202 protein-coding genes, 4 tRNA genes and 1 riboswitch (2 of these 207 running past the window's edge) are annotated in these 228990 nt (G+C 66.0%); of the genes, 136 read left to right on the top strand and 70 right to left on the bottom strand.

Going from position 1 to position 228990, the window contains the following annotated elements; translation table 11 throughout:
* The 4 genes from LO55_RS14130 to LO55_RS14145 form a co-directional block, all read left to right on the top strand.
* Positions 1 to 451, top strand: the 3' portion of a protein-coding gene (locus LO55_RS14130; protein WP_071361935.1) for an amino acid aminotransferase. Its footprint begins 761 nt before the window's first position; only the last 451 of its 1212 coding nucleotides appear in the window; the start codon falls outside the window, past its left edge; its stop codon occupies positions 449 to 451.
* Positions 452 to 565: 114 nt separating this feature from the next.
* Positions 566 to 641, top strand: a tRNA-Asn gene (locus LO55_RS14135).
* Between the two features lie 86 nt (positions 642 to 727).
* Complete coding sequence (locus tag LO55_RS14140) at positions 728 to 1486, top strand: alpha/beta fold hydrolase (protein ID WP_071361936.1); 759 nt, start codon at positions 728 to 730, stop codon at positions 1484 to 1486.
* 66 nt (positions 1487 to 1552) lie between these two features.
* Positions 1553 to 1628, top strand: a tRNA-Asn gene (locus tag LO55_RS14145).
* A 54-nt stretch (positions 1629 to 1682) separates the two neighbouring features.
* On the opposite strand, the gene LO55_RS14150 is transcribed toward LO55_RS14145, so the two are convergent.
* The 3 genes from LO55_RS14150 to purT all read right to left on the bottom strand — a co-directional run bounded on the left by LO55_RS14150 (position 1683) and on the right by purT (position 5821).
* Complete coding sequence (locus tag LO55_RS14150) at positions 1683 to 2243, bottom strand: cysteine hydrolase family protein (protein ID WP_071361937.1); 561 nt, start codon at positions 2241 to 2243, stop codon at positions 1683 to 1685.
* A 153-nt stretch (positions 2244 to 2396) separates the two neighbouring features.
* Complete coding sequence (locus tag LO55_RS14155) at positions 2397 to 4538, bottom strand: TonB-dependent siderophore receptor (RefSeq protein WP_071361938.1); 2142 nt, start codon at positions 4536 to 4538, stop codon at positions 2397 to 2399.
* A gap of 68 nt (positions 4539 to 4606) precedes the next feature.
* On the bottom strand, positions 4607 to 5821 hold the full coding sequence (purT, locus tag LO55_RS14160; protein ID WP_071361939.1) for a formate-dependent phosphoribosylglycinamide formyltransferase: 1215 nt from the start codon (positions 5819 to 5821) through the stop codon (positions 4607 to 4609).
* Positions 5822 to 5964: 143 nt separating this feature from the next.
* On the opposite strand from purT, the gene LO55_RS14165 reads away from it, so the two are divergent.
* Positions 5965 to 6040, top strand: a tRNA-Asn gene (locus tag LO55_RS14165).
* A 153-nt stretch (positions 6041 to 6193) separates the two neighbouring features.
* Here LO55_RS14165 and LO55_RS14170 read toward each other — a convergent pair.
* Together LO55_RS14170 and LO55_RS14175 are read right to left on the bottom strand one after the other, a co-directional pair.
* Positions 6194 to 7279 carry a hypothetical protein gene (locus LO55_RS14170; protein ID WP_071361940.1) on the bottom strand — a complete coding sequence of 362 codons (1086 nt, stop codon included), beginning with the start codon at positions 7277 to 7279 and terminating at the stop codon, positions 6194 to 6196.
* A 66-nt stretch (positions 7280 to 7345) separates the two neighbouring features.
* The gene (locus LO55_RS14175) at positions 7346 to 8629 is read right to left on the bottom strand and encodes a hypothetical protein (protein ID WP_071361941.1); all 1284 of its coding nucleotides are present in this window, start codon (positions 8627 to 8629) and stop codon (positions 7346 to 7348) included.
* Positions 8630 to 9019: 390 nt separating this feature from the next.
* On the opposite strand from LO55_RS14175, the gene LO55_RS14180 reads away from it, so the two are divergent.
* Positions 9020 to 11650 carry an AAA family ATPase gene (locus LO55_RS14180; protein WP_071361942.1) on the top strand — a complete coding sequence of 877 codons (2631 nt, stop codon included), beginning with the start codon at positions 9020 to 9022 and terminating at the stop codon, positions 11648 to 11650.
* Between the two features lie 307 nt (positions 11651 to 11957).
* Here LO55_RS14180 and LO55_RS14185 read toward each other — a convergent pair whose 3' ends face one another.
* Genes LO55_RS14185 through LO55_RS14195 form a run of 3 tightly spaced genes read right to left on the bottom strand, consistent with a single transcriptional unit; the run spans position 11958 to position 13177 of the window.
* Positions 11958 to 12389, bottom strand: a complete 432-nt coding sequence (locus tag LO55_RS14185; protein ID WP_071361943.1) for a DUF6691 family protein — start codon at positions 12387 to 12389, stop codon at positions 11958 to 11960.
* The gene (locus tag LO55_RS14190; RefSeq protein ID WP_071361944.1) at positions 12386 to 12826 is read right to left on the bottom strand and encodes a YeeE/YedE family protein; all 441 of its coding nucleotides are present in this window, start codon (positions 12824 to 12826) and stop codon (positions 12386 to 12388) included. The genes LO55_RS14185 and LO55_RS14190 overlap by 4 nt, the downstream gene beginning before the upstream one ends.
* Positions 12827 to 12886: 60 nt before the next feature.
* A complete protein-coding gene (locus LO55_RS14195) occupies positions 12887 to 13177 on the bottom strand; it encodes a hypothetical protein (protein WP_071361945.1) in 291 nt (96 codons plus the stop codon).
* A gap of 188 nt (positions 13178 to 13365) precedes the next feature.
* Here LO55_RS14195 and LO55_RS14200 point away from each other — a divergent pair, with 188 nt between their 5' ends.
* On the top strand, positions 13366 to 15015 hold the full coding sequence (locus tag LO55_RS14200; protein WP_071361946.1) for a response regulator: 1650 nt from the start codon (positions 13366 to 13368) through the stop codon (positions 15013 to 15015).
* Here the strand turns inward: LO55_RS14200 and LO55_RS14205 are convergent.
* Together LO55_RS14205 and LO55_RS14210 are read right to left on the bottom strand one after the other, a co-directional pair.
* On the bottom strand, positions 14997 to 15452 hold the full coding sequence (locus LO55_RS14205; protein ID WP_071361947.1) for a response regulator: 456 nt from the start codon (positions 15450 to 15452) through the stop codon (positions 14997 to 14999). The genes LO55_RS14200 and LO55_RS14205 overlap by 19 nt on opposite strands.
* A gap of 11 nt (positions 15453 to 15463) precedes the next feature.
* A complete protein-coding gene (locus tag LO55_RS14210; RefSeq protein WP_071361948.1) occupies positions 15464 to 17707 on the bottom strand; it encodes an ATP-binding protein in 2244 nt (747 codons plus the stop codon).
* Between the two features lie 240 nt (positions 17708 to 17947).
* Between LO55_RS14210 and LO55_RS14215 the strand changes: the two genes are divergently transcribed.
* Positions 17948 to 19855, top strand: coding sequence for a hybrid sensor histidine kinase/response regulator (locus tag LO55_RS14215; RefSeq protein WP_071361949.1), 1908 nt, complete (start codon positions 17948 to 17950; stop codon positions 19853 to 19855).
* 96 nt (positions 19856 to 19951) lie between these two features.
* Positions 19952 to 20491 carry a DUF2325 domain-containing protein gene (locus LO55_RS14220; RefSeq protein ID WP_071361950.1) on the top strand — a complete coding sequence of 180 codons (540 nt, stop codon included), beginning with the start codon at positions 19952 to 19954 and terminating at the stop codon, positions 20489 to 20491.
* A gap of 3 nt (positions 20492 to 20494) precedes the next feature.
* Here LO55_RS14220 and LO55_RS14225 read toward each other — a convergent pair whose 3' ends face one another.
* Positions 20495 to 21688: an esterase/lipase family protein gene (locus LO55_RS14225; RefSeq protein ID WP_071361951.1), complete on the bottom strand. Its 1194-nt coding sequence runs from the start codon at positions 21686 to 21688 to the stop codon at positions 20495 to 20497.
* 164 nt (positions 21689 to 21852) lie between these two features.
* On the bottom strand, positions 21853 to 23127 hold the full coding sequence (locus LO55_RS14230) for a dienelactone hydrolase family protein (protein WP_071361952.1): 1275 nt from the start codon (positions 23125 to 23127) through the stop codon (positions 21853 to 21855).
* A gap of 198 nt (positions 23128 to 23325) precedes the next feature.
* On the opposite strand from LO55_RS14230, the gene LO55_RS14235 reads away from it, so the two are divergent.
* Genes LO55_RS14235 through LO55_RS14255 form a run of 5 tightly spaced genes read left to right on the top strand, consistent with a single transcriptional unit; the run spans position 23326 to position 29289 of the window.
* Positions 23326 to 24999: an MFS transporter gene (locus LO55_RS14235; RefSeq protein WP_005666302.1), complete on the top strand. Its 1674-nt coding sequence runs from the start codon at positions 23326 to 23328 to the stop codon at positions 24997 to 24999.
* Between the two features lies 1 nt (position 25000).
* Positions 25001 to 26077, top strand: coding sequence for an HlyD family secretion protein (locus LO55_RS14240; RefSeq protein WP_071361953.1), 1077 nt, complete (start codon positions 25001 to 25003; stop codon positions 26075 to 26077).
* On the top strand, positions 26074 to 27456 hold the full coding sequence (locus tag LO55_RS14245; protein ID WP_083415328.1) for an efflux transporter outer membrane subunit: 1383 nt from the start codon (positions 26074 to 26076) through the stop codon (positions 27454 to 27456). Before LO55_RS14240 ends, LO55_RS14245 begins: the two co-directional genes overlap by 4 nt.
* Complete coding sequence (locus LO55_RS14250) at positions 27438 to 28052, top strand: tRNA-uridine aminocarboxypropyltransferase (RefSeq protein ID WP_071361954.1); 615 nt, start codon at positions 27438 to 27440, stop codon at positions 28050 to 28052. The genes LO55_RS14245 and LO55_RS14250 overlap by 19 nt, the downstream gene beginning before the upstream one ends.
* Before the next feature lie 58 nt (positions 28053 to 28110).
* Entirely contained in the window at positions 28111 to 29289 is a 1179-nt protein-coding gene (locus LO55_RS14255; RefSeq protein ID WP_071361955.1) for a PA0069 family radical SAM protein, read from the top strand.
* Positions 29290 to 29342: 53 nt separating this feature from the next.
* Here the strand turns inward: LO55_RS14255 and LO55_RS14260 are convergent, their stop codons facing one another.
* Positions 29343 to 32240: a c-type cytochrome gene (locus LO55_RS14260; protein ID WP_071361956.1), complete on the bottom strand. Its 2898-nt coding sequence runs from the start codon at positions 32238 to 32240 to the stop codon at positions 29343 to 29345.
* Positions 32240 to 32731, bottom strand: coding sequence for a (2Fe-2S)-binding protein (locus LO55_RS14265; RefSeq protein ID WP_071361957.1), 492 nt, complete (start codon positions 32729 to 32731; stop codon positions 32240 to 32242). The genes LO55_RS14260 and LO55_RS14265 overlap by 1 nt, the downstream gene beginning before the upstream one ends.
* 308 nt (positions 32732 to 33039) lie before the next feature.
* Between LO55_RS14265 and LO55_RS14270 the strand changes: the two genes are divergently transcribed.
* The 5 genes from LO55_RS14270 (at position 33040) to LO55_RS14290 (ending at position 38745) form a co-directional block, all read left to right on the top strand.
* Positions 33040 to 33795: a maleate cis-trans isomerase family protein gene (locus LO55_RS14270; RefSeq protein WP_071361958.1), complete on the top strand. Its 756-nt coding sequence runs from the start codon at positions 33040 to 33042 to the stop codon at positions 33793 to 33795.
* Positions 33796 to 33806: 11 nt separating this feature from the next.
* Complete coding sequence (locus tag LO55_RS14275) at positions 33807 to 34643, top strand: alpha/beta fold hydrolase (RefSeq protein ID WP_071361959.1); 837 nt, start codon at positions 33807 to 33809, stop codon at positions 34641 to 34643.
* A 30-nt stretch (positions 34644 to 34673) separates the two neighbouring features.
* The gene (locus tag LO55_RS14280) at positions 34674 to 35738 is read left to right on the top strand and encodes a 2,5-dihydroxypyridine 5,6-dioxygenase NicX family protein (RefSeq protein ID WP_071361960.1); all 1065 of its coding nucleotides are present in this window, start codon (positions 34674 to 34676) and stop codon (positions 35736 to 35738) included.
* On the top strand, positions 35738 to 36364 hold the full coding sequence (locus LO55_RS14285) for an isochorismatase family protein (RefSeq protein ID WP_071363790.1): 627 nt from the start codon (positions 35738 to 35740) through the stop codon (positions 36362 to 36364). The genes LO55_RS14280 and LO55_RS14285 overlap by 1 nt, the downstream gene beginning before the upstream one ends.
* A 71-nt stretch (positions 36365 to 36435) precedes the next feature.
* Positions 36436 to 38745, top strand: a complete 2310-nt coding sequence (locus tag LO55_RS14290) for a xanthine dehydrogenase family protein molybdopterin-binding subunit (protein WP_229410143.1) — start codon at positions 36436 to 36438, stop codon at positions 38743 to 38745.
* On the opposite strand, the gene LO55_RS14295 is transcribed toward LO55_RS14290, so the two are convergent.
* Positions 38722 to 39162, bottom strand: coding sequence for a MarR family winged helix-turn-helix transcriptional regulator (locus LO55_RS14295; RefSeq protein ID WP_083415594.1), 441 nt, complete (start codon positions 39160 to 39162; stop codon positions 38722 to 38724). The two genes, LO55_RS14290 and LO55_RS14295, sit on opposite strands and share 24 nt — an antisense overlap.
* Before the next feature lie 157 nt (positions 39163 to 39319).
* Here LO55_RS14295 and LO55_RS14300 point away from each other — a divergent pair, with 157 nt between their 5' ends.
* From LO55_RS14300 to LO55_RS14320, 5 genes are all read left to right on the top strand, one after another.
* On the top strand, positions 39320 to 39934 hold the full coding sequence (locus LO55_RS14300; RefSeq protein ID WP_071361963.1) for a flavin reductase family protein: 615 nt from the start codon (positions 39320 to 39322) through the stop codon (positions 39932 to 39934).
* A gap of 335 nt (positions 39935 to 40269) precedes the next feature.
* Positions 40270 to 41310 carry a porin gene (locus LO55_RS14305; protein WP_071361964.1) on the top strand — a complete coding sequence of 347 codons (1041 nt, stop codon included), beginning with the start codon at positions 40270 to 40272 and terminating at the stop codon, positions 41308 to 41310.
* Between the two features lie 296 nt (positions 41311 to 41606).
* A complete protein-coding gene (locus tag LO55_RS14310; protein WP_071361965.1) occupies positions 41607 to 42761 on the top strand; it encodes an FAD-dependent oxidoreductase in 1155 nt (384 codons plus the stop codon).
* A 153-nt stretch (positions 42762 to 42914) separates the two neighbouring features.
* Positions 42915 to 44252 carry an MFS transporter gene (locus LO55_RS14315; protein ID WP_071361966.1) on the top strand — a complete coding sequence of 446 codons (1338 nt, stop codon included), beginning with the start codon at positions 42915 to 42917 and terminating at the stop codon, positions 44250 to 44252.
* An 83-nt stretch (positions 44253 to 44335) separates the two neighbouring features.
* Complete coding sequence (locus LO55_RS14320; RefSeq protein ID WP_071361967.1) at positions 44336 to 44923, top strand: AAA family ATPase; 588 nt, start codon at positions 44336 to 44338, stop codon at positions 44921 to 44923.
* On the opposite strand, the gene LO55_RS14325 is transcribed toward LO55_RS14320, so the two are convergent.
* Together LO55_RS14325 and LO55_RS14330 are read right to left on the bottom strand one after the other, a co-directional pair.
* Positions 44904 to 45485: a gamma-glutamylcyclotransferase gene (locus LO55_RS14325; protein WP_071361968.1), complete on the bottom strand. Its 582-nt coding sequence runs from the start codon at positions 45483 to 45485 to the stop codon at positions 44904 to 44906. The genes LO55_RS14320 and LO55_RS14325 overlap by 20 nt on opposite strands.
* A gap of 52 nt (positions 45486 to 45537) precedes the next feature.
* Positions 45538 to 46437 carry a LysR family transcriptional regulator gene (locus LO55_RS14330; protein WP_005666313.1) on the bottom strand — a complete coding sequence of 300 codons (900 nt, stop codon included), beginning with the start codon at positions 46435 to 46437 and terminating at the stop codon, positions 45538 to 45540.
* Between the two features lie 92 nt (positions 46438 to 46529).
* Between LO55_RS14330 and LO55_RS14335 the strand changes: the two genes are divergently transcribed.
* The 16 genes from LO55_RS14335 to LO55_RS14410 all read left to right on the top strand — a co-directional run bounded on the left by LO55_RS14335 (position 46530) and on the right by LO55_RS14410 (position 60830).
* Positions 46530 to 47555 (top strand): fumarylacetoacetate hydrolase family protein, encoded by a 1026-nt coding sequence (locus LO55_RS14335; protein ID WP_071361969.1) that lies wholly within the window; start codon positions 46530 to 46532, stop codon positions 47553 to 47555.
* A 55-nt stretch (positions 47556 to 47610) separates the two neighbouring features.
* Positions 47611 to 48255, top strand: a complete 645-nt coding sequence (gene maiA / locus LO55_RS14340) for a maleylacetoacetate isomerase (protein ID WP_071361970.1) — start codon at positions 47611 to 47613, stop codon at positions 48253 to 48255.
* A gap of 438 nt (positions 48256 to 48693) precedes the next feature.
* Positions 48694 to 49443, top strand: coding sequence for a PEP-CTERM sorting domain-containing protein (locus LO55_RS14345; RefSeq protein WP_083415329.1), 750 nt, complete (start codon positions 48694 to 48696; stop codon positions 49441 to 49443).
* A gap of 79 nt (positions 49444 to 49522) precedes the next feature.
* Positions 49523 to 50305 carry a uracil-DNA glycosylase family protein gene (locus tag LO55_RS14350; protein ID WP_071361972.1) on the top strand — a complete coding sequence of 261 codons (783 nt, stop codon included), beginning with the start codon at positions 49523 to 49525 and terminating at the stop codon, positions 50303 to 50305.
* A gap of 203 nt (positions 50306 to 50508) precedes the next feature.
* A complete protein-coding gene (gene iscR / locus LO55_RS14355) occupies positions 50509 to 50985 on the top strand; it encodes a Fe-S cluster assembly transcriptional regulator IscR (protein ID WP_005666320.1) in 477 nt (158 codons plus the stop codon).
* Positions 50986 to 51004: 19 nt separating this feature from the next.
* On the top strand, positions 51005 to 52261 hold the full coding sequence (locus tag LO55_RS14360; protein WP_071361973.1) for an IscS subfamily cysteine desulfurase: 1257 nt from the start codon (positions 51005 to 51007) through the stop codon (positions 52259 to 52261).
* 22 nt (positions 52262 to 52283) lie between these two features.
* Entirely contained in the window at positions 52284 to 52676 is a 393-nt protein-coding gene (iscU, locus tag LO55_RS14365) for a Fe-S cluster assembly scaffold IscU (RefSeq protein WP_005666324.1), read from the top strand.
* A gap of 29 nt (positions 52677 to 52705) precedes the next feature.
* On the top strand, positions 52706 to 53029 hold the full coding sequence (gene iscA / locus LO55_RS14370) for an iron-sulfur cluster assembly protein IscA (protein WP_005666326.1): 324 nt from the start codon (positions 52706 to 52708) through the stop codon (positions 53027 to 53029).
* A 31-nt stretch (positions 53030 to 53060) separates the two neighbouring features.
* Positions 53061 to 53576 carry a Fe-S protein assembly co-chaperone HscB gene (gene hscB, locus LO55_RS14375; RefSeq protein ID WP_071361974.1) on the top strand — a complete coding sequence of 172 codons (516 nt, stop codon included), beginning with the start codon at positions 53061 to 53063 and terminating at the stop codon, positions 53574 to 53576.
* Between the two features lie 92 nt (positions 53577 to 53668).
* On the top strand, positions 53669 to 55558 hold the full coding sequence (gene hscA, locus LO55_RS14380; protein ID WP_071361975.1) for a Fe-S protein assembly chaperone HscA: 1890 nt from the start codon (positions 53669 to 53671) through the stop codon (positions 55556 to 55558).
* Between the two features lie 77 nt (positions 55559 to 55635).
* On the top strand, positions 55636 to 55977 hold the full coding sequence (gene fdx, locus LO55_RS14385) for an ISC system 2Fe-2S type ferredoxin (RefSeq protein WP_005666331.1): 342 nt from the start codon (positions 55636 to 55638) through the stop codon (positions 55975 to 55977).
* A 7-nt stretch (positions 55978 to 55984) separates the two neighbouring features.
* Positions 55985 to 56869, top strand: coding sequence for a class I SAM-dependent methyltransferase (locus LO55_RS14390; protein ID WP_071361976.1), 885 nt, complete (start codon positions 55985 to 55987; stop codon positions 56867 to 56869).
* A gap of 4 nt (positions 56870 to 56873) precedes the next feature.
* Positions 56874 to 57908 (top strand): low-specificity L-threonine aldolase, encoded by a 1035-nt coding sequence (gene ltaE / locus LO55_RS14395; protein ID WP_040776425.1) that lies wholly within the window; start codon positions 56874 to 56876, stop codon positions 57906 to 57908.
* Positions 57908 to 58594 (top strand): RNA pseudouridine synthase, encoded by a 687-nt coding sequence (locus LO55_RS14400; protein ID WP_071361977.1) that lies wholly within the window; start codon positions 57908 to 57910, stop codon positions 58592 to 58594. The genes ltaE and LO55_RS14400 overlap by 1 nt, the downstream gene beginning before the upstream one ends.
* Before the next feature lie 12 nt (positions 58595 to 58606).
* Entirely contained in the window at positions 58607 to 59113 is a 507-nt protein-coding gene (locus LO55_RS14405) for a hypothetical protein (RefSeq protein ID WP_071361978.1), read from the top strand.
* A gap of 67 nt (positions 59114 to 59180) precedes the next feature.
* Positions 59181 to 60830: a choice-of-anchor I family protein gene (locus LO55_RS14410; protein WP_083415330.1), complete on the top strand. Its 1650-nt coding sequence runs from the start codon at positions 59181 to 59183 to the stop codon at positions 60828 to 60830.
* Here LO55_RS14410 and LO55_RS14415 read toward each other — a convergent pair.
* From LO55_RS14415 to LO55_RS14435, 5 genes are all read right to left on the bottom strand, one after another.
* Entirely contained in the window at positions 60824 to 61825 is a 1002-nt protein-coding gene (locus LO55_RS14415) for an SDR family oxidoreductase (RefSeq protein ID WP_071361979.1), read from the bottom strand. The genes LO55_RS14410 and LO55_RS14415 overlap by 7 nt on opposite strands.
* A gap of 91 nt (positions 61826 to 61916) precedes the next feature.
* Positions 61917 to 62453, bottom strand: a complete 537-nt coding sequence (locus LO55_RS14420; RefSeq protein ID WP_071361980.1) for an RDD family protein — start codon at positions 62451 to 62453, stop codon at positions 61917 to 61919.
* Positions 62440 to 63270, bottom strand: a complete 831-nt coding sequence (locus LO55_RS14425) for a DUF3106 domain-containing protein (protein ID WP_071361981.1) — start codon at positions 63268 to 63270, stop codon at positions 62440 to 62442. Before LO55_RS14425 ends, LO55_RS14420 begins: the two co-directional genes overlap by 14 nt.
* Positions 63267 to 63683, bottom strand: a complete 417-nt coding sequence (locus tag LO55_RS14430) for a DUF3619 family protein (protein ID WP_005666344.1) — start codon at positions 63681 to 63683, stop codon at positions 63267 to 63269. Before LO55_RS14430 ends, LO55_RS14425 begins: the two co-directional genes overlap by 4 nt.
* Positions 63680 to 64252, bottom strand: a complete 573-nt coding sequence (locus tag LO55_RS14435; protein ID WP_005666345.1) for an RNA polymerase sigma factor — start codon at positions 64250 to 64252, stop codon at positions 63680 to 63682. Before LO55_RS14435 ends, LO55_RS14430 begins: the two co-directional genes overlap by 4 nt.
* 218 nt (positions 64253 to 64470) lie before the next feature.
* On the opposite strand from LO55_RS14435, the gene LO55_RS14440 reads away from it, so the two are divergent.
* From LO55_RS14440 to LO55_RS14485, 10 genes are all read left to right on the top strand, one after another.
* Complete coding sequence (locus LO55_RS14440; RefSeq protein ID WP_071361982.1) at positions 64471 to 65346, top strand: TauD/TfdA dioxygenase family protein; 876 nt, start codon at positions 64471 to 64473, stop codon at positions 65344 to 65346.
* Positions 65347 to 65363: 17 nt separating this feature from the next.
* On the top strand, positions 65364 to 66368 hold the full coding sequence (locus LO55_RS14445; RefSeq protein WP_071361983.1) for an ABC transporter substrate-binding protein: 1005 nt from the start codon (positions 65364 to 65366) through the stop codon (positions 66366 to 66368).
* A gap of 1 nt (position 66369) precedes the next feature.
* Positions 66370 to 67221, top strand: a complete 852-nt coding sequence (locus tag LO55_RS14450; RefSeq protein ID WP_071361984.1) for an ABC transporter ATP-binding protein — start codon at positions 66370 to 66372, stop codon at positions 67219 to 67221.
* On the top strand, positions 67221 to 68096 hold the full coding sequence (locus LO55_RS14455; protein WP_071361985.1) for an ABC transporter permease: 876 nt from the start codon (positions 67221 to 67223) through the stop codon (positions 68094 to 68096). The genes LO55_RS14450 and LO55_RS14455 overlap by 1 nt, the downstream gene beginning before the upstream one ends.
* Positions 68097 to 68533: 437 nt before the next feature.
* Positions 68534 to 70261 (top strand): acetolactate synthase 3 catalytic subunit, encoded by a 1728-nt coding sequence (locus LO55_RS14460; protein ID WP_071361986.1) that lies wholly within the window; start codon positions 68534 to 68536, stop codon positions 70259 to 70261.
* Positions 70261 to 70752, top strand: coding sequence for an acetolactate synthase small subunit (gene ilvN, locus LO55_RS14465; RefSeq protein ID WP_005666354.1), 492 nt, complete (start codon positions 70261 to 70263; stop codon positions 70750 to 70752). Before LO55_RS14460 ends, ilvN begins: the two co-directional genes overlap by 1 nt.
* 97 nt (positions 70753 to 70849) lie before the next feature.
* Positions 70850 to 71866: a ketol-acid reductoisomerase gene (gene ilvC, locus LO55_RS14470; RefSeq protein ID WP_071361987.1), complete on the top strand. Its 1017-nt coding sequence runs from the start codon at positions 70850 to 70852 to the stop codon at positions 71864 to 71866.
* A gap of 257 nt (positions 71867 to 72123) precedes the next feature.
* The gene (locus LO55_RS14475; protein WP_071361988.1) at positions 72124 to 72894 is read left to right on the top strand and encodes an SIMPL domain-containing protein; all 771 of its coding nucleotides are present in this window, start codon (positions 72124 to 72126) and stop codon (positions 72892 to 72894) included.
* Positions 72895 to 73024: 130 nt separating this feature from the next.
* A complete protein-coding gene (gene pssA, locus LO55_RS14480; RefSeq protein WP_071361989.1) occupies positions 73025 to 73891 on the top strand; it encodes a CDP-diacylglycerol--serine O-phosphatidyltransferase in 867 nt (288 codons plus the stop codon).
* A 1-nt stretch (position 73892) separates the two neighbouring features.
* Positions 73893 to 74813, top strand: coding sequence for an alpha/beta hydrolase (locus tag LO55_RS14485; protein ID WP_071361990.1), 921 nt, complete (start codon positions 73893 to 73895; stop codon positions 74811 to 74813).
* A gap of 3 nt (positions 74814 to 74816) precedes the next feature.
* On the opposite strand, the gene bamE is transcribed toward LO55_RS14485, so the two are convergent.
* The gene (gene bamE, locus LO55_RS14490; protein ID WP_071363792.1) at positions 74817 to 75302 is read right to left on the bottom strand and encodes an outer membrane protein assembly factor BamE domain-containing protein; all 486 of its coding nucleotides are present in this window, start codon (positions 75300 to 75302) and stop codon (positions 74817 to 74819) included.
* A gap of 5 nt (positions 75303 to 75307) precedes the next feature.
* On the bottom strand, positions 75308 to 75799 hold the full coding sequence (locus tag LO55_RS14495; protein ID WP_071361991.1) for a hypothetical protein: 492 nt from the start codon (positions 75797 to 75799) through the stop codon (positions 75308 to 75310).
* Between the two features lie 186 nt (positions 75800 to 75985).
* Between LO55_RS14495 and rpsO the strand changes: the two genes are divergently transcribed.
* The 4 genes from rpsO to LO55_RS14510 all read left to right on the top strand — a co-directional run bounded on the left by rpsO (position 75986) and on the right by LO55_RS14510 (position 79489).
* Entirely contained in the window at positions 75986 to 76255 is a 270-nt protein-coding gene (gene rpsO, locus LO55_RS14500) for a 30S ribosomal protein S15 (protein ID WP_005666365.1), read from the top strand.
* 176 nt (positions 76256 to 76431) lie between these two features.
* A complete protein-coding gene (gene pnp, locus LO55_RS14505) occupies positions 76432 to 78534 on the top strand; it encodes a polyribonucleotide nucleotidyltransferase (protein WP_071361992.1) in 2103 nt (700 codons plus the stop codon).
* A gap of 161 nt (positions 78535 to 78695) precedes the next feature.
* Positions 78696 to 79106 carry a DUF6973 domain-containing protein gene (locus tag LO55_RS26365; RefSeq protein WP_005666367.1) on the top strand — a complete coding sequence of 137 codons (411 nt, stop codon included), beginning with the start codon at positions 78696 to 78698 and terminating at the stop codon, positions 79104 to 79106.
* Entirely contained in the window at positions 79103 to 79489 is a 387-nt protein-coding gene (locus tag LO55_RS14510; protein WP_071361993.1) for a hypothetical protein, read from the top strand. Before LO55_RS26365 ends, LO55_RS14510 begins: the two co-directional genes overlap by 4 nt.
* Positions 79490 to 79539: 50 nt before the next feature.
* On the opposite strand, the gene LO55_RS14515 is transcribed toward LO55_RS14510, so the two are convergent.
* Positions 79540 to 80370, bottom strand: coding sequence for an SDR family oxidoreductase (locus LO55_RS14515; RefSeq protein ID WP_071361994.1), 831 nt, complete (start codon positions 80368 to 80370; stop codon positions 79540 to 79542).
* A gap of 115 nt (positions 80371 to 80485) precedes the next feature.
* On the opposite strand from LO55_RS14515, the gene LO55_RS14520 reads away from it, so the two are divergent.
* From LO55_RS14520 to LO55_RS14570, 11 genes are all read left to right on the top strand, one after another.
* Positions 80486 to 81385, top strand: coding sequence for a LysR family transcriptional regulator (locus LO55_RS14520; RefSeq protein WP_071361995.1), 900 nt, complete (start codon positions 80486 to 80488; stop codon positions 81383 to 81385).
* A gap of 145 nt (positions 81386 to 81530) precedes the next feature.
* Positions 81531 to 81872 (top strand): DUF2946 family protein, encoded by a 342-nt coding sequence (locus LO55_RS26370; RefSeq protein ID WP_005666373.1) that lies wholly within the window; start codon positions 81531 to 81533, stop codon positions 81870 to 81872.
* A gap of 80 nt (positions 81873 to 81952) precedes the next feature.
* Complete coding sequence (locus tag LO55_RS14530; protein WP_071361996.1) at positions 81953 to 83194, top strand: TolC family protein; 1242 nt, start codon at positions 81953 to 81955, stop codon at positions 83192 to 83194.
* Complete coding sequence (locus tag LO55_RS14535; protein ID WP_071361997.1) at positions 83191 to 84381, top strand: efflux RND transporter periplasmic adaptor subunit; 1191 nt, start codon at positions 83191 to 83193, stop codon at positions 84379 to 84381. The genes LO55_RS14530 and LO55_RS14535 overlap by 4 nt, the downstream gene beginning before the upstream one ends.
* A gap of 34 nt (positions 84382 to 84415) precedes the next feature.
* Positions 84416 to 87613 carry an efflux RND transporter permease subunit gene (locus LO55_RS14540; RefSeq protein ID WP_083415595.1) on the top strand — a complete coding sequence of 1066 codons (3198 nt, stop codon included), beginning with the start codon at positions 84416 to 84418 and terminating at the stop codon, positions 87611 to 87613.
* Positions 87614 to 87742: 129 nt separating this feature from the next.
* Positions 87743 to 88606: an STAS domain-containing protein gene (locus LO55_RS14545; RefSeq protein WP_071361999.1), complete on the top strand. Its 864-nt coding sequence runs from the start codon at positions 87743 to 87745 to the stop codon at positions 88604 to 88606.
* A 10-nt stretch (positions 88607 to 88616) separates the two neighbouring features.
* A complete protein-coding gene (locus tag LO55_RS14550; RefSeq protein ID WP_005666383.1) occupies positions 88617 to 88973 on the top strand; it encodes an STAS domain-containing protein in 357 nt (118 codons plus the stop codon).
* Positions 88973 to 89440, top strand: a complete 468-nt coding sequence (locus LO55_RS14555) for an anti-sigma regulatory factor (RefSeq protein WP_005666385.1) — start codon at positions 88973 to 88975, stop codon at positions 89438 to 89440. The genes LO55_RS14550 and LO55_RS14555 overlap by 1 nt, the downstream gene beginning before the upstream one ends.
* Positions 89428 to 90456, top strand: coding sequence for an ATP-binding protein (locus LO55_RS14560; RefSeq protein WP_071362000.1), 1029 nt, complete (start codon positions 89428 to 89430; stop codon positions 90454 to 90456). Before LO55_RS14555 ends, LO55_RS14560 begins: the two co-directional genes overlap by 13 nt.
* Before the next feature lie 8 nt (positions 90457 to 90464).
* Entirely contained in the window at positions 90465 to 91838 is a 1374-nt protein-coding gene (locus LO55_RS14565) for an ATP-binding protein (protein WP_229410144.1), read from the top strand.
* Entirely contained in the window at positions 91835 to 93742 is a 1908-nt protein-coding gene (locus tag LO55_RS14570) for an ATP-binding response regulator (RefSeq protein WP_083415331.1), read from the top strand. Before LO55_RS14565 ends, LO55_RS14570 begins: the two co-directional genes overlap by 4 nt.
* A gap of 22 nt (positions 93743 to 93764) precedes the next feature.
* Here LO55_RS14570 and modC read toward each other — a convergent pair whose 3' ends face one another.
* The 3 genes from modC to modA are packed head-to-tail and all read right to left on the bottom strand — an operon-like array spanning position 93765 to position 96267.
* Positions 93765 to 94841 carry a molybdenum ABC transporter ATP-binding protein gene (gene modC, locus LO55_RS14575; RefSeq protein ID WP_071362003.1) on the bottom strand — a complete coding sequence of 359 codons (1077 nt, stop codon included), beginning with the start codon at positions 94839 to 94841 and terminating at the stop codon, positions 93765 to 93767.
* Positions 94838 to 95521 (bottom strand): molybdate ABC transporter permease subunit, encoded by a 684-nt coding sequence (gene modB / locus LO55_RS14580; protein ID WP_071362004.1) that lies wholly within the window; start codon positions 95519 to 95521, stop codon positions 94838 to 94840. Before modB ends, modC begins: the two co-directional genes overlap by 4 nt.
* Positions 95522 to 95523: 2 nt before the next feature.
* Entirely contained in the window at positions 95524 to 96267 is a 744-nt protein-coding gene (gene modA / locus LO55_RS14585; RefSeq protein ID WP_071362005.1) for a molybdate ABC transporter substrate-binding protein, read from the bottom strand.
* Positions 96268 to 96368: 101 nt separating this feature from the next.
* On the opposite strand from modA, the gene LO55_RS14590 reads away from it, so the two are divergent.
* Positions 96369 to 97181, top strand: a complete 813-nt coding sequence (locus tag LO55_RS14590; RefSeq protein WP_071362006.1) for a TOBE domain-containing protein — start codon at positions 96369 to 96371, stop codon at positions 97179 to 97181.
* 4 nt (positions 97182 to 97185) lie between these two features.
* Here LO55_RS14590 and LO55_RS14595 read toward each other — a convergent pair whose 3' ends face one another.
* The 3 genes from LO55_RS14595 to LO55_RS14605 form a co-directional block, all read right to left on the bottom strand.
* On the bottom strand, positions 97186 to 97467 hold the full coding sequence (locus tag LO55_RS14595; protein ID WP_071362007.1) for a PAAR domain-containing protein: 282 nt from the start codon (positions 97465 to 97467) through the stop codon (positions 97186 to 97188).
* A 118-nt stretch (positions 97468 to 97585) separates the two neighbouring features.
* Positions 97586 to 98995 (bottom strand): M16 family metallopeptidase, encoded by a 1410-nt coding sequence (locus tag LO55_RS14600; RefSeq protein WP_071362008.1) that lies wholly within the window; start codon positions 98993 to 98995, stop codon positions 97586 to 97588.
* A gap of 10 nt (positions 98996 to 99005) precedes the next feature.
* Positions 99006 to 100397: a M16 family metallopeptidase gene (locus tag LO55_RS14605; RefSeq protein WP_071362009.1), complete on the bottom strand. Its 1392-nt coding sequence runs from the start codon at positions 100395 to 100397 to the stop codon at positions 99006 to 99008.
* Positions 100398 to 100668: 271 nt separating this feature from the next.
* On the opposite strand from LO55_RS14605, the gene LO55_RS14610 reads away from it, so the two are divergent.
* Both LO55_RS14610 and LO55_RS14615 read left to right on the top strand, forming a co-directional pair.
* Positions 100669 to 101457: a GIN domain-containing protein gene (locus LO55_RS14610; protein WP_071362010.1), complete on the top strand. Its 789-nt coding sequence runs from the start codon at positions 100669 to 100671 to the stop codon at positions 101455 to 101457.
* Positions 101458 to 101481: 24 nt separating this feature from the next.
* The gene (locus LO55_RS14615; RefSeq protein ID WP_071362011.1) at positions 101482 to 102105 is read left to right on the top strand and encodes a tetratricopeptide repeat protein; all 624 of its coding nucleotides are present in this window, start codon (positions 101482 to 101484) and stop codon (positions 102103 to 102105) included.
* A gap of 4 nt (positions 102106 to 102109) precedes the next feature.
* Here the strand turns inward: LO55_RS14615 and LO55_RS14620 are convergent, their stop codons facing one another.
* Positions 102110 to 103402, bottom strand: a complete 1293-nt coding sequence (locus tag LO55_RS14620; protein WP_083415332.1) for an SGNH/GDSL hydrolase family protein — start codon at positions 103400 to 103402, stop codon at positions 102110 to 102112.
* A gap of 241 nt (positions 103403 to 103643) precedes the next feature.
* Between LO55_RS14620 and LO55_RS14625 the strand changes: the two genes are divergently transcribed.
* The 27 genes from LO55_RS14625 (at position 103644) to LO55_RS14755 (ending at position 127617) form a co-directional block, all read left to right on the top strand.
* Positions 103644 to 104162 carry an Rv1443c family protein gene (locus LO55_RS14625; protein ID WP_143054525.1) on the top strand — a complete coding sequence of 173 codons (519 nt, stop codon included), beginning with the start codon at positions 103644 to 103646 and terminating at the stop codon, positions 104160 to 104162.
* A gap of 72 nt (positions 104163 to 104234) precedes the next feature.
* Positions 104235 to 105185: an MYG1 family protein gene (locus tag LO55_RS14630; protein WP_071362013.1), complete on the top strand. Its 951-nt coding sequence runs from the start codon at positions 104235 to 104237 to the stop codon at positions 105183 to 105185.
* 72 nt (positions 105186 to 105257) lie between these two features.
* Entirely contained in the window at positions 105258 to 106244 is a 987-nt protein-coding gene (locus LO55_RS14635; protein ID WP_071362014.1) for an NAD(P)H-quinone oxidoreductase, read from the top strand.
* Between the two features lie 160 nt (positions 106245 to 106404).
* A complete protein-coding gene (gene tpiA / locus LO55_RS14640; RefSeq protein ID WP_071362015.1) occupies positions 106405 to 107151 on the top strand; it encodes a triose-phosphate isomerase in 747 nt (248 codons plus the stop codon).
* A gap of 126 nt (positions 107152 to 107277) precedes the next feature.
* Entirely contained in the window at positions 107278 to 107742 is a 465-nt protein-coding gene (gene secG / locus LO55_RS14645) for a preprotein translocase subunit SecG (protein ID WP_005666424.1), read from the top strand.
* 303 nt (positions 107743 to 108045) lie between these two features.
* A tRNA-Leu gene (locus tag LO55_RS14650) sits at positions 108046 to 108130 on the top strand.
* 173 nt (positions 108131 to 108303) lie between these two features.
* Complete coding sequence (locus tag LO55_RS14655) at positions 108304 to 108663, top strand: NADH-quinone oxidoreductase subunit A (RefSeq protein WP_005666426.1); 360 nt, start codon at positions 108304 to 108306, stop codon at positions 108661 to 108663.
* Between the two features lie 3 nt (positions 108664 to 108666).
* Positions 108667 to 109143, top strand: a complete 477-nt coding sequence (locus LO55_RS14660) for a NuoB/complex I 20 kDa subunit family protein (RefSeq protein ID WP_005666428.1) — start codon at positions 108667 to 108669, stop codon at positions 109141 to 109143.
* Positions 109144 to 109161: 18 nt separating this feature from the next.
* Positions 109162 to 109755, top strand: a complete 594-nt coding sequence (locus LO55_RS14665) for an NADH-quinone oxidoreductase subunit C (protein WP_071362016.1) — start codon at positions 109162 to 109164, stop codon at positions 109753 to 109755.
* Positions 109755 to 111008 carry an NADH-quinone oxidoreductase subunit D gene (locus LO55_RS14670; RefSeq protein ID WP_005666431.1) on the top strand — a complete coding sequence of 418 codons (1254 nt, stop codon included), beginning with the start codon at positions 109755 to 109757 and terminating at the stop codon, positions 111006 to 111008. Before LO55_RS14665 ends, LO55_RS14670 begins: the two co-directional genes overlap by 1 nt.
* A 21-nt stretch (positions 111009 to 111029) precedes the next feature.
* Positions 111030 to 111506, top strand: coding sequence for an NADH-quinone oxidoreductase subunit NuoE (gene nuoE / locus LO55_RS14675; protein WP_005666433.1), 477 nt, complete (start codon positions 111030 to 111032; stop codon positions 111504 to 111506).
* Complete coding sequence (gene nuoF, locus LO55_RS14680) at positions 111503 to 112798, top strand: NADH-quinone oxidoreductase subunit NuoF (protein WP_071362017.1); 1296 nt, start codon at positions 111503 to 111505, stop codon at positions 112796 to 112798. Before nuoE ends, nuoF begins: the two co-directional genes overlap by 4 nt.
* A gap of 21 nt (positions 112799 to 112819) precedes the next feature.
* On the top strand, positions 112820 to 115162 hold the full coding sequence (gene nuoG, locus LO55_RS14685) for an NADH-quinone oxidoreductase subunit NuoG (RefSeq protein WP_071362018.1): 2343 nt from the start codon (positions 112820 to 112822) through the stop codon (positions 115160 to 115162).
* Complete coding sequence (nuoH, locus tag LO55_RS14690) at positions 115162 to 116253, top strand: NADH-quinone oxidoreductase subunit NuoH (protein ID WP_005666438.1); 1092 nt, start codon at positions 115162 to 115164, stop codon at positions 116251 to 116253. The genes nuoG and nuoH overlap by 1 nt, the downstream gene beginning before the upstream one ends.
* Positions 116254 to 116263: 10 nt before the next feature.
* Positions 116264 to 116752, top strand: coding sequence for an NADH-quinone oxidoreductase subunit NuoI (gene nuoI, locus LO55_RS14695; RefSeq protein ID WP_005666441.1), 489 nt, complete (start codon positions 116264 to 116266; stop codon positions 116750 to 116752).
* A 23-nt stretch (positions 116753 to 116775) separates the two neighbouring features.
* On the top strand, positions 116776 to 117456 hold the full coding sequence (locus LO55_RS14700; RefSeq protein ID WP_071362019.1) for an NADH-quinone oxidoreductase subunit J: 681 nt from the start codon (positions 116776 to 116778) through the stop codon (positions 117454 to 117456).
* Complete coding sequence (gene nuoK / locus LO55_RS14705) at positions 117453 to 117761, top strand: NADH-quinone oxidoreductase subunit NuoK (protein WP_005666445.1); 309 nt, start codon at positions 117453 to 117455, stop codon at positions 117759 to 117761. Before LO55_RS14700 ends, nuoK begins: the two co-directional genes overlap by 4 nt.
* A gap of 39 nt (positions 117762 to 117800) precedes the next feature.
* The gene (gene nuoL, locus LO55_RS14710) at positions 117801 to 119915 is read left to right on the top strand and encodes an NADH-quinone oxidoreductase subunit L (protein WP_071362020.1); all 2115 of its coding nucleotides are present in this window, start codon (positions 117801 to 117803) and stop codon (positions 119913 to 119915) included.
* Positions 119916 to 119937: 22 nt separating this feature from the next.
* Positions 119938 to 121440, top strand: coding sequence for an NADH-quinone oxidoreductase subunit M (locus LO55_RS14715; protein WP_071362021.1), 1503 nt, complete (start codon positions 119938 to 119940; stop codon positions 121438 to 121440).
* A gap of 6 nt (positions 121441 to 121446) precedes the next feature.
* Positions 121447 to 122961, top strand: coding sequence for an NADH-quinone oxidoreductase subunit NuoN (gene nuoN, locus LO55_RS14720; protein WP_177185527.1), 1515 nt, complete (start codon positions 121447 to 121449; stop codon positions 122959 to 122961).
* Positions 122962 to 122971: 10 nt separating this feature from the next.
* The gene (locus LO55_RS14725; RefSeq protein ID WP_071362023.1) at positions 122972 to 123301 is read left to right on the top strand and encodes a DUF2818 family protein; all 330 of its coding nucleotides are present in this window, start codon (positions 122972 to 122974) and stop codon (positions 123299 to 123301) included.
* Between the two features lie 119 nt (positions 123302 to 123420).
* On the top strand, positions 123421 to 123978 hold the full coding sequence (locus LO55_RS14730; protein WP_071363794.1) for an NUDIX domain-containing protein: 558 nt from the start codon (positions 123421 to 123423) through the stop codon (positions 123976 to 123978).
* A gap of 5 nt (positions 123979 to 123983) precedes the next feature.
* On the top strand, positions 123984 to 124697 hold the full coding sequence (locus tag LO55_RS14735; RefSeq protein ID WP_071362024.1) for a hypothetical protein: 714 nt from the start codon (positions 123984 to 123986) through the stop codon (positions 124695 to 124697).
* Positions 124694 to 125431 (top strand): 2-C-methyl-D-erythritol 4-phosphate cytidylyltransferase, encoded by a 738-nt coding sequence (gene ispD, locus LO55_RS14740; RefSeq protein ID WP_071362025.1) that lies wholly within the window; start codon positions 124694 to 124696, stop codon positions 125429 to 125431. The genes LO55_RS14735 and ispD overlap by 4 nt, the downstream gene beginning before the upstream one ends.
* A gap of 19 nt (positions 125432 to 125450) precedes the next feature.
* The gene (gene ispF, locus LO55_RS14745) at positions 125451 to 125972 is read left to right on the top strand and encodes a 2-C-methyl-D-erythritol 2,4-cyclodiphosphate synthase (protein WP_005666461.1); all 522 of its coding nucleotides are present in this window, start codon (positions 125451 to 125453) and stop codon (positions 125970 to 125972) included.
* 53 nt (positions 125973 to 126025) lie between these two features.
* The gene (locus LO55_RS14750) at positions 126026 to 127306 is read left to right on the top strand and encodes an MFS transporter (RefSeq protein ID WP_071362026.1); all 1281 of its coding nucleotides are present in this window, start codon (positions 126026 to 126028) and stop codon (positions 127304 to 127306) included.
* 2 nt (positions 127307 to 127308) lie between these two features.
* Complete coding sequence (locus tag LO55_RS14755; protein WP_071362027.1) at positions 127309 to 127617, top strand: hypothetical protein; 309 nt, start codon at positions 127309 to 127311, stop codon at positions 127615 to 127617.
* A gap of 35 nt (positions 127618 to 127652) precedes the next feature.
* Here the strand turns inward: LO55_RS14755 and LO55_RS14760 are convergent, their stop codons facing one another.
* Together LO55_RS14760 and LO55_RS14765 are read right to left on the bottom strand one after the other, a co-directional pair.
* On the bottom strand, positions 127653 to 127838 hold the full coding sequence (locus LO55_RS14760; RefSeq protein WP_005666467.1) for a hypothetical protein: 186 nt from the start codon (positions 127836 to 127838) through the stop codon (positions 127653 to 127655).
* A gap of 6 nt (positions 127839 to 127844) precedes the next feature.
* Positions 127845 to 128204, bottom strand: a complete 360-nt coding sequence (locus LO55_RS14765) for an NADH-quinone oxidoreductase subunit A (RefSeq protein WP_005666469.1) — start codon at positions 128202 to 128204, stop codon at positions 127845 to 127847.
* A gap of 292 nt (positions 128205 to 128496) precedes the next feature.
* Between LO55_RS14765 and LO55_RS14770 the strand changes: the two genes are divergently transcribed.
* A complete protein-coding gene (locus tag LO55_RS14770; RefSeq protein WP_071362028.1) occupies positions 128497 to 129051 on the top strand; it encodes an NADPH-dependent FMN reductase in 555 nt (184 codons plus the stop codon).
* A 33-nt stretch (positions 129052 to 129084) separates the two neighbouring features.
* Positions 129085 to 129996 carry an ion transporter gene (locus LO55_RS14775; protein ID WP_071362029.1) on the top strand — a complete coding sequence of 304 codons (912 nt, stop codon included), beginning with the start codon at positions 129085 to 129087 and terminating at the stop codon, positions 129994 to 129996.
* Between the two features lie 48 nt (positions 129997 to 130044).
* Here the strand turns inward: LO55_RS14775 and LO55_RS14780 are convergent, their stop codons facing one another.
* Entirely contained in the window at positions 130045 to 130857 is an 813-nt protein-coding gene (locus LO55_RS14780) for a hypothetical protein (RefSeq protein WP_071362030.1), read from the bottom strand.
* Positions 130858 to 131054: 197 nt separating this feature from the next.
* Here LO55_RS14780 and LO55_RS14785 point away from each other — a divergent pair, with 197 nt between their 5' ends.
* The gene (locus tag LO55_RS14785; protein WP_071362031.1) at positions 131055 to 131642 is read left to right on the top strand and encodes a phasin family protein; all 588 of its coding nucleotides are present in this window, start codon (positions 131055 to 131057) and stop codon (positions 131640 to 131642) included.
* Here LO55_RS14785 and LO55_RS14790 read toward each other — a convergent pair whose 3' ends face one another.
* The 3 genes from LO55_RS14790 to LO55_RS14800 all read right to left on the bottom strand — a co-directional run bounded on the left by LO55_RS14790 (position 131643) and on the right by LO55_RS14800 (position 134726).
* Positions 131643 to 132863: an acyltransferase family protein gene (locus LO55_RS14790; protein ID WP_071362032.1), complete on the bottom strand. Its 1221-nt coding sequence runs from the start codon at positions 132861 to 132863 to the stop codon at positions 131643 to 131645.
* Positions 132864 to 132942: 79 nt separating this feature from the next.
* A complete protein-coding gene (locus LO55_RS14795; protein WP_071362033.1) occupies positions 132943 to 133668 on the bottom strand; it encodes a LytR/AlgR family response regulator transcription factor in 726 nt (241 codons plus the stop codon).
* Positions 133656 to 134726, bottom strand: a complete 1071-nt coding sequence (locus LO55_RS14800) for a sensor histidine kinase (RefSeq protein ID WP_229410145.1) — start codon at positions 134724 to 134726, stop codon at positions 133656 to 133658. The genes LO55_RS14795 and LO55_RS14800 overlap by 13 nt, the downstream gene beginning before the upstream one ends.
* Positions 134727 to 134856: 130 nt before the next feature.
* Between LO55_RS14800 and LO55_RS14805 the strand changes: the two genes are divergently transcribed.
* Positions 134857 to 137307 carry a hybrid sensor histidine kinase/response regulator gene (locus LO55_RS14805; protein WP_083415333.1) on the top strand — a complete coding sequence of 817 codons (2451 nt, stop codon included), beginning with the start codon at positions 134857 to 134859 and terminating at the stop codon, positions 137305 to 137307.
* Between the two features lie 38 nt (positions 137308 to 137345).
* Here LO55_RS14805 and LO55_RS14810 read toward each other — a convergent pair whose 3' ends face one another.
* The 3 genes from LO55_RS14810 to ribA form a co-directional block, all read right to left on the bottom strand.
* Positions 137346 to 138380, bottom strand: coding sequence for an FHA domain-containing protein (locus tag LO55_RS14810; RefSeq protein WP_083415334.1), 1035 nt, complete (start codon positions 138378 to 138380; stop codon positions 137346 to 137348).
* Positions 138377 to 139834, bottom strand: coding sequence for a S1 family peptidase (locus tag LO55_RS14815; protein WP_071362036.1), 1458 nt, complete (start codon positions 139832 to 139834; stop codon positions 138377 to 138379). The genes LO55_RS14810 and LO55_RS14815 overlap by 4 nt, the downstream gene beginning before the upstream one ends.
* 73 nt (positions 139835 to 139907) lie before the next feature.
* Positions 139908 to 140606, bottom strand: a complete 699-nt coding sequence (gene ribA / locus LO55_RS14820) for a GTP cyclohydrolase II (protein ID WP_071362037.1) — start codon at positions 140604 to 140606, stop codon at positions 139908 to 139910.
* 236 nt (positions 140607 to 140842) lie between these two features.
* Between ribA and LO55_RS14825 the strand changes: the two genes are divergently transcribed.
* On the top strand, positions 140843 to 143125 hold the full coding sequence (locus tag LO55_RS14825; RefSeq protein WP_071362038.1) for an ATP-binding protein: 2283 nt from the start codon (positions 140843 to 140845) through the stop codon (positions 143123 to 143125).
* A gap of 16 nt (positions 143126 to 143141) precedes the next feature.
* On the opposite strand, the gene LO55_RS14830 is transcribed toward LO55_RS14825, so the two are convergent.
* The 3 genes from LO55_RS14830 to LO55_RS14840 all read right to left on the bottom strand — a co-directional run bounded on the left by LO55_RS14830 (position 143142) and on the right by LO55_RS14840 (position 145202).
* Entirely contained in the window at positions 143142 to 144458 is a 1317-nt protein-coding gene (locus tag LO55_RS14830; RefSeq protein WP_071362039.1) for a hypothetical protein, read from the bottom strand.
* A 50-nt stretch (positions 144459 to 144508) separates the two neighbouring features.
* Complete coding sequence (locus LO55_RS14835; protein WP_005666489.1) at positions 144509 to 144907, bottom strand: response regulator transcription factor; 399 nt, start codon at positions 144905 to 144907, stop codon at positions 144509 to 144511.
* Positions 144908 to 144980: 73 nt separating this feature from the next.
* On the bottom strand, positions 144981 to 145202 hold the full coding sequence (locus LO55_RS14840) for a DUF3820 family protein (RefSeq protein ID WP_071362040.1): 222 nt from the start codon (positions 145200 to 145202) through the stop codon (positions 144981 to 144983).
* Between the two features lie 65 nt (positions 145203 to 145267).
* Here LO55_RS14840 and LO55_RS14845 point away from each other — a divergent pair, with 65 nt between their 5' ends.
* Positions 145268 to 145684, top strand: coding sequence for a DUF1810 domain-containing protein (locus tag LO55_RS14845; RefSeq protein WP_005666494.1), 417 nt, complete (start codon positions 145268 to 145270; stop codon positions 145682 to 145684).
* Positions 145685 to 145700: 16 nt separating this feature from the next.
* Here LO55_RS14845 and LO55_RS14850 read toward each other — a convergent pair whose 3' ends face one another.
* Positions 145701 to 146126, bottom strand: a complete 426-nt coding sequence (locus tag LO55_RS14850) for a DUF7684 family protein (protein WP_071362041.1) — start codon at positions 146124 to 146126, stop codon at positions 145701 to 145703.
* 81 nt (positions 146127 to 146207) lie between these two features.
* On the bottom strand, positions 146208 to 148139 hold the full coding sequence (locus tag LO55_RS14855; RefSeq protein ID WP_071362042.1) for a PAS domain-containing hybrid sensor histidine kinase/response regulator: 1932 nt from the start codon (positions 148137 to 148139) through the stop codon (positions 146208 to 146210).
* A gap of 272 nt (positions 148140 to 148411) precedes the next feature.
* On the opposite strand from LO55_RS14855, the gene LO55_RS14860 reads away from it, so the two are divergent.
* The 10 genes from LO55_RS14860 (at position 148412) to LO55_RS14905 (ending at position 165189) form a co-directional block, all read left to right on the top strand.
* Positions 148412 to 149890, top strand: coding sequence for an NYN domain-containing protein (locus tag LO55_RS14860; RefSeq protein ID WP_071362043.1), 1479 nt, complete (start codon positions 148412 to 148414; stop codon positions 149888 to 149890).
* Positions 149891 to 150000: 110 nt separating this feature from the next.
* Positions 150001 to 150432: a hypothetical protein gene (locus tag LO55_RS14865; protein ID WP_005666503.1), complete on the top strand. Its 432-nt coding sequence runs from the start codon at positions 150001 to 150003 to the stop codon at positions 150430 to 150432.
* Between the two features lie 92 nt (positions 150433 to 150524).
* Entirely contained in the window at positions 150525 to 152009 is a 1485-nt protein-coding gene (locus tag LO55_RS14870) for a sodium:solute symporter (protein ID WP_071362044.1), read from the top strand.
* Between the two features lie 17 nt (positions 152010 to 152026).
* On the top strand, positions 152027 to 153883 hold the full coding sequence (gene sppA / locus LO55_RS14875) for a signal peptide peptidase SppA (RefSeq protein ID WP_071362045.1): 1857 nt from the start codon (positions 152027 to 152029) through the stop codon (positions 153881 to 153883).
* Between the two features lie 250 nt (positions 153884 to 154133).
* Positions 154134 to 155477 (top strand): efflux RND transporter periplasmic adaptor subunit, encoded by a 1344-nt coding sequence (locus LO55_RS14880; protein ID WP_071362046.1) that lies wholly within the window; start codon positions 154134 to 154136, stop codon positions 155475 to 155477.
* Between the two features lie 37 nt (positions 155478 to 155514).
* The gene (locus LO55_RS14885) at positions 155515 to 158610 is read left to right on the top strand and encodes an efflux RND transporter permease subunit (protein WP_071362047.1); all 3096 of its coding nucleotides are present in this window, start codon (positions 155515 to 155517) and stop codon (positions 158608 to 158610) included.
* Positions 158607 to 161876 (top strand): efflux RND transporter permease subunit, encoded by a 3270-nt coding sequence (locus LO55_RS14890; protein WP_071362048.1) that lies wholly within the window; start codon positions 158607 to 158609, stop codon positions 161874 to 161876. Before LO55_RS14885 ends, LO55_RS14890 begins: the two co-directional genes overlap by 4 nt.
* Complete coding sequence (locus LO55_RS14895) at positions 161873 to 163318, top strand: efflux transporter outer membrane subunit (RefSeq protein WP_083415335.1); 1446 nt, start codon at positions 161873 to 161875, stop codon at positions 163316 to 163318. Before LO55_RS14890 ends, LO55_RS14895 begins: the two co-directional genes overlap by 4 nt.
* Before the next feature lie 51 nt (positions 163319 to 163369).
* The gene (locus tag LO55_RS14900) at positions 163370 to 164338 is read left to right on the top strand and encodes an HDOD domain-containing protein (RefSeq protein WP_071362049.1); all 969 of its coding nucleotides are present in this window, start codon (positions 163370 to 163372) and stop codon (positions 164336 to 164338) included.
* A 38-nt stretch (positions 164339 to 164376) separates the two neighbouring features.
* Positions 164377 to 165189 (top strand): EcsC family protein, encoded by an 813-nt coding sequence (locus tag LO55_RS14905; RefSeq protein WP_071362050.1) that lies wholly within the window; start codon positions 164377 to 164379, stop codon positions 165187 to 165189.
* On the opposite strand, the gene LO55_RS14910 is transcribed toward LO55_RS14905, so the two are convergent.
* On the bottom strand, positions 165182 to 166483 hold the full coding sequence (locus LO55_RS14910) for a GGDEF domain-containing protein (RefSeq protein WP_071362051.1): 1302 nt from the start codon (positions 166481 to 166483) through the stop codon (positions 165182 to 165184). The two genes, LO55_RS14905 and LO55_RS14910, sit on opposite strands and share 8 nt — an antisense overlap.
* A gap of 159 nt (positions 166484 to 166642) precedes the next feature.
* Between LO55_RS14910 and LO55_RS14915 the strand changes: the two genes are divergently transcribed.
* The 3 genes from LO55_RS14915 (at position 166643) to LO55_RS14925 (ending at position 169968) form a co-directional block, all read left to right on the top strand.
* Complete coding sequence (locus LO55_RS14915) at positions 166643 to 168781, top strand: S46 family peptidase (RefSeq protein WP_071362052.1); 2139 nt, start codon at positions 166643 to 166645, stop codon at positions 168779 to 168781.
* Positions 168782 to 168850: 69 nt separating this feature from the next.
* On the top strand, positions 168851 to 169453 hold the full coding sequence (gene pnuC, locus LO55_RS14920) for a nicotinamide riboside transporter PnuC (RefSeq protein WP_071362053.1): 603 nt from the start codon (positions 168851 to 168853) through the stop codon (positions 169451 to 169453).
* A complete protein-coding gene (locus tag LO55_RS14925) occupies positions 169450 to 169968 on the top strand; it encodes an AAA family ATPase (protein WP_071362054.1) in 519 nt (172 codons plus the stop codon). The genes pnuC and LO55_RS14925 overlap by 4 nt, the downstream gene beginning before the upstream one ends.
* A 3-nt stretch (positions 169969 to 169971) precedes the next feature.
* Here LO55_RS14925 and LO55_RS14930 read toward each other — a convergent pair whose 3' ends face one another.
* Together LO55_RS14930 and LO55_RS14935 are read right to left on the bottom strand one after the other, a co-directional pair.
* On the bottom strand, positions 169972 to 171123 hold the full coding sequence (locus tag LO55_RS14930) for a hemin-degrading factor (RefSeq protein WP_071362055.1): 1152 nt from the start codon (positions 171121 to 171123) through the stop codon (positions 169972 to 169974).
* A 21-nt stretch (positions 171124 to 171144) separates the two neighbouring features.
* The gene (locus LO55_RS14935) at positions 171145 to 173418 is read right to left on the bottom strand and encodes a TonB-dependent receptor domain-containing protein (RefSeq protein ID WP_071362056.1); all 2274 of its coding nucleotides are present in this window, start codon (positions 173416 to 173418) and stop codon (positions 171145 to 171147) included.
* A 397-nt stretch (positions 173419 to 173815) separates the two neighbouring features.
* On the opposite strand from LO55_RS14935, the gene LO55_RS14940 reads away from it, so the two are divergent.
* Both LO55_RS14940 and LO55_RS25875 read left to right on the top strand, forming a co-directional pair.
* Entirely contained in the window at positions 173816 to 174685 is an 870-nt protein-coding gene (locus LO55_RS14940; protein ID WP_229410146.1) for an HDOD domain-containing protein, read from the top strand.
* 328 nt (positions 174686 to 175013) lie between these two features.
* The gene (locus LO55_RS25875) at positions 175014 to 176897 is read left to right on the top strand and encodes an ATP-dependent nuclease (protein WP_083415336.1); all 1884 of its coding nucleotides are present in this window, start codon (positions 175014 to 175016) and stop codon (positions 176895 to 176897) included.
* A 110-nt stretch (positions 176898 to 177007) separates the two neighbouring features.
* Here LO55_RS25875 and eruA read toward each other — a convergent pair whose 3' ends face one another.
* The 4 genes from eruA to LO55_RS14965 all read right to left on the bottom strand — a co-directional run bounded on the left by eruA (position 177008) and on the right by LO55_RS14965 (position 185479).
* Positions 177008 to 180475 (bottom strand): NACHT domain-containing antiphage protein EruA, encoded by a 3468-nt coding sequence (gene eruA / locus LO55_RS25880; RefSeq protein WP_502554287.1) that lies wholly within the window; start codon positions 180473 to 180475, stop codon positions 177008 to 177010.
* Positions 180466 to 181020, bottom strand: a complete 555-nt coding sequence (locus LO55_RS26865; protein WP_218145980.1) for a hypothetical protein — start codon at positions 181018 to 181020, stop codon at positions 180466 to 180468. Before LO55_RS26865 ends, eruA begins: the two co-directional genes overlap by 10 nt.
* Positions 181021 to 182193: 1173 nt before the next feature.
* Positions 182194 to 184335, bottom strand: coding sequence for a TonB-dependent receptor (locus LO55_RS14960; RefSeq protein WP_071362061.1), 2142 nt, complete (start codon positions 184333 to 184335; stop codon positions 182194 to 182196).
* Between the two features lie 81 nt (positions 184336 to 184416).
* Positions 184417 to 184514, bottom strand: a riboswitch (TPP riboswitch).
* 59 nt (positions 184515 to 184573) lie between these two features.
* The gene (locus LO55_RS14965) at positions 184574 to 185479 is read right to left on the bottom strand and encodes a DUF535 family protein (protein ID WP_071362062.1); all 906 of its coding nucleotides are present in this window, start codon (positions 185477 to 185479) and stop codon (positions 184574 to 184576) included.
* 309 nt (positions 185480 to 185788) lie between these two features.
* Between LO55_RS14965 and LO55_RS14970 the strand changes: the two genes are divergently transcribed.
* Positions 185789 to 186496: a glutathione S-transferase gene (locus tag LO55_RS14970; protein ID WP_071362063.1), complete on the top strand. Its 708-nt coding sequence runs from the start codon at positions 185789 to 185791 to the stop codon at positions 186494 to 186496.
* 160 nt (positions 186497 to 186656) lie between these two features.
* Here LO55_RS14970 and dkgB read toward each other — a convergent pair whose 3' ends face one another.
* Both dkgB and LO55_RS14980 read right to left on the bottom strand, forming a co-directional pair.
* Positions 186657 to 187457 (bottom strand): 2,5-didehydrogluconate reductase DkgB, encoded by an 801-nt coding sequence (gene dkgB, locus LO55_RS14975; RefSeq protein WP_071362064.1) that lies wholly within the window; start codon positions 187455 to 187457, stop codon positions 186657 to 186659.
* A 20-nt stretch (positions 187458 to 187477) separates the two neighbouring features.
* Positions 187478 to 188680: an MFS transporter gene (locus tag LO55_RS14980; RefSeq protein ID WP_071362065.1), complete on the bottom strand. Its 1203-nt coding sequence runs from the start codon at positions 188678 to 188680 to the stop codon at positions 187478 to 187480.
* 110 nt (positions 188681 to 188790) lie between these two features.
* Here LO55_RS14980 and LO55_RS14985 point away from each other — a divergent pair, with 110 nt between their 5' ends.
* Complete coding sequence (locus tag LO55_RS14985) at positions 188791 to 189687, top strand: LysR family transcriptional regulator (protein ID WP_071362066.1); 897 nt, start codon at positions 188791 to 188793, stop codon at positions 189685 to 189687.
* Here the strand turns inward: LO55_RS14985 and LO55_RS14990 are convergent.
* Both LO55_RS14990 and LO55_RS14995 read right to left on the bottom strand, forming a co-directional pair.
* Positions 189684 to 191996, bottom strand: coding sequence for a putative bifunctional diguanylate cyclase/phosphodiesterase (locus LO55_RS14990; protein ID WP_071362067.1), 2313 nt, complete (start codon positions 191994 to 191996; stop codon positions 189684 to 189686). The two genes, LO55_RS14985 and LO55_RS14990, sit on opposite strands and share 4 nt — an antisense overlap.
* 169 nt (positions 191997 to 192165) lie before the next feature.
* A complete protein-coding gene (locus tag LO55_RS14995) occupies positions 192166 to 194661 on the bottom strand; it encodes a TonB-dependent receptor plug domain-containing protein (RefSeq protein WP_071362068.1) in 2496 nt (831 codons plus the stop codon).
* Positions 194662 to 194952: 291 nt separating this feature from the next.
* Between LO55_RS14995 and LO55_RS15000 the strand changes: the two genes are divergently transcribed.
* Both LO55_RS15000 and LO55_RS15005 read left to right on the top strand, forming a co-directional pair.
* Complete coding sequence (locus LO55_RS15000; protein ID WP_071362069.1) at positions 194953 to 196314, top strand: serine hydrolase domain-containing protein; 1362 nt, start codon at positions 194953 to 194955, stop codon at positions 196312 to 196314.
* 49 nt (positions 196315 to 196363) lie between these two features.
* Positions 196364 to 197254, top strand: coding sequence for an alpha/beta fold hydrolase (locus LO55_RS15005; protein WP_071362070.1), 891 nt, complete (start codon positions 196364 to 196366; stop codon positions 197252 to 197254).
* A 1-nt stretch (position 197255) separates the two neighbouring features.
* Here LO55_RS15005 and LO55_RS15010 read toward each other — a convergent pair whose 3' ends face one another.
* Both LO55_RS15010 and LO55_RS15015 read right to left on the bottom strand, forming a co-directional pair.
* Positions 197256 to 198638 carry an ATP-binding protein gene (locus LO55_RS15010; RefSeq protein ID WP_071362071.1) on the bottom strand — a complete coding sequence of 461 codons (1383 nt, stop codon included), beginning with the start codon at positions 198636 to 198638 and terminating at the stop codon, positions 197256 to 197258.
* Entirely contained in the window at positions 198631 to 199281 is a 651-nt protein-coding gene (locus LO55_RS15015) for a response regulator transcription factor (RefSeq protein ID WP_307188251.1), read from the bottom strand. The genes LO55_RS15010 and LO55_RS15015 overlap by 8 nt, the downstream gene beginning before the upstream one ends.
* A gap of 159 nt (positions 199282 to 199440) precedes the next feature.
* On the opposite strand from LO55_RS15015, the gene LO55_RS15020 reads away from it, so the two are divergent.
* From LO55_RS15020 to LO55_RS15035, 4 genes are all read left to right on the top strand, one after another.
* A complete protein-coding gene (locus tag LO55_RS15020; protein WP_071362073.1) occupies positions 199441 to 202311 on the top strand; it encodes a TonB-dependent receptor in 2871 nt (956 codons plus the stop codon).
* 17 nt (positions 202312 to 202328) lie between these two features.
* A complete protein-coding gene (locus LO55_RS15025; protein ID WP_083415337.1) occupies positions 202329 to 203708 on the top strand; it encodes an alpha-amylase family glycosyl hydrolase in 1380 nt (459 codons plus the stop codon).
* Between the two features lie 12 nt (positions 203709 to 203720).
* Positions 203721 to 205778, top strand: a complete 2058-nt coding sequence (locus tag LO55_RS15030; RefSeq protein WP_071362074.1) for a glycoside hydrolase family 97 protein — start codon at positions 203721 to 203723, stop codon at positions 205776 to 205778.
* Between the two features lie 180 nt (positions 205779 to 205958).
* Positions 205959 to 207113, top strand: coding sequence for an MFS transporter (locus LO55_RS15035; RefSeq protein WP_071362075.1), 1155 nt, complete (start codon positions 205959 to 205961; stop codon positions 207111 to 207113).
* Positions 207114 to 207117: 4 nt separating this feature from the next.
* Here the strand turns inward: LO55_RS15035 and LO55_RS15040 are convergent, their stop codons facing one another.
* Complete coding sequence (locus LO55_RS15040) at positions 207118 to 207768, bottom strand: SdpI family protein (RefSeq protein WP_071362076.1); 651 nt, start codon at positions 207766 to 207768, stop codon at positions 207118 to 207120.
* Positions 207765 to 208052, bottom strand: a complete 288-nt coding sequence (locus LO55_RS15045) for an autorepressor SdpR family transcription factor (RefSeq protein WP_229410149.1) — start codon at positions 208050 to 208052, stop codon at positions 207765 to 207767. The genes LO55_RS15040 and LO55_RS15045 overlap by 4 nt, the downstream gene beginning before the upstream one ends.
* A gap of 119 nt (positions 208053 to 208171) precedes the next feature.
* On the opposite strand from LO55_RS15045, the gene LO55_RS15050 reads away from it, so the two are divergent.
* Positions 208172 to 209008 (top strand): PhzF family phenazine biosynthesis protein, encoded by an 837-nt coding sequence (locus tag LO55_RS15050; RefSeq protein WP_071362077.1) that lies wholly within the window; start codon positions 208172 to 208174, stop codon positions 209006 to 209008.
* 188 nt (positions 209009 to 209196) lie between these two features.
* On the top strand, positions 209197 to 209979 hold the full coding sequence (locus tag LO55_RS15055; protein ID WP_071362078.1) for an N-acyl amino acid synthase FeeM domain-containing protein: 783 nt from the start codon (positions 209197 to 209199) through the stop codon (positions 209977 to 209979).
* Positions 209980 to 210017: 38 nt separating this feature from the next.
* On the opposite strand, the gene LO55_RS15060 is transcribed toward LO55_RS15055, so the two are convergent.
* Positions 210018 to 210416: a DUF1622 domain-containing protein gene (locus LO55_RS15060; RefSeq protein ID WP_071362079.1), complete on the bottom strand. Its 399-nt coding sequence runs from the start codon at positions 210414 to 210416 to the stop codon at positions 210018 to 210020.
* A gap of 220 nt (positions 210417 to 210636) precedes the next feature.
* Here LO55_RS15060 and LO55_RS15065 point away from each other — a divergent pair, with 220 nt between their 5' ends.
* On the top strand, positions 210637 to 211485 hold the full coding sequence (locus tag LO55_RS15065; RefSeq protein WP_071362080.1) for a MipA/OmpV family protein: 849 nt from the start codon (positions 210637 to 210639) through the stop codon (positions 211483 to 211485).
* A gap of 58 nt (positions 211486 to 211543) precedes the next feature.
* Here the strand turns inward: LO55_RS15065 and LO55_RS15070 are convergent, their stop codons facing one another.
* Genes LO55_RS15070 through LO55_RS15080 form a run of 3 tightly spaced genes read right to left on the bottom strand, consistent with a single transcriptional unit; the run spans position 211544 to position 213644 of the window.
* The gene (locus LO55_RS15070; protein ID WP_071362081.1) at positions 211544 to 212347 is read right to left on the bottom strand and encodes a hypothetical protein; all 804 of its coding nucleotides are present in this window, start codon (positions 212345 to 212347) and stop codon (positions 211544 to 211546) included.
* Positions 212344 to 212823 carry a hypothetical protein gene (locus LO55_RS15075; RefSeq protein ID WP_071362082.1) on the bottom strand — a complete coding sequence of 160 codons (480 nt, stop codon included), beginning with the start codon at positions 212821 to 212823 and terminating at the stop codon, positions 212344 to 212346. Before LO55_RS15075 ends, LO55_RS15070 begins: the two co-directional genes overlap by 4 nt.
* 14 nt (positions 212824 to 212837) lie before the next feature.
* Complete coding sequence (locus LO55_RS15080; protein WP_071362083.1) at positions 212838 to 213644, bottom strand: DUF2092 domain-containing protein; 807 nt, start codon at positions 213642 to 213644, stop codon at positions 212838 to 212840.
* Between the two features lie 256 nt (positions 213645 to 213900).
* Here LO55_RS15080 and LO55_RS15085 point away from each other — a divergent pair, with 256 nt between their 5' ends.
* A complete protein-coding gene (locus tag LO55_RS15085) occupies positions 213901 to 216840 on the top strand; it encodes a putative bifunctional diguanylate cyclase/phosphodiesterase (protein ID WP_071362084.1) in 2940 nt (979 codons plus the stop codon).
* Positions 216841 to 216869: 29 nt separating this feature from the next.
* On the opposite strand, the gene LO55_RS15090 is transcribed toward LO55_RS15085, so the two are convergent.
* Positions 216870 to 217250 (bottom strand): hypothetical protein, encoded by a 381-nt coding sequence (locus LO55_RS15090; RefSeq protein ID WP_005666579.1) that lies wholly within the window; start codon positions 217248 to 217250, stop codon positions 216870 to 216872.
* 134 nt (positions 217251 to 217384) lie between these two features.
* Between LO55_RS15090 and LO55_RS15095 the strand changes: the two genes are divergently transcribed.
* From LO55_RS15095 to LO55_RS15115, 5 genes are all read left to right on the top strand, one after another.
* Complete coding sequence (locus LO55_RS15095) at positions 217385 to 218026, top strand: helix-turn-helix transcriptional regulator (protein WP_071362085.1); 642 nt, start codon at positions 217385 to 217387, stop codon at positions 218024 to 218026.
* A gap of 34 nt (positions 218027 to 218060) precedes the next feature.
* Complete coding sequence (locus LO55_RS15100) at positions 218061 to 219053, top strand: 2-hydroxyacid dehydrogenase (protein ID WP_071362086.1); 993 nt, start codon at positions 218061 to 218063, stop codon at positions 219051 to 219053.
* Positions 219054 to 219142: 89 nt separating this feature from the next.
* Entirely contained in the window at positions 219143 to 219595 is a 453-nt protein-coding gene (locus tag LO55_RS15105; RefSeq protein WP_071362087.1) for a hypothetical protein, read from the top strand.
* Complete coding sequence (locus LO55_RS15110; RefSeq protein ID WP_071362088.1) at positions 219592 to 220125, top strand: hypothetical protein; 534 nt, start codon at positions 219592 to 219594, stop codon at positions 220123 to 220125. Before LO55_RS15105 ends, LO55_RS15110 begins: the two co-directional genes overlap by 4 nt.
* A 112-nt stretch (positions 220126 to 220237) precedes the next feature.
* Positions 220238 to 221206, top strand: coding sequence for a threo-3-hydroxy-L-aspartate ammonia-lyase (locus tag LO55_RS15115; protein ID WP_071362089.1), 969 nt, complete (start codon positions 220238 to 220240; stop codon positions 221204 to 221206).
* Between the two features lie 52 nt (positions 221207 to 221258).
* Here LO55_RS15115 and LO55_RS15120 read toward each other — a convergent pair whose 3' ends face one another.
* Together LO55_RS15120 and ompR are read right to left on the bottom strand one after the other, a co-directional pair.
* Positions 221259 to 222632: a sensor histidine kinase family protein gene (locus LO55_RS15120; protein WP_071362090.1), complete on the bottom strand. Its 1374-nt coding sequence runs from the start codon at positions 222630 to 222632 to the stop codon at positions 221259 to 221261.
* Positions 222632 to 223399 carry an osmolarity response regulator transcription factor OmpR gene (ompR, locus tag LO55_RS15125; RefSeq protein WP_005666593.1) on the bottom strand — a complete coding sequence of 256 codons (768 nt, stop codon included), beginning with the start codon at positions 223397 to 223399 and terminating at the stop codon, positions 222632 to 222634. Before ompR ends, LO55_RS15120 begins: the two co-directional genes overlap by 1 nt.
* A gap of 200 nt (positions 223400 to 223599) precedes the next feature.
* Between ompR and LO55_RS15130 the strand changes: the two genes are divergently transcribed.
* The 3 genes from LO55_RS15130 to LO55_RS15140 all read left to right on the top strand — a co-directional run bounded on the left by LO55_RS15130 (position 223600) and on the right by LO55_RS15140 (position 226781).
* Entirely contained in the window at positions 223600 to 223965 is a 366-nt protein-coding gene (locus LO55_RS15130) for a hypothetical protein (RefSeq protein ID WP_005666595.1), read from the top strand.
* A gap of 280 nt (positions 223966 to 224245) precedes the next feature.
* Positions 224246 to 226147 carry a flagellar assembly protein A gene (locus tag LO55_RS15135; RefSeq protein ID WP_071363799.1) on the top strand — a complete coding sequence of 634 codons (1902 nt, stop codon included), beginning with the start codon at positions 224246 to 224248 and terminating at the stop codon, positions 226145 to 226147.
* 124 nt (positions 226148 to 226271) lie between these two features.
* Positions 226272 to 226781 (top strand): chemotaxis protein CheW, encoded by a 510-nt coding sequence (locus LO55_RS15140; protein WP_071363800.1) that lies wholly within the window; start codon positions 226272 to 226274, stop codon positions 226779 to 226781.
* Positions 226782 to 226783: 2 nt separating this feature from the next.
* Here the strand turns inward: LO55_RS15140 and LO55_RS15145 are convergent, their stop codons facing one another.
* Both LO55_RS15145 and prmB read right to left on the bottom strand, forming a co-directional pair.
* Positions 226784 to 228790, bottom strand: a complete 2007-nt coding sequence (locus LO55_RS15145; RefSeq protein ID WP_071362091.1) for an ATP-binding cassette domain-containing protein — start codon at positions 228788 to 228790, stop codon at positions 226784 to 226786.
* Between the two features lie 78 nt (positions 228791 to 228868).
* Positions 228869 to 228990 carry the end of a 50S ribosomal protein L3 N(5)-glutamine methyltransferase gene (gene prmB, locus LO55_RS15150; protein WP_071362092.1) on the bottom strand. 772 nt of this gene lie beyond the right edge of the window, so only the last 122 of its 894 coding nucleotides appear in the window; the start codon falls outside the window, past its right edge — the gene reads right to left on this strand; the stop codon is at positions 228869 to 228871.

The following is a 228990-nucleotide window of genomic DNA, read 5'->3' on the forward strand; positions in this document are numbered from 1 at the left end:
GTCGTTCTCGCTGTACGGCGAGCGCGTCGGCGCGCTGTCGATCGTCGCCACCAGCGGTGAAGAGGCGGCCCGCGTGCTGTCGCAACTGAAGCGCGTGGTGCGCACCAACTACTCGAACCCGCCGACCCATGGCGGCAAGGTCGTCGCCACCGTCCTGTCGAACCCCGAGCTGCGCAAGCTGTGGGAAGAAGAGCTGGCCGGCATGCGCGTGCGCATCCGCGAAATGCGCGGCGCGATGGTCGAGAAACTGAAGGCCAAGGCCCCGGGCCACGACTTCGAATTCGTGCGCCAGCAGGTCGGCATGTTCTCGTATTCGGGCCTGACCAAGGAACAAGTGGGCAAGCTGCGCGACGAATCGATCTACGCCGTGGACACCGGCCGCATCTGCGTTGCCGCACTGAACTCGACCAATATCGATCGCGTCGTTGACGCGGTTGCCAAAGTTCTCTAAAATCCCGGCTCTCCGCAAGCGTTACGGCGTGTGCGGAGAGCAGCAGGAGTGGCGCTTGCGATCTGGGCAAATTTGACAGAAACGTTTCAGCAGCCATATAATGCAAGCATCAATTCCCTGATAGCTCAGTCGGTAGAGCGACGGACTGTTAATCCGCAGGTCCCTGGTTCGAGTCCAGGTCGGGGAGCCAGAATACTGAAAAGGCCGCGTCGTGAGATGCGGCCTTTTTGCTTTGCGGCGCGTGCCAGGGCGTCGTTGGTCACAGGAGATTCTTGCGTGAAGCAATTGCCGAAAAGCCATGCCACCCTGATCGAAGGGCAGATGTTCCGCTTGATGAAGTCGGGGCAGGGCAAGCCGTCGATCGTGCTGATCAATGGCGCGGGCGGCCCGCTCGACGGCTGGTACAAGCTGTATCCCGAGATCGAGCAATTGGGCACGGTGTTCGCCTACGACCGGCCCGGCGTCGGCGGCAGTCCCAAGCCGCGCGAAGCGCAGTATGGGGAAACCGTGGTGGCTCAGCTGCGCCTGCTGCTGCAGGCGGCCGGCGTCGAGCCGCCGTTCGTGCTGGTCGGCCATTCCTTCGGCGGCCTGCACGCCAACCTGTTCGCGCGCGCCTTCGCCGACGAAGTGGCCGGTGTATTGTTCCTGGAGGCCACCGCGCCCGACGACGTCACCACGCTCAAGCAATTCCAGTCGCCGCTGCAGCGCGGCTTCATCAAGCTGCTCGACCGCATCTCGCCGCGCGACCAGTTCGACGAGATCCGGAACGAACTCGAGACCGTGAAGGACATCCAGGAAGCGCCGGCGTTTCCTCCGGTGCCGGTGACGGTGTTGTCCGGCACGAAGCGCCTGCCGCGCTGGATGGTGCCGGCCGCCCTGGTGCGCGAGCGCGAGCGCACCCAGCTGGGGCTGGCGGCGCTGTCGCCGCTGGGCGAGCGGATCGAGGCCAGGCGCAGCGCCCACTTCCCGCAACTGACCGAGCCGGACGTGGTGCTGGACGCCTTGAAGCGCCTGGTTGCGCGGGCGAGGGTCTAGTTTCCCGTTTTTTCGTCGTGTGAACACTTGCGAAATCGAAATCAGCAGGTATAATGCGGCCTCCTTTCCCTGATAGCTCAGTCGGTAGAGCGACGGACTGTTAATCCGCAGGTCCCTGGTTCGAGTCCAGGTCGGGGAGCCAGAATTGAGAAGGGCCGCATGCGAATGCGGCCCTTTTTGTTTGGCGCGTGGCGGGTCAGTCGTGCGGCAGCGCGGCCAGTACCTCGTCCGTGCTGCGCACCTGGGCGTATTCGTCGTGCAGGTTGCCCAGCGCCATCAGGTGCACTTCCTCAGCGCTGCGCCAGGTGCCGCCGAAATCCTGCTTGTCGAAGGTGAAGCAGGCGTCGGACACCACCACCACGTCGAAGCCCAGGTTGCCCGCTGTGCGCGCCGTCGCCTCGACCGAATTGTTCGTGCTGACGCCGGCGATCACCAGCCGGCGCACGGCCCGCGCATGCAGCCATCGTTCCAGCCCCGTATTGATGAAGGCATCGGGCACGTTCTTTTCGACGACGTGCTCCTGTGGCCGCGGCAGGAAGCGCTCCTGGAATGCGGCGCCGGGCTGGCCGGGTGCGAACAGGGATGCCGGCGAACGGCTGATGTGCCGCACCGATACCAGCGGATGCCGCGCGTCGCGCCAGGCGCGTTGCAGGCGGGCGATATTGTCCTCCGCCGCCGGGTTGTTGCGGGGCGGAAGGGAATCGCTGCGCATGGCGTTCTGCATGTCGATGACGATCAATGCAATCGGGTGGTGCATGGCGATGGTCCTTATTCAATGCAAGATGTTGCGCATAAAACCGCATCATGCGCTCAAACGCCAGGGTCACGTATTCCGGCTTGTAATACGTATCATATTGGCCGGCGCCATCGATGACCAGCAGCAGAAGCCGCGCGCGGCGCCCCGGCCGGCTCAGAACGTCGCGTGCAGGCTCAGTTCCACGCTGCGCTCGGCGCCCATCCAGCAGTTGTCGGCATCGAAGCAGGCGCCGACGTAGCGCTTGTCGCCCAGGTTGCTGGCGGTGAGGCCGACGCGCCAGGTGTTATCCAGCCGGAACATGGCGGCGGCGTCGAACACGGTGTGCGAAGGCACGATGCCGGTGTTGAGCGCGTCCATCTGGCTTTCGCCCACGTAGCGCACGCCGGCGCTCAGGTCCAATCGGTCGAGCGGCTTGTAGTTTACCCACAGCGACGCCTGCTTCTCGGCCACCCAGACCGGCGTCTTGCCGACCAGGGCGGTGTCCTGCTCGTTCTCGGTCACCTGCATGTCGAGATGGGTCAGGCCCAGCGTAAAGTCGAGGCGGTCGGTGACGGCCTGGTTCCACGAGACCTCGGCGCCTTTCGAGCGCACTTCGCCGTTTTGCGTGTACTTGCCGAAGTCCGGCGTGTTGACCACCACGTTGCGCTTCTTGATGTCGAAGTACGCCGCGGTGAGCTGGGTGGCCCCGTCCTGCGAGCGGTATTTCAGGCCGCCCTCGAACTGCTTGGCGGTGGTCGGCTTGAAGGCCTCGCCGGTCTCGGTGTCGACGCCCGAGGTCGGCTCGAACGAGGTCGAATAGTTCAGGTAGGGCGCCAGGCCGTTGCCGAGCTGGTAGATCGCGGCCACGCGGCCGCTGGTGCGGTATTGGCGGATCTCGGTGGCGCCCGCCGACGGAAAACCATTGTAGCTGGTGCGCGCGTCGTCCTCGCTGCGGTAGCGGTCGCGGCGCACGCCGGCCAGCAAAGTGAGGGCGCCGACCTTCGCTTCGTCCTGCAGGTACAGGCCCAGCTGCGACTGGCGGATTGCATGGTTCTCGGTATAGAAGCCGAACGGCAGCGCGGCAGGATCGAACAGCTGGTGGTTCGGCGCGCCGAGGTCGATCGATGGCGTCGCCGTGCCGAGGGTGTCGCCATACCCGACGCCGGTGCGCAAGCGCTGGTAATCGAGGCCGGCCAGCACGCGGTGCCGGAATGGCCCGGTGTCGACACGCAGCGCGAACTGGTTGTCGACCACCCAGCCATGCATCTCTTCGTCGGTGAAGTAGGCGGAACGTGTTAGCGTGCGGTTGTCGGGCGCAAGGCCATTATTATAGGTATTGCGCTGGAAGCCGTTGGCCTTGGTGTAGCGGAAGTTCTGCAGGAAGCTCGCCGTATCGCTGAAGGCATGCTCGAACTTCCAGCCGGCGAGCGTCGTTTCGCGCCGCATGCCGGACCAGCCGGCGTCGCCGGCAAAGGCGTCGGCATCCAGGCGGCCATAAGGCGCATCGCGCAGCGTGCCGACGGCGGGCAGTGGCGTCGATGGGACCAGGGCCGGATCGTCCTGGTAGTACAGGTTGACGTTCAGGCGGGTCGACGGACTGATGCGCCAGGTGACGGATGGCGCCACCAGGCGGCGTTCTTCCTCGGTGGTCGCCTGCTGGCCGTCGCGCTCGCGCGCCAGGGCCACCAGGCGGTAGTCGACGTCCTTCGACAACGGGCCGGTCGCGTCCAGCGCCAGCTCGCGCAGCGCATTGGTGCCGACACGGGCGCGCACCGTGGTCTCCTGCTTCGAACGCGGTTGCTTGGCGGTCTGGTTGACCATGCCGCCCGGCGGCGCCGAGCCATACAGCACCGACACCGGGCCCTTGAGCACTTCGACGCTCTCGGTGGCGAAGGCGTCGACCTGCGGCACCAGGTTCCACAGGCCGTCGTATTGAAGCGGCAGGCCGTCGTAGTAATTGCGGTAGCTCTCGAAGCCGCGGATCGTGTACTGGTCGAAGATGGTGACGGTGGCGCGGCTTTCCGGCGTCACGCCCGGCACGTAGCGCAGCGCCTCGTTGACGCTGTCGGCCTGGCGCGCGCTGAGCAGCTCGTTGTCGTAGACCTCGTAGCTCATCGGGGCTTCGAGCGGCTTCAGGTCGGACTTGGTGCCGGTGGTGCGGTAGCCGGTGGCGGTGACGACCACCTGGGCGGTGTCGTCGCCGGTCGGGGTGGCGCTGTCCTGCGCCCCGGCGGTGGACGCTGCGGTCGATGCGGCGAGTGTGGACAGGACGAGCAAGCCCGACAGGCTGCGACGGGGAGTGACCGGAGTAGGCATGGGGTGTCTAGTTAATGATAATGAGAACCATTATCATTTTTGACCCCGTGCCTGTCAATATGCGCCGTTCAGCGCTTGCCGGATACCGGCTTGACCTTCGAGGCGGCTTCCAGCGCACGCCGGCGCGCGGTCTCGATGTCGTCGGCGGTGGCCAGCGCCACGCCCATGCGGCGGCGCGCGAACGATTCCGGCTTGCCGAACAGGCGCAGGTCGGCGCCCGGCACGCGCAGCGCCTCGGCCACCCCCTCGAAAGCGATGCCGGCTTCGTCCAGCTGGCCATAGATCACGGCGGAAGCGCCGGGTGCGCGCAAGGCCGGGTTCACCGGCAGGCCGAGGATGGCTTTCGCGTGCAGCTCGAATTCGCTCTGCACCTGGCTCGCCATCGTCACCATGCCGGTATCGTGCGGGCGCGGGCTCACTTCCGAGAACCACACCATATCGCCCTTGACGAACAGTTCGACGCCGAACACGCCCAGGCCGCCCAGGTTGGCGGTGACCTTGGCCGCGATGTCGCGCGCGCGCTCCAGCGCCAGCGGCTGCATCGGATGCGGCTGCCACGATTCGACGTAGTCTCCCTGCACCTGCTTGTGTCCGATCGCCTCGCAGAAGCTCGTTTCGACCTGGCCGTCCTGCCTGAGCGAGCGCACGGTCAGCAGGGTGATCTCGTAGTCGAAGTCGATGAAGCCTTCGGCGATCACGCGGCCGGCGTCGACCCGGCCGCCCGCGGCGGCGTAGTCCCATGCATCCTGCACGTCGGCGGCCGAATCGAGCTTCGACTGGCCCTTGCCCGACGACGACATCACCGGCTTGACCACGCAGGGAAAGTCGACCGCGGCGCAGGCTTCTTCCAGTTCCACCAGGCTGCTGGCGAAGCGGTAGGGCGAGGTCGCCAGACCCAGTTCCTCAGCCGCCAGCCGGCGGATGCCTTCGCGGTTCATGGTCAGTTGGGCCGCGCGCGCGGTCGGGATGCAGGTGATGCGGCCCGAGGCTTCGAGTTCGGCCAGCTTGTCGGTGGCGATGGCCTCGATCTCGGGCACCACCAGGTCGGGGCGCTCCCGGTCGATCAGCGCTTCCAGCGCGGCGCCGTCCGTCATGTCGATCACGTGCGCGCGGTGCGCCACCTGGTGGCCGGGCGCGTTCGGGTAGCGGTCGACGGCGATCACTTCGACGCCCAGGCGCTGCAGGGCGATGATCACTTCCTTGCCGAGCTCGCCGGAGCCGAGCAGCATGACTTTGGTTGCGGAAGGAGAGAGCGGGGTGCCGAGGGTGCGGGGAGTGGTCATGGTTTGTCTGTGAAAAGTAGCAGGCCGCAGCTGGCGGCGAAGCCGAAACTATAGCAAAGCGGGCGGCGCGGGATCGGTGGCGAAGGCGATTCGCATACGGGACTGGTCAAACTGCAAACGCCCGGCTATAATATTGCCTCAATTCCCTGATAGCTCAGTCGGTAGAGCGACGGACTGTTAATCCGCAGGTCCCTGGTTCGAGTCCAGGTCGGGGAGCCAGAATGCAAGCGGCCCCGCCAGAAATCGCGGGTCCGCTTTCGTTTGTTTATTTCCCCAATTTTTCCACTTGGGGAATATCCGCCATTTCTGCTTCTCCGCGCTCGCGAAAATCCCCATTTCCACTTGCAACTGTGGCGGTCGGCATTACACAACTCAAAAGAAGGTCAGTACGCGCAGTACCTTTTCGGCTGGCTTGTACTCTAGCGCAGCCATCCTTCGCGCTGGATTGCCATCGGGTCGGTTTAGTTCAACGATAAGATTGAACTTCGCTACATCGAAGTCTTTGAGGTATTCGAGGTTATAGATGTAGCTCGAATTGATCTTCGACTGGATCAGTGCTGCAATCTCGTTCCGATCGGCGTCGGCGAGCCCCGCCGAGCCGAGCTTTCCTTGCTTCGCGTTAAGCAGATAGGCGTGCTTCGCTTCGTCTAGGGCGACGGTGAAATCACCCAGTCGGCCCACTGTCTCCGAAATCGCGTTGAGTGCCATTTCCGAATCCTCCTCGAACGCAGCGAATACGGGCCGCTCGATCTTGTACGATAGGTAGATCCCGAAGTAATTCGACTGGAGGCTCGCTATCCTGTAACCCGAATTCTCCAGGGGGTACCTCGTGATATTGATGTCTTCGCTGTTCGGACGGTCGTCCTCATGCCCAAGGATGATGGTATTGCCGTGCTTCAGGAAGAGGTTGACAAGGCTGAACGAAAGGATGGTTTTCGCGCGGGACCCGTTTGTCGTCGGTATGTAGCCCAGGTATGCCGGATAACCAGCCAATCCCTCATGAATCTTGGCAACGGCTGCGCTGGATAGGTTGTTGAGGTAGACGGCGTAAAGTAGCGAAGAATGGCGGAAGGCGAACGAGCGGGATAGGAGCATCGATTCCTTCAGCACCTCGAACGCAAGCTCCTGGTCCTTGCAGAGGATGTCCCCGCACAAGACGCTTTGGGTTACGCGCTTGTCCAGCAGCGGCAGAACTCGGGATATCACTTCCGGCCCGTAGGCTCCTGACTCGATCTCGGTGGAGTCGAAGACGAAGGCGGCCTCATGCTTGTCGGTCTTGGGAACCAGCGCGGACCGAAGCGAGTCGTAGTCGATTTTCTTTGACGCCAGGATCCTGATGGTATCTTCGTGCATACGAAGGATCTCATTCCGCATCGCGGAGGCGCCGATCTTGAAGAAGTCACGAATCGTGCCCAGCATCAGGTGGCCGCGGGCATTGAGGGTATGGATCGACTGCATTCTGGCTACTCCTTCGGATGGGGCGTACAAGGTTTCATAGCGTTGGCAATTGCGGTACCGGGGCGGTTATCTGCCGTCGCCGCCGGCTCCCGACAAGCCCTGCAGCAGCGCAAGGATCGTCGAATGGGGTTCGGCCAGGCGCTTGGGAAGGATCCTGCGCCGACTATAGGACTTTGTTTCCGGAACCCATTTGCTGTGCACCCACACATCGTCGCCGAGATCGTCGTTATAGATGCCGTTCTGGTATTTGTAGCCGACGAGAGAGTCCGTGTTGATGAGGAGGAGTTTCGCGAGCGTCAGGTGGAAAAGGTGGGTCGGCACGTCTAGCAAGGACTTCGGCCGCCGGACCGTGATGCGCAGGCATTGGCCGGAGTTGATTTCTTTCCAGCCTGGCCCGACTACCTCGCCAGCGTTAAGGAGCATCTTTTCCGACTGTTCGCTTTTCGCGCGTACCGGGGCTATCGAAAAGTCCTGCGACTCCCTGAGACCCACGGAGACCGCAAGCCGTTTTGTCCATGCCAGCAGCCTCTCCAGCTCCGCGTCGCTCGCGAAGACGAGGAACTGGTGGCTCTTGCCCGATTCGCCCAGCATGGGCGGCAACTGAACGTAGAGTGGGTAGAGCAGGTCGTGTAGGTACACGAACGTGGACCGCCTGCCTTCGCTGTGCGACGCCGTAGTCGCGGTGAGCGCCTGGTTCGCCCATTGGGGCGTGAGTTCGTCTAGAGCCATGCCCGTTATGTCGACCGATATCAGCGGGAACGCCTGCGACTTCGCGATAAGGGCCTTCCTGCCGTCGAAGGCGTGGCCGCGTTCGATCTCGATCCCTCCGAGCACGAGCGGCTTCTTTCCGATTGGCTTCGAGAGTATCCCTACGTCCAGGCGGTAGGAGGAGCCGAAAGCAGTCCTGACGGTCATTTCCGTTGACACTGACTCCGCGCCTAGCAGTAGGTTGCCGCTCAAATGGAAATCGGATGCCTCGGAGTCCGCGAAGGACCACGGCATGCCGCGCTTGGACTTGAGCCTGTTGGCGAGCGCTGCCGCAATCAGCTCTTTCGCGCACGCGTGCTCGGCGCTTTCGGAGACGGATCTGGACCTCTCGGCTTCCTCCTTGTCGAAATGGGCAGCGACGTCAATCGGGTGGCCGCCGGGAAGGGTTCGGAAATGGCCGCGCCGGATGAGGGCGTCGTCCTCATTGAAAGCCGGGCTCACGTACGTCAAGAGCTGGTGGGGAGCCGAAGGAGTAACCAGAGGCCAGAGCTTCCGGGCATGTTCCCTGCTCGTGATGTCGCGCGCGAGAACTGTCCGTTTCATTATTCCGGAGCGGGAAAGCGCGATAAGTGCTTCGTTCATGCTGTCCTTGGTTACTTATGCGACTGGCCCACCGCAAAAGGTGGGGAGCACCTCATTCTCGAAGTGGTCGTGAGCGAGGTAAGGCTACTTGGAATCGAAACACCAGCCTGAGCCGCGACCAGGTCGCTACCCTCATTTTGTCCCTATCGCATCAATGATTGTGCTTTGGAGCCGTTGCTAAAACAATACCACGAATTATCACAATGTCGCTATTCCTTGACCAGCGGCATTATCTTCCCAAAACTGTCTGAAGCGCCCCGTTTCCCTTAGTGGAATGGCTCATTTCTCACGCATTTTTTGGAAATCTGAGTATTTTGGTGCCGAAATGCGCCTTCTTCTCCTGGTGGGCCTGTCGGGAGCAATTTCGTTACTTCATTTACTCAGGAGAACATGAACATGTCTGATTCGACTGCGGCGGCTGTTGCCGCCGATTCCTTCGATACGTGGATTGCAGCGCGTCCCAAGTGGTTGCAGACGGCAGCTTCAAACATGCTCGAAAAGCGGGCCCTCCCGGATGCGGGTGAAATCGAAGCCTTGTCCAATCTTTGCGCCGAGGAGTCGTGTGGGGCTGGAAAGGACAAGTTCAAAGTGCTTGGTGTGGGAACATTGGGAGAGGCGCAGAAGGGGCCCCATCTCCACCTTCTCCGGCTGGACAAGGTAAATGGTGTCAATGCTATTTCCAGCGATGCAGAACTGGAATTTGGGGATGCGTCCCTGGTCGCGATATACGGCCCTAATGGGACTGGAAAGTCCGGCTATTCCAGGCTCCTTAAACATGCTTGTGGCTCGCGCGCCAAAGAGGATATCCTGTCCAATGTATTTTCAGACAAGCCGGTTGCTCCTAGCGCATCCGTCTGCCTGACTTACGGAGGAGCGGACAGACGCGTTGACTGGACGCTGAGCGGTGCAACGAGCGCACTGCTGAAAAAGGTACATATCTTCGACGCACACGCCGCAGCGCTCTACTTCGGCCCGAAGAATGAGGCATCGTATGAACCGCGAAGGATCCGGTTCGTCACCTCTCTAATCAAGATTTGCGAGGAGGTGGCCACCAATCTAAATCGCCGGAAGAGCGCGCTGCCGTCAAAGATGCCCAGCGTCCCGGGAAACCTCCTATCCACCACAGGAGCCAAGTGGATCTTGGCGCTTTCCGCTACGACGAAGGATGCCGATGTCAATGCGCGCTGCACGTTTGGCCAGGAACTCGAAACCGAAAGGCTTAACGCGGAGCAGGCCATCCACCAGAAGAACGTTCCAGAGAGACTCGTTGCGATCACCGCGAGCCTTAGCACCATTGCCATGGCCGAGAAATATATCTCAAATCTGAGTAAGGCATTTCACGACGATACTGCGGGGGCTGTCGTGAAGGCGCGGTCGGATGCCATCTCCAAGCGAAAGACTGCCAGCGAAGAAGCGGACAAGGTATTTGCCAAGGCCTCCCTCGAAGGCGTCGGACAGGAAACATGGCGGTTTCTTTGGGAAGAGGCTCGGAAGTACTCGGAACACGCTGCCTACAACGGAACGGCATTCCCTGTCACGGGCGAAGGAAGCCAATGCGTCCTTTGCCAACAGCAGCTCGACGACGACGCCAAGGTGCGGCTGGCTTCCTTCGAACAGTTCGTCAAAGGCGGTCTCGAAGCGGCTGCAGCGAGGGCAGAGGAGGACCTCAAAAGCCTGCTGTCAAAAGGCCCAACCATGCCGGAGGAGGGCGCTTGGAAACTCCAGTGCGGGGTCCTTCAAATAGATGCTGCGCTCACAGATTCCAGCTACGCACTGCTGAAGTCCCGGTGGGTCGCAATTCAATCGTCGACTGACGCTAAGGGCATCCCGCAGTTCGACTGGACACCGTTCGAACAAAAAATCAGCACGCTCAGGGGCGCTCTGGAAGTGGAACAGAAGACCCTCAACGAGCTAAAGAACGATGACAAGCGCAAGGCGCTCGAAGCCAGGCTGGCCGAACTCCAATGTATGAAATGGCTGTCGGAGAACAAGCAGTCCGTCGTGGATGAAGTACAGCGCCGCAAGAAGCTGAAGGAGATCGATTCCGCGCTGGGTCTGACAAAGACGAACACGCTAACTACGAAGGTAAACGAGCTCAGTGAACTCGAATTGACGAAGGACTACCAGGACCGCTTCCTGTCCGAATTGTCACTGCTGGGCGGCAAGAAGATACCGATCTCGACCTCCAGCAGGAAACAGGGGAAGGGCAAGGTAAGCATTGGCCTCTCGATAAAGAGCGGCAAGGCCGCTACCGATGCGAAACATATCCTGAGCGAAGGCGAGAGTCGAGTGGTCGCCCTTGCGGCATTTCTCGCGGACATCGCTGGATCCGGCGAGCCAACGCCGTTCATCTTCGACGATCCCATTTCCTCGCTCGACCAGACCTATGAGGAGGCCGTAGTTAATCGACTTGTCGAACTCTCGAAGATACGGCAGGTCATCGTGTTCACGCACCGCCTTTCCATGATCTCATTGCTCGAGGAGGCCGTTGGAAAGATCGAAAAGCAGGCCGAGGCAGCGAAGGAAATCCCGCCCGTAAAGCTAACGGTCCACACTCTTCACAAACTCGGTTCGAGTTCGGGTATTGTGGAAAAGTCGATAGTCAAGAATTCAAACACGCAGAAAGCTGCCAACGCATTGCGCGACCAGGAATTGGCAAAGCTTCGTAAATTATTGGAGGCCAAAGACGTTGCGGGTTATGAGGTACAGGCAAAGTACATGTGCAGCACGTTTCGGACGCTTGTCGAGAACTCTGTCGAGAAGGTTCTTTTGAATGGCGTCGTCGCTCGCTTCAGGAGGTCTGTGGAAACCAAGAACAAAATCGGGGCGCTCGCGAAGATCAATCCAGACGATTGCTCCATGGTCGAAGACCTTATGACCCGTTATTCAGTCTTCGAGCACTCGCAGTCGAACGAGCTTCCTGCCGAACCTCCAGATTACGACGGTTTGAAGGAGGACATTGAGAAGTTCGCCACGTGGGTGGGTGAATTCGCGAACCGTAAGTATGGGCCGTTAGCCTAGATCCGATGAAAGGCCATCAAGGAGGACCATCCATTGTCCTCGTAAGATCTCGACCGTGAACTGTTCACGTAACTGTCTAAGAGCGGGGAATATTCTTCGAAAAATTTCCGGCATCCGAGAAGAGAGACGATAGAATTCGAAGAAGTATTTCCCATGGTTTTCGCGGAAGACTAGTATCCATGCGGATCTTCGGCGAAAAGGCTGACGGACTGTTAATCCGCAGTCCCTATTTGAGTCCAGGTCGGGGAGCAAGAACAAGAGAAGGGCCGCATGCGAATGCGGCCCTTTTTTGCTTCTGTCGTGCCCCTCACGCGGCCGCGCGCTGAGCCCCGTGCCGTTGAAGCAATTCGTAGATCCCCATCCCCGCCACCATCGCCAGGAAGAACAGCAGCGGCTTGACCCCGCCCACCAGGACCGACGCCACCGCCGGCCCGGGGCAATACCCGGCCAGTCCCCAGCCGGCGCCGAATATCAGACTGCCCGCCAGCAGCCGGCGGTCGATACGCGTCGCAGTGGGCAACTGCAGCGGCTCGCCGAGCAAGGAGCGGCGCCGGCGCCGTGCGAGCGCATACGCCGGCGCCGCGGCCAGCAGCGCGCCGCCCATGACGATGCCGAGCGAGGGATCCCAGGCGCCGGCCAGGTCGAGAAAGGCCAGCACCTTGGCCGGATTGGTCATCTCGGAGAGAATCAGCCCGATCCCGAACAGCAGGCCGGCCCACAGGGCGAACAGGATGTTCATGCGACGCTCCCGAACACATGGCGCAGCAGGTAGACGACGGCGAAGCCGGCGCCGATGAAGGCGACGGTGGCGGCCAGCGAGCGCGGTGAGCCGCGCGCCATGCCGCACACGCCGTGGCCGCTGGTGCAGCCGCCGCCGTAGCGGGTGCCGATGCCGACCAGCAGGCCGGATACGACCAGGGCCGGCCAGCCCGCATCGACCTCGGCTTGCGGCAGCGTCGCCACCAGGCTGTAGAGCAGCGGTGCGCCGGCCAGGCCGGCGAGAAACGCCAGGCGCCAGCCGCTCTCGCCGGGGGCAGGATGCAGCAGGCCGCCCAGGATGCCGCTGACGCCGGCGATGCGCCCGTTGAACAGCAGCAGGCCGCCTGCCGCGAGGCCGATCAGCAGTCCGCCGGCCAGCGCCGGCCACGGCGTAAAATTGACCCAGTCGACGTTCATCGCGTCCTCCAATCCAGCTTGGACCGCGAACGCGCGCCAAAGTTGTTGGCAGCCTATCGCTCAGCGGCTCTTTTTCTTGTTGGATGTGTAAGTACGGGTATAGAACTCCGGCGGCTTTTTCGCCACCCAGGCGATGAAGGCTGCGATGTCTTCGTGCCCGCGCAGCGCCTCCCAGGTATGGTAGCTCTGCAGCAGCTCGCGCTCGGTGAGCGCCGAGTGAATCTTGCGATGACAGATCTTGTGGATCGCGAACTGTTCCTTGCCCTTGAAGGTCTTCGGGATCAGGTGATGGCGGTCGATATTGACCGTTCCCAGGATGCGCCCGCACAGCGGGCAGAGGTTATCGACCACGTATCACTCCGGGTTGTTTTTGCTTGCTCAATGAGATATGGTGCGTAATCAATAGCTGCACAAGACTTGTCCCGCTATTTTCACTAAGGAAATAACGTCAATTCCTCCTTGTTAAATGGTATTGAGGTAAAATTAACCCTTACAAGTTTGCAATAACGTTCCACCAGCCCTGAAAGCGACGCCGTTGCATGATCGAAGACGACTCCACCCGCTGTTCCGTGCTGTTGATCGACGATGAATCGTTCGCCCAAGACATCATTGCCCACGGCCTGAAGGGTTGTGCCGGTCACCAGCTGATGTACGAATCCAGCCCGGAACGCGCCGTCCAGGTGGCGCGCGAGGTCGACGCGACCGTGGTGCTGGTCGACCTGCGCATGCCCGGCGGCCTCGACGGCTTTGCCGTGATCGCCCGCCTGCGCGCCCATCCCGACACCGAAGACATCCCGGTCATCCTGCTCTCGTCCGAGGACGATCCCGACATCAAGGCCAAGGCCTTCGCCGTCGGCGCCAGCGACTACATGGTCAAGTGGCCCGATCCGCGCGAGCTGGTGGCGCGCGTGCGCCACCACAGCGGCGCCTGCATCGCGCGGCGCGAGCGCGACCAGGCCTTCGCTTCGCTGCGCCGCAGCCAGGAAGAGCTGGCCGCCAGCCAGTCGGCCCTGCAGCAGGCGCAGAAGATGGAAGCGATCGGCCAGCTCACCGGCGGCGTCGCCCACGATTTCAATAACGTGCTGCAGATCATCGGCGGCAACCTGCAGCTGCTCAAGCTGGTCGGCAACCTGAACGACGCAGCGCGGGCGCGGGTCGAGATGGCGCTGTCGGGCGTCGAGCGCGGCGCCAAGCTGGCCGCGCACCTGCTTGCCTTCGCGCGCCGCCAGCCGCTGCAATCGGTGGTGATCGATCCTGGTCACCTGCTGCGCGAAATGGACGATATGGCGCGCCGCGTACTCGGCGCCAGCACCCTGGTGCGCACCGAGATCGCGCATGGCCTCGGCAGCACCATGATCGACCCGAACCAGCTCAACAACGTGCTGCTGAACCTGGTCATCAATGCGCGCGACGCCATGCCCGATGGCGGCACGCTCACCATCCGCGGGGCCAACGTCGGCGCCGACGACGAGCTGCCGGCCGAGGTGCCGGACGGCGACTACGTGATGCTCGAGATCGCCGACACCGGCAAGGGCATGCCGCCCGATGTGCTGCGGCGCGCCTTCGAACCCTTCTTCACCACCAAGCCGACCGGGCAGGGGACGGGGCTGGGCCTGTCGATGGCCTACGGTTTCGTGAAGCAGTCGGGCGGCGAGATCGTGCTGCACAGCGAGGAGGGCAAGGGCAGCAGCGTGCGCATCTACCTGCCGCGCAGCAGTTCCGCGCCGGCGGAGAAAGACCATGCGTCGCCGCACCTGGCGCTGGCCGGCGGCCTGGAGACCATCCTCGTGGTCGAGGACGAAGAAGAGGTGCGCTCGTCGACCTGCGGCATCCTGTCGGCGCTGGGCTACGAGGTGCTGGAAGCCTGCGATGCGGCCGAGGCGGCCGCCATCGTCGAGAGTGGCCGCCATGTCGACCTGGTGTTCACCGACGTGATCATGCCGGGGCCGGTCAGCAGTCTGCAGCTGGGCGAGATCGTGCGCCGCCACCTGCCGGAATGCCAGGTGCTGTACACCTCGGGCTATGCCGAGGGCGTGCTGGCGCATGAAGGCAAGCTGGACTCATCGGTCCACCTGCTGCAGAAACCCTACCATCCGGACGCGCTCAGCGCGCGCATCCGCCACCTGCTGCGGCGCGCGAAGCGCGCCGCCAACCGGCCGTCAGCGCCGACTCACTTCGGCTTGATGTAGCGGCGCGAGCCCGGCGGCGGTTCGTTCAGCACCGCCCAGAAGATGCCGAGGTCGCCGATCGCGCGCACGAACTCGTTGAATTCCACCGGCTTGACCACGTAGGCGTTCACGCCCAGCTGGTAGCTGCGCACCACGTCCTGTTCTTCCTTGGACGAGGTCAGCATCACCACCGGGATCGACTTGAGGCCGTCGGAGTTGCGGATTTCCTTCAGCACCTCGAGCCCGTCGACCTTGGGCAGCTTGAGGTCGAGCAGGATCACGGCCGGGCTGCCCAGCTGGCGCTCGGCGAACTCGCCGCGCCGGTGCAGGTAATCGAGCGCTTCGGCGCCGTCGCGCACCACCACGACTTCATTGGCCAGCTGGCTCTTCGACAGTGCGATGAGCGTCAGTTCCAGGTCGTGGGGATTGTCTTCCACCAGGAGGATGGGCTTGAGCATGGGAAATCGCCTTAGTTGGATGAGTCTTGTATTGGAAGGCTGAAGGAGAACGTTGCCCCTTCGCCGGGTGTCGAGTTGGCCCAGACGCGGCCGTTATGGCGCTCGACGATGCGCCGCACGTTGGCCAGGCCGATGCCGGTGCCCTGGAAGTCTTCCATGCGGTGCAGGCGCTGGAACACGCCGAACAGCTTGTGTACGTAGTCCATATTGAAGCCGGCGCCGTTGTCGGCAACGTGGAACAGGTACTCGTGGCCGGCGTCCTCGTGCCAGACGCGGATCACGGCCTGCTCGCGCTCGCCGGTGAACTTGACCGCGTTCGACAGCAGGTTGAACATCGCCAGGTGCAGGAAGCTCGGGTCGGCGCACACGGTCGGCAGGCGGTCGATGTGCCAGTCGATCTTGCGCTGGCCGATTTCCAGGTCCAGCTTGTCGATGCAGCCCGAGACCAGTTCGGTCATGTCGACCTGGGTCGGACGCAGGGCCGCGCGGCCCATCTGCGAGAACGACAGCAGGTCGTCGACCAGCTTGCCGGCCAGGCGCGCCGACTGCTTGATGTTCTTCAGGAAGCGCTCGCGCATGGCGGCGTCCTCGCTGCCGGCCGCTTCGATCAGCAGGTCGGAGAAGCCGACGATGTGGCGCAGCGGCGCGCGCAGGTCGTGCGAGACCGAATACGAGAACGCTTCGAGTTCCTTGTTGGCGCGCGTCAGTTCCTCGGCCAGTTCGGCCATCTGCTCGGCGCGCTCGAGCGCAATGCCGAGCAAGGCGCTGCGGAACTCGATCGCCAGTTCGATCTCGGCCGCGTGCCAGGGCAGGCTGTGGCCGTGGATGGTTTCGCGCCAGGCGGCGAAGCTCTGGCGCGGTGAAAGCTGGGTCGGCGCGCCCGGCGGCGCCTGCTTTTCATGGGGATTGCCGGCCCATTCCACGGTCTGCACCAGTTCCGGGCGGAACCACAGCAGGTAGTGCTGGTGGATGCGCGAGATCGGCAGCGCCAGCAGGCCGCTGGCGACGCCCGTCAGCGCGCTCGCCGGCGGGTACGCGCCGGCCAGGTGGTTCGTGTGGAACAGCTCGGTATGGCCGTGCACGGCGAGCCAGGTCGACAGGGCGCGGATCGCCTTGTCGTCCGGCGTGTCGCCATAGGTCAGGATGCGGTCGTCGACCACCACCGCCACGCCGCCGGCGCGCGCGAAGCGCAGCAGCTCGGGGAACACGCCGCTCAGGTTGTCGAGGAAGTCGGCGCCCTTGGTCAGGTGGCCCAGCATCTCGACCATGATGCGGCGCACGTCGAGGCGGAACTGCAGCTCGGCGCCATCCTCGCGCGTCTCGATGCACAGCGACAGGATCTGGCCCAGCTGCTCGCAGGCGGTGCGCTTCTCGACCGACACCGGGCAGGGTTCGGCGTTATGGCAGGAGATCAGGCCCCACAGCTTGCCCTTGACGATCAGCGACACCGACATCGAGGCCAGCGTGCCCATATTGCGCATGTACTGCAGGTGCACCGGCGAGACGCTGCGCAGGGCGGCGAACGACAGGTCGTTGCGGTTCCCGGTGACCGGGTTGGCGCCCGGGACCAGCGGTGCAGCTTCGTAGTTCGCATCCTGGATCAGGCGGATCGGCGACAAGGTGTACAGCTCGCGCGCCTGGGCCGGGATGTCGCTGGCCGGGAACGACTGTCCCAGGTAGGAATCGTAACCGGGCGCCTTCGACTCGGCCACCACGCGGCCATGGCCGCTGGGGTCGAACTGGTAGACCATCACGCGGCCGTAGCCGGTCACCGAGCGCACATGGCGCGCCGCCAAGTCGGACAGGGCGGGAATCGAGGCGTGCTCGTTGACCCGCGCCAGGAAATCGGTGATCAATGGATACAGGTGGCGGAACTCGGCCGGCTGGGCGCGCTCGACGGTTTCGAATTCCGCGATGATCAGCCCGTCCCAGGCATGCCCCAGCACGTCGAAATGGCGGCCGTTGGCCAGCGTGACGGTGCCGAGGTAGCCGGGACGCTGGCCCAGGGTGCCGCTGCCCAGCTCCAGGGTAAGGCGTTCGCTGGCCGCCATCCCGATCGCGTCGGCCAGCGGCCGGCCGAGCACTGCCTGCGCGTCGACGCCGCTCCAGTGAGCGAGGTTGGCGCTGGCCTGCAACACCTCGAGCGCAGGCGACAGGGTCAGCATGAAGCCATGCGGCTGGATGCTTCCGGGCGTGCGGATGGGTTCCTTGTCGCAGCCAGTGATGTCGAGATGGTCGGGGAGGGGCTGGGTCATGATGCCGTATGCTGACGAGCGGGAGAAACGAGCCTCTATTGTAGCGTGAAAGCTTGCTGCAATTTATATACTGCTTGTTACCAAGCACGATTTACTGGGCTTTGTGTTATCGCAGGTGTTACATCTCGATACCCAATATTGTTGCAGGTGCACATACAGTCGCGTGGCAAATTGTGGCAGAGCAGATGTATGATAGGCCACTTTACCGGACTCAGCAGACAGGAAGTCGCACTGCCCCCCATGGACACCTCACTACCCGTCAAGCAGCCGCTGACCGACGAGCAGCGTTTTCAGTACCTGATCGCCGGCATCAGCGATTATGCGATCTACATGCTCGACCCGCAGGGATACGTCAACAGCTGGAATGCGGGCGCCCAGCGCTTCAAGGGCTATCTCGAGCACGAGATCCTGCAGCAGCATTTCTCCCGTTTCTACACGCCCGAGGACCGCGCGTCCGGCCTGCCGGCGCAGGCCCTTGCCCACGCGTTGGCGCATGGCCGCTACGAATCCGAAGGCTGGCGCGTGCGCAAGGACGGCGGCCGCTTCTGGGCCCACGTGGTGATCGATCCGATCCGCGATGCCGGCGGCGAGCTGATCGGCTTTGCCAAGATCACGCGCGACGTCACCGAAAAGAAGCAGGCGGAGGACCTGCTGCGCGAGAGCGAGCAGCGCTTCCGCCTGCTGGTGCAGGGCGTGACCGACTATGCGATCTACATGCTCACGCCCGAGGGCGTGGTGTCGAACTGGAACCTGGGCGCCCAGCGCATCAAGGGCTACAGCCAGGACGACATCGTCGGCCACCACTTCTCGCTGTTCTACACCGACGAAGACCGCCTGCGCGGCCTGCCGGCGCGCGCGCTGACGGCGGCCGGCGACGTCGGCCGCTACGAGGCCGAGGGCTGGCGTGTGCGCAAGGACGGCACCCGGTTCTGGGCCAACGTCGTGATCGACGCCATCCGCGGCGACGACGGACGCCTGCTGGGCTATGCCAAGATCACGCGCGACCTGACCGAGAAGAAGGCGGCGGCCGAGGCGCTGGACAAAGCCCAGGCGGCGCTGTTCCAGGCCCAGAAGATGGAGTCGATCGGCCAGCTCACCGGCGGCATCGCGCACGACTTCAACAACCTGCTGTCGGTGATCTCGAGCGGCCTCGAGGTGCTGAGCATGCAGCGCAGCCCGGGCGGCGACGCCAAGACGCTCGACAGCATGCGGCGCGCGATCGACCGCGGCGCCACGCTCACCCAGCAACTGCTGGCCTTCGCGCGCCAGCAGCCGCTGGAACCCGAAACGCGCAACGTCAACCGCATCATCAGCGGCTTCGAATCGGTGCTGCGGCGCGCCGCCAATTCATCGATCGACTTCGTGCTCAAGCTCGACCCCAGGGCGCCGAACGCCGTGATCGACGCCGCGCGGCTGGAGTCGGCGGTGCTGAACCTGGTGGTCAATGCGCGCGACGCCATGCCGGGCGGCGGGCGCATCGTGGTCGAGACCGCGGGCGTGGTGCTGGCCGAGGGCGAACACGCGGCGCTGGCGGCCGGCCCCTGGCTGCGCCTGAGCGTGAGCGACACCGGCACCGGCATGACGCCGGAGACCATCGCGCGCGCCTTCGAACCCTTCTTCACCACCAAGGAAGTGGGCAAGGGCACGGGCCTCGGCCTGTCGCAGGTGTACGGCTTCATCAAGCAGTCGGGCGGCGAGGTGACCATCGAGAGCACGGTGGGCGAGGGCACCAGCATCATTATCTGGCTGCCGGCCGTGACCTCGCACGCGCACGACCTGGCGCAGATCGAGACCGAGACCGTGCTGATCGTCGAGGACGAACCCGACCTGCTGGACGTCGCCTCCTCGCTGTTCCTGAGCATGGGCTACGACGTCATGACCGCCGCCAGCGGCAGCGACGCCCTGAACCTGCTGGCCAGCCGCGACATCGACATCCTGTTTACCGACGTCGTGATGCCGAACGGGATGAACGGCATCGAGCTGGCGGCCTACACGCGCAACAACTATCCGAACGTGAAGGTGATGCTGGCCTCGGGCTATCCGCAGCCGGCATTGAAGCTCGACCGCTCGCGGCTGGGGGAGTTCGCCTTCGTCAGCAAGCCGTACCGGCTGTCAGACCTGGCCAGGAGCCTGCGCAGCGCGCACTAGGCGCCTGGCGAAGCGTTTGCATTGAAATGAGAATCATTCTCATTTAATATGGTGCCTACGGCGCGCGGTGCGCCGTGGTTTTCACAGGGGGTGCCGATGCTGGCCGAACGGGACGTCGATCGACTGCTATGCGAGCACGGGGCGCTGTTGCGCGCCCATGCCCAACTCCAGGCGCGCTGCACGGCCCTGTTGCACGAGCAGGCCGAGCGCATCCGTCGCCTCGATGCCGATCTGGTGCGCACGCGGGCGGCGGCGATCCGCAGCCTCAGCGCGCTGGCCTGGGAACGCGAAGACCGCGCCGCGCTCGAAGAGGCGGCGCCTGGCCTGAAGCGGCGCGCGGCCATGGGCCGCCAGGTCGAGGCCTTGCAGGCGCGCGTGCACGAACTGACGCGCCGGCTGCATGCGCGCGAACTGGCCGGCCATGCTGCGCGGACCGACGACGCCTTGCCGCGCGCACTCGACGCCAGCCTCGAAGCCAGCCTGGAAGCGGCGGACCTGGTGATCTGCCAGACCGGTTGCCTGAGCCATGGCGACTACTGGCGCGTGCAGGACCACTGCAAGCGCAGCGGCAAGGTGTGCATGCTGGTCGACCAGCCCGACCGGGTGCACATCGTGCGCATCGGGAGCCTCGCCTGAGGCTTACAAGGCGAAGATGATGTCGCTGATCTGCTCATAGAGCTTGTCGGCCGACGGCCCCTGGTTGGGCCAGTTCAGGATGTCGAAGTGGTCGTAGCCCTTGTAGTTGCCGAGGAAATTCCAGGCCCCGCGCACGGCCGTGCCGTCGTAGTCGCGCGCCGGGTGGCCGCTCGGCGAGCGCATGCTGATCGTGTTGACCACGCCATCGTTCGAGAACCAGTCGCTGTCGATCTTCACGCGGTTGGGCAGGTCGAGGGTATAGCTGCCCATGCCGCGCTGCGCCACCGAGGGCACGATCCACTCGCCGGCGAACGATTTGAAATAGGGGATCATGTCGGCGCGCGCATACTGGAACAGCGTGGTCTGGACAGGGGCGACCACGCGGTCGGTGCCGTTGCAGCACCAGGCGCCGCCTTCGGTGGCTACCGTGCCGACCGAAAAATAATAGATGTGCGGCGAGGTGCGCGCCCATAGATTGAATTCGCGCGCGCCGTCCGGCGCCAGTTCCCAGCCCGCCACCCGGTGCCCGAGCACGTCGCGCAGCGGCAGGCGGATGCCCGGCAGGATGTTGAACACGGCATCGGTGAGGGTGGTGCCGTTGTGCGGCGCCGAGATCGTGGTCACGCTGCGGATCCAGCCGACCTTGCCGCCCTTGAACAGTTCGCCATCGCCTTCGTCTTGCGGCGAGCCGTGTTCGAGCAGCTCGATCAGCGCCCGGATCGTGGTGCCGCCCTGGCTATGGCCGATCATGTGGATCGGATGGTCCTGGTCCCAGGCCGGGTACAGGGCCAGCGGATAGTCTTGCGGGTTGTTGCGCGGGTCGGCGGCCCAGCATTTGCCGGGCGGCTTTTGCACCTGGCCCGGCAAGCCGTGGTCGCGCACATGGGCCTTGCCATAGTCGACACAGCCGCCCTTGATCTGGGCATACAGGTCGGCCGCGCGGTCCCAGTTGGACGAGATCGGGCCGACCGCCGCGGCGAACACGGCGCGTGGACCGCGGTAGATCTGCATCTGCGAGGCGATGTCGCCATAGCCGCCCCAGTAATTGAAGCCGCTGTGCTGGAATTCCTCGGGTCCGAAGCCGAGGAAGCCGTGGACGAGGATGACGGGATAGTTATTTGCCGCGCTGCAGGCGGGAGCGGCGAACATGCCCAGCGCAACCAGCAGGGCGGCGCAGGCGCGAGCGAATCGAACCATCTGGCTTCTCCGATAAATGCGTCAAGCACATTGTCGGAGGTAGGACGACGGTCGGGTTTGCGCTGTGTCGACCCGCGGCGAAGGAATTAAACTTCACGCAAGGAAACATGCGCATGCCGCTTGACAACGCCGTGCGACATTCCTTGCGTTGATTGCTTGGACGATCAGCGCACCGTGGTGCTGCCGACCGACGTGGTCGGCTCCGAGACCGCCGTCGCCGGCGTGGCGCCCGGCGACGGCGCGGTCGAGGCGGTGGCCGCCGCCTTCTCGGCCTGCTCCAGGCGGCCGTCGGTCCACACCACGTAGTCGTCGACCGAGTACAGGCGGCACGGATCCTTGCTCTTGGCCGAGCAGGTGGCCAGCGCGCGGCCTTCCGGGTCTTCGCCTTCCTCGGCCCAGGTCCAGCCGCCGCTCGGCGACACGGCGAAGGCGCGCGGCGTCATCTTGGTCAGGTAGTCGCGGTAGGCGCGGCGGCCGTGCTCGGACAGGAAGGGCACGGCGTCGACGTCGTCGACCCCGGCGTAATCGGTGCGCGGCTGGCTGGGCGGAGGCGGGACGTCGACCACGACCGCGGTCGGCATGCCGATCTCTTTCAGGAAGCGTTCCGTATCTTGCAGCCACACCTTCTCGCCGTCGCGGCTGGCCAGCATGCCGTGGGCATCGCGCTTGAACGACGGGAATTCCACCAGGCGCCCGCGGCCGCCGGCCTGGACGTAGGAAGCGTGCATGCGTCCGGCCAGTTCCGGGCCGAACAGCGAGTCGTTCTGGCCATACATCCACAGGCTCGGCACCTTCGCCTTGGCGCCGTATTCGGCGAAGGCCGACACCAGCTGCGAGCGCCAGGCGCAGCGGTCGCTGTCGTCGCGCAGGCCGCCGGCGAAGTTGATCAGGCCGCGCACGCCCGGCAGGTCTTCGGTGCCGAGGGCGATCGTGGCCAGGCCGCCATACGACTGGCCGGCCACCACCATGCGCTCAGCATCGACCCAGGGCTGGCGGCGCGCATAGTCGAGCGTCGAGCGGATGTCTTCGGCTTGCGTATAGCCATTGGCCGTCATGTCGCAGCCATGGTCGCGGTAGCGGCCGCCCGACTTCGAAAAGCCCTGGCGCATCGGCACCATCACTGCATAGCCGCGCTTCACGAAGGCGCTGGCCATGTAATAGAAGCGGTCACGCGGCTGCAGGCTGGGGCGGCCGGGATCCTTGCCATGGTTGATGACGATCAGCGGGAAGGGGCCGGGACCGTCCGGCTGGAACACGGTGGTCTCGAGCGTGACGCCGCCATCGCCGGCGGGCACCTGGACGACGTGCTCGTTCATGCGGTAATCGAGCTGGGCAGGGGCGGCAGCCGGCAGTTCCCGCAGGTGCGCCACGGCTGGCAGCATGGCCAGCACGGCAATCGAAGTGGAGATCAGGGTGCGGACGGACGGTGTTCTCGACATGGATGACTCTGGTAATGCTGCCATACGGAACAATTTCCTTACGGCATAAACCCGAGTCTAGGACGAGTAAATCTTGAGAGCAATATCCGGTTGACCAGATCGACAGGTATATTTTTGTGTGTGGCGAAAGTGACATCCGACGCGTTTTTTTACAAAGGAGTATCATCGCCTCCCTATGAGTGGTAAGGGAAATTACGCATGAGCAAGTATGCGCCGCGCGAGTGGGCACCCGACGAAAGGCCGATGATGCCCGGCTCGCCGTCCACGCCGGCACATCCGACCCCACTGCGCTTCGCCTACCTGTTCGTCGGCGTCCTGATCACGATTACGGGTGGTCTCGGCAACGCACTGGTGACCGTCAACCTGGTTCACCTGCAGGGCGTGCTGGGCGCGTATTCCACCGAAACCACCTGGTTGCCGGCCGCCTACGTGATGGCCAACGCCTCGATGAACCTGCTGCTGGTGAAATTCCGGCAACAGTTCGGCCTGCGCCTGTTCACCGAGATCTTCCTAGTGCTGTATGCGCTGGTGACCTTCGCCCACCTGTTCGTCAACGACCTCGCTTCGGCGATCGCGGTGCGCGCCGCCCACGGCATGCTGGCGGCGGCGGTGTCGCCGCTCGGCCTGTACTACATCCTGCAAGGGTTCAAGAAGGAATGGCGCCTGCGCGGGGTGGCGCTGGCGATGGGGGCGGCCCAGCTGGCGCTGCCGCTGGCCTACATCTTTTCCAACGACCTGCTGCAGATCGCCGAATGGCGCGGCCTGTACCTGTTCGAGCTGGGCCTGGCCCTGGTGTCGCTCGGCGCCGTGCTGCTGCTCAAGCTGCCGCCGGGCGACTACATCAAGGCCTTCCGGCCGACCGACTTCGTCACCTTCGCGCTGTTCGCGCCGGGCATGGCGCTGCTGTGCGCGGCGATCAGCTTCGGCCGGGTGGAGTGGTGGTTCGAGCGTGCCTGGATCGGGATGGCGCTGGCCGGCGCGATCCTGCTGCTGGCGGCCGCGCTATGCGTCGAGCATAACCGCGCCAATCCGCTGCTGAACCTGCGCTGGCTGGCCAGCGGCAATATCGCGCGCCTGGCGCTGTCGATGCTGCTGGTGCGCATCGTGCTGTCGGAGCAGAGCGTGGGCGCGGTCGGCTTCCTGCGCGCCGTGGGCCTGGACAACGACCAGCTGCAGACCCTGTACGCGATCGTGCTGGCCGCCACGGTGGCCGGGATCGTGGTGTCGGCGCTGACCATCAACGTCAAGCACCTGGTGGCGCCGCAGGTGATCGCGCTGTTGTGCATGGCGCTGGGCGCCTGGATCGACGCCCATGCCAGCAACCAGACGCGGCCCGAGCAGATGTACCTGAGCCAGAGCCTGCTCGCCTTCGGCGGCACGCTGTTCCTCGGCCCCCTGGTGGTGTCGCTGCTCGGCGCCGTGATCCCGAATCCGCAGAACCTGATCAGCTTTTCGGTGCTGTTCGGCCTCACGCAGAACCTGGGCAGCCTGCTCGGTTCGAGCCTGGTGGGCACCTTCCAGGTGATCCGCGAAAAATACCATTCGTCGCTGATCGTCGAGGGCCTCTCGAGCCTGGATCCGCTGGTGGCCAGCCGCATCCAGTCCGGCGCCGCCGCGGCCGGGCGCCTGCTGGCCGACCCCGCCGCCGCGACGCGCCAGAGCCTGCAATCGCTGTCGACGACCGCGACGCGCGAAGCCAATATCCTCGCCTATAACGACGTGTTCCTGGTGCTGGCCGCCCTGGCCGCGGCGAGCGCGGCCTGGATCTTCCTGCATGCCGTGTGGCTGCACTGCTTCCCGGCCGTGCAAGCCGTGCCGACCCCCGCGCCCAAGCCGGGAACCCCACCACCACCCGACCCCGTGACCGATTAATATGCCAGAACCATCGACCGTACCAAACCGTTCCAGACGCATCCTGCTGAGCGCCCTCGCGTTCGGCGCTATCGCCATCGCCGGCGTGTTGATCGTGCTGTATGCCTGGAACCTGCCGCCGTTTCGCAGCACATTGCAGAGCACCGAAAATGCGCTGGTGCGCGGCCAGGTGACGATCATCAGTCCGCAGCTGAGCGGCTACGTGGTCGAGGTGCGGGTGCAGGATTTCCAGCACGTCAAACAGGGCGAACTGCTGATGCGCATCGACGAGCGCATCCCGACCCAGCGCCTGGCGCAGGCGCGCGCCGAGCTGGCCAACCGCCAGGCGGCGCTCGCCAATTTCGCCCAGAGCCAGTCGAGCGCGCGCGCCACCATCGCCCAGAACCAGGCGCTGCTGGCGTCGAACGAGGCCCAGGCCCGGCGCGCCCAGGCCGACCTGCGCCGCGTGGAACAGCTGGCGGCCGACGGTTCGCTGTCGGCGCGCGAACTCGACGCCGCGCGCGCGACGCAGGCCCAGGCCAGCGCCAGCCGCGACCAGTCGCGCGCCGCGATCGAGATCGCGCGCCAGAACCTGCGCTCGGTCGACGTCAACCGCGCCGCGCTCGAGGCGGCGGTCGCCAATGCCGAAGCCGCGGTGAAGCTGGCCGAGATCGACCTGGCCAATACCCGCATCACCGCGCCGCGCGACGGCCAATTGGGCCAGGTGACGGTGCGCCTGGGGGCGTTCGTCAATGCCGGCGCCCAGCTCACGGCCCTGGTGCCGGACACGATGTGGGTCATCGCCAACATGAAGGAAACGCAGATGGCCAACGTGGCCGTCGGCCAGCCGGTGACCTTCAGCGTCGACGCGCTGGGCAATGCGCGCCTGCGCGGCCACGTCGAACGCATCTCGCCGGCGACCGGTTCGGAATTCTCGGTGATCGCGCCGGACAACGCCACCGGCAACTTCGTCAAGATCGCCCAACGGATTCCGGTTCGGATCAGCATCGATCCGAACCAGCCGCTGGCCGCGCGCCTGCGGCCGGGCATGTCGGTGGTGACCACGATCGATACGGCGCACGTCGGAGCCGCACGGTGAGGCGGCGCGGTCTCGTCCTGGCGGCGCTGCCGTGGCTGCTGTCGGCCTGCGCGATGGCGCCGCAGCCGGCGCCGGAACCGTCGCTCACCGTGCCGCCGGCCTGGCGCACCGCGAGCGATGGCGCCAACGCGGCCATCGAGCGCGACTGGTGGCGCGCCTTCGGCGATCCGGTGCTCGACTCCCTGGTGCGGCGCGCGCTCGACAATAACGGCGACCTCAAGATCGCCAGGTCGCGTCTGCAGGAATACCAGGCGCGCATCCGCGTGGCCGACAGCGCGCGGCTGCCGGCACTGAACCTGTCGCTGGGGCCGATGCGCGCGCGCACGATCGGCCCGTTCGGCGACCCGGTCGAGACCACCTCGGTGGTCGGCGCGGTGCAGGCCAGTTATGAGCTGGACCTGTTCGGCCGCATCGCCGGCAGCGTGGAGGCGGCGCGCTTCGAGTCGCTGTCGCAGGAAGCGGCCTTGGAGGCGGCGGCGCTGGCGGTGGCCGCCAACACGGCGTCCGGCTACCTGAACCTGCTCGGCCTGGACGCCCAGCTGGCGCTGGCCAGGGCGACGCTGGAATCGCGCGAGCGCTCGTTCGAACTGGCGCGCCACCAGTTCGAGGTCGGCTACAGCTCGCGCCTGGAGATGTCGCAGGCCGAGGCCGAGCTGCACTCGACCGCCGCCACCGTGCCGCAGCTGGAGCGCCAGATCGCGCTGCAGGAGCAGGCGCTGAACGTGCTGCTCGGCGCCAGTCCCGGCCCGGTGGCGCGCGGCGCCGAACTCAAGGCATTGCATGAACCGCGGCCGGCCCCGGGGCTGCCGTCGGAACTGCTGCGCCGGCGTCCCGACATCGCCCAGGCCGAGCGCCTGGTGGCCGCCAGCGACGCCAGCCTGGCGGTGGCGCGCGATGCGCTGCTGCCGTCGATCCGCCTGACGGCTTCGCTGAGCGCGCAGGGACACAGCCTGTCGCAGCTGCTGCGCTCTCCGACCGAATTGTGGAGCATCGGCGGCAGCGTGCTGGCGCCGCTGTTCGACGCCGGCCGGCTGCGCGCGCAGGCCGAGATCGCGGGCACGGTGCGCGACCGCGCGGTGTACACCTACGAGACCGTGGTGCGCACCGCGTTCGCCGAAACGGACAATGCGCTGGCCTCGATCGACGGCTTGCAGCGGCAGCTGGTGGAGGCCGAGGCGCGGCGCCGGGCGGCGGGCGAGGTGCTGCGGGTGGCGGGCAACCGCTATCGCAACGGTTACGCTTCCTATCTGGAGGAGCTCGACGCGCAGCGCACGGCCTTCAACGCCGACCTGAATGCGCTGCAGCTGCGCACCAGCCTGCTGGCGGCCCACGTCGACCTGTACCGGGCGCTGGGCGGTGGATGGACGCCGGCGCAGTGAGTGCAGTCGTCGCGAAACGTGCGGTTTGCGCCGTGTGCCTGCGCGCGCAGTCGGCCTGCATCTGCCGCTGGATCGCGCCGGTCGCGCCCCAGGCCGCGCTGCTGGTCCTGCTCCATCCGCTCGAGGTCGGCAACGCCAAGAACAGCGGGCGGCTGCTGCACCTGAGCGTGGCGGGCAGCGAGCTGGCGGTCGGTGAAGCGTTCGATGCGGACGTGCTGGACGGCCTGCTGCATGCCGGCGGACGCACGCCGGTGCTGCTGTATCCGCACACGCCGGACGACCCGAGCCTGCCGCTGCCGTTTCCTGCGTTGCCCGCGTCCTCGCTGCGCCTGGTGGTGCTCGACGCCACCTGGCGCAAGAGCCGCAAGATGCTGTACCTGAATCCGGCGCTGCAGAAGCTGCCGCGGCTGGCGCTGACCGACGTGGCGCCGTCCAACTACCGCATCCGCAAGGCGCATGCACTGCACCAGCTGTCGAGCCTGGAAGCGGCGGCGCAGGCGCTGGGCCAGCTCGAAGGCGATGGCGCGCGCTACGGGGCGCTGCTGGACGCCTTCGATGGGTTTGTTTCACAACAGGCAGCGTACGTGCGCGCTTGAATTCGGCACCCGGGCGGCGTAATATACTGTACAAATATACAGTATCGGAGCGCCAGCCATGGGTACCATCGATTTTCCACTCCAGCGCGAACCGTTCGACGACGGACATGTCGCCCTTGCGCCGTCCCCGCCGCCGCTGGCGCGCAAGGGGCGCGGTGCGGTGTCGAACCTGCAAGGCCGCTACGAGGTCAACGGCCGCGAGCGCTTCGACGATGGCTGGGCGATCGACGACGACGATGCGCCGGCGTTCAAGACCGTGGTCACCGACGAGATCGCCAAAAGCATCCTCTCGCGCAATACATCACCGGACATCCCGTTCAGCGTCTCCCTGAATCCCTACCGTGGCTGCGAGCACGGCTGCATCTATTGCTTCGCGCGGCCGACGCACAGCTACCTCGGCCTGTCGCCGGGGCTCGATTTCGAGAGCCGCCTGTTCGCCAAGGTCAACGCGCCCGAACTGCTGCGGCGCGAGCTGGCGAAGCCCGGCTACGTGCCCGAACACATCGCCATCGGCGTCAACACCGACGCCTACCAGCCGTGCGAACGCGAGCGCAAGCTGACGCGCGCGGTGCTCGAAGTGCTGGCCGAGTGCCGCCATCCGGCCGGCCTGATCACCAAATCGTCGCTGATCGAGCGCGACATCGACATCCTGGCGCCGATGGCCGCCAAAGGCCTGGCGTGCGCGGCCATCACGCTCACCACGCTCGACGCCGAGATTTCGCGCACGCTGGAGCCGCGCGCGGCGGCGCCGATGCGGCGCCTGCGCACCATCCGCACGCTCACCGAAGCCGGGATCCCGGTGAGCGTCAGCGTGGCGCCGATCATCCCCTTCGTGACCGAGCCCGAGATCGAACGCATCCTCGAGGCGGCGCGCGACGCCGGCGCGGTCGGCGCGCACTACACGGTGCTGCGCCTGCCGCACGAGGTGAATCCGCTGTTTCAAGAGTGGCTGCAGGCGCACTTCCCGGACCGTGCGCAGCGGGTGATGAACCGCATCCGCGAGATGCGCGGAGGCAAGGACTACGACAGCGACTTCGCGACCCGCATGAAAGGCGAGGGCGTGTGGGCCGACCTGATCCGGCAGCGTTTCGAGAAGGCGTCCGCGCGGCTCGGGTTCTCGGACCTGCGCGGGCGCTTCGGGCGGCTCGATGGGTCGCAGTTCAGGCGGCCGCTGGTGGTGCCGCCATCGTCTGGAAAGCAGCGCGCTGGCGCGAGCGGCCAGCTGGATTTGTTCTAGGTACACGGTCCGCGAAAAGATGCCAGGTCACTGGGATGACGTCCTGAAATTGTTCAGTGCCCCGGCTGCCGGCGCGCCGCCGCGATCCTGGCTTCTACGTCGGTCCAGGCCGGCTTGTCCGGTGCGAAAGTGGCGCGCAGGTAGTGCAGCAGGTCGCGCACCTGGGCATCGCTGAAGCTGTTGGCGAAGCCCGGCATGTAACCCAGGTCGGCATTCGCGGGTTCGGGTATGCCGTGCAGGATCACCTTGACCAGGTTGTCCGGCGTGTCGGCATGGACGTTGGTGTTCACCTTGAGCGAAGGGCGCACGCCGAACAGGGTCGGGCCGCTGCCCTCCATGTGGCAGGCGGCGCAGGCGCCCGTAAACAGGCGCTTGCCGCTGGCGGTATCGATCGCCTGGGCCGCGCTGGCCGCCGGGGCCGACGCAGGCGCAGGGCCGGCCGTGACGGCGGCCGTGGCCGTGGCGGCCGGAGGCCGTCCCAGCGAGGCGATGTAATGCGCGATCGCGCGCACGTCCTCGGCCGGCAGCTGGGCCAGCTCGCTCACCACCGGCGCCATCGGCCCGGCGGCGACCCCGTGGCGCGCCGAGAAGCCGGTGCGCAGGTACGCGAACAGTTCGTCCTCGGTCCAGGGCTGCGGCGACTTCGACGACGCCGTGAGCGATGGCGCCTCCCATCCGTCAACCACGCCGCCGCTCAAGTGGTGCAAGCCCTTCTTTTCGGCGCCCAGCGCATTGCGTGGCGAATGACAGGCGGCGCAATGGCCGGCGCCCTCGACCAGGTAGGCGCCGCGGTTCCACAGCACCGAGCGGTCGGGGTCGGGCCGGTACACCTCTGGCTGGTGGAACAGCACCTTCCATCCCGACAGCAGCGGGCGCAGGTTGAAGGGAAAGCGCAGGCTCGACTCGGGCGGCTGGCTCTCGACCGCCGGCTGCGCCATCAGGTAGGCATACAGCGCCTGCATGTCCGGCTCCGTCATCTTCGCGTAGGCGGTGTAAGGGAAGGCCGGGTACAGGTTGCGGCCGTCGCGATGCACGCCCTCGCGCATGGCGCGCTCGAACGCGGCATACGACCAGTTGCCGATGCCGGTCTTCGGGTCCGGCGTGATATTGGTGGTGTAGATCGTGCCGAACGGCGTGTCCAACGCATGTCCGCCGGCATTCGGGATGCCGCCATCGGGCGCGGTATGGCACACCATGCAGTCGCCGGCCAGCGCCACCAGGCGCCCGCGTTCGATCGTCGCGGCCGAATACAGATTGGCGTCGGGCGGCGCGATCGGAGCGATGGCCGGGCGCCAGGGCAGGGCCAGCGACAGCGTCGCGCCCAGCGCCGCCGCCGCGCCGCCGAGCCAGCCGGCGGTGCGCCAGCGGCGCTTCGCGGGCGGCGTCGCGCGCTCGGCCAGGGCCAGCTTGATCTGGGCGCCGGAAAACGGCGCCTCGCGCAGCCTGACGCCGGTGGCGTCGAAAATGGCGTTCGCGACCGCAGCCGCGGCAGGCAGCGTGAAGGCGCCGCCCGCCTTGAGCTGTACCTCGGGCGACGGCAGGGACGAGGCGTCTTTGAGCTGGTCGGGCACGGGAGGACTGTGCGTGGTGATGGCGCCGGGCGGCACCCGCGCCTCGTTGTCCGACCAGCCGTCCACGCCGGCGTCCGGCGCGATCAGCCGCGCCATGGCCTGGCGCGCCTGTTCGTCGAGGGCGCCGCGTGCGGCAGGCGGCAAGGCGGCATGGGCCGCCGCGTCCTGCGCATCGTGGCCGGCGATGGCGCGCGTCACGCTCAATTCTCCCGAGGCCGGGTCGTAGGCGACTTCGGCCACCCAGGCCGACCAGCTCTGGACAGGCTGCGGCGCCTGCTCGATCGTGCTGGCATAGGCGAAGCCGCGCCCGTGCATCACCGGGCCGGGATCCGCGGCGCGCGCAGCGCGCGCCTGCCAGGCGGCAGCCTGGCTCACCGAGCGGACCAGGCGCGCGCCGGTGGGGTCAGGCAGGTGCGCGAGCCGGTAGGCGACCGGGTCGTGCCCGCCGTGGCGCGCCACCTCGTCGAAGAAGGATTCCTGTGCGAAGACCGCCGCCGCAGCGGGCGTGGACGCGCCGTCGCCGCTGCTGCTGATCTCGAACGCGTCCCAGGCATACGGCGGCTGCAGCGCGTCCAACGGCGCGATGGCGGCATCCTCGATCGCGTCGGCGCGTCCGGTCAGCAGCCAGGCCAGCGGCGGGGCGGGGCGGGCCTGGGCCAGGTTCAGGGTGTAGCGCTCCAGGCGCTCGGCGTCGACACGCGCGCCGGCCTGCAGCAGCGTGGGCTGGCCAGCGTCGATCCCGCACTCCAGCACCAGCGACAGCGCGGCCTTGCAGTGCAGGGTCAGCAGGGCCGCCACGCCGGCGCCGTTCGCGGCGTCGCGCGCTTCCTGGTCCGATTGCGGCGGGCGCGCGCTGCGCACCTCGACCAGTTCGGGCGGCAGTTGAAGCAGGGCCGCCAGTGCCGGCGCGATCTGGCCAGGATTGCCGTACGGGAGGTCGACCTGGATGCCCGGACCGGCCGGCCTGGCCAGGATGGACAGCGTCGTCGACCCGGTCGCGGCCGGCGCGCCTTGCCAGCGGTATTGCGCGGTCACCAGGTCGGGAGCGTCGTCGGCGCGCATGCCGCGCTGCAGCAGGATCTTGCGTTGCCGTTGCTGCGGCAAGTCTTCGCCAGCGGACGCGCGCCGCCAGCGGATGCGCACCAGCGGCCGCGCGGCGCGCGCCGCCGCATCCGACTCGGCGATGACCGCCACCAGGTGCTGGCGCACGAAGACCTCGCGCACGCCAGGGCGCGACAGCGCCGCCGCCGCATCGATGCGCTGCAGGCGTGCGCCGCAATAGCGTTCGCCATTCCAGTCAAGCGCGGGCGGCAGGATCAGGCGCGCATGCAGCAGCGCCGGGGCGCCGGACACGGGGATCGGTTCTGCAGCGTGCGGCATCAGCTTGCGCTTTCCCTGGCCAGTTCGACCGCGCGCAGGGCGCAGCGCATGATCTCGACATGGGTGCCGCAGCGGCACAGGTTGAAGTCCAGCTCGGCCCGGATCTGCTGTTCGGTCGCGTCGGGACAGCGCAGCAGCAGGGCCTTGAGGGTCATGATCATCCCGTTCATGCAGTAGCCGCATTGCGCGCCCTGTTCATCGATGAAGGCCTGCTGCACCGGATCGAGCCGGCCGTCGCGGGCCAGGCCATCGAGGGTCGTCACCGAGCGCTGGGCCACGCCGGCCAGCGGAATCACGCAGGAGCGCGCCGCGACGCCGTCGACCAGCACCGTGCAGGCGCCGCATTCACCCAGGCCGCAGCCGAACTTGGGACCGTTCAGGCACAGGTCGTTGCGCAGGACGTTGAGCAGGGGCGCGTCGCCCGGAATGTCAAGCAGGCGCGGCTGGCCGTTAACGACGAGGGCGATCGCGCGGGTGGTGTGATGGTTCATAAGCAGCCACAGTGTATTGCAAGGCGGCCCGATGGGTTGGGTCGGACGTGAAATCGAGTGTACACGATGGAAAATGCCAGCACAATGCGTAGATTCTCGTGCGTATTCGAATGCTGCATTGCAGTGCGAATTCCCGGGCATCGCTCCCGCTGGTGGTGCCGCGCCGCACGGAAAGAGGGCTTCGCTTGCGCCGTCCGGCTCGCCTGCGAAATCCTTGTTGCAAAACCACGCAAAGTGGTTAACTATAGTGTGTGCACTATAAATTCCGTCTTCCATCCGAAGCCATGGACCACCAAGGAGATCATCGAATGCAGCAGCGTCTTTATCGTATCGGACAAATCGTCCCGAGTTCCAACACCACCATGGAAACCGAGATCCCGGCCATGCTCACGGCGCGCCAGGCGATTCGTCCCGAGCGCTTCACTTTCCACTCGAGCCGCATGCGCATGAAGAAAGTGGTCAAGGAAGAACTGGCCGCGATGGACGGCGAATCCGACCGCTGCGCCGTCGAATTGAGCGACGCCCGCGTCGACGTCCTGGGCTACGCCTGCCTGGTGGCGATCATGGCGATGGGCCGTGGCTACCACCGCGCCTCCGAGGAGCGGCTGACCGCCCACACTGCCGCGAATGGCGCCAATGCGCCGGTGGTGACCAGCGCCGGCGCCCTGATCGACGCCTTGACAGTCATCAAGGCGAAAAAGATCGTGGTCGTCGCGCCTTACATGAAGCCGCTGACCGAGCTGGTGGTCGACTACATCCGCCACGAAGGCTTCGACGTGCTCGACTACCGCGCGCTCGAGATTCCGGACAACCTGGACGTGGCCCGCCATGATCCGGCCAACCTGCCGGCGATCGTGGCCCAGATGGATACCAGCCAGGTGGACGCGATCGTGCTGTCGGCCTGCGTGCAGATGCCTTCGCTGCCGGTGATCGCCCAGGTCGAGGCGATGACCGGCAAGCCGGTGATCACCGCCGCCGTGGCCACCACCTACGCGATGCTCAAGCGCCTCGACCTGGATCGCATCGTGCCGGGCGCCGGCGCGCTGCTGTCGGGCGCCTACTGAGGGGAGGGCGCATGACCAGCACCTTCCACAGCAGCTTCGTCCACGGCGCCAACGTCCACGCCAACGGCATCCGCCAGCACTACCTGCGCTACGGCGGCGCCGAGGGCGAACGCGCGCAGCGCGACGCCGTCATCATCGTTCCCGGCATCACCAGCCCGGCCATCACCTGGGGCTTCGTGGGCGAACGCTTCGGCCGGCAGTTCGACACCTACGTGCTCGACGTGCGCGGACGCGGCCTGTCCTCGAGCTCGGGCGAACTCGATTACAGCGTGGATGCGCAGGCGGCCGACCTGGTCGCCTTCGCCGACGCGCTGGGCCTGGACCGCTACGCCGTGGTCGGTCACTCGATGGGCGGGCGCATCGGCATCCGCGCCGCGGCCGATCGTCCGCGTGGCTTGACCAAGCTGGTGATCGTCGATCCGCCGGTCTCCGGCCCCGGGCGGCGCGCCTATCCATCCAAGCTGCCGTGGTATGTCGACTCGATGCGCCTGGCGCGCCAGGGCTGCTCGGTGGAGCAGATGCGCGACTTCTGCCCGACCTGGACCGAGGAGCAGCTGCGCCTGCGCGCCGAGTGGCTGCACACCTGCGACGAGCGCGCCGTGATCGCCAGCTTCGAGGGCTTCCATACGGACGACATTCACCAGTACCTGCCCGCGCTGACCCAGCCGGCGATGCTGATGGTGGCCTCGCGCGGAGACGTGCTGCTGCCGGTCGACATCGAGGAATTCCGGGCCAAGGTGGCGGGCCTGGCCGTGAGCCGGGTCGAGGATGCCGGCCACATGATCCCGTGGGATAACGAAGAAGGTTTTTACGCCGCGTTCGGCGACTTCCTGGGTGCGCGGCTGTGATGCCCACGCCCTTAGAACAAGGAGAAAGCAATGGCCGTCAGCGACCATGACCTGATTGGCGCCTGGAAGCAGGTGCTCACCCTGTCGAAGCTCGAGCCGGGGCAGATCGTCACCGTGCTCACCAGCAGCACGACCCACCCGCAGACGCTGTCGACCGCGCTCACCGCGGTGCAGCAGTTGGGCGCCGTGGCCAACCGGCTCGACCTGCCGCCGGTGAACGGCGACAAGGCGCTCAGCCGCGATTCGCTGGCCTATCTCGGCACCACGCCGCTGACCGGCAACCGGGCCGCCATCGCCGCGCTCAAGGAGAGCGACCTGGTGCTCGACCTGATGACGCTGCTGTTCTCGCCCGAGCAGCACGACATCCTCTCGGCCGGCGCCAAGATCCTGCTGGCGGTCGAGCCGCCCGAGGTGCTGGTGCGCATGGTGCCGACGCTGGACGACAAGGCGCGCGTGGCCCAGGCCGCGCGCCGCCTCGAGGGCAAGCGCGAAATGCACATCACCTCCTGCGCCGGGACCGACCTGCGCTGCCCGCTGGGCGAATTCCCGGTGATCCAGGAGTACGGCTTCGTCGATGCCCCGGGCCGCTGGGACCACTGGCCGAGCGGCTTCGTGCTGACCTGGCCCAACGAGCGCCAGACCTGCGGCACCCTGGTGATCGACCGCGGCGACATCCTGCTGCCGCTCAAGCGCTATGTGGCCGAGCCGGTGCGCGTCACGGTCGACCAGGGCTACGTGCAGGGCATCGAGGGCGGGCTCGATGCCGAGCTGCTCAGCGAGTACATGGCCTCCTTCGACGATCCGGAAGCGTATGCCATGTCGCATATCGGCTGGGGCCTGCAGCCGCGCGCGCAGTGGACCACGCTGGCGATGTACGACCGCGAAGCGACCATCGGCATGGATGCGCGCGCGTTCGAGGGCAACTTCCTGTTCTCGTTCGGCCCGAACAACGAGGCCGGCGGCTCGCGCGCCACGGCCTGCCACATCGACATTCCGCTGCGCCGCTGCACCGTGAGCCTCGATGGCGAAGCCGTGGTCCGTGACGGCAAGGTGCTCGACGGCTTCGTCTATTCCACCGGGAAGGGGGCGTCATGATGCACCAGGAAGCCGCGACCTACGAGCGCCAGGGCTTCGGCCAGTCGCTCGAGATGATCCCGCCGTACGGTCTGTTGATCGTCGACTTCGTCAACAGCTTCGCCGATCCGCAGGTCTTCGGCGGCGGCAACATCCCGCCCGCGATCGCGCGCACCGTCGACCTGCTGGCCCATGCGCGTGCGCAGGGCTGGCCGGTGGCGCACAGCCGCATCGTGTTCGCCGACGACGACAGCGACCGCAATGTGTTCGGCCTGAAGGTGCCGGGCATGGTGACGCTCAAGGAAAACGACCGCGCCAGCGCCATCGTGCCCGAACTGGCGCCGGCCAGGGGCGAGCTGGTGGTGCGCAAGACCGTGCCTTCGGCCTTCTTCGGCACCTCGCTGGCGCCATGGCTGACGCAGAACGGCGTGCAGACCCTGCTGGTGGCGGGCGCCGTCACCAGCGGCTGCGTGCGCGCCAGCGTGGTCGACGCCATGTCCTGGGGCTTTCGTCCGCTCGTGGTGTCCGACTGCGTGGGCGACCGCGCGATCGGGCCGCATGACGCCAGCCTGTTCGACATGGGGCAGAAGTACGCCACGGTGGCGCCGCTGGCCGAGGCGCTGGCGCTGACCGCGCGCTCCCGCTAGCAATACCGCCATGCCGTTCGCATGGACGGCGTGGCACAATGATGTCGATGATGAAGCACGGACCCGAATCCATGAACACTCCCAAGGATGCGCGCCGCGCGCTGTTCGAGCGCAGCGACCTGCTGCTGGTCACGCGCGCGCCGCAGCCGGGCGCCAGGCCCTCGCCCGGCCAGCCCGGCACCGCGTCGAACTACGTCCAGCCCTTGCCGGACGTGTTCATCGCCTTGCTGGCGGACGGCGCGGTCCTGGCCTTCAACGGCCACGTCGACCTGGGCACGGGCATTCGGACCGCGCTGGCCCAGATCGTGGCCGAAGAGCTCAGCGTGGGCCTGGAGCGGGTCACGATGGTGCTGGGCCATACCGAGGAGGCGCCGAACCAGGGGCCGACCATCGCCAGCGCCACCATCCAGATCTCGGCCATCCCGCTGCGCAAGGCCGCGGCGCAGGCGCGCGAGCACCTGCTGGCGCTGGCGGCAAAGCGCCTGCAGGCGCCGCCGGGCGCGCTGGCGATCGACGATGGCGCGATTCACGTGCGCGGCGACATGACGCGCCGCACCAGCTACTTCGAGCTGGTGGCCGGAAAGACGATCACGCTGACGCTCGAAGCGGGCGACGTGCCGTTGAAGCCGGCCGCCGACTACACCCTGGTCGGCCGCGACGCGCGCCGGGTCGATATTCCCGCCAAGGTGCGCGCCGAGGCGGTCTATGTGCATGACGTGCGGGTGCCCGGCATGCTGCATGCGCGCGTGGTGCGCCCGCCATATCCGGGGCGTGACGGCGGCGCGTTCGTCGGCGCCAGCCTGCTGTCGGTGGACCGCGGCTCGATCGGGCACTTGCCGGGCATCGTCGCCGTGGTGGTCGAGGGCGATTTCATCGGTATCGTGGCCGAGCGCGAAGAGCAGGCCCAGCGAGCGATGCGCGCGCTCAAGGTGCAGTGGAAGCCGGCGCCGCCACTGGCGCCGATGGACGACCTGGAAGCGAGCCTGCGGGCGATTCCCGCGACCCGGCGCGAGCTGGTGCGCGAGGGCGATGCCGAAGCGGCGCTGCGATCGGCCAGCGCGGTGCTCGAACGGACGTATGTCTGGCCCTATCACATGCATGCCTCGATCGGCCCGTCCTGCGCCGTGGCCGACTGGCGTGACGATGGCCTGACCGTGTGGTCGGGCACCCAGAACCCGCACGTGATGCGGATCGACCTGGCCCGCCTGTGCGGCCTGGACGAAGGCCGCATCGAGGTGGTGCGCCTGGAGGCGGCGGGCTGCTATGGCCGCAACTGCGCCGACGACGTCGGCGCCGACGCCGCGCTGCTGTCGCGCGCCGTGGGGCGGCCGGTGCGCGTGCAGCTCACGCGCGAGCAGGAACACGCCTGGGAGCCGAAGGGCGCGGCGCAGCTGATGGATGTGCGCGGCGGCATCGGCGCCGACGGCGCGCCGGCGGCATATGAGTTCACTACCCGCTATCCGTCCAACGACGCGCCGGTGCTGGCATTGCTGCTGACCGGCCGCATCGCGCCCGAGCCGCGCGTGCTGGAGATGGGCGACCGCACCGCCGTGCCGCCCTATGCGTATCCGAATGCGCTGGTGGCCTGCGATGACGTGGCGCCGATCGTGCGCTCTGGCTGGCTGCGCGGGGTGTCGGCGCTGCCGAACTCCTTTGCCCACGACTGCTTCATCGACGAACTGGCCGAAGTGGCCGGCCAGGACCGCCTGGCCTATCGCCTGGCCCACCTGCCGGACGAACGTGCCTGCGACCTGCTGCGCGCGGTGGCCGCCAGGGCCGGGTGGGTGGAAGGCGCCGCCGGCTCGCGCGGCCAGGCGGCGGGCGACGGCAAGCTGCACGGACGCGGAGTCGCCTACGCGCGCTATGTGCACAGCAAATTCCCCGGTTTTGGCGCCGCCTGGTCGGCCTGGGTGATCGACATCGCCGTCGATCCGCGCGATGGCGCGCTCGCCGTGAAATCGATCGTGGTCGGCCAGGACACCGGCCTGATGGTCAATCCGGCGGGCGTGCGCCACCAGATGCACGGCAATATCATCCAGTCGCTCAGCCGCGTGCTCAAGGAGCAAGTCACCTTCGGCAGCCAGGGCACGACCAGCCTCGAATGGGGCGCCTACCCGATCCTGCGCTTCACCGAGGTGCCGCCGATCGAGATCGTGCTGATGGACCGGCCCGACCAGCCGCCGCTGGGCTCCGGAGAGTCGGCCTCGGTGCCGAGCGCCGCGGCGCTCGCCAATGCCCTGTTCGACGCGACCGGGCAGCGCTTCCGCCAGCCGCCGTTCACGCCCGAGAACATCCTGCGGGTGCTGGGAGGCCTGTCCGGCCGGAAGGACTCCCGCCCGCCGGGACGGGTCAAGGGTTCAGCTGTCGATCATCTTGCGTAGCAAGAAGACCAGCGCCAGCCGCTCGGCTGGATTGAGGTTGCCGTAGGTCGCCTCGGTGATCTCGGCGGCCAGCGGCACGGTGTCGGCGACCAGCTGGGCGCCGCTCGGGCTGAGCGAGACCAGCACCTTGCGGCGGTCTGCCTCGTCGTGCGACAGCACGATCAGGCCGCGCGACTTGAGGCGTTCGACGATGCCGCGGATCGTTCCCTGGTCGATCGCGGTCACTTTCACCACGTCGCTCAGCGAGCAGGTCTTCATATCGCGGATCGCGCACAGGCTGACGAATTGGGCAGCCGTGAGATCGGAATCCAGGATGTGTTGCTGGAAGATGGCGGTATGGTGCTGGTAAGCGCGCCGCAGCAGATGGCCGATCTGGTCGGAGAACTGGTAGTCCTTGGTAGAAGATTTCTTGTTCATGGTCGCCATGGTAGCGCGGCTTTCCACGGCTGTGCCATCGCGGGCGAGCAAAGGGCAACATATTGTCGCCGTTCCCGGCTCGCTCGTGGCATTGCGCGAAGAGGGCGTTCGCCTGGATGACTTTTTCAGCTGGTTCATATGATTGTGAGGTAAATACATGTTGATCGATTTCGCGGACCTCAAGCCCGCACAGGCCTATGCCTGGATGGCGTCACTGATCGTGCCGCGGCCCATCGCCTGGGTCTCGACGGTCAGTGCTGCCGGAGTGCGCAATCTCGCGCCCTTCAGCTTCTTCCAGATGGTGACCAGCAAGCCGCCCACGCTGCTGGTCTGCCCGCTGCTGCAGCGCGGCGGCGCGCCCAAGGACACGCTGGCCAATATCCGCGCCACCGGCGAGTTCGTGGTCAACCTGGCCGGGCCGGCGCATGCCGAGGCGCTCAATGCCACCTCGTCGGCGTTCGACGCCGGCGTCGACGAGTTCACGGCCTGCGGCGTCGAGGCTGCCCCGAGTCGCCTGGTGGCCGCGCCGCGCGTGGCCGGGGCCGTGGCCAGCTTCGAATGCCGGCTGGCCAGGCTCGCGCCGTATCCGGAAGAGGCGCCGTCGTGCCACCTGGTGTTCGGCCAGGTGCTGGCGGCGCATGTCGACGATTCGCTGCTCGGGGCCGACGGCTTGCCCGACGCCGGCCAGGTCGACCTGCTGTTCCGGATGGGCGGCGACTGGTATGGGAGCACCGGCCCGGGCGCCAACTTCACCTTGCCGCGGCCCGCTTGATCCCGACTTTCGCTCCATGCATACCCAATCTGGTGCAAGCACGCAACGCCACCTGCACCTCATTCGCGCAATCGCGCTGCAGCACAAAAAATATAATGCACACATTATAAATCAGTGCGCGAGAAAGCAAGTCGGAACAAGCGCGAAGAAGCGCGACATTCGCCGATAAACCTGGATTGAGTCAAGAAAACACAGTCATTGTGCGCTGCGGTCATGCCCGTAGATGTGGCTGGTACGGGACTTGCTAAAGTGTTTTGGAAGCAGTGTATACACCATAAAATGTCCGGGCACTGTGCAGTATTCCAATTCACCACACCATGTTAGGGATCGCATCGATGAAAAAGATTTTGGCGGCAGGGGCGCTTGGGTTGCTTTGTGCGGGCGGGGCGACGGCCCAGTCCAGCGTCGTGGTCTACGGCGTGCTCGACACGTATATGGGTTACACCAATGCCGAAGGCACCGGCAACGTGGTCTCGATGGACAGCGGCGGCTACCAGGCCAGCCGGGTGGGCTTGCGTGGGGCGGAAGACCTGGGCGGCGGCCTGCTCGCGACCTGGCAGCTGGAAAGCGGCCTCGCCTCGGACACCGGCGCCCAGCACGACACCACCCGCCTGTTCAACCGCCAGGCCTGGGTCGGCCTGGGCGGCAAGTGGGGCGAGCTGCGCATCGGTCGCCAGAATTCGTCGAGCTTCCTGATGATCGCGCGCCTGGATCCCTTCGCGGGCGCCACCTATGCCTCGTTCCTGAACAACGTCTCGTCCTATACGCCGCGCTACGACAATGTGATCGGCTACATCTCGCCGGTGGTGAACGGCTTCAAGATGCAGGCCTACTATAGCCTCGGCGAGCGCACCGACGACAGCGATGGCCTGAGCACGGCGATCCTGGCCGCCGAATACGAGAAGGGGCCGCTCTACCTGGGCGTCAGCTCGTCGCGCCAGAACAGCGCCAACGGCCAGGAGACGACCCAGTCGACGTTCGCCGGCGGCTCCTACGACTACGGCCAGGGCCGCATCTATCTCGGCTACTATCGCGGCAACAACCTGGGCGCCGCGCCCGCCACCAATGTGCGCGGCTCCTACTACAGCGCGTATTCGATCGCGGCCAACTACCGGCTCGGCGGCGGCACCACCATCGGCGCCGGCTTCGGCTGGGGCGTCGACGGCACCAGCAACGACCGCGATGCGCGCCAGGTCAGCCTGATCGTCACCCACGACCTGTCCAAGCGCACCATGCTGTACAGCACCCTGGCGCACATGGTCAACGACGACGGCGCATCGTTCACCTTCAGCGCGGCGGCGCCGATCCCGAAGAACATCCCGGCGGCGGGCGGCAACGTGGATGGCGTGCAGTTCGGCATCCGCCACCTGTTCTGACGAATTATTATGGTGTGTGCACTTTAAAATGTGCGCTCGCAACCGGGTTCCGGAGGCGCGCAATCAGCCCTGGGAACGCACCGGATTGGCAATTTTGTCCCTCAAAAAGGGATGAAAATGCACTGCATTGCGGCACGATGAAATATATGCAGAGTATGGCTATGATTAGAATAAACTAGCGTGTACACTCTAAATCATCGGTTCCTCCAATACGTTTCCAGCGCTGGGAACGGGCCTGGCGGGACCGTGCATCCGACCAGATTTCAAGTGTGTTCACATTTCGCAAGGAGATAGACATGTCCAGTTCCCCCCGCATCGCCGTCGTCGGCGCTGGCCTTGGCGGCGCCGCAGCCGCGGCCCTGTTGATCAAGGAAGGTTTCAACGTCCGCGTCTACGAGCAGGCGCCGAGCTTCTCGCGCCTGGGCGCCGGCATCCACGTCGGGCCGAACGTGATGAAGATCCTGCGCCGCATCGGCATCGAGGACGCCCTCGCCGCCCAGGGCTCGCATCCGGATGCCTGGTACAGCCGTCACTGGGAAACCGGCGACGTCCTGGCGCGCATCCCGTTCGGCGAATATGCAGTGAAAAACTATGGCGCCGCCTACCTGACGGTGCACCGCGGCGACTTCCACGAGCTGCTGGTCAAGGCGCTGCCGCCACAAGCGGTCGCCTTCGGCAAGAACCTGACCGAGGTGGAAGACCGCGGCAACGAGGTGCTGATGCGCTTCGCCGACGGCAGCAGCGAAACCGCCGACATCGTGATCGGCGCAGATGGCGTCAACTCGCGCATCCGCGAAGCCCTGCTGGGGCCCGAGGAGCCGAAGTACGCCGGCTACCTGGCGCACCGCGCGGTGTTCCCGACGCCGGTGCTCGAGCGCGGCATGCTGCCGTTCGACCAATGCGTCAAGTGGTGGAGCGACGATCGCCACATGATGGTGTACTTCGTGACCGGCAAGGCCGACGAGATCTACTACGTCACCGGCGTGCCCGCCACCCACTGGGACCTGAAGGACCGCTGGCTCGCGTCGAGCAAGGACGAGATGCGCGAAACCTTCCGCGGCTGGCACCCGACGGTGCAGGCGCTGATCGAGAACACGGTCGAGGTGACCAAGTGGTCGCTGCTCGAGCGCGATCCGCTGCCGCTGTGGAGCCGGGGCCGCATGGTGCTGCTGGGCGACGCCTGCCATCCGATGAAGCCGCACATGGCGCAGGGCGCCGCCATGGCGATCGAGGATGGCGCGATGCTGGCGCGCTGCCTGGCCGAGGTCGGGGTCAGCCACTACCACGACGCGTTCGCGCTGTACGAGGCGAACCGCGCCGAACGCGCCAGCAAGGTGCAGCGCATCTCGCACGACAACACCTGGCTGCGCACCAACGAAGACCCATCCTGGTGCTTCGGCTACGATGTCTTCAATGTTCCGCTGGTGTCGCCGCAGAAAGCTGCGGCCTGACGAGGTTTTTGCCATGGCGCGCTTCTTGCAGGACGCTTGCGGGAGGATCGTGCCACGGCGGGGGCTGTCCAGAGCGCGTTGAGACGATAAAACAATGACGAAAATGTGAGGACGATTACCATGGTTACTTCAGTCACGGCAGATGGCGCAGGCATGGCGCCGCCATCGGGCACTCCCGGCGTCGCGCCGGCGTCGGTAGAGAAAGGCCTGCAGACCGCAGGCGTGGGCAAGTTCCAGTATCGCCTGTTCGTGATCTTCGGCCTGGTCTGGCTGGCGGACGCGATGCAGGTGCTGTCGATCGGCTTCAGCGCGCCGTCGATCGCCAAGACCTTCGGCATCACCATGCCGCAGGCGCTGCAGACCGGCACCTTCTTCTTCGTCGGCATGCTGATCGGCGCCTTCGTGTTCGGCCGCCTGGCCGATCGCATCGGCCGCCGTCCGGTCTTGATGATGGCGGTCGTGATCGACGCCTGCTTCGGGGTGGCGTCGGCGTTCGCGCCGGATTTCACCTGGCTGCTGGTGCTGCGTTTCCTGACCGGCATCGGCGTGGGCGCGACCCTGCCGGTCGACTACACGATGATGGCCGAGTTCCTGCCGAGCGACCGGCGCGGCCGCTGGCTGGTGCTGCTGGAATCGTTCTGGGCCTTCGGCACCATCTTCCTGGCGATCCTGGCCCTGTACGCGGTGCAGTGGGGCGACGACGCCTGGCGCGTGATCTTCTTCGTCACCGGCCTGCCGGCCCTGATCGGCGTGGTCCTGCGCTTCTACGTGCCCGAGTCGCCCATGTACCTCAACCGCAACGGCAAGTCGGAGCAGGCGCGCGTGATCCTGGCGCGGGTGGCGAAGGTCAATGGCCGCAACGTCGAGATCCCGAAACTGCAACCTGAAACGACGCCGCGCAAATCGCTCTCGGCGCTGTTCTCGGGCGGCCTGCGCCGGCGCAGCCTGGCGCTGATGGTGGCCTGGGCCCTGATCTCGGTGGCCTATTACGGCGTGTTCGTCTACCTGCCGGTGAAGCTGAGCGCGGAGGGCTTCGGCTTCATGCGCGGACAAGAGTTCCTGATCCTGCTGGCCGTGGTCCAGTTGCCCGGTTTCGCCCTGTCGGCCTATGGCGTGGAGCGCTGGGGACGCAAGCCGACCCTGGTGGGCTTCCTGCTGCTCAGCGCCTGCGGCTGCCTGCTGTACAGCCTGGGAACCTCGACCGCGGTGGTGGTGGGTTCGACCCTCCTGATGAGCTTTGCGCTGCTGGGCACCTGGGGCGCGCTGTATGCCTTCACGCCCGAGGTGTATCCGACCGACCTGCGCGCCAGCGGCATGGGCATGGCCGGCGCGATCGCGCGCTTCGGCGGCCTGTTCGCGCCGATGATCATCGCTCCCGTGATGGCGACCCAGTTCACGCTGTCCCTGGTCATGCTGTCGGCCTTCCTGGTCGTCGGCGCGATCGCCATCATGTGCGTCGACCAGGAGTCGCGCAACCGGGCGCTCGACTGAGCCGGCCCGCCGGCCCTGCATGGCTGTTGAGAGTTTGGATCGGCTCGGCTACGATAGCGGGCTGATTCTCACTGGATGCGGATATGGAACAGCAGGGCGGGCGGCGCGATGCCGGGATGGTCGTGTTCGTGGGCGCGGAGTCGACCGGCAAGTCGACCCTGGCCCGGCATCTGGCCGAGCGCTGCCGGGCCGGCTTCGTGCCCGAGATCGGCCGCTTCATCTGGGAAGAAAAGCAGGGCCGGCTCACGGCCGACGACTACGTCGAGATCGCGGAGCGCCACCGCGCTGCCGAGGATGCCGCCGTCGCGCTCGAAAACGGCCCCCATGTGTTCGTCGACACCAATGCGCTCACCACGCTGCTGCTCGGCCTGTGCTTCGGCCAGGTCACCGAACCGGCGCCCCCCGCGCTGCTGCGCTACGCCGACGAGTGCCGCACCCGCTACCTGCACCATTTCGTCTGCGCCGACGACATCCCGTATGAAGAAGAGCCCGGCGTGCGCGAGAACGCCGCCTGGCGCACGCACATCCAGGCGCTGGTGCTGGAAGACCTCGACCGCCGCGGCATTGCATACACGGTGTTGACGGGCGCGCTTCAAGCGCGCGCCGCGAAGGTGACGGAAGTCCTGTCCCGGATCGAACAGGAGCGGCAGCTCAAGCGCGCAGCTGCGTAAGCTTGAGATCGGCAAGGTGCTGCTCGAGCGCGAACACGTGCGGGTCGGGCTTGCCGAGTTCGCGCAATGCCTGCGCCAGGCCGAGCAGGTATTCGCTGTTCGGCCCGCTCGGTCCGCGCGCCGTGGCGATCTGGCGTGCGATGTCGATTTCGTCGGCCGGACCGAGATAAGCCTCGTTCTCGTGCGTGGCGATGTACACGATTCCTTCGTCGCTGCTGCCGTCGTCGAAATGCATCTCGGTCGCCAGGCGCAGGTAGCCGTTCTTTTCGCGGTGATCCAGGTGCGCGAATTCTTCCGGCGTCACCAGATAGGCCATGCCGTGGCATAGCGCGCCGGCGTCGGGCACCAGGGTGACGACGCGCCCCGGCGCCGTCTCGGTGCCGCGATGGTCGTGCGAGCCTTGCCAGAAACGCCGCGACCAGCCGCCGATATGGGCCGGGCGCCGGTCGAGATAGGGAAAATCGGCCTTGAAGATCAGCGAACCGTAACCGAACAGCCACACGCTCTTGTGGCCGTCGAACTTGTTCATGCGCTGGTTGATCGCGATTGTATTGTGGGACATCGTGAGGGCAGGGCAAAGACAGATGCCGTTCATTGTAGCGCGGCGGGCGCCGTCAGCGTTGCGACCGTTTTACATATCCAAACAGGAAATTGATATAACTCTCGGCCGCCGGCGACAGCGAGCGGCCGGGGCGGGTGTAGATGAAGAAACGCCGCGTCAGCACCGGTTCGTCCAGTGGCCGCAGCACCAGGCCATGCAGCTTCACCAGCGGCTCGGCATACGGCAGGCAGACCGTCACCCCGAGCCCGGCGCTCACCATCGCCAGCGCCGTGGTCATGAAGGTCACCTCGTGCGCCGGCTTGATGGGCGTCTCGCGCAGCGAGGTATGCATGTCATCGAGCAGCCGCTCGGTGAACTGGCCCTGCAGCGAAATGAAGGGGTGGTGCGCCACGTCCTGCCAGGTCAGGCGCGGCAGCGCGGCCAGCGGGTGATTCTCCGGAAACACCAGCGCGAACGGCATCTCGAACAGTTCGCGCGCCTCCAGCGGCGGCGCCGGCACCCGCTCGGGGCCGATGCCGACGTCCGCCTCGCCCGACAATACGCGCGCGATCACGCCCTCCACCTCGGTATCGCTCAGGCGCACCTCGATCGCGGGATGCTCGGCGCGGTAGGCCGCGATCGCCTGCGGCAACAAGGTGCACGACATCAGTTGCGGCGCCGCGACGCGCACCAGTCCCTTCTTGAGTCGCGTGTGATCGGCCACGTTAGCCAGCGCACCGTCCAGGTCATCGATCATCTGGCTAAATAAGGGGAACAGTTCGCGCCCGATGTCGGTCAGGACGATACGGCGCGTGCTGCGGTCGACCACGCGCGCCCCGAGGGTCTGTTCGAGCTCCTTGATCAGCCCGGACAGCGCCGACTGCGTCACGTGGATCGCCTGCGCCGCAAGGGTGAAATTGCCGGTCTTGGCCAGGGCGACGAAGGCGCGCATCTGGCGCAGGGTGGGATTCATAAGAAAACCTGATAAATCGGGTTGAAAATACTGTTTGTATGATAGTGGCTTTTGATTTGTAATGGTGGCTACTCAGCAATAAGGAAACGCCCATGAAACTCGCCACCCTCAAATCCGGCGCCCGCGACGGCGCCCTGGTCGTCGTCAGCCGCGACCTGGTCACGTATCAAGCCGTGCCCGACATCGCGCGCACCATGCAGGCCGCGCTGGACGACTGGGACGCGGTCGCGCCGCGCCTGCAGCAAGTCTACGAGCAGCTCAACGACGGCAATGCCGACGGCGCCGAGTCCTTCATCGAGCAGGAATGCCACTCGCCGCTGCCGCGCGCCTACCAGTGGGCCGACGGCTCGGCCTACATCAACCACGTCGAGCTGGTGCGCAAGGCGCGCAATGCCGAGGTGCCGGCCTCGTTCTATACCGATCCGCTGATGTACCAGGGCGGCGGCGATTCCTTCGTCGGGCCGTGCGACCCGATCGCGGCCCTGTCCGAGGATTGGGGCATCGACCTCGAGGCCGAGGTGGCGGTGGTCACGGGCGACGTGCCGATGGGCGCCAGCGTGGAGCGGGCCGCGAGCGCGATCCGCCTGGTCATGCTGGTCAACGACGTCTCGCTGCGCAACCTGATCCCGAACGAACTGGCCAAGGGCTTCGGCTTCTACCAGTCCAAGCCGGCCAGCGCCTTCTCGCCGGTCGCGGTCACGCCGGACGAGCTGGGCGACGCCTGGCAGGGCAGCAAGCTGCACCTGCCGCTGATGGTGACGCTCAACGGCGCCGCCTTCGGCCGTCCGAACGCCGGCGAAGACATGACCTTCAGCTTCGCCCAGCTGGTCGCGCACGCTGCGGCAACGCGCGAGCTGTGCGCCGGCAGCATCATCGGTTCGGGCACGGTGTCGAACAAGCAGGGCAGCCTGCACGGTTCGAGCGTCGAGAACGGCGGCGTCGGCTACTGCTGCCTGGCCGAGGTGCGCATGTACGAGACCATCGAAGAGGGCAAGCCGAAAACGCCGTACCTAAGATTCGGCGACACGGTGCGCATCGAGATGCTGGATGGCGATGGCGCCAGCATCTTCGGGGCGATCGACCAGGAAGTGATGCGTTATCAGGAAAAGCGCAAATGAGGCAGCAAGTGAGACAGCAAATGAGACAGCAAGTGAGACAGCAAGTGAGGCAGCGATGAAGCTCTACACCTATTTTCGCAGCTCGGCCGCATACCGGGTGCGTATTGCGCTCAACCTGAAGGGCTTGGCCTACGACGCGGTGCCGGTGCACCTGCTGAAGGACGGCGGCCAGCACCTGCAGGACGACTACCGCAAGATCAACCCGAGCGGGCTGGTGCCGTCGTTCCAGGACGACCGCATCACGCTCACCCAGTCGATGGCGATCATCGAATACCTCGAAGAGATCCATCCCGAGCCGCCGCTGCTGCCGAAGGACGCGCCGGGCCGCGGCCGGGTGCGCGAGCTGGCCCAGATCATCGGCTGCGACATCCATCCGATCAACAACCTGCGCGTGCTGAACTACCTGGTCAAGCACATGGGCCTGTCGGACCAGGCCAAGACCGAGTGGTACCGCCACTGGATCATCGAAGGCTTCCAGTCGCTCGAAGCGCATCTGGCGCGCGATCCGGGCGCCGGGCCGTTCTGCCATGGCGACCATCCGACCATCGCCGACTGCTACCTGGTGCCGCAGGTCTTCAATGCGCAGCGCTTCAATATCGACGTCTCGGCCTATCCGAACATCGACCGCATCAACTCGCTGTGCATCGAGCTGCCGGCGTTCAGGGCGGCGCATCCGTCGCACCAGCCGGATACCGAGTAAATCGCGCCGGGCAGCCACGCTGCCCGGTATCGGCGCCGCCCATCACATCCCCGCATCTCTCCCCGCCAGATATTCATGACATTCCGGATTGTCCCTATTCGGGATCGCCAATTCATTTAATAAACGCGCTAAACGCCCAATTAATTTTACTAAACAAAGACGCTTTATTCGCCCGAACTTTATTAATCGATTCCAGATCACAGCAATGATTTCTATGGGGAATAATTAAATTTCCAATAGTAAATTTGCTACATAATTATGACAATTTAGTGCCGAGATGTCGTAGACCGAGAAATATGGCGGCTCTAGAATCACTCATCCATTCCCCCTGCATTTAATTCGGCGCACTGCAAATCAATTCCGGTTCTGGCTGGAAGGGGTGGATATTCGCCTTTTTCTTTTATATTGATAGGGAAGATCATGACCTTGCATAAATTAATGTTTGTGTTGGCGCTTTCTCTGGCCGCGACCGTCGTCAAGGCCGCACCGGCCAGCTCATTCGTCGACTTTTCCAACGGCGCCCAGGGATGGGAAGGATCGCAGCCTGCCAATGGCGTGGGCGGGTCATGGATCGACACCAGCCTGGGCAACGGCGCTCCCGCGCTGCACACCGTGATGGAAAACTTCGGCATCGGTTTCAGCAACCGCAATCAGAATTACGTGGGGGATTATTCAAAGCTGGGCAGCGTGACCATCGGCCTGGACATCATCGCCAATTCGATTCGCTACGTCGGCCAGGAGGTTTCGCGCAACCTGGTCGTCGAATTGCGCGATTACGACAATACGCCGGAGGGCATGCCTTACTCCAGCGTCTGGTTCGACCTGGGCGTCATCGACGCCACCCTCGGCTGGCAGCATCTGTCGGTGACGATCGCCGACACCACCATGGCGGCCCTGCCGGCCGGTTGGGGCGGATACGGCACGACGGATGACGCCCAGGGACCGGGCCTGCCGCCCGGCCGTACCTTCGCCGACGTGCTGTCGAGCGTGGACGAGCTGGTATTCAGCACCCTCGTTCCCGGCTGGTTCTACGGCTTCACCGATTTCGACGTCGCGATCGACAATATTTCGGTCAGCGCCGGTGCGGCCGAGGTGCCGGAGCCGTCGAGCGTCGCGCTGATGTTCGGCGGTCTCGGCATGCTGGGCTGGATGGCGCGCCGCCGCTCGCGTCCCACGCCGATGGCTTGACCACAGGCTGGCGGAGCGGATCGACGGGGCGGGATACAATCCGGCCTCGTCTCTGCATCGTCTCTTTCACCGGTACCTCATGACCTCGACCGCCGCTCCTGCACCCATCCCCGCCCCGATCCTGCACGCCCTCGACCTGGCCGACGCCTCCTGGCGCCCCATTCTCGAAGCCGGTCTCGCGGCCGTCGCCCGCGCCAACCCGGGCTACCTGCCGGCCCTGGCGGTCGACGACTACCTGCCCACCGAACACCGCCTGTTCGCCGCCTTCGCCCAGCCGCTCGACCGTGTCCGCCATGTGCTGGTCGGCGAAGGCCCTTATCCGCGCGCCGCGAGCGCGACCGGCGTCTGTTTCATGGACGGGGCAGTGGGGGAGTTGTGGTGCGAGACCGGCTTGTCGAAACCGGTCAACCGCGCGACCTCGCTGCGCAACTTCATGAAGATGCTGCTGGTGGCCAGCGGCCGCTTGCAGCCGGATGCGACCGGCAGTGCGGCGCTGGCGCCGATCGCGCAGGCGGCTGGACGCGACGGTACGATCCAGACCCTGGCCGAGCTGCAGGACAATTTGCATGGACATGGCTTCCTGCTGCTGAACGCGGCGCTGGTGTTCCGCAAGCACGTCGCCCCGGCGATCGATGCGCGCGCCTGGCTGCCATTCCTGCAAACCGTGCTGGCGGCGCTGGCCGAACGGCCGCAACCGCCGACCCTGGTCCTGTGGGGCAAGATCGCCGAACAACTGAAAAAGCTGCCCGAGACGGCCGCCTTCCCGCAGGCGCTGGCCGAGCATCCCTACAACCTGAGCTTCATCGGTCACCAGGGAATGCAGCAGCTGTTCGGCCCCATGGAGCTGTTGCGCAAGCGATAACGGGCGCCGCGGCGGCGTTCAAACGACAGGGGGAGTGGGGCGGCCGCCGTTTTTGGGGGCCGCCAAGACAAGATGTCCGCGATTTGCTATACTTGACTAAATCGTTCAACTAATCCGGTTTTTAGCCGGTCCCGCAAGAGAAGTTGCAGAGTGGTGCGAGGGAGTTGAGCAAGAGGAATATTTTAACATTAACCGGGGTTGTAATGCGTCTGACCACCAAAGGCCGTTTTGCTGTTACCGCGATGATCGATCTTGCCATGCGTCAAGGCAATGGTCCGGTCACGCTGTCGGGCATCAGCCAGCGCCAGGCCATTTCGCTGTCCTACCTGGAGCAGCTGTTCGGCAAGCTGCGCCGCCACGAGATCGTCGAATCGATCCGCGGCCCGGGTGGCGGCTACAGCCTGGCCCGTCCGGCGGGCAAGGTGACGGTGGCCGACATCATCATCGCCGTCGACGAGCCGCTGGATGCGACCCAGTGCGGTGGCAAAGAGAATTGCCACGGCGCCCATACCGATGGCGCCCGCTGCATGACCCACGAACTGTGGACCACGCTGAACGAAAAAATGGTCGACTACCTCGATTCGGTGTCGCTGCAAGACCTGGTCGACCAGCAGCGCCATAAAGAACAGAACGTCGTGCATGTGCACCGCGGCGCCCCGGCCGCCGTCGGAACAAACTGAAGCTTACTGGAGTGAATTGATGAACGCGCCTTTGGACAAGAAAACCGAGCAGAGCTTCGCGACTGCGCCCCATTTCCCGATCTACCTGGATTACTCGGCCACCACGCCGGTCGATCCACGCGTCGCGGATGCCATGATCCCGTTCCTGCGCGAGCAGTTCGGCAACCCGGCCTCGCGCAGCCACGCCTATGGCTGGAGCGCCGAAGCCGCGGTCGAAGAAGCGCGCCAGAACGTCGCGAACATGGTCGGCGCCGACCCGCGCGAGATCATCTGGACCTCGGGCGCGACCGAGAGCAACAACCTGGCGCTCAAGGGCGCGGCCCAGTTCTACAAGACCAAGGGCAAGCACATCATCACGGTCAAGACCGAGCACAAGTCGGTGCTCGACACCGTGCGCGAACTCGAGCGCGTCGGCTTCGACGCCACCTACCTCGAACCGCAAGACAACGGCCTGATCACCGTCGAGCAGCTGGAAGCCGCGCTGCGTCCGGACACCATCCTGGTCTCGGTCATGCTGGTCAATAACGAGATCGGCGTGGTCCAGCCGATCGAAGAGCTGGCCGCGCTGTGCCGCTCGAAGGGCATCATCTTCCACTGCGACGCCGCGCAAGCCGTCGGCAAGGTGGTCATCGACCTCGAGAAATCGAAGGTCGACCTGATGACCTTCACCGCGCACAAGGTGTATGGCCCGAAAGGCGTCGGCGCCCTGTACGTGCGCCGCAAGCCGCGCGTGCGCCTCGAAGCGCAGATGCACGGCGGCGGCCACGAGCGCGGCCTGCGCTCGGGCACCCTGCCGACCCACCAGCTGGTGGGCATGGGCGAAGCGTTCCGCCTGGCGAAGGAAGAGATGGAAGGTGAGCTGGTGCGTATCCGCGCGCTGCGCGACCGCCTGGCCAAGGGCCTGCTCGAGATCGAAGAAGTTTATATCAACGGCGACATGGACCACCGCGTGCCGCACAACCTGAACGTCTCGTTCAACTATGTCGAAGGCGAGTCGCTGATCATGGCGGTCAAGGACATCGCCGTGTCGTCCGGTTCGGCCTGCACCTCGGCCAGCCTGGAACCATCGTACGTGCTGCGCGCCCTGGGCCGCAGCGACGAACTGGCGCACAGCTCGATCCGCTTCACCATCGGCCGTTTCACGACCGAGGAAGAGATCGACTTCGCCGTCGACCTGCTGAAATCGAAGGTCGGCAAACTGCGCGAACTGTCGCCGCTGTGGGACATGTTCAAAGAGGGGATCGACCTCAATTCGATCCAATGGGCAGCCCACTAAATCAAGATTAAGGAGCATCACCATGGCATATTCGGACAAAGTACTGGACCACTACGAGAACCCGCGCAACGTCGGCGCCTTCGACAAGGGCGACGATGCAGTCGGCACCGGCATGGTCGGCGCGCCGGCCTGCGGCGACGTCATGAAACTGCAGATCAAGGTCAACGACCAGGGCCTGATCGAAGACGCGAAGTTCAAGACCTATGGCTGCGGTTCGGCCATCGCATCGAGCTCGCTCATCACCGAATGGGTGAAGGGCAAGAGCCTGGACGAAGCGCTGGCGATCAAGAACACGCAGATCGCCGAAGAACTGGCCCTGCCGCCGGTCAAGATTCACTGCTCGATCCTGGCCGAAGACGCGATCAAGGCCGCCGTCGCCGACTACAAGGCGAAGCACGAGAAAGCAGCAGCGTAAGCATTTTTAGAACAGAGCTGGAGAAGCACATGGCAATCACCCTGACCGAAAAAGCCGCGAAACACGTCAACCGTTACCTCGAACGCCGGGGCAAGGGCATCGGCTTGCGCTTCGGTGTGCGCACCACCGGCTGCTCCGGCCTGGCCTACAAGCTCGAGTACGTCGACGAGAGCGCCGCCGAAGACGCGGTGTTCGAGTCGCACGGCGTCAAGGTCTTCGTCGACCCGAAAAGCCTGGCCTATATCGACGGCACCGAGCTCGATTTCGCCCGCGAAGGGCTCAACGAAGGCTTCCGCTTCAACAACCCGAACGTCAAGGACAACTGCGGCTGCGGCGAAAGCTTCCGTATCTAAGCCGCCGTATCTAAGCCGATCTTCCACGCCGATGCAGAATCACTTCGACCTGTTCCAGCTCCCGGCCCGTTTCGAGGTCGACCAGGACGCCCTCGATGCCGCCTACCGCGAAGTCCAGGGCCGCGTGCACCCGGACCGCTTCGTCAACGCGACCGACGCCGAAAAGCGCGTCGCGATGCAGTGGGCGACCCGTGCCAACGAGGCCTACCAGACCCTGCGCAACCCGCAGAAGCGCGCGCAGTACCTGTGCGAGCTGAACGGGGTCGACCTGCAGACCGAGTCGAATACGGCCATGCCGCCGGCTTTCCTGATGCAGCAGATGGAATGGCGCGAAGAGCTCGACGATGCGCGCGCGGCCAAGGATGCCGTCGCCCTCGACCGCCTGGAAGCGCAGCTGCGCGCCGAGCGCAAGAATATCCTGGCGGCGGTCGAGCGCCAGCTCGATGCGGGCGACTACGCGGGCGCCGCGCAAGGCGTGCGTTCCCTGATGTTCCTCGACAAATTTGGCGACGAAGTGCAGTACGCCTTCGAAGCGATCGAGGCGTAACGTCCCGCGCGACGCGGGACGGTCTGGCCGACGGATGAACGCAAACGCGCGTATCATCCGGGGCACACAAAAATAACACTGGTATCACGACTATGGCACTCCTCCAAATCGCCGAACCCGGCATGTCCACCGCCCCCCACCAGCACCGCCTGGCCGTGGGCATCGACCTGGGCACCACCAACTCGCTCGTCGCCACCGTCCGTAGCGGCAGCCCCGAAGTGCTGAGCGACGAGGAAGGCCGTTCGCTGCTGCCGTCGATCGTGCGCTACCTGCCGAACGGCCACGCCAATATCGGCCACAAGGCGCGCGTGCACCAGACGACCGACCCGAAGAACACGATCGTCTCGGTCAAGCGCTTCATGGGCCGCGGCCTGAAAGACATCGCCCACGCCGAAAACCTGCCCTACGACTTCGTCGAAGGCGAAGGCATGGTCCAGCTGAACACCGTCGCCGGCGTGAAAAGCCCGGTCGAGGTGTCGGCCCAGATCCTGGCCACGCTGCGCCAGCGCGCCGAGGATTCGCTGGGCGACGACCTGGTCGGCGCCGTGATCACCGTGCCGGCCTATTTCGACGACGCCCAGCGCCAGGCCACCAAGGACGCGGCCCAGCTGGCCGGCCTGAACGTGCTGCGCCTGCTGTCCGAGCCGACCGCCGCCGCCATCGCCTATGGCCTCGACCATGGCAAGGAGGGGGTGTATGCCGTGTATGACCTGGGCGGCGGCACTTTCGACATCTCGATCCTGAAGCTCTCGAAGGGCGTGTTCGAGGTGCTGTCGACCGGCGGCGACTCGGCCCTGGGCGGCGACGACTTCGACCACCGTCTGTTCTGCTGGATCACCGAGCAGGCCAAGCTGGCGCCGCTGTCGGAACACGACACCGCGACCCTGATGGTCAAGGCGCGCCAGGCCAAGGAGCTGCTGTCGACCAATGAGGAAACGACGGTCGAGGCGATCCTGAAGTCGGGCGAGATCGTGCAGGTCACGGTCACCGCCGCGGTGTTCTCCGAGATCACCAGGCACCTGGTCGGCAAGACCATGAACGCGATCCGCAAGGCGATGCGCGATGCGAACGTCAGCGTCGAAGACGTCGACGGCGTCGTGATGGTCGGCGGCGCGACGCGCATGCCGCACGTGCGCCGCGCGGTCTCGGAATTCTTCCAGACCATCCCGCACGCCAATATCGACCCGGACCGCGTGGTGGCGCTGGGCGCCGCGATCCAGGCCAATCTGCTGGCCGGCAACCGCGCCGAGGGGGACGACTGGCTGCTGCTGGACGTGACCCCGCTGTCGCTCGGCATCGAGACGATGGGCGGCCTGGTCGAGAAGATCATCCCGCGCAATTCGACGATCCCCGTGGCGCGCGCCCAGGAATTCACGACCTTCAAGGATGGCCAGACCGCGCTGGCGGTGCACGTGGTGCAGGGCGAGCGCGAGCTGGTGTCCGACTGCCGTTCGCTGGCGCGCTTCGAGCTGCGCGGCATTCCGCCGATGGCGGCCGGCGCGGCGCGCATTCGCGTCACGTACCAGGTCGACGCCGACGGCCTGCTGTCGGTGGCGGCGCGCGAGATGCGCTCGGGCGTGGAAGCATCGATCACGGTCAAGCCATCCTATGGCCTGGGCGACGACGACGTGGCGCGCATGCTGCAGGAGTCGTACAGCTCGGCCTCCAGCGACATGCAGATGCGCGCGCTGCGCGAAGAACAGGTCGAGGCCGAGCGCATCCTGCTGGCCACCCAATCGGCGCTCGACGCCGACGTCGAGTTGCTGTCGCAGGAAGAGCAGGCCGCGATCGGCCAGCAGCTGCAGGCGGTGCGCGATGCGGTGACGGCGTCGAACGACGCGTCGACCGCGCCGGGCCAGCGCCAGGACGCCCTGCACGCCGCCGTGCAGGCGCTGGCCAAGGGCACCGAGGAATTCGCCGCCCGCCGCATGGACAAGAGCGTGCGCAAGGCGCTGGCGGGCAAGTCGCTGGACGAGGTCTGAGCCTCCCCCGACGGCTCGCGTACGCAATATCAAGAACAACGGATAATCGGATTATCCAATCAACCGAGGTAACCCAAGTGCCACAAATCGTCATCCTCCCACACCCGGTGTTCTGCCCGGACGGCGCCGTGCTCGAAGCCCCAGCCGGCAAGTCGGTCTGCGACGTCCTGCTCGACAACGACATCGAGATCGAGCACGCCTGCGACCGCGTCTGCGCCTGCACCACCTGCCACGTGATCGTGCGCGAAGGCTTCGAATCGCTGAACGAGCAGGAAGAGAAGGAAGAAGACATGCTCGACAAGGCCTGGGGCCTGGAGCCGAATTCGCGCCTGTCGTGCCAGGCGATCGTCGCGGAAGAAGACCTGGTGGTCGAGATCCCGAAATACACGATCAACCACGCCGCCGAAAAGAATCACTGAGCCGTCCATGAAGCGTCTTGAGCAAACCAGGAAAGTCCCGGCACCACAGGAACTGCCGCCGGAGGTTCGTCCCGGCCAATCGATCGAGCTGCTCAAGGAGCTGCACATCCTGACCCGCGACGGCAAGTTGAACCAGGACAGCCGCCGCAAGCTCAAGCAGGTCTACCACCTGTACAACTTCATCGAGCCGCTGCTGCGCGACGTCAAGAGCGAAAAAGGCAGCGTCTCGCTGGTCGACCACGGCGCCGGCAAGTCCTATCTCGGCTTCATCCTGTACGACCTGTTCGTCAAGGCCGAGGGCGAGGGCAGCCACATCTACGGCATCGAGACCCGCGAAGAGCTGGTCAGCAAATCGCTTGAACTGGCCGCGCGCCTCGGATTCAGCGGCATGTCGTTCCTGCCGCTGTCGGTGGCCGAGTCCACCACGTCGAGCAAGCTGCCCGAGACGATCGACATCGTCACCGCGCTGCACGCCTGCAATACCGCCACCGACGACGCCATCGACTTCGCCCTCAAGAAGAAGGCGAAGCACATGGTGCTGGTGCCGTGCTGCCAGGCCGAAGTCGCGTCCGTGCTGCGCAAGAACAAGGGCAAGGACATCAAGCGCAGCGCGCTGACCGAGATCTGGCGTCATCCGATCCACACCCGCGAATTCGGCAGCCAGATCACCAATGTGCTGCGCTGCCTGCAGCTCGAGGCCCATGGCTACCAGGTGACGGTCACCGAACTGGTGGGCTGGGAACACTCGATGAAGAACGAGCTGATCGTCGCCACCTATAAAAACCTGCCGCGCCGCCGGCCCAGCGAACGCCTGCACGAAGTGCTGCAAGAGGTCGGCCTCGACGAGATGAAGAGCCGTTTTTATACCCCGCAAGCCGAGACTACGGAATAAGAAGATGAGCCAAGATCAACAGCGCTGGATCGACCTGCGCAGCGACACCGTGACCCAGCCGAGCGCCGCGATGCGCGCCACCATGGTGGCCGCCCCGGTCGGCGACGACGTCTACGGCGACGACCCGACCGTCAACCGCCTGCAGGACTACGCGGCCGAGCTGTTCGGCTTCGAAGCGGGCATGTTCGCGCCGAGCGGCACCCAGACCAACCTGATCGCCCTGATGACCCATTGCGGTCGCGGCGACGAATACCTGGTCGGCCAGGAAGCGCACACCTACAAGTACGAAGGCGGCGGCGCCGCGGTGCTGGGCAGCATCCAGCCGCAGCCGATCGCGAACCAGCCGGACGGCTCGATCGCCCTGGCCGATATCGAGGCCTATATCAAGCCGGACGACATGCACTTCGCGCGCACCCGTCTGCTGGCGCTGGAAAACACCATCGGTGGCCGCGTGCTGAGCCAGGAATACGTCGCCGCCGCGACCACGCTCGCCCACGACAAGGGCCTGGCGACCCACCTCGACGGCGCGCGCATCTGCAACGCCGCCGTCAAGCAGGGCATCAGCCTGGTCGATGCGGTAAAAGGCTTCGATACGGTGTCGGTCTGCCTGTCCAAGGGCCTGGGCGCGCCGGTCGGCTCGGTCCTGCTGGGACCGAAGTCCTTCATCGAGCAGGGCAAGCGCTGGCGCAAGATGCTGGGCGGCGGCATGCGCCAGGCAGGCGTGATCGCCGCCGCGGCCCACTACGCGCTCGAGCACAACGTCGCGCTGCTGGCCAACGACCATGACAACGCGGCGGAACTGGCGCAGGGCTTGGCGAAGATCGAACAGCTGAAGGTCGGCACGCCGCAGACGAACATCTTCTGGATGGACGTGCCGGCAGCCGCCTGCGCCCCGCTGCGCCAAGCGCTGGCGCGCGCCGGCATCCGCGCCACGGTCGGCCCGAAAATGCGCCTGGTGACCCACCTCGACATCTCGAACGCCGACGTGAAGCGCACGGTCGAGGTGTTCACGGCGTTCTTCGCGGATTGGCGGGCCTGATGAGTGAAGAAGGTATTCGCCTGGCCAAGCGCGTCGCCGAAGTGGCGGGGTGCTCGCGCGCCGAGGCAGAACGTTATATCGCCGGCGGCTGGGTCAGCGTCGATGGCGCGCTGGCTGAGGACCCGGCCATCCGCGTGACGCCGGCGCAAACCGTCGTCCTGCTGCCGGGCGCGACCCCGGTCGAGCCCGAGCCGGTCACCATCTTGCTGCACAAGCCGGCCGGCGTCGAACAGGACGCGCTGCTGGCCGCGATCGGCGCCGACACGCAAGTGCTGGACAATGGTTTCGGCAAGCCGTTCCTGCGCCGGCACCTGTTCAAGCTGGCGCTGGCGACGCCGCTCGAAACGATGGCCTCGGGCCTGGTCGTGTTCAGCCAGGACTGGCGCGTGATGCGCAAACTCGTCGAGGACGCGCCGCGCAACGAGTATGAGTACGTGGCCGAAGTCGAAGGAAAGATCGCCGACGGCGGCCTCGATAAACTGGGCCGCATGTTCCGCGCCAGCTGGCAAAGCGAAGCCCGCCTGCGCATCGCGGGCAAGAACATCCAGCGCGGCCAGATCGAGCGCCTGTGCGGCGACGTCGGCCTGAAGGTCACCGCGCTGCGCCGCCTGCGCATCGGCCGTATTTCCATGGGCAGCCTGCCGCCGGGCGGCTGGCGTTACCTGCGCGACGTCGAGCGCTTCTGAGTCATTCCTGCCATGCCAAGTTCCTTCCGCCTGGTCGCGACCAGCGTCCTGTTCTTCCTGTTGCTCGGCCCCGTGATCCCGGTGATCGAATTTACGCTGGCCACCCTGTTCACCAAGGGCCGCATCGAGCTCATGCCGTCCTTCTACCTGGCGGCGCTGCTGTTCGGCGCCCTGATCGCGGGCGCGCTCGGCCTGGCGCACGGCATGCTGATGGCGCTGGCCGTCAAGCTGGAACCGCTGCGCCGGCGCCTGCAGACCACGCCGCGCCGCGTGTTGCTGGGGGCGGGCGCGGCGCTGCTGTGCGGGCTGGCGATGACCGCCGCCACGCTGTACATCGCGCGCCATTCCTACGGCGACCTGCTGGGCGGGATGGATCCGAACAACCCGGATCCATGGAAGATCATCCGCGCCTATATGGTGATCGAGCTGTTCATCCTGCCGGCGCTGGCCTGCGGCGTCCTGTTCCAGCTGCTGCCCTGGTCGCGCAAGCTGATGCAGCGCGCCGTCGAACGGGCTTGAGAAGTCATACGGCTGTCATCTTGCGTCCATATGCTGTCGATTTTCTACTTTTGGAAAATCGACAACCATGTTCCTGCGCCGTCCCGCCACACCTTCCCGTTACCTTCCGGGTTTCCTCCCGATGCTGAGCGCGATCGCGCTGGCCTGCACGCTCGCGGCCTGCGGTGGCGACGACGACGATCCGACCCCGACCACGCTCGCGCTGGAGAAAATCGGCAGCTATAGCGGCGGGGCGGTGGGCGCGGCCGAGATCACGGCCTATGATGCGGGCAGCCGTCGCCTGTTCGTCGTCAACGGCGCCAACGGCACGGTCGACGTGCTCGACCTGGCGGCGCCAGGCACGCCGAAGCTGATCGGCACCATCACGGTGGCGGGCATGGGCAAGGCGGTCAACAGCGTCGCCGTGCACGACGGCCTGGTGGCGCTGGCGATCGAATCGGATCCCAAGACCCAGCCGGGCACCGTCGCCTTCTACAATGCGGCCGACCTGAAACTGATCAACAGCGTGAAGGTCGGCGCGCTGCCCGACATGCTGACCTTCACCCCCGACGGCAGCAAGGTGCTGGTCGCGAACGAGGGCGAGCCGAGCGGCTATGGCGTGGCCGGCACGACGGACCCGGAAGGCTCGGTCAGCGTCATCACCGTCAACCGCGGCGGCACGCCCTCTAGCGCGACCGCCGACTTCCGCGCCTTCAACGGCCAGGAAGCCGCGCTGCGCGCGCAGGGCATCCGCATCTATGGGCCGAACGCCAGCGCCGCCCAGGACTTCGAGCCGGAATACATCACCGTCAGCGACGACGGCCGCACCGCCTGGGTGACCCTGCAGGAAAACAATGCGATCGCCATCGTCGACGTGGCGGCGGCCAAGGTCACGGCGGTCAAGCCGCTCGGCTTCAAGGACCACAGTGTGGCCGGCTTCGGGCTGGATGCGTCGGACGAAGATGGCGGCGCCAACACCAACAGCGGTTCGCCGGCCATCAAGATCGGCCCGCAGCCGGTGAAAGGCATGTACCTGCCGGACGCCATCGCCAGCTATTCGGTGGACGGCAAGCATTACCTGATCACCGCCAACGAGGGAGACGCGCGCGCCGACTGGCCGGGCTTCAACGAAGAGAGCCGCGTGCGTGCGCACTGCACGGCAGGGCTGGACCCCGCCGTCTTCCCGGATGCTGCCAACCGGATCTTCGATTCGAACCTGGGCCGGTTGCGCGTCACGACCACGCCGAACGGCGGCATCACGGGCAAGAACGCTGCCGGCCAGTGCACCGAGTTGTACACCTTCGGCGGCCGTTCGTTCTCGATCTGGGACACCGACATCAAGCGCGTCTACGACTCGGGCGACGAATTCGAGCAGCGCACCAAGGCGCTGCCGAACGTCAAATTCAACGCCAGCAACGACAACGACGACCTGGAAGACCGCAGCGCCTCGAAGGGTCCGGAGCCGGAAGGCACCGTGGTCGGCAAGTTCGGCAGCAAGCACTATGCCTTCATCGGCCTGGAGCGCGTCGGCGGCGTGATGGTGTATGACGTGAGCAAGCCGGCCCAGGCTTCCTTCGTCACCTACCTCAACACGCGCGACGGCGACAAGGGCGACCTGGGTCCGGAAGGACTGACCCTGATCCCGGCGTACAAGTCGCCGAACGGCAAGCCGCTGCTGATCGTCGGTAACGAAGTCAGCGGCACCACCGCCGTCATGCAGATCAACCTGACTTACTGATCCGCGCGCTTTCTCAGCAACTGCATGCCGATCGCGGCGGCGACCACCGCCGCGCCGGCCACCAGCGCCTTGTTGGCCGGCTGGCTTGGCTGCGCTTTTGGCTGAGGTCGTGGCTGATTGAGTCGGCTTGCATCCGCATGCACGCCACTGGCGCCGTGCGGCGGTTCGTACAGCGCGCCGCGCGTGTCGCCCGTGCGCTCGGCCCGTTTTGCCCACGCATCCATGAAGCGGTTCATGCCGGCCGCGACGAGGTTCGGCGCCAGCCGGGTGGCCTGCATGGCGGCGGCGGGCGCGCCGACCGCGGTCGTGTCGCGCGGGCTGCGGGCCAGCTTGACCACGGCATCGGCCACCGTTTCCGGCGCCAGCGCACCCGGCGGATAGGAGAGGTGGGCGCCCGTGTAGTTGGCCGCGTGGCTGAAGCCGGGCGTGTCGACGAACGTGGGATACACGTCGCAGACGTGGATGCGGCGCCGTTTGCCGAGCTCCGCGCGCAGGGCTTCGGAAAAGCCGCGCAGGCCGAACTTGCTGGCCGAGTAGGCCGCGGCGTAGGGCGCGGCGACGTAGCCGCCGGACGAGATCATGTTGACCCAGATGCCGTGGTCCTGCTCCAGGAAGATCGGCAGCACCGCGTGCGCGTCGTTCATGTGGGTGAGCAGGTTGGTCTCGATCACCTGGCGGTGGTCGGCCATCGGCACGTCGTGGTACTTGCCGACCACGCCGGCGCCGACATTGCTGAACCACAGGTCGATCTGTCCCAGGATGGACCGCGCTTCGCGCGCGAAGGCGTCCACCGCCTTGGCGTCGGTCGCGTCGACCACCACCGTTTCGGCCCGGCCGCCGGCCTGGAAGCAGCGGCGGGCGACATCGTCGAGGCCTTCCTTGCTGCGCGCGCCGAGCACCAGGTCGGCGCCCTCGCGGGCAAAGGCGACAGCGGTCGCGGCGCCGATGCCGCTCGAGGCGCCCATGATCACCACGCGGAGATTCGATCGCTTCATCGCTGACCTTTCATTCACAGTGAAAAGGCCGATTATTCCGCGATTCAGGATGTCGCCGCGTTCGAATGCCGCGCAGCAAGCTCGCGCCCGGTCAGCGCTTGGTCTTGGGCAGCTGGACCAGGCGGGTGCCGGCCAGGCGGTCGTGCAGGAACTGGCGGTCCTCGTCGAGGAGGGCGGTGAGCGCCCACAGGACGATGCCGACCGCCAGCGCGATGGCGATCTCGCCCCTGGCGTGCAGGCCGAACGCCGCGCACACGAGCAGCGCCGGCGCGAACCAGCCCCAGGCCAGCAGGTAACGCGCGATGGCGGTGCGCCATGGCAGGCGCGCGTGCCCGGCCTGGACCACCTTGATGCGCCAGGTCTTCATGGCCAGCGTGTGGCCGCTGTCGCGCCAGCACCAGGTGAAGTACAGGCCCGTCACCAGGAACAGCCAGAGCTTGAGCCCATGCTGGAACAGCGGCTCCTGGCGGTTGCCGGTGAGGAGGAGGTAGACCAGCACCGCCAGCATCTCGACGGCGAACAGCAGGAAGAATTCATAGACCATCACCGTCACGCGGCGCTTGATGGTCGGCGCCGGCAGGGGCGGCGCGTGCACCGGACTGGTGGCGACCGGCTCAGTTGCTTGCATTGGCGGCCTGCGCGGGTGCCTGCTGGCCGCCAGGCGCGGCGATCGCGCCGCCATCGGCGCCAGGGGAGCTGGCCGCCGGTCCCGGCGTCACGACGGGAGCAGGACCGGGCCCGGCGCCGCCGGGCTGCGCCGCCGGCGGCACGCCCGCGGTGTCGGTCGGCACCACGGTATCGGTGCCGATCAGGATGCACTCGGCGCCGCGGCGGGTGGTGTTCGGCGGGCAGGGCGTCGGCGTGACCAGCATCGGCGCTTCAGGCAGCGCCACCGGGATGCTCTTGTGGCGCGTCGCCGCCGGGCTGTTCGCCAGCTGGCGTTTCTGTTCGGCCGACAGCTGCTTGTAGTTTTCCCAGTCGGCCGCCTTGTCGCCGCCCTGGGCCAGGCGGCTGGTGCGGCTGTAGTTCTCGCGCGCGAGTTCGCGCTGCGCGGGGGTGAGCTTCATCCACTGGCGCATGCGTTCGTGCACGCGCTGCTGCTCGGACGCGGAAAGCGAGGCGAAGCGGGCCGACATCTGGATCCACTTGCGCTTGCGCGGTCCTTCCATCTGGTTCCACTCGGGTTCCAGCGGCGCCAGCGCCACTTGCTGGGCGCTGCTCAGTTCGTTCCACAGGGGCTTGTCGAAGGCTTTGGGCGACGCGCGTTCGCCATCGACGGCATCGGCCACCGACGGCAGGACGGACGGGGTGTCGAAACGGTCGACGATGACCCAGGCGATTGCACCCGCCACCAGGACCCCGGCCACCGTTTTCAGGACGGGGAACCGGGATTTCGCGGCGCCGGGCTTCGATGCGCGAGACTGTGAAGCGTCGTTCTTCGTCATTGCCGGCGCTGCTGCGACTCCAGGTAAGCGCTGAAGCCCGGGTCGAGATACGCATTGAGCGGCAGTTCATCGGACAACACGGCCGCGTCGATGTCGGCCAGCTCGGCGATCTGCTGTTGCTGTTCGTGCTGGTAGACGCCGCCCATGCCGATCACCAGCGCCAGGATCGGCACGGCGACCGCCAGGCGCGACATGGCCGGACCCGTCACGAGATTGCCGAAGCCGGCCAGCATCTCGCGCCAGCCGGAAGGGGCTGGCTTGAAATACTCGACCGGCGCGTCCGCCTTCTTGCGCGCGAGCGCGGCGGCGCGCGCGGCGGCCAGCCGGTCGGTCGTCGAGGCCGGCAAGGTGTCGAGCTGTTCGTTCAGTGCATGGCGGATTTTGTACGCCAGGTTGATGTCGTCGGTATTCATAATGTGATTCCCTTGGCCTTGAGCGCTGCGGCGAGGGCGTGGGTGGCACGGGAGCAATGTGTCTTGACGCTGCCTTCGGAGCATCCCATCGCTTCGGCCGTTTCGGCCACGTCCATATCCTGCCAGTAACGCATGAGGAAGGCTTCCCGTTGACGCGTTGGGAGCTTTTGTACTTCTTCTTCGATCAAGCGCAAGGTTTGTTCACGCTCAATCTGGTCCGCACTCGACTCTGCGGCGGCCGATCCTTCTTCGGCCTCGTATGAGGCAAGTATATCAAAGTCGTCATCGTCACCTCCCTCTCCGCGGCTGAAGCCCGAAAACAGGCTGACCCAGGTGTTGCGCACTTTTTCGCGGCGGAAGTAATCGAGGATGGTCGTCTGCAGGATGCGCTGGAACAGCATCGGCAATTCGGCGGCCGGCTTGTCGCCATACTTTTCGGCCAGCTTGATCATGGCGTCCTGGACGATGTCCAGCGCCGACTCGTCCTTGCGCACCGCATACACCGCCTGCTTGAACGCACGCCGTTCGACATTCGCGAGGAAGTCGTTGAGTTCTTTATCTGTGGCCATGCGGGTTCAAGGAAGCGCTCGTCTTGCTCGTGCTTTAGGGAAAACTTTCGCATCCTAGCAAAAAACGTCCTCGCCTGCACCGTAAACGCGCAGGGCCGGGAGGCGGCAATGCTATTTACATAACGTTCAATAACTGCATGAAGATACGCGAAATCATTCGTTGTTCGCCTATGGGAGCGTGGTTAGGCTGTCAACACGATCATCCCGCCTCCGCCATCATGCCGCTCGATATTCCTCGTCAAGCATTTGCTGTCCACCCCATCATCGGCGCTCCGCTGGGCGCCGAAGTCGTCGGCCTCGACCTGTCGCGTCCGCTCGGCGCGGAAGATTTCAGCCGCCTGCACCGCGCCCACCTCGACCACCACGTGCTGGTATTCCGTGACCAGCACATCACGCCGGCCCAGCAGGTGGCGTTCAGCCGCCGCTTCGGCCAGTTGCAGATCCACGTGCTGCGCAATTTCCAGCTGACGGGCCACCCCGAAGTGCTCATCGTCTCGAACATCCGCGAGAACGGCCAGCCGATCGGCCTGGGCGATGCCGGCCACTTCTGGCATTCCGACCTGTCGTACAAGGAAACGCCGAGCCTGGGCTCGATGCTGCATGCGCAAGAGCTGCCGGCCGAAGGCGGCGACACCCTGTTCGCCAACCAGCACACGGCCTGGGAAGCCTTGCCTGACGACCTGAAGCGCGAAGTCGAAGGCTTGCAGGCCGAGCACTGGTATCTGGCCAAGTATGAAGCGCTGCGCCAGAAAAACCCGTTCCGCCCGCAGCTCACCCAGGCCCAGATCGACGAGGTCAAGCCGGTCAATCACCCGGTGGTGCGCACCCATCCCGAGACCGGCCGCAAGGCCCTGTTCGTCAGCGAGCACTTCACCACCCGCATCCTGGGCGTGCCCGAGCGGCGCAGCCGCGCACTGCTCGACGCGCTGTTCGACCATGGCACGCGCCCGCAACATGTCTATCGCCATCAGTGGCGGCCTCACGACATGGTGTTCTGGGACAACCGCTCGCTGATGCACCTGGCGGCCGGCTGTCCCGACCACCTGCGCCGCAAGCTGTACCGCACGACCATCGAAGGCGACGTTCCGTTCTGACTCAATCCGGGAAACCCATGACACTCCACAAGAAGATCCTTGCCGTCGGCGCGGCGTTGGCCCTGGCGCTACCATCATTCGCCCAGGCCGAGGGCAAGATCCGCATCGCCGAGCAGTTCGGCGTGGTCTACCTGCTGCTGAACGTGGCGCAAGATCAGAAACTCATCGAAAAGCATGGCAAGAAGCAGGGCGTCGACGTCGACGTCGACTGGGTCAAGCTGTCCGGCGGCGCCGTGATCAACGATGCGCTGCTGTCGGGCTCGATCGATATCGCCGGGGCCGGCGTCGGCCCCCTGATGACGATCTGGGACCGCACCAAGGGCCGCCAGAACGTGCGCGGCGTGGCCTCGCTGGGCAGCTTCCCCTATTACCTGGTCAGCACCAATCCGGCGGTCAAGACGATTGCCGACTTCGGCCCGAAAGACCGCATCGCCTTGCCGGCGGTGACGGTGTCGGTGCAGGCTCGCATCCTGCAGATGGCCGCCGCCAAGCAGTGGGGCAATGCCCAATTCAAGAAACTCGACCCGATCACCCAGACCGTGCCGCACCCGGACGCCGCCGCGGCCCTGATCGCCGGCAAGACCGAACTGAACGCCCACTTCGGCGGGCCGCCATTCCAGGAGCAAGAACTTGCCGGTAACCCGAACGCGAAAATCGTGCTCGATTCCTACCAGGTGCTGGGCGGGCCGGCGTCAAGCACGGTGCTGTATGCCACCGAAAAATATGTGAAGGAAAATCCAAAAACGTATCGCGCCTTCCTCGATGCGCTGGCCGAGGCGTCCCGGTACATCGCGACCAATCCGGAAGGCGCGGCCGATGCCTACCTGCGCGTCAACAAGGGCATTATCGACCGGGCGCTGCTGCTGAAGGTGATCAAGGACCCGAAGACCCAGTTCCGCGTGGCGCCGCAGAACACGCTGGGCCTGGCGCAGTTCCTGCACCAGGTCGGCGCCATCAGGAACAAGCCGGCGTCGTGGAAGGATTACTTCTTCGAGCATCCGGTCATCGCCAACGGGAGCTGACATGATTACCCCCGTTAAACCACTGAACCTCGTCCGGAATATGGCAACGGCCGAGCCGCTGCTGCGCGCCGAGCACGTCACGCTCGAGTACGCCAGCGAACGCGGCATCGTGCGCGCCACGGACGACGTCAGCTTCGACGTCCACCGCGGCGACCGCTTCGTGCTGCTGGGGCCGTCCGGCTGCGGCAAGTCGACCTTGTTGAAAGCGATCGGCGGCTTCATCGCGCCGCGTGCGGGCAGCCTCGGCCTGTCCGGCAAGCCGATCACGGGGCCGGGACCGGACCGCATCGTCGTGTTCCAGGAATTCGACCAGCTGCCGCCCTGGAAGACGGTGCGGCAGAACGTGATGTTCCCGCTGCTGGCGGGCGGCGTATCGCGTGGCGAGGCCGACCGGCGTGCCCGCCACTGGCTGGGCAAGGTCGGGCTGGCGCGCTTTGCCGACGCCTATCCGCACACGCTGTCGGGCGGCATGAAGGCGCGGGTGGCGATTGCCCGCGCGCTGGCGATGCAGCCGGCCGTGCTGCTGATGGACGAGCCGTTCGCCGCGCTCGATGCGCTGACCCGGCGCAGCATGCAGGAAGAGTTGCAGGCGCTGTGGGATGAAATCGGCTTCACCATGCTGTTCGTGACCCACTCGATCGAGGAAGCGCTGGTGGTGGGCAACCGCATCCTGCTGCTGTCGCCCCATCCGGGCCGGGTGCGGGCCGAGCTCAATAGCCACCAGTTCAGCCTGCAAAGCGCGGGCAGCCCGGAATTCCAGGCCGCCACCCAGCGCATCCATGCTCTGTTGTTCGATGGCGATGCAGCGCCGGATGTGCGCCGGGATGCAGATCGCATGGTGGAGGCGCACTGATGACGACCTTGCGCGAACCGCCGATCCGTCCCGAATACGTGTTGCCGCTCAAGCCGGCCCTGGCCGCGCCGACGCCCGGCGCGGCGCCCTCCGTTTCCTTCGCGCTGGACCGCTTCGGCTGGCTGAGAAAACCCGCCATCCTGCTGGCGCTGGCCGTCGTGTGGGAATTGCTCGCGCGCTGGTTCGACAACGACCTGCTGCTGCCGGGGGCACTGCAGACCGGTCGCGCCTTCGTGGACGGCATGCTGTCGGGCGAGCTGGTCGGCTATGTGTCGGTGTCGCTGGCGATCCTGAGCCAGGGCTTCCTGCTGGGCGTGGCCGGGTCATTCCTGCTGACCTGGCTGGCGGTGTCGAACCGCTTCGGCCGCGCGCTGATCGATACCCTGACCTCGATGTTCAATCCGCTGCCGGCCATCGCGCTGCTGCCGCTGGCGCTGCTGTGGTTCGGGCTCGGCAAGGGCAGCCTGCTGATGGTGCTGGTGCACTCGGTGGTGTGGCCGCTGACGCTGAACGCCAGCGCGGGTTTCCGGGCCGTGCCCGAAACCCTGCGCATGGCCGGCCGCAACTATGGCCTGGGCGGCTTGCGCATGGTGCTGCAGATCCTGATCCCGGCCGCGCTGCCGGCCATCCTGTCGGGCCTGAAAATCGGCTGGGCGTTCGCCTGGCGCACCCTGATCGCCGCCGAGCTGGTGTTCGGCAGCACCTCGGGGCAGGGCGGGCTGGGGTGGTATATCTTCCAGAGCCGCAACGAGCTGTTTACCGATAAAGTGTTTGCGGGGCTGGCGACCGTGATCCTGATCGGGCTGGCCATCGAGCACTTCGTGTTCCAGGCGCTGGAACGCGTCACCGTCCGGCGCTGGGGCATGCAGCGCTGAGCGCCCGCCACGCAAAAACCGCGCATATTTCGGATTGTTCGCCGAATTTGTTGCACCATTTTTGTTCATGAAGCGATTTTTATCTTTCCTTCTTGACCAAAATGGTGCGGCGCGGTAAGGTGTCTCTCACGCTTTGCATCCCCAAGGCTTTTACGTCATCCGGAGTCGGCACACAAGGCCCAGTCCGGTTGTGACACGCTTTCATTTGTAGGCAGTTTGCTCCGACCCGCGCCACAAGCGCGAGAGATGCGTAAGACCGCTACAAACACTCACGCTCAACGAGTTGCGCCCAGCGCCGGTGCGTAAGGACCCTACGGTGTCCGAAACATCGACGTGCACGCAGAAAGTAGTCAAGCCTGAGGGTTGTCGCGCAAAGACGCATATCGTTAGGAACGGGCATCCGATCAATCTCCCATTGGGTTTTGAAAGGAATGTACATGAGTAACGATTCAGCAGTCCCGATCACGGGCGCTGAGATAGTGGTCCGTTGTCTGGCAGAAGAGGGCGTCAAGCACGTCTTCGGTTACCCGGGCGGCGCGGTCCTCTATATCTACGACGCCATCTTCAACCAGGATAAATTCCAGCACGTCCTCGTTCGCCACGAACAGGCCGCGGTGCACGCCGCCGACGCCTATTCGCGCAGCTCGAACACCGTGGGCGTGGCCCTGGTCACTTCCGGCCCCGGCGTCACCAATGCCGTCACCGGCCTGTCCACCGCGTATATGGATTCGATTCCGATGGTCGTGATCTCGGGCCAGGTGCCCAGCCACGCGATCGGCCAGGATGCCTTCCAGGAATGCGACACCGTCGGCATCACGCGTCCGGTGGTCAAGCACAACTTCCTGGTCAAGGACGTGCGCGAGCTGGCCTCGACCATCAAGAAAGCCTTCTTCATCGCCCGCACCGGTCGTCCCGGACCCGTGCTGGTCGATATTCCGAAGGACATCACGGTCAACAAATGCCTGTACGAGTACCCGCGCGAGATCGAGATGCGCTCGTACCGTCCGGTCGACAAGGGCCACGCCGGCCAGATCCGCAAGGCGGTCCAGCTGCTGCAGAACGCCGAGCGCCCGATGATCTATGCGGGCGGCGGCGTGATCCTGGCCAATGCCTCGGACGAGCTGAACCGCCTGGTCGAGAAAACCGGCTTCCCGATCACGAACACGCTGATGGGCCTGGGCGGATCGCGCTCGTCCGATCCGCATTTCGTCGGCATGCCGGGCATGCACGGCACCTATGAAGCGAACATGGCGATGCAGCACTGCGACGTCCTGATCGCCATCGGTTCCCGCTTCGACGACCGCGTGATCGGCAATCCGAAGCATTTCGCCTCGAATCCGCGCAAGATCATCCACATCGACATCGATCCTTCGTCGATCTCGAAGCGGGTGCGGGTCGACATCCCGATCGTCGGCAACGTCAAGGACGTGCTGGTCGAACTGCTGTCGCAACTCGACGCCGGCAATGTGCAGACCAATACCAATGCCTTGCAGGGCTGGTGGAAGCAGATCGCCGAATGGCGTGGTCGCGACTGCCTCAAGTATCCGACCTCCGATACGGTCATCAAGCCGCAGGCGGTGATCGAGCAGCTGCACCGCGTGACGGATGGCGACGCCTTCATCACTTCCGACGTGGGCCAGCACCAGATGTGGGCCGCGCAATACTACCCCTTCGACAAGCCGCGGCGCTGGATCAACTCCGGCGGCCTGGGCACGATGGGCGTCGGCCTGCCGTTCGCGATGGGCGTGCAGATGGCCAATCCGGATGCGACGGTGGCCTGCGTCACCGGCGAGGGTTCGATCCAGATGTGCATCCAGGAGCTCGCCACCTGCAAGCAATACCACCTGACGCCGAAGATCATCCTGCTCAACAACCGCTTCCTGGGCATGGTGCGCCAGTGGCAGCAGATCGACTACGGTTCGCGCTATTCCGAGTCGTACATGGATTCGCTGCCCGATTTCGAGAAGCTGGCCGAGGCCTATGGCCACGTCGGCATGCGCATCGAAAAGCCGGGCGACGTCGAGGGTTCGCTGCGCGAAGCGTTCGCCATGAAGGACCGCCTGGTCTTCATGAACTTCATCACCGACCAGAGCGAGAACGTCTGGCCGATGGTCAAGGCGGGCCGTGGCCTGAACGAGATGCTGCTCGGCTCGGAGGACCTGTGATGCGACACATTATCTCTGTCCTCCTGGAGAACGAAGCCGGCGCGCTGTCGCGCGTGGTCGGCCTGTTCTCGGCGCGCGGCTACAACATCGAAACGCTGACCGTGGCCCCGACCGAAGACGCGACCCTGTCGCGCATGACGATCGTCACCTCGGGTTCGGACGACATCATCGAGCAGATCACCAAGCACCTGAACCGCCTGATCGAGGTGGTGAAGGTGGTCGACCTGACCGAAGGCCAGCACATCGAGCGCGAGCTCATGCTGATCAAGGTGCGCGCGGTCGGCAAGGAGCGCGAAGAAATGAAGCGCACCGCCGACATCTTCCGCGGCCGCATCATCGATGTCACCGAAAAGACCTACACGATCGAGCTCACCGGCGCCAAGTCGAAGCTGGACGCCTTCATCGACTCGATCGACCGGGCTTCCATCCTCGAGACGGTCCGCACCGGCGGCTCGGGCATCGGACGCGGCGAACGCATCCTCAAAGTCTGACAAGAAAAACGCTGAATAAACGACGTAGGGTTGGCGGCTCGGCCGCCGACGCGTTACGCCCGAACACCACTACATTACTTATATACAGGATACCCAAATGAAAGTTTTCTACGACAAAGACTGCGACCTCTCCCTCATCAAAGGCAAGAACGTCGCCATCATCGGCTACGGCTCGCAAGGCCACGCCCACGCCCAGAACCTCTCTGAATCGGGCGTCAACGTCACCGTCGGCCTGCGCCGCGGCGGCGCTTCGTGGAACAAGGTCGAGCAGGCCGGCCTGAAGGTCGCCGAGGTCGACGAGGCGGTCAAGGCCGCCGACGTCATCATGATCCTGCTGCCGGACGAAAACATCGCCGAGGTCTACCACAAGAACGTCGCGCCGAACGCCAAGCAGGGCGCCGTGCTGGCCTTCGCCCACGGTTTCAACGTGCACTACGGCCAGGTGGTGCCGCGCGCCGACCTCGACGTGATCATGGTCGCGCCGAAGGCACCGGGCCACACCGTGCGCGGCACCTATACGCAAGGTGGCGGCGTGCCGCACCTGGTCGCCGTCTACCAGGACAAATCGGGCGCGGCGCGCGACATCGCGCTGTCGTATGCCATGGCCAACGGTGGCGGCCGCGCCGGCATCATCGAGACCAACTTCCGCGAAGAGACCGAGACCGACCTGTTCGGCGAGCAGGCCGTGCTGTGCGGCGGCGCCGTCGAGCTGATCAAGGCGGGCTTCGAAACCCTGACCGAAGCCGGCTACGCGCCCGAAATGGCGTATTTCGAGTGCCTGCACGAACTGAAGCTGATCGTCGACCTGATCTACGAAGGCGGCATCGCCAACATGAACTACTCGATCTCGAACAACGCGGAATATGGCGAGTACGTGACCGGACCGCGCATCGTGACCGAAGACACCAAGAACGCCATGCGCCAATGCCTGAAGGACATCCAGACCGGCGAATACGCCAAGAGCTTCATCCTGGAAAACAAGGCCGGCGCCCCGACCCTGATCTCGCGCCGCCGCCTGACCGCGGAGCACCAGATCGAGGAAGTCGGCGCCAAGCTGCGCGGCATGATGCCGTGGATCGCCAAGAACAAGCTGGTGGATCAGTCGAAGAACTGATGTTCCTGGAGTAAAGCGACTAAAGCGAGGGTCAGGTCTGACATTCGGACACGGTCTCGACTTTAAGCGTTTCCATGGCTGGGGTCGTGTCTGAATGTCAGACCTGACCCCGCTTTTATTTTGGCTGCGGCTGTTACAAATCCTTCCCCAAACCTACTTATTTGCAACTGTCCATTACAAAATCACGATGGAATCCTGGCGATTGGTATCGTATAAGTGCTGTCAGACATCTGTCGCAACTTATAGGAGAACAATAAATGGCCGTTTCTAAATCCCTCGTCGCCGCCGCCCTGGTCCTCGCCTTCAGCGCCGCCCACGCGCAAAACCTGCCGTCGCCGGCTACCAGCGGCACCATGGTCGTGGTCCCCGCCTTTGGCGAAGTCAAGCACGCCAACGACCAGGCCACCGTCGTCTTCGCCGTCGAAGAGCATGACAAGGACAAGAACGCCGCCGCCGACCGCGTCAACCGCAAGATGAAGGAGGGCACCGAGATCGTGCGCCGCGCCGATCCGAATGCCGAACTCAAGACCCAGGGCTACTACACCTACCCGGTCTATCCGGAAGTGCCGCCGCAGCCGGTCGGCCGCACCACGCAGCAGCCGGTCAAGCCGGTGCCGATCGCCTGGCGCGTCGGCCAGTACCTGGAAGTGAAGACCACCAACCTGGCCGCGCTGCCGAAGACCGCCGCCGCCGCCCAGAAGGTGCTGCAGATCAATGGCGTCAACTTCGGCCTGAGCCCCGAGCTCGAGAAGCGCCTGGACGACCAGCGCATCGCCGCGACCTACCGCAACCTGAACGAGCGCATCGTCTCGATCGCCAAGGCCATGGGCCGCCAGCCGACCGACGCCGTGCTCGACACGGTCGACTTCGAAGGTTCGGGCAACTACGCGGGCGATGCCGCCGCGCCGCAGGCCATGATGATGCGCAGCGCCAAGCGCGAGATGGCCGACGAGATGTCGGAACCGAGCTTCGAACCGGGCGAAACCACGCTGCAGATGCGCGTCGTGGGCAAGGTCAAGTTCAAGTAAAGGACGGTTGAGTTCAAGTAAGCGCCAGGCAATCGCCAGTCGGGTTAGCGTAGTGTTTCGCTAACACGTGTCCCCACCTCTATAATGTGGGGGAACTGTCGCTCGGCGACTACCTTGAATACGATTCCTTATGCCAACCTTTCCACGAAGAAGAACACCAGGGACAACGCCAAAGGGTCCACGATTCTCCCGCCTGAAAAAGCGTTTCGGCCGCCGCGCGGAAGACCGCCAGGCGGGCGAACGTGGCCGCGGCATTTATCTCCTGCCCAACGCCTTCACCACCGCGGCCCTGTTCTGCGGCTTCTATGCCATCGTCATGGCGATGAACCAGCGTTTCGAGCATGCCTGCTGGGCCGTGTTCATCGCCATGATCCTCGACGGCCTGGACGGGCGCATCGCGCGCCTGACCAATACCCAGTCCGAGTTCGGCGCACAGTTCGACAGCCTGGCCGACATGGTCTCGTTCGGCGCCGCGCCGGCGCTGGTGATCTATGAATGGTCGCTGCGCGGCCTGGGCAAACTGGGCTGGATCGCGGCCTTCATCTACTGCGCCTGCGCGGCGCTGCGCCTGGCGCGCTTCAACACCAATATCCAGGTGGTGGACAAGCGCTTCTTCCAGGGCTTGCCGAGCCCGGCCGCCGCAGCGCTGGTGATCGGCTTCATCATGATGATGATCGACCCCGACATCAGCGTCAGCGCGCGCAAGGTGGATTGGGTGTCGTGGTGCATCGCCGTGTTCGCCGGCCTGACCATGGTGTCCAACGTGCCGTTCTACAGCTTCAAAGACATCAACTTTAAAAAGTCGGTGCCGTTCATCGCGGTGTTCCTGATCGCGCTGGTGCTGGCGCTGCTGGCGATCGATCCGCCCAAGGTGCTGTGGCCGATCTTCGTGGTGTATGGCCTGTCGGGCTATGCCGTGTATGTCTGGCGCAAGGCGAAGGGCAAGCCGGTCAGCATCATCCCGCTCGACGACGAGCCGGACGATATCCGTCGCTGACATGCCGGTGCATAGCGGCCGTTTTCTTTCGACGAAGACGCTCGCTGGCGCGGCGCTGGCGCTGGCCGTCCTGGTCCTGGCCGGCGCCCTGAGCGCCTGTTCGCCGCTCACCCTGGTCAATGTGGTGTCGCCCGGCGGGACGGCGCGTTCGGTCGCGACGGCCGCCTTCGGTCCCGACCCGCGCCACGTGCTGTCCATCTACCGGCCCGCGTCTGGCGCAGGCAAGGCGCCGGTGATCGTCTTCTTCTACGGCGGCAATTGGGTCAGTGGAGAGCGCGACGATTATGCCTTCGTCGGCCGTTCGCTGGCCAAGCGCGGATTCGTGGTGGTGATTCCCGATTATCGCCTGTATCCGCAGGCCAGCTATCCCGACTTTTTGCATGATGGCGCGCGCGCCGTCGTCTGGACCGAACGCCGGATCGCGGCCTATGGCGGCGATCCGAAACGCCTGTTTCTCATGGGGCATAGCGCGGGCGCCTATAACGCGGCGATGCTGGCGCTCGATCCACGCTGGCTGCGCGAACAGGGGAGCAGCCCGGACATCCTGCGCGGCTGGATCGGCATGGCGGGTCCGTATAACTTCTTGCCCGTCGAGAATGAAACCACGCGTCCGGTGTTCCACTATCCCGATACGCCGGCCGACTCGCAGCCGGTCGCCCACGTCACGGCCGGGGCGCCCCCGGCGCTGCTGATCGCCGCCCGCAACGACACGACGGTGAACCCGGAACGCAATACCGGCGCGCTCGCGGCCAGGATGCGCAACGCCGGCGTGCCCGTGCGCGAGGAGTACTACGACAACGTCAACCACGCCACCCTGGTCGCCACGCTCTCGGCCACGCTGCGCCGCCTGGCGCCGAGCCTGGACGCGGTCGAGGATTTCGTGCGCAGCGACGGCGGTCGCCGCACCGTTCCGGCCAGGTAACGCTCAAAAACCGAAGCGGTCGCGCGGTTCGTACATCGGATCGGGCGCATTCATCATCTGGCGCACGACGCCTTGCCCGTCGAAGTGGACGTGCATGAGCGAATTCCAGACGCCGGCTTCCTTGTAGCGATAGGACCAGACTTCATAATCCTTCATGGCGACATGCGATCGCTCGGCGGGGCGGCCGATGGTGCGCAGCACCTGGTCCTTGGTCGCCTGGTCAATTTTAATCGTGGCAAATTTCTCGCTCGTGAGCACCTGCTCGTAGGAGAGCAGGCGGCCATCGGGGCCGAGGTGCGCCATCCAGGTGAACTGGCCCATGGGGCCGGTGGCGTACTCGAGAGTACGGGACGCGCCATCGGCATACACCGCGGTTGGCATTCCCAGCTTGGCCTGGATCACATCCTGCGTGTCGCCCGGGTTCGGCGGTGTGCGCATGGCGCATGCCGTCAGCAGCAGTGCGGCGATGAGTGGAGTTAATTTGATCATCGTGTTCACCAGATGCCGCGATCCTGTGGGTTGTACATCGGATCCGACGCATTCATCATCTGGCGCACCACGCCTTGCCCGTCGAAGTGGACGTGCATCAGCGAGTTCCACACGCCGGCCTCCTTGTAGCGATACGACCACACCTCATAGTCGTGCATGGCGACGCGCGAAACCTCGGCCGGATGGCCGAAGGTGCGCAGCATGTCGTCCTTGGTCGCCTGGTCGATCCTGACGGTGGCGAACTTCTCGCTCGTCAGGACTTGCTCATACGAGGTCAGGCGGCCATCCGGGCCCAGGTGCGCCATCCAGGTGTACTGGCCCATCGGGCCGGTGGCGTATTCGAGGGTGCGCGCCGCGCCGTCGATGTACACCGCCGTCGGCGTGCCCATCTTGGACTGCACCACGTCCAGCGGGTCGCCCGGAGCCGGCGCCGTGCGCATGGCGCAGCCGGCCAGCAGCAAGGCGGTCAGTGTTGTAAATATGTTTATCTTGTTCATTTTTCTCACCTGTGTCGAGCTTGCCAGCAAGCGGCAGCCCTGTCCAACCGCGGAAGAAGGATAGCAAACACTGGTTCGAGCCGCCGTTTTGCACTATACTGGCGGGTCTGTCCAATCCGGACAGCTATTTGATAAATCACGGTGCCTGGGGTTCCGACTCTTGCACCGCATGTGAAAGGTAACATCATGTCGGTTGAAAACATCAACAAAGCCGCAATCATCGCGGACAACGCACGTGGCCAGAACGATACCGGTTCGCCGGAAGTCCAGGTCGCACTGCTGACCGCACGCATCAACGAACTGAACGGCCACTTCAAGGCACACCAGAAGGATCACCACTCGCGTCGTGGCCTGATCATGATGGTCAACCGCCGTAAGAGCCTGCTGGCTTACCTGAAGAACAAGGACCTGAATCGTTATCGCGACCTGATCGCCAAGCTGGGCCTGCGTAAGTAATCGCAAGTTCTTGCTTCAGACGGTTTAGTCAAAAATGCCTGCGCCAGTTGTCTGACGCGGGCATTTTTCGTTTTTGCTGTCTTGTTGTTTGTTACAAGGCCATTTCTTGATGGCCCGTGGTGAGAGGTGAACGACAGCTCCTGAAAATCTGTCGGTAAAATGAAAGGGATTACCCAATGTTTAATAAAGTTACGAAAACCTTCCAGTACGGTCAACACACGGTCACCCTGGAGACGGGTGAAATCGCGCGCCAGGCCAGCGGCGCCGTCGTCGTGTCGGTCGAGGATACCGTCATCCTGGCAACCGTGGTTGCCAAAAAAGACGCCAAGCCGGGCCAGGATTTCTTCCCGCTGACCGTCGACTACATGGAGAAAACGTACGCTGCGGGTAAGATCCCTGGCGGTTTCTTCAAGCGTGAAGGCCGTCCTTCCGAAAAAGAAACGCTGACCTCGCGCCTGATCGACCGTCCGATCCGCCCGCTGTTCCCGGAAGGCTACCTGAACGAAGTCCAGGTCATCATCCACGTGCTGTCGGTCAACCCTGAAATCGATCCGGACATCCCATCGATGATCGGCGCTTCGGCTGCCCTGTGCATCGCCGGCATCCCGTTCGCCGGTCCGATCGGCGCCGCGCGCGTCGGCTACGCGAACGGCCAGTACATCCTGAACCCGACCACCACCGAGCTGAAGACCTCGCAGATGGACCTGGTCGTGGCCGGCACCGAAACCGCCGTCCTGATGGTGGAATCGGAAGCCCAGCAACTGTCCGAAGAAGTCATGCTCGGCGCGGTCGTGTTCGGCCACGAGCAAATGAAGGCCGTGATCGACGCGATCCACGACCTGGTCGCCGAAGGCGGCAAGCCGGAAGTCGAATGGGCGCCGGCGCCAAAGAACGAAGAACTGATCGCCCGCGTCGGCGAACTGGCCGGCGCCAAGATCCGTGACGCCTACCAGACCCGCGAAAAGTCGGCCCGCCAGCAGAAGCTGAAGTCGCTGTCGTCGGAAGTGATGGCCGAGCTGTCGGCACAAGGCGTTGCCGCCGATGCTGGCGACGTCGGCAATATCCTGTTCGACATGGAAGCCAAGGTCGTGCGTTCGCAGATCCTGGACGGCGAGCCACGCATCGACGGCCGCGACACCCGCACCGTGCGTCCGATCTCGATCCGCTCGAGCGTCCTGCCGCGCACCCACGGCTCGGCCCTGTTCACCCGCGGCGAAACCCAGGCACTGGTGGTCGCCACCCTCGGCACCGCCCGCGACAGCCAGAAGATCGACGCGCTGATGGGCGAGTACACCGACGACTTCATGATGCACTACAACATGCCTCCGTTCGCCACCGGCGAAACCGGTCGCGTGGGCACCCCGAAGCGCCGCGAAGTCGGCCACGGCCGCCTGGCCAAGCGCGCGCTGGTCGCCGCACTGCCCAACCCTGAAGATTTCAGCTACTCGGTGCGCCTGGTGTCGGAAATCACCGAATCGAACGGTTCGTCGTCGATGGCCTCGGTCTGCGGCGGCTGCCTGGCGCTGATGGACGCCGGCGTGCCGATGAAAGCGCACGTGGCCGGCATCGCCATGGGCCTGATCAAGGAAGGCGGCAAGTTCGCGGTCCTGACCGACATCCTGGGTGACGAAGACCACCTGGGCGACATGGACTTCAAGGTGGCCGGCACCGCGCAGGGCATCACCGCGCTGCAGATGGACATCAAGATCCAGGGCATCACCAAGGAAATCATGCAGGTGGCGCTGGCCCAGGCAAAAGACGGCCGCCAGCACATCCTGGCCGAGATGCAGAAGGCCATGCCGACCGTGAAGACCGAGCTGTCGGACTTCGCACCGCGCCTGATCACCATCCGCATCAATCCTGAAAAGATCCGTGACGTGATCGGCAAGGGCGGCGCCGTCATCCGCGCGCTGACCGAAGAGACCGGCACCCAGATCGACATCACCGACGAAGGCATCGTGACCATCGCCTCGGTCGACGCCGCCGCCGGCCAGGAAGCCAAGCGCCGCATCGAAGAGCTGACCGCATCGGTCGAAGTGGGCAAGACCTACGACGGCACCGTGCTCAAGCTGCTGGACTTCGGCGCGATCGTGCAAGTCATGCCGGGCAAGGATGGCCTGCTGCACATCTCGCAGATCGCCAACGAGCGTGTCAACGCCGTTGCCGACTACCTGAAAGAAGGCCAGCAAGTGCGCGTCAAGGTCCTCGAGACCGACGAGCGCGGTCGTCTGAAGCTGTCGATGAAGGCGGCTGATCCTGTCGAAGGCGCGGCGCAGTAATCAAGCTGCAAGCAAGTGAGCGGTTCGCCGCTCGATGAAAAAACCGCCAGTGCGTGAGCCTGGCGGTTTTTTCATTCAGCGTTCAGTATTGCGCACGCCCAATCTGTAACATGCGGACCCGAGAATAATGGAACCTGACTTTTTCTGCTTCCGGAGAAACCATGCCGATACAGTCAGCCCTTGCGTTGTTCAATCAGCTCACGGAGCAAGAACGAGCTTACTTGCGATCGCATCCACATCACGTGCCTGTCATCATGAGGGCGCGCGAATTTGCACAGAGTGAGGCCAGGCGGCTGTTTTCGATCAGCGGCCATAACGACCATTCGGACGCTTTTCGCCATTGCTTGTGGTCTGCACAACTGGCACGCGATATCGGAATTACCAAAGCGCGCCTCTACACGACGGCGCATGAATCGTCCCTAAGGAACCCGCCGAAGGAACGTGCGATGGATTTGCATAACAACAGCATTGGCTTGAATATTGGTGCGTCGAAGCAAACGAACGAGGCGCTCAGCAGGCGCTGTATGGCAGCGCTGAAAACTGGTCAACTCAAGACCCTGCAAGTGAAATGACGATGCGAACCTCAGCCGTCCTCGTGCTGACCATTCTTTTCCTGCAAGGCTGCACGCAAAGGTCTGTGGAAGAACAAAGCCGGGCCTTCGGCAATGACGAGTTCACGCCGAAGGCATGGGCCGCCGCGGATCGGCTGGGGCGTGGCCGGATGCTGGCTTCCTTCCTGCGCCAGTATCCGGTGAAAGAACTCAGCGCAGACCAGGTCAGGGCACTGCTGGGGCAATCGACGGGGTATGCCGATTATGACGAAAACCTCGCCTATTTCGTTGGCCCGTCCAATGTCGAGAGCGAATACGGCAAGGGATACTTGCTGATATTCGTGACGGACAAGAAGACAGGCCGTATTCAACAGCTGCGATTGGTCCCGTCCGTCGAAGAGTGACTGGCCAGGCGTGCATGCGTCAGCGGGCCATCGCATAGGATATCGCATCGTCATGTGTCCAGATTTGCACTCACGGCCAGCTCCTTCTGCGCCGTCAGCCGCGCCAGACGATCGGTCAGCGCCGCATGAATCGACTCGTACGCAGTCGACCCCAAGGTAATTCTGCGCGGCGCCGGCGCCTGGTCGGTCGAATCGATCATGATCTCCACCATCCGCACCGGATCGCCCGTGAGCTTGAAACTACCGTCGGCCAGCGCGCGCCGCACCCCGCCCGACGGCGTATCGGCATACTCGTCCATCGCCGGCGCCGCATCGAGACCGGCCGCGAAATTGGTCGGCGTCGGCCCCGGTTCGGCCAGGATGAATTGGATCCCGAACGGCGCGACTTCCTGCGCCACCGATTCCACGAACCCTTCGATCCCCCACTTGGTCGCGTGATAGACGCTGAAGTTCGGATAAGCCATCTGGCCGCCCTCGGATGAAACCTGGATCACCCGGCCGCCGCCCTGCTTGCGCAGATGGGGCAGGGCGGCGCGGATCAGCCCGATCGATCCGAGCAGATTGGTATCGAGCTGGCGCTTGACCTGCGCGTCGCTCAGCTCCTCGGCCGCACCGAACAGGCCATAGGCCGCATTGCTGACGACGACGTCGATGCGCCCCAGCTCCGCGAAGGCGCGCGCCATCACGCTGCGCATCGCCTCGTGATCGAGGACGTCGAGCTGCGCCACCCACAGTTGATCGGGATGGCGTTCCTGCAGCTCGGCCAGCGCGGACGGATTGCGCAGGGTGGCGGCCACGCGGTCACCCCGCGCCAGCAGTTGTTCGGTCATGATGCGGCCGAAGCCGGTCGAGGTGCCGGTGATGAACCAGGTGCGTTGCATGGTCGTTCTCCTTGTCTTGGTGGTCGCCTTATGGCTGCCTTGAAAACAGAATAGACGAACGCATTGCTGTTATCATCCCTCCAATCCCGCATGCATTAGTGAAGGATCGCCATCAATGTCCCAGCCCGACCTCGACAGCCTGCGCGCCTTCGTGGCCATCGTCCACCGCCGCAGCTTTCGCAAGGCCGCCGACGAACTCGGGGTTTCTCCCTCGACCCTGAGCCACATGATGCGGGTGATGGAAGAAAAGCTGGGCGTACGCCTCTTGCACCGCACCACCCGCAGTGTGGCGCCGACCGAGGCCGGCGAACACTTCCTGCGCCGGCTCGAACCGGTGCTGCGCGAACTGGGCGCCACTCTGGAAGACGTCAACGGCTTTCGCGAGCGGCCCGGCGGCGCCTTGCGCATCAACACCGCCGAACCGACGGCGCGCTGGCTGCTGCAGCATGCGGTGCCGGTGTTCCAGGAGCGTTATCCGGAGGTGTCGCTCGACCTGTTCGTCGAGAATGGCCTGGTCGACATCGTCGCCGCCGGCTTCGATGCGGGCGTGCGCCTGCTGGAGGCGGTCCCGCAAGACATGCACGTCGCGCCGTTCGGCGCGCCGGTGCGCTTCATGCCGGTCGCATCGCCCGCCTACCTGGCGGCGCGCGGCACGCCGCAGACGCCCGACGACCTGCACCGGCACCAGTGCATCCGCATGCGCATGCAGAGCGGGAAAATCTACCGCTGGGAATTCGCACGCCATGGCCAGGCCTTCGCGCTGGACGTGCCGGGCGCCTTGATCCTGAACCAGGTCGGGCTGATGATGGAGGCCGCGCTGGCGGGACGAGGGATCGCCTATGTGCCGGACACGACCGTGCGCGATCATTTGCAGGAAGGTCGCCTGGTGCCCTTGCTGCAGGACTGGTGCCAGCCATCGTCCGAGCTGGCGCTGTACTATCCCGGTCATCGCCACGTGCCGGCGGCGCTGCGCGCCTTCATCGAGGTGCTGCAAGAGGTGTACGCACCGGCGTGAGTTTCGGACCGAATTCCTTATGCGATATGCGGGAATCGCAGCGAACTGCACGAATGTGCTTGACCCTGTAGCGGCTACAGGGTATTTAATAGCTGGTAGCAAAAATTGGCCGACCGGCCCTGCGCTACCCGACCACCCTGACGCAATGCGACGCCTGATCCTGATCCTCCTGCTGCTCATGATGCCACTCCAGGCCGCCTGGGCCGCCGGCGCTCCGTATTGCAGTCATGACGAACAGACCATGCATCCGGGGCACCACGTCCACAAGCATCCGCCATCGAGCAACCAGGATCAGGATGATGGAACCCGGGACGAGCATTGCGACGATTGCGACGCCTGCCACCACCTGTCGGCCAGCGCGGTCCTGTCCGCGCAACCCAATCTCCCCTTGCCCAAGGGCGCCCCGCACATGCGCGGCGAATTGCGGCGCTACGTTTCCCACGTTCCCGACCTGATTCCTCCGCCAGACCGGCCGCGCCGCGCCTAAGGCGGCGGGAACCTCATCGGCGTCGCCTCGTGCGGCGCATCGCTTGCCCCGCCGGACATCCACCCGTTCGGAGCATCATCATGAAACATCGTTTGACACCGCTGCTGGCGGCGCTCGCGCTCGCCTGCGGGTTTGCCAGCGCTTCGGCCGCGGCATGGTCGGCGCCATTGACCCTGGAAGCGGCCATCGACCTGGCGCTGCGCGCCAATCCGACCCTGCGCGCGGCCGGCAGCGAAGTGGCGGCGCAAGAGGGCGCGCTGGCCCAGGCCGGGGCGCTGCCCAATCCCGAGCTCGAGCTGCTGCGCGAAGGCGAAGGCAGCAGCAGCCGCACCACGACCGCCACCTTGAACATTGCCATCGAACTGGGCGGCAAGCGCGCCGCGCGGGTCGAGGCGGCGCGCCAGGAAGGCGCGCTCGCCGCCATCGCACTGGAAGCGGAACGGGACAAGGTCCGCGCCGATGCCGCCGCCGCCTTCCACGACGTCGTCGCGGCCCAGGAGCGCGAGCGCATGGCCCGCGAGCTGGTGGCGCTTGCCGGTCGCGCGCTGGCCGCCGCCGGCAAGCGGGTCGAGGCCGGGACCTTGTCTCCAGTCGAGGAGACCCGCGCCCGCGTGGCCCAGGGCAGCGCCCGGATCGAGGCGCTGCAGGCGGGGCGCGACCTGGAAGGCGCGCGCATCCGCCTGGCCGCCCTGTGGGGCGGCGACGCGCGCCAGTTGAGCATCCATGCGCCGCAGGCCGCCGCGTTGCCCCCGGCGGCGCCGCTGGACCAGCTGCTGGCGCAACTCGACCGATCGCCGGCCATGCGCCATGCGCGCGCCCAGGTGGGGCAGCGCGAGGCGCTGGCCCGGCTCGAGCGCGCGCGTCGCACGCCCGACGTCAACGTGATCGTCGGCGCCCAGCGTGAAGGGCCGGACACCCGCAACCGCGCAGTGCTCGGCCTGTCGGTGCCGCTGCCGCTGTTCAACCGCAACGATGGCGCCGTGCTCGATGCACTGCGCCGGGTCGACAAGGCGCGCGACCAGCAAGACGCCGAAGGCGTGCGCCTGCGCGCCGAGCTGGCGCAGGCCCATGCGCGGCTCACGGCGGCGCTGGCCGAATGCGCGCTGATCTCGACCGAGATATTGCCCGGCGCAGAAGACGCCGAGCGCTCCGCCAACCGCGGCTTCGAGCTCGGCAAGTTCGGGCTGATCGACGTGCTGGACGCCCAGCGCGTGCTGGCCCAATCGAAGAACCAATACCTGAACGCCGTCGCGGAGAGTCATCGCGCGGCGGCCGATATCGCACGGCTGCTGGGACACGCAGCCGTCCAGGAGAATCCATGAACAAGCAGCAAAGCAAGGTCATCGCCATCATGCTGGCGATTGCCATTCTGATCGCCGCCGTCGTGCTGGTGCGCGACCGCGCCCCAGCCGGTGTCGAGGAACACGGTCATCAAGAGGAGCGGGAACACGCGGACGAGCACGGCCAAGAAGGGCACGCGGACGACGGCGTGATCCGCTTCACCGACAGCCAGGTCGGCGTGGCCGGCATCACGATCGCCACCGCCGGCCCGGTCCACCTCGACACCTTCATCCGCATGCCGGGCCAGATCGCGCTCAACGAAGATCGCACCGCCCACGTGACGCCGCGCGCCGCCGGGGCGGTCAGCGAGGTCAATGCCACGCTCGGCGAAAAGGTGCGCAAGGACCAGGTCCTGGCCAGCATCGCCAGCGCCGAGGTCGCGGCCCAGCGCGGCGCGCTGGCGGCGGCCGAGCGCCGGCTGGACTACGCGCGCAAGGTCCATGCGTCCGAACAAATGCTGTGGGAAGAACAGATTTCGCCCCGCCAGGACTTGCTGCGCGCCGAACAGGAACTGAGCGAAGCGCAGATCGCCGTCCAGAGCGCGCGCCAGCAACTGCAGGCGCTCGGCGCCGTTGACGCCGGCTCGTCGAACCTCCTCGGAATCCGGGCGCCGTTCGACGGCGTGATCGTCGAAAAACACATCACGATGGGTGAAGTCGTCGGCGCCGACACCCGCGTGTTCACCCTCACCGACCTGTCGACCGTATGGGCCGACGTGGTGGTGCCGGCGCGCGACCTCGAGATCGTCCGGGTCGGCACCGACGCCGTCATCCGCTCGATCGCCTCCAACACGACGGCGCCGGGCAAGGTGTCCTACGTCAGCTCGCTGGTGGGCGAGGAATCGCGCTCGGCCAAGGCGCGGGTGGTGCTCGACAATCCGGGCGCGGCCTGGCGGCCGGGGCTGGCGGTGAACATCGACATCGTCACCGGGTCGAGCGACGTGCCGGTGGCGGTGGCGCGTGAGGCAATCCAGACGGCGGACGGGCGGCAAGTCGTCTACAAGCGGGTCAAGGCAGGCTTTGTCGCGCAGCCGGTGGCCACCGGCCGCTCCGACGGGCGTTTCGTCGAGGTCACGGCCGGGCTGCGTGCGGGCGAGGCCTATGCGGCCGCCGGCAGCTTCGCGGTCAAGGCGGAGCAGGGCAAGGCGGAGGGCAGCCATGAACATTGAGACCTCGTCCGAACCTTTGATCAAACCATCGACGCTGTTCGACCGCCTGATCGCGACTGCGATCGCGCGCCGCTGGCTGGTGATGCTGGCCGTGCTGGCGATGGCCGGCATCGGCGTCTACAACTACGGCCGCCTGCCGATCGACGCGGTGCCCGACGTGACCAACGTCCAGGTCCAGATCAATACCGCGGCGCCGGGCTACTCTCCGCTGGAAACCGAGCAGCGCATCACCTATCCGGTCGAGGCGGTGCTGTCGGGCCTGCCGCACCTGGAGCAATTCCGCTCCCTGTCGCGCTACGGCCTGTCGCAGGTGACGGTGGTGTTCGAGGAGGGCACCGACATCCACTTCGCGCGCCAGCTGGTCAGCCAGCGCCTGCAGGACGCGCGCGAAGGGCTGCCCCCCGGCGTGATCCCGACGCTGGGCCCGATCGCGACCGGCCTGTCCGAGATCTACCAGTGGACCGTGGAGACCGAACCGGGCGCCAGGAAGCCGGACGGCACGCCCTATACGCCGACGGACCTGCGCGAGATCCAGGACTGGATCATCAAGCCGCAACTGCGCACCGTGCCGGGCGTCACCGAGATCAACTCGATCGGCGGCTTCGACAAGGAATACCTGGTGGCCCCGAACACGGCCACCTTGTCGTCGTATGGGCTGGAACTGGCCGATATCGTGAACGCTTTGGCGCGCAACAACAGCAACGTCGGCGCCGGCTACATCGAGCGCGAAGGCGAGCAGTACCTGGTGCGCGCGCCGGGCCAGGCCGCGTCGATCGACGACATCGGCAATATCGTCGTCACCAGCATCCGCGGCATCCCGGTGCGGGTGCGCGACGTGGCCGAGGTGACGATCGGTCAGGAGCTGCGCACCGGCGCGGCCACCGAGAATGGCGTGGAGGTGGTGCTCGGCACCGTGGTGATGCTGATCGGCGAGAACAGCCGCGCGGTGTCGAAAGCGGTCGACGCGCGCATGCTCGAGATCAACCGCAGCCTGCCGAAGGGCGTCAAGGCCGTCACGGTCTACGATAGAACCGTGCTGGTCGAACGGGCCATCGCCACGGTGCGCAAGAACCTGGTCGAGGGCGCGATCCTGGTGGTGGCGGTGCTGTTCTTCTTCCTTGGAAATTTGCGCGCGGCGCTGCTCACCGCCATGGTGATCCCCTTGTCGATGCTGTTCACCTTCAGCGGCATGGTGGCCAACCAGGTCAGCGCCAACCTGCTCAGCCTGGGGGCGCTGGACTTCGGCATCATCGTCGACGGCGCCGTGGTGATCGTCGAGAACTGCGTGCGGCGCCTGGCCGCCGCCCAGCACCGGCTGGGACGCATCCTCACGCGCGAGGAGCGCTTTTCCGAAGTGTTCGAGGCGGCGCGCGAGGCGCGCCGGCCGCTGATCTATGGCCAGCTGATCATCATGATCGTCTACCTGCCGATCTTCGCCCTGACCGGCATCGAGGGCAAGATGTTCCACCCGATGGCGTTTACCGTGGTGTTCGCGCTGCTGGGCGCGATGATCCTGTCGGTGACCTTCGTGCCGGCCGCCGTGGCGCTGTTCATCGGCCGCTCGGTGACGGAAAAGGAAAGCCGGGTGATGGGCGCCGCACGGCGCTGGTATGCGCCGGCGCTCGACTATGCGCTGGCCAACCGCGCCGTGATGCTGGTGTTCGCGGCCGTGGTGATCGCGCTGGCCGCCCTGATGGGCACGCGCTTGGGGACGGAGTTCGCGCCGAATCTCGACGAGGGCGACATGGCGGTGCTGACGATGCGGGTGCCGGGCACGAGCCTGACCCAGTCGGTCAGGATGCAGCAGCAGATCGAGACGACCCTCATGCGCGAGTTCCCCGAGATCGCGCGCGTGTTCGCCCGCATCGGCACCGCCGAGATCGCGTCCGACCCGATGCCGCCCAGCGTGGCCGACAGCTACATCATCTTCAAGCCCGAGAAGGAGTGGCCAAGGGTTGGAAAAGGCGCGAGGCGTTCGCGCGCTGAAGTCGAAAGCGCGATCCGCACGACGCTCGAGGGCCTGCCCGGCAATAACTACGAGTTCAGCCAGCCGATCCAGCTGCGCGTGAACGAACTGGTCTCGGGTGTGCGCAGCGACGTCGCCGTCAAATTGTTCGGCGACGACCTGGACGTGCTTGGCGCCACCGCGGGCGAGATCGCCGCCGCCCTGCGCCGGGTGCCGGGCGCCAGCGAGGTGCAGGTGGAGCAGACCAGCGGCCTGCCGATGCTGCAGATCCGGGTCGACCGCGAGCGCGCCGCGAGGATGGGCCTGAACATCGGCGACGTGCAGGAAATGATCGCCACCGCCACCGCCGGCCGCGCCGCCGGGACGCTGTTCGAGGGCGACCGCCGCTTCGACATCGTGGTGCGCCTGCCGGAAGCCGTGCGTGGCGACATCGACGCGCTGCGCCGGTTGCCGGTGGCGCTGCCGGGCAGTATGGAAGGCACGCGCAGTTTCATCGCCCTCGGCGAGATCGCCAGCTTCGAGGTGGCGCCGGGGCCCAACCAGCTCAGTCGCGAGCAGGGCAAGCGCCGGGTGGTGGTCAGCGCCAACGTGCGCGGGCGCGACATCGGATCTTTTGTGGCCGAGGCCCGGGAGCGCATCGCCCGCGAGGTGCGCATCGCGCCTGGCTACTGGATCGCCTGGGGCGGCCAATTCGAGCACCTCACCCAGGCCGCCGAGCGCCTGCGCCTGATCGTGCCGGCCTCGCTGCTGCTGGTGTTCGTCCTGCTCTACCTGGTGTTCAACAATGTGCGCGACGGCTTGCTGGTGTTCACCGGCATCCCGTTCGCCCTGGCCGGCGGCGTGGCGGCCCTGTGGGCGCGCGGGATCCCGCTGTCGATTTCGGCGGCGGTCGGCTTCATCGCCCTGTCCGGGGTGGCGGTGCTCAACGGCCTGGTGCTGATTTCCTTCATCCGCAGCCTGCGCCAGGACGGCATGGCGCTGCCGGACGCGGTGCGCCAGGGCGCGCTGGCGCGCCTGCGGCCGGTCCTGATGACGGCGCTGGTGGCTTCGCTCGGCTTCGTGCCGATGGCGCTGGCGGTCGGCACCGGGGCCGAGGTGCAGCGGCCGCTGGCCACGGTGGTGATCGGCGGCGTCCTGTCGTCGACCGTCCTGACGCTGCTTTTATTGCCGGTTTTGTATGAATGGACGCATCGCGCGCGACCCGCGCGGGGCACCTGGCCATCCGTGCGCGCGTTTTTCCGCCGAAACAGTGAAAATATCCCATAGACAACCGTGCGCCACGTATTGCTCTATATGAAAATGGTATAGTTGGATGTTTAACAGAATTTTGTCCGCGCCGGCGGAAACAGACGGGGCCAGGCGCGGCGCCAATCACTATTTCAAGGGATAAGACAGATGAGCATGAAGGATTACGCGGATCGCATCAGCCAGACAATCCTGGACCAGGAGGCCGCCATCGGCGCCGAATGGCTCTCCCAGCTCGAAGCGCTGAGCGTGCGCAGCAACGCCGCCGCGCGCGAGCAGCTGCGCTCGCACTGCAACCAGTTCCTGAAATCCTTCGCCGCCGCCACCCGCAGCGGCGAACTCGAAAACATCGACCACCGTTCGTGGGACGAGCTGCGCGACTTGCTGAGCGAGATCTCGTCGACCCGCGCCAAGTCGGGCTCGACCCCGAGCGAGACCGCCATCTTCGTGTTCTCGCTCAAGCAGCCGCTGTTCGCGCGCCTGCAGGCGACGTTCGCCGGCGACGCCGAAGGCCTGGCCGCGGCATCGTGGGTCGTCAATACCCTGCTCGACAAGCTGGGCCTGTACACCATCGAGGTGTTCCAGAAGACCAAGGACCAGATCATCGTGCGCCAGCAGCAGGAGCTGCTGGAACTGTCCACGCCGGTGGTCAAGCTGTGGAACGGCATCCTGGCGCTGCCGCTGATCGGCACCCTGGACTCGGCCCGCACCCAGGTGGTGATGGAAAACATCCTGCAAAAGATCGTCGACACCGGCGCCATGATCGCCATCATCGACATCACCGGCGTGCCGACCGTCGACACCCTGGTGGCCCAGCACCTGATGAAGACCATCGCCGCCGCGCGCCTGATGGGCGCCGACTGCATCATCAGCGGCATCCGCCCGCAGATCGCGCAGACCATCGTGCACCTGGGCGTGAACCTGGAAGACGTGATCACCAAGGCCACCCTGGCCGACGCCTTCCTGGTGGCGCTCGAGCGCACCGGCGCCTCGATCACCATCAAGCACGCCTGAGGCCAGCGCCATGGAACGCATTCCGATCCTGCGCATGGGCGACCTGCTCCTGGTGACGATCCAGGTCGACATGCATGACCGTCTCGCCATGCAGCTGCAGGACGACCTGACCGAGCGCATCGTGAGCGACGGCGCCAAGGGGGTCCTGATCGACATCTCGGCGCTCGACCTGGTCGACTCCTTCATCGGCCGCATGATCAGCAACACCGCCGCCATGGCGCGCGTGCTCGACGCCCGCACCGTGGTGGTCGGCATGCAGCCGGCGGTGGCGATCACCCTGGTCGAACTGGGCCTGACCCTGCATGGCGTGAAGACCGCGCTGAATGTCGAGAAGGGCATGGCCCTGCTCGGAAAGAGCTACAGATAATGGTCGACGCGCATACCGATGCCGTCCTGTTCGAGACGCATCTGCTCGATCATCACCGCCAGCAGCGCACCGGCCGGTTGACCCTGCCGCTGCGTTCGGACGAGGACGTGGTGGGCCTGCGCAAGCAGGTGCGCGAACGCGCCGTGGCGCTCGCGCTGTCGCTGGTCGACCAGACCAAGCTGGTGACGGCCGCCAGCGAACTGGCGCGCAACACCATCAAGTACGGCGGCGGCGGCGAAGTCCACCTCGACGCGCTCGACGACGGCCTGCGCAAGGGCATCGGCCTGCTGTTCGTCGATGCCGGGCAGGGCATTCCAGATATCGACAGCGCCCTGCGCGATGGCTTTACTACCGGAGGCGGTTTGGGCCTGGGCCTGGGCGGCTCCAAGCGCCTGGTCGACGAGTTCGACATCGACAGCCGTCCCAAGGAGGGCACCGCGGTGCTGATCGTCAAATGGAAGCGCTGATCAGTTCCCAGTCACCGCAGCACGTGTTCGCCGTATCCCACGCCAGCGACGTCGCCGCCGTGCGCCGCGCCGGACAGAAGCTGGCCGAGTCGCTGGGTTTCAACGAGACCCGCGCCGGCCAGCTGGCCCTGATCATCACCGAAGCTGCCACCAATATCCTCAAGCACGCCGGCGAAGGCCAGATCCACGTCGGCCCGGCGCAGTCGCCCGCCGGCATCGGCGTCGACGTGCTCGCGCTCGACCGCGGGCCGGGCATCGTCGACCTGGCCAGCAGCCTGGTCGACGGCGTCTCGACCGCCGGCACCGCCGGCACCGGCCTGGGCGCGCTGCACCGCCTGTCCGACGAATTCGACGTGTATTCGACGCGCGGCGACGGCGCCGCCTTCTTCATGCGCCTGTGGCGCGACGTGCCCGGCCCCGATCCGTGCGGGGTCGAAGTGGGCGCGCTGTGGAGCCCGATCCGGGGCGAGGACGTGTGCGGCGACGGCTGGGCGGTCGCCTGCGCCGGCGGCGGCGCGACCCTGCTCGCGGCCGACGGCCTAGGCCACGGTCCGGACGCCGCGCGCGCGGCCAATGCGGCGATCCGGGCGCTGGACGAGCGCGGTCCGATCGCGGCGGGAGAGCTGGTGCATGCGGCGCACGAGGCCTTGCGGCCCACGCGCGGCGCGGCGCTGGCGGTCGCGCGCATCGATTTCGCGGCCGACGAGCTGCGCTTCGCCGGCGTCGGCAATATCGGCGCGTTGGCGATCGACGATACGCGCCGCGCGCTGGTGTCGCACAACGGCATCGTCGGCCACAACGTGCGCAAGGTGCAGGAGTTCGCGGTGCCGTTCGGTCCCGGCGCGCTGTGCATCCTGCATTCGGACGGCATCGAAACCCGCTGGGACCTGGACAAGTACCCGGGACTGCAGGGCCGCAGCCCGGCGCTGATCGCGGCGATCCTGATGCGCGACTACATCCGCGGCCGCGACGACGCGATGGTGCTGGTGGTGCGCCGCATGGCGGGGCGCGCATGAGCCGCGCCATGCGCATCCTGAGCGTCGGCCTGGACAGCGACCAGGACGTGGTGCTGGTGCGCCAGCGCGCGCGCCAGATCTCGGCGCTGCTGGGCTTTTCGCAGCAGGACCAGGTGCGCATCGGCACCGCCGTCTCGGAAGTGGCGCGCGGCGCCTGCCACCAGGGCCCGGGCGGACGCGCACTGTTCCAGCTGCGCGAGAACGATGGCCGCCAGCACCTCGAGGTGCTGGTCAGCGGCGGAGCGCGCCCGGCCAGCGCCGGCGGACCGGAAACCGAGTCGCTGCGCGAACTGGCGATCATCACCGCGCACCGCCTGATGGATGCCTGCGAGGTCGATCCGGGCGATGCCGGCGCCTCCACCGTCACCGTGCGCAAGGCGCTGCCGCGCCACGAACACGTCACTTCGGCCCGCCTGGCCGAGATCGGCGCGCGCCTGGCCGACAGTCCGGTGTCGAACCCGGTGCACGAGCTGCAGCTGCAGAACCAGGAATTGCTGGCCACCCTGGCCGAGCTGCGCGAACGCCAGGACGACCTGCTGTCGCTGACGCGCGAACTGGAAGACACCAACCGCGGCATCGTGGCGCTGTACGCCGAGATCGAGGACAAGGCCGAGCGCCTGCGCCGCGCCGACGAGATGAAATCGCGCTTCCTGTCCAACACCAGCCACGAACTGAGGACGCCCTTGTCGTCGATCCGCGCGCTGGCCCAGCTGCTGCTCGACCGCATGGACGGCGACCTGACCGAGGAACAGGAACGGCAGGTGAAATTCATCGCCGATGCCGCCAGCGACCTGTCCGAACTGGTCAACGACCTGCTCGACTTGGCCAAGATCGAGGCCGGGCGGGTCGAGACCCACGTCGAGCCGGTGGTGGTCGAGAACCTGTTCCGCGCCCTCAAGGGCATGCTGCGCCCGCTGGTGGACGAGGCGCGCGTGGAGCTGATCTTCGAACCGTCCGGCATCGACGAACCGTTCCATTCGGACGAAGGCAAGATCTCGCAGATCCTGCGCAACTTCATCTCGAACGCGCTGAAGTTCACCGAGCAGGGCTCGGTGCTGGTGTTCGCCGCGCACGATCCGGAAGCCGACACCATCGCCTTCGCGGTGGCCGACACCGGCATCGGCATCAGTCCCGACAACCTGCAGCTGATCTTCGAGGAGTTCAGCCAGATCGAGCACCCCTTGCAGCGCCGCAGCAAGGGCACCGGACTTGGCCTCCCGCTGTGCCGCAAGCTGGCCGACCTGTTGGGTGGCCGGGTCGACGTATCGAGCACGCTGGGCGTGGGCACGACGTTTACGCTGACCCTGCCGCGCACGCCGCCACACACATTGCCAAATATATCGCCCCAAGCGACCATGGATCCTGATGGAACCGCATCATGAATAGTCATCCGACCCAGATTCTCAACGTCGACGACAACGACGGTGCCCGCTACGCCAAGACCCGCATCCTGCAGAGCGCCGGCTTCGACGTCATCGAAGCCGCCAACGGCACCGACGCGCTCGAGATGGTCAAGCGCCACATGCCGGCGCTGGTGCTGCTCGACGTCAAGCTCCCAGACATCAACGGCATCGAGGTGTGCCGCCGCATCAAGGCCGAATCGGACAGCAGCAGCGTGCTGGTGCTGCAGACCTCGGCCGCGCTGACCGGCCGCGCCGACAAGATCCGCGGCCTGGAGGGCGGCGCCGACAACTACCTGGCGGCGCCGATCGAGGCGGATGAACTGATCGCCAACGTCAACGCGCTGCTGCGCATGCGCCGCATCCAGGTCGACCTGCGCGACAGCGAAGAGCGCTTCCGCCAGCTGACCGACAATATCGACGACGTGTTCTGGATGTTTTCGGTGCCGGGCCGCCGGCTGGTCTACGTCAGCCCGGCCTATGCCGCGGTGTGGGGCAGCAGCGCCGAGGCGCTGCGCGAGGAGCCGACCGGCTGGCTCCACGCCGTGCATGCCGACGACCGCGCGCGCCTGGCCGCCCGCTGGGAGCGGCTGGCAGAGGAACCCCACTACGACGAGGAATTCCGCATCCATGGCGCCGACGGCCAGCTGCGCTGGGTGCGCGACCGCCTGTTCCCGGTGCGTGACGTCCGCGGCCAGGTGTACCGGGTGGCGCGCATGAGCAGCGACATCACGGCGCGCAAGGAAATGGAAGCGCTGCTGCGCACCGCCGACAGCAACAAGAACCAGTTCCTGGCCACCCTGGCGCACGAGCTGCGCAATCCCCTGAGCCCGATCCGCAACGCGGCGGCCCTGCTGGGCGCGAGCGGGGAAGGCGCGGCCGAGCGCCAGGCGCGCGCGCGTGACGTGATCACGCGCCAGGTCGACCACCTGGCGCACCTGGTGGACGACTTGCTGGACGTGGCGCGCATCTCCGAAGGCAAGATCGTGCTGCGCAACGAAGAGGTCGACCTGAAGGGCGTCATCGCGCAGGCGATCGAGACCGCGGCGCCGCTGATCGCCGCGCGCGAGCACAGCCTGGACGTGCGCCAGCCGCAGGAAGACCTGTGGGTGACGGGCGACCCGGTGCGCCTGGCCCAGTCGGTCGGCAACCTGCTGCACAACGCGGCCAAGTTCACGCCGGCCGGCGGCGCGATCATCCTGGGCGTCGAAGTGAGCGGCGAGGGAGCCGGCCAGCGCGTGCGCATCTCGGTGCGCGACAACGGGATCGGCATCGACGAGGACAACCTGCCGCGCATCTTCGGCATGTTCGCCCAGGCTGCGGTGCCGCCGGACCGCGCGCCGGAAGGGCTGGGCATCGGCCTGTCGCTGGTGTCGCACCTGGCCGAGCTGCATGGCGGCCGGCTGGAAGCGGCCAGCCCGGGCGTCGGCCAGGGCAGCACCTTCACGATCGAACTGCCGCTGCTGCGCGCCGCGTCCGGCGCGCCCGCGGCCGCGCCGCAGGAAGCCGAGGACGCCAACACATCCGGCGGCATGCGCGTGCTGCTGGTGGACGACAACGTCGACGCCATGGAGATGATGGGTTTCCTGCTGGCCGAGATGGGCTACCAGCCGGTCACCACGGCCGACGCCGGCGAGATCGAGACGCTGGCGCTGCGCCACAAGCCGCAGGTGATCGTGCTCGACATCGGCCTGCCGGGCGTGGACGGCTACCAGGTCGCGCGCCGCATCAAGGGCAATCCGGCGCTGGCGCACATCCGCCTGGTGGCGCACACCGGCTACGGCTCGCCCGAAGACCGGCGCCGCGCCCAGGAGGCGGGCTTCGACGCCCACCTGGTCAAGCCGGCCGAGTTGTCCGACCTCGAAGCGGCGCTGCGGGGCGGGTGATCCGCCACGCAGGGAACGACGATCACGCCAGCAGCGCCACCGCCTTCACCTGCGCCCACAGCGCAAGGCCCGGCTCCACCGCCAGCTCGCGCCGCGAGCGCTCGGTGATGCGCGCCAGCAGCACGGTCGCGCCGATCTTCAAACGCACCAGCACCTGGCCCGGCGTCGTGGACGGACCCACCGCATCGACGACGGCCGGCAGGATGTTGGTGATGCTGCTGCCGCGCGGGCGCTCGAGCGCCAGGCTGACGTCGCGCGCATGGATGCGGCAGCGCACCCGGCTGCCGATGGCGGCGTCGCGCCGACCGACCAGCAGCACGCCGCCGGGAAAGGCCAGGTGCGACAGGCCGTCGGCGTCGCGTTCGGCGAGCACGGTCTCGATCATCACGCCGGCATCGTCCTCGAAGTTCGCCGCCAGGTCGAGCCGCGCCAGCGTGTCGGCCAGCGGTCCGCTGGCCAGCACCCGTCCCTGTTCCAGCACCACCAGGTAGTCGGCCAGGCGCGCCACTTCGTCGGCCGAGTGGCTGACGTAGACCACCGGCAGCGCCAGTTCGTCGTGCAGGCGTTCGAGATAGGGCAGGATTTCCTGCTTGCGCTTCATGTCGAGCGCCGCCAGCGGCTCGTCCATCAGCAGCAGGCGCGGCGAGGCGAGCAGGGTGCGCGCGATCGCGGCGCGCTGGCGTTCGCCGCCCGACAGCGTGGCCGGGCGCTGGGCCAGCAGGTGCCCGATGCCGAGCAGTTCGGTCACGGGCCCGAGCTCGAAGCGGCGCGCGCCCGGCGCCAGGCGCTTGAGGCCGAACTCCAGGTTGGCGCGCACGTCGAGATGGTCGAACAGGCTCGCCTCCTGGAACACGTAGCCGATGCCGCGCCGGTGGGTCGGCACGTACACGCCGCGCGCATCGTCCTGCCAGGTTTCGTCGCCCACGGCGATGACGGCGCCGGGCGCCCGTTCCAGTCCGGCCAGGATGCGCAGCAGCGTGGTCTTGCCCGAGCCGGAATGGCCGAACAGCGCGCTCACGCCGTGGTCCGGCAGGTCGAGGTCGGCGTCGAGGGTGAAAGCGCCCCGATCGATTCTTGCCTTGATGCGGATGCCGCTCATCGGCGCGTCCCCCTGACAGATTGCGGATACAGCGTATACAGCACCAGCAGCACCACGAACGAGAACACCAGCATGCCGCCGGCCAGCCAGTGGGCCTGCGCGTATTCCATCGCTTCCACGTGGTCGTAGATCTGGGTCGAGACCACGCGCGTCTTGTCGGGGATGTTCCCGCCGATCATGAGCACCACCCCGAACTCGCCGATCGTGTGGGCGAAGCCGAGGATGGCGCCGGTGACGAAGCCGGGCCGCGCCAGCGGCACTACCACCGACCAGAAGGCGTCCCAGGGCGTGGCGCCCAGCGTGGCCGCCACTTCCAGCGGACGCGTGCCGACCGCCTCGAAGGCATTCTGCAGCGGCTGCACCACGAAGGGCAGCGAATAGAACACCGAACCGATGACGAGGCCGGTGAAGGTGAAGGACAGCGTGCCCAGGCCCAGCGCCGTGGTCAACTGGCCGAGCGGACCATCGGGGCCCATCGCCAGCAGCAGGTAGAAGCCGATCACGGTCGGCGGCAGCACCAGCGGCAGCGCGACCACCGCCCCGACCGCGTGCCGCAGCCTGGACTGCGTGCGCGCCAGCCACCAGGCCAGCGGCGTGCCGAAGACCAGCAACAGCAGGGTGACGACCGTGGCCAGCCTGAGCGTCAGCCAGATCGCTGCGACGTCGGACGAATCGGGCATCCTCAGACTTCGTAGCCGAAGCTGCGGATCAGCGCTTTCGCCTTGTCGGTGCGCAGGTATTGCAGCAGCGCCTGGGCCGCCGGGTTGCCTGCGCCCTTGGCCAGCAGCGCCGCGTCCTGGCGGATCGGCTCGTGCATGGTGGCCGGGACGATCCAGCCCGAACCCGACGTGAATTTGCCATCGCGCCAGACCTGGGCCTGGGCCACGAAGCCCAGTTCGGCATTGCCGGTGCTGGCGAACTGCCAGGCCTGGGCGATGTTCTCGCCCTGGACGATGCGTGGCTGCACGCTCTCGTACAGGCCCAGCTTGCGCAGGGTGGCGACCGCCGCGGCGCCGTACGGCGCGGTCTTCGGATTGGCGATCGCCAGGTGCTTGTAGCTGCCGGTCTTGAGCACATTACCGCCGGCATCCACGACGCCGCCCCTGGCCGACCACAGCACCAGGCGGCCGACCGCGTAGGTGAAGCGGCTGCCGGCCGCGACGTGGCCCTCGGTTTCGAGCCTGGCCGGGGTGTCGTCGTCGGCCGCCAGCAGCACCTCGAACGGCGCCCCGTTGCGGATCTGGGCGTAGAACTTGCCGGTGGCGCCGGTGGCGACGACGGCCTTGTGGCCGGTGTCGCGCTGGAATTGCTCGGCCAGCTTTTCCATCGGACCGGCGAAGTTGGCGGCGACCGCGACCTGCACCTCGCCGGCGTGCGCCGTCCCCATGACAGTCAGTATGGCGATCAGGCTGGCAAGGCGTTTCATGTCATTTCTCCAGATAAGGATGGGAACATCGTGGTAGCCTGCTGGTCTGATGAGCAAGCGCTATTTACTTAAGTATATAACGAAACGGCAGGCGACAATAGATGAGCAAGGATGACAAGCGCATCGGCCTCGACGGCAAGGTCTGGATGACGGTCGGCGGCGAGAACCTCGGCGGCGGCAACCGGGTCGAACTGCTGGCGGCGATCGGGCAGCTCGGCTCCATTACCGGTGCGGCCAAGGCGGTGGGCCTGAGCTACAAGGCGGCCTGGGATGCGATCGACACGATGAACAATCTCGCGGGCGAGGCGCTGGTGGAGCGCGTCACCGGCGGCAAGGGGGGCGGCGGCACGCGGCTCACGGCGCGTGGCCGGCAGCTGGTGGACAATTTCAGGATGATCGAGCAGGTGCACCATGACTTTCTCGACCGACTCAACCGCCAGGCCGGCGACGTGGTCGACGACCTGGCACTTTTTACGAGGTTCAAGATGAGGACCAGCGCACGCAACCAGTTCTTCGGCACGGTGGCCCGGGTGGCGCGCGGCGCCGTCAACGACGAGGTCGAGCTCGAGATCGCGGGCGGGCAGACGATCGTCGCCATCGTCACGCGCGAGAGCGCGGAGAATCTCGGGCTGGCGCCGGGCCGGCAGGCCTTCGCGCTGATCAAATCGTCGTCGGTGATCGTGATGACGGCCGGCGACGGCGCGCGGCTGTCGGCGCGCAACCGGCTGCAGGGCCAGGTCACGCGGCTGATGCGCGGCGCGGTCAATTCCGAAGTCGTGATCGCGCTGGCGGGCGGCGGCAGCGTGGCGGCCACCATCACCAATGAAAGCGTGGATGCGCTCGAGCTGGCCGAGGGCGCGGCGGCGACCGCCCTGTTCAAGGCCTCGAGCGTGATCCTGGGCGTGCCGGACTAGTCGTCTACTGGCCGCACAGATGCTGCACCGCGACCAGCCGCGGCGGCGGATCGCAGCGGCACAGGCACAGGTCGCCGTCGAGGGCGTATTGCCGGCCGTCGTGGCGCGCCGGCAGGCGTGGGCCGTCGAGCCCGATGATGCCGGTCGTGCCGCAGACGGGGCAGGACACCGGGTCGCCTTCGAGCGCGACCTTCACGCCATCGAGCGCCAGCAGCGAGCTGGCCGAGGTCACGGTGCCGCCGGCCGTGGTCGAGGCGCCGAGCGTGATGTAGTAGCGCGTTGCCATGTCTCACTCCTTGTATGCAAGGCTGCAGCATAAGGATGGACCAGGGCCCCGGTCTTGACAACCCATAAAAAAAGCCCCGCCAGGGTAGCGGGGCTTTCGGGCCAGCATCTGCGCCAGGTTACTTGTCGGTCACGGTGAACGCGCCATACGGCTTGAGCTGTTCCTCGAGCTTGGACGGATCGCCGACCACCACGATCGACTGGTTCTCGGGCGCGAAATATTTGCGCGCCACGGTGCGCACCTGCTCCGGCGTGACCTTCTGGATCTTCGGCACGTATTCGCCCAAAAATTCCGGCGGCAGGCCGACCAGCCAGTTGGCGGCCAGGGTATTGGCGACCGAACGCTGCAGCTGGTTGCTGAGCAGGTAGCCGCCCGCGACGTAGCGCTTGTTCATGTCCATTTCCTTGGCCGGCACCAGCTCGGCCCCCAGGCGCTTGTATTCCTTGAAGTACTCTTCCAGCGAAGCGCCGGTGACTTCGTTGCGCACGTCGGCGCCGCCCACCATCATGCCGCCCGCGCGGCTCATGCGCGCGCCGGCCGAGGCGCCATAGGTATAGCCCTTTTCCTCGCGCAGATTGGTGTTGATGCGGCTCGAGAACCCGCCGCCCAGGATGGTGCTGGTCAGGCGCAGCGGGATCTGGTCCGCCGCGCTGGCCGCGATGCCGGGGCTGCCCAGGCGCAAGGTCGACTGTACGCTGCCGTCGCGCTTGAGCAGGATGCGCGCGGGCTTCACGCCGGTCGCGGCTGCCGGGGTGTCGGGCAGGGCGGAGCCGCTGGCCTTCCAGTCGCCGAAGGCGGTCCTGGCAAGCTTCATGGCCTCAGCCTCGGTAATGCGGCCGGTGACCACCAGCAGCGCGCGGTCGGGACGGAAGCGCTTCGCGTGTTCGGCGCGCAGCATCGCGGCGCTGACGGCGTTGATCGACTCGACCGTCGGGTCGGTGCGGCCATACGGGTGGTCGGCATACACGGCCTTCTTGATCGCGCGCTCGGCGCGGAAGGTCGGCTGGGTCTCGGACACGCGCAGCGACTGCAGCGCATTGGCCTTGGCCAGCGCCACTTCGTTCTCGGGGAAGGACGGCTGGCGCGCGATCTCGGCCATCAGGTTCAGCATGGCCGGCGACTGCGAGGCGAGGGCGTTGGCGGACAGGATGATGCCGTCGGCGGCCGGGCTGGCCGCCACTTCGCCGCCCATGCCCTGGGCCGCTTCGGCGATGGCGCGCGAGTCGCGCTTGGCGGTGCCTTCGTTGAGCATGCCGGCCAGCATGGCGGCAAAGCCGCTCTGGTTCGGCGCGTCGGCCGCGAAGCCGGCGCCGCGCAGCGCCAGCACGTAGTCCACGCGCGGCAGGCCCTGGCGCGGCACGACCCACACGGTCAGGCCATTGGAGAGGGTCTGCTTGGCGATCTTCGGCGCCGGGATCGATTTTTCCTGGCCGTAGGCGGGCATGCCGGACGGCGTCCCGGCGTCGGCGCAATGGGCCGCCGGCGCGAATGCGAGAGAAACGGCAAGTGCGAGCATCAGTTTGTTCATGATGCGTTCCTTATTTGGTGTTGGTGGTGGCCGAGGCGGTCTTGGCCGCTTCGATCATGGCGGCCGGCTTGCGGTCGATGACGGTGCGGTTGGCCGGCACCAGGTAGGTCTTGACCGCGCGCTGGATGTCGTTCGAGGTCACGCCCTCGATCCAGCCCGGGATCTTGTTGACCACGTTGGCGTCGCCCCACAGGGTCTGCAGCTTGGCCAGGGTGTCGGCGCGGTTGACGAAGCTTTCCAGCTTGTTGTTCCAGTCGGCCAGCATGCGCGTCTTGACGCGCTTCAGGGTGGCATCGTCGACGCCGTCCTTCGCGATCCTGGCGATCTCTTCGTCCATCGCCTTGAGCACGGCGTCGGCGCTGCTGTCCGGCTTGTACAGCGCGAACACGGTCATCAGGGTCGGGCCGTTGTATTCCCATGGGCTGGTCAGGCCGAACATGGTGTCGACGTTGAGGGCGATCTCGCGGCCTTTCACCAGGCCCTGGTAGAACAGCGAGGCGTCGCCGCCGCCCAGCAGCTCGGCCAGCACCGCGATCGGCGCCTGGTCGCGGCTGCCGCGCTCCGGCACCTTCCAGGCCGCCGCGATGGCCGGCACCTGGGCCAGGGCGTCGCTCTGCTCCAGCCGTTTTTCGGCGCTGTTGAGCGGCTCCGAGAAATCGGTGCCCTTCGGTACCGGGCGCGCCGCGATGCCGCCGAAGTATTTCTCGGCCAGCGCGAAGCCCTGCTGCGGCGTGATGTCGCCGGCGATCGCCAGCACCGCGTTGTTCGGGCCGTAATAGTCGCGGTGGAAGGCGCGCACGTCGTCCAGGCTGGCGTTTTCCAGGTCTTCGAAGCTGCCGTAGCCGTCGTGGTTGTTCTCCCATTTCTGGAAGGCGTGCTGGCTGATGTCGATCCACATGAAACCGCCGTAGGGCTGGTTCTTGACGTTGACGCGGATCTCTTCCTTGACCACGTCCTGCTGGTTCTTCAGCGTGGTCGGATTGAAGTCCAGGGTCTTCATGCGGTCCGCTTCCAGCCACAGGATCGGCTCCAGGCTCGATGCCGGGGCGGTCTCGATGTAATTGGTGAAGTCGGGGCGGGTCGAGCCGTTGTTCCAGCCGCCGCCGGCGGTGATGGTGGTGTCGAACACGCCCTTCGGCGCGTTCGGCGTGCCCTGGAACATCAGGTGTTCGAACAGGTGGGCGAAGCCGGTGCGGTTCTTCGGCTCGAGGCGCATGCCGACGTGGTAGACGACCGAGACGCCGACGGTCGGCGAGCTGCGGTCTTCGGACACGATGACGGTCAGGCCGTTGTCGAGCTTCTTGGTATTGACCGGCAGGGTCCACTGGTCGCTCGGGGCGGCGAAGGCCGAGATCGACAGGGTGAGCCCGGCCATCAGGACAGGTAATTGGCGCATGCGCATGGAGACCTCATGATGAATGGTGGGACGACGGCGGCGAGCCGTCGGCGGCTCATCTTAGCGCAATGGCATGTTGTTAAGTGGTCTTTTTATTGTGCCATCGCATCTTATGCATGACGTCATGCAGACGGCATCCATCGCCGGCGTGTGCATTTCGGGCGGCGATTCGTGCAGTTCGTCGCATCGCCCATCGACCCGCCTGGCTTTCAGGCTATAGTTGCAACATGACAAGTCCCGGCGCTAGGCCGGCGCAAGAATTTACTGGAGAGAATGGATGAACCACCTGATCAAGCTGGGCGCCGCCATTGCCGTGCCGTGCGCCTTGTTCTGTGCGGCGATCGGCATCGCCGAGGCCGCGCCGGAGACGAGCAGCGAGACCCGTCCGATCGACGCGCGGGTGGTGCGCGTCAAGCTCGAGGGGGTGGGGGACCTGAGGATCCGGCAGGGGGCGACCCCGGCCCTGGTGCTCACCGGCGATGCGCGCCTGCTGTCGCGGACCACGACGTCGCAGAAAGGGGATACCCTGAACATCGAGACCGAGGGCCGCAATTCGGGCTTCAGCTTCGGCCGTTCGTCCGGCCTGCAGGCCGAGCTGGTGCTGCCGAACCTGCAGGCGGTGTCGTCGGAAAGCGTCGGTTCCACCGTCGTCAGCGGGTTTGCCGGGGAGACGCTGAGCATCAATCTCGATGGGGCCGGCTCGATGTATGTATCATCGTCGGAATACCGCACCATCAAGGCCAGCCTGGGCGGCGTCGGCAACCTCAAGATCCAGGGTGTGAACAGCGAGCACGTCGACCTGAGCCTGGGCGGAGCCGGCTACGTGACCCTGAGCGGGCGTAGCAAGAACCTCAGGGCCGAACTCGGCGGATTGGGCGGGCTGGACGCCCAGGCCTGCACGGTCGAGGCGGTCACGCTGGACTTGTCCGGTCTCGGCAACGCCACCGTCAACGCGCAGCGCAGCGCCAACCTCGCGCTGTCGGGCATGGGATCGGTGACGGTGTTCGGCAAGCCGGCCAATCGCAAGGTCGCCCTCGATGGCCTGGGCAAGGTCAACTGGAAATAACGATCCAGATTCTGTGCACGAGACATGAAAAAAATACTCCTTGTGACGCTGCTTGCCATCGGCCTGCAACTCGGCCTGCAGGCGAGCGCCCGGGCCGGCTTTGCGGAGGGCGCGAGCGCCTACAACGCCCGCAACTATGCACTGGCATTGAAAGAAATCAGTCCGTTGGCCAAGGCCGGCAATCCCGACGCCCAGCACCTGCTGGGCCTGATGTATTACATGGGCCGCGGCGTCACGCGCGACTACAAGCAGGCCTTCGCCTGGCACCTGAAGGCGGCCGAGCAGGGCAAGGCCGACGCCCAGTACGTGGTCGGCGCCATGTATTACACCGGCAATGCCGTGCCGCAGGACCAGAAACACGCCGTGGGCTGGTTCCGCAAGGCGGCCGAGCAGGGCAACCCCGACGCCCAGCACGCGCTCGGGCTGATGTACCGCTACAGCGTGGCCGGCGTGCCGCAGGATGCGGTGCTGGCCTATATGCTGTACAACCTGGCCGCGGCCGGCGGCCACCGCAATGCCGTCGAGCAGCGCGCCGCGATCGCCAAGAAAATGACCCAGGAACAGGTTGAAGAAGCGCAGGCCCTGTCGCGCACCTGGAAAGTGGGCACGGCCCTGCCGGTCGCGTCGAAGACCGGCGCCAACCTGTAGGCATTCAGCGGGTATTGGGCAGCGGCATCGCCTCGCCCAGCGCCTGGTAACCGCGGTCGTTCGGGTGCAGGTGGTCGCCGCTGTCATAGGCCGGCAACAGCCGGCTCGGACGCGCCGGATCGCGCAGCACGCGGTCGGCGTCGAACACCGCATCGAACTCGCCGCTGCTGCGGATCCAGGTGTTCACCGCCTGGCGCAAGGTTTCCTTGTCGACCGAGTACAGCGCCGCGCCTTCGAATGGCGCCAGCGTTGCGCCGATCACCGCGATGCGCGCGGTGCGGGCGCGCGCGATCAGCTGGCGATAGCCGGCCACCATGTCGTCCAGCGTGACCGGATTGGCCGCCGACCCGTTGCCGATATCCTCGATGCCGACCATCAGCACCAACTGGCGCGCGCCGCTCGTGGCCAGCACGTCGCGCTCGAAGCGCGCCAGGGCGCTGCGTCCGGCCAGCGGGTTGGCCGGGTTGTCGCCGAGCAGGCGGTTGCCGGCGATGCCCCGGTTGATCACGCCAAGACGCGCACCAGCATTGCGCTCGGCCTGCAGGCGCCGCGCCAGCACGTCGGTCCAGCGCCGGTTGGCGTCACTGGTGCTGCGCGCGCCGTCGGTGAGGGCGTCGCCCAGCACGACGATGGCGCCGCGCATGCCGTCGACTTCCAGCGCCGTCAGGAAAGGCCAGGCCGTGATCGTGCGCTGGACCGGCAGGCTGGCGCTGGCGGTATGGTCGCCGGTGGACGACACATAGCTGGTCTGGCGCGCCTGGCCGTGCAGGGTGGGCGCCTGCACGGCGCCCGGCAGGTACAGGCTGACGGCCACTTGCGCGAGCGGCGGCAGGTGCAGTTCGACCGGGTCGGACAGCGCCGGCGCGCCGGCCGGGATCGTCACGCCGGCGCGCCCGCCGAAGGTCAGGGCGCGGTCGGTGCCGGGCGCCACGTCCGAACCCTGGGCGCGCAGGCCGATGCGCGCGGCGCCGATCCGCAGCGGCGTCGACCCCAGCTCGTTCGACAGGCGGATGCGCACGCGGTTGCCGCCCACGCTGGACTGGACGACCAGCCGCAGGGTCTGGTCAGTGAAGGTGTGAGGGCTGGCGTCCGCAGGCGGTCCGGCCGGCGCCGCGCCCCAGCTCGCGGTCCAGTGGCTGGTGTCCCATGATTGGGCTGCCGCCGGCTGGCCGGCCAGGGTGGTGGCGGCGGCCAGCATGGCGCTGGCCAGCAGCAGGCGGCGCAATGCGGGTGTGAGGTAAACCTGCGGCAACAGCCGGCGCGCGGCCGCGGTCAGGGCGGACAGGAAATGGTTCATGTGCTGCTCCATCGGGCGCCCATGCGATAAGCATGAGCTCGTAATAACAATCTAGCGGCGATGCAGGATACGGAGAAGATGGCAAGGCGCCGGATCGTTGCGCGATATCGAAGGCCACTTTGATTGTGATTCCAACAAGAAAATTCCGATCATCTAAAGTTGGCGGTAAGCGATCTGGCGAACTGAGCAGATTGCCGATGCGGTCCAGCATGAGGCTGGATACACCGATGAGGAGATGACGATGGCGGATGTTGAATTGACGATGACGACCCAGGTGCCGGTCTCGACCCAGGAAGCCTGGGCCTGGTCGACTTCGCTCCAGAGCGTGCGCGCCGAGACGCGGCCTTTGCTGAAGCTCGTGTTTCCCAAGGGGATGACGGATATCGGCGCCAATACGATGCTCGGCAAGTCGCTGGGCCGGTGCCAGTTCTTGCTGTTCGGCTTGTTCCCGGTCGATATGTCGAAGCTGACGTTTACCGAGATCGTGCCGGGCCACCGCTTCGTCGAGCAGTCGCAACTGCTCTCGATGCACGCCTGGCGGCACGAGCGCGTGATCACGCCGGCGGCCGACGGCCGCGGCGCCCTGATCACCGACCGCCTGGCGTTTTCGCCCCGTTTCGCCACGCCGGTCGTGCGCGCCATGGTCAAGCTGCTGTTCGCGCACCGGCACAAGATGCTGGCGCGCGCGCTGGGCGCGCAAAGCCAGGAAATTGCCCAAAACAGCGATGGAAGGGCGCGCCGGGACAGGTCCGCGTGGTAGGCTTCGGCTTCGATTCACTCGCGTGCGCCTGTCAATACAGTGGCAATGGCGCGGCGACCATTTGGAGCATGTATGTTGATTGCCACTCACGGCGGCAAATTCCACGCGGATGATGCGTGGGCGGTCGCCGTCCTGAAGGTGCTGTTCCCCGAGGCGGACGTCGTCCGCACCCGCGAACAGGCCAGGATCGATGCCGCCGACTTCGCGATCGACGTCGGCGGGGTCTGGGACCCGGCCACTGGCCGCTTCGACCACCACCAGAAGGAATTCGACGGCGCCCGCGCATCCGGCGTGCCCTATGCCAGCGCCGGCCTGGTCTGGCGCGAGTATGGCGCGCGCTGCGTCGCCGCCCTGGCCGAGCGCCATACCGGCGAGCGGCTGGCGGACGACACGGCCCAGCAGATCGCCTACGCGATCGACGCCGACATCGTGCAATACCTCGACCTGTCGGACGTCGGCGTGGCCAAGAATGCGCCGGGCAGCTATGGCTTGTCGGCAGTGGTGTCCGGCTTCAATCCCGGCTGGCTCGACGAGCAGCGCCTGGGCTATGGCGAGGCGGTGGAGGTCTACCGCATGGGCCAGTTCATGCGCGCCGTCGAGTTCCTGACCGACATCATGGGCAACGCCGTGCGCTACCGCGTCGGCGCGATGCTGGCCGTGACCCAGGTACGCCAGGCCGAGGTGCTCGAAGACGGCAGGCTCCTGTTCCTGAAGAACGCCGCGCTGCCCTGGAGCAGTGTGGTGCGCAAGGAAATGCCGAAGGTGCTGTTTGTCATCAGCCACAGCTTGACCGAACAGCGCTACATGCTGCACACGGTCTCGGTCGACACCGAGAGCTTCGACGCCAGGGCCGACCTGCCGGAAGCCTGGGCCGGCCTGCGCGAAGCCGAGCTGGCGGCCGTCACCGGCGTCGAGGACGCCGTGTTCTGCCACACCGGCCGCTTCATCGCCGCCGCCCGGACCTATGCCGGCGCCCTCAGCATGGCGCGCCAGGCGCTGGCGGCTGTCGAGCAGGGCGCCTAGCAACGCGCACGGCGGCGCGCAAGCCGGCCCCGACTCCCGTACAATTACGGTTTTGCTAACACGGGAGCAACCATGCGCGCCATCGAGATCACCCAGCCCGGCAAGCCGGAAGTCCTGCAACTGTGCGAGCGCCCGACGCCGGCCCTGAAAGCCGGCGAAGTGCTCATCAAGGTCCATGCGGCCGGCATCAACCGGCCCGACGTGCTGCAACGCCTGGGTAAATACCCGGTGCCACCCGGCGCCTCCGATCTGCCGGGCCTGGAGGTGGCGGGCGAGATCGTCGACGGCGACCTGGACGGCAGCGATTTCAAGAAGGGCGACCTGGTGTGCGCGCTGGTGCAGGGCGGCGGCTATGCCGAATACTGCGCCGCGCCGCTCGCGCAATGCCTGCCGGTGCCGCAAGGCCTGAGCGCGCTCGAAGCGGCCACCTTGCCGGAAACGTATTTCACGGTGTGGAGCAATGTATTCGACCGCGCCCGCCTGTCCGCGGGCGAGAGCCTGCTGGTGCAGGGCGGCAGCTCCGGCATCGGCGTGACCGCGATCCAGCTGGCCAGGGCGTTGGGCCACCGTGTGTTCGCCACCGCCGGCAGCGCGGACAAATGCCGCGCCGTCGAGGCGCTCGGCGCCGAACGCGGCATCAATTACCGCGACGAGGATTTCGTCGCCGTGGTCAAGGAACTCACGAACGGCAAAGGTGTCGATGTAATTCTGGACATGGTCGCGGGAGATTATGTGGCGCGCGAGATCGATTGCCTGGCCGACGATGGCCGCCTGGTCGTGATCGCGCTGCTGGGCGGCGCGCGTGCCGACCTCGACATGGGGCAGGTGCTGCGGCGCCGCCTGACGGTCACCGGCTCGACCTTGCGTCCGCGGCCGGTCGACTTCAAGGCGGCGATCGCGCGCCAGTTGCGCGAGCACGCCTGGCCGCTGTTCGCCCAGGGCAAGATCAAGCCGGTGATCCACCAGGTCTTCCCCTTGGCGCAGGCGGCACAGGCGCATGCGCTGATGGAGTCGAGCACCCACGTCGGCAAGATCGTGCTGCAGGTGCAGCCAGGCTGACACAGTTGAAAAAGGGGCGTGCCGGCCGGGCCAGGAAGGCCTCGCGGGCACGCAGTGGCGGCGGTTTCCAGGCAAAAATCAGCGAGCTGAGCAGCTCAGCCTTTGTTTGACCGCCATATGATCGACCGCTAGAATAGCGGGTTATTTGACATGGGGTAGTATGCGTCCCAAACTCGTCGTAGGTAACTGGAAGATGAACGGCAGCCGTGCAGCCAATGCACAGCTGCTGCAAGGTATTCTCGCTGGATTGAGCGAGGCGGGCGCCGCGAGCGCCGTCTGCGTCCCCGCTCCCTACCTGTTCCAGTGTGAACAACTTCTCGCAGGCAGTGCCATGGCCTGGGGCGCGCAAGACGTCGCGACCGAGCCGTGCGGCGCCTTCACCGGCGAAGTCTGTTCCTCGATGCTGCAGGATTTCGGTTGCCGTTACGTGATCGTCGGCCACTCCGAGCGCCGCGCCTACCATGGCGAATCGAACGACCTCGTCGCGCGCAAGGCCAGGGCGGCGCTGGATGCCGGCCTGACCCCGATCGTGTGCGTCGGCGAAACGCTGGACCAGCGCGAAGCGGGCGCCACGCAGGCCGTGGTCGGCGCCCAGCTCGACGCGGTGCTGGAAGTGGTGGGCGCGGATGCCGTGCCGAAGCTGGTGCTGGCCTACGAGCCGGTGTGGGCGATCGGCACCGGCAAGACGGCGACGCCGGCGATGGCGCAGGAAGTGCATGCCTTCTTGCGTGATAAATTGCGCAGCTGCAACGCCGCGGCGGCCGAAAACGTACAAATCCTTTACGGCGGCAGCATGAAGCCGGAGAATGCAGGCGATCTGATGGCGCAGCCGGATATCGATGGCGGCCTGATCGGTGGGGCTGCATTAAAGTCGAGTGATTTTCTCGGGATTATTCGGGCCGCGTAAGTGGCGCCGCGCAGGCGGAGCGCCAAGCAAGTTAAATAAACCTGCTTCAAAGCATCACGAATTTTCGAATCTTTTGAAAATATAAGAAATTTAAAAACGTTGTTTTAAACTTGGAATGGAATTGCAATGATCTGGTTCAATTTGATTATCGTCGTGCAGGTTGTTTCGGCCCTGGCCATTATCGGCCTGGTGTTGATGCAGCACGGTAAGGGCGCCGACATGGGCGCGGCCTTCGGTTCGGGCGCATCGGGCAGCCTGTTCGGCGCCTCGGGTTCGTCGAACTTCCTGTCGAAGTCGACCGCCGTGGCGGCCGCCATCTTCTTCGGCTCGACCCTGGCCCTGGCCTATATCGGCAACAGCGGCAGCGGCGAGAGCGGCGGCGGCGTCATGGGCCGCGTGACCGTGCCGTCGAGCCAGGCGCCAGCTACCGGCATCCCTGGTGGCGCACCGGCCCAGACCGCACCGGCCGACGTGCCGACCCTGCCGGCCAACAATGCCGCACCGGCCGCAGCCATTCCAGCCACCCCGGCCCCGGCCGCTCCGGCAACCGAGGTCCCGGCAGCGCCTGCGCCGGCAGCTCCGGCGAAGTGATTGTCGCCCGGCGCGGCTAACGCGCCACAATAACAACATGCAAACGCGCCGTTTTATCGGCGCGTTTGTCTTTTTAGGCGTAGAATATTGCGGCGCGTGAATGGACTTGCCGAATCCGCTGGTGAGTGCGGCTAGGACATTGATCGCGCACCTGCGGGAAGAATGTCGCCAGGGAGTGGGCAAGTAATTGCCGGCTCATCGAATAATCGGCGACGTGATTCAAAAAATTCGCAAATATCCTTGTGATTGCGCAATTTGAGCATTGATAAGTAATGCTAAGGCAGGGTAAAATACTGGTCTCCAGCCGACGTGGTGAAATTGGTAGACACGCTATCTTGAGGGGGTAGTGGCGCAAGCTGTGCGAGTTCGAGTCTCGCCGTCGGCACCAAAATTTAGAAAGAAAGCCAGCAAGGGCGCACGAGTTTTTCCTCATGCCTGAGCTGGCTTTTTTACGAGGATCGTCGTCCGGTCCTGGTGGCAGGCTTGAAGCCAGGTTCGCACGATTCGGTGCTGCATCCCTACGCAGCATTTCATTAACCGATCGTTCAGGAAGCTTCAGCTGTGAACCTCGAAAACTATCTCCCCGTTCTTCTCTTTATCCTGGTTGGCATCGGCGTCGGTGTCGCCCCGCAGGTGCTCGGTCGCCTGCTGGGCCCCCACAAGCCCGACGAGGCCAAGCTGTCCCCGTATGAATGCGGCTTCGAAGCCTTCGAAGACGCACGCATGAAGTTCGACGTCAGGTACTACCTGATCGCGATCTTGTTCATTTTGTTTGATCTGGAAACGGCATTCTTCTTCCCATGGGGCGTCTCGATGCGCGAGCTGGGTTGGACCGGTTTCATCACGATGATGGTGTTCATCGCCGAGTTCGTGGTCGGTTTCTGGTACATCTGGAAGAAAGGTGCCCTTGATTGGGAATAAGCCATGGCAATTGAAGGCGTATTAAACGAAGGTTTCATCACCACCACAGCCGACAAGCTGATCAACTGGGCGCGTACCGGGTCGATGTTCCCGATGACGTTCGGTCTGGCCTGCTGCGCGGTCGAGATGATGCACGTGGGCGCGGCCCGCTACGACATGGACCGCTTCGGTATCGTGTTCCGTCCATCGCCGCGTCAGTCCGACGTGATGATCGTCGCCGGCACCCTGTGCAACAAGATGGCGCCGGCGCTGCGCAAGGTCTACGACCAGATGGCCGAGCCGCGCTGGGTGATCTCGATGGGTTCCTGTGCCAACGGCGGCGGCTACTACCACTATTCCTACTCGGTGGTGCGCGGCTGCGATCGCATCGTCCCGGTCGATGTGTACGTGCCAGGCTGCCCGCCGACTGCCGAAGCTCTGCTCTACGGCATCATGCAGCTCCAGAACAAGATCAAGCGCACCAATACCATCGCGCGCTAAAAACGGACGGCGTACTCCATGACGACAAAACTCGAGACCCTTGAACTCGCCCTGAAAAATGCACTGGGCGAGGGCGTTGCCATTTCGGCGGCGCTGGGCGAAGTGACGGTGGTGGTCAAGGCAACTGATTACATCAAGACCATGACCACCCTGCGCGACGATCCGCAATTGGCGTTCGAACAGATGATCGACCTGTGCGGCGTCGACTATTCGACCTATGGCGAAGGCACCTATGAAGGTCCGCGCTTCGCGGTCGTCGTTCACCTGCTTTCCCTGGCGAAGAACTGGCGCGTCCGCGTGCGCGTGTTCTGCCCGGACGACGACATGCCGCTGGTCGAGTCGATCACCGGCATCTGGCGCGCCGCCAACTGGTTCGAGCGCGAAGCGTTCGACATGTACGGCATCCTGTTCGACGGCCACGGCGACCTGCGCCGCATCCTGACCGACTACGGCTTCATCGGCCACCCGTTCCGCAAGGACTTCCCGATCTCGGGCTATGTCGAAATGCGCTACGACCCGGAACAGAAACGCGTGATCTACCAACCCGTCACGATCGAGCCGCGCGAGAACATCCCGCGCGTGATTCGCGAAGAGACCTACGGGACGAAATAATGGCTGAGCTTAAGAACTACACCCTGAACTTTGGTCCGCAGCACCCGGCAGCGCACGGCGTGCTGCGCCTGGTGCTGGAACTCGACGGCGAGGTGATCCAGCGCGCCGACCCGCACATCGGCCTGCTGCACCGCGGTACCGAGAAGCTGGCCGAAACCCGCACCTACCTCCAGTCGGTTCCTTACATGGACCGCCTCGACTACGTGTCGATGATGTGCAACGAGCACGGCTACGTGCTGGCGATCGAAAAGCTGCTCGGCATCGAAGCGCCGATCCGCGCCCAGTACATCCGCACCATGTTCGACGAGATCACCCGCATCCTGAACCACCTGATGTGGCTGGGTGCGCACGCGCTGGACATCGGCGCCATGGGCCCGTTCCTGTACTGCTTCCGCGACCGCGAAGACCTGTTCGACGTGTATGAGGCGGTGTCGGGCGCGCGCATGCACGCGGCCTATTATCGTCCGGGCGGCGTGTACCGCGACCTGCCGGACACCATGCCGCAGCACAAGCAATCGCCGATCCGCAGCGCCAAGGCGATCGCCGAGCTGAACGAGCACCGCCAGGGTTCGGTCATCGATTTCCTCGACGCCTTCACCAAGCGCTTCGACGGCTATGTCGACGAGTACGAGACCCTGCTGACCGATAACCGTATCTGGAAGCAGCGTACCGTCGGCATCGGTGTGGTCAGCCCGGAAGACGCGAAAGCCATGGGCTTTACCGGCGCCATGCTGCGCGGCTCGGGCATCGCCTGGGACCTGCGCAAGCACCAGCCTTACGCGGCCTACGACAAGGTCGAGTTCGACATCCCGGTCGGCACCAACGGCGACTCGTACGACCGCTACCTGGTGCGCGTGGAAGAACTGCGCCAGTCGAACCGCATCATCAAGCAGTGCCTGGCCTGGCTGCGCGCCAACCCGGGCCCGGTGATGATCGACAACAACAAGATCGCGCCGCCAAGCCGGATGGACATGAAGTCCAATATGGAATCGCTGATCCACCACTTCAAGCTGTTCACCGAAGGCTTCCACGTCCCCGAGGGCGAGGCCTATGCCGCGGTCGAACACCCGAAGGGCGAGTTCGGCATCTATATCGTCTCCGACGGCGCCAACAAGCCATACCGCCTGAAAATCCGCACTCCGGACTACGTCCACCTGCAGAGCCTCGACGAGATGGCACGCGGCCACATGATCGCTGACGCGGTGGCCATCATCGGTACCCAGGACATCGTGTTCGGCAGTATCGACCGGTAAAAAGAGGGCAGAGAGAAGACTATGTTATCCGCGCAGTGCTATCAAAAAATCGATCGCGAGCTGGCCAAGTACCCAGCCGATCAACGCCAGTCGGCCGTGATGGCTTCGCTGGCCCACGCCCAGGTCGAACTGGGCTGGCTGTCGCCTGACACCATGCAAGAGATCGCCGACTACATCGGCATGCCGGCCATCGCCGTGCAGGAAGTGGCGACTTTCTACAATATGTTCAATATCAAGCCGGTCGGCAAGCACAAGATCACCGTGTGCACCAACCTGCCATGCGCGCTGTCGGGCGGCGAACGCGCCGGCCAGTTCCTGAAGGACAAGCTGGGCATCGACTATCGCGACACCACCGAAGACGGCCAGTTCACCCTGCTCGAAGGCGAGTGCATGGGCGCCTGCGGCGACGCGCCGGTCATGCTGGTGAATAACCATCGCATGTGTTCGTTCATGAGCGACGCCAAGATCGACGCCCTGGTAGAGGAACTCAAGAAATGACCAACCTGCACGACCGTCACATCAAACCGCTGATCCTCGCCAACCTGAACGGCGAGAACTGGCACCTGGCCGACTACGTCAAGCGTGGCGGCTATTCGGCGCTGCGCCGCATCATCGAAGAAAAGATCACGCCGGAACAGATCATCGCCGACATGAAAGCCTCGGGCCTGCGTGGCCGCGGCGGCGCCGGTTTCCCGACCGGCCTGAAGTGGAGCTTCATGCCGCGCCAGTTCCCGGGCCAGAAATACCTCGTCTGCAATACCGACGAAGGCGAGCCGGGCACGTTCAAGGACCGCGACATCATCCGCTACAACCCGCATGCGCTGATCGAAGGCATGGCCATCGGCGCCTACGCGATGGGCATCAGCGTGGGATATAACTATATTCACGGCGAGATCTTCCAGGACTACCTGCGCTTCGAGGAAGCGCTGGAAGAAGCGCGCGCGGCGGGCTTCCTGGGCAATAACATCATGGGCAGCGAGTTCAGCTTCCAGCTGCACGCGCACCACGGCTACGGCGCCTATATTTGCGGCGAAGAAACCGCCTTGTTGGAATCGCTCGAAGGCAAGAAGGGCCAGCCGCGCTTCAAGCCGCCATTCCCGGCCTCGTTCGGCCTGTATGGCAAGCCGACCACGATTAACAACACCGAAACGTTCGCGGCCGTCCCGTTCATCCTGAACATCGGCGCCGAGAACTACATGGCGCTGGGTAAACCGAACAACGGCGGCACCAAGATCTTCTCGATCTCGGGCGACGTCGAGCGTCCGGGCAACTACGAAGTCCCGCTGGGCACGCCGTTCGCGACCCTGATGGAACTGGCTGGCGGCATGCGCGGCGGCAAGAAGATCAAGGCTGTGATTCCTGGCGGTTCGTCGGCGCCGGTGGTGCCGGGCGACCTCATGATGCAGACCGACCTCGACTACGATTCGATCGCGAAAGCCGGCTCGATGCTGGGTTCGGGCGCCGTCATCGTCATGGACGAGACCCGCTGCATGGTCAAGTCGCTGCTGCGCCTGTCGTACTTCTATTACGAAGAATCGTGCGGCCAGTGCACCCCGTGCCGCGAAGGCACCGGCTGGATGTACCGCATGGTCCACCGCATCGAGAACGGCCAGGGCCGTCCGGAAGACATGGACCTGCTGAACAATATCGCCGACAACATCAAGGGCCGCACCATTTGCGCGCTCGGCGATGCGGCAGCGATGCCGGTCCAGGCGATGATCAAGCACTTCCGCCAGGAATTTGAATATCACATCGAGCACAAGCACTGCCTCGTGCCCGCATACCTTTAAACCAGGTCAGGTAACGATCAAATGGTTGAAATCGAATTAGACGGCAAGAAAGTCGAAGTCCCACCAGGTTCCATGGTGATGGACGCCGCAAACAAACTCGGCACCTACATTCCGCACTTCTGCTATCACAAGAAATTGTCGATCGCCGCGAACTGCCGCATGTGCCTGGTCGAAGTGGAAAAGGCGCCCAAGCCCTTGCCAGCTTGCGCCACCCCGGTCTCGCCGGGCATGGTCGTGCGCAGCCACAGCGACAAGGCCGTGCAGGCGCAGAAGTCCGTGATGGAATTCCTGCTCATTAACCACCCGCTGGATTGCCCGATCTGCGACCAGGGCGGCGAATGCCAGCTGCAGGATCTGGCCGTCGGCTACGGCAAGAGCGGCTCGCGCTACGAAGAAGAAAAGCGCGTGGTGGCCCCGAAAGAGGCCGGCCCGCTGATCTCGATGGAAGAGATGTCGCGCTGCATCCAGTGCACCCGTTGCGTGCGTTTCGGCCAGGAAGTGGCCGGCGTCATGGAATTCGGCATGCTGGGCAGGGGCGAGCACTCCGAGATCACTACTTTTGTGGGCAAGACCGTCGACTCGGAAGTGTCCGGTAACATGATCGACCTGTGCCCGGTCGGCGCGCTGACCAGCAAGCCGTTCCGCTACTCGGCACGTCCATGGGAACTGCAGCGCCGCAAGTCGGTGTCGCCGCACGATTCGCTGGGCGCCAACCTGATCGTCCAGGTCAAGGGCGGCAAGGTGATGCGCGTGCTGCCGCTCGAGAATGAAGCGGTCAACGAGTGCTGGCTGTCGGACAAGGAGCGTTTCTCGTACGAGGCGCTGGACAATGCCGATCGTCTCACCAAGCCGATGATCAAGCAGGACAACAAGTGGATCGAGACCGAATGGTCGACCGCCCTTGAATATGTCGCCCACGGCCTGCGCAACATCCGCCACGAGCACGGCGCCGACAGCCTCGCGGCCGTCGCCACCGCCCACTCGACGGTGGAAGAGCTGTACCTTTTAACTAAGGCCTTCCGTGGCTTCGGTTCGGAGAACGTCGACTTCCGCCTGCGCCAGAGCGATTTTGCACTGGACGGCCAGGTGACCCCATGGCTCGGCATGCCGATCGCGCAACTGTCGACGCTGAAGCGCGCGCTGGTCATCGGTTCCTTCCTGCGCAAGGATCACCCGCTGGTCACCACCCGCCTGCGCGCCGCCACCAAGGCCGGCCTGCGCCTGTCGGTGCTGGGTGGCAGCGATGAAGAACTGCTGATGAAGGTCGCTCACAAGCTGGTCGCGGCGCCAAGCGACTGGCTGGTCGCCCTGTCGGAAGTCGTGGTCGCCATCGCCGCCGACAAGAACATCGCCGTCCCGGCCGGCTTCGAGAACATCGAAGCGTCGGAGCAGGCGAAAGCCATCGCCGCCTCGCTGGTCGTCGTCGGTGACGTCGAGGTGCCGGGCGCGATCCTGCTGGGCAACGCCGCCGCGCAACACCCGCAAGCCTCGAAGATCCACGCTGCGGCGCAATGGATCGCCGAGCAGACCGGTTGCTCGTTCGGCTACCTGGTCGAAGCCGCCAACTCGGTCGGCGGCCACCTGGTGGGCGCCACCTCGGGCAAGAAGGAATCGCTTTTCGCGACGCCGAAGAAAGCCTATGTGCTGCTGAACGCGGAACCGGAACTGGATGCGGCCAACCCGCAGCAAGCCGTCGCCGCGCTGCAGCAAGCCGAAATGGTGGTCGCGATGTCGGCCTTCAAGCACGGCATGGACTACGCCGACGTGCTGCTGCCGATCGCGCCGTTCTCGGAAACCTCGGGCACTTTTGTCAACTGCGAAGGCCGTGCACAGAGCTTCAACGGCACCGTGCGTCCGCTGGGCGACGCGCGTCCGGCCTGGAAAGTGCTGCGCGTGCTGGGCAACCTGCTGGGCCTGACCGGCTTCGACTACGAGACCTCGGAATCGATCCGCGACGAAGCCTTCGGCAAGGGCAATACCGACCTGTCGGCCAAGCTGAACAACAAGGCGAGCCTGGCGCCAACCGCGGGCAGCTATGCCCCGGCCGGCCAGCTCGAGCGCCTGACCGACGTGCCGGTGTACTTCACCGATGCGCTGTCGCGCCGCTCCGAGCCGCTGCAGCGCACCGCCGACGCGAATGCGCCGCTGGTGACCCTGTCGAAAGCGGTCGCCGAATCGATCGGCGTGAATGCCGGCGACAAGGTCAAGGTCACGCAAGGCAACGGCTCGGCCGTCCTGGTCGCGAATATCGACAAGACGCTGCCGTCGAACGCGGTGCGTGTCGCCGCCGGCCATCCGGCTGTGAGCGGCCTGGGCGCCATGTTCGGTTCCATCCAAGTTGAAAAAGCAGGGGAGGGCAAGTAATGGCAACGCCCGGTTACATCGATTCATTCAACGCCGGCGGCGCCGACCTGCTCGGCCCGGTCTGGCCGCTGGTCTGGACCATCATCAAGATCGTCGCCGTCGTGGCGCCGCTGATGATCGCGATCGCCTACGCCACCCTGTGGGAACGTAAATTCATCGGCTGGATCCAGATCCGTATCGGCCCGAACCGCGTCGGCCCTGGCGGCCTGCTGCAGCCGATGGCCGACGGCCTGAAGCTGCTGATCAAGGAAATCGTGATCCCGGCCAAGGCGAACCGCAACCTGTTCGTCATCGGCCCGATCATGACCATCATGCCGGCGCTGGCCGCCTGGTCGGTGGTGCCGTTCGGCCCGCAGTTCGCGCTGGCCGACGTCAACGCCGGCGTGCTGCTGCTGCTGGCGATCACCTCGGTCGAAGTCTACGGCATCATCATCGCCGGCTGGGCCTCGAACTCGAAGTACTCGTTCATGGGCGCGATGCGCGCCTCGGCCCAGATGATCTCGTACGAAATCCCGATGGGCTTCGTGCTGGTGGTCGTGCTGATGGTGTCGGGCACCCTGAACCTGTCGGGCATCGTCGCCGGCCAGCAAGTGGGCATGTTCGCCGACATGGGCATCAACTTCCTGTCGTGGAACTGGCTGCCGCTGTTCCCGCTGTTCATCATCTACCTCGTGTCGGGCCTGGCCGAGTGCGGTCGTCACCCGTTCGACGTGATCGAAGGCGAATCGGAAATCGTGGCCGGCCACATGGTCGAGTACTCGGGCATGTCGTACGCGATGTTCATGCTGGCCGAATACGGCAACATGATCCTGATCGGTACCCTGGCTTCGCTGTTCTTCATGGGCGGCTGGTCGGCGCCGTTCGCCTTCCTCGAAGTGGGCGGCACCATCGGCGGCTTCATCGGCTTCTTCTGGCTGTTCCTGAAGGCCTTCCTGTTCGTGACCTTCTTCATCTGGGTGCGCGGTACCTTCCCACGCTACCGCTATGACCAGATCATGCGCCTGGGCTGGAAAGTGTTCATCCCGCTGACCCTGATCTGGCTGGTCGTCGTCGCCGTCTGGATGCAGACGCCGTGGAATATTTGGAAGTAAGGAACACACAATGTCCAGAATGAAAGAAATCCTCGGTAGCCTGATGCTGACCGAGTTGATCAAGGGCCTTGCCCTGACCGGGAAATATGCGCTGTCGCGCAAGATCACGGTCCAGTACCCGGAAGAAAAGACCCCCATGTCGAACCGCTTCCGCGGCCTGCATGCGCTGCGTCGCTACCCCAACGGGGAAGAGCGCTGCATCGCCTGCAAGCTGTGCGAAGCGGTGTGCCCGGCCATGGCGATCACGATCGAGTCGGCGCAGCGCGATGACGGCACCCGCCGCACCACGCGCTACGACATCGACCTGACCAAGTGCATCTTCTGCGGCTTCTGCGAAGAATCGTGCCCGGTCGACTCGATCGTGGAAACCCACGTGCTGGAATACCACGGCGAGAAACGCGGCGATCTCTACTACACCAAAGAGATGCTGCTCGCCGTCGGCGACCGCTACGAAGCCGACATCGCCGCCGCCCGCGAGGCGGACGCGAAGTACCGCTAAAACATAAGGGTCCTGGGTAAGTCATGACATTTACAACTGTTCTGTTCTACGTGTTTGCGGCCATCATGGTGCTGGCCGCACTGCGCGTCATCACCGCCAAGAATCCGGTCCACGCCGCGCTGTTCCTGGTGCTGGCCTTCTTCAACGCGGCCGGCATCTGGCTGCTGCTGAAGGCCGAATTCCTCGCCATCGTGCTGGTGCTGGTCTATGTGGGCGCCGTCATGGTGCTGTTCCTCTTCGTCGTCATGATGCTCGACATTAATATCGACCGCATGCGCGAAGGCTTCTGGGGCTACCTGCCCCTGGCGTCCGGCATCGGCGCCCTGATCGTGCTGGAGATGGCCGCCGTGCTGTGGCGCGGTTTCGTCGACTTCGAGCAGACGCCGGAAGCGGCCGCCCTGAACATCGGCGGCACCAAGGAGCTGGGCCTGCAGATCTATACCAAGTACATCTACGGCTTCGAGATCGCCGCCGTGGTGCTGCTGGTGGCGATCATCGCCGCCGTCGCCCTGACTTTGCGCCGCCGCAAGGACACCAAAGCCATCGACCCGGGCCAAGCGGTTCGCGTCAAGCGTAACGACCGCCTGAAGATCGTCAAGGTCGACACGGTCAACCAGCGCGCCATCGACGCAGCGAACGTCGAGAAGGCCGCCGCAGCCGCTGCCGCTGCAGCAGCCGCCGCCGAACCGAAGGAGCCAAAATGACCTTGTCGCTCGCACACTACCTGATCCTGGGCGCGATCCTGTTCGCGATCTCGGTGGTCGGCATCTTCCTGAACCGGAAGAACATCATCATCCTGCTGATGGCCATCGAATTGATGCTGCTGGCGGTGAACCTGAACTTCATCGCGTTTTCCCATTACCTGGGCGACGCGGCGGGGCAGATTTTCGTGTTCTTCATCCTGACCGTCGCTGCCGCCGAATCCGCAATCGGCCTGGCAATCCTGGTGGTCCTGTTCCGTAACCTGGACACGATCAACGTGGAAGACCTCGACAGCCTCAAAGGCTGATGAGCTCGTCTCGATAACACATAACGAATAAGGTTCAACATGGCGGGGCAAATTTCAACCTCACTCTTACTGGCGGTGCCTCTGGCGCCGCTGGCAGGCTCGGCGATCGCCGGCCTGCTCGGTACCAAGTTCCTGGGCAATGTAGTCGGTCGCAAGGTGTCGCATACGGCGACCATCCTGGGCGTGCTGATCGCGCTGATCATCTCGGTGCAGACCCTGATGGCCACGCTCGACGGCTTCAAGCTGAATGAAGACATCTACACCTGGATGACGGTCGGCACGCTGAAGCTCGCCGTCGGCTTCCAGATCGACACCCTGACCGCGATGATGATGTGCGTCGTGACCTCGGTGTCGCTGATGGTCCACATCTACACGATCGGCTATATGGCGGAAGACGACGGCTACAACCGCTTCTTCTCGTACATCTCGCTGTTCACGTTCGCGATGCTGATGCTGGTCATGTCCAACAACTTCCTGCAGCTGTTCTTCGGCTGGGAGGCAGTTGGTCTGGTCTCGTACCTCCTGATCGGTTTCTGGTACACCCGTCCGACCGCGATCTTCGCCAACATGAAGGCCTTCCTGGTCAACCGTGTCGGCGACTTCGGCTTCATCCTCGGCATCGGCCTGCTGCTGGCCGCGTCGGGTTCGATGAACTACACCGAAGTGTTCGCGCAAGCCGACCAGCTGGCCACCATGACCGTGCCGGGCACCGACTGGCCGCTGCTGACCGCCGCCTGCATCTGCCTGTTTATCGGCGCGATGGGCAAGTCGGCGCAGTTCCCGCTGCACGTGTGGCTGCCTGACTCGATGGAAGGCCCGACCCCGATCTCGGCACTGATCCACGCCGCGACCATGGTTACCGCCGGCATCTTCATGGTGTCGCGCATGTCGCCGCTGTTCGAGCTGTCGGATGGCGCACTCTCCTTCATCATCGTCATCGGTTCGATCACCGCGCTGTTCATGGGCTTCCTGGGCATCATCCAGAACGACATCAAGCGCGTGGTCGCATACTCGACCTTGTCGCAGCTGGGTTACATGACCGTGGCGCTGGGCGTGTCGGCCTATTCGGTCGCCGCCTTCCACCTGATGACCCACGCCTTCTTCAAGGCGCTGCTGTTCCTTGGCGCCGGCTCGGTCATCATCGGCATGCACCACGACCAGGACATGCGCAACATGGGCGGCCTGCGCAAGTACATGCCGATCACCTGGATCACTTCGCTGATCGGTTCGCTGGCCCTGATCGGTACCCCATTGTTCTCGGGCTTCTACTCGAAGGATTCGATCATCGAGGCAGTGCACGCAAGTAACCTGCCGGGTTCGGGCTTCGCCAACTTCGCGGTGCTGGCCGGCGTGTTCGTCACGGCGTTCTACTCGTTCCGTATGTATTTCCTGGTGTTCCATGGCGAAGAGCGTTTTGGCAAGGCACATGCACACGATCATCATGACGATCACGCGCATGCCAAAGCTGGCGCGCACGACCACGCCGATCCGCACGCACTGCACGATTCGGGCGCGCACCATGAAGAAGACGCGCACGACGACCACCATCACCATGGCCTGGCCCCGGGCCAGAAGCCGCACGAGTCGCCTTGGGTCGTGACCCTGCCGCTGATCCTGCTGGCGATCCCGTCGGTCATCGTCGGCTACCTGGCGATCGGTCCTATGTTGCACGGTAACTTCTTCGATGGCGTGATCACCGTCAATCCTGCGCACCCTGCGATGGCCGAACTGGGCGAGATGTTCCATGGCGCCGGCGCGATGGCCCTGCACGGCCTGCAGACCGCACCGTTCTGGCTGGCACTGGCAGGCGTCGTTGCCGCCTACTACTGCTATATGGTCAATCCGCGCGTGCCGGCCTGGTTCTACGCCAAGCTCAAGCCACTGCACACCCTGCTGGACAACAAGTACTACATGGATGCGTTCAACCAGAAGGTCTTCGCTGGCGGCGCACTCGGCGTGGGCAAGGGCCTGTGGAATGTCGGCGACCGCAGCCTGATCGACGGCCTGGTCGTCAATGGCAGCGCCAAACTGGTGGGCTGGTTCTCGACCGTCACCAAGCGCGCGCAGACCGGTTACATCTATCACTATGCGTTCGTGATGATCGTCGGCGTACTGGCAGCGATGCTGTACTTCTTCCCGTTCTGGCGCGGTTAATCACAGGCAGAGATAAAGAAAAATGATGCAGTCAACAATTTCTACGTTTCCACCGTACCTGAGCCTGGCGATCTGGCTCCCGATCCTGTTCGGCGTGCTGGTCCTGGCCATCGGCCGCGACAAGAACGCCGGGATGGTGCGCATGATGTCGCTGGTCGGCTCGGTCGTCAGCCTGCTGCCGACGATCCCGCTGATCGCCAATTTCGACAACGCCGCCCACGGCATGCAGTTCTATGAACAGGCGGCCTGGATCGAGCGCTTCAACATCTTCTACCGCCTCGGTGTGGACGGCCTGTCGCTCTGGTTCGTGCCGCTGACCGCCTTCATCACCATCATCGTGGTGCTGGCGGCGTGGGAGGTGATCGAAGAGCGCGTGGCCCAGTACATGGGTTCGTTCCTGATCCTGTCGGGCCTGATGATCGGCGTGTTCTGCGCGCTGGACGGCCTGCTGTTCTACTTCTTCTTCGAAGCCACGCTGATCCCGATGTTCATCATCATCGGCGTGTTCGGCGGCCCGAACCGCGTGTACGCAGCATTCAAGTTCTTCCTGTACACCTTCTTCGGCTCGCTGCTGACCCTGGTCGCGATCGTCTACCTGTACAACCAGTCGGGCACCTTCGACATCCTGGCCTGGCACGACCTGCCGCTGGCGATGAACGTGCAGATCCTGATCTTCATCGCCTTCTTCATGGCTTTCGCCGTGAAAGTGCCGATGTGGCCGGTGCACACCTGGCTGCCGGACGCCCACGTCGAGGCGCCGACCGGCGGTTCGGTCGTGCTGGCCGCGATCATGCTGAAGCTGGGCGCCTACGGTTTCCTGCGCTTCTCGCTGCCGATCACCCCGGACGCATCGCAATACCTGGCGCCGGTCGTCATCGGCCTGTCGCTGGTAGCCGTGATCTACATCGGCCTGGTGGCCCTGGTGCAGAAAGACATGAAGAAACTGGTCGCCTACTCGTCGATCGCGCACATGGGCTTCGTGACCCTGGGCTTCTTCATGTTCAACGACCTGGGCGTGCAGGGCGGCCTGATGCAGGCGATTTCGCACGGCTTCGTGTCGGGCGCGATGTTCCTGTGCATCGGCGTGCTGTACGACCGCGTGCATTCGCGTGAAATCGCCGACTACGGCGGCGTGGTCAACACCATGCCGAAGTTCGCCGCCTTCGCCGTGCTGTTCTCGATGGCCAATGCCGGCCTGCCGGCGACCTCGGGCTTCATCGGCGAGTTCATGGTCATCCTGGGCGCGGTCGAGTTCAACTTCTGGACCGGCGTCGCATCGGGCACCGCCCTGATCCTGGGCGCGGCTTACTCGCTGTGGATGGTCAAGCGCGTCGTGTTCGGCCCTGTCGCCAACAAGAAAGTCGCCGAGCTGACCGACCTGAACGGTCGCGAGTTCGCCATCCTGTCGGTGCTGGCAATCGCCACCCTGGCGATGGGCCTGTATCCGGCGCCGATCGCCGAGACCCTGCAAGTGTCGGTCACCGACCTGCTTCAGCACGTCGCAGTCAGCAAAGTGCCTCAATAAAACGCCATGAATGAAATGAACTCGACCCTGTTATCGGCTGCCGACACCAATCTGGCGCCGGTCTATGCCGAAATCTTCCTGCTGATCGCGACCTCCGCGATCCTGCTGATCGACCTGTTCCTGAAGGAAGGCAAGCGCAACCTGACCTACGGCCTGTCGCTGCTGGCGATCGGCGGCTGCGCGATCTTTTCCTTTATCGACTTCAACGGCGGCGCGACTGTCTATACGTTCAGTCATATGTACGTGTCGGATCCGATGTCGAACCTGCTCAAGCTGTTCACCTACCTGGCCACGGCCATGACCATCGTGTACTCGCGCCAGTACGCCGGCGACCGCGGCATGATGTCGGGCAACCTGGGCGGCGAGTTCTATTCGCTCGCGCTGTTCTCGATGCTGGGCCAGATGATCATGATCTCGGGTAACAGCATGCTGTCGATCTACCTGGGCCTGGAACTGATGTCGCTGTCGCTGTACGCGCTGGTTGCGCTGCGCCGCGACCACGCGGTCTCGACCGAAGCCGCGATGAAGTACTTCATTCTGGGCGCCCTGGCGTCGGGCTTCCTGCTGTACGGCATCTCGATGATCTACGGCGCCACCGGTTCGCTCGACATCAACGCGATCGCCCAGATCACCGCAGCCGAAGGCGCGAATCGCACCATCCTGGTGTTCGGCCTGGTGTTCGTGGTGGCCGGCCTGGCCTTCAAGCTGGGCGTGGTGCCGTTCCACATGTGGGTGCCGGACGTCGTGCAGGGTTCGCCGACCGCCGTGACCCTGCTGCTGGGCGGCGCGCCGAAGATCGCCACCTTCGCCATCGTGATCCGCCTGCTGGCCGAGGCGCTGCCGTCGATGGCCTTCGACTGGCAGCAGATGCTGCTGGTGGTGGCCGTGCTGTCGCTGGCCTTCGGTAACGTCACCGCGATCGCCCAGACCAATATCAAGCGCATGCTGGCGTATTCGACCATCGCCCAGATGGGCTTCGTGGTGCTGGCCCTGGTGGTCGGCAACGTCGATGGCGACACCACCAATGCCGCCGCCGCCTACAGCGCCGCGATGTACTACACCATCATCTACGTGCTGACCACGGTGGGCACCTTCGGCCTGATCATGATGCTGGCGCGCGCCGGCCATGAGGCGGAGCTGATCAGCGACTTCAAGGGTCTCGGCAAGCGCAGCCCATGGTTCGCGATCGTCGCCACGGTCCTGATGTTCTCGCTGGCCGGCGTGCCGCCGATGGTGGGCTTCATCGCCAAGTACGCCGTAATCCAGGCCGTCGCCAACGCCGGCATGGTGTGGCTGGCCGTCGTGGCTGTGATGTTCTCGCTGATCGGCGCGTTCTACTACCTGCGCATCGTCAAGACGATCTGGTTCGACGAAGCGGTGGACACCGCCGCCATCTCAACGCCGACGGACATGCGCGTCATCATGTCGCTCAACGGCGTCGCCATCGTGGTGCTGGGCATCGTCCCGGGCGGCCTGCTGGCGATCTGCTACAGCGCCATGCAGGCGACCCTGGCGAACTGAGACTGGCCATATGGATAGCTCGCTGGCCGCATTGCTGGTGATTGCCCTCGCGCTGGCGGGGGCCAATCTGCCGTTCGTGAACGAGCGCCTGTTCGGGTTCGTGCCGGTCCCGGCCGGCAAGGCGGCGGCGGGGGAGCCGCGCAACAAGGCCTTCGCGCTGCGCCTGCTCGAGCTGGTGGTGCTGTACTTCGTGGTCGGCCTGGTCGCCAAACTGCTGGAGTCGCGTATTGGTTCGGTGTTCGTGCAGACCTGGGAGTTTTATGCGGTCACCGGCTGCATGTTCCTGGTGCTGGCGTTTCCGGGCTTCGTGCTGCGGTATATGCGCAAGCGGCGCGGCTGAATTCCCGTTCCTTGAACGCGTCGGCGGCGGAGCCGCCAACCCTACGGTAAGCAGGGTTGGCGCTCCGCCGCCGACGCGTTTGGCTTATGATATTTCCCATCTGCGTAACATTGGAGCCCATAGTGTCGGATCTGAAAGAAACCCGCATCGACGGCGGCGTCGTCTACGACGGCCATTTCCTGAAAGTCGAGAAAGACCGCATCCGCCTGCCGGACGGCTCGGAAAGCCAGCGCGAGTTCTTCCGCCATCCCGGCGCGGTCGTGATCCTGCCGCTGCTGCCCGACGGCCGCGTGCTGCTCGAGCGCCAGTTCCGCTATCCGAACTCGCAGGTCTTCATCGAATTCCCGGCCGGGAAGATCGACCCGGGTGAAGACCACCTCGAATGCGCCAGGCGCGAGCTCAAGGAGGAAACCGGCTACACGGCGGGACGCTGGCGCTTCGTCTGCACGATCCACAACGCGATCGCCTATTCGGACGAGCACCTCGAGATCTTCCTGGCCGAAGACCTGAGCGCGGGCGAGCAGCAGCTCGACGCCGGCGAGTTCCTGGAGCTCTTCAGCGCCACCGTGCCCGAGCTCCTCGAGATGGTGCGCAAGGGCGAGATCACCGACGTGAAAACGATCATCGGCACCTTCTGGCTCGAGAAGATCCTGGCCGGCGACTGGACGCCTGCCTGAGCATCATGCGGCCGCGTCGGAGCCTGGTCGCGCTGTCGGCGGCGCTGTCGGTCGTCATGGCCGCCCCGGCCTCGGCCCAGGCCCGCACCCCGTTCCAGGCGCAGTGCGAGGACACCATCGGCGAGACGATCTCGGTGCTGTCCAGCCGCAGCGAAGGCTACCGCATCGACAACACGCGTTCCTACTTCGACCTGACGCGCCTGAAAGGCAGCGTGCGCCGTGGGTCCTGGGTGCTGGGCCTGACGCATACCGAGGCGCGGGTGAGCATCAAGGTCGGCGGGCGCATGTTGACGGACGGGACCAGCGGCTACGAATGCGTGGCGCCGCGCATTGACGTCAACCTGTATTACGCGCCGATCGTGATCTATGTCAGCCGCGAGTTCCCGCCGGGATCGTGTTCGTACCGGGAAGTGCTGGCCCACGAGATGCGCCACCTGCAGACCTACCAGGATTTCCTGCCGAAGGCCGAAGCCATCGTGCGCGCCCGCCTGGCGGCGCGCTTCGCCGGCAAACCGTTGTATGCGCCGATCGGCCAGGCACGATCTCTGCTCCAGCGCGAAGTCGACCGCAGCTGGATGCCTTACATTAAACGTGAGATGGAAAAAGTCGAAGTATTGCAGGCGGCCATTGATACGCCGCAGGAATACGCCCGCCTGGGCAAGGTTTGCGCAGGTGAGGTACAGTCTTTGCTTAGACAGGCATCACGAAGCAGTTCATGACCACCGAACAAGCAAACGAAACGAACACGGCAGTGCAGCAGCATGTCGCCCTCATTCCGGCGGCCGGCGTCGGCGCCCGCATGGCGGCCGGCAGTCCCAAGCAATACCTGGCCATCGGCGCCAAGCCCATGCTGCGTCACACGGTCGACGCCTTCCTTTCCAGCCCGCTCATCGCCCACACCTATGTGGTGGTGAGCGCGGACGACCCCTTCATCGACGGCGTGCTGCCCGACGCAAGGGAGCCGTGCAGCCGGGTCACCGTGCTGCGCTGCGGCGGCGCCACCCGCATGGAGTCGATCCGCAACGGCCTGCATGCGCTGGCCGGCGTGCTCGGCGCGCAAGACCGCGTGCTGGTCCACGACGCCGCCCGGCCGGGCCTGAACGCCGCGCTGATCGAACGCCTGATCGTCGAGACCGGCGACCACGCGGCCGGCGGCCTGCTGGCGCTGCCCGTGGTCGATACCGTCAAGCGCCGGGGCGACGACGGCGTCGCCACCGTCCCGCGCGACGGGCTGTGGCTGGCCCAGACCCCGCAAATGTTTTCCTACGCGCTGCTGTGCCGCGCGCTCGACGCGGCGCTCGACCCGGCCGCGATCACCGACGACGCCAGCGCCGTCGAGGCGCTGGGCCTGGCCCCGCGGCTGGTCGAAGGCCATCCGCGCAACCTGAAAGTCACGCTGCCATCCGACATCCGCATCGCCGAGATGTACCTGGCGCTCGATTCCACCATTTGACCGACACGAACCACACACCATGGCACTCGCATCCTACAACCCCCATCCTCCATTTCGCATCGGCACCGGCTACGACAACCACGCGCTGGTCGAAGGCCGCAAGCTGATCGTCGGCGGCGTCACCATCCCGCACCGCCTGGGCCTGCTGGGCCATTCCGACGCCGACGTGCTGCTGCATGCGATCATCGATTCGCTGCTGGGCGCGGCCGCGCTGGGCGACATCGGCAAGCACTTCCCGGACACCGACCCGATGTTCGCCGGCGCCGATTCGCGCACCCTGCTGCGCGAAGTCGCGCACCGCGTGCTGAACTCGGGCTACACCATCGGCAATATCGACGCCACCATCATCGCCCAGCAGCCGAAAATGGCGCCGCACATCCCGCTGATGGTCTCGCGCATCGCCGAAGACCTGGGCGTGTCGCCGCAGCAGGTGAACATCAAGGCCAAGACCAACGAAAAGCTGGGTTACCTGGGCCGCGAAGAGGGCATGGCGGCGCACTCGACCGCGCTGCTGATCCGGGCCGCCAACGAGGCGTCCTGAAGCGGTATTGACGGGCTTCGGCAAAGGTCGAAAAGGCAATCTATAATTGCCTGATGACCAACGCCAACCCGACACCGCCGTTCGATCCATCTCCGCGCGCGGCCTGGACCCTGATCCTGGTCGCCAGCGCCATCATGATGATCACGATGGGCGCGCGGCTGACCAGCGGCCTGTTCCTGTCGCCGCTGAACACCGCGACCGGGCTCGGCGTGGCCAGCATCAGTTTCGTGATGGCGGTGGCCCAGCTGATGTGGGGCGCGGCCCAGCCGGTCTTCGGCGCCGTCGCCGACAAGTACGGGCCGGGCAGGGTGATCGCCCTCGGCGGCCTGATGCTGGCGGCGGGCACCGCCGCCACGCCCTTCGTCGATTCGCAGTGGGCGCTGCTGCTGACCATGGGTTTTCTCTCGGCGGCCGGGGCCGGCGCCGGCAGCTTCTCGATCCTGATCGGCGCCACCGCCCAGCGCCTGCCGGCCGAGCGGCGCGCCTTCGCCTCGGGTTTCATCAACGCCGGCGGCTCCTTCGGCCAGTTCGTGTTCGCGCCGCTGATGGGCGCCATCATCGCCGGCGCCGGCTGGATCTGGGCCATGCTCACCATGGCCGCCGCCACCTTGCTGACCATTCCGCTGGCCTGGCCGCTGCGCGGCAGGAAAGCCGCCGCCGCCTCTCCCGCTAGTGCTGCCGGCGCCGCGCCTGCCGCGTCCCAGCCGGCTCCGCCTTCGATCTCGCTCGGCCAGCAGCTGCGCCAGGCCATGCGCGACCGCAGCTATATCTGCCTGCACCTGGGCTTCTTCACCTGCGGCTTCCACATCGCCTTCCTGGTCACCCACCTGCCGGGCGAGGTCGCGCTGTGCGGCCTGCCGGCCAGCGTCTCGGCCACGGCCCTGGCGCTGATCGGCCTGTTCAACATCGCCGGCAGCCTGGGCGCGGGGATGCTGGCCTCGCGCTACCGCATGAAGTCGCTGCTGTTCTGGATCTATGCCAGCCGCGCCCTGCTGGTCGCCTTGTACCTGCTGGCGCCGAAGACCGCATGGACCTTCTACCTGTTCGCCGCCGCGCTCGGCGCTACCTGGCTGGCCACCGTGCCGCCGACGGCCGGCCTGGTCGGCAAGCTGTTCGGCGTGCGCTACCTGGCCACGCTGTTCGGCATGACCCTGCTGTCGCACCAGATCGGCGGCTTCTTCGGCGCCTGGCTGGGCGGCCTGGCCGTGGTGCACACGGGCGACTACAGCTGGATGTGGTATGCCGACATGGCGCTGGCGCTGGCCGCGGCCCTGGTGAACCTGCCGATCCGCGAAGCGGCGGTGGTGCGCCCGCCCAGGCTGGCGGGGGCCTAGGCGTGGCGCGCGACGCCTGGGCTTACCGCGAGGTGGCGGTCGAATCGGCATTGGACGCGCGCACCGGCAAGCCGCGCATCCGGCCGGTGTCGGGGCAGGCTTTCGCGACCGACATGCGGGTGCAGTGTTCGCGCAGCCTGCTCGATACGGCGCGCTATCCCCTGGGCACGCGCTTCCTGCTGTCGGTGCGCATCTCCGACCGCCAGGGCGGCGAGCCTTTCCTGTATGCCTGGCATGGCGACCCGGTGGTCGTCATGAGCAAGCCGCAGGTGAAGCGCTTCCTGGAGATGTACCGGCGCCTGCGGCTGTAGGCGAAAAAAAGGCCGCGGAGCGCGGCCGTCGCGGTCTAGTCGACGCTGGGAGGAGGGACGCCGGTCCCGGTGGCCAGCACGAACAGGCTCAGGGCGATGCCGGCGCCGGCGATGGTCGCCAGCAGCGCCGCCGTGCGCGGCCTGGCGTTCTTGTGCGAGCGCCAGGCGGCGTCGAGCAGGCCGATGCCGATCACCAGGTTCACGAACAGCATGGCGTCCATGACGGATCAGTCCCAGTCCAGCGCGCCCTTTTTCCACTCGTAGGCCAGGCCGATGGTCAACAGGCCCAGGAACACCATCATGGCCCAGAAGCCGGTCGAGCCGATATCGGTGACGACCACCGCCCACGGCACCAGGAAGGCCACTTCCAGGTCGAACAGGATGAACAGGATCGCGACCAGGTAGAAGCGCACGTCGAACTGCATGCGGGCGTCGCCGAAGGCCTCGAAGCCGCACTCGTAGGCGGACAGCTTCTGTTCGTCGGGGCGATGCGGCCCCAGCACGCGGCCCAAGACCTGGGGCGCGACACCGACCAGGATGCCGATGATGATGAACATGAGGACGGGGAAGTATTCTTCGAGGTTCATGGTTCTGCTGCGCGATCAGGCGCGTGGGTTGATAAAGTCGGTAGTGCGGTGGTCCTTCCTGGAACGCTGCGCCGCGTCGGTCCGGCATCGCATGCGGCCCCGACGGGCAAGGTCGGGCCCGATTCTAACTGGATATGATCCTGTTGCCAACCAGGCATTTGCGTGCAGTTACCATGCAGTTGCTGTGTTTACGAGGGTATTTACAGGTGTTTTCCGTATGCGACGCACCGCGCGAACGAAAGCCGCTATCATCAGAGGTTGGCAAAACGACCTCATCCAATAAAGGAATATCATGGCCTCGAAAAAAATCGCCGTCCTCGTCGGCAGCCTGCGCAAGGATTCGTACACCCGCCGCGTCGCCCACAGCCTGATCGCGCTGGCGCCGCAAGGACTCGAGCTCGCGATCGTCGAGCTGCGCGACCTGCCGCTGTATAACGAGGACGACGAGACCGATCCGCCCCCAGCCGCATTCGCGGCGTTTCGCGACGCCATCCGCCAGGCCGACGGCATCCTGTTCTGCACCCCGGAATACAACCGCTCGGTGCCGGGGGCGTTGAAGAACGCGATCGACGTCGGCTCGCGCCCCTACGGCAAGGCGGCCTTCGCCGACAAGCCCTGCGCCATCGTCAGCGTCTCGCCGGGCGCGCTGGGCGGCTTCGGCGCCAACCACCACCTGCGCCAGATGCTGCCGTTCCTGAACATGCCGACCATGCCGGCGCCGGAAGCCTATGTCGGCGGCGTCGCCGGCAAGTACGAGGGGGACGAGCTGGTCGACGAATCGTCGCGCGCCTTCTTCCAGAAATTCATGGCCGCCTTCGCCGCCTGGGTGGAGCAGCATGCCAAATAAGGGTTTGCCTTCGGCGGCGGGACCCGACCCCAGATGATCCGCGCGACCGACAGCAAGATCGACAGCAAGTTCGTGCCGACGCCGCCGCGCGACCTGCCCACGCTGCTGGGCCGGCCGCCGGACGGCTGGCGCGCGCGCATGTTCGACGTCATCTTCGGCACCGACACCCCGGCCGGGCGCCGTTTCGACATCGTGCTGGTGATCCTGATCCTGCTCAGCATCCTGGTCGTGATCCTCGACAGCGTGCCGGCCATCTACAGCCAGTATTCGGGCGTGACCTCGGTGCTCGAATGGGGCTTCACGCTGCTGTTTACGATCGAATACATCGCGCGCCTGGTGTGCGTGCAGCGCCCGCTGCGCTATGCGCGCAGCTTCTACGGGATCATCGACGTGGTGTCGGTGCTGCCGACCTACCTGTCGCTGCTGCTGCCCGGCAGCCAGGTGTTCCTGGACGTGCGCATCCTGCGCCTGCTGCGCGTATTCCGCATCTTCAAGCTGACCCTGTACATCGAGGAATACACGCGCCTGGGCGAGGCCCTGGTCGCCAGCCGGCGCAAGATCATGGTGTTCCTGTCGGTGGTGCTGATGCTGATCCTGATCCTCGGCACCGTGATGTACGTGGTCGAGGGGCCGGAGAACGGCTTCACCAGCATTCCGATGTCGATGTACTGGGCCACGGTGACCATCACCACGGTCGGCTACGGCGACATCGTGCCGCACACGCCGGTGGGCAAGGCGATCGCCTCGTTCATGGTGCTGCTGGGCTGGGGCATCCTGGCGGTGCCGACGGGGATCGTCTCGGCCGAGATGACGTCGCAGAAGATGTCGCGCCACGCCCCGCGCGGCACGCCGCGCCAGTGCGGCGCCTGCGGCAGCGGCGAGCATGACCCGCGCGCCCACTTCTGCAAGGATTGCGGCGCGCCGCTGGCGCCGGCGCAAGGGTAGCGCTACGCGCACCGCGCACCATGACGGCGTGCGGTGCACCGCGATCGCTCAGGCCATGGCGGCGTGCTGCGTGAACCGCGACGGTGCGTGCATTGGTGCATGCACCGGTGGACGCGGCGGCGCCGGGCGCGCCAGCGTGACCGGCGGCGGCACGGCGGCGTCGCGCTCGAGCCAGTAATTGAACTGGCCGAAGCTGGGCAGCGCCCCGGCGTCGACGTCCTGGAAGAAATCCTCCAGCATCTGGCGATAGGCGGCGCGGCGCGAGAAGCCGTCATGGCTGGCCGCATAGCGCGCCGCGGCGGCGCGGAAGATCGCGCGCATCCGCTCGTCGGCATTGGTGCCGGTGCCGGCGCCCTTGCGCGGACGTCCGCGCTTGATGCCGGCCGTGACCGCGCGGGTGCGGCCCGGCGCGCCCGAATTGCCGTAGTCCGGCAGCAGGGCGTCGGGCGTCTGGCCGCGCTCCCAATAGCGGCGCAGGTAGCGCAGGATGCTCGATTTCGACATGCCGTGGGCGGCGGCGTAGGCGGCCATCAGCGTGGCGCGCTGGCGCGGATCGACCAGCGCGTGGCGGTCGGCGTGCAGGGCGCGCACGGCCGACCAGGCCTTGGCCTGCAGGTTCAGGTAGCCCTGCGGCACCGGTTCGCGCGGCGGCGCCGCGGCGAACGGGTCGACCAACAGGCGCCGCGCCTGGCCGGACGCCAGCGCTTCTTCCAGCACCGCCAGCGGCGTCGGCTCGGGCATGGCCGCATGGCTGCCCAGTTGATAGGTCCAGGCCAGCGCCCGCGGCTGGTCGATCCACAGCACGCGGACCGTGCGCCCGGGCGTGCCCGCGAATTCGACTACATCGTTCTGTCCAATCATCTTTACCTCCCACAAAGCCCTTGGAATCCAGGGTGCTTTCTGACATGCAAGGATCGGGCCAGCCCGAATATCAGGGAGCCTGCACGTTTGGTGCACCTCAACTGTGCAGGGACGGTAGCGCTTTAATGTTCGTTGTTCGTGCCCAGGCACGCAACCCATTCATTTCACGTTCAATCCCACTCAAAGAGAGGCTTTGCATGTATCCGTTTCCGCAATCCGTGACGCCGGCCGTGCGCACCCACCTGGACGCCCAGACCGCCTTCGTCAACGACATGTCCAAATCCCTGTTCCGTTCCTTCCAGCAGATGTGTGAACTCAACATCCAGCTGGCCCAGACCATGCTCGAGGAGACCACGCTGGCCGGCCAGCACGTGCTGAATGTCGACCGCCAGTCCGAACTGCTGGGCGCGGCCTCGGCGCGGGCCCAGCCGGCCACCGAAAAGCTGCGCGCCTACCAGCAGCACATTTCGCGCCTGGCCACCGACGCCCAGGTCGAGCTGGCGCGCGTGGCCGAGCAGCACGTGCAGGCCACCACCCGCACCGCGCGCGCCGTGGTCGACGAGGTGGCGCGCACCTCGGCCGAGGAAACCGAGCGCGGCATCCGTAGCCAGCAGGAGGCGCTGCGCACCATGACCGACCCGTTCACGCGCGCCGATGGTGCAGGCCACGCGCGCGCCGACGGCGCGGCGCAGCCGGCCCAGCAGACCAGCCAGCAGGCGGCCCAGCAGACCACGCAGGCGCTCCAGACCGGCCAGCAGGGACGCCAGGCGCTGGCGACACACTGATCAGCGCAGCGCCGTCGCCTGGCCGTGCGCCGGCGTCGGCATGCCTCCCGTTCTCGCCTCTGGCGCCAGGCCGAACAGCGGGCGCACCCAGCGCATACGGCGCACGGCTTCGTACAGCGCGAAGCTGCCGGTCGCGGTCAGGACCATCAGCAGCAGGGCCTCGACGCCGGGCGCCAGGTTAAGCGGCTTGAAGGCATGCGCCATCATCACGATCAGGGTCTGGTGCGCGATATAGACCGGGAACACCGCATCGGTCAGGTAGCGGCGCGCCGGCCCGTCGCGGTCCAGGTGGCGGCGCGCGAAACCGCAGGCGGCGACGATGGCGCTCCAGGCGCACAGCGCATACACGCAACGCATCACGGGGACCCAGAACGCCATCATCTGCGCGCTGTGTTCATGGTGCGGGGCGGCGTGCCAGGCCACGAGTGCGGCCCATCCGGCCAGCGCAATGCCGAGGGCGCTCCAGCGCACGCTCTCCATGTGTTCCCACACCGGACGGCTGCGCGCCACCAGGGCGCCGAGCAGGAACATCGGCAGGTAGGTGGCGTGATTGAACCAGTCGTCGACCAGGGCGTGGGTGCTCGGGAAGCGGTCGGCCAGCAGGATGCGCACGATCGCCAGGAACAGCGCCGGCAGCGCGATCAGCTTCCAGCCGCTCACCATGCCGGCGCTGCGCGCGGCCAGCGCCTCGATGCGGGCGTTGCCCAGCAATGCCGCGCAGGCGGCCAGCACCAGCGTGTACACCCACAGGTAGGCGACGAACCACAGGTGGTTCCAGGTCGGCAGGACCAGGCAGCCGTCCTGGCAGAAGCCGCCGTAGCCGACGAGGTACAGGCGCATGAAGGCCAGGAAGCCGTCGGCATAGCCGAGTTTCTCGACCACCTCCAGCCAGGGCTGCGGCGGCACGATGACCAGCATGCCGAACAGCAGCGGCAGCAGCAGGCGCAGGCTGCGCCGGCGCACGAAGGTCCCCGGCGCCATCTTGCGCAGCAAGAAATGCGAGGCCGCGCCGGCCACGAAGAACAGCAGGCTCAGGCGCCACGGCGAGGACAGCAGCATGAACGGCTCCGGACCGGCGCCGGCATGCGGACTCTTCACGTGCCAGCCCCAGCTCACGTAGTACATGCCCACGTGGTAGGCGATCAGCACGAAGAAGGCCAGGATGCGGACCCAGTCGAGGAAATACAGGCGATGATTGCCGGCGGAAGTGGTTGGCTGCATGGCGCGCTCTGGTGATGATGGAGACGCCAGCATCGCGCGCAGGCGGGATCGATGCCAGCGCCAGGGGGCGAACCGGGCCTTACGTGGGGCGAGCCGGGTCCAGGCGTGCGAGCAGGGCGGGGCGGTGCTGGCGGCTGCATGGCACCCGCGCGCCGCTGCGCAGCACCAGTTCGCAATCGCCCTTGTCGAGCGGCTCGATGCGGTCGATGGCCGACAGGCGCACCGCCGCGCGCCGGTGACAGCGCATGAAGGCGCTTCCCAGCTGGCCGAGCAGGGCGCCGAGGGTCTGGCGCAGCAGCGGGGCGCCGGCGCACGTGTGCAGCGCCACGTAGTTGTCGGCCGTCTCGAGCCACTCGATATCGGCCACCTGCACCACGCGCGTCGCGCCGCGTTCGCTCACCAGCAACTGGCGCGGGGGACTGGGCGGCGGCGATGCCGCCTGCACTGGCGCCGCCAGTCGCGCGCGCAGCCGTTCGAGCGCCCGGTGCAGGCGTTCCTGGTCGAAGGGCTTGAGCAGATAGTCCACCGCTTCGCTGTCGAAGGCGCGCAGCGCATAATCCTCATGGGCGGTGACGAACACCACCAGCGGCGCCGGCGCCGGCAGCGAGGCGGCCAGGTCGATGCCCGAGAGCTCCGGCATCTCGATATCGAGCAGCAGCGCATCCGGCCGTTCGCTCTCGACCATGCGCAGGGCCTCGACGCCATCGACCGCTTCGCGCACCGACGCGATGCCTGGCGCCAGGGCCAGCATGCGGCGCAGCCGGTCGCGCGCCGGGCGTTCGTCGTCGACGATCAGCAGGCGCATGGCAGCCTCATTTCCGCGCGCACGCCGGCCGGCGCCAATGCGACCAAGGCCAGGCTCGCGTGTTCTCCGTGCAGGGCGGCCAGCCGCGTGCGCAGGTTGGCCACCGTGATGCCGGGCGTGCACGACTCGTCCAGCACGCCGCCGTCGTCCTCGACCCGCAGCACCATGGCGCCGCCGTCGACGGCGGCCGCGACCCGGATCGCGGTCGCCTCGCGGCGCCGTCCAACGGTGTGCTTGAACACGTTCTCGAGCAGCGGTTGCAGGCTGATGGCGGGCAGCATGACGTCCAGCGCGGCCGGGTCGACGTCCCACGCCAGCGTCACCCGCCCCTCGAAGCGCTCGGCCATCACCGCCGCATAGCCCTGGGCCAGGCGCAGCTCGTCGCGCAGGCGCGCCTGCGGGCGCTCGCCCAGGGCCAGGGTGGCGCGCAGCACGTCGGCCAGGCGCACCAGCGTGGCGTCGGCGCGCGCCACGTCGGTATGCATCAGGGAAGAGATCGTGTTCAGCGCGTTGAACAGGAAGTGCGGCTGCATCTGGCGCGTCAGGCGTTCGAGCTGGGCTTCGCGCAGCAACGCGCCGGCCTGCTCGGCGCGCACGCGCTCCTTCATCATCTCGCGGTAGGACAGGAGGCCGAAGCCGATCGTCGTGAACAGCCCGAAGAACACCGAGATCTTGAGCGCCTCGTAGACGAAGACCTCGGACCAGGGTTGGTGCTCGTAGCGGGCGCCGGCCAGCGCATAGATGCCGTGCCGGATCGCGAACACGATGGGCGTGAAGCCGAACCAGTACAGCGGCAGCCAGCGCAGTTGCCGGCCGAACCAGCGCCGGGGCGTGGCGACCAGCGCATCGTCGCCGCTGCTTGACCGGCGCTGGACCAGGAACAGGAGCGTGGCCACCACCGCGGACGAGGTCTCCCACAACACCGGTTGCCATAGCGCCGCGCCGCCGTCGCGCCGATAGTCTTCCAGCGCGACCAGCACCATCAGGCTCCAGAACAGCATCCAGGCGATGCCGGCGACGATGAGGCTGCGGTTTGCGCGCTGTGGAAAAGGGGGCACGGATGGCGTCCAGCTGAGAAAGACCCGATCATCGTGCATCGGCCCACGCTTGTCAAAACGGCGCACCGTGGTAAATGTGACAATTGGTGACCATTGCCGTGCCCGCAAGCCCATCGTGCGACAATGGGCCATGAACATTCCTGGTCACCACAGCGACGATGCCGATAACCGGCGCCAGATGCGGACCCTGCTTGCGGCCCACGACTGGTCTTCCAGCCCCATGGGCGAGCCGGGCGGCTGGCCGGTCGAGCTGCGGGTGGCGCTCGACCTGATGCTCGATGCCCCCCATCCGACCCTGGTGTGCTGGAGCGAGCGCTACCTGATGCTGTACAACGACGCCTATGCGGCGCTGCTCGGCCATGCCCATCCTGGCGCGCTCGGCAAGCCGCTGAGCGAGGTCATGCCGACCATGTGGCCCGCGGTCAAGCCGCTGGCCGACGCCGCCATGGCGGGACGGCCCGGCCATGTCGAGGACCTGTGCGTGACGCTGCCGCCGGGAGACCAGGAATGCCAGCGCTGGTTCGCCGCATCCTACGTGCCCTTGCGCGGCCTCGACGGCGTGGCGGGCGGTTTCGTTCATACCGCCTTCGAGACCACCGGCCGGGTGCTCGAGGCGCGCCGCGCCGATCAGGCGCGGCGGGCGAGCGATGCGCGCTTGTCGGCCCTGTTCGACAGCCTGCCGGTCGGGGTCGGCGTCAGCGACGCCAGCGGCGCGATCGTGCTGGCGAACGACGCGATGGAGCACTACCTGCCGACGCGCCGCATACCGTCGCGCGATGAGCGGGGCTTCGCGCGCTGGACGATATTCGACGAGGATGGCGCGCCGGTGGCGCGCGAGGATTTCCCCGGCGCCCGCGCCCTGCGCGGCGAGCGCGTCGTGCCGGGCGTGGAGGCCCTGTACCGCGAGGACGACGGTCGCGAGGTCTGGACCCATATCAGTTCGGTGCCGGTCCGCGATGCCGATGGACAGGTCAACGGCCAGGTCTCGGTGGTCACCGACATCGACCGCGTCAAGCGCGCCGAGGCGGCCCTGCGCGAGTCCGAGGAAAAATACCGCAAGCTGTTCGAGGAGGTCGACGAAGCCTTCTGCATCCTGGAAGTGAAATTCGACGCCGGCGGCGCCCCCTGCGACCTGGTGTTCATCGAAGTGAACCCGATGTTCGCGATCCAGAGCGGCATTGCCGACGCCAAGGGACGCTCGGTGCACGAGCTGGCGCCCGGCCTCGAATCGGTCTGGCTGGAACGCTACGGCGCGGTGGCGCGCACCGGCGAATCGATCCTGTTCGAGGAATATTCGCCCAAGCTCGAACGCTGGTTCGAGGTCAACGCCTCGCGCATCGGCGCGCCCGAGGCGCGCCACGTGGCGCTGGTGTTTCGCGACACCAGCGAACGCAAGCGCATCGAGGAAGACATGCGGCGCCTGGCGCGCGAGGCGTCGGAGGCGAGCCGGCGCAAGAGCGAGTTCCTGGCGGTGCTGGCGCACGAACTGCGCAACCCGATGGCGACCATCCGCACCGGCCTCGAGATCATGCGCCTGCGCGCCGACAATCCGGACACCCTGGCGCGCGTGCGCGAGATGCTCGAGCGCCAGACCCACCAGCTGTCGCACCTGGTCGACGACCTGCTCGACGTCGCCCGCGTCAGCAGCGGCAAGATCGAGATCCGCAAGCAACTGGTCGACCTCAACCGGGTGGTGACGAGCGCGGTGGAGACCAGCACGGCGGTCATCCAGGGCGCGCGCCACCGGCTCGACGTGCGGCTCTGGCACGAGCCGCTGTTGCTGGACATCGACCCGATCCGCGTCGCCCAGGTGGTGAGCAACCTCCTGACCAACGCCGCCAAGTACACCCCGCCCGGCGGCGACATCCGCCTCGACGTGAGCAAGGGCGCGAGCGGGGCGGCGGGCGAGGCCACGGGCATGGCGACCATCGCGGTGAGCGACAGCGGCGTCGGCATCCTGCCCGAGCACCGTGAGGCGATCTTCGAGATGTTCAGCCAGGTCGGCGACCATGGCGGCCTGGCCCAGGGCGGGCTGGGCATCGGGCTGTCGCTGGTGCGCCAGCTGGTGGCCCTGCACGGCGGCCGCATCGAGGTGGACAGCGCCGGCGCCGGCCAGGGCAGCACCTTCACCGTGCGCCTGCCGCTCGGCGCGCGACCAGGCGCCGGGCCGGACGAAATGTTGTCCGAGGCGCGGCAGGAGCAGCGCGCGGTCCCGCGCCGCAGCTTCCGCATCCTGGTGGTGGACGACAACACCGATGCCGCCGAGAGCCTGTCGCTGCTGCTGCAGATGAACGCCCACGAGATCCGCAGCGCGACCAATGGCCGCGACGCGCTGGCGCTGGTGCGCGACTTCACGCCCGACATCGCTTTCCTCGACATCGGCATGCCGGGCATGAATGGCTACGAGCTCGCGACGCGGCTGCGCGCGCTGCCGGCGCTGGCGCGCACGGTCATCGTCGCCGTGACCGGCTGGGGTTCCGACGAAGACCAGTTGCGCGCGCGCGAAGCCGGTTTCGACCACCACTTCACCAAGCCGATCGCGGCCGGGACGCTGAGCCGGCTGCTGGGCCAGCTCGGCTAGCGCGCCCGCTTACCGTTCAGTTGCCGCTCAGCTGCCATTCAGTTGCCACCGCTACGCTCGGCGTCGATCTCTTTCTTCATCGCCCCCACCTGGTCGATGTAATCGGCCACCGGCACGTCCGGGCTGGCGCGCAGCTCGGGCGGCAGCAGCACCGGCATGTACAGCTCGTCGGCGGTGCGGCCGTGGCGCTGCATGTTCCCGGCCAGGATCAGGCTCGACACCAGGAGCGCCAGCGCGCCGCAGGCCAGGCGCAGGCGGCGCCGGTACTGCGGCGTGACGGTGGCGAGGTGGAAGTAGACCGCCACCGCCACCGTCGCCACCGCCGCGTGCGAGGCATACGCGGTCAGCCATTCGAGCGACCAGGCATAGGCCACCACGCTGGCCAGCAGGCGCAGGCCCACCAGCGCCGCCAGCGCGCAGCCATAGATGAACAGGTGGCGCCCGAGGCGCGCGCGGCGCCCGAACAGGCGGTTGCCGAAGGCCCACAGGCCGGCCCAGGCCAGGCCGATGCCGCTGGCCGCAGCCGGGAACAGGGCATAGCGCTCCAGGTCGTTGCTGGCGTCGGTCAGCCAGGCCACCAGCAGCGCCGCCAGCACGGCCAGCACGATGCCGGCGCCGCCCGGCAGCATGCCCTCCCAGCCGTGCATGGTGCGGTCGACCATCTCCGGCGCGACCCGGTGCGCGGCGCCGCGGATGCGCAGCGAGGTGTGGCCCATGCGCACCACGGTGTCGCCGTCGAGCGCCAGTTCGTCCTTGATGCGCCGGCTCTTGTGCACGATGCCGTTGCGGCTGCCGAGGTCGCGCAGCCGCAGGCGGCCATCCGGCCCGGCTTCGACCACGGCGTGGTGGGCGGCCGCGTAATCGTCGTCGACGATGAAGTCGTTGTCGTAGGCGCGGCCCATGCGGATCGGCAGCGCCGCCACGCGGTGGCGGTGCAGCACCTCGCCGTTGCGGGCCAGGGTCTCGATGGTCCACGGGCCGCGCAGCGACTCGGCGCTCAGTGGCCCGCCCATCGGCGCACTGGCGGGCGCGCCCGTCGGCCTGTCCAATGGCTGGCTGGTGTGCTCGCTCATCGCCGTCCACTCCGCCCGAAGGCGCCCAGGTAGGCGCGCGTGACGCGCAGGCCGTTTTCATACGAGACGCCGGACACGTCCAGGCGGCTCTGCAGGCTCGATTGCGAGGCGTCGGTGCTGGCCGTGAGCAGGGTGAAGTTGTACAGGCCCTCGAACTTGCGATAGGCGCGCACGCAGGTGACGGCGCGCAGCGGCAGGGTCCGGGTATGCACGAAGCGCTCGGTGCAGAACGGCTTGGTCAGGCGCGGGTCGCCGGTGCTGCCCAGGTTGTTCACCTGGAAGGTGTCGCTGGCGAGCGTCGCGAAGCGCATCGGGTCCATGGTGCCGCTGCGGATGTACTGGTGGGTCATGGCCACGTTGCCGGTCTGCTGCACGTCCGACACGAACACCGCCGACTGCATCACGCAGCTCATCGAATCGGTGCTGTAGACCGCGCCGCGGGCATTCGAGCGCCCCCAGCAGCGCACCTCGCCCGATTCGCGCACCGGCACCAGGTACTGGCCCATGCCCTTGAGCGTGAGGGGTTCCTCGAGCAGCTTGTCGACCATATTGCCCTGGTGCGCCAGCAGCTGCTTGCCGATCAGCGGATTGAAGTCGGCCGGCGGCGCGGCCTGCTCGGCCACCTTGCGCAGCAACTCCTGCGCATGCTTGACCGGCACCAGGAAGCTGACCGATTCGCCGTCGCGCCGGCGCGAGACGTTGATGCCGGCCACGGTGCCGCTGGCGGTCACGCTCGGCCCGCCGCTCATGCCCGAGTTGATCGGGCCGGAAAAGATCAGGCGATCGTAAAAGCTGCGCGTGAGCACGCCGTTATACGCCCCTTCCGAGATCGCGAAGCCGAGGTCGAGCGGATTGCCGAGCGAGTACAGGCGCTGCCCCTGGCGCAGCCGCACCGGTTGCTCGGGCACCTTGAAGAAGCCGCTGCCGTTGCGGTTGATGCGCACCACCGCCAGGTCGTGCAGCACGTCGACCGCCATCAGTTCGACCGGCCCGGTATTGCCGTCGGTGTCGATGTATTCGGCCGTATAGATGGCGGGGTCGAGCGCCATCTGCGACACCACGTGGTAATTGGTCAGCGCCAGGTTGCTGGTGCCGACCAGGAAGCCCGAGCCGACCGTCGACTGGGTGCGGCCGTTCTTGAGCAGCATGCGGATCTGCAGCAGGTCGCCGCGTGCGGAATCGTACAGGTCCTGGGCCGCCAGCGAAGGCTCCGGCAGGGCGTCCTGGGCCTCGGTCTCGCCCGGCAGCGGCGCGTTCGGCGTGGCCGCGGGCGCGGTGTCGACCGGCATCTGGGGCGCGCCGACGGTGGCGCCGGCCGTGTTCTGGGCCGCGCGCGGCGCCGGTTGCGTCAGGTTCTGCGGCTGTGGCTGTGCAGCAGCCGGCGGCGACGTCGCCTCGAGGGCGGCGCCGACGGCGATGCAGGTCAGCAGGAGTGCCAGGACAGCTCGTTTCATGCAATAGTTTGATGGCAGTATGAAATACTATCTTGCCACTGGATCAACGAGCGTTGCGCGCGTTAGCGCACGTTTACGGCAATGTCGGCGTCGATTCCGGGGTATTGGCCGGCTCGACCAATGCCTTTTCGCCCTGTTCGACGGCGGTTAGCGGCGCCATCATGTGGCCCAGCTTGGCCTGCTTGGTGTTCAGGTAGCTGTTGTTGTAGGCATTGCGGTTGACCAGCAGCGGCACGCGCTCGGCGACCGTGACGCCGATGCGGTTCAGGGCGTCGATCTTGCGCGGGTTGTTGGTCATCAGGCGCACCGACTTGATGCCGAACTGTTCCAGCATCGGCCGGCACAGCTCGTAGTTGCGGGCATCGGCATGGAAGCCCAGCTGCAGGTTGGCCTCGACCGTGTCGGCGCCGGCTTCCTGCAGGCGGTAGGCGCGGATCTTGTTGACCAGGCCGATGCCGCGGCCTTCCTGGCGCAGGTAGAGCAGGATGCCGCGGCCTTCCTCGGCGATGCGCTGCAGCGCGCCTTCGAGCTGGGCGCCGCAGTCGCAGCGCTGCGAGAACATCACGTCGCCGGTCAGGCATTCGGAGTGCACCCGCGCCAGCACCGGCTCGCCGGTCGACAGGTCGCCCAGGGCCATCGCCAGGTGTTCCTTGCCGGTGGCCGGCTCGACCCAGGCGTGCAGCGTGAACTGGGCCCACGGCGTCGGCAGCGCGCACGAGGTGGCATAGTCCAGCAGGGAAGGCGGGGTGAGGGCGGCGGCGGTGGCTTGCATGACGGTGTTTCCAATCGATGTACTTATAGCCGTCAAGTTTACCGGAAATCGGGCATGGCCGTGCGGAATCACCCGCTTTTCCATTCGCCACGCCGGGTGTTCTGCCCGAAGGAAGAACCAGCACCCGCCATGCACTATGGATGGAATGTGGTCGTGACGCACGATTGACCAAGTCTTCTATTGCCGAGGGTCCCGAGGGCCGTGATACGCTGCTGGAAGATAACTTCAGGTTCCGCATGCCAAACTTCTCCCGCTTTCTGCTTCGCTTGACGCCGCGCGGCCTCGGCGCCTGGCTCGCCCTCACGTTCTCGGCGCTGACCGTGGTCCTGACCCTGCTGCTGGTCGAGGTGGTCGAACGCGCCGCCACCGACCAGGTCAAGAGCAGCATCGGCAACGGGCTGGGCGAGATGGCGATGCAGACCGCCGACAAGCTCGATCGCGGCATGTATGAACGTTATCGGGAGGTGCGCCTGATGGCGCGCCGCGGCGACCTGGTGGCCGCCGGCACCTCGCATGCCGAGCGGCGCCGCATCCTGGGCGACATGCAGTCGACCTACGGCTACTACGAATGGATCGGCATGGCGGCGCTGGACGGTACGGTGCTGGCCGAGGCGCGCGGCCTGCTGGAAGGGAAGAACGTGGCCAAGCGGCCCTGGTTCATCAATGCCCTGAAGGGCACCTACGTCGGCGACGTGCACGAGGCGGTGCTGCTGGCCAAGCTGCTGCCGGTGCAGGAAGGCGAGCCGCGCCGCTTCGTGGACGTCGCCTTTCCCTGGCTGGACGCGAACGGCAAGCCGGCCGGCGTGCTGGGCACCCACCTGTCGTGGGAGTGGGCGCGCGACGTCGAACGCTCGATCATCGCGCCGGTGCAGGCGCGCAACCGGGTGCAGGCCCTGATCGTCAGCGCCGAAGGCGTGGTGCTGCTGGGCCCCGAAGGTCTGCAGGACACCAGGGTCGACCTGGCCAGCCTGGGCGAGGCGCGCCAGGGACGCACCGGCTACGCGGCCGAGCGCTGGCAGGACGGGCGCGACTACCTGGTCGGCTACGCCGCCACGCGCGCGGTGGGCGACTACCCGGGCCTGGGCTGGCACGTGCTGGTGCGCCAGGACCTCGAGGACGCCTACCGCCCGGTGCGCGAGCTGCGCGAACGCGCCTTGTGGAGCGGCGCCGCGCTGGCGCTGCTGTTCTCGCTGGCCGGCCTGCTGCTGGCGCGCCGCATCACGCGTCCCCTGCAGGCCCTGGCCGCGTCGGCCGACCGCCTGCGCCGCGGCGACAGCCAGGAGCTGGTGCCGGCGCGGCGCGGGTATACCGAAGTGCGCCAGCTCTCCGGCGCGCTCAATGCGCTGGTGACGGCGCTGGTGCAGCGGCGCGCCGAGCTGCAGGCGCTGAACGACACCCTCGAACAGCGGGTCGAGCAGCGCACCCTGGAACTGGAGCGCGCGCTGGCCTCGGTGCGCTCCAGCGAGCAGCGCATGGCCACCATCGTCGGGGCGGCGCAGGACGCCTTCATCGCGGCCGACCAGCGCGGCATGATCCTCGACTGGAATCCGGCCGCCGAGCGCATGTTCGGCTGGAGCCGCCACGAGGCGGTCGGCTGGCCGCTGGCCGAGATGATCCTGCCGGAGCGCTACCGCGCCAGCATCGCCAAGGCGCTGCGCGGCTTCCACCAGGGCGCGGCGTTTTCGTATGACCGGCGCCTGGAGCGGATCGTGGTCAACCGCCAGGGCGCGGAATTCACGGTCGAGACCACGGTGGCGCTGGCGGGCGAGGGCGCGGATGCCTTCTTCAGCATCTTCCTGCACGACATCTCCGAGCGCAAGAAGGTCGAGCGCATGAAAAGCGAATTCGTGTCCACCGTCTCGCACGAGCTGCGCACGCCGCTCACCTCGATCCACGCCTCGCTGTCGCTGCTCGACACCGGCATGGCCGGCGAATTGCCGCCGGACGTGGCCAAGCTGCTGCACATCGCCAGCCAGAGCTGCGACCGCCTGATGCGGATGGTGAACGACCTGCTCGACATCCAGAAGATCGAGGCGGGCCAGATGGAATACCGGCGCAGCGTGCAGCCGCTGGCGCCGGTGCTGCGGCACGCGACCGAGGCGATGGAGGGCCAGGCGCGCCAGGCCGGCGTCGCGCTGCGGCTCGACCTGCCGCCGGGCGCCGAAGGGGTACAGGCCGCGATCGACCATGACCGCCTGGTGCAGGTGCTGAGCAACCTGCTGTCGAACGCGATCAAGTTCACGCCGTCCGGCCAGACGGTGACGGTGGGCCTGGCGCAGCGGCCGGGCTGGGCGCGCCTGAGCGTGACCGACGAGGGGCCGGGCATCCCGCCCGCGTTCCAGGCGCGCGTGTTCGAACGCTTCGCCCAGGCCGACGCCCACGACACGCGCCAGCGCGGCGGCACCGGGCTGGGGCTGAGCATCAGCAAGGCGATCGTCGAGGAGCACGGCGGCACGATCGGCTTCGAGACCCGGGCCAGGCTGGGGACGCGGTTTACGGTGGAGTTGCCGCTGGGGTGACTGGCGCGCGAGCGCGCTAGCGCAGCGCGTGCACCGCCATCCCGCCGAAGCTCTTCCACGCGCCAAAGGACTGTTCAAGCCGCGGCAGCAGGCGCATCAGCGCGGGCTTGTCGAAGTGGAAGGTGGTGGCCGAGCCGGCGATCTCGCGCCGGTCGGCCAGCGCGTAGGCCTGCGCCTCGTCCTGGGCCGCGGGCACCTGCAGCAGCATCAGCACCTTCTGGCCGTCGAGGTCGAACATCAAGAGGTCGCCTTTGGCGCCCGGCCCCAGGCGCCGGTATTGGCGTTCCACGCCGGCGCCGGCCGGTCCGGCCTCGAGCGCGATGCGCACCCGCTTGCCGTGCTGGACACCCCAGTCCAGGAAGGGCGCCGCATGGCGCCGTATCTCATCGGGGTCGGTGCGGTAGGTGCGCACCGTCAGCGCATCCACATGGCGCGCCAGGCCGCGCAGCAGCGCGTCCTCGCCGCTCCAGGCGGCCGGCGCCACGGCCTCGAGCCGCATCGTGCCGGCGGCCCCGCGCAGCGCGGCCAGCAGGTCGAGGTAATGGTTGTCGCGCGCCGCCTTCGGCAGCTTGTCGGGATCGAGCAGTTGGGGCTGGACGTCGAACTGGACGCCCTTCAGGCGCGCGCGCGCGCCGGCCTGCGCGTTATAGGCGGCATAGGCGCGCATGCGGCCGACGGCGTCGGCGCGCGCGGTCGGCAGGATCAGGTCCGGCCCGTCCTCGAAGGCGGTCACCGCGATGCCGCGGCTGTCCGCCTGGCGCACGAAGGCCGCCAATGCCTGCGGCTCGGCGACCGTGCCGGCGCGCACCGGCACGTTGATGAACAATTCGCCCATGCCTTGCTCCGCGGCCCAGTCGAGCATGGCGTCGGCGCGTTCGCGCCAGGCGTTCGGGCTCCAGGCCCAGGTGGCGCGCGGCGCGCGGCGGCGCACGTCGGCGGCGTCGAGCGGGGCTTGCGTGGCCAGGCCCGGCTGCGAGGCGGGCAGGGGCGGCGGCGCGCCCAGCGTGTGGCCGGTGACGGTGAACTCCTTGCCGCTTTGTTCGCCGCGCAGCAGGATCGTCTCGCCCGGCGCCGCGTCCAATGGCAGGAAGTGCAGCGCCTGGACGCCGCTGGCGGCCACCTTGAGCGGCACGGCGCGGCAGCCGGGATCGGGCTTGCCCGGCGCTTCGGTGACGATGGCGCGCATGCGGGCGCCCATGGCGGTGGTGTAGTCCTCGGTCACGGCGCCGGGCGAGGCGAGCGGAGCGCCGGGGCACAGCAGCAAGGTGGCGGCCTGGGCCGGCAAGGACAGCGATGACAGCAGAAGCGGAAGCAGGAAAATGGAGCGCGACATGCCCCGAGTGTAAGCGAGCCGGACGATTCGCAGCGCCCGCTTAGGGATACTCAGGCGGCCGGCAACAGCAGGCGCCGCACGCGCGCCAGCAATTCGTTGGGCTGGAACGGCTTGCTGACGAAGTCGTTGGCGCCGGCGTCGAGCGCGCGCACGGTGTCGCGCTCGGTGTTCTTGGCGGTCAGCATGAGGATCGGCACCGCCGCCCACTCGGCGCGCGCACGGGCCAGGGCGACGATCTCGAAGCCGTCGAGATGGGGCAGCATCACGTCCATCAGCACCAGGTCGGGAATTTCCGGACTGGCGGCCACGTACTCGCTCGCGGCGCGGCCGTCGGCCAGGTGCAGGACGCGGTAACCCTGGCGTTCGAGCATGAAGCGCAATACCTGGGCAATGTGGTCGTCGTCCTCGACCACCAGCACCAGGGGCGCGGGAGCGTGTTCGTTGAGCATGGCGGATTCTTCGTTGAATGTTCGATTATACCGATGCCCAGGAGGATATTGGCGTGTGTATTGCTAGAGGGTATCACCTAGTCGACGGTCCACGCAGCGGATCGAGCAGGCCGCGCAAGTCATTGTGGTCGAGTTCGACCATCAGGGCCAGTAATTGGCCGAGCTCGCCGCGTGGAAACCCTTCGCGCGCGAACCAGCCCAGGTAATGGCCCGGCAGGTCGGCCAGTTTGCGGCCTTTATATTTCCCGTAGGGCATTTCGCGCACGAGGAGGAGGGAGAGGTGTTCGGCGTTCATCGTGCGGCACTTTAGCAAACAACGACGGCGTTGTAGCATTTCGGTGACAAGGGGAGGGAAACATCATGGATGACTTCAACCTGACGCGCTTCGTCGAGGCGCAGGAGCCGGTCTACGCCAATGTGCTGGCCGAATTGCGGGCAGGGCACAAGCGCAGCCACTGGATGTGGTTCGTTTTTCCGCAGTTCAAGGGGCTGGGCAGCAGCGAGATGGCGCAGCGCTATGCCATCGGCTCCGAGGACGAGGCGGCGGCTTACCTGGCCCATCCGGTGCTGGGCCGGCGCCTGCGCGAATGCGCCGGCATCGTCGCCGCGCTCGACGGGCCGACTGCGCACGAGATTTTCGGCCATCCGGACGAGCTGAAATTCCGCTCGTCGATGACCCTGTTCGCCGACGTGGCGCCCGACGAAGCCGTGTTCCAGGCCTGCATCGACAAGTATTTCGACGGCGAGGCCGACCCGGAAACGCTGGCGCGGGTGTAGGGATCGGACCGGCGGCTCAGGCGTCGGCGAACTGCGCCAGCAATTCGTCGGGCCGGCCGCGCACGGCCACATGCAGGATCACCGCGGTGGAAAAGCGCAGCGCCGGGTGGCTGGCGCGGTGGCGCGCGAACCAGAACACTTCGTCCAGGTCCTCATCCTCGTGCGCGGTCGTCAGCACGGCCTGTTCCGGCGCCACGTCTTCGTAGTCGAACGCTTCCAGGGCGGCATCCTCGACCGCCTCGTTCCAGCTCGCGCATTCCTTGCCCCAGGCCAGCATGTAGCGGCAGCCGGAATCGACCAGCCAGCGCGCGACGTCCCAGCGCCACATCTCGTCGCTGTCGTCGTCGATCACGACCACGGCCATGAACGGCGCCAGGTGCTTGAGGTCGGGCAGGGCGTCGTGGGGACGCAGCTGCAGGTAATGGGCTTTGTGTGCTTGCATGATGGGATGGTCGAATGATTGCCGATTGAAATGCGCGGCATTATCGCCGCACGGCGCCGATCGGGGAAGGCCGCGCGGCGCTCAAGCGGCCGGCGCGGCCGCGCCTTCCAGCAGCGCGTACAGGCGCCCGGTGTCGATCGGCTTGACCAGGTGGTGGTCGAAGCCGGCGCCGAGGATCTGGTCGCGGTCGCGCGCCTGGCCGTAGCCGGTGACCGCGACCAGCAGCGCATTGGCCGCTTGCGGCAGCGCGCGCAGGCGCCGCGCGAGTTCGAGCCCGTCGATGCCGGGCAGGCCGATGTCGAGCAGGCAGACCTGGGGCCTGAACTGCTGCGCGCATTCCAGCGCGCGCAGCGCCTCGTGCTCCACCGCGACCTGGTGCCCACCCGATTCCAGCAGCATCGACAGGGTGACGGCCGCATCGACGTTGTCGTCCACGACCATCACGCGCAGCGAGCCCGGTGGCGCGGCGCTGCGCGGTTCGTCGCAGGGCGGGGCGGCGGCGTCGCCCTGGCGCTCGAGCAGCGGCAGGCAGACCGAGAACCGGCTGCCGCGGCCTGGGCCGGCGCTGTCGCAGGCGACCGCGCCGCCATGCAGATCGACCAGGCTTTTCACCAGCGCCAGGCCCAGCCCCAGGCCGCCCGAGGAGCGGTCGGACGAGCGCTCGGCCTGGGCGAACAGTTCGAAGGCGCGCGCCGCCAGCTCGGGCGCCATGCCGATGCCGTTGTCGAGGACGTCGATGCACAGGCGCCGTTCGGCGTCGATGAACGATGCGACCTCGAGGCGCCCGTCTTCAGGGGTGTACTTGGCGGCGTTGTTGAGAAGATTGGCGACCACCTGCACCAGGCGCTTGCGGTCGCCTGCAACCAGCGTGCCCGGCGGCGGCAGGCGCAGCGCCAGGTCGTGGCGGCGCGCCTGGATCAGCGGCATGACCTGTTCCACCGCCTCGTGCAGCACGGCGCCGACGTCGAGCGGCTCGCTGTCGAGTTGCACCAGGCCGCGCGTGACGCGCGAGACGTCCAGCAAGTCTTCGATCAGCGCCGTCATGTGGCCGACCTGGCGCCCGATGATCTGGCTGGTACGCTTGATCATCGTTTCGTCCAGCTTGATGCGCTGCAGCAGCTCGGCCGCGGCGCCGATCGGCGCCAGGGGATTTCTCAGCTCGTGCGCCAGCATGGCCAGGAATTCATCCTTGCGGCGGTCGGCCTCGCGCAGCTTTTCTTCGGCCGCCTTGCGCTCGGTGATGTCGCTGGCGGCCCCGATCCATTCGTAGACCTCGCCGGCGGTGTCGAACATCGGCACCGCGCGCGACAGGGTCCAGCCGCTGCTGCCGTCGGCGCGCCGCACCCGGTGCTCGAGCTCGAACACCGAGCGGTCGCGGATGGCGCGCGCGATCTCCTGGTGCAGCCGGCCCTGGTCCTCGGGCGGGACATATTCTTCGAGCCAGAGACCGTTGGCGTCGTCCGTGTCCTTCAGGAAGCCGCGGCCTTCGAGATGGCGCAGCTGGGTCCAGTCGGGATTCATGCGATAGATGACTTCGGCCGTCGCATTGGTCAGCGCGCGGAAGCGCTTCTCGCTCTCGCGCACGGCAGCCTCCGAGCGCACCTGGGCGGTGACGTCGTTATTGCTGTGCGAAATGCAGGTCAGTTCGCCGCCGGGGCCGAAGATCGGCGTGCTGGTCGAGGTCCAGAAGCGTTCCTCGAACACCGTCCGGCCATCGGGCAGCACCACGGGAATCGGATAGCGCACCGCCGGAAGGGTGTCGGGCAGGCCGGTCGCGCGCACCCTGGCGAGCGAGGCGCGCAGGTCGGCTTCGCCGGTATCTTCCGGATCGTCGGGGTTGCCGGGAAAGGCCGTGAACAGGCTGACCCCGAGCAGTTCCTCGCGGGTGCGCGACGAGGCCTTGAGGAAGGCATCGTTGACGGCGAGGATGATCGCGTCAGCCGTGGGCGACAGCAGGTAGTGCCCGAAGGGCGAGCTGTTGAAGGCTGACTCGAACAGGGTGGCAGAGAGCATCGTCGCCCGAAAACCGGTTGAAGGAGCCGGAATTATAGGGCAGAAGCGGGCGTGTTAAACGGACAATTGAAGCGGTCACGCTTCTTGTATGCACGATTGGTAAATGCCTTGCTTCGTCGAATGAAACAAGTCGAAACGTCGCCGGATGCCGGCATGGAAACGGCGGCGCGCCGATGCGCGCGGGCATGTGAGCAAGCGGGACGGCGAAAAGCCCCGGCGGTTGCGTATAATCGCCGTTAGCTTGTCCACTTATTACCAGAAAACAACAACTCATGGCCTCATCTTCCGACAACATCAGCATGGCGGTGTTCTGCGACTTCGAAAACGTCGCACTGGGCGTGCGCGACGCCAACTACGAGAAATTCGACATCAAGCCGGTGCTGGAGCGCCTGCTGCTCAAGGGCAGCATCGTGGTCAAGAAGTCCTACTGCGACTGGGATCGCTACAAGGGCTTCAAGGCGGCCATGCACGAAGCGAACTTCGAGCTGATCGAGATCCCGCACGTGCGCCAGTCGGGCAAGAATTCGGCCGACATCCGCCTGGTGGTCGACGCCCTCGACCTGTGCTACACCAAGTCGCACGTCAATACCTTCGTCATCATCAGCGGCGACTCCGACTTTTCGCCGCTGGTCTCCAAGCTGCGCGAGAACGCCAAGCAGGTGATCGGCGTCGGCGTCAAGCAGTCGACCTCCGACCTCCTGGTGGCCAACTGCGACGAATTCATCTTCTACGACGACCTGGTGCGCGAAAAGAACCGCGCCACCGCCAAGCGCAAGGAAGAGCAGGAGGCGCGCAAGGGCCAGTCGACGCGGCGCCCCAATGCGAGCGACGACAAGCGCAAGGAAGAACTCGAGGCGCGCAAGGTGCAGGCGCTGGACATGGTGGTCGAGACCTTCGACGCCCTGGTGTCCGAGCGCGGCGACACCGGCAAGATCTGGGCTTCGCTGCTGAAAGACACCCTCAAGCGCCGCCGTCCGGACTTTTCCGAGACCTATTACGGCTTCCGCACCTTCGGCAACCTGCTCGAAGAAGCGCAGACCCGCGGCCTGTTCGAGTTCGGCCGCGACGAGAAGTCGGGCACCTACGTCTACCGCAGCGCCAACGCGCCGGCCCTGGTCCCGACCGTCGACACTGCCGCGCAGGATGTCGCCCAGGCGCCGGACGCCGTGGTCCAGGACCTGGTCGATGCCATCGCCCCGGTCGAAGGCGTGGCCGAAGAAGCCAAGCCCGACACCCGCCGGGGCCGTGGCCGCGGTGGCCGCAAGGGCGGTCGCGCCGAAGCGGCGCCGGCCTCGGCGCCGATCCCGGCCCTGCTGGAACCGGTCGTGAGCGACGCCGAGGCCCTCGCGCAGCCCGCCTCGCAGCCGACGCTGTTCGTGAGCGAGCCGGAAGCGCCCGCCGCCCAGGACGCAGCGCCGGCCGAAGCTGCGCCGGCCGAAGCGGCCCCGGTCAAGGAACGCCGCCGCACGCCGCGCAAGCCGTCCGCCAAGAAGCTGGCGGAACAGGCCGCGCTGGCGGTCGTGGCCGAGGAGGCCGCCGCCGTGCCGGCAGCGGCCGAAGCCGAGGCCAAGGCCGATGCCGCACAGCCGGAAGCCGAGCCGGTGTCGGAAGAGACCCGCGACGAAACCCAGGACGACGCCAAGCCGGCGCGCAAGAAAACGGCCCGTCCGGCCCACAAGGCGCCGGCGCGCAAGGCAGCGCCGCGCGCGCGCCGCCCGGCCAAGCCGAAGACCGGCGCCGAGAACGGCTGATCCGTCGAAGGGGAGGGATGGCGCGTGCGCCATCCCCGCCGCGCCGATGCAATAATGGCATCGCCTGTCCGGCCCTGGGCAGGCGCCATCCGGCCGCGAAGGAGCCCGCCATGCGCACAGTTGCCAGCCTGTTGCTGTTGTCCCTGCTGGGCGCCTGCCCGCCGGCGCTGGCGCAGAAGGGCCCGGCCGCCGACCATCCGATCCTCGGCATCTGGCGCCTCGCGGTGCCCGCTACCCACTGCCTCGAAACCTACCGCTTCCGCGCCGACGGCACCACGCTGGTCACCAGCGCCGCCGAGATTTCCGAGAGCGTCTACACGATCCCCAACGAGCCCGATCCCGACGGCTTCTATCGCCTGACCGACCGCGTCACCAAGGACAACGGCAAGCCCGATTGCTCCGGCAACGTCATGAAGCCGGGCGCCAACGCCACCCATTTCGTGCGCTTCCATCCGTCCGGCACGCTGTTCCTGCTGTGCGCCGAAGCCTCGATCGAGGCCTGCATCGGCCCCTTCACGCGGGTGCGCGGCGAAGAAATCTGAGCGGCGGATCGATGGCGTGCCTGAGCGCCGGCCCTTGGGCCAGCGCGGCGCAGGGTGTATATTGCTGAGCGAAACGTCAACCTCGGCATCCCATGTCCCCGCTACTCCTCTTCTGCATCCTCATCGCTTATTTCGCATTGCTGCTCGGCGTCGCCTGGGCCACCTCGAAAGGCGCCAACAACGACAGCTTCTTCATCGGTAACAAGAGCAGCAACTGGATGCTGGTCGCCTTCGGCATGGTCGGCACCACCCTGTCCGGCGTCACGTTCGTGAGCGTGCCGGGCGCGGTCGGCGTCGACGGCTTCGGCTATGCCCAGATCGTGATCGGCTACGTGATCGGCTACATCGCCGTGGCCTACGTGCTGCTGCCGCTCTACTACCGCCTGCAGCTGACTTCGATCTATCACTACCTCGACGTGCGCCTGGGGCGACGCGCCTACCAGAGCGGCGCCGGCTTCTTCATCGTCTCGCGCCTGCTGGGCGCCACCGCGCGCCTGTACCTGGTGGTGAACATCCTGCAGGCGATCATCCTCGACAGCCTGGGCGTGCCGTTCTGGCTCAGCACCCTGGTCGTGCTGGGCATGATCCTGCTGTATACCTACCAGGGCGGGGTGAAGACCATCGTCTGGACCGACACCCTGCAGACCAGCTGCATGCTGTTCGGCCTGTTCGCCTGCGTCTGGATCCTGCTGGGCGAACTGAACATGTCGATCCCGGAAAGCCTGAACCAGATGCAGTCGCAGGGCCTGGCCAACGTCTTCACGCATGACGTCGACAGCCCCAATTTCTGGCTCAAGCAGATCATCGCCGGCGCCCTGATCACGATCACCATGACCGGCATGGACCAGGAAATGATGCAGAAGACCATCTCGGTCAAGACCCTGAAGGATTCGCAAAAGAACATGCTGACCTTGACCGCGGTGCTGGTCGTGGTGCTGCTGTCCTTCGTGTTCCTGGGCGGCCTGCTGTACCTGTATGCGCCGCTGGTGGGCGTGACCGCCACGGGCGACAAGATCTTCCCGGCGGTGGTGATGGGCCACCTGCCGGCGGCCTTGCAGATCATCTTCCTGATCGCCCTGATCTCGGCCCTGTTCCCCAGCGCCGACGGGGCCATCACGGCGCTGACCTCGTCGACCTGCATCGACCTGCTCGGCATCAAGCGCCGCACCGACCTGACCCAGGCCCAGGCCGAAAGCCTGCGCCGCCGCGTGCACCTGGGCTTCGCCTTCCTGTTCCTGCTGCTGGTGCTGGGCTTCAAGGCGGCCGACAACCCGAGCATGATCGGCGTGATCCTCAAGCTGGCGGCCTATACCTACGGCCCCTTGCTCGGCCTGTTCGCCTTCGGCATGCTGACCGCGCGCATGCCGAACGACCGCCTGGTCCCGCTGGTAACGATCGGCGCGCCCGTCCTGTGCGCGATCCTTGAGTACAATCAGGCTTATCTGCTCGGCGCTTACCGCCTCGGGCTGGAATTACTGTTGATTAACGGCATACTGGTGTTTGCCGGCTTGTATGCGATCTCGCATCGCGTCCCTGGCGTCGCCGGGGACGGGCAGGTCGCCCGACCGCTTCCTTGACCTAGACTGGAGTTTCGATGGCCTTCAAGCCCCTGAGCGCGTTGCGGCGCGGGTTCGTGTTCCTGTGGACCGCGCTCGACGTGACCCGCCGCACCTTCTTCAACCTGCTGTTCCTGCTGATCCTCGTCCTGATCGTCGCGATGTTCTTCGGCGGCGGCGTCAAGCCGCTGTCGGAAAAGACCGCGCTGGTGGTCGAGGTGAAGGGCGACCTGGTCGAGCAGTACGAGACCACCTTGCGCGACACGGTGCTCGACAACGTGGGCGGCGACAGCAAGCGCACCGTGCGCCTGCGCGACGTGACCCAGGTGCTCGACAACGCCGCGCGCGACCCCAACATCACCAGCGTGGTGCTGCTGCTGGACGAGATGAACGGCGGCGGCATGGCCATGCTGCGCGAGTTCGGCGCCGCGGTGGAGCGCGTCAAGAAGGCCGGCAAGACGGTCGTGGCCTGGAGCGGCCAATACGACCAGAAGCGCTACCTGGTCGCTTCGCACGCCAACGAAGTCTACGTGCACCCGATGGGCATGGTGCTGATCGAGGGCTTCGGCGGACGCCGCAACTACTACCGCGACGCGCTCGACAAGGTCGGCGTGACGGTCAACCTGGTCAAGGTCGGCACCTACAAGAGCGCGGCCGAGCCGTATATCGCCAACGGCCCGTCGGACGCCGCGCGCGAGGCCGACGCCTACCTGTACAACGCGATGTGGGCCGGCTACACCGGCCTGGTCGAAAAGAACCGCAAGCTGCCCGACGGAGCGCTGGCCAGCATGATCGACACGCTGCCCGAGCGCATGGAAGCGGCCGGCGGCAGCGCCGCCAGGGTCGCCCTGCAGGCCAAGCTGGTCGACGGCCTCAAGACCCGCGACGAGCTGCGCGCGCTGATGGTCAAGCGCGGCGTCTACGAAGAAGACATCAAGTCGTTCCGCCAGATCAGCTTCTATGAATACCTGGCGCGACATCCGCAGAAAGCCTTCGGCGACGCGGTCGGCGTGATCGTAGCCTCCGGCACCATCACCGACGGCGCCGGCGGTCCCGGCGTGATCGGCGGCCGCGCCACGGCCAACCTGATCCGCCAGGCGCGCGAGGACGATTCGATCAAGGCCCTGGTCCTGCGCGTCGATTCGCCCGGCGGCAGCGCCTATGGTTCCGAGTTGATCCGGCGCGAGCTGGAGCTGACGCGCGCCGTCGGCAAGCCGGTGGTGGTGTCGATGGGCAGCGTGGCGGCGTCGGGCGGCTACTGGATCTCGATGGCGTCCGACGAAGTCATCGCCGACCCGGCCACCATCACCGGCTCGATCGGCGTGTTCGCGCTGCTGCCGACCGCCGACAAGGTGGCCGACAAGCTGGGCGTGCGTACCGACGGCGTGACCACCACCTGGCTGGCCGACGCCTACAATCCGCTGCGTCCGCTCGACCCGCGTTTCGAGAAGCTGGTCCAGCAGAGCATCAACAACGTGTATGCCGACTTCACCAGCAAGGCGGCGGCGGCGCGCAAGACCACCCAGGCGAAGATCGACGAAGTGGGGCAGGGCCGCGTCTGGACCGGCGCCCAGGCCAAGGAGCGCGGCCTGGTCGACCGCCTGGGCAGCTACAACGACGCCCTGGCCTCGGCCGCCGGCCGCGCCAAGCTGGCCAAGGATTACCGCGTGGTCTACGTCGAGCGTCCGGTCACGCGCGTGGAGCGCTTCCTGCAGATGGCCGGCGCCTCGGCGGCGCAGGCGATGACGATCCAGGTCAAGCTGGGCCTGGTCGAACAGGCGATTCCGGCGGGCCCGGTCGGCCAGGTGGCGCAAGACATGGCCTTCCTGTCCGAACTGACGCAGGAGCGCAAGCCGTTCGCGGCGGTGGCCCATTGCTTCTGCGGCAATTGGTGAGCGATCTTGTAAGCAGTTTGTAACTGATTAATACAGTGTTTCGGCGGGCGCGAGCGGAATCTCGCGCCCGTTTTTCGTTTACGTCGCCTAAATAGAGGCGAACTGTGTAAATCGGCGTTAAGGCGGGCGGAAACGCACGGTTTCAGTGGAAGAGCAATGTACGTTACGAAACATTGTGAGTGAAACGGCCATGCTAAAGTCATTGTGACCCGTATTGCGCAAGTATCAAATCTATAGAACAAGGACAAGCATGGACCAGCATCTCCCGCCCCATCCAATCACCGACCGTCCCGCCCGCACCCGGCGCGCCCGCCTCATCGGCGGGGTGATCGCCGTGCTGTCGATGGTGGCGCTGGGCGGCCTCGCCTGGTGGCTCACCCACCAGCCGGCGGGCGGCCCCGGTGGCGCGGGCGGGCCGGGGATGGCGGCCGGCGGCCCCGGCGGCCCGGGCGGCGGGCGCGGTCCGGGTGGACGGGGCGGCCCGGCCACCACGGTCGGCGTGGCGACCGCCCAGCAGGCCGACCTGCCGGTGACCCTGGACGCGCTCGGCACCGTGGTCGCCGCGGCGACCGCCACCGTGCGTCCGCAAGTCTCGGGCGTGGTCCAGAAGATCCATTTCACCGAAGGCCAGCTGGTCAAGCAGGGGCAGGTGCTGGCGACGATCGACCCGCGCCCGTTCGAGATGGCCTTGCTGCAGGCGCGCGGCCAGCGCCAGCGCGACGAAGCCCAGTTGGAGAGCGCGCGCCTGATGCTGTCGCGCTACCGCACCCTGCTCGAGCAGGATTCGATCGCGCGCCAGGAAGTCGATACCCAGGCCGCGCTGGTCAAGCAGCTCGAAGGCACGGTGATGACCGACAAGGCGTCCGAAGGCACGGCCCAGCTGAACCTGGATTATGCGACGGTGCGCGCCCCGATCAGCGGCCGCGTCGGCCTGCGCACGGTCGACGTGGGCAACCTGGTCGGCAGCGGCGATGCGACCGGCATCGCCGTCATCACCCAGCTGTCGCCGATCGACGTCGAATTCGCCGTGCCGCAAGACCACCTGCCGACGCTGCAGGGACGCATCGCGCAGGACGCGAAGCTGCCGGCCACCGCGCTGGACCGCACCCGCACCGAGGCGCTGGCCACCGGCAGCTTCATCGCGCTCGACAACCAGGTCGACACCCAGACCGGCACCGTGCGCGCCAAGGCGCGCTTCGCCAATGGCGACAACAAGCTGTTCCCGAGCCAGTTCGTCAACCTGCGCCTGACCGTCGACACCCTGCGCGACGCGGTGGTGGTGCCGGTGACGGCGCTGCGCCATGGCGCCAACGGCGACTTCGTGTATGTCCTGAATCCGGAAGCGCGCACCGTGGCGCTGCGCATCGTCCAGCGCGGCCAGGCGACCGTGGACAAGGTGCAGATCGCCAGCGGCCTGAAGGTGGGCGAGCAGGTGATCACCGAAGGCGCCGACCGCCTGCGCGACGGCGCCAGCGTGGTGTTGCCGGGCGATCGTCCGGCCGGCGCCGGCGCGCGCGGCCAGGGGCAGGGCCAGGGCCAGGGCCAGGGTCGTGGTCAGGGTACAGGCCGTCCGGCCCAGGGAGCGCAGCAATGATGTTGCGGCGCCGCGATGAACGCGCGGGGAGCATCCGATGAGTCCTTCCACTCCCTTCATCAACCGCCCGGTCGCCACCGCCTTGCTGATGCTGGCGATCGTGCTGTCGGGCCTGGTCGGCTACCGCTTCCTGCCGCTGTCGGCGCTGCCGCAGGTGGACTTCCCGACCATCCAGGTGCAGACCCTGTACCCGGGCGCCAGTCCCGAGGTCATGGCGCGCACCGTCACCGCGCCGCTGGAGCGCCAGTTCGGCCAGATGGCCGGCCTGACCCGCATGAGTTCCACCAGCGCCGCCGGGGTCTCGATCGTCACCCTGCAGTTCGCGCTGGGCGAGACGCTCGACGTGGCCGAGCAGGAAGTGCAGGCCGCGATCAACGCCGGCGGCTCGCTGCTGCCGACCGACCTGCCGGCGCCGCCGGTCTACGCCAAGGTCAACCCGGCCGACGCGCCGGTGCTGACCCTGGCCATCACCTCGGACACCCTGCCACTGACCGAGGTGCAGAACCTGGTCAACACGCGCCTTGCGCTCAAGATCAGCCAGGTCTCGGGCGTGGGCCAGGTCTCGCTGTCGGGCGGCCAACGGCCGGCGGTGCGGATCCAGGCCGATACCGAGGCGCTGGCGTCGTATGGCCTGGGGCTGGACACGCTGCGCACCGCGATCAGCGCCGCCAACGCCAACAGCGCCAAGGGCAGTTTCGACGGCCCGACCCGCTCGTATGCGATCAATGCCAACGACCAGCTGGTCACCGTCCCCGACTATCAAAACCTGATCGTCGCCTACCGCAACGGCGCCCCCGTCAAGCTGCTCGATGTGGCGAAGGTGGTCGACAGCGCCGAGAACGTGCGCCTGGGCGCCTGGGCCAATATGAAGCCGGCGATCATCCTCAACGTCCAGCGCCAGCCGGGCGCCAACGTGATCGCCACCGTGGACGCGATCAAGGCGCGCCTGCCCGAGCTGCAGGCCGGCCTGCCGACGGCGCTGCGCATGGACGTGCTGAGCGACCGCACCACCGGCATCCGGGCCTCGGTCAAGCACGTGCAGATCGAACTGCTGCTGGCCGTGGTGCTGGTGGTGCTGGTGATCTTCGCTTTCCTGCACAGCCTGCGCGCGACCATCATCGCCAGTCTCGCCGTGCCGATCTCGCTGATCGGCAGCTTCGGCGTGATGTACCTGCTCGGCTACAGCCTCAACAACCTGTCGCTGATGGCGCTGACGATCGCCACCGGCTTCGTGGTCGACGACGCGATCGTCATGATCGAGAACATCGCGCGCTATATCGAAAAGGGCGAAAAACCGATGGCGGCCGCGATCAAGGGTGCTTCCCAGATCGGCTTCACGATCATCTCGCTGACCGTGTCCCTGATCGCGGTGCTGATCCCGCTGCTGTTCATGGGCGACGTGGTCGGCCGCCTGTTCCGCGAATTCGCCGTCACGCTGGCGATCACGATCCTGATCTCCGGCGTGGTGTCGCTGACGCTGGTGCCGATGATGTCGGCGCGCTGGCTGCGCAGCCACGAGGAAGAAAAGCCGAGCAGGTTCGCCATCCGGTTCCAGGCCTTCTTTGACCGCGTCATCGAGCGCTACGACGTGATGCTCGGCTGGGTCCTGAAGCGCCAGGGCCTGACCCTGCTGGTGGCGCTGGGCACCCTGGTCCTGACCGCCCTGATGTGGACGGTCATCCCGAAAGGGCTGTTCCCGACCCAGGACACCGGCCAGCTGCAGGCGCGGGTGCAGGCGCGGCAATCGATCTCGTACACCGACATGGCGAAACTGCAGCAGGAAGCGGCGCGGCAAATCATGGCCGACCCGGAAGTCGCCTCGGTGGCGTCCTACGTGGGCGTCGACGCCGCCAACAACACCATGCTGCATACCGGCACCATGCTGATCAACCTGAAGGCCGACCGCGGCGACCAGCTCGAGACCATGCAGCGCCTGCGCCAGCGCGTGGCCAATGTGGCGGGCCTGCAGCTGTTCCTGCAGCCGACCCAGGACCTGACCATCGACGCCGAAAGCGGCCCGACCCAGTACCGGCTGTCGATCGAAGGCGCGGACGAGGACACCGTCAACGAGTGGGCGCGCCGGCTGACGCAGAAGATCGGCAGCCTGCCCGAGCTGCGCACGGCGATCACCGATGCCGGCGCGACGGGCGCCGCCGCCTTCATCGACATCGACCGCGACACCGCGTCGCGGCTGTCGATCACGGCCGCCTCGATCGACGACGCGCTGTACAGCGCCTTCGGCCAGCGCATCGTGTCCACCATCTTCACCGAGACCAACCAGTACCGCGTGATCCTGGAGGCGCAGCAGGACGAGGCGATGTCGATCGCCGCGCTCGGCCGCCTGCAGCTGCGCACCGGTTCCGGCCAGCCGACGCCGCTGTCGGCGATCGCCACCATCAGCGAACGCCAGGCGCCGCTGCAGGTGATCCACGTGGCCCAGTACCCGGCGGCGACGGTCGGCTTCGACACCGCCTCCGGCGCCTCGCTGGGCCAGGCCGTGAGCGCGATCCGCGCCGCCGCCGAGGAGATCGGCATGCCGGCCTCGGTCAGCATGACCTTCCTGGGCGCCTCGGGCGCCTACGAGGCCTCGCTGTCGAACCAGCTGTGGCTGATCCTGGCCGCCGTCGTCTGCGTCTACATCGTGCTGGGCGTGCTCTACGAGAGCTACATCCACCCGCTGACGATCCTGTCGACCCTGCCGTCGGCCGGCGTCGGCGCGCTGCTGGCGCTGTGGGTCAGCGGCCAGGGCCTGGGCGTGATCGGCATCATCGGCATCATCCTCCTGATCGGCATCGTCAAGAAGAACGCGATCATGATGATCGACTTCGCGATCGAGGCCGAGCGCGAGGAGGGCAAATCCCCGCTGGTGGCGATCAGGCAGGCCGCGCTGCTGCGCTTCCGTCCGATCCTGATGACGACGCTGGCGGCGCTGTTCGCGGCCATCCCGCTGATGCTCGGCACCGGCGAAGGCGCCGAGCTGCGCCGGCCGCTTGGTCTCGCCATCTTCGGCGGCTTGATCCTGAGCCAGCTGCTGACCCTCTTCACCACCCCGGTGATCTACCTGGCCTTCGACCGCACCGCGCGGCGCTGGACCGGCAAGGCGCCCCACAAAACCGAAGGGGCGGGCGCATGAACCTGTCGCGCCCCTTCGTCGAGCGCCCGATCGCCACGGTCCTGCTGACGATCGGCCTGGCGTTGGCAGGCATCGGCGCCTATTTCGTGCTGCCGGTGGCGCCGCTGCCCCAGGTCGACTATCCGACCGTGTCGGTCTCGGCCTCGCTGCCGGGCGCCAGCCCGGAAACCATGGCCTCGAGCGTGGCCACGCCGCTGGAACGGCGGCTGGGCGTGATCGCCGGCGTCAACGAGATGACCTCGAGCAGCAGCACCGGCTCGACCCGCATCAACCTGCAGTTCGAGCTGAACCGGCAGATCGACGCCGCCGCGCGCGAGGTGCAGGCGGCAATCAGCGCCTCGCGCGCCGACCTGCCGGCGACCTTGCGCAGCAACCCGACCTATCGCAAGGCCAATCCGTCGGACGCGCCGGTGATCATCCTGGCGCTGACCTCCAAGACGAAGTCGCCGGCCCAGATCTACGAATCGGTGTCGAACCTGGTCCAGCAGCGCCTGGCCCAGGTGAAGGGCGTGGGCGAAGTGGAAATCGGCGGCGGCTCGCTGCCGGCGGTGCGGGTCGAGCTGGTGCCGTATGCGATGAACCGCTATGGCGTTTCGAGCGAGGACGTGCGCGCCGCGATCCAGGCCAGCAATCCGAACCGCCCCAAGGGCGAGATCGAGGGCAACGGCAACCGGCTGCAGATCTATTCGCAGCCGGCCGGCGGCGACGGTCGCAGCGCCAGCGACTACAAGGACCTGGTGGTGGCCTGGCGCGACGGCGCCGCCGTGCGCCTGTCCGACGTGGCCACGGTGTTCGACGGCCCCGAGAACGTCTACACGCTGGGCCTGTTCAACGGCCAGCCGGCCGTGATCGTGCTGGTCACGCGCCAGCCCGAGGCCAATGTGATCGAGACCGTGGACGGGATCCGCGACCTGCTGCCGTCCCTGCAGGCGCAGCTGCCGGGCGACATCAGCCTGGCGGTGGCCTCGGACCGTACCAACTCGATCCGCGCCTCGCTGCACGAGATCGAGTTCACCCTGGTGCTGTCGATCGTGCTGGTGGTGGCGGTGGTCAGCGTGTTCCTGCGCTCCTTGCGCGCCACCGTGGTGCCGGCGGTGGCCACCGTGGTTTCCCTGCTGGGCACCTTCGGCGTGATGTACGCGCTCGGCTTCTCGCTCAACAACCTGTCGCTGATGGCCTTGACGGTGGCCGCCGGCTTCGTCGTCGACGACGCCATCGTGGTGCTGGAAAATACCGCGCGCCATATCGAGAACGGCATGGACCGCATGCAGGCCGCGCTGCTGGGCGCGCGCGAGGTCGGCTTCACGGTGCTGTCGATCTCGCTGTCGCTGGTGGCGGTGTTCATTCCGCTGCTGTTCATGGGCGGGCAGGTGGGACGGCTGTTCCGCGAGTTCGCGGTGACGCTGTCGGCGGCGGTGCTGATCTCGCTGGTGATCTCCCTGACCACGACGCCGATGATGTGCGCCTGGCTGCTGCGCAAGGAGAACAAGGACAAGCAGCCGGGCCGGCTGGCGCGCTGGTCCGAGAACGGTTTTGCGCGCGTGCTGCGCACCTACGAGCATGCGCTCGACTGGGCGCTGGACAGTAAACTCCTGGTGATGATCATCCTGCTGTTCACGGTGGCGCTGAACGTCTACCTGTTCTCCAGCGCGCCGAAGGGTTTCTTCCCGCAGCAGGATTCGGGCCAGATGAACGGCGGCATCCGCGCCGACCAGAGCATCTCGTCCCAGGCCATGCAGCAGAAGATCTACCAGCTGGTGGAGATCATCCGCAAGGATCCGGCGGTCGACACGGTCGTCGCCTTCACCGGCGGCGGGCGCGCGGGCGGCGGTTTCATGTTCGTCAACCTCAAACCGGTGGGCGAGCGCGACGTCGCGGCCCAGGCCGTGATCGCGCGCCTGCGTCCGCAGATGGCGAAGGTCACCGGCATCACGATCTTCCTGAATCCCGTGCAGGACTTGCGCATGGGCGGGCGCTCCAGCAACTCGACTTACCAGTACACGCTCAAGAGCGACAATGCCGAAGACCTCAAGGTGTGGGCCACGCGCCTGGCCGAGTCCATGAAGGCGCAGCCGGCGCTGGTGGACGTCGACACCGACCAGGCCGAGAACGGCGTCGAGACCTATGTCACGATCGACAAGGCATCGGCGGCGCGCCTGGGCATCACCACGCGCGACGTCACCAATGCCCTGTATAACGCCTTCGGCCAGCGCCAGGTGGCGAACATCTACGATGAGCTGAACCAGTACCACGTGGTGATGGGCGTGGCCCAGAAATACGCGCAGTCGCCCGAAGCGCTGAAGGACGTCTACGTCCCGGCGCGGCCGACCGGCGGGGCCTCGAGCGCGGTCTCCACCGGCACCGGCACGGCCGCCGCCGCCGGCGCCGCCGGCGCCTCGACCTCATCGACCGCCTATCTCACCGCGGCGCGCGACCCATCCGGCGGACAGGCCCTGGCAAGCGCCGCCGCCACCATGGTGCCGCTGTCGGCGATCGCGCGCTTCGCCGAAAGCGCCACGCCGACCTCGGTCAACCACCAGGACGGGGAACTGGCGACCACGGTGTCGTACAACCTGAACCCGGGCTTCTCGCTGACCGACGGCGAGGCCGCGGTGCGCCAGGCCGAGGCCGATATCGGCATGCCGACCAATGTGCGCGGCAGCTTCCAGGGCACGGCGGCGGCGGCGCAGGAGTCGAGCAAGGAGCAGCCGCTCCTGATCCTGGCCGCGATCGTCGTCATCTATATCGTGCTGGGCATCCTGTACGAGAGCCTGGTACACCCGGTGACGGTGCTCTCGACCCTGCCGTCGGCCGGCGTCGGCGCGGTGCTGGCGCTGCTGCTGTTCAAGATGGAGTTCTCGATCATCGCCCTGATCGGGGTGTTCCTGCTGATTGGCATCGTCAAGAAGAATGCGATCCTGATCATCGACTTCGCGCTCGAAGCCGAACGCGCGCGCGGCCTCTCCGCGACCGAGGCGGTGCGCGAGGCCTGCATGCTGCGCTTCCGCCCGATCCTGATGACGACCCTGGCCGCGGCCCTGGGCGCGCTGCCGCTGGCGATCGGCTTCGGCGAAGGCTCGGAGTTGCGCCGCCCGCTGGGCATCGCCATCATCGGCGGCCTGGTCGCGAGCCAGCTCCTGACCCTGCTCACCACGCCGGTGGTCTACGTCCTGCTCGACAAGCTGCGCACGCGCAAACCCGATGAACACAATCTGACGCGCCACCCTCATGAAGACGAGGGTGGTCCGTCACTGGCCAAACCATGACCACTATGCGACAACAGCTTCCATTCCGTCTTTCCCTGCTCGCCCTTGCCGGTGCGCTTAGCGCCACCTTGGCCGGCTGCGCCGTCGGTCCGGCCTACGAACGCCCGGACCCGCTTGCCGCCGGCGCGGCGCTGCCGGGCGCCTACAAGGAGGCCGCAGGCTGGGTCCCGGCCGCGCCGGCCGACGCGCTCGAGCGCGGCCCCTGGTGGACCCTGTTCGAAGACCCCGAACTCGACCGGCTGGCCAAGCAGGTCGAGGCCGCGAACCAGAACGTGGCGGTGGCGGTCGCCAACTACGCCCAAGCGCGCGCGCTGGTGGCGCAGCAGCGCGCCTCGCTGTTCCCGGTGGTGTCGCTGGGCGCCGGCGCGGATCGCGCCGGCGGGGGAGAGCGCAGCGCCGATAATGCGTACCGCCTGCAGATCGGGGCCAGCTGGGAGCCGGACGTGTTCGGCCGCCTGAGAAATGCCGTGACCGGCGCCGAGGCCAGTGCCCAGGCCACCGCCGCCGACCTGGCCAGCGCGGTCCTTGCGGCCCAGGGCGAGTTGGCGATCAACTACTTCTCGCTGCGCCAGACCGACGCCCAGCGCGAGATGCTGGCCACGACCATCGAAGGCTACGAGCGCGTGCTGCAGATCACCTCGAACCGTTTCGAGGCCGGCATCGCGGCGCGCTCCGACGTGCTGCAGGCCCAGACCCAGCTCGCCAATGCGCGCAGCGAAGCGCTCGGCCTGCAGAACCAGCGCGCCCAGCTCGAGCACGCGATCGCGGTGCTGGTCGGCCAGACCCCCTCAAGCTTCTCGCTGCCGCCGGCGCCATGGCATGTGTCGGTGCCGGACGTGCCGGTCGGCGTGCCCTCGACCCTGCTGCAGCGCCGTCCCGACATCGCCGCCGCCGAGCGCGACGTGGCGGCGGCCAATGCCGACATCGGCGTCGCACGCTCGGCCTACTTCCCGAATTTCGGCCTGTCCGCTTCCTACGGCAACACGAGCAGCCGCGTGGGCGACCTGTTCTCGGCGTCCGCCGCGGCCTGGTCGTTCGGCCTGTCGGCGGCCCAGACCATCTTCAATGCCGGCGCCACCCGCGCCAGCGTCGAAGGCGCCGAGGCGCGTCACCAGGCGACCGTGGCGCGCTACCGCCAGGTGGCCCTGGACGCCTTCGCCGCCGTCGAGAACGGCCTGTCCGCCACCCGCGTGCTGGAACAGCAGCAGCAGTTGCGGGCCGAGGCGGCCGAGGCGGCCGGCCTGGTGGAAGAGCAGATCCTGAACCGCTACAAGGCGGGGCAGGTCAGCTATACCGAGGTGGTGCAGGCCCAGGTCACGGCCCTGAGCGCGCGCCGCTCGCTGGTGCAGGTGCAGGCCGACCGCCAGACGGCGGCGGTGTCGCTGATCCAGGCGCTGGGCGGCGGCTGGCAGGAACAAAGGCTGGCTAGCGTCGTGCAGTAAGCATGCATGAGGCATTACAATGCTGCGATTATCGATAGTCAGGCACACGCCATGAAAAACTGGATTAATCGCATGTTGAGCGGCGCCGACAAGGCGCCTGACGCCGCCGCCGGCGCCGCCCCGCAGGCGGACGAGCTCGGGGAAGACTACGGCGTCCAGGTCGACGCCGCCTATTACCGCTGGCTGACCGCATCCGGCGGTTACCAGGCCGGAGCGGAGGTCGAGGAACACATCCTCGACCTGGTGCGCACGCTGGCCGCCGACCCGCTGGCCGCCAGCGGCCTGGTGCCGCGTATCCCTGAGCTGATCCCGAAGCTGCTGCGCGACCTGGCCGACGACGAGGTCTCGACCGGAGACCTGGCGCGCCAGGTCGAGCAGGACCTGGTGCTGGTGGCCGAGGTGATCCGCGAGGCCAACAGCGCCTATTACCGGCCGCTGCAGGCGGTGAAGTCGCTCGACGCCGCCCTCATGATGATCGGCCAGAATGGCCTGCGCATGCTGCTGGCCCGGATCGCCTTCCGGCCCCTGATCCGGATGGCCGACCAGGGCTTCGCGCGCCACGCCGCGCCGCTGGTGTGGAACCAGTCCGAGAAATGCGCGCTGGCCTCGAGCCTGATGGCGCCGGGCCTGGGCGCGGGCGTGTTCGAAGCCTACCTGGCCGGCCTGATGCAGAACCTGGGGCTGGTGGTGGCCTTCCGCCTGGCCGAGCGGGCGGTCGAGAACGGCAAGATTCCCGGCTCCAGCGACTTCGGCCGGCGCCTGTTCGACGTCAGCCGCGACCTGTCGTCGACCATCGCCGCCCACTGGGAATTCCCGCCCGACGTGGTGGAAGGCATCGCCGGCGTCGGCCAGCCGGATGCCTCGCCACTGGCGCGCACGCTCGAACGCGGCGACCGGATCGCCAAGCTGCGGCTGCTGCTCGACGCCCACGTGGTGCTGGAGGACGATGCGCTGGTCACCGAAGGCCTGGACAGTTTCGAGCGCCGTTGCCTGGGCAAGTTGACCGATTTGCCGGGCTAACGCTGCATTGCATCGCGTTTTTTCGAGAGGAAATCGCCATGAACATGACTGCCGGACACCTGGCCGAGCTGCACGAGGCCAAGCGCCTGCTGGAGACCCCCGGCCTGGCCGCGCGCATCAGCAACCTGGTCGGCTCGCCGATCGAAGCGGCCATCGAGCGCCTGCCGGCGCCGTGGCAAAAGCGGGTGGGCGAGGCCACCGAGCATGCGCTGCAGTATGCGATGACGGGAGCGCTGTCCACGCTGCCCGACGGCGGCAAGGAGGCATCGTACCCGCGCCTGCACAAGTTCGCGGCGAGCGTGTCGGGCGGGGTGGGCGGCGTGTTCGGCCTTCCGGGCCTCCTGGTCGACCTGCCGCTGTCCACCGTCATCATGCTGCGCTCGATCGCCGAGATCGCGCGCGCCAATGGCGAACGTCCGCAAGATGTCGAAACCCGGCTGGAATGCCTGCGCGTGCTGGCCATGGGCGGACCGGGCGGAGCTGACGATGCCGCCGATTCGGGCTATTTCGCGATGCGCATCGCGCTGGCGCGGGCGGTGAGCGACGCCGCCCAGGCGCTGGCGGCCAGGTCGGCCAACGCCGCCACGACGCCGGCCCTGCTGCGCCTGATCGCCACGGTGGCGGCGCGCTTCCAGGTGCACGTGACGCAAAAAGGCGCCGCGATGCTGGTGCCGGCCCTGGGCGCGGTGGGCGGCGCGACCATCAACCTGCTGTTCGTCGACCATTTCCAGAACATGAGCCGCGGGCATTTCGCGGTGCGGAGGCTGGAGCGCCTGTATGGCGAGGGGATGGTGCGACGACAATACGAGGCGATCGTGCTGGCCGACGAGACGACGGGATTGCTCACGTAGAGCAAATCCTGTTGCGGCCGGTCTCCTTGGCTGTGTACAGCATCGCATCCGCCCGCAGGAACAGCGCGTTCTCGCTGCGGTGCTCGGGGAACGCGGCCAGGCCGCCGCTGAACGAAAAATGCCGCGCCTCGCCCGGCGCCACCTGGAACCCGACCGCGCCGAAGGCCTGGCGCAGCGCGTCGAGCCGGCGCCAGGCGGCGTCGAGCGCGCAGTCCCAGAACACGACCACGAATTCCTCGCCGCCGAAGCGCGCCAGCAGGTCGCGCTCGCCCATCCGCGGCGCCAGGCACAGGCACAGGCGCTTGATGACGATGTCGCCGAAGTGGTGGCCCCAGGTGTCGTTGATGGTCTTGAACTTGTCGATGTCGATCACGCCGAAGGCGAGCGGCTTGCCCTCGAGCGTGGCTTGCCGGATCAGGTCTTGCGTCTTGCGCTGCAGGCCCACCTTGTTCAGGAGGCCCGTGGCGCGGTCCTTGCCGATCAGGTCCTTGCTGACGCGGATCCTGGCGGCGCGGCTGGCCAGCTGGGCTTCGACCAGGCCGCCGCTGGCCTGCAGGACCGTGTCGAAGCCGTCGCCGAGCGCGCGCCGCGCCAGCGCATCGTCGGGGCGGCGCTGGAGCAGCACGATCTCGCGCACCGGATCGGCCTCGATATTCTTCTTCATGACCCGCGCCAGCGCGTCCAGGCGCCGGTACTCGTCATCGAGAATCACGACCAGGTCGGGCTGCAGCTCCTTGACGCGCAGGTGCAGCGTGGTCGCGTCCGGGTGATGGACCACCTCGACCCGCTGCGCCAGCAGCGCCGCCGTATCCAGGTCGCCCGGCGCGCCGAGATAGACCAGCGACACCGGGTCGCCGCGTCCGGTGCGGGCCAACAGGTTGAACAGCCTGTCGACCAGGACGTCGTTGGCGATCGGCTTTTCGGCATAGGCCAGGCAGTTGCTGTCCACCAGGCGTTGCTGGAGCAGGAAGCGGCTGCCCTGGCGGCTCGACTGCAGGTAGACGTATTCATGGCCGGGCGGCAGGCGTTCGAGCAGCTCGCCCAGCATCAGGGTCTTGCGGCTGTCGTGCAGGTCGGCCTGCATATTGTGCAGGGCGTCGAGGTCGATCACGAACAGGCTGGCGCCACGGTCGGCCGTGACGGCGGCGGTGAATTCGGCCGCTTCGCTGAAAAAACGGATGTCAAAATCGTATTTGTGCGCGTGCAGCAGCAATTCGGCGCGGTTGTCCTTGATGAAGAAGCTCTGGGAGAGGAAGAGGACCTGGTGTCGGTACAGGGGGGCCTCGGTGCGCATGTCTGCCTGCCTTCTTTCTGCATAATGTGACATCTTGCCACGCCAATATGACGTGATGTTGACGCCGCCGGGACGGCCGTCAATACCCCAGAAAATCGCACGGGCATCACCCAACGGGGCTATACTCGCGCATTGCTTTTTTCACCTCGAGGACTTGTCTTGTTCAAATCGATCGTCCTGCCCGTCGCCCTCCTGGGCGCGGCGAGCGCCGCCTTCGCCGACGAAGGCCAGTGGCAACCGCACCAGCTGCCGCAACTGAAATCCGAACTGAAACGCATCGGCATCACCATGCCGGCCGAGAAGCTGGCCGACCTCGGCAAGCATCCGATGAGCGCGATCGTCTCGCTGGGCGGCTGCTCGGCGTCCTTCGTGTCGCCCGACGGCCTGGTGGTGACCAACCACCACTGCGCCTATGGCGCCATCCAGCGCAATTCGAGCGCTGAGAAGAACTACATCGTCGACGGCTTCCTGGCCAGGACCCGCGCCGACGAACTGCCGGGCGGCCCCAACACGCTGGTATACGTGACCGAGAAGGTCGAGAACGTGACCGGGCGCGTGCTCCAGGGCCTGAATCCGTCCCTGTCGGGCCGCGAGCGCCACGCGCTGGTCCAGTCGCGCATCAAGGCCCTGGTGGCCGAATGCGAAACCGACAAATCGACGCGCTGCTCGGTGCCGGCCTTCCACCGCGGCCTCGAGTATTACCGCATCAAGCAGCTGATGATCCGCGACGTGCGCCTGGTGTACGCGCCGTCCGACCGCATCGGCAACTACGGCGGCGACATCGACAACTACGAGTGGCCGCGCCACGTCGGCGACTACGCCTTCTACCGCGCCTACGTCGGCAAGGATGGCCGTCCGGCCGACCTGTCGCCCGACAACGTGCCCTACAAGTCGAAGGACTTCCTGGTCGTCTCGGCCGAGGGCCTGAAGAACGGCGATCCTATCCTGCTGGCCGGCTATCCTGGCCGCACCAGCCGCTACAAGCTGCCGAGCGAGATCCGCTTCGCGCGCGACGTCGACCTGCCGGCCAAGGCCGCGGGCATCACCGCCGACCTGTCGGTGATCGCCGCCGCGACCCAGGGCAATCCGTCCTGGACCGTGCGCTATGCGAGCGTCGACAAGGGCCTGAACAACGTGCTCAAGAAGACCAAGGGCCTGCTCGACGGCTTCGCGCGCAAGGACATCGCCGCCATCAAGGACGTGCAGGATGCCGAGTTCCGCGCCTGGCAGAAGGCGCATGCGGACGGCAACGCCGGCCTGCTGTCCGAACTGGACGCGGTGATCGCCCAGGACATGGCGCTGCAGCGCCAGGAAGCCGCCTGGCTCGAAGCCACCCACAGCGACCTGCTCAAGAGCGCGCGTACCCTGTACCGCCTGGCGCTGGAACGCGGCAAGCCGGACGCCGAGCGCGAAAGCGGCTACCAGGAACGCGACCTCGGCTTCATCAAGGCGCGCCTGACCCGCCTGGAGCAGTCGTTCGTGCCGCAGGTGGACCAGGCACGCTACGCCGCGGCCCTCGCGCGCTACGCCGGCATCGACGCCAAGGTCCGTCCACCAGGCGTGGACGCGCTGCTGCCGGCGCAGGATGCGCTCGCTGGCATGTACAAGGCCAGCCAGCTGTCGGATACCGCCACGCGCCTGGCCTGGATCGGCAAGGACGCCGACGCCTTCCGCAAGTCGGACGATCCTTTCATCGCGCTCGCGGTGCGCCTGCACGACGCCGGCATGGCGCTGGAAGAGCGCCGCAACGAGATCGACGGCAACCTCGAACGCGTGATCCCGCAATACATGGCGGCCGTGATCGCATGGAAGAAATCGCAGGGCAAACCGGTCTACCCGGACGCCAACTCGACCCTGCGCGTGACCTACGGCACCGTGTCGCCGTTCTCGCCGCGCGACGGCCTGGTCAAGGGCCCGTTCACCACGGTCGAAGGCATCCTGGAGAAGGAGACCGGCAAGGATCCGTTCATCGTGCCGGCCCCGCTCAAGGAAGCGATCCAGGGCAAGCGCTATGGCGTGTTCAAGGATGCGGCGCTGGACACGGTGCCGGTCAACTTCCTGTCGAGCGCCGACACCACGGGCGGCAACTCGGGTTCGGCCGTGATGAACAAGAACGGCGAACTGATCGGCCTGAACTTCGATTCGACCTATGAATCGATCACCAAGGACTGGTACTTCGACACCGCCATCACTCGCGCGATCCACGTCGACATCCGCTACATGCTGTGGGTGATGAAGGAAGTCGACCATGCCGACAACCTGCTCAAGGAAATGACGATCAAGTATCCGAAGAAGTAATTTCGGACAGCATCCTGCGCACGTCGTCCCGGGCCGCGGCCGGGGACGACGTTTCTTCCGCCAACAAGAATGAACGAACCCCTCGTCATCGCCGGTCTCGCGACCTCGCCGCTGGAACTGATCTCCTTCCTGCTGGCGGTCGCCACCGTCGTGCTCAATATCCGCCAGAAGCACTGGGCCTGGCTGTTCTCGATCGCCTCCTCGAGCACTTATGCGGTGGTGTTCTACGAAGCGCGCCTGTACGGCGACATGGGGCTGCAATTCGTGTTCATCGCGGCCTCGGTCTGGGGCTGGTACCAGTGGCTGCACGGCGCTGCCGGAGCCAATGCGGCGCCGCTGGTGCCCACCTTCCTGAAACCGGGCGGGCGCGCCTGGTCGCTGGCGGCCTGGCTGGCGGGCTTCGTGCTCTTGTCGACCTTCCTCGACAACTTCACCGACACCGACGTGCCGCACGCGGACGGCTTCCTGACCGCCGGCAGCCTGGTCGGCCAGCTGCTGCTGGCGAAGAAGAAGGTCGAGAACTGGCATGTGTGGATCGCGGTCGATATCCTGTATGTCGGCCTCTACCTGTACAAGGGCCTGGTGCTGACCGCCGTGCTGTATGGCGTGTTCGTGCTGCTGGCGATCGCCGGCCTGCGCACCTGGTCTGCGCTGGCGCGCAAGGCATCATGAGCGTGCCGCAGCGGATCGCCATCCTCGGCGCCGAGTCGTCCGGCAAGTCGACCTTGTCCGAGGCATTGGCGCGCCATTACGGCACGCTGTGGGTGCCCGAATACCTGCGCGAATTCGTCGATGCGCAGGGCAGGGTGCCGCACGAGGAGGATCAGTATGGCATCGCGCTGACCCAGCGTGCGCGCGAGGATGCGGCTGCGGCGCAGGCAAGCCGCTTGCTGTTTTGCGACACCACGCCCCTGATGACGGCGCTGTACAGCCGCGTGTACTGGGGCAGGGTGGATGCGCAGCTGGCGGCGCTCGACGCGCGCCACGACTACGCCTGGACCTTCGTCACCGCGCCCGACACCCCGTGGGAGCCGGACGGCCTGCAGCGCGAATCGGAAGAGGTGCGCCAGATGGTGCACCGGATGCTGGTCGAGACGCTGGCCGCGCGCGGCGTCGCTTATACGCTGTTGGAGGGCGACCTGCCGCATCGCATGCGGCAGGTCGAAGGGCTGCTCGGCCAGCCCTGAAGGTCAGCCCGGAGTTGATGCCTTCGGCAGGCTGGCCGCCAGGTCGAGCCACGACTGCGGCTGCGGCTTGCCGCGCTCGCGCACGCCGAAGAAGGTCACCACCAGTTCGCCCTGGTCGTCGAAGAACTCGACCGAGGTGACGCCGGCGCGCCGCACCACGTAGCCGCTCCTGAACGCGCTGTCGCGCAGGTGCAGGTTGAAGTCGGGATCGAGCACATTGAACCAGCCTTCGGCCGCCATCACCTTGTTCACCTTGCCGCTGTAGATCTGCGTGAGCGCGCCATTGCCGAGGAAGGCCATGATCGCGACCCCGTTCCTGGCCGCGTCCTCGAGCAGCTTGCGCACCGCCTGCGGGGCCACTTTCTGCACCACGCCGGCAGGGGCCAGGCGCAGCGCCTGTTCGCGCGTCAGGCCGAATTCCGACACGATGCGGTTGAACTGGTGGACGTCGGTCATCTCTTGCCAGGCGGTCTGGAATTCCTTGACGTCGACCGCGCTGTCGGGTTTTTCGGCGGGCTTCGGCGCGGCGGGCGCCACGTCCAGTCGGGCATTCTGGCTCGGATGGCGGAAGTCGGCCACCAGCTTGTCGAAGACCGGGACATTGGCGTCGTCGCGCAGGTAGAGCTTGTGCACGGCGTTGCCGCCGGCGTCGAAGAACTGCAGGCTGCGGTTGACGGCGCCGTCGCGGCCGGGCTGGGTCACGGCGAAGGCGTACTTCCATTTGGCGAACTGGAAGCGCAGGTCGATCGGGCCGCCGAGGTAGCCGCCGGCGATGTTCAGGTTGCGCGCTTCGCGTTCGGCTTCGTCGGCGCTGCCTTTCTCGGCCTGCTTCGGGATGCGCATGGCCACGCCGGTGGTCTCGATCACGCCATTCTCGTTGCGCGTGAGCGCCATCACCTTGCCCAGGTCGAGGGCGCGGCGCATGATCTCGCGCGGGGCATGGTCGCTTTCCTTCAGGCGCACCACGGTGCTGCCAATGCCGGTGGCGAGCAGCTCGGCTTCGGATACCTTCAATTGGCGCGCGGCGTCGCGCGTCTGCAGGCGCGGCTCCTTGGCCTTCAGTTCGGCCCACTGCTGCGCCAGTTGCGGGGCGGCTTGCGCCGGGACCAAGGCCAGGGCGATGGCGGCGGCCAGGAAGTGGCGGGTAAGTTTCATGAATGTGTTCTCCTTGTTCGTTCAATAGACCAGCTTGAGGGTGACGGCCGCATGGCGCCCGGGGCGCGCCTGGCGTTCGATGTCGGCCGCGGTGATGGCCGTGGTGGCGGCCGGCAGGCTGCGCGACGAGGCGTAGTCCCAGTACTTCTTGTCGGCCAGGTTGTAGACGCCGGCGGTGATCGAGGCGTGGGCGTTGATGTTCCAGTATCCGGTCAGGTCCAGCACGGTGCTTGACGGGACCGCAAAGAAGGTCGTGTTCACGCCGCCGATCACGTCGCGTTCGGCCTGCTTGGCGCGGGTGTGGACGGCGGCGAGGGAGATGCCGCCGCGCTGGGCGGGGTCAATCCAGGCCGCGATCAGGCTGGTCTTTTTCGGCAGGGTCGAGGCCAGCTCGCTTTCCAGTCCGGTGCGGCTGTTCTTCGCCTTGCTGCGCTGGACGCCGCTCGCCAGGGTCAGCCTGCCGCCCTTGAAAGATGGATTCCACTGGCCCAGGTCGGCGTCGAGCGTCAGCTCGCCGCCCCAGGTGCGCGCGCTGCCGACGTTCTCGGGACGGAACAGGCCGAAGGTGATGTTCGGATAGTTGACCGGATCGGCCGGCTGCGAGGCGTATTCGATCAGGTTCTTGTAACGCGTATTGAACAGGGCCGCATGCAGGCGCAGGCCGCGCGCGACCTGGCCTTTGAGGCCCAGCTCGAAGGCGTTGCTGGTTTCCTTGTCCAGGTTCGGGTTGCCGATCACCGCGTAGGCGTTGCCGGTGCCGGTGTAGCTGAGCGAATCGTAGGTGCCGGTGCGTTCGGCGGCGGTCGGCAGGCGGGTGCCGCGGCTGTATTGCAGGTAGGTTTCCAGGTTCGGCGCCAGTCGCGCGGTCAAGCCCAGGCTCGGCGTGAGGTAGCTGTCGGTCTCCTTCTTCAGTTCACGGCCGGCATTGGGAATGCCGATCGCGTAGTTGTCCGTGCTGTTCGGCTCGAGTTCGCGCCAGTTGTAGCGCAGGCCGGGCGTGATGCTGGCCCAGGACGACAGGGCGACGTCGGCGCGTGCGAAGGCGGAGAAACGCAACGACCGCATGTCGGCCATGCGGTTCTTGTTGGTCACCTGCTGGGCGCCGCTGTTGACGACGGTGCGGTCTTCGCGCCATGGGCGCGCGGTGTCGGTCTGCTCGACGCTGATGCCGTAGGCCAGGTCGTGGCTGCCCAGCCGCTTGCTGGCGTTGCTGGCCAAGCCCACGCTGCGGTTGTCGAAGCTGGTCGCGATATGGCGCAGCACCGGCTGGCCGCCCGTGATGTAGCGGGCCGTCGTGATGTCTTCGACTTCGCTGTCCTGGATGTAGAGACGGCTCTCGAGCGTATCGAACCATGCGCCGGCGCCCTGGTACAGGTGGTCGATGCCGAAGCGGTCGCGCCGGGTGCGCCCGGCCTGCGTCGCGCCCTCGGGGTACAGGGCGCCCTGCTTGTTGTCGTATTCGCGATCGTGCTGGGCGCGAAAGGCGTCGATCGTCGCCGTGAAGCGGTGCCCGCTCCACGGCGTCCAGGACAGCTTGGCCAGCAGGGCGTCCGAATCCCAGTCGTCCGGGTTGAGCGGCGCGCTGCCCGTCGAGTCGAGTTCCTTGCCGTCGCGGTGCACCAGCACCGCCAGCGCCTTGAGTGCGCCGGACTGCGCGGCGCCGGTCAGCGCGTGCATGCGCATGTCGTTGGCGCGGTTCGATCCGAACTTGTATTCGGCATAGGTGGGGCGGGTTTCGCTGACGTAGTCCTCCGGCGCCTTGGTGACGAAGGAGACGTTGCCGCCCAGGCCCTGGGCGCCGGCGCCGGCCGGCGCGGTGCCGGACTGGATGGTCACCGAGCGAAGGGTCTCGGGATCGACGTAGTCGCGGCCGACGCCGAAGCCGTTCAGGGTCGAGGCGTCGGGTTTCGGCGCGGCCTCGGGCAGTTCGATGCCGTCCAGGTCCAGGCCCACCCGGTTGCCCTCGACGCCGCGGATATTGAAGCCGGTATTGCCGGCGCCGTCCCAGACGTTGCCGCTGCCGCTGGCGGCGCCCGGCACGCTGACCAGCGGCGCGTAGCGGGCCATGTTCTGCATGTCGGTCACGCCCTGGCGGGTAAGGGCAGCGGCATCGAGCACGGTCACGGTGCCGGCCTTGTCGAGGCGCTGGCCGGTGATGACGATGGGGTCGAGCGGGGTGGGTGCATCGGGCGCGGCGGGGGCATCGAAGGCGCTCGCCTGGGTGGCGAAGGCGCAGGCGAAGGTGGTGGCAAACAGCGCGGGAAGTCGTCGCAGGCCGGGAAGGGTTGCTGCCATGGTGGTCCAGTCAAGAGGGGTTGCACATGCGCCGCCCGGCATGCGTGCGCAGGCAGGCGTGCTTGGGTGGGCTCATCAATGAGAATGATTCTCATTTGCGATGTATACTAAATGATAATCATTATCATTTGCAACAAGATCGCTCGACTTTTTGACAGCGTTTTTTGACCTGGCGCACAGAGCGCCGATACGAGGCGAGGTTCGATGTCGTTACGAACAATAAATCTTTACCTCCTCATGACTATTTGTTTCTAGAAGGCATTACAATCAGTGGATTTCGAACGTACGGCGGGGCGCTATGAAAAACTGGATAGGACGCTTTTTGGGCGGTTCAGAAAAAGAGACACGAGCCGCGGCAAGCGCCGGCGCGACCGCGACGATCGAAAACGACGAGGACATGGCGAACGACGTCCATGCCACCTTCTATCGCTGGCTCACCGCTTCCAGCGGCTTCAACGCCAGGCCCGACCAGGAAGCGCAGATCCTGGACGAAGTGCGTTCGCTGGCGGCCGATCCGGTCTGCGCGTCCGGCCTGGTGCCGCGCGTTCCCGAGCTGGTGTCGCAACTGCTCACCGCGCTGTCCGACGAAAACATCTCGACCAGCGCGCTGTCGGCCCAGGTCGGGCGCGACCTGGTGCTGGTGGCCGAAGTGATCCGCGAAGCCAACAGCGCCTATTACCGGCCGGTGACGCCGATCGAGACCCTGGAGGGCGCGGTGACCATGCTCGGCCTGAACGGCTTGCGCATGCTGCTCGCGCGCATCGCGTTCCGGCCGCTGGTGCGGGTCAAGGTGCAGGGCGTGGCGCGCCAGGTGGCGCCCAATGTGTGGAAGCATTCCGAACGCTGCGCGTTCGCCGCCAGCGTGATGGCGCCGGGCCTGTCGGCCGGCGTGTTCGAATCCTACCTGGCCGGCCTGATGCAGAACCTGGGCCTGCAGGTCGCGTTCCAGGTGGCCGACCGCATCTGCGAAGGCAGGGTGCCCGGTAACAGCGAATTCGGCGTCGAACTGTTCGCGGCCAGCCGCCAGCTGTCGTCGGTGATCGCCAACCACTGGGACTTCCCGCCCGAAGTGGTGGAGGCGATCGAACAGGCCGGCGAAGCGGATGGTTCGCACCTGGCGCAGGCGCTGGCCCAGGGCGACCGCATCGCCAAGCTGCGCCTGCTGCTCGATGCCGAGGTGATCGAGGAGGATGATGAACTCATCACCCGCGGCTTGAACGGCTTCCAGCGGCGTTGCCTGGGTAAGTTGGCGGATTTGTCGGATTGACTGAAGCGGCGGTGGTGGCAATGCACCCGTACTCGATGTTCATTCCCAGCAGAGCGCGTCATACACAGAAGGTCCTTGAGGCCTATACAGTCCCGATCTGGATCATCGCGGGAATCTAGTACACCCTGATTTTTTCCGTATCTAGGCGCAGAAATGCCGAACGATATGCAAGGTGCATTCGATTTAACGAATCATCGGCACCGTTTTACGCATTGGTTACAAAAAGTTGATTGTTCGAAAATTCCCATTCTGTATAGTTATCACAACTGCACGAGTTCACGACTTTGGCTGCAGGGGAGAATGACAATAACATACAGGGGATGCAAGCATGGCGACAGCAAAAAAAGCGTCAAACGTCGAACAAGAAACCGCACCACGAGCGCGCATACACAGACTGACCATTTCGAACTTCCGATGTATCGGCCAAATTCCGGTAACGATCGAACTGGACGAAATTGTCGTCTTGGTGGGGCCTAATAACGCAGGGAAAAGCTCGATCCTCAGGGCCTATGAAGTAGTGATGCAAAGTGGGAGCCAAGGACACCTAGAGCTCGACGATTTTCCAAATGGGGCCCTGCCCGATGCAGGATCTGACGTGGTCCCAACCATCGAGCTGGAAACGGTTCTGTACGCTGAAAGCAAGCCGCCTGCCGTGCATTGGATCGACGAAAAGCCATCCGGCGAGCGTCACGTGCGAGAACGATGGACCTGGAAGAAACCTGGTGCGCCGAAAAAAGTAGGTTTTAACGTCGAAAAAGATTGTTGGGATGAGGAGCACGGGCCATGGGGAGCTGCAGGTGTAGCCCAAGTCAATAGGCCTGAACCTCATCGAATAGAAGCATTCGATAATCCGGCTACACAGGCTGCGGCAATCGTTAGTCTGCTTGAGGAGGCGATTAAGCAGAAGGTAAAGGAGGTCACAGGATCGAAGAGCGAAGAAGGTCAAGAAAAGAGCGCATATGAAAAGCTCTTAGATTCCGTGAAAACCTTACGTAAGGAGGTGGCGGAAGATGCGGCAACTGCAATTGACGACGTCAGGAAGAGCCTGAATGAATCGCTGGCTGAAATATTCCCTGGCTATGCAATTGCTTTAGACGCCAAGGCAGAGGATGACGTCGAAAAAACCATCTCGCTATTTAAGATTGCACCATCTCTACGAATGGGGCCAAATGATGGCTATCAGTCGTCACTCGAACGGCAGGGAAGCGGAGCACGTCGAACGCTGCTTTGGACAGCACTGCGTATTCTAGCTGAGCATAAGAGGCTGCCCGCCAAAAAGGACGGTGCCGTGCTCGAGAGGCCACACTTGCTCTTGCTGGACGAACCAGAAATGTGCCTGCATCCAAACGCTATTCGCGATGCTTGCAACGTCTTGTACTCGCTGCCATCTACAAAGAAGTGGCAAGTGATGGTTACCACCCATTCACCCGTCTTCATCGATCTCTCTCGGGATAACACATCAATTGTGCGGGTCGAACGCGGGACGGGAGGCAACGTGACTGGAACAACGATCTATCGCCCAACAAAGGCAAAGTTGAGTCCGGACGAAAAAGAGGAACTCAAGTTGCTCAACATGTATGATCCCCATGTTGCTGAGTTCTTTTTCGGTGGGCGTACGGTCGTCGTCGAAGGAGATACCGAACACTCGGCATTCAAGGAGATCATTCAGGCCAATAACGAACGATTTAGGGACGTGCACGTTGTACGGGCTCGTGGCAAATATACGATCATTGCGCTGTGCAAGATTCTAAACCAGTTTGGCAATCCTTACGCCGTACTTCACGATGCCGATACCCCGACAATTACCACCAAAAAAGGAGACGCAAAGAACCCAGCCTGGGCAGCAAATCAGCAGATTAAGGACATCGCAGACGAAGCTCCTTATGGCGCAGTGGTCGTTGCGTCGCTTCCTAACTTCGAGTGCGCCATGTTCGGTAAAACGGCCAAGGGCGAGAAACCTTACGCGGCATGGGAGAAGGTTAGGAAGAACGAGCAAGGCAGGGCAAAGATAACCCAGTTGCTGTCTTTCCTTGTGGCGGGGCAAGGCGAACTGCCGGAAGGTACCCTCAAGTGGGGAAGGCTAGATGAGCTTGAGACTGCGGTTGTGGTTTATTCGAAGAAACTAGATGTCGTGGATGCCGCCGAAGCTGTCGAAGCCGCCGTCGCTGTGGCTGCTGAAGAAGTCGCTAATCCCGCCGCCCAGTCGACTTAGTGTTCGCGACTTTGCGAAGAGGGTATGGAGCTACCGTCACTGTAGCGATTGATCCGTGCGCTTAGTAGCGGTTGAGAGCAGGGCGTTTGAGACGTAACGACCGGTGGTTTTCACTTCAGACAGCGTTGGTCGCCCTTTATCGACGGGACTTGCCCTGCCTCCTCATGCCGCGGAGCAGGGCGGGGCAAGGAAGTGGCTCGAGGGGGGCGGTCACATGGTGTGTTGGTCGCATTAGGTCTCGAAACATCCATAACGAACACATCAATCAGTCCCCTGATTTCTTGTGGAAGGCAAACTTCGATGCTGTCTTTTAATTCCTGAGCAGTTTCGATCCCATGCTTCGTTCGGCCGGCGACAGGCTCGCCCGTACCAAACCATATGACTAAAAAAATTCCCTGCTGTTCTGCGTCTGGATGAATGGAGTAACGCTCGTATAACTGAGAGGAAGCAGCCGTATAAAGTTCCTTATGCCACTGTCCTTTGACTTCCGTGACAAGTAGTCGCCTGCGTCCCCCAATCACCTTGGAAGCTGTGAAATCGCTCCGCTTCGCATTCTTCAATTGATGCTCAGGCGTCACCACTATACCTTGTGGCTCGAGCCTGAGATTAAGCCTCTCAGCAATAATTAGTGTAGCTCGAACCTCGTCCAAGCGCTCTCCTTTCTCGTAGAAGCGCGCAGCTGAGTTGAATTCTCCACCATCGAGGGCTTTCTGAAAGTTTTCGAGCTCTTGGATTACAATTTGGCGTAAGCCTTCAACCGTAACGACGGCGTCGCGGTCGAGACGACTCACTATGTCGTGCGGCGACGGAGGTGCGAAGTCGCTGAGCGCTTTCTTTCGGATCTGGGCAGCATGGATGCTCTTCAAATCCTTGTGCATGTCTGCGAAGCGCATATCAGCAAGAAGCCGTTTGATTATCGGAATGGCAAGGTCAGGAACATCTGCGTTGAGCGACCAAATCACTTCCGTCAAGAAGCGATATGCAGTTTCTTCTTTAGGGCTCTCTGATCCCCAACTGTTCGGCAGAACCACCTTTGGCCACTTATCGATGAACGCGTCTAGAATGGCTTCGATTTTGCCCGAGTCTAGTGCCGGCCAATAGGACTGCCCATTATATTTTATACGCTCTGACCGATCCTGAAGCAAAAGCAGCGTTTCCTTATGTGCTTTGAGCCACTCCCAGCAGACTTCAGGGGTGTTGCCTACAAAATACCATGCTCGCATTAACCAAAACGTGCGCTTTCGTTCCATCCCATCGTTTTCAGTAGCCTCAGGCCAGGCAGACATGAAATCTGCGCATCGGTCAAGAATGATTCTTTGTAATTCAGTGCGATTTCCATGTTTAGCCGCAATCTCGAAAAGCGTATCTAGCGGCTCCAGAGCGAGATCGTGAAAACGGCTTAGCCATTCGATTGACAATGTAGACTGTAAATGGCGAAATACTTTTTCGCTTTGTAAAAGCCAAACTTCAGGGTGCTTGCATCCGGAGCATGCAAGCTGCGGTTCGATGTATTGCCGGAGAAAATTTTCGGAACTGATAGGGTCGCTGAGAGCTGAACGGTCTATTTCTTCTTTAAGTGCGCAACGTTCCTCGTCTGACACAGCATCGTAGTGTATTTGGATATTGGTTCGAAGTGCAACCAGAAGCCTCGGGTCAATGTTTTCCAAATTACCGCGAGCACGCATGATCTCTAAGCAGGCAGCGTATAACACCTTCTCAATATACAAGCCCTGCGAGGCACACCGTAATTCGGCAAGCCTTGTCAGGTGCGGTACGTCTGGGCCAATAAAGTCGATGCAATTCCTCAAGGCTTTTCGTACGAGCACCTCATCGCCGAATTCCATGGCGATCCTATTGGGGCTGCTGAGTACCAAGCTTGCAAAATAGGTGAGACATTCAAAGTGACGTCCACTTTCGACAAGTGCGCGATTGTCCCGAATGAATTTGATGTTTGCTGCCCGAATCTTAGCCATCTCCGCACGCCGACGCGCCGCCTTGCGATTGCGGGAAAGGCGCGGAATGTGGCTATTTGAATGTCGCTGCGCTGCCGCCCTGTTCGACTTGACCCACTCGACCATGAGCGAAGGCTTGTTCAAAGCCTGGGTGCGCATGTGCTGCCGAAGACTGTCTGGACCTCGGTCCGTGCTACTTCGATGGTATTGGTGTCCCGCGATGAAACTCGCCCACAGTTCAACGTTGTCATTTCTAAAGGCCAGATCAGCGATGAACTCGTAATCTGCAGGTTGGAACTGAAGTCCGCTATGTCCGTACCAATGGAATTTATTAATTTTTGTTTCGAATATTTTGTCTCGGTCATTCATTTTTCCGAATACATGCGCAATGATACCTTGGCGCAGGTCGTGTTTTTGCTGGAGCATTCGTACTGATTTGCTCTGATCTGCGGTTTTTTGCTCGTTGAATTTTAGACTCCGAATCCAATGCCAGATCTGCTCCGGGTCATATGGCGGCGTAGTCAGCTCGAAGTAACGGTCCAGCATTGAGCCTATGATCTTGCTCATCCCGCCTTGACATTCGCATGCGTAGACATCCTTTTCACACTTGCAGGTCAGTTCTTTGGTCAGTTCATCAAGGAGCGATTCGATCGTCGTTAAATTCAGGGTCCTGATAAAACGTTTTATGAAATAGCGAGCGCCCACGGTACGTTCATGGCGCATTTGACGGTTCGGGTAAAGCGCGGAACAGGCCTTGAGAAAATCAGCTAAGGTACTTTTTTCGAAGGTTTGCGGCTTCAAAGTCTGAATAATCGTGTCCGCTACCTTTAGCGAACTGTGACTAGCTTCAGAGATGAGAAATCCCAAATCGGATAAATGGTCATGATTTTTTAGAGCAAGCAGGCTCGCACTGGCTAGTACGCGGGTATTCTCGTCCTCGTCTCTCGTCAAAATGAGTTGACGCAATTCACTCACCAAATGTTCAACTGCTGGCGATCCTTGCAAAAGTTCCATGATTAAATCCCGCAGGTGGCCACCGCTTGTAGCCATGAGTAGGGGTTTGATCTCTTCAATCACTTCACGGGTAAAGAAACCTGCGACGCTAAACCTACGTCGGAAATCACCCCTGCGGAAATAAGGATCGTTCGCTTCGCTCGCTTTAAGTCCCTTTATAAGCAATCGCTTTGAAGAATGCTCAAGTTGAGACGGATCGCCGTTAGCAAGTACGGCATAAGGATCAAGTTCGATTGCTGCAACTTGAATGGACTTGTTGCCTAAGGATGCCATCCAGCCAAGCACACCCCGTAGTTCATCTCGCACCGTAGAGTTTGGCGCGACAATAGTCAGACACTTGGCAAGTGTGAGTGGATCACCTGGGTCTGCGATGCGCTTGTTAAGATAGTCGGCTGCACAGTACTCAGCAACTATTTTGTGGATCGGGCGATGGTGATCGGCGCTGTCTCCGGGTTTGAATAGACGCGTTGCCAAGATGCCGTCAGCCGCTAGTCCTTCACTGAACAACGAGGAAAGCAGCGGGTACGCGCGGTTCTCAGAAGCCTCTGTTGTGCTAACGCCTTCGGCACCAGATAAAAGGAGTTTTGCGAAAACTTCAGACGCTAAATCAATTTTTTCTTTGTTGACAGTGGGGAGGCTGTTCTAGTCACACTAGTGTTTGCCTCTTTTGCAAGGCGCTCCACTGCTTGCGAAAAGATAGATCGCTTGTCAGCGAAGTGTCTTCCGCTCTGAATATATGCGTCTGCCAAGAGCTTCAAAAACTGTGGGTTCGGGAGGAGGGCCTCTAGATCAAATCGAGCAACTTCCATTCGGAATGCCGCGAAATCTTCGCCTTGAACATGATGATTAAAGATTGTACGTTGTTCGGCCTCATCAAATTCAGATAGCCTTGCTATCAGAGGTGCGACGCCGAGAAAATCCTTGAATGCGTTTGTGGCCGCGTTATCCCATTCACTGGAGCGGCTTGAGATAATCAGGTGGGTAGGATTTGCCTTCTTGGCGTTAGCAAGAAGATTGTAAATTCCGGAATCATCAATCTTTGCTAGTTCATCGAATGCGTCGATCACCAGGGCGCAATTGCCCGCACTGGCTCCTATGTGTTTAAATACGTTTGCCGTTACTGAGGATACACCTAGGTGTCGGGCGAAACTATCCATCAGTTCGGTTTTTCCAGCACCAGGTTCCGCTAGGACCACAACGTAGTTCGAAGCGGCCAGTAACGCCTCTTCAGTATACGCTCGGTCGCTACTCGATAGTCTGCGTGGGAGGTATAGAGCCGAATTCATAGAGGTAAATCCATACATTGCGTATAGGGTGTTTTTACAGTCCGTGCGTTCATATCGAATTGTACGCACTGCCTAGCATAAATTAAACAAGACGGCGTGTCACTGGATATTCGAGTGGCTCCTGCTAACCTTATAAGAGCAATACTTACACTACGCTAGCGCATTTGATAAGTTTTAGTTCTTGTGGCAAGTTCTAAACGTTAGAGTATGCGGGCCTACGGAGCTTCGATCCCAATTGTACTTACACGGCAACCTAACACAGAACGTATCAAGGATTGCTCCGTTACTAGGGTCTAGAAAAACGATCGCCAGGGGCAGCAGTGGTGCGACAAGAGATTCGGTGGCTGAGTTGAGCTTATGCGGGCACGCAGCGGCAGCTCTTAACGTACGCGACTCTTGTACGATCTCGCGCCGGGCCGTCGGCAGAGGCGGGCGGCGCATTTGCCAAATTTTCTGATGCCCAGGCAGGCAGATGCTTCTACGGCGCGGTCTGCGGTGGAGGCGACCAAATCATAATCGATAGGACGGGACAGCTTCCAAAAGCTTCTTTGCTGACCACGTTGTCTGCGGTAGGAAGTGTAGTCAGGAGCGTCTGCAACTATCCTGGTTTATGAACAAAAATGATCGCCAATCTGATTCAGTCCAGCCATGCTCGGGGCCTCGGCCGCCCGCCGACACTCTAAAGGAAGGTCGAAGGTATGCACAGTGTGGTTATAGGTGTTGGAACAACGCTGCAGCTGCAATACATATCACTGACTAGAATGTGGACGTCTTCGTTGGATAGGTTTGGCAGATCGTTGGTCCGGGATTACGGACGACGCGCTTCCAGGCACTGAAGCCAAGGAACATCCACATTACCTTCCTTGTCCTAGAAGGGCTTTACTTCGATGAAGGCGCGGCGGAGATCTTTCAGTGCGGCGTTTTGGTTTGTCTCATGTTATCGAAGGCAGCGGCTGCTACAGGAAGCCGTCATGCTGAGCATAAAAAAGCGATGTCTCTCGCGCCCACTGTTGCGAGCGCGAGCACATCGCGGTCATTTCAAGATCAGAAGTCGATCTGCGCCGACAGCCTGAACGTCCTTGGCGCCCCCGGCAGCAGATAGCCACCCAGCGACTGCGTCACATCACGCCAATAAAACTTGTCGAATGCATTATCGACCCGCGCGCGGATAATCGTGTTCAGCCCACCCGCGCGCAGCAGGTAGGACGCCCCGAACCCCGCCACGTGGTAGCCCGGCACCTTCACCCGGTTGGCCGGATCGAACACCTTGTTGCCCGAATACTGCCACTGGGCGTCGAGCTTCAGCCCCGCCACCTGCGGCACCGCGTACTCGATCCAGGCGGTGGTGCGCAGTTCCGGCACATTGGTCACGCGCTTGCCTTCGGTCGACGCGTCGCCCGTGTCCTTCTGGTCGGTGTCGAGCGCCATCAGCGACAGGCTGTAGTTCAGGTTCTGGGTGGCGCGGCCCATTGCCGACAGTTCGACGCCGCGGTGGGTCTGCTCGCCGGCGCGCACGAAGGTGTTGGCGGCGTTCGTGTATTCCAGCCCCTGGCGGATCTCGAACAGCGCGCCCGACAGCGCCAGCTGCTCGTTGACGTTGCGCTTGACGCCGAATTCCAGCTGCTTCGAGCGGCTCGGCGGCAGGGCGGTGTTCTGGTTGGTGGTTTCCATCGGCGCGATGCCGCCGTACTGCAGGCCATGGCTGATCGAGCCGTATACGCGCCAGTCGCGCGCCGGCGCGTACACCAACGCCACGTTCGGCAACGCGAACGAATCCTTCGTGTGCACCCAGCCGCCTTCGATTTCTTCCAGCGCGTCGAGCTTGAGCTTCACGTAGCGCACGCCGGCGTGCAAGGTCAATTGCGGCGACAAGGTCAGCACGTCCTGCACGAACAGCGAGCGCTCTTCGGTAGCGCGGCGTTCCATGACGGGGCCGGTCACGCGGTCGCCCGACACCGGCGGCACGACGGTCGGGTTCCAGATATTGCTGGAGCCGACGTAGTCGTAGACGTATTCGCCGAAGCTGTCATGGCGCTCGGCATACGAGCCGCCGATGGTGAGGGAGTGGCGCACCGCGCCGGTGGCGAAGCGGCCCTGCAGCATCGCCTGCAGGCCCCACGGCGTCTTGCGCTCGCCGGTGCTCTGGAAGTCGTACACGTCGTAGTCGCCATTCGAGCAGTAGCCCGGATAGTAGCCGTCGCCCTCGTTGCTGCAGCCGTAGGGAAAGGCGGTGAAGTCGTCGCGCTTGAACCAGTGCTTGTTGGCGCTGACTGTGGCGTTCCATGCGTCGCTGAGGCGGTACTCGAAGCGCAGGCCCAGATTGCTGCTGTCGGTGTCGACCGGCCTGGTCCAGGGCTGGTCGTTGAGCAGGGTCTTGGGCGAGACGCCGGTCGGCAGGACTTCGTCGCGGATCAGCTGGTAGCCCGGCGCCGTGACCTGCGACTTGTGCTGGTGGTCGAGGTCGATCTGGAACAGCGCGTCCGGCGTGATCTGCCAGTCGAAGGCGGCCGACACGAACTGGCGCTCGCCGTCGGCGCCGCGCACGTAGGATTTCAGGTCTTCGGCTGCGGCGTTGATGCGATAGCCGAAGCGGCGGTCCGCGAAGCGGCCGCCCAGGTCGACCGCGCCGTACACGGTGCCGCGCTCGCGCACCTCCACCGTGGCCTGGCGCAGCGGGGCGTTGGTCGGGCGCTTGGTGACGAAGTTGATCATCCCGCCCGGCGCCGCGACGCCGGCCTGCAGGCCGGCCAGGCCGCGCAAGACCTCGATGCGTTCCTTGTTCTCGAGCGGGATCTGCGTGTCGCCCGAGATCGCGATCATGTCCTTGCGGTAGCTGGTGGCGTTGTCGAGCGCGAAGCCGCGGATCGAGAACTGCTCGGCGTAGCCGATCGCATTGTAGGCGTCGCCGATCGAGGCGTCGTAGCGCGCGGCGTCGGTGGCGCTGCGGATCGACAGGTCCTGCATCTGGCCCTGGCTGATCGAAGAGATCGAAGCCGGGGAATCGAGCAGCTGCACGTCGGAGAAGCCGCCGACGCTGGCGCGATCGAGCGCGATCCACTTGCTGCCGGTGACGACGACCGACGATATGGCCGACTGCGCAGCCTCCTGCGCGGCGGCCTGGGACGACAGGGAAAACGCCTGCACGATGGCGCAGGCGAGGATGGTGTGCTTCGAGGTGAATGTCATGGTTTGCTCTTTTTCGCGCGCAGCGTGGCGCGCCGCTTTTATCAAAGCCGGAGCCAACGTGGGGGAAGGGCAAACGAATGGGGATGCTGCTTTGCGCTTTCCTTCGCTGGCATTATCCAGATCAGGTACGAAGGGTATCTCTCACCCGGAACAGCGTTCCAGGACCCCTAGCGAATCGCGAGTGTATCACGGCCCGCGCGGCCGTGGTGAATCTGTCAACCTGTTCGAGCGGCGCCGCTCAGGCTTTCGCGGTCGACGGCGCCTCGGCCGCGGCGGGCTCGCTGACGGCCGGCGTCGCCATATGGCGCAACAGCACGGCGCGGGCCGCGTCGCCGATGGCGCGCCAGTGTTCGCGCCGCTGCGCCGCGCGCTTGCGGTGCTTCGATGGCATGTCTTGCAGCGGCTTGAGGTAGAACGGCAGCGGGACCACGAAGCTGCGCGCGTCCAGCTCAACGCCGCCCAGGATGCGCCAGAAGCCGTCGTAGGCGTTCTCGAAAGCCTTGTCTTGCGCCGCCTCGTAGGCCACGTGGGCGCTGCCGCGCACCGCGACCACCCGGTCGAAGCCGAGCGCCTGCGCCGCGCCCTGCAGGGCGGCAAAGCAGAAGAAGCTCGGCGAATTGTTGGGGAACACGCGCTCGAAGGCCTCGAAGGCGCCCCCGGCATCGCGCCACAGGCCGGCGTTGCGGGTGACGAAAGGAACGATCGGCAGGTCGACGCCCACCACCGCGCCCTCGACCCAGGTCCAGGACAGGCGGTGCAGCACCGTGCCGCCGACGATCAGGGACAGCGTCAGCTCGCCTTGCGGGTCGATGCGCGGCGCATGCTCGAGCCGCATGATGAAGTTGCCTTCGTCACCCTCTTGCTCGCCCCGGTGCTGCCACAGGACCAGGCCGCCGTGGTGCGCGGCGTGCCGGTAGGCGCTGTTGAAGGTGGCCTCTTCGAAGCGGTAGTGGGCCAGCACGCAGCGCATGCGCTCGCGCACTTTCATGCCGCGGGCCAGGTAGTCGCGGCCGCTCACCTGGCGGAACAGGTCGTCGGCGGGCGCGTTTTCGAGGCGGCGCACCAGCTTGAGGCGGGACAGGGACTGGTGCTCGCGCCAGTAGCGCAGCGCATGCCAGCGTTGGGTGAGACGAGCGAAGATCATCGAGCGCTCCATTCGGCGTAAAGGGACGTTGCCTTGCCGGGCTGCGCGCGATGGTTGGCCACGCCCGGCAAGAGCAAGAAATAATTCCGTTTTGCAATTATCTGCCGAATTGCTAACTCGTGCCCGGACGAAGTGCAAACAGTGCTTGGGAACCAAGGCTGGCGTGATCTGTCATGGGACTCTCTCTGGACGTGTTGACTTATGGTTGTTTTTAGGCATGCACGACAAGACTACCATGTTTGCGGCGCGCCACGCTTCTTCATTCATCATCGATAATGCGCCGGAACCAACCAGCAATGGAGGAAGCAGATGGCGTATGAACTGTTCTATTGGCCGAGCATCCAGGGCCGCGGCGAATTCGTCCGCCTGGCGCTGGAAGAAGCGGGCGCCGACTACGTCGACGTGGCGCGCCGCGAGGGCGGGATCGACCTGTTGATGGCGGCGCTCGACGTCGAGGAGTATCCGGCCTTCGCGCCGCCCTTCCTGAAGGCCGGCGAGCTGGTCATCGGCCAGGTGGCCAACATCCTGCTCTACCTGGGCGAGCAGCACGGCCTGGCGCCGCGCACCGACCCGGGCCGCCTGTGGGTGCACCAGCTGCAGCTGACCATCGCCGACCTGGTGACCGAGGCGCACGACACCCATCACCCGATCGCGTCCGCGCTGTACTACGAAGACCAGAAGCCCGAGGCGCTGCGCCGCTCGGCCGATTTCGTCGAGTCGCGCATCCCCAAGTTCATGGCCTATTTCGCGCGCCTGTTGTCCAACCCCGAGCCGCGCGACTACCTCACGGGCGACAAGGTGACGTACGCCGACCTGTCGCTGTTCCAGGTGATCGAAGGCCTGCGCTATGCCTTTCCGAACGCGATGAAGAAGATCGAGCAGGAGCATCCGGTGCTCACCGGCCTGCGCGACCGGGTGGCGGCGCGGCCCAACATCGCCGCCTACCTGGCGTCCGAACGGCGCATCCCGTTCAACGAGGAAGGCATCTTCCGCCGCTATCCGGAGCTGGATCAGTAAAGAGCCTACCCCGGTAGGTGTGAGTCGCTCCTGGCGCGCCTGGCAGACGTGGGCTGCGTTGCTCGTCGTTGCATGGCTTGCCATGCGGCCTCCTCGCGCCTTGCCCACGCCAGCCATGCATCGCCACGAGCTTCCCCACACCTACCGGGATAGGCTCTGATCAATCCCAGGCCGGGGCGAAATCCGGGCTGACCAGGCGCCCGCCATTGTCGAGCGCATCGATGGCGGCGCTGTCCTCCCGGCCCAGCACGAGTTCAGTCGCCCGCAGGTTGCTCGCAAGATTCTCGCGCCTGGTCGACGACGGGATCACGGCGTAGCCTTTGGCCAGCAGCCAGGCCAGCGTCACCTGGGCCGGCGTGGCCCCGTGGAGGCGCGCGATCTCCTTGACCACCGGGTCGCTCATCACCTTGCCATAGGCCAGCGGCATGTAGGCGGTGACGTGGATGCCGGCCGCGCGCGCGAAGTCGGCCACGCCGCGGTTCTGCAGATAGGGATGCAGCTCGACCTGGTTGGTGGCGATATTGTCCGCGCCAACGGCGGCTATCGCCTCGCGCATCAGCGCCACCGGGAAGTTCGAGATGCCGATCGCGCCCGTGAGGCCGGCGTCGCGCGCCGCCAGCAGCGCCTGCATCGACTCGGCCACCGGGACGGCGGCGCCGGGCGAGGGCCAGTGGATCAGGGTCAGGTCGACCTGTTCGACGCCCAGCTTGCGCAGGCTGTCCTTGAGGCTGGCGGCCAGCTTGTCGGCCGCCAGGTGCTCGGTCCAGATCTTGGTGGTCAGGTAGACGTCGCGGCGCGCCACGCCGGATTCGCGCAGCGCCTGGCCGACCTCCGTTTCATTGCCATAGATCTGGGCGGTGTCGATGTGGCGGTAGCCCAGTTCCAGGCCGGTTGCGACCGAGTCGATCGCGGCTTGCCCTTGCAGGCGGAAGGTCCCGAGACCCAGTTGTGGCATCTTCATGATGTGTCCTTTGAAATGAGTTAATGGGTGGCGGCGGCGCTGCGCACGGCCTTGGCCGGCGCGCCTTCGCGCCGGTCGAGCCAGCCGGCCAGGGTGGTGAGCAGCAGGGCGCCGACGACGACCAGGGCGCCGATCCAGGGCGTGGCCATCAGGCCGAGGTGGGCGACGATCAGGCCGCCGCCCCAGGCGCCCAGCGCGATGCCGACGTTGAAGGCGGCGATGTTGAGGCCCGAGGCGACGTCCACCGCCTGCGGCGCGTCGCGCTCGGCGCGCTGCACCACATAGACTTGCAGGCCGGGCACGTTGCCGAAGGCGACCGCGCCCCAGGCCAGCACCGTGATCAGGACCAGCGGTTTGCTCGGCGCGGTGAAGGTCAATGCCAGCAGCACCACGGCCAGCAGGGCGAACACGATCTGCAGCGCGGGCACCGGGCCATGGCGGTCGGCCAGCTTGCCGCCCCAGATATTCCCGGCCGCGACCGAGACGCCGTACACCAGCATCACGAGGCTGACGGTCGACGCCGCGAAGCCCGCGACTTCCTGCAGCACCGGCGCCAGGTAAGTAAAGGCGATGAAGCTGCCGCCGTAGCCGAGCGTGGTCATGGCGTACACCAGCAGCAGGCGCGGTTTCTTGAGCACCGCGAGCTGGGTCAGGAGGCTCGATGGCTTGCTACCCGCGATATCCGACGGCACCAGGATCGCGCTGCCGATGACGGCGATCACGCCCAGCAGCGACACGGCGAGGAAGGTGGCTTGCCAGCCGAAGTGCTGGCCGATGAAGGTTCCGAGCGGCACGCCGGTGACCAGCGCCACGGTGAGACCCGTGAACATCAGCGCGATGGCGCTGGCGGCCTTTTCTTTCGGCACCAGGCTGGTGGCGATGGTCGAACCGATCGAGAAGAACACGCCGTGCGCCAGGCCCGTGAGCATGCGCGCGGCCATCAGCGCTTCGTAGTTCGGCGCCATCCAGGCCACCAGGTTGCCGAACGTGAACAGGACCATGAGGCCGAGCAGCAGGTGCTTGCGCGGCAGCTTGCCGGTGAGGGCGGTGAGCACCGGCGCGCCGATGGCGACGCCCAGCGCGTACAGGCTGACCAAGAGGCCAGCCGAAGGCACCGAAACGCCCAGGCTGGCGGCGATGGTGGGGATCAGGCCGACGATCACGAATTCGGTCGTCCCGATGGCGAAGGCGCTCAAGGTGAGCGCCCAGAGTGCGAGTGGCATGTGATTCTCCTTGTTGTTGACGTGGCTGGAGCCAGGCATGCAGTGTGCCGTGCCAGGGGGGCAAGGAAAAATAGGCCGCTGTACAATGGACTTTTGATTCGGAGTCAACAATGATCGATGTAGACGCCTTGATTGTATTTGTCGCCGTCATAGATTCCGGCTCGTTCTCGGCCGCCGCCGAACGCCTGGGGCAGACGCCTTCGGGAGTCTCGCGCACCATCTCGCGGCTCGAGGATGGCCTTGGCATGACGCTGATGCACCGCACGACGCGGCGCCTGCAACTGACCGAAGAAGGCGCCTGGCTGCTCGAGCGCGCCCGCGCCATCCTGCAGGACCTGGCCAATACCGAGGCCGAGGCGCAGGCGCGCCGGTCGCAGCCTTCGGGCCTGGTGCGGGTCAATGCCTCGACGCCCGCCCTGGACCACCTGCTGGCGCCCCTGCTGCCCGATTTCCTGGAGGCGTATCCGCTGGTCCAGCTGGAGCTGACCAGCGGCGAAACCTATGTCGACCTGATCGAGGAGCGCGCCGACCTGGCGATTCGCATCGGGGCGCTGCCCGATTCGACGCTCAATGCGCGGCGCCTGGGCAGCGGCAGGCTGCGCGTGGTGGCGGCGCCAGCCTATATCGACAAGTACGGCGTGCCGCGCGAGCCAGGCGAGCTGGCGCAGCACCGCAGCGTGGGCTTCACGGCGCCGGCCTCGCTCAACACCTGGCCGCTGCTGCATGCCGGCGGCGAGGGCTATACCGTCACGCCGCAGGTGCTGGCCTCGAGTGGCGAGACGGTGCGCCACCTGGCCCTGCACGGGGCAGGCATCGCGTCGGTGGGAGAATTCCTGGTGCGCTCGGACCTGGCGGCGGGGCGCCTGGTGCCGGTGCTGGAAGAGCACACCCTGCCGTGGACCCAGCCCGTATGGGCGGTGTTCTACAAGCAGGGCGCGCTGGCGCCGCGGGTGGCGGCGCTGGTGGACTTCCTCGCGCGCAGGCTGGGCGAGGTGCTCGACAGCTAGGCCAGGGAGTCTGCGGCTCCCACCTCGGCGCTTGCGAGGCGTTCGATCAGGTCCTGCAGCGGCATCGGACGGCAGAACAGGTAGCCCTGCATGCACGGCTGCCCGTGTTCGGCCAGGAAGCGCGCCTGCGCCGAGGTCTCGATGCCTTCGGCCACGACCCGCAGGCCGAGCTGGCCCGCCATCGCCAGGATCGATTGCACGAGGGCCGTGCCGTTGCTGTCGTCGGGCATGTCGCGGATAAAGCCCTTGTCGATCTTGAGTTCGTACAGCGGCATCTTGCGCAGGTAGGCCAGGTTCGAGTAGCCGGTGCCGAAGTCGTCGATCGAGAAGCGGATTCCCATGTGCGCCAGTTCCTGCATGCGGCTTACCGTGTCGTCGATGTCATCCACCAGCAGGCCTTCGGTCACTTCGAAGATCAGCTGCCGCGGCGGCACGTCCGTCTCCTGGACCACCGCGCGCACCATGGCGACGAAATCGGGCTGGCGGAACTGGCGCGGACTGACGTTGATCGACAGCGGCAGCGCATGGCCGGCGCGTTCCAGCTCGCGCCATGCCAGGCAGGCGTGGCGCAGGACCCAGGCGCCGAGCGGCACGATCAGGCCGGTTTCTTCGGCGACCGGGATGAAGACATCGGGCGGCACCAGCACGCCGTCCGCGCGGCGCCAGCGCAGCAGCACCTCGGCGCCGACCGGCGCGCCGGCGGGGTCGACCTGCAGCTGCAGGTGCAGCGCCAGTTCGTTGCGCGCCAGCGCATCGGCCAGGTCGCGCTCGAGCGTCAGCATGTTCTCGGCCGCCGCCAGCATCGTGGTCTCGAACAGCGCGACGCCGTTGCGACCGGCCGCCTTGGCGTGGTACATCGCGGTATCGGCTTCGCGCAGCAGGTCGTGCATGGTCTGACCCTGGCGCAGCGGCAGTGCGACGCCGATGCTGCCCGATGAATGGTAGACCTGGTTGTCGATCATGGCCGGACGGCGCAGCGCCTTGCCGACCTTTTGCGCCAGATCCTGGGCGGCGGCGGTGGCGGACGCGCCGTCGCTGCCGAGATTCGCTGCCAGGATGACGAATTCATCGCCGCCGAGGCGGGCCACGGTGTCTCCTTCGCGCACCGCGTCGACCAGGTGGGCGGCGACGTGCTTGAGCAGGGCGTCGCCGGTGGCATGGCCGCGCGCATCGTTCACGCTCTTGAAATTATCGAGGTCGATGTACAGCACCGCGCCGAGGCCGCGGCCCGCGTGCGCCCCCTCCACCATCGCGTGCAGGCGCTCCATCAGCAGGCGCCGGTTCGGCAGGCCGGTGAGCACGTCGAAGAAGGCCAGCTGCTCGATCGCGTCGGCCGAGCGGCGGCGCTCGGTGATGTCGCGTCCCACCACCACCAGGTGCGTGATCGGCCCGCCTTCGCCGGCGAACGGCACCATCTCGATTTCGACCCAGCACGGCTCGCCCGTCTTCGAATAGTTCACCAGCTCGGCCGATACCGGCTCGCGCTTGCCCATGGCCTCGACGATGCGCGCCACCACCGCCGGATCGGTGTCGGGGCCGTGCAGCATGCGCATGCTGCGCCCGACGATCTCGTCGGCGCGGTAGCCGCTGCGGCGCTCGAAGGCCCGGTTGGCGAAGATGACGGGCTGGATGGCGCCGGGGCGCTCATCCACCTTGACGATCAATACCATCTCGTTGAGGCCGGCCAGCGCGGCGGAAGTCAGCCGCAGTTCGCCGTTCATCGCGCGCAGCAGGCTTTGCCCTTCTTCCAGCGAGGCGGCGGAGGTGCGCACGTCGTTCAGCGAGCCGGCCAGGCCCTTGAGCAGGGTGCCGCAGCTCAGGGTGATCAGGCCGCCGACGCAGGTGAAGTTCAGGGTCAGGATCAGCACGCTGGGCAGCGAGTCGTGCGCATAGTGGCCGACCGGGATGTCGGTTTGTCCCGTCAGGCCGAGCACCATGAGCGTGGCGGCGCTGAGCGCGAGCGCGGCGATCGCCGGTCGTGTGCCCAGCAGGACCGCGGCCAGCGCAGGCGCCGCCAGCAGGTAGAACAGGCCGATCGCGCCGGCCGCGAGCATCGAGCCGACACCCACGATGTACAGCATGGCCAGGAAGTTCAGGACGCGGGTCCGGTAGGCCAGATGGTCCATGCGCCAGATCGCCAGGATCCACGCCAGCGCGGCGGTATCCATCAGGGCCACCGCCGGGATGTCGCGGTAGACCGCCAGCGCCGCGCTGGGCACTGCCGCGATCAGGGCCAGCACCAGGACGACGGACATCAATGACGTGAAAACACGTGCGCGCCACTGCGCGACATCGTCGTGAGCCAGCATGATTACTTTCGCTTGAGAGGGAATGATTTCATTATGACAATGAGCATTGTCTTATGGAAACATCATACCAGCTCTGCCGCTACTGGGGCGTTCAATTGAACAGCGGCGCGATTTCCGTGCACATGGGCGGCGAGGCCGCGAGCGGCTGCCGCCCATACCGTGCTCGTGGTCAGAACGCGTAGGTCGCGCGCCCGTAGATATACCGACCCGAGCGGCCGAACGGCGCATAGGTCGAGAACGGCGTATTGCCCGTGGTGTTGAGCGCCGGCGGCAGCGTTTCCGGATACTGGTCGAAGACATTGTCCGCGCCCAGGGCCAGGGTCAGCTTGGGCGTGACGGCGTAGCGTCCCTCCAGGTCGACCACGGTCTTGGCGCCGAGCTCGAAGTCGAAGGCCGCCGTGGTGCCCGGCGACAGCACCTCGCCATAGCGCGTGGCGCGCAGGGTCGCGCCCCACGGGCCCAGCTTCCAGTTGACGTTGGCGCTGATCTTGTTCTTCGGCTGGCCCTTCTCGAGCGAGAGCACGTTGACGCGGTCGAACAGGACTGGCGATGGGCTCAGGTTCGACAGCTGTTCGGTCACCGGCACCTTGGTCACCTCGGTGTCGGTGAAGTTGCCGGCCAGCGTGAAGTCGAAGCGGCCCGCCGCGCCGGCGTTGTGCGCCCAGTTGACCACCACGTCCACGCCCTTGGTCGTGGTGTCGACGCCGTTGATGAAGAAGCGCCCGCCGCCCACGCCGATGAAGCCCTGGCTGGCGATGTAGTCGCGCACATTGGCCTGCGTGAGGTTCTCGGACAGGATGATGCGGTCGTCGATGTCGATGCGGTAGGCGTCGACCGTCACGCTCACGCCGCCCAGGCGCAGCACGGCGCCGAGCGAGGCGTTGACCGATTCCTCGGCGTCCAGCGGCTTGGCGCCGAGGGCCACCGCCACCGGGTCGGACGGCTTGAAGGTCGTGATCTCGTAGGGAACGCCGTTGATGAAGTTGGTCGAGGTGGCGGTGAAGTGCTGCTGCTGCGGCGACGGCGCGCGGAAGCCGTTCTGGATCGCGCCGCGCAGCGCGAACGCCTTGTTGAAATCGTAGCGCAGCGCCAGCTTGCCGGCCACGCTGTTGCCGAAGTCCGAATATTTTTCGGCGCGCACCGCGGCGGAGGCGAGGAGCTCGGGCGTGACGTTCGCTTCGAGGTCGATGAAGGCGCCGACCGCGTTGCGGTGGGCGTCGACCTCGTTGGCCGGGCGGAAGCCCGGGAACACCTGGGCGCCCGGCGCGGCCGGCGTCCCGTTGGGCAGCACCTCGCCGCCATAGCTCCACGACTGCTCTTCGCCGGCGAACAGCTCATAGCCTTCGCGGCGCGCCTCGACGCCCACCGCCACGTTCAGCGGCGACGACAGCGAGGCCAGCTCGATGCTGCGCACGCCGGTCAGGTTGAACACGGCCTGGTCGTACGAATAACCGCCGGCGTAGAACTCGGTCTTGCTGGTCGGTCCCAGCGAGCGGTTCAGGGTGTTCTCGATCGTGTACTCCATCTTGTTCTTGCCGTAGCCGAGCGAGGCGTCCATGTCCCATTGGCCGGCTTGCCAGGTCACGCCGCCCGTCATCGAGAAGTCCTTGACGGTGGGGGAGATCAGCGGCAGGAAGCCGTCCGGATAGATCGACAGGATGTTGCGGGCGTCCTGCGGCGGGCGGAAGTAGCCGGACGAGGTGGCGTCGCGGTCCTGGTAGCTCGCCCAGCCATAGACCTTGACGCCGCCGCCCAGGTTGTTGCCGGCGTTGGCGAACAAGGTGGCCTGGTCGAGGTCAGGTTCGCCGGTCCAGGCGTTGAAGCGGTCGATCGTGTTCTCGCGCGGATCGAAGGCGCCGTTCACCCGTGGGTACTGCTGGCGCATGTCGTAGCCGCCACGCTCGGTGCGGTTCTGGTCGCGGTATTCGGCTGCGATGGTCAGGAAGCCGGATTCGCCCAGGGCCAGGCCCTTCCACAGGCTGACGGTGGCGGTCTGGCCGTCGGTGCGCTTGCGCGAATCCGGGCCGCTCCAGGTGCCGCCGGCGGGCGCCACATCGTTCCACAGATCGTACTCGGACTTGCGCGCGCCATAGGTGACGCTCGCTTCGCCGCCATCGCGGTCGGTGCGCAGGCGCATATTGACCACGCCCGAGATCGCGTCCGAGCCATATTGCGCCGCAGCGCCGTCGCGCAGCACCTCGACCGATTTCACGATCGCGGTCGGGATCGTGTTGAGGTCGACCGCCGCCGAACCGCGGCCGATCGAGCCGTTCACGTTGACCAGCGACGAAGCGTGGCGGCGCTTGGAGTTGACCAGCACCAGGGTCTGGTCGGGCGCCATGCCGCGCAGGGTGGCGGGACGGATGGTGTCGGTGCCGTCGGTCAGCGAGGGCCGCGGAAAGTTCAGCGAGGGCAGGGCCATCGACAGCGCCTGGTTCATCTCGGTGCTGCCGGCGTTCTTGAGGGTGTCGGACGAGATGATGTCGACCGGCGCGGCGGTGTCGAGCGCGGTGCGGTTGGCAACGCGGGTGCCGGTGACCACGACCGTGGCGGCATTGCTGGCCGACTCGGCCTGTGGTGTGGCCTCCTGGGCATGGGCGGCGCCCGCGCACAGCGCGGCGATGGCGAGAGCGAGTGCTGTTTTTTCCGTCCTGGCTTTCTGCATGGTGCTGATTCCTTTTTTTCTACGGCGGTGGTCCTGGGAAAGGGCGAGGCGGTTGCCTCTGGTCCATACTGCGCAGCACCATTCATGGTGTCAATTCGTTAAAACCGCCGCCGTGCATCTTTACAACAATTATCGAAATGTCAGGTTTATGTAAGAACATGTGAAGCGCATAAGCAACGCTCATGCGGTGCGCATGAATTTATCTCCCTGTAAGAATTTTGCTATTGCATGGCATTTTTAAATGCTACTGTTTGGAGGTAATTAATTCCATTGCTAGACCGGGGATATCCTATGCGTTTGTGGACACCGCTTGCCGTTTTGCTCTTCCTTGCCTCGTCATGGGGCCACGCCGATCCCATCGATGACTTCATCAAGGCGGAAATGCAGCGCAGCCAGACGCCTGGTCTGAGCCTGGCGATCGTGCGTGATGGGAAGATCATCCGCGAGCAGGCATACGGCCTGGCGAACCTCGAACACCAGGTGCCGGTCAAGCCAGCGACGTTGTTTCAGGCCGCGTCGATCGGCAAGCAGTTCACGGCCGCGCTGGTCATGCTGCTGGTCGAGGATGGCAAGCTCGGGCTCGACGACCCGGTCGCGCGCCACTTGCCGAACACGCCGCCGGCCTGGAAGGACGTCACCGTGCGCCACCTGCTGACGCATACCTCGGGCCTGGCCGACCCGGGCAACAGAATCGACTTGCGCAAGGATTACACGGACGACGAAATGATCGCGATCGCCGGTGCGCTGCCGCTGGATTTCCAGCCGGGTGAAGACTGGGCATACAGCAACGTCGGCTACCAGCTGCTCGGTTACCTGTGCACGAAGGTCGGCGGCAAGTTCTATGGTGACCAGCTGCGCGAGCGGATCTTCGCACCGCTGGGCATGTCGGCGCGCGTGATCAGCGAGCGCGATATCGTGCCGCATCGTGCGGCCGGCTACGAGCTGGTGGACGGGCAGGTCAAGAACCAGGAATGGGTATCGCCGACGATGAACGCCACCGCCGACGGCAGCCTGTACGTGACGGCGCACGACCTGGCCCTGTGGGACCTGGCGCTGTATGGCGACAAGCCTTTGACCGCGCGCATCCGCCAGGCCAGCTGGACGCCGGTCACCCTCAAGAACGGGAACACCCAGCCATATGGCTTCGGCTGGAGCCTGGAACCGGTCAACGGCCACCGGCGCGTCTGGCACAACGGCCGCTGGCAGGGCTTTCGCAGCGTGATCCACCGCTTCGTCGACGACCGGCTGGCCGTGATCGTGCTGGCCAATTCGACCTCGGCGCCGGTGGAAAAAATCGGCAACCAGGTCGCCCGCATGGTCTTGCCGGCCCTGGTGCAGCATCCGATCGCCGACACCGAGCCTGCAGCCACCGCGCGCGCGAAAGAGATCCTGGCATATTTCGAGCGCGGCGAGCAGCCACCCGGGCTGTCGGCATCGGCCAGGGAATTCTTCTCGCCCCAGTTCATGGGCTGGGTGTGGGCGGACATGCGGGACTTCGGCAAGCTGTCCGAGGTACAGCCGATGGAACGCGGCGAGAAGAACGGCAAGCGCCTGTATGTCTACCGCGCGCGTTTCGCGCATGACGACGTCACGATGAAGTTCTCGCTCAACAAGGCCGGCGAGATCGAGAATGTCGAGCTGTTGCCGGAGTGACGTATAGTCCTGGTGGTAGCCCACGAATCTTCACACTGGCAGAGGCAAGATGACAGCACTGTTCCCGGATTTCCGCGCCTTGCGGGTCGAAGTCGACCCACTGGTCACCATCAATGGCATCGTCGGCGGCGAGGGCCCGCCCTTGCTGCTCCTGCACGGCCACCCGCAAACCCACGCGATCTGGCACAAGGTCGCGCCCCAGCTTGCCGAACGCTTCACGGTGGTCGCCTGCGACCTGCGCGGCTATGGCGACTCGAGCAAGCCGCAAGGAGAGCCCGACCACGCCAACTACAGCAAGCGCACGATGGCGCTCGATGCGCTGGCCGTCATGCGTTCTCTGGGCTTCGAGACCTTCAGGGTGCTGGCCCACGATCGCGGCGCGCGCGTGGCGCACCGGCTGGCGCTGGACCATCCACAGGCAGTCGAGCGGATGGCGTTGCTGGATATCGCGCCGACCCTGGCGATGTACGAACAGACCTCGGAAGCGTTCGCGCGCGCCTACTGGCACTGGTTCTTCCTGATCCAGCCGGCGCCCATGCCCGAGCGCCTGATCGAGGCCGACCCGGCCGCCTACGTGCGCGACGTGATGGGCAAGCGCAGCGCCGGCCTGGCGCCGTTCGATCCGCGCGCGCTGCGCGAATACCAGCGCTGCCTGGCGCTGCCGGGCGCGGCGCACGGCATCTGCGAGGATTACCGCGCCGCCGCCGGCATCGACCTCGAACACGACCGGTTTGATCGATCCGCCGGCCGCAAGCTCACGATGCCGCTGCTGGCATTGTGGGGAGAGCAGGGCGTGGTGGGGCGCTGTTTCGAGCCGCTCGAGGAGTGGAAACGCGTGGCGGACGACGTGCAGGGCGGGGCGCTGCCCTGCGGTCACTACATCGCGGAAGAAGCGCCCGAGCTGCTGCTCGGGCGCGTGCTGCCGTTCCTCGGGGAGTGACTCAGGCGGCGGCGCCCGCGAACTCGATGGTCGCCGTCAACCCGCGGCCGCCTTCGCCGTCCGACAGCACGATGATGCCGCCATTGCGCGCGGCGCCGCGTTCGGCGATCGCCAGTCCCAGGCCGCTGCCCGACTGCTCCTGTCCCGGCACCCGGTAGAAGCGCTCGAACACCTTGTCGCGCAGGTCGGGGGCGATGCCCGGTCCCTGGTCGGCGATCGCCAGCCGATAGATGTGGCCGATGCGGTGGAGGCGCACCGCGATGCGGCTGTCCTGCGGCGAATACTTGATCGCGTTGCTGATCAGGTTATCGACGGCCGACGCCATGCTTTCCAGGTGCAGCGGCACGCTGCCGTCGCCATCGGCGTGGAACTCGATCTCGATATTGCGCTGCACCGCCAGGTGGGCCGCCGTCGCCACCCGGTCGCGCACGAACTCGGCGACGTCGGTCTGCGGGCAGGGATGGTCGAGCTGCGGCTCGGCGCGCGCCCGCTCGAGGGCCAGCAGCTGGTGCACGGTGTGGGTGGCGCGCGCCACGCCGCTTCGCAGGCCCGCCGCCGGTTCGGCGCAGCGCTCGGCCATCTCGCTGCCGGCGCGGCTGAGCAGCACGTGGGCATTGATCTGGATCGCCGCCAGCGGCGTCTTGAGCTCGTGGGCGGCGTCGGTCAGGAACTCGTGTTCGTGCTCGATGCGCTGCGACAGGCGCGCCATCAGGCCGTTGATCGCGTCCACCAGCGGCGACAGTTCGCGGTAGGTGGAATCCGGCAGGGGCGTCAGGTCGCCGTCCGAACGCTGGGCGATGCTTGACGCGATCGAGCGCAGCGGACGCAGGCCGATGCCGACGATCAGCCAGGCGGGAATCAACAGCAGCGGCAGGCTGAAGATGGTCGAGGACAGCAGGAATCCGACGCCGCCGATCGAGAACATCCATTCGTCGTCGACTTCGTGGCTGCGCTCGACCAGGATGTCCTGGGCCTTGTCGTGCGCTTCCCAGCGCACCCAGGAATAGGCGTCGCGGGTGGCGACTTCGGGCAGCCGGTCGGGCCACTGCGGCGCCGAGTTGTAGACCAGGCGGCCGTGCAGCCAGACGCGCACCCGCACGTGCGAGTGGTAATCCAGTTCCTGGAACATGCGCACGCGGTTTGCCTCGATCTCTTCCAGTACCGGCAGCATGCGCGCCACATCCGGGCCGACGTCCGACAGGTGGGCCTGGATATTGGCGGTATGCGCCTTGTTCTCGCTGAAGGTGCGGCTGCGCTGGGTGGCCTTGGCTTCGAGGAATACCCACACCAGGCCGATGATGGCCACGCCGAGGATCACGCCCGCGAAGCTGAACATCAGGCGCTGGAACAGCGACGACGGCCGGTTCGCCAGCCGCCTAAGCATCCTGCTGCACCATGTAGCCGACGCCCCGCACGGTGCGGATCACGCCCTCGCCGATCTTCTTGCGCAGGTTGAAGATGTGCACGTCCAGGGTCTGGCTCTGGCCCTCGCCGGCGGGCAGGGCGCGCCGCTCCAGTTCGACCCGCGTCAATACCCGGTTGGCCTGCTTCATGAGCGTCAGCAGCAGCGCGAACTCGGTCTTCGACAGGGTGACCGGCTGGCCGCCGCGCGTCACCGCCATGCGGTTCTCGTCGAGCACGATGTCGCCCGCCGTCCACAGGTTCTCTTCCAGCGTGCCGTGGCTGCGGCGCACGATGGCGCGCAGGCGCACCAAGAGCTCGGGGATCTCGAACGGCTTGATCAGGTAGTCGTCGGCGCCCAGGTCGAAGCCCTTCAGGCGGTCTTGCAGGCTGTCGCGCGCGCTGATGATCAATACCGGCAGGCGCACGCCGTCGGCGCGCAACGCGCGCAGCAGGTCGTTGCCGTCGCCGTCGGGCAGGCCGAGGTCGAGCACCACCGCGTCGAAGGCCTCGTCGCGGATGCGCGCCCCGGCGTCGGCCGCGAGGCGCAGCCACACCGCCGTGTGGCCCTCGTCCTGGAATACCGACAACAGCGCCTGGCCGATGGCGAGATCGTCTTCGATCATGAGAATTTTCATGGCGCGAGTTTACCAGCGCCGCGTAGCGACAGGGCTTTGGTGAATCTTCAGATTCGCTTCAGCGCATGCGTTGACCCCGCCCGCGCGATATTGGACCATCGCATCCAACCAACACCAAGTTGGAATAAATATAATCAGGAGACAGACATGACGACACGTCGGGATGGCGCGCGGCGCCAGGCTTTTCAGTTGCATCCGCAGTTGAATCCGATTGCGGGCGCCTGCGCGCTGCTGTTGATGGCGGCGCCCCTGCACGCGCAGGAAGCCGGCGCCCAGGACCCCGAAGACGCGGTCCGCCCCGCGGCCACGGTCACGGGCGAGGCGCCGATCGCCACCGTCAACGTGTCCGGCATCCGGCGCGGCATCGAGGCGGCCATCGAGATCAAGCGCAACGCGACCTCCATCGTCGAAGCCGTCTCCGCCGAAGACATCGGCAAGCTGCCCGACACCACCGTCGCCCAGTCGATCTCGCGCCTGTCGGGCGTGACTACCCAGCGCAGCAAGATCAACGGCAAGGCGACCGAGGTCAGCGTGCGCGGCATGTCGCCGACCTTCAACGGCTCGCTGCTCAACGGCCGCGAGCAGGCCTCCACCAGCGATGCGCGCAGCCCCGAATTCGACCTGTTCCCGTCCGAGCTGACCGGCAGCGTGCTCGTGTACAAGACGCCGGACGCCAGCCTGATCGGCCAGGGCCTGGCCTCGACCATCGACCTGCGCACGCTGCGCCCGCTCGACTTCGGCAAGCGCATGTTCGCGGCCAATGCGCGCAAGGAGCGCATCGGCTTCGGTTCCGGCTCCGACCTCGGCTCGGGCCACCGCAAGACGCTGACCTACGTCGACCAGTACTTCGGCCGCAAGCTGGGCCTGTCGGTCGGCCTCACTTCGTTCAAGCAGGACAACGGCGGCGAACTCAAATTCGACAGCTGGGGCGCCAACACCGCCGACATCGACTACAACGGCCAGACCGTCAAGGCGATCAACGGCTTCATGGCCGAGACCTCGCGCCGCAAGGCCGAGCGCGACGGCGCCTCGGTCACCCTGCAGTTCAGGCCCAACGACAAGTTCCGCTCGACCTTCGACGCGTTCTACTCGCGCGGGGAAGAGGCGACCAAGAAGACCGGCCTCGAAGGCGCGATCGTCGGCGGCACCGGCATCTACGATCCGAACGCGGTGCTCACCGACGCCACCATCGAGAACGGCATCGTCACCGCCGGCACCTTCAGCAACTACAAGGGCGACGTGCGCAACCACCTGTTCTCGAACAAGGACCGCCTGCTGTCGCTCGGCGTGAACAACGAGCTGAAAGTGGGCGAGTGGCGCATCGTGAACGACCTGTCGTACTCGAAGGGCACCAAGCGCATCAGCAATTTCGAGACCATGGCTGGCCAGCCGGGCAACACGCCCGAGAGCCAGCTCGGCTCGATCAGCTACAGCGGCTTCAACGGCAACAACTTCGCCGACGTGCGCTACAGCCCGAGCCTGAACTACGCCGACCGCAACGTGGCCGTGCTGACCGACGTCGCCGGCTGGGGCGGCGGCCCGCTGTCGCCGCAGGCCGGCTACCTGGCGTTGCCGACCATCGACGACAAGGTGCAGGCCGTGCGCCTGTCGGCCGAGCGCGACACCGACTGGGGCCCGCTGGCCGCAGTGCGCTTCGGCGTCAACTACACCAAGCGCGACAAGTCGCGCCTGGGCGAAGAGGGCCGCCTGTCGGTGCGCGGCGGCGACGGCTATGCCAGCATCCCGATGCCGGGCAGCGGCATCGAGGTCGCCGGCCCGACCGGCATCCCGGTCGCCTCGTTCGATCCGACCGGCAGCCTGGGCTCGCTGTATGAACTGAACCGCTGGGTCGACGCCACCGTGCTGGCGCGCGACTGGACGGTGGGCGAGAAGGTCACCACCGCCTACCTGATGGGCGAACTCGACGGCACCCTGATGTCGCTGCCGTACAGCGGCAATATCGGCGTGCAGGTGGTCGACACCCGCCAGCGCGCCAGCGGCAACCAGGTCGACCTGGCCAACTGCACCGGCATCACCACCGACACCTGCCCGGCGGTCGTGAAAACCGGCGGCATCGACTATACCAAGGTCTTGCCCAGCCTGAACCTGACCTTCGACCTGGGCAACGACCAGCTGCTGCGCCTGGGCGCCGGCAAGCAGGTCTCGCGCGCCAACCTGGACAACCTGAAGGCCAGCATGAACTTCGGCCTGCAGAGCGCCACCGCCGAGGACCCGGCGCTGACCGGCTTCGCCGGCAATCCGGAACTCAAGCCCTATGAAGCGCGCGCGCTCGACCTGTCGTACGAAAAATACTTCGGCAAGAAGGGCTATGTCAGCGCCGCGCTGTTCTACAAGAAGCTCGACAACTACGTGATCAATGCGCCGCAGATGTTCGACTTCGCCCAGTACACCAGCGCCAGCACGCCGCTGCCGACCACCGGCCAGTACGCCGGTTCGACGATCGGCTTCCTGACCATGCCGCAGAACGGCGAGGGCGGCATCATGCGCGGCATCGAGCTGTCGGCCAACCTGCCGTTCGGCCTGGTCATGAACGCGCTGGATGGCTTCGGCGTGCAGGTGAACCATTCGCACACCGATTCCTCGGTGCGCCTGCCGACCAGCGCCTTCGTCACCGGCAGCAATGCGCCGGTGTTCAACGGCGCGGTGTCCGAGATCGGCCTGCCGGGACTGTCGCGCAATGTCACCAGCCTGCGCCTGTACTACGAGAAGCACGGCCTGCAGGTGTCGCTGGCGGCCTACCGCCGCTCCAGCTTCATCGGCCAGATCCTCGACTACCGCAGCGAATCGCAGTTCACCTTCATCAAGGGCGAGACGATTGCCGACGCCCAGGTGTCCTACGATTTCCAGGGCGGCATGCTGCAGGGCTGGTCGGCGTTCCTGCAAGGGCATAACCTGACCAACGAACCGTTCCGCGAGTACACCAGCGATCCGACGGTGTACACCAACACCGTCACCTTCGGCCGCACCTACTCGGCGGGTCTCAACTACAAGTTCTGACCATGACCGGACTGCCCATGAAACCCGTTCTTGTCCATGCCCTGGCCACGCTGGCGCTGCTGGCCGCCGCGCCGGCGGCGCTGGCGGCGCCGGCCACCGATCCTTATCAGCCGCGGGAGTACGTGCGGTTCCAGCATGCCGACTGGACGAAGAACGCCACCATCTACCAGATCAATACGCGCCAGTTCACGCCGGAAGGCACGTTCAGGGCCGCGACCGGCCAGCTGCCGCGCCTGAAGGAGCTGGGCGTCGACATCCTGTGGCTGATGCCGATCCACCCGATCGGCGAAGTCAAGCGCAAGGGTTCGCTGGGCAGTCCCTACGCGGTGCGCGACTTCCGCGCCGTGAATCCCGAGCTGGGCACGATGGCCGACCTGCGCGCTTTCGTCGAGCGCGCCCATGCGCTGGGCCAGCGCGTGATCATCGACTGGGTCGGCAACCACACCTCGTGGGACAACGTGCTGATGACGCAGCACCCGGACTGGTACGCCAGGGGCGCCGATGGCAAGCCGCAGCCGACGCCCTGGTTCAACTGGGACGACATCATCGACCTCGACTACGGCAAGCCCGAACTGCGCCGCTACATGCTCGAAGCGATGAAGTTCTGGGTGCGGGAGGCCGGCATCGACGGCTATCGCGTGGACGCCGCCGGCCTGGTGCCGCAGGATTTCTGGGACCACGCCAGCCGCGAGCTGCGCGCCATCAAGCCGGTGTTCATGCTGGCCGAGTGGGAGAGCCGCGACATGCACCGCGACGCCTTCGACGCCAGCTATGCCTGGACCTGGTGGGACGCGCTGCACGACATCGCGCGCGGCCGTTCGGACGCCACCCGCCTGCACGCGTATTACGCCTGGAACGCGAAGTTCTATCCGCGCCAGGCCTACCGCATGCTGTACACGACGAACCACGACAAGAACGCCTGGGACGGCACCGAGTTCGAAGCCTTCGGCCCGGCGGTCGACGCGGCGATCGTGTTCAGTTTCGTCAGCGAAGGCATCCCGCTGGTCTACAACGGCCAGGAAGCGGGCAATACCAAGCGCCTGGCCTTCTTCGAGCGCGATCCGATCGCGTGGAAGGCGTCGCCATACACGGCGCTCTACAAGAAGCTGATCGCATTGAAGAAGCAGAACACGGCGCTGTGGAACGGCGAATACGGCGCACGGATGGTGCAGGTGCCGAACAATGCGCCGGCCCAGGTCCTGAGCTTCGTGCGCGCCAACGACAAGGACAAGGTGTTCGTCGTCCTGAACCTGTCGGACAAGCCGGTCACGGCGAGCTTCGACAAGACGCTGCATCACGGGTCGTACCGCGACTTCGCCACCGGCGCGAAGGTCGAGGTGGGCGGATCGCTTGATGTTGAGATGGCACCGTGGAGTTACCGCGTGCTGGTGAAGTAAACAAGGAGAGATATGGTTTCCAGATTCATGAATGTCAGCCTGGCCACGCATTGCTGCGTGGTGCTGGGCATGGTGGTGAGCAGCAGCGCTTTCGCGCTTGATGCGACGAGCGCGAGCGTCGAGTCGCCGGGCAAGGTGCTGAACGTGTCGGTGCAGGTCGCGCCGGACGGACGCCTGTCGTACCAGGTCGAACGCAAGGGCCAGCAGGTGATCGCGCCGTCGCGCCTGGGTTTCGTGCTGGGCAGCGACAAGCCGCTGGACGCGGGCTTCAAGATCGAGCGCCAGGTGGTCACCGACCATGACGGCACCTGGGAACAGCCCTGGGGCGAGCGCCGCATGGTGCGCAACCACTACCGCCAGATGCGGGTCGACGTGAAGAAGAACGACGGCCGCCGCCTGGCGATCGTGTTCCGCGTGTACGACGACGGCCTGGGCTTCCGCTACGAGTTCCCCAAGCTGCCGAACAACCGCGCGCTGCACATCGCCGACGAGCTGACCGAATTCGTGGTCGCGCAGCCGGCCACCGCCTGGTGGCAGCAGGCCGGCGAAGTCTGGGCGCTGGAATACCCGATCCAGAAGTCGCCCCTGCGTGAAGTGGGCATGGCCAACACCCCGATGACGGTGCGCATGGAGAACGGCACCCACATCGCCTTCCACGAGGCGGCCCTGGTCGACTATGCCTCGATGTGGCTGCGCCGGGTCGAGGGCCAGCGCCTGCGCGCGCACCTGACCCCGTCCGCCACCGGCAACCCGGTGGTGCGCACCGGCGCCTTCACCACGCCATGGCGCACGATGCAGATCGCCGACGACGCGGCCGGCCTGTACATGTCCGACCTGGTGCTGAACCTGAACGAACCGAACAAGCTGGGCGACGTCTCCTGGGTCAAGCCGTCGAAGTACGTCGGCGTGTGGTGGGACATGCACCTGGAAACCAAGTCGTGGGCCTCGGGTCCGAAACACGGCGCCACCACCGAGTACACCAAGCGCTACATCGACTTCGCGGCCAGGAACGGTTTCCGCGGCGTGCTGGTCGAGGGCTGGAACCCGGGCTGGGACAGCGACTGGGCCGGCAACGGCGCCGACATGGACTTCACGAAGGCGCATCCGAGCTTCGACATCGCCGCCGTGACCGACTATGGCCGCAAGAAGGGCGTGCACCTGATCGGTCACCACGAGACCGGCGGCAATGTCGCGCACTACGAGAAACAGATGGACGCGGCCTTCAAGCTGTACGCGAAACACGGCGTGGACAGCATCAAGACCGGCTACGTGACCGACGGCGGCGCGGCCCAGTTCATGGGCAGGAACGGCAAGGTCCACTTCGGCTACACCGATTCGCAAGAGGGCGTGCGCCACTACCAGAAGGTGGTCGAGGAGGCGGCGCGCTACAAGATCGCGATCAATACCCATGAGCCGGTGAAGGACACCGGCCTGCGCCGCACGTATCCGAACTGGATCTCGCGCGAAGGCGCGCGCGGCGTCGAGTACAACGCCTGGGGCAATCCGGTCAACAGCGTCGACCACGAGGCCAACCTGGTGTTCACCCGCATGCTGAGCGGCCCGCTGGACTACACGCCGGGCATCCTGAGCCTGGAGGGCAAGGACAAGAAGCCGTTCAACTCCACCCAGGCCAAGCAGCTGGCCAACTTCGTCGTGATCTATTCGCCGGTGGTGATGGCGGCCGACCTGATCGAGCACTACGAGCGCTATCCGGGCCCGTTCCAGTTCATCAAGGACGTGCCGACCGACTGGGAAGACACCCGCGTGCCGCATGGCGCGGTGGGCGAATACGTGACCATCGCGCGCAAGGACCGCGCGTCAAGCGCCTGGTACGTCGGCTCGGTGACCGATGGCGCCAGGCGCACGCTGGACCTGAAGCTGGACTTCCTGGACGCCGGCAAGACCTACGTGGCCGAGATCTACCGCGACGGCGACAACGCCGACTACCGCGACGACAAGCGCCGCTTCGACATCGTGATCGAGAAGCGCAACGTCACCAGCCTTGACACCATCAAGATGGTGCTGGCGCCGGGCGGCGGGCAGGCGATTCGGCTTGTGCCCGTGAAGTAACGGAACGTCGCGCACGACGCGAACGCGCATGGACCGGAAGCACCGGCCCTGCGCGTTCGGCGGATTTGGCATATGCTGTCGGATTGTCCATACCGCGTTGGCGCAATCCGAGTCCGTCGTCCCATGTCCACATCACCGTCTTCACCTTCCACGATATCCCCCGCCGCTTCCGGCACCGTCATGCAGATCCTGTTCTCGGTCGCCTTCGTTCACCTGCTGAACGACTGCGTGCAGGCCGTGCTGCCGTCGATCTATCCGCTCCTGAAGCATGAATTCGACCTGACCTTCGCCCAGGTCGGCCTGATCACCCTGACTTTCCAGTGCACCGCCTCGCTGCTGCAGCCCTGGATCGGCCTGTACACCGATAGGCGTCCGATCCCCTTCCTGCTGCCGGCCGGGATGTGCGTGACCCTGCTCGGCGTCGGCCTGCTGGCCTGGGCCGGCAGCTTCCCGATGCTGCTCACCGCGGCGGCGATGATCGGCATCGGTTCCTCGACCTTCCACCCCGAGGCCTCGCGCGTGGCGCGCCTGGCCTCGGGCGGGCGCTTCGGCTTCGCCCAGTCGCTGTTCCAGGTCGGCGGCAACGCCGGCTCGGCGCTCGGACCGCTGCTGGCGGCGGCCATCGTGGTCGGACGCGGGCAGGGCGAGATCGCCTGGTTCATGCTGCTGGTGCTGGTCGCGGTGGCAGTGCTGGTCGGCGTCAGCCGCTGGTACAGCAACCACCTGATGAACATGGTCAAGAAGGCCGCGCAGCACGCTGGCCCGGCGCTGCCGCGCAAGAAGGTGGTCCAGGCCCTGGTGGTGCTGGCGCTGCTGGTGTTCTCCAAGTACATCTACATGGCCAGCCTGCAGACCTATTACACGTTCTTCCTGATCGAGAAATTCCACCTGCCGGTCGGCACCGCCCAGCTCTACCTGTTCCTGTTCCTGGCTTCGGTCGCCGCGGGCACTTTCGCCGGCGGCCCGATCGGCGACAAGATCGGCCGCAAGCGCGTGATCTGGTTCTCGATCCTGGGCGCGGCGCCGTTCACCATCATGCTGCCGTATGCGAACCTGTTCTGGACCGGCGTGCTGTCGGTCGTGATCGGGCTGGTGATGTCGTCGGCCTTCTCGGCCATCGTCGTCTTCGCCCAGGAGCTGGTGCCGGGCAAGGTGGGCCTGATCTCGGGCATCTTCTTCGGCCTGATGTTCGGCATCAGCGGCGTCGGCGCGGCGGCCATGGGCCATATCGCCGACATCCACGGCATCGAGCAGGTGTACCGGATCGCGTCCTTCCTGCCGCTGCTTGGCATCATGGCGGCGCTGCTGCCGAAGATCGAAGGGGCGAAGCGGTAGCGCTTCAAGACTCGAGCGCGCCGCGCCGCTCCAGGCGCTTGTAGTACAGCAGCGACCACGCGGCCGGCAGCAGGACCGAGGCGACCAGGACGCCGATCGCCCAGCCGGTCGGCGCGCGCAGCAGCAACAGCAGCAGGGCCAGCGCGGCGCCCGCCACCATCGAACGAGCCGCCATCCGGTGCGTCGCGTACCAGACCCGCGCATTGGCCAGGGCCCAGGGCGTGCGCACCCCGAACCAGAAATTGCGGCGCACCTTGCCCATCACATTGCCGGTGAAGGCGAACAGCAGCGCCAGCCCGGCCAGCATGGCCCGGCCCATGTCCACGCCGCCGCTGTACGCCGACCAGGCGTGCAGGCACTGCAGATAACCGATGAAGGCGACCAGCATCACGCCGCCCTGCCACCAGGTCGGCGCGAAGGCGTCGGTCGTGAAGCGGCTGGGCGACAGGAAGGGCAGCGTGACCCAGGCGGCGATCGTCGCCAGCATGCCCGCGCTATAGATGAAGATCGCCATGCGTGGGCTGAAGCCGTCGGCCATGCCGGCGGCGTTCCAGTGGGTCGGGATCGACGTCGGCATGCCCGGATACAGCCAGGCGCAGAAGCCGAACGCCGCCAGGGTCAAGAGAACGGACAGCATCAGGAATCGCTTTTTCATTTCTTCTCTCCTTGTTTTGCTTGTGCCAGGTCCATGGTCCAGGCCAGGACGTCTTCGAGCACGGTGGTGTTGAGGGCATACCAGATGGTCTGGCCTTCGCGCCGGCTGGTGATCAGGCCAGCCGCTTTCAGCACGGAGAAATGGTGCGACATGGTCGGCTTGGTCATGTCGAAACGCGCCGCCACCTCACCCGCATTCATCTCTTCATGCCGCAACAGGCGCAGGATCTCGCGCCGGGTCGGATCGGCGATGGCCTTGAAGACGTCGTTCAGCGGAATGGACATTTGATGAATATCTAATTAGATGATGATCTAAATAGTGGTGTGGTTTGTCGATGGTGTCAAGCGCGGATTGCGGCCCTGGCGCTATCATGGGCGTCTTTTCCACTGTCAGAGAATCGCTCATGCAACTCAAGGACATCCAGCGCATCGCCGCCTTCGACGACAACGGCCAGGGCGGCAATCCGGCCGGCGTCTGGATCGGCGCCGTCTTGCCGGACGCCGCCGAGATGGCCCGGATCGCGCACGCGGTCGGCTTTTCGGAAACCGCCTTCGCCGCGCCGGAGGGCGAGGCTTGGCGGGTGCGCTATTTTTCGCCTGAATCCGAGGTGCCGTTCTGCGGCCACGCCACCATCGCCCTCGGCGCCGCGCTGGCCCGCGCCCACGGCGACGGCCGCTACGCGCTGACCCTGAACGCGGCCAGCATCACGGTCGAGGGGCGGCGCGAGGGCGAGCGGGTGCACGCGGCGCTGCAGTCGCCGCCGACCTGGAGCCGGGCGGCCGAGCCGCAACTGGTCGATGCGGCGCTGGCGCTGTTCGGCTACACCCGGGCCGATCTCGATCCGCGCATCGCGCCGGCGCTGGCCCATGGCGGCGCCGACCACCTGGTGCTGGCGCTGTCGAGCCGCGCGCTGCTCGCGGCGATGCGCTACGAGCTGGACGCCGGCAGGGCGCTGATGCTGGAACACGGCCTGGTGACGGTCGTGCTGGCCTGGGCCGAGCATCCGCAGCTATTCCACACCCGCAATCCCTTCGCCTCGGGCGGCGTCTACGAAGATCCGGCCACCGGCGCCGGCACCGCGGCGCTGGCCGGCTACCTGCGCGACATCGGCTGGCCGCATGGCGGACGGATCGAGATCGTCCAGGGCGAAGACATGGGCGCGCGTTCGCGTTTGACGGCCGAGATCGGCGACAAGGCGGGCGGTTCGATCCGCGTGTCAGGAACGGCGAGGTTGATGTAAAGCAATACTTGTGATTTCTAGTGGTTTTCGTTGGGCAAAGCCAACAACTTTGTCATAAAACTACTGGTGTACTTACTATTAAATAGAGGGCAAAAAGCACGCCTGCTCAACAGTTCGAATTTCCGTGAGCGGATTGATAATTTGATCCAGACCAAATCTGTTTCAACTTATCAACCAGGAGTACCGCCATGGAGCTGTTCCCAGCAGCCGTGTTCAACCCCCCGAAAGCGACCCGTCCGCGCACCGCGCGCGCGCCGGTCGCTGGAGGCGCGATCGAGCGTTTGCCGTTCACTGTCCGCCGGGTAGAAACCGAAGCGGATCTTCTCAAGGCCGTGCGCATCCGCCACGCCGCCTATGCCCGCCATGTCCCGGATTTCGCCCGCAGCCTGGCGCAGCCCGAGGCGGCCGACTACGATGCCGACACCATCGTCCTGCTGGCCGAGTCCAAGCTGGACGGCACGCCGATCGGCAGCACCCGCATCCGCACCAACCTCTACCGCCCCCTGGGCGTCGAGGAATCGATCGTCCTGCCCGACTGGCTGCAGGGCAAGCGCCTGGTCGAGGCGACCCGCCTCGGCATCGACGAAGGCCGGGTCGGCCGCATGGTCAAGATTGCACTGATCAAGGCCTGCTTCATGTATTGCGAAGACAACGCTATCGATTACTCGGTGGCGACCGGCCGTCCACCCGTGGACAGGCAGTACGATCAGCTGATGTTCGTCGACGTGTTCCCTGAATTGGGTCTGGTGCCCCTGCGTCACGTGGGCAATATCCCGCATCGCATCATGGCATTCGAGATCGCCACCTTCCAGCAGCGCTGGGCCGAGGCGCGCCACCCGATGCTGAACTTCTTCTTCAATACCCACCATCCGGACATCGACGTCGGTCCGGTCGCGCCGTCATCGCTGGCGCTGCCGCAACGCCCGTTGCCGCCGGCCAGCCGGCCACGCGTCGAACTGGCGTTCGCCTGATTCTCTCCTGATCGTCTTCCGGTCCGGCGGTGACGCCGTCAGCCGGGATCGCGGGGCGCAGCCTTGACGGGCTGCGCCCCGTTGCGTTCCTGCTCGGCCAGCTCGCGTGCGCGGGCCCGGGCCAGGTCGTGGTCCAGGAAAAACGTGAGGAAGGTGCGGATGGCCGCGATCGCGGCCAGCCGTCCCAGCACGTCCCAGCCGGGCGCGATCGTGGTGCCGACGATGTCGGCGGCAAGCTGGAAGGTAAGGGCGACCACCAGCCAGTCGCCGAAGCCGATGAAGGCCGCGTGCACCCGCGCCGGCGTGGCGGCGCCCCGCAGGCACAGCGCCAGCACGCGCGCCAGCGCCTCCAGCGCGCCGGCGGCCACGGTCAGCACCGCGAGCGCGTCGAGGGCGAGCGCGATCCAGCCGGCGGTCGCATGCACCAGCGCTTCCATCCCGCTCTTTCATTTTGGGCCAGTCACGATCATAAGCATTCTGCGGGTGCGCGCGGTAGTGGACCTTGGCCGTAGCGCTGTCGACGCACGACGTTCTTGACGAGGCAGGGGCACAAAACGCGGCGCCGACTGTCTACACACCATCAGCAGTGCGAAGCGCACCGGCGAATGGCGCCGGGGCGGCCCTGATGTTCCACCCCCTAGCTCCGAGAGGTCAGTCATGAAGACATTCACGCACAGCCCCCGCAGCCTCGCCATCGCCGCGGCGCTGCTCTGTTCACCGCTCGCCGCGGCGCAAGACGTGCTCCCAGTCGAGTTACTCGAGGAACGCAATCTGGTGGGCCTGGGTGTGTTCGCGGTGCCCGACTATTACGGCTCGTCCGATTACCAGGCCGCCGTGGCGCCGGTGTTGCACTACAACTTCGGATCCGACCGCTACGTCCGGGTGCTCGGTCCGGAGATCATGGCCAACCTGGTGCCGCGCAAGGACTGGCGCGCCGGACCGCTGATTCGCTGGCGCATGCGGCGCGACGACGATGTCGACGACGAGATCGTCTCGCGCATGCGTCCGGTCGCCACGGCCACCGAGATCGGCGCCTTCGTCGCCTATCACATGCCGCTGACGCAAGGCCAGCCGATGCACAAGCTGGTGTTCAGCGCCGACGTGGTCGGGAACACCAATAATGTGTACAACGGCGCCACCGGCAACGTGCGCGTCAACTACATCCACCCGTTCCCGCAGCCGGTCGCCGGCATGCAGCTGATCGGCAGCATCGGTTTTGGCCTGTTCTTCGCCAGTAACGACTTCAACCGCAAGTACTTCGGCGTCGGCGGAGGCGACGATTTCCTGTACCCGGAGCGGCTCGGCGTGCCCTATGACCCCGACCCGTCGGTCACCTCGATCAAGATTCCCTTCAGCCTGACGACCCAGCTGAACCCGGAATGGCTGATGACGGTCGGCGGGCGTTATGAGCGGCTGCTGGACGACGCCAAGGACAGCCCGGTGGTGGAGGGCCGCGGCGACGCCGACCAGTGGACGGTGGGGATCGCGTTCTCTTACCTGTTCTGAGAACGGCAGGGCGGCATGCCGGCGGGCGTTCCGACCCGCCGGCGCTGCCGGGACGTCGCTATCTGGCGAACAGGAAGGTCACGCTCAGGCGCAGGCCCCAGTCGCGCGGCCCGCCGCTCGGGCTGTCGGCCCAGTAGCGCAGGCCGGCGCCGATCGATATCGGTTGCCGGCCGACCTTGATCAGCTTGCTGGCGGTGACGATGACCGGCACCGACCACTGTTCCTGCTTCCAGTCGTAGCTGGACTCGGTGTTGATGCCGAAGGTCCAGGCGGTTTTGGTGGTGTAATTGAGGAAGGGCTGGATGAAGGTGGCGCTGACGTTCGGCCGGTCGTCATGGCCGGCGAAGGACCAGATGTGATTGGCCAGTGCGCCATACGTCCACGCGCCGTGCTGCCTGACCACCACGCCGGTCGGGCCGATGCCCCACTGGCGCGCGCTGAGCGCGCTCTCGCTGCCGGTGGGGAGCAGGAACACGGGCCCCGCGCCCCAGATGATGCCGTGCGCCGCGGGCCGCGACGGCGAGATGAAGAAGCTCTGGGTGATGTCGCCGATGCCGTGCTGGCTGCCGGCGCCGGGCGCCAGGTCGTGCTGGCTGACCAGTGGCGCGATGGTGCGGCTGATCAGGGTCCAATCCGGGTTGAGCGTGACGGGCACCACCGGCTGCACGTTCATGGTGTACCTGCGGCCGTCGCGCGTGGGACCATCATGCCGGTCATAATTGGACTGCAGCGGCACGCTGATCATCGCGGCCACGGGATTGGCGAGCTTCTTGGCCAGCTCCTGCTCCTCCTGCGCGCGGACGGGCTGGCAGGAGAGCCAGGCCAGGCCGGCCGCCGTCGCGCAAGCGCGCCGCGTTCTCATCCTGGAGGCGCGACCACGACGTAGTTCACGCTGGTGCCCGCGTACTGCGGCTGGTACCAGGTGCTGCCGCACTGCTGGTAGGTGACCCCGGCCCGGACCACGGCGACGCAGGACGACGGGATCGAATATGCCACCGAGCCGATCGCCGCCGCCGTCACCGCCACCGCGCCGGCCACCGCCAGCCCCGCGCCGGGGCGGTAGTAATCGTGGTCGACATCCACATTGATGTTGCGGTTGACGTTGACGTTGCGGTTGACGTTGGCGTGGCCGTTGACCGAGGTGCGGCTGACGCTGCTCGAGGCGTGGTAATTGCCGCCATAGGCGCCGCGATGCACCTGGGCGCTCCCGCTGCGGCTGACCGCCGCGCCGCCGACGCGTCCGGCGCCACGCTGGGCGGCGGCCTCGTAGGCGATGACGACGACCGCCAGCGCGAGCAGCGCACCGATGACGCGCCGATGTCCTGGAGTGAGCGGCATGGGTTCTCCCCCGTTCATTTGATGGACGCGACCTTGCCGTCGGCCGTCTGCAGCGCGATCTTCATCGCGCCCGGCGGCGGCCGGAAGGAGAAAGTGGCATCGGTGAAGCGCGGCGCGAGGTTCCAGCGCAGCCACACCGTATGGGTCGGTTCGCCCGGTTGCCCGCTGGCCGTGATCGCCAGCTTCAGGGGCAGCGGCGTCTTGCCGTCCTGGATCCATACCTGCCAGTCCACGCCTTCCTGGCGGTAGGCGTAGTGCCCGGCCTGCAGGCTGCCGACCGTCGCCGGGCCGATGTAATGCGCGGCCCGGATGTCGGACACCGGCGCCTGTTCCGTCCCCCAGTAGAACAGGTCGGCCAGCGGCAGTTCGATGCCGTATTTCGTGCCCAGCGCGTCGACGGTCTCACGCAGGGTCGGCGGGGCCGCGACGGTGGCGTAATACTTGAGGCGCTGGCCGTAGACGGTCACCGACTTGCCGTCATAGAAGATCTGGCGCTGCTTGCGGTCGTTGGCGACGTCGACCTGGAGGCGGTCGGGCCGGCGCACCCTGAGGTTCGCCGTGCTGTCGAACTGCAGCTTCATGCCGTCGTCCATCACGGTCTCGGTGGTGGCGCGGCCGACGACTTCGAAAGCGGGCAGGGTGCGCAGGTAGGCGCCCATGGCGCCGAGGGCGGAAACGGCCTCGGGCTCGAGATCGGGCTGCGAGGCCGGGGCCGGGGCCGGCGCGGTGGGCTGCGCCGGTGGCGCGTTCTGCGGCGCCGCCAGGCAGGCCAGCGGCATCCAGGCCGCGGCGCACAGGAATCGGATCGGGACAGCCCGCATATGCCTTCCTTTCGTTTGCGAACAGACTACGCCGGGCCGTTTGATGCGCCGTGCGACCGGCCGCCATGGGACTAGTGAGCCATCGACGCGGCAGGCGCGCAATCGGACCTAAGCCTTACTGTCAATGAAAAACCGTTGTGAAATCGCCCTGGATGGCCTAATAATTGCATGACGGCACTAGCGTAAAGCGGTATCCTTGCGCTTTAATGGCCCGCCGCTCGTCGCGCCGGGCCACCAGTGCCACCCAAGATCGTCCATGCCCAACGTCAATCATCAGCTCCGTGCAACGCTGCCGGCCGCGCTCCATGCGGCTGTCGAGCTGGTCCTGAAGATATTTGCCTACTATCTGATTCCGGTCGGGATCGGCATCGTCTCGCTGATCGCGCTCGTCTTCTGGCATGACGAATACCGCACCAGCGGCGACGTGCCGCTGTCGATGCACGTCACGGTCGACCGGGCCGCGGCGCTGGCGCCAGGCGACGCGCTGGCCCTGGCGCGCGCCACGCCGCTGATCAATAGCCACGATACCCACCTGTCCGAAGCGCCGGTCTGGTTCGTCTTCGAGCCGATGCCGCGCGCCGGCGAGCAGGTGATCGAATTCCCGTCGCGCCACGCGCTCGACATCGGCTGCTGGAATGCCAATACCCTGGAGCCCCTCGGCGCCGCCACCCGCAGCACGGACGACGGCGCCCTGCGCGCCGACAAGGCCGGTTTCGCGATGCGCCTGGCGCCGCTGCCGCGCCAGCTGCTGTGCCGCGCCACCTTCTCGGGCCCGGCGCGCCTGTCGGTGCTGCAATGGCCGGCCGATCAGTTCGCCTTGTCGGTCAAGCAATACCACCGCAAATCGGGCCTGCTCGACGGCGGCATGATCGTGCTGGCCCTGTTCATCATCATCACGGCCCTGATCAACCGCCAGCCGGTGTACGTGCTGTTCGCCGGCTGGCTGATCCTGAACCTGCGCGTGGGCGCGCTGTCGGCCGGCTGGGACATCCAGTGGCTGGGCCAGACCGTGCCTTCCGAATGGTTGCTGCGCAGCCGCGCCGTGACGATCACCCTGTACGGCATCGCCACGCTGACCCTGTACCAGGCGCTGCTCAAGGAGCACCTGGCCGAGATGCGCTACCTGCTGCCGATGCGCGTCATGCAGTGGTTGTGCATGCCGATGCTGGCCGCCGCCATGCTGCTGCCGTATGGCATGTACCTGCCGCTGCTGTGGGGCATCCTGGTGTGCTGCTTCTCCCTGATGACGATCGGCCTGTTCAAGATCATCGTGGAATCGCGCACGCGGGTCGCGGCCTGGTTCGCGGCCTCGTTCGCGGTGACCTTCCTGGCGTCGCTGGCCGAGGTCCTGTCGGCCGCGCTCGGCATGCGCGAGCTGCTCGGCGTGATCAACAGCGTCACCGCCGCGCTCGCGTCGAGCCTGCTGGCGGCGCTGGCCGTGGCCGAGCAGATGCGGATGGAAACCGAGAAGCGCCAGGAAGCCCAGGAAGAGCTCGAGCACGCCTACCAGGCGATGCCGGTCGGCCTGTTCACGCTCGATATGTACGGCCACTTCCTGAGCGTCAATCCGGCCCTGCAGAAGATGCTGGGCATGAGCGGCTTCGCGCCGGGCCGCACCGCCTGGCGCCAGTTCTTCACCGAAGCCAGCTGGGCCAACCTGCATGAGCAGGTGCATGCCAAGTCCGAGGCCGAGATGGAACTGGCCAGCCGTGACGGCAACCAGCGCTTCCTGGTCAGCGCCACCCTGGCGCGCTCGCGCATCGAGGGCGTGCTGCAGGACACCACCGAAAAACACAAGGCCACCGAGCAGCTGCGCTTCATGGCCAACAACGATCCGCTGACCAAGGTCTACAACCGGCGCGGCATCGAACGCGAATTCTCGGGCGCCGCCGCCAGCCTGGCCGCCGGGCGGCCGATGGCGCTGGCCTACGTCGACCTCGACCGCTTCAAGCTGATCAACGACCTGTTCGGCCATGCGGCGGGCGACGAAGTGCTCAAGCAGGTGTGCGAGCGGATGGGCACGATGCTGGCCGGTGGCCAGCAGATCGGCCGCGTGGGCGGCGACGAATTCGTGATCGTGATGCCCGAGACGGCGATCCCGCTGGCCTCGATCATCTGCCGCGGCATCGTCGACCGCCTCGGCAACACCCCGTACCGGGTGGGCGACAAGGCCTTCCACGTGCGCGCCTCGGTCGGCCTGATCGAGGTGGTGCCGGGCATGCCGATGAAGGATGCGGTGTCGACCTCGGACCGCGCCTGCCGCGAAGCCAAGACCGGCCTGGGCGACGGCCTGGTGGTGTATGAACGCGGCGCCGACGCCTTCCGCCAGCGCGCGGCCGAACTGGACCTGGTCGAGCGCCTGTCCGGCCCGGACGCGACCGACAACCTGCTGCTCGAGATGCAGCCGATCATGTCGCTGCGCGCGCCGCACGAATCGATGAACTTCGAAGTCTTGCTGCGCATGCGCGAGGCGGATGGGCGCGTGGTGCCGGCCGGCGCCGTGATCGCCGCTGCCGAGAAGAGCGGCCGCGCCAGCATGATCGACCGCTGGGTGCTCACCACCACCCTGGCCTGGATCGCCGAGCACACCGAAGACCTGGTCAATACCCGCTTCGTGTGCATGAACCTGTCGGGAGCCTCGCTCAACGACGAGCGCTTCGTGCAGGACACCTTCGATATCCTGGGCCGCTACGTGCACGTGGCCAGCCGCCTGTGCCTGGAAATCACCGAGAGCGTGGCGCTGCACGACCTGGACAACACGCGCCGCTTCATCGACCAGGTGCGCAGCTTCGGCGTGAAGGTGGCGCTGGACGACTTCGGCGCCGGCTACACCTCGTTCTCGTACCTGAAGGAGTTGCCGGCCGACGTGCTGAAAATCGACGGCAACTTCATCGTCAACATCAACGCCCACCCGGCCAACGTGGCGATCGTCGAAGCCATCGTCAGCCTGGCCGTCAACCTGGGCATGAAGACGATCGCCGAATGGGCCGAAGACGCGGCCACCGTGCAGACGCTGCACGAGATCGGCGTCGACTACGTGCAGGGCTATGTGGTGGCGCGCTCGATGCCGCCCGAGCGTTTACTGGAAGGACGCTCGAGCGCCGGCTTCATCAGGGACGAGGACTTGCTGGAGCTGCTGCGCGAGCTGGAGAATCCTCCGGCGCCGCACCTGGCCAGCGTGAGCCGGCTGCACTGAGCCGGCTGCACTGAGCAGGCCGCACTGAATCACTCGAGGCCGGCGAGGGTTTCCCTGCTGCCCACGTCGTCGAGCAGGAACTGCGCGCGCGCCGCCTTCAGGGTGGCGACGTCGCTGGCCAGCGGCTCGGCCTTGACCCGTGGCATCGGAACGGCGCGGCGCTGCAGCTCGCGCGGCGGCGGCAGCACGTCTGCACGCGCCGCCAGCGGATAGGGCGCAAGCCGGGTCACGCCCTCGCTGGACGGCATGCTGGCCGTGCGCACGGTGACGGCGCCGGCTTCGCAAGGGCGGTCGGTGAGGGTGACGCGGCCGGCGTCGTCGATGCACTTGACGATGACGGTGTCGGAATAGGCGCTCGGCGCGGCGATCGCGGCGGCGGCCAGCAGGCAGATGCTCAGTTGACGCTTCATGATTGGCTCCTGGACGGATCCATGTTCGGGATTTCATTGTCTTCCTTGCATCACTACGCTTCTGTTCGCCACTTCACGTGGCGGTGTAGGCCTGCGCGCCGTCGTTTTTTACAGAACCGCCAGTCTTGGATAAAATGTCCAGCATGACCAAGACATTGCCAAGCAAGGACGAGTCCGCGCTCATCGAGCAGGTCCGCCACATCGCCGAGGGCCTGGCCCAGACCTTCGCCCCGTTCTGCGAAGTGGTGGTGCACGATCTGCGCGACCCCGGCCATGCGGTGCTGGCGATCCACAATAATCTCTCCAGCCGCGCCGCCGGCGATCCGGCCACCGAGCTGGGGCTGGCGCGCATCGCCGACAGCGCCTACCCGCAAGTCGTCGCCAATTATCCGAACCGGTTTCCGGATGGCCGCCCGGCCAAGAGCACCTCGATCGGCATCAAGGACGCCGACGGCAACTATGTCGCGGCGCTGTGCCTGAACGTCGACCTGACCCTGTTCCGTTCGATGCAGGGCATCCTCGAACGGTTCAACGCCGTGGGCGAGGCGCCTGTGGGCGAATCGCTCGATCCGGCCAATGCCGACGCCATCCGGCGCCGCATCGACGCCTTTGCTGCGCGGCTGGCGTCCTCGCCCCAGCTGCTCAAGGCGCATGAGCGGCGCGCGCTGATGCGCGAGCTGAAGGAGGGCGGTTATCTCGAAGTGCGGCGCGCGATGGAAGTGGCGGCCGGCCACCTCGGCATTTCGCGGGCGACGGCTTACAACGACATTAAATAGAATTCAGCGGTGCCACTTATCAGGGGAGTCACTCTTGAAGACAGCCGTGTACAGCGCCCGCCGCTACGACAAGACCATGCTGGCCCAGGCCAACGAAGCCGCCGGCCATGAATTGCGCTTCCTCGAAGACCGCCTGAGCCGCGAGACCGCCATCCTGGCCAAGGGTTGCGAGGCGGTCTGCGTCTTCGTCAACGACACCGTCGACGCCGAGGTGCTGGGCATCCTGGCGAACCAGGGCACGCGCCTGGTGGCGACGCGTTCGACCGGCTACAACCACGTCGATGCGCACGCCGCGCGCGAACTGGGCATCGCGGTGGTGCGGGTCACCGATTATTCTCCCAACTCGGTGGCCGAGTTCGCGGTCGGCCTGCTGCTGGCCGTGAACCGCAAGATCGCGCGCGCCAGCGTGCGCACGCGCGAAGGCAATTTCGATCTCGACGGCCTGATGGGTTTCGACCTGCACGGCAAGACGGTCGGCGTGATCGGCACCGGCAAGATCGGCACCATCTTCGCCCGCATCATGGCCGGTTTCGGCTGCACCCTGGTCGGCTACGACCGTTACCCGACGCCGGCCTTCGAGGAGCTGGGCGGGCGCTATATCGGCGTCGACGAGCTGCTGGCCTGCAGCGACGTGGTGTCGCTGCATTGCCCGCTGCTGGAAGAGACCCATCACATCGTGAATGCGGCGGCGCTGGCGCGGGTCAAGCGCGGCTGCGTGCTGGTCAACACCAGCCGCGGCGGCCTGGTCGACACCGAGGCCGCGGTGCAGGCGCTCAAGACCGGCCAGCTGGGCGGCCTGGCGATCGACGTCTACGAGCAGGAAGCGAGCCTGTTCTTCCAGGACCTGTCGTCGACCATCATCACCGACGACGTGATCCAGCGCCTGGTGTCGTTTCCGAACGTGATCGTGACCGGCCACCAGGCATTTTTCACTGTCGAGGCGATCGGGCAGATCATGCGCACCACCATCGACAGCATCGGCGCTTTCGAGCGGGGAGAGGAACTGGTCAATCGGATTCCGGATTGATGCAGGGCGCATGACTTCGTTCGTGGGCTGGACAGGCGAGGCTTGCGTGCGTTACGGTTCTCGGCATTGCCAGTCACGAGGAAAGCCAGATGCATGTAGAGCGGGTTCGTTTCGACCGGGTGTTCGACGTCCGGCAGCGCCTCAAGGAATTCAGTTTCGAGGAGGGCGGCTGGCCCGTCTACGGCGTCAGCGCCCTCGGCCTGGGCATTCCGCGCGAAGGCGCGACCTATGCGGTCGCTTTTCACGAGCGCGGCAACTGGGAAACGGTGGTCGGCTGGCGCGACCTGTCCACGTCGAAAGTGACGCTGCGGCGAAGCTCGCTGGCGGCCGTCACGCAGCCACTGCCTCTCGTGGCTCCGCTAGTGCCGGGCGTGTTCGCCGTTGCGGATAAACCCGGCGCATCGAAAGCTTTTCTCTCGCTGGCGGTGCTGGTGCTGCTGGGTGCTGTTGCCTACGCCGGGCGGGCCGTGACGCGCAACCGCCGGGCCGCAAAGATCTTGCGGGGCGCCGATGCTTTTGTCGATACGGAGGTGAGGCCATGACTGCCCGACTGGAAGATTTCGCCCATATCGTCCAAGTGACGTTTGATCGGGTGTTCGACGTGCAGGGAGGCACCTTCAGCTTCGAAAGCGGCGGCAAAAAGCATTACAGCGTCACGCTCCTTGATGGCACCGTGCCGCGCGATGGTTCGCGCTATGCGGCCGCACTGGTCGAGCAGGGCAACTGGCAGAAGATCGTGGGCTGGCGTGACCTGTCCACCCCGGACGTCGTGCTCGCCGAATCGGCCTGGGATGTCGCACGCGAACAGGCCTGGGCCCTGTACTGGTTCGGCCCGTTCATCGTCTTCGGCGCGCTGCTGGTCTTCGGCGGCTGGGCGGCGCTGGCGGCCTTGCTGCTATTCCTTTGGGCGTCGGTGTACTTCGTGCGGCGGGCGCGCGAACGCAACCGACTGGTCGACCAGGCACTGCGCGACATCCCGCCGGCCGCGCCACCGGGCAACGGACCCAGGATCGGGAAGACCGGGAAAACGTGGCTGACGGGCGTGTTGAACATCCTCCGCTGGTGGCCGTAGCGACGGCATGACCGGAGATCGCTGTGGTTTGACGCTTCATCCATGTTTGGATAATATGTCCAATATTGGATGAATCGTTAAACCGACCGCAGTGACCTGAAAGGATTGCGCCATGACCGCAGCATCGCTCCCCACTTACGAAGACGTCGCCCAGGCCGCCGAGCGTATCCTGGGCGTAGCCCACCGCACCCCGGTGCTGACTTCGCGCACCGTCAACGAGGAATTCGGCGCCGAGATATTCTTCAAGTGCGAGAACATGCAGCGCATGGGCGCGTTCAAGTTCCGTGGCGGCTATAACGCGCTGGCGAAGTTCAGCCCCGAACAGCGCCGCGCCGGCGTCGTCGCCTTCTCGTCCGGCAACCACGCGCAGGCGATCGCGCTGTCGGCCAGGATCCTGGGCATGCCGGCGACGATCGTGATGCCGCAGGATGCGCCGGCCGCGAAGGTCGCCGCCACGCGCGGCTATGGCGCCACCGTGGTGACCTATGACCGCTACACCGAAGACCGCGAGCAGATCGGTCGCGAGCTGGCCGAGAAGCACGGCCTGACCCTGATTCCGCCCTACGACCACGCCGACGTGATCGCGGGGCAGGGCACGGCGGCCAAGGAGTTGTTCGAGGAAGTCGGTCCGCTGGGCGCCTTCTTCGTGTGCCTGGGCGGCGGCGGCCTGCTGTCCGGCTCTGCGCTGGCCACGCGCGCGCTGTCCCCTGGCTGCCTGCTGTACGGCGTCGAGCCGGAAGCCGGCAACGACGGCCAGCAGTCGCTACGCAAGGGCGAGATCGTCCACATCGACACGCCGCGCACCATCGCCGACGGCGCCCAGACCCAGCACCTGGGCCAGCTGACCTTCCCGATCATCCAGCGCGACGTCGACGACATCCTCACCGTGAGCGACGAGGAGCTGGTGGCCTGCATGCGCTTCTTCGCCGAACGCATGAAGATCGTGGTGGAGCCGACCGGTTGCCTGGGGTTCGCGGCGGCGCGCCGGATGAAGGAACAGCTGAAAGGGAAGAGGGTCGGGGTGTTGATCAGTGGCGGGAATATCGACCTGGGGCGGTTTGCGAGCCTGCTGGCTGACTGAGCGTAGGGCCAACCCTACCGCCGTTCAACCCATGCCGAGGGCAGCAGGCCGATCACGCCGCCAGCGGCAACGCCACCTGCAGCAAGAACCCGCCGCCTTCGCGGTTGCGCACTTCCAGCCCTGCATTGTGCCGGGTCAGCACCCGCTCCACGATCGCCAGGCCTAGCCCGGCGCCATTCGCCTGGCCGCGCGCGCTATCGAGCCGCGTGAAGGGCTTCATCAACTGCGCGATCTGGTCCGCCGGCACGCCGACACCATGGTCGCCGATCTCGATCACGGCGCGCCGCCCGTGCCCCGTGGCCTTCACGCGCAGCACGATGTCGATGTCGGTGCATGAGGTGCCCGGCGTCTTGCCGTAGCGGCGCGCGTTTTCGATGATGTTGTTGATCACGCGCCGCAGGTCGGTCGCGTTGCCCATCACGTGCACGCCCGGCATCAGGTCGGTCTTCACGTGCAGGTCAGGGATGCGGGCCGCCTCGCGGCCGACGTCGGACAGCATCTCGGACAGGTTCACCGGCACGAAGGTCGCCGCCTCGGTCGGCTTGGCGTAGTCCAGGAACTGGCCGATGATGGCGTCCATCTGCGCGATGTCCGACTGCATGCCTTCGCGCGCATCAAGCGACAGGTTCGCCATCTCGACCTCCAGCCCCATGCGCGCCAGCGGCGTGCGCAGGTCGTGCGAGATGCCGGCCAGGATCACGGCGCGGTCCTTTTCCACCTGCGCCAGGTCTTCCACCATCTGGTTGAAGCTGCGATTGGCCTCGATGATCTCTTGCGAACCCTTCTCGGGCAGGCGCACAGGGCGCTCGCCCTTGGCGATGGCGCGCGCGGCGGCCGTCAGGCGCGCCAGCGGGCGGTTCACCAGGCTCGAGATCAGCGCCGCGCCGAGCACCGACAGCAGGCCCACCACCACGGCCCAGCCCAGCCACTGTTCGCGCGTCAGGCCCGTCAGGCGCTCGCGTTCGAGCATCAGCCAGTACTTGTCGTCCTCGATGTTGAAGCTGATGTAGAAGCCCGGCACGCCGTTCACGCCGCTCGAGAAGCGCGTGTCGGCCCCCAGCCGTTCGCGCACGATGGCGGCGATCTCGGGCATCAGGGGATTGTGCGGCGGCGGGTCGACCACGTCCGTGTCTTCCAGCGTGAAGATGCGGATGCCTTCGTTCGACACCAGTTCGAGCAGCAGCTCGCGCCGCAGGTCGGGCGCCGAGTGGGTGAGCGCGGCCTTGGTGATGGTCACCACCGACACCACCAGCTCCGCCGTCTGCTGCACCTGCTTGTCGCGCTGGAACACGCTGATCATGCCGATCCAGGCCAGCATCGAGGCTGCGGTAAGCACCGACATCAGGAAGAAGGTGCGCCAGAACAGGCCGCTCTTGAACCAGGCGAAGCGCAGGGCGCGCCGCGCCTGGGCGATCGGAGTAAACACTAGCGCGGCTGGCCTTCAGGGATGAACACGTAGCCCAGGCCCCACACGGTCTGGATGTACAGCGGGCTCGATGGATCGGGCTCGATCAGCTTGCGCAGGCGCGAGATCTGGACGTCGAGCGAGCGGTCGAACACCTCGTATTCGCGGCCGCGCGCCAGTTCCATCAGCTTCTCGCGCGACAGCGGCTGGCGCGCATGGCGCGCGAACACCTTCAGCACCGAGAATTCGCCGGTGGTCAGCGGCACCGTCTCGCCATTCTTCTTGAGCGTGCGCGTGCCCAGGTCGAGCACGAAGTCGCCGAACTCGAAGGTCTGCGGGGTCTCGGACGGCGCGCCGGGGATCTCGTCCGGCCCCTTGCGGCGCAGGACGGCGCCGATGCGGGCCACCAGCTCGCGCGGGTTGAACGGCTTGGGCAGGTAGTCGTCGGCGCCCATTTCGAGGCCGACGATGCGGTCGACGTCCTCGCCCTTGGCGGTCAGCATGATGATCGGGGTCTGGTCGCCAGCGCCGCGCAGGCGGCGGCAGATCGACAGCCCGTCCTCGCCGGGCAGCATCAGGTCGAGCACCAGCAGGTCGTAGCGCTCGCGCAGCCACAGCTTGTTCATCGCCGGCGCGCTTTCGGCCGTGACGACCTGGAAGCCCTGTTCGGTCAGGTAACGGCGCAGCAGGTCGCGCAGGCGCACGTCGTCGTCCACGACCATGATCTTGGCGGAGTGGCCCGATGCAGCGCCCGCACCCGCGTGATTGTTCGAAGTCGTTGAAGTCATAAAACTGTCCAGAATTGTCAGATGAATGTCGCTATGGTAACTTCTTATGGCTAGGGCGGATGTACGACTCAGCCCAGCCATTACAATGTGTTACAAACTTTACCCAATAAGTCTTACTCCGCTTTCGGTATGCACCTACACTGGCGACAAGTGATCAACACAGCTTATCCGTTTATCAGGCATCGCGGAAGAGGAACACCATGAACCACGCGCACAACGACAAACCAGCAGGATTCGGCGCCAATGGCGGCCGGCTCGCCCGGCTTGCGCGCCTTGGTGTGATCGCCTGCGTGCTGGCAGGTACCGGGGCCAGCGCATTGGCGCAGAACCAGGAGCGCGATCCGCGCCGCGACGAAGCGGCGCTGCGCGACCGTTATCAAATGCAGGCCCAGCAAGACCCGCGCGTCTACGAGATGCGCGACCAGGACCGTCGCGTCATGGAGGCGCAGGCCGACGCGGCCCGTGAAGAGCGCCGTCGCGGCCGGCTGTCGCCGGACGAGCGGCGCGACCTGCGGCGCCAGATCAAGGAAGGTTCGGAACTCTATCCGAACGCCCGCCGCCGCTGAAAATGCGGCTTGCAATGTAAAACGACGGCGCCGATGGCGCCGTTGTCGTTTCTGGAATTTGACATTCCTCAAGGCGTCATGCTGGCGTACCTCGTGCGTTTTTGCCGGATCCGGGCACGAATGCCCAGCTGGGCAATGGTGTCGGTCGCGTCACAAATTTTCTTTCTAGAAATCTAGTTGCCATATGTTTATTTAGATTGCGCAACATGCTATCTTTACGTCCACCTTACTGTTGGCAGGGTCTGCGTCGCCAACATTTATCGCCAAGTGGAGCGTGAACGTGTCCGACCTTGCCGTACTACCCGATGCAGCGCCCGCCGTCCGCTTCGACTCGAAGGGGCCCGAACATTGCATCGCCAGGCGCGACGACGGCGTGTATGCCGATCCCGAAGTGCTCGGCACCACGCTGGTGGCGGCGGTCGACGGCATCCTGCGCACCAGCCATTACCTGGCCGGTCTCGATTACCCGGTCCTGATCAAGGCCCTGTACGGCCACGGGCCGGAGCTGCCGCGCGATGCGGCCGGCCGGGCCGTGGTGCGCATCGCGGCCGACATCGTGCCGTTCACGCCGCAGCGCCAGGCCCTGTACCGCTCGGTCAAGATCGCCGACGGCCAGGCCGAATACTATTTCGAACCCGTGTTCGAGCGCGACGAGGAAGGCGGCGAGCGCCAGACCCGGCTCGACGTCGACGAGTTCGTCGCCGACATGTGGGCGAAGGGCATCCGCTTCGGCGCCGAGGTCGGAGCCATCCGCAGCCACATCGAGAGCGGCGCGGCCGGTCGCTACGTGGTGGCGCGCCGGCTCGAGCCGTTGCCCGGCATGGATGCCCGCGTGGAAGAGGTCACCAGCGACCTGCATCGCAGCGACGCCCCGCGCCAGCTCGCCAACGGCAAGCTCGACCTGATGAGCTTCCAGAACCGCTTCCCGCAGGTGGCGGCCGGCACGCGCCTGCTGCGCAAGGTGCCGCGGACCAGCGGCAGTCCCGGCTTCGACCTGAACGGCATTCCGATCGCGCCCGAGGTGGCGAAGGACCTCGACCTGGCCACCTATGCGGCCGACGGCACGACGGTCGAGCTGGCGCCGGAAGGCGAGTTCCTGGTCGCGCGCCAGGACGGCTTCCTGAGCGTCGACCCCAAGAGCAGCCGCATCGCCATCACCGACAAGATCGTCAGCCGCGACGGCGTCAGCGCCAGGACCACCGGCAACCTGCACCTGGCGGGCGACTACGAGGAATTCGGCGAAGTCCAGGAGCAGCGCATCATCGAGGCCGAGAGCATCACCGTGCACGGCGACGTGTACGGCCACCTGGTCGCGCGCCGCGGCGCGATCCTCCTGCGCCGCAACCTGGTCGGCGGCAGCGCGCGCAACCTGGATGGCGGCGTGCGGGTGCTGGGCGTCGCGTCCCAGGCGACGATCCAGGCGGCCAAGGGTGAGGTGCGGCTCGAGCGCGCCGAGAACTGCGTGATCTCGGGCGCGCGCATCCGGATCGAGACCGCCATCAACTGCGAGATCATCGGCGACGAGGTCGAGGTGGCGCATGCCGAGGGCAGCGCCATCGCCGGGCGGCGCGTGGCGATCGGCCGCGCGGGGCCGTGGAAGCAGGGCGAGATGCTGGCCTGGCTGCTGCGCCCCGACTGCGCGCGCGTCGACGCGGCGCTGGCGCAGGTGCGCGAACGGGTGGACCAGTTCGGCCAGCTGGCGGCGCAGCGCCGCAGCGCGATGGAAGCGCTCACCGGCCAGCCCGAGATGCGCAAATACCTGTTGATCGCGCCGCGCCTGCGCAAGGGCGAACTGGTGCTGACGCCGGAACAGGAGCCGCAATTCCGGCGCCTGGCGGCCAGCGTGGCGCCGGCGCTCAAGGAGCTGGGCCGGCTGTCGCAAGAAGCGAAGTCGCTCGACGGCGAGCGCGCGGCCGGCATGGCGCTGTTGAAACGGCTCGGGGCCCAGCGCTTCGAGCGGGTCGGCGCGGCCGGGGTGGCGCTCGGCATGCTGGCGGGCGAAGTGCAGGTGCTGGCGCTGCCCTACGAACCGGACCTGGGCTGCGTGTGGGACATGACGGCGCGCGACATCAAGCTGCGCCTGCGCGACACCAAGGGCGCGGAAGTGCTGCACGCGGGCTGCGAGGGCGCCTGGTCGTGGGACACGTCCATGGCCACGGCAGAGGCGCAGGCCGCGTCCTGAATTTGTCCCGCGGCGCGGGAAGAGTCCAAGGCTGAAGTTGACTACAGTCAACATCAGCACCGGGGACGAGGCATACGATGGTGATCGCACCCATAAAGGATCCGCCATGGTCACCTCGTCCAGCATGCTTCACGCTTCAGCCCCTTGCGCTTCTGTCCCCCGTTACCCGGCGCCGCGCAGCGGCGCCTCACGGGAATTCCTCAGCTTCATGCTCGACGGGCAGGAATACGGGCTCGATTGCGCGCGCGTGCAGGAGCTCAAGCTGCTGGGATCCCTCGAACGTTTCGCCGCCGACGGCGAAATCATCGGCGGCGTGGCGCTGTCGCATGGCGTGATCATGCCGGTGGTCGACATGCGCGCGGGCGGCGCCCAGGCCGCGGGCACGGGGTCGGACCGGTCGGCGCCGGATACCGACGTGATCATCCTGCGCCTGTCGAGCGGGATCGTCGGCATGGTGGTCGAGAGCGTGACCGGCATCGTGCATGTGCGCCCGGAGGCGGTGCAACCCCTGCCGGGCGCGCCGAGCGCGGGCTACCTGATCGGCATGGCCCGCATCGATGGGCGGCGCGTGGTGCTGATCGACATCGATCGCTTGATGTCGCTGTCGCCGCGGCGGCCGCTGAGGGCCGCCTGACCTTACGCCGTCAACGCTTCCAGCTGCTCCTGGATTTCCAGCCACTCCATCTCGAGCGCTTCCAGGTCGCGCGCCGCGAAGGCCTGGTCGGCCACCAGCGTCTTGAGGCGGTCCTTGTTCGCCGCTTCGTAGATCGCCGGATCGAGCAGCTCGGCGTCGATCGCCGCTTTCTTCGCGCTCAGCTTGGCCATCTGCTCGTCCAGGCGCTTGACCCGGTTTTCCAGGGGCTTGCGCTGGGCCGCCAGGCGCTGGCGCTCTTCGGCTTCGAGGCGTTTCTGTTCCTTGCGCTCGGCCGGCGACGCCGCCGGGCTCGGCGCGGGCGCGCTGGCCCTGGCGGATGGCTGGGCCGCCTTCGCCGGCGCCGCCTGGCCGGGCAGGGCGTCGTCTCCCTTGCCCAGCTTGGTCTTGAACAGCCAGTCCTTGTAGTCGTCCAGGTCGCCGTCGAAGGGCTGCAGGCGGCCGTCGGCCACGATGATGAACTGGTCGGTGGTGGCGCGCAGCAGGTGGCGGTCGTGCGACACCACCACCAGCGTGCCCTCGAACTGGGCCAGGGCCATCGTCAGCGCCTCGCGCGTTTCCAGGTCCAGGTGGTTGGTCGGTTCGTCCAGCAGCAGCAGGTTCGGGCGCTGCCACACGATCAGCGCCAGCGCCAGGCGCGCCTTCTCGCCGCCCGAGAACGGCTTGATCGGGCTGGTCACCATATCGCCCGGGAAGTTGAAGCTGCCGAGGAAGTTGCGCAGCTCCTGTTCGCGCACCGTCGGCGCGATCTTCGCCAGGTGCCACAGCGGCGACTCGTCGTGGCGCAGCATCTCGACCTGGTGCTGGGCGAAGTAGCCGATCGACAGGCCCTTGCCGAGCGTGGCGTGGCCGGTGAGCGGCGCCAGTTCGCCGGCGACGGTCTTGATCAGGGTCGACTTGCCGGCGCCGTTCACGCCCAGCAGGCCGATGCGCTGGCCGATCTGCAGCGAAAAGTCGATGTGGTTGACGATGGTCTTGGCCCCGACCTTGTCGCCGTGCGCGTCGAGCAGCGGGTAGCCGGCGTCGACGCCCTCCAGCACCAGCAGCGGATTCGGGGCCGCCAGCGGCTCGCGGAACTCGAACGAGAATTCGGCGGCGGCGCGCAGCGGCGCCAGTTCTTCCATCTTCGAGAGCGCCTTGATCCGGCTCTGCGCCTGGCGCGCCTTGGTCGCCTGCGCCTTGAAGCGGTTGATGAAGGATTCGAGGTGGGCGCGCTGGCGCTGCTGCTTCTCGATGGCCGAGGCCTGCAGCACCATCTGGGCGGCGCGCTGGCGCTCGAAGGCCGAGTAGTTGCCGCTGTAGCGCTTCAGCTTGCGGTCGTCGATGTGCACCACCACGTTCACGATCTCGTCCAGGAAGTCGCGGTCGTGCGAGATGATGATCAGGGTGCCGGGATAGCGCTTGAGCCAGTCCTCGAGCCAGATGATGGCGTCCAGGTCCAGGTGGTTGGTCGGTTCGTCGAGCAGCAGCAGGTCGGAAGGGCACATCAGCGCCTGCGCCAGGTTCAGGCGCATGCGCCAGCCGCCCGAGAAGCTGGCCACCGGCTGGTTCATCTGCGCCAGCGAAAAGCCCAGGCCCAGCAGCAGCTGCTCGCCGCGCGACTGCACGGTGTAGGCGTCGGCGTCGGCCAGGGCGGCATGCAGCTCGCCCAGGCGCATGCCGTGGGCGTCGGCATCGGGGTGCGACTCCAGTTCTTCCAGCTCGGCCTGGAGGCGGCGCAACCCGACGTCGCCGTCGATCGCGTAGTCGAGCGCGGCGCGCTCGAGCGGCGGGGTCTCTTGCGCCACATAGGCCATGCGCCACTTGGCGGGGAAGTCGATCTGCCCCTGGTCCGGATGCAGTTCGTTGCGCAGCAGGCCGAACAGGCTCGATTTGCCGGCGCCGTTGGCGCCGATCAGGCCGATCTTGTCGCCCGGGTTGAGGGTCAGGTCGGCGTCGACGAGCAGCGGCTTGGTGCCGCGCATCAGGCTGACGTTCTGGATACGGATCATGGTGGGGCGCTGAATGATTGGATGACAAAGTGGGGTGGACGACAAGCCGTCCACCCCACGGATAGATGACCGGATCGCTTACTGCGCGGTCTGCAGCTGCTCGGCCGTCAGCAGGAACACCGCATCGTCGCCGATGCTGGTGGTCAGCCAGGTCAGGCCCAGGTGGCCGAAGGCGGCTTCGGCGAACTCGCGCTCGTTGC

Origin of the sequence: Massilia timonae, from assembly GCF_001866515.1 — a bacterium.
GTDB classification, from domain to species: Bacteria; Pseudomonadota; Gammaproteobacteria; order Burkholderiales; family Burkholderiaceae_D; genus Telluria; species Telluria timonae.

Excerpts from the sequence above, each read along its gene's own strand:
- LO55_RS14150 (WP_071361937.1), bottom strand. The coding sequence starts at position 2,243 with ATGCACCACCCGATTGCATTGATCGTCATCGACATGCAGAACGCCATG.
- LO55_RS14155 (WP_071361938.1), bottom strand. The coding sequence starts at position 4,538 with ATGCCTACTCCGGTCACTCCCCGTCGCAGCCTGTCGGGCTTGCTCGTC.
- purT (WP_071361939.1), bottom strand. The coding sequence starts at position 5,821 with ATGACCACTCCCCGCACCCTCGGCACCCCGCTCTCTCCTTCCGCAACC.
- LO55_RS14170 (WP_071361940.1), bottom strand. The coding sequence starts at position 7,279 with ATGCAGTCGATCCATACCCTCAATGCCCGCGGCCACCTGATGCTGGGC.
- LO55_RS14175 (WP_071361941.1), bottom strand. The coding sequence starts at position 8,629 with ATGAACGAAGCACTTATCGCGCTTTCCCGCTCCGGAATAATGAAACGG.
- LO55_RS14180 (WP_071361942.1), top strand. The coding sequence starts at position 9,020 with ATGAACATGTCTGATTCGACTGCGGCGGCTGTTGCCGCCGATTCCTTC.
- LO55_RS14185 (WP_071361943.1), bottom strand. The coding sequence starts at position 12,389 with ATGAACATCCTGTTCGCCCTGTGGGCCGGCCTGCTGTTCGGGATCGGG.
- LO55_RS14190 (WP_071361944.1), bottom strand. The coding sequence starts at position 12,826 with ATGAACGTCGACTGGGTCAATTTTACGCCGTGGCCGGCGCTGGCCGGC.
- LO55_RS14200 (WP_071361946.1), top strand. The coding sequence starts at position 13,366 with ATGATCGAAGACGACTCCACCCGCTGTTCCGTGCTGTTGATCGACGAT.
- LO55_RS14205 (WP_071361947.1), bottom strand. The coding sequence starts at position 15,452 with ATGCTCAAGCCCATCCTCCTGGTGGAAGACAATCCCCACGACCTGGAA.
- LO55_RS14210 (WP_071361948.1), bottom strand. The coding sequence starts at position 17,707 with ATGACCCAGCCCCTCCCCGACCATCTCGACATCACTGGCTGCGACAAG.
- LO55_RS14215 (WP_071361949.1), top strand. The coding sequence starts at position 17,948 with ATGGACACCTCACTACCCGTCAAGCAGCCGCTGACCGACGAGCAGCGT.
- LO55_RS14220 (WP_071361950.1), top strand. The coding sequence starts at position 19,952 with ATGCTGGCCGAACGGGACGTCGATCGACTGCTATGCGAGCACGGGGCG.
- LO55_RS14225 (WP_071361951.1), bottom strand. The coding sequence starts at position 21,688 with ATGGTTCGATTCGCTCGCGCCTGCGCCGCCCTGCTGGTTGCGCTGGGC.
- LO55_RS14230 (WP_071361952.1), bottom strand. The coding sequence starts at position 23,127 with ATGTCGAGAACACCGTCCGTCCGCACCCTGATCTCCACTTCGATTGCC.
- LO55_RS14235 (WP_005666302.1), top strand. The coding sequence starts at position 23,326 with ATGAGCAAGTATGCGCCGCGCGAGTGGGCACCCGACGAAAGGCCGATG.
- LO55_RS14240 (WP_071361953.1), top strand. The coding sequence starts at position 25,001 with ATGCCAGAACCATCGACCGTACCAAACCGTTCCAGACGCATCCTGCTG.
- LO55_RS14250 (WP_071361954.1), top strand. The coding sequence starts at position 27,438 with ATGGACGCCGGCGCAGTGAGTGCAGTCGTCGCGAAACGTGCGGTTTGC.
- LO55_RS14255 (WP_071361955.1), top strand. The coding sequence starts at position 28,111 with ATGGGTACCATCGATTTTCCACTCCAGCGCGAACCGTTCGACGACGGA.
- LO55_RS14260 (WP_071361956.1), bottom strand. The coding sequence starts at position 32,240 with ATGCCGCACGCTGCAGAACCGATCCCCGTGTCCGGCGCCCCGGCGCTG.
- LO55_RS14265 (WP_071361957.1), bottom strand. The coding sequence starts at position 32,731 with ATGAACCATCACACCACCCGCGCGATCGCCCTCGTCGTTAACGGCCAG.
- LO55_RS14270 (WP_071361958.1), top strand. The coding sequence starts at position 33,040 with ATGCAGCAGCGTCTTTATCGTATCGGACAAATCGTCCCGAGTTCCAAC.
- LO55_RS14275 (WP_071361959.1), top strand. The coding sequence starts at position 33,807 with ATGACCAGCACCTTCCACAGCAGCTTCGTCCACGGCGCCAACGTCCAC.
- LO55_RS14280 (WP_071361960.1), top strand. The coding sequence starts at position 34,674 with ATGGCCGTCAGCGACCATGACCTGATTGGCGCCTGGAAGCAGGTGCTC.
- LO55_RS14285 (WP_071363790.1), top strand. The coding sequence starts at position 35,738 with ATGCACCAGGAAGCCGCGACCTACGAGCGCCAGGGCTTCGGCCAGTCG.
- LO55_RS14290 (WP_229410143.1), top strand. The coding sequence starts at position 36,436 with ATGAACACTCCCAAGGATGCGCGCCGCGCGCTGTTCGAGCGCAGCGAC.
- LO55_RS14295 (WP_083415594.1), bottom strand. The coding sequence starts at position 39,162 with ATGAACAAGAAATCTTCTACCAAGGACTACCAGTTCTCCGACCAGATC.
- LO55_RS14300 (WP_071361963.1), top strand. The coding sequence starts at position 39,320 with ATGTTGATCGATTTCGCGGACCTCAAGCCCGCACAGGCCTATGCCTGG.
- LO55_RS14305 (WP_071361964.1), top strand. The coding sequence starts at position 40,270 with ATGAAAAAGATTTTGGCGGCAGGGGCGCTTGGGTTGCTTTGTGCGGGC.
- LO55_RS14310 (WP_071361965.1), top strand. The coding sequence starts at position 41,607 with ATGTCCAGTTCCCCCCGCATCGCCGTCGTCGGCGCTGGCCTTGGCGGC.
- LO55_RS14315 (WP_071361966.1), top strand. The coding sequence starts at position 42,915 with ATGGCGCCGCCATCGGGCACTCCCGGCGTCGCGCCGGCGTCGGTAGAG.
- LO55_RS14320 (WP_071361967.1), top strand. The coding sequence starts at position 44,336 with ATGGAACAGCAGGGCGGGCGGCGCGATGCCGGGATGGTCGTGTTCGTG.
- LO55_RS14325 (WP_071361968.1), bottom strand. The coding sequence starts at position 45,485 with ATGTCCCACAATACAATCGCGATCAACCAGCGCATGAACAAGTTCGAC.
- LO55_RS14330 (WP_005666313.1), bottom strand. The coding sequence starts at position 46,437 with ATGAATCCCACCCTGCGCCAGATGCGCGCCTTCGTCGCCCTGGCCAAG.
- LO55_RS14335 (WP_071361969.1), top strand. The coding sequence starts at position 46,530 with ATGAAACTCGCCACCCTCAAATCCGGCGCCCGCGACGGCGCCCTGGTC.
- maiA (WP_071361970.1), top strand. The coding sequence starts at position 47,611 with ATGAAGCTCTACACCTATTTTCGCAGCTCGGCCGCATACCGGGTGCGT.
- LO55_RS14345 (WP_083415329.1), top strand. The coding sequence starts at position 48,694 with ATGTTTGTGTTGGCGCTTTCTCTGGCCGCGACCGTCGTCAAGGCCGCA.
- LO55_RS14350 (WP_071361972.1), top strand. The coding sequence starts at position 49,523 with ATGACCTCGACCGCCGCTCCTGCACCCATCCCCGCCCCGATCCTGCAC.
- iscR (WP_005666320.1), top strand. The coding sequence starts at position 50,509 with ATGCGTCTGACCACCAAAGGCCGTTTTGCTGTTACCGCGATGATCGAT.
- LO55_RS14360 (WP_071361973.1), top strand. The coding sequence starts at position 51,005 with ATGAACGCGCCTTTGGACAAGAAAACCGAGCAGAGCTTCGCGACTGCG.
- iscU (WP_005666324.1), top strand. The coding sequence starts at position 52,284 with ATGGCATATTCGGACAAAGTACTGGACCACTACGAGAACCCGCGCAAC.
- iscA (WP_005666326.1), top strand. The coding sequence starts at position 52,706 with ATGGCAATCACCCTGACCGAAAAAGCCGCGAAACACGTCAACCGTTAC.
- hscB (WP_071361974.1), top strand. The coding sequence starts at position 53,061 with ATGCAGAATCACTTCGACCTGTTCCAGCTCCCGGCCCGTTTCGAGGTC.
- hscA (WP_071361975.1), top strand. The coding sequence starts at position 53,669 with ATGGCACTCCTCCAAATCGCCGAACCCGGCATGTCCACCGCCCCCCAC.
- LO55_RS14390 (WP_071361976.1), top strand. The coding sequence starts at position 55,985 with ATGAAGCGTCTTGAGCAAACCAGGAAAGTCCCGGCACCACAGGAACTG.
- ltaE (WP_040776425.1), top strand. The coding sequence starts at position 56,874 with ATGAGCCAAGATCAACAGCGCTGGATCGACCTGCGCAGCGACACCGTG.
- LO55_RS14400 (WP_071361977.1), top strand. The coding sequence starts at position 57,908 with ATGAGTGAAGAAGGTATTCGCCTGGCCAAGCGCGTCGCCGAAGTGGCG.
- LO55_RS14405 (WP_071361978.1), top strand. The coding sequence starts at position 58,607 with ATGCCAAGTTCCTTCCGCCTGGTCGCGACCAGCGTCCTGTTCTTCCTG.
- LO55_RS14410 (WP_083415330.1), top strand. The coding sequence starts at position 59,181 with ATGTTCCTGCGCCGTCCCGCCACACCTTCCCGTTACCTTCCGGGTTTC.
- LO55_RS14415 (WP_071361979.1), bottom strand. The coding sequence starts at position 61,825 with ATGAAGCGATCGAATCTCCGCGTGGTGATCATGGGCGCCTCGAGCGGC.
- LO55_RS14420 (WP_071361980.1), bottom strand. The coding sequence starts at position 62,453 with ATGCAAGCAACTGAGCCGGTCGCCACCAGTCCGGTGCACGCGCCGCCC.
- LO55_RS14425 (WP_071361981.1), bottom strand. The coding sequence starts at position 63,270 with ATGACGAAGAACGACGCTTCACAGTCTCGCGCATCGAAGCCCGGCGCC.
- LO55_RS14430 (WP_005666344.1), bottom strand. The coding sequence starts at position 63,683 with ATGAATACCGACGACATCAACCTGGCGTACAAAATCCGCCATGCACTG.
- LO55_RS14435 (WP_005666345.1), bottom strand. The coding sequence starts at position 64,252 with ATGGCCACAGATAAAGAACTCAACGACTTCCTCGCGAATGTCGAACGG.
- LO55_RS14440 (WP_071361982.1), top strand. The coding sequence starts at position 64,471 with ATGCCGCTCGATATTCCTCGTCAAGCATTTGCTGTCCACCCCATCATC.
- LO55_RS14445 (WP_071361983.1), top strand. The coding sequence starts at position 65,364 with ATGACACTCCACAAGAAGATCCTTGCCGTCGGCGCGGCGTTGGCCCTG.
- LO55_RS14450 (WP_071361984.1), top strand. The coding sequence starts at position 66,370 with ATGATTACCCCCGTTAAACCACTGAACCTCGTCCGGAATATGGCAACG.
- LO55_RS14455 (WP_071361985.1), top strand. The coding sequence starts at position 67,221 with ATGACGACCTTGCGCGAACCGCCGATCCGTCCCGAATACGTGTTGCCG.
- LO55_RS14460 (WP_071361986.1), top strand. The coding sequence starts at position 68,534 with ATGAGTAACGATTCAGCAGTCCCGATCACGGGCGCTGAGATAGTGGTC.
- ilvN (WP_005666354.1), top strand. The coding sequence starts at position 70,261 with ATGCGACACATTATCTCTGTCCTCCTGGAGAACGAAGCCGGCGCGCTG.
- ilvC (WP_071361987.1), top strand. The coding sequence starts at position 70,850 with ATGAAAGTTTTCTACGACAAAGACTGCGACCTCTCCCTCATCAAAGGC.
- LO55_RS14475 (WP_071361988.1), top strand. The coding sequence starts at position 72,124 with ATGGCCGTTTCTAAATCCCTCGTCGCCGCCGCCCTGGTCCTCGCCTTC.
- pssA (WP_071361989.1), top strand. The coding sequence starts at position 73,025 with ATGCCAACCTTTCCACGAAGAAGAACACCAGGGACAACGCCAAAGGGT.
- LO55_RS14485 (WP_071361990.1), top strand. The coding sequence starts at position 73,893 with ATGCCGGTGCATAGCGGCCGTTTTCTTTCGACGAAGACGCTCGCTGGC.
- bamE (WP_071363792.1), bottom strand. The coding sequence starts at position 75,302 with ATGATCAAATTAACTCCACTCATCGCCGCACTGCTGCTGACGGCATGC.
- LO55_RS14495 (WP_071361991.1), bottom strand. The coding sequence starts at position 75,799 with ATGAACAAGATAAACATATTTACAACACTGACCGCCTTGCTGCTGGCC.
- rpsO (WP_005666365.1), top strand. The coding sequence starts at position 75,986 with ATGTCGGTTGAAAACATCAACAAAGCCGCAATCATCGCGGACAACGCA.
- pnp (WP_071361992.1), top strand. The coding sequence starts at position 76,432 with ATGTTTAATAAAGTTACGAAAACCTTCCAGTACGGTCAACACACGGTC.
- LO55_RS26365 (WP_005666367.1), top strand. The coding sequence starts at position 78,696 with ATGCCGATACAGTCAGCCCTTGCGTTGTTCAATCAGCTCACGGAGCAA.
- LO55_RS14510 (WP_071361993.1), top strand. The coding sequence starts at position 79,103 with ATGACGATGCGAACCTCAGCCGTCCTCGTGCTGACCATTCTTTTCCTG.
- LO55_RS14515 (WP_071361994.1), bottom strand. The coding sequence starts at position 80,370 with ATGCAACGCACCTGGTTCATCACCGGCACCTCGACCGGCTTCGGCCGC.
- LO55_RS14520 (WP_071361995.1), top strand. The coding sequence starts at position 80,486 with ATGTCCCAGCCCGACCTCGACAGCCTGCGCGCCTTCGTGGCCATCGTC.
- LO55_RS26370 (WP_005666373.1), top strand. The coding sequence starts at position 81,531 with ATGCGACGCCTGATCCTGATCCTCCTGCTGCTCATGATGCCACTCCAG.
- LO55_RS14530 (WP_071361996.1), top strand. The coding sequence starts at position 81,953 with ATGAAACATCGTTTGACACCGCTGCTGGCGGCGCTCGCGCTCGCCTGC.
- LO55_RS14535 (WP_071361997.1), top strand. The coding sequence starts at position 83,191 with ATGAACAAGCAGCAAAGCAAGGTCATCGCCATCATGCTGGCGATTGCC.
- LO55_RS14545 (WP_071361999.1), top strand. The coding sequence starts at position 87,743 with ATGAGCATGAAGGATTACGCGGATCGCATCAGCCAGACAATCCTGGAC.
- LO55_RS14550 (WP_005666383.1), top strand. The coding sequence starts at position 88,617 with ATGGAACGCATTCCGATCCTGCGCATGGGCGACCTGCTCCTGGTGACG.
- LO55_RS14555 (WP_005666385.1), top strand. The coding sequence starts at position 88,973 with ATGGTCGACGCGCATACCGATGCCGTCCTGTTCGAGACGCATCTGCTC.
- LO55_RS14560 (WP_071362000.1), top strand. The coding sequence starts at position 89,428 with ATGGAAGCGCTGATCAGTTCCCAGTCACCGCAGCACGTGTTCGCCGTA.
- LO55_RS14565 (WP_229410144.1), top strand. The coding sequence starts at position 90,465 with ATGCGCATCCTGAGCGTCGGCCTGGACAGCGACCAGGACGTGGTGCTG.
- LO55_RS14570 (WP_083415331.1), top strand. The coding sequence starts at position 91,835 with ATGAATAGTCATCCGACCCAGATTCTCAACGTCGACGACAACGACGGT.
- modC (WP_071362003.1), bottom strand. The coding sequence starts at position 94,841 with ATGAGCGGCATCCGCATCAAGGCAAGAATCGATCGGGGCGCTTTCACC.
- modB (WP_071362004.1), bottom strand. The coding sequence starts at position 95,521 with ATGCCCGATTCGTCCGACGTCGCAGCGATCTGGCTGACGCTCAGGCTG.
- modA (WP_071362005.1), bottom strand. The coding sequence starts at position 96,267 with ATGAAACGCCTTGCCAGCCTGATCGCCATACTGACTGTCATGGGGACG.
- LO55_RS14590 (WP_071362006.1), top strand. The coding sequence starts at position 96,369 with ATGAGCAAGGATGACAAGCGCATCGGCCTCGACGGCAAGGTCTGGATG.
- LO55_RS14595 (WP_071362007.1), bottom strand. The coding sequence starts at position 97,467 with ATGGCAACGCGCTACTACATCACGCTCGGCGCCTCGACCACGGCCGGC.
- LO55_RS14600 (WP_071362008.1), bottom strand. The coding sequence starts at position 98,995 with ATGAACAAACTGATGCTCGCACTTGCCGTTTCTCTCGCATTCGCGCCG.
- LO55_RS14605 (WP_071362009.1), bottom strand. The coding sequence starts at position 100,397 with ATGCGCATGCGCCAATTACCTGTCCTGATGGCCGGGCTCACCCTGTCG.
- LO55_RS14610 (WP_071362010.1), top strand. The coding sequence starts at position 100,669 with ATGAACCACCTGATCAAGCTGGGCGCCGCCATTGCCGTGCCGTGCGCC.
- LO55_RS14615 (WP_071362011.1), top strand. The coding sequence starts at position 101,482 with ATGAAAAAAATACTCCTTGTGACGCTGCTTGCCATCGGCCTGCAACTC.
- LO55_RS14620 (WP_083415332.1), bottom strand. The coding sequence starts at position 103,402 with ATGAACCATTTCCTGTCCGCCCTGACCGCGGCCGCGCGCCGGCTGTTG.
- LO55_RS14625 (WP_143054525.1), top strand. The coding sequence starts at position 103,644 with ATGGCGGATGTTGAATTGACGATGACGACCCAGGTGCCGGTCTCGACC.
- LO55_RS14630 (WP_071362013.1), top strand. The coding sequence starts at position 104,235 with ATGTTGATTGCCACTCACGGCGGCAAATTCCACGCGGATGATGCGTGG.
- LO55_RS14635 (WP_071362014.1), top strand. The coding sequence starts at position 105,258 with ATGCGCGCCATCGAGATCACCCAGCCCGGCAAGCCGGAAGTCCTGCAA.
- tpiA (WP_071362015.1), top strand. The coding sequence starts at position 106,405 with ATGCGTCCCAAACTCGTCGTAGGTAACTGGAAGATGAACGGCAGCCGT.
- secG (WP_005666424.1), top strand. The coding sequence starts at position 107,278 with ATGATCTGGTTCAATTTGATTATCGTCGTGCAGGTTGTTTCGGCCCTG.
- LO55_RS14660 (WP_005666428.1), top strand. The coding sequence starts at position 108,667 with ATGGCAATTGAAGGCGTATTAAACGAAGGTTTCATCACCACCACAGCC.
- LO55_RS14665 (WP_071362016.1), top strand. The coding sequence starts at position 109,162 with ATGACGACAAAACTCGAGACCCTTGAACTCGCCCTGAAAAATGCACTG.
- LO55_RS14670 (WP_005666431.1), top strand. The coding sequence starts at position 109,755 with ATGGCTGAGCTTAAGAACTACACCCTGAACTTTGGTCCGCAGCACCCG.
- nuoE (WP_005666433.1), top strand. The coding sequence starts at position 111,030 with ATGTTATCCGCGCAGTGCTATCAAAAAATCGATCGCGAGCTGGCCAAG.
- nuoF (WP_071362017.1), top strand. The coding sequence starts at position 111,503 with ATGACCAACCTGCACGACCGTCACATCAAACCGCTGATCCTCGCCAAC.
- nuoG (WP_071362018.1), top strand. The coding sequence starts at position 112,820 with ATGGTTGAAATCGAATTAGACGGCAAGAAAGTCGAAGTCCCACCAGGT.
- nuoH (WP_005666438.1), top strand. The coding sequence starts at position 115,162 with ATGGCAACGCCCGGTTACATCGATTCATTCAACGCCGGCGGCGCCGAC.
- nuoI (WP_005666441.1), top strand. The coding sequence starts at position 116,264 with ATGTCCAGAATGAAAGAAATCCTCGGTAGCCTGATGCTGACCGAGTTG.
- LO55_RS14700 (WP_071362019.1), top strand. The coding sequence starts at position 116,776 with ATGACATTTACAACTGTTCTGTTCTACGTGTTTGCGGCCATCATGGTG.
- nuoK (WP_005666445.1), top strand. The coding sequence starts at position 117,453 with ATGACCTTGTCGCTCGCACACTACCTGATCCTGGGCGCGATCCTGTTC.
- nuoL (WP_071362020.1), top strand. The coding sequence starts at position 117,801 with ATGGCGGGGCAAATTTCAACCTCACTCTTACTGGCGGTGCCTCTGGCG.
- LO55_RS14715 (WP_071362021.1), top strand. The coding sequence starts at position 119,938 with ATGATGCAGTCAACAATTTCTACGTTTCCACCGTACCTGAGCCTGGCG.
- nuoN (WP_177185527.1), top strand. The coding sequence starts at position 121,447 with ATGAATGAAATGAACTCGACCCTGTTATCGGCTGCCGACACCAATCTG.
- LO55_RS14725 (WP_071362023.1), top strand. The coding sequence starts at position 122,972 with ATGGATAGCTCGCTGGCCGCATTGCTGGTGATTGCCCTCGCGCTGGCG.
- LO55_RS14735 (WP_071362024.1), top strand. The coding sequence starts at position 123,984 with ATGCGGCCGCGTCGGAGCCTGGTCGCGCTGTCGGCGGCGCTGTCGGTC.
- ispD (WP_071362025.1), top strand. The coding sequence starts at position 124,694 with ATGACCACCGAACAAGCAAACGAAACGAACACGGCAGTGCAGCAGCAT.
- ispF (WP_005666461.1), top strand. The coding sequence starts at position 125,451 with ATGGCACTCGCATCCTACAACCCCCATCCTCCATTTCGCATCGGCACC.
- LO55_RS14750 (WP_071362026.1), top strand. The coding sequence starts at position 126,026 with ATGACCAACGCCAACCCGACACCGCCGTTCGATCCATCTCCGCGCGCG.
- LO55_RS14760 (WP_005666467.1), bottom strand. The coding sequence starts at position 127,838 with ATGGACGCCATGCTGTTCGTGAACCTGGTGATCGGCATCGGCCTGCTC.
- LO55_RS14765 (WP_005666469.1), bottom strand. The coding sequence starts at position 128,204 with ATGAACCTCGAAGAATACTTCCCCGTCCTCATGTTCATCATCATCGGC.
- LO55_RS14770 (WP_071362028.1), top strand. The coding sequence starts at position 128,497 with ATGGCCTCGAAAAAAATCGCCGTCCTCGTCGGCAGCCTGCGCAAGGAT.
- LO55_RS14775 (WP_071362029.1), top strand. The coding sequence starts at position 129,085 with ATGATCCGCGCGACCGACAGCAAGATCGACAGCAAGTTCGTGCCGACG.
- LO55_RS14780 (WP_071362030.1), bottom strand. The coding sequence starts at position 130,857 with ATGATTGGACAGAACGATGTAGTCGAATTCGCGGGCACGCCCGGGCGC.
- LO55_RS14785 (WP_071362031.1), top strand. The coding sequence starts at position 131,055 with ATGTATCCGTTTCCGCAATCCGTGACGCCGGCCGTGCGCACCCACCTG.
- LO55_RS14790 (WP_071362032.1), bottom strand. The coding sequence starts at position 132,863 with ATGCAGCCAACCACTTCCGCCGGCAATCATCGCCTGTATTTCCTCGAC.
- LO55_RS14795 (WP_071362033.1), bottom strand. The coding sequence starts at position 133,668 with ATGCGCCTGCTGATCGTCGACGACGAACGCCCGGCGCGCGACCGGCTG.
- LO55_RS14805 (WP_083415333.1), top strand. The coding sequence starts at position 134,857 with ATGAACATTCCTGGTCACCACAGCGACGATGCCGATAACCGGCGCCAG.
- LO55_RS14810 (WP_083415334.1), bottom strand. The coding sequence starts at position 138,380 with ATGAGCGAGCACACCAGCCAGCCATTGGACAGGCCGACGGGCGCGCCC.
- LO55_RS14815 (WP_071362036.1), bottom strand. The coding sequence starts at position 139,834 with ATGAAACGAGCTGTCCTGGCACTCCTGCTGACCTGCATCGCCGTCGGC.
- ribA (WP_071362037.1), bottom strand. The coding sequence starts at position 140,606 with ATGCAAGCCACCGCCGCCGCCCTCACCCCGCCTTCCCTGCTGGACTAT.
- LO55_RS14825 (WP_071362038.1), top strand. The coding sequence starts at position 140,843 with ATGCCAAACTTCTCCCGCTTTCTGCTTCGCTTGACGCCGCGCGGCCTC.
- LO55_RS14830 (WP_071362039.1), bottom strand. The coding sequence starts at position 144,458 with ATGTCGCGCTCCATTTTCCTGCTTCCGCTTCTGCTGTCATCGCTGTCC.
- LO55_RS14835 (WP_005666489.1), bottom strand. The coding sequence starts at position 144,907 with ATGCTCAACGAACACGCTCCCGCGCCCCTGGTGCTGGTGGTCGAGGAC.
- LO55_RS14840 (WP_071362040.1), bottom strand. The coding sequence starts at position 145,202 with ATGAACGCCGAACACCTCTCCCTCCTCCTCGTGCGCGAAATGCCCTAC.
- LO55_RS14845 (WP_005666494.1), top strand. The coding sequence starts at position 145,268 with ATGGATGACTTCAACCTGACGCGCTTCGTCGAGGCGCAGGAGCCGGTC.
- LO55_RS14850 (WP_071362041.1), bottom strand. The coding sequence starts at position 146,126 with ATGCAAGCACACAAAGCCCATTACCTGCAGCTGCGTCCCCACGACGCC.
- LO55_RS14855 (WP_071362042.1), bottom strand. The coding sequence starts at position 148,139 with ATGCTCTCTGCCACCCTGTTCGAGTCAGCCTTCAACAGCTCGCCCTTC.
- LO55_RS14860 (WP_071362043.1), top strand. The coding sequence starts at position 148,412 with ATGGCCTCATCTTCCGACAACATCAGCATGGCGGTGTTCTGCGACTTC.
- LO55_RS14865 (WP_005666503.1), top strand. The coding sequence starts at position 150,001 with ATGCGCACAGTTGCCAGCCTGTTGCTGTTGTCCCTGCTGGGCGCCTGC.
- LO55_RS14870 (WP_071362044.1), top strand. The coding sequence starts at position 150,525 with ATGTCCCCGCTACTCCTCTTCTGCATCCTCATCGCTTATTTCGCATTG.
- sppA (WP_071362045.1), top strand. The coding sequence starts at position 152,027 with ATGGCCTTCAAGCCCCTGAGCGCGTTGCGGCGCGGGTTCGTGTTCCTG.
- LO55_RS14880 (WP_071362046.1), top strand. The coding sequence starts at position 154,134 with ATGGACCAGCATCTCCCGCCCCATCCAATCACCGACCGTCCCGCCCGC.
- LO55_RS14885 (WP_071362047.1), top strand. The coding sequence starts at position 155,515 with ATGAGTCCTTCCACTCCCTTCATCAACCGCCCGGTCGCCACCGCCTTG.
- LO55_RS14890 (WP_071362048.1), top strand. The coding sequence starts at position 158,607 with ATGAACCTGTCGCGCCCCTTCGTCGAGCGCCCGATCGCCACGGTCCTG.
- LO55_RS14895 (WP_083415335.1), top strand. The coding sequence starts at position 161,873 with ATGACCACTATGCGACAACAGCTTCCATTCCGTCTTTCCCTGCTCGCC.
- LO55_RS14900 (WP_071362049.1), top strand. The coding sequence starts at position 163,370 with ATGAAAAACTGGATTAATCGCATGTTGAGCGGCGCCGACAAGGCGCCT.
- LO55_RS14905 (WP_071362050.1), top strand. The coding sequence starts at position 164,377 with ATGAACATGACTGCCGGACACCTGGCCGAGCTGCACGAGGCCAAGCGC.
- LO55_RS14910 (WP_071362051.1), bottom strand. The coding sequence starts at position 166,483 with ATGCGCACCGAGGCCCCCCTGTACCGACACCAGGTCCTCTTCCTCTCC.
- pnuC (WP_071362053.1), top strand. The coding sequence starts at position 168,851 with ATGAACGAACCCCTCGTCATCGCCGGTCTCGCGACCTCGCCGCTGGAA.
- LO55_RS14925 (WP_071362054.1), top strand. The coding sequence starts at position 169,450 with ATGAGCGTGCCGCAGCGGATCGCCATCCTCGGCGCCGAGTCGTCCGGC.
- LO55_RS14930 (WP_071362055.1), bottom strand. The coding sequence starts at position 171,123 with ATGAAACTTACCCGCCACTTCCTGGCCGCCGCCATCGCCCTGGCCTTG.
- LO55_RS14935 (WP_071362056.1), bottom strand. The coding sequence starts at position 173,418 with ATGGCAGCAACCCTTCCCGGCCTGCGACGACTTCCCGCGCTGTTTGCC.
- LO55_RS14940 (WP_229410146.1), top strand. The coding sequence starts at position 173,816 with ATGGCGAACGACGTCCATGCCACCTTCTATCGCTGGCTCACCGCTTCC.
- LO55_RS25875 (WP_083415336.1), top strand. The coding sequence starts at position 175,014 with ATGGCGACAGCAAAAAAAGCGTCAAACGTCGAACAAGAAACCGCACCA.
- LO55_RS26865 (WP_218145980.1), bottom strand. The coding sequence starts at position 181,020 with ATGGATAGTTTCGCCCGACACCTAGGTGTATCCTCAGTAACGGCAAAC.
- LO55_RS14960 (WP_071362061.1), bottom strand. The coding sequence starts at position 184,335 with ATGACATTCACCTCGAAGCACACCATCCTCGCCTGCGCCATCGTGCAG.
- LO55_RS14965 (WP_071362062.1), bottom strand. The coding sequence starts at position 185,479 with ATGATCTTCGCTCGTCTCACCCAACGCTGGCATGCGCTGCGCTACTGG.
- LO55_RS14970 (WP_071362063.1), top strand. The coding sequence starts at position 185,789 with ATGGCGTATGAACTGTTCTATTGGCCGAGCATCCAGGGCCGCGGCGAA.
- dkgB (WP_071362064.1), bottom strand. The coding sequence starts at position 187,457 with ATGAAGATGCCACAACTGGGTCTCGGGACCTTCCGCCTGCAAGGGCAA.
- LO55_RS14980 (WP_071362065.1), bottom strand. The coding sequence starts at position 188,680 with ATGCCACTCGCACTCTGGGCGCTCACCTTGAGCGCCTTCGCCATCGGG.
- LO55_RS14985 (WP_071362066.1), top strand. The coding sequence starts at position 188,791 with ATGATCGATGTAGACGCCTTGATTGTATTTGTCGCCGTCATAGATTCC.
- LO55_RS14990 (WP_071362067.1), bottom strand. The coding sequence starts at position 191,996 with ATGCTGGCTCACGACGATGTCGCGCAGTGGCGCGCACGTGTTTTCACG.
- LO55_RS14995 (WP_071362068.1), bottom strand. The coding sequence starts at position 194,661 with ATGCAGAAAGCCAGGACGGAAAAAACAGCACTCGCTCTCGCCATCGCC.
- LO55_RS15000 (WP_071362069.1), top strand. The coding sequence starts at position 194,953 with ATGCGTTTGTGGACACCGCTTGCCGTTTTGCTCTTCCTTGCCTCGTCA.
- LO55_RS15005 (WP_071362070.1), top strand. The coding sequence starts at position 196,364 with ATGACAGCACTGTTCCCGGATTTCCGCGCCTTGCGGGTCGAAGTCGAC.
- LO55_RS15010 (WP_071362071.1), bottom strand. The coding sequence starts at position 198,638 with ATGCTTAGGCGGCTGGCGAACCGGCCGTCGTCGCTGTTCCAGCGCCTG.
- LO55_RS15015 (WP_307188251.1), bottom strand. The coding sequence starts at position 199,281 with ATGATCGAAGACGATCTCGCCATCGGCCAGGCGCTGTTGTCGGTATTC.
- LO55_RS15020 (WP_071362073.1), top strand. The coding sequence starts at position 199,441 with ATGACGACACGTCGGGATGGCGCGCGGCGCCAGGCTTTTCAGTTGCAT.
- LO55_RS15025 (WP_083415337.1), top strand. The coding sequence starts at position 202,329 with ATGAAACCCGTTCTTGTCCATGCCCTGGCCACGCTGGCGCTGCTGGCC.
- LO55_RS15030 (WP_071362074.1), top strand. The coding sequence starts at position 203,721 with ATGGTTTCCAGATTCATGAATGTCAGCCTGGCCACGCATTGCTGCGTG.
- LO55_RS15035 (WP_071362075.1), top strand. The coding sequence starts at position 205,959 with ATGCAGATCCTGTTCTCGGTCGCCTTCGTTCACCTGCTGAACGACTGC.
- LO55_RS15040 (WP_071362076.1), bottom strand. The coding sequence starts at position 207,768 with ATGAAAAAGCGATTCCTGATGCTGTCCGTTCTCTTGACCCTGGCGGCG.
- LO55_RS15045 (WP_229410149.1), bottom strand. The coding sequence starts at position 208,052 with ATGTCCATTCCGCTGAACGACGTCTTCAAGGCCATCGCCGATCCGACC.
- LO55_RS15050 (WP_071362077.1), top strand. The coding sequence starts at position 208,172 with ATGCAACTCAAGGACATCCAGCGCATCGCCGCCTTCGACGACAACGGC.
- LO55_RS15055 (WP_071362078.1), top strand. The coding sequence starts at position 209,197 with ATGGAGCTGTTCCCAGCAGCCGTGTTCAACCCCCCGAAAGCGACCCGT.
- LO55_RS15060 (WP_071362079.1), bottom strand. The coding sequence starts at position 210,416 with ATGGAAGCGCTGGTGCATGCGACCGCCGGCTGGATCGCGCTCGCCCTC.
- LO55_RS15065 (WP_071362080.1), top strand. The coding sequence starts at position 210,637 with ATGAAGACATTCACGCACAGCCCCCGCAGCCTCGCCATCGCCGCGGCG.
- LO55_RS15070 (WP_071362081.1), bottom strand. The coding sequence starts at position 212,347 with ATGAGAACGCGGCGCGCTTGCGCGACGGCGGCCGGCCTGGCCTGGCTC.
- LO55_RS15075 (WP_071362082.1), bottom strand. The coding sequence starts at position 212,823 with ATGCCGCTCACTCCAGGACATCGGCGCGTCATCGGTGCGCTGCTCGCG.
- LO55_RS15080 (WP_071362083.1), bottom strand. The coding sequence starts at position 213,644 with ATGCGGGCTGTCCCGATCCGATTCCTGTGCGCCGCGGCCTGGATGCCG.
- LO55_RS15085 (WP_071362084.1), top strand. The coding sequence starts at position 213,901 with ATGCCCAACGTCAATCATCAGCTCCGTGCAACGCTGCCGGCCGCGCTC.
- LO55_RS15090 (WP_005666579.1), bottom strand. The coding sequence starts at position 217,250 with ATGAAGCGTCAACTGAGCATCTGCCTGCTGGCCGCCGCCGCGATCGCC.
- LO55_RS15095 (WP_071362085.1), top strand. The coding sequence starts at position 217,385 with ATGTCCAGCATGACCAAGACATTGCCAAGCAAGGACGAGTCCGCGCTC.
- LO55_RS15105 (WP_071362087.1), top strand. The coding sequence starts at position 219,143 with ATGCATGTAGAGCGGGTTCGTTTCGACCGGGTGTTCGACGTCCGGCAG.
- LO55_RS15110 (WP_071362088.1), top strand. The coding sequence starts at position 219,592 with ATGACTGCCCGACTGGAAGATTTCGCCCATATCGTCCAAGTGACGTTT.
- LO55_RS15115 (WP_071362089.1), top strand. The coding sequence starts at position 220,238 with ATGACCGCAGCATCGCTCCCCACTTACGAAGACGTCGCCCAGGCCGCC.
- ompR (WP_005666593.1), bottom strand. The coding sequence starts at position 223,399 with ATGACTTCAACGACTTCGAACAATCACGCGGGTGCGGGCGCTGCATCG.
- LO55_RS15130 (WP_005666595.1), top strand. The coding sequence starts at position 223,600 with ATGAACCACGCGCACAACGACAAACCAGCAGGATTCGGCGCCAATGGC.
- LO55_RS15140 (WP_071363800.1), top strand. The coding sequence starts at position 226,272 with ATGCTTCACGCTTCAGCCCCTTGCGCTTCTGTCCCCCGTTACCCGGCG.
- LO55_RS15145 (WP_071362091.1), bottom strand. The coding sequence starts at position 228,790 with ATGATCCGTATCCAGAACGTCAGCCTGATGCGCGGCACCAAGCCGCTG.